The sequence below is a fragment of the Antarcticibacterium sp. 1MA-6-2 genome, from assembly GCF_021535135.1.
Taxonomy (GTDB): domain Bacteria; phylum Bacteroidota; class Bacteroidia; order Flavobacteriales; family Flavobacteriaceae; genus Gillisia.
The window spans coordinates 749,728-980,413 of record NZ_CP091036.1 but is presented as its reverse complement, the minus strand read 5'-3'; the positions used below and the strand labels follow the sequence as shown (position 1 = coordinate 980,413).

General features: G+C 37.9%; 230 protein-coding genes, 1 tRNA gene, 34 pseudogenes and 1 riboswitch (2 of these 266 running past the window's edge). Of the genes and pseudogenes, 135 read left to right on the top strand and 130 right to left on the bottom strand.

The genetic code is table 11. The annotated features are described in order from the left end of the window. The 8 genes and pseudogenes from LZ575_RS05035 to LZ575_RS05005 all read right to left on the bottom strand — a co-directional run. Nucleotides 1–433, bottom strand: the 5' portion of a protein-coding gene (locus LZ575_RS05035) for a hypothetical protein (RefSeq protein WP_235329513.1). It extends 20 nt beyond the left edge of the window; 433 of the gene's 453 nt are visible here — the first part of the coding sequence; its start codon is at nucleotides 431–433; its stop codon lies beyond the left edge, outside the window. A 4-nt stretch (nucleotides 434–437) separates the two neighbouring features. Next, complete coding sequence (locus LZ575_RS05030) at nucleotides 438–968, bottom strand: hypothetical protein (RefSeq protein ID WP_235329511.1); 531 nt, start codon at nucleotides 966–968, stop codon at nucleotides 438–440. Nucleotides 969–1,000: 32 nt separating this feature from the next. After that, a pseudogene (locus tag LZ575_RS05025) lies at nucleotides 1,001–1,545 on the bottom strand (RNA polymerase sigma factor). A gap of 412 nt (nucleotides 1,546–1,957) precedes the next feature. Continuing rightward, on the bottom strand, nucleotides 1,958–2,446 hold the full coding sequence (locus tag LZ575_RS23295; protein ID WP_311196090.1) for an anti-sigma factor: 489 nt from the start codon (nucleotides 2,444–2,446) through the stop codon (nucleotides 1,958–1,960). Continuing rightward, nucleotides 2,424–2,750: a hypothetical protein gene (locus tag LZ575_RS23290; protein ID WP_311195979.1), complete on the bottom strand. Its 327-nt coding sequence runs from the start codon at nucleotides 2,748–2,750 to the stop codon at nucleotides 2,424–2,426. The genes LZ575_RS23295 and LZ575_RS23290 overlap by 23 nt, the downstream gene beginning before the upstream one ends. After that, entirely contained in the window at nucleotides 2,750–3,280 is a 531-nt protein-coding gene (locus tag LZ575_RS05015) for an RNA polymerase sigma factor (RefSeq protein ID WP_235329509.1), read from the bottom strand. Before LZ575_RS05015 ends, LZ575_RS23290 begins: the two co-directional genes overlap by 1 nt. A gap of 184 nt (nucleotides 3,281–3,464) precedes the next feature. After that, entirely contained in the window at nucleotides 3,465–4,307 is an 843-nt protein-coding gene (locus tag LZ575_RS05010) for a ferritin-like domain-containing protein (protein WP_235329507.1), read from the bottom strand. A 27-nt stretch (nucleotides 4,308–4,334) separates the two neighbouring features. Further along, nucleotides 4,335–5,084: a ferritin-like domain-containing protein gene (locus tag LZ575_RS05005; RefSeq protein ID WP_235329505.1), complete on the bottom strand. Its 750-nt coding sequence runs from the start codon at nucleotides 5,082–5,084 to the stop codon at nucleotides 4,335–4,337. A gap of 211 nt (nucleotides 5,085–5,295) precedes the next feature. Between LZ575_RS05005 and tatA the strand changes: the two genes are divergently transcribed. Then, entirely contained in the window at nucleotides 5,296–5,484 is a 189-nt protein-coding gene (gene tatA / locus LZ575_RS05000) for a twin-arginine translocase TatA/TatE family subunit (protein ID WP_235329503.1), read from the top strand. A gap of 72 nt (nucleotides 5,485–5,556) precedes the next feature. Here tatA and LZ575_RS04995 read toward each other — a convergent pair whose 3' ends face one another. From LZ575_RS04995 to LZ575_RS04975, 5 genes and pseudogenes are all read right to left on the bottom strand, one after another. Further along, nucleotides 5,557–7,380 (bottom strand): ABC transporter ATP-binding protein, encoded by a 1,824-nt coding sequence (locus LZ575_RS04995; protein WP_235329501.1) that lies wholly within the window; start codon nucleotides 7,378–7,380, stop codon nucleotides 5,557–5,559. 9 nt (nucleotides 7,381–7,389) lie between these two features. Continuing rightward, nucleotides 7,390–9,121, bottom strand: a pseudogene (locus LZ575_RS04990) (phospho-sugar mutase). Between the two features lie 48 nt (nucleotides 9,122–9,169). Next, nucleotides 9,170–10,129: a glycosyltransferase family 2 protein gene (locus LZ575_RS04985; RefSeq protein WP_235329499.1), complete on the bottom strand. Its 960-nt coding sequence runs from the start codon at nucleotides 10,127–10,129 to the stop codon at nucleotides 9,170–9,172. Nucleotides 10,130–10,140: 11 nt separating this feature from the next. Further along, nucleotides 10,141–10,281, bottom strand: coding sequence for a hypothetical protein (locus LZ575_RS04980; protein WP_235329497.1), 141 nt, complete (start codon nucleotides 10,279–10,281; stop codon nucleotides 10,141–10,143). A gap of 10 nt (nucleotides 10,282–10,291) precedes the next feature. Next, nucleotides 10,292–10,672: a DUF4199 domain-containing protein gene (locus tag LZ575_RS04975; RefSeq protein WP_235329495.1), complete on the bottom strand. Its 381-nt coding sequence runs from the start codon at nucleotides 10,670–10,672 to the stop codon at nucleotides 10,292–10,294. Between the two features lie 178 nt (nucleotides 10,673–10,850). On the opposite strand from LZ575_RS04975, the gene LZ575_RS04970 reads away from it, so the two are divergent. Continuing rightward, the gene (locus LZ575_RS04970; RefSeq protein WP_235329492.1) at nucleotides 10,851–11,102 is read left to right on the top strand and encodes a type B 50S ribosomal protein L31; all 252 of its coding nucleotides are present in this window, start codon (nucleotides 10,851–10,853) and stop codon (nucleotides 11,100–11,102) included. A 136-nt stretch (nucleotides 11,103–11,238) separates the two neighbouring features. After that, nucleotides 11,239–12,411: a GlmU family protein gene (locus LZ575_RS04965; protein WP_235329490.1), complete on the top strand. Its 1,173-nt coding sequence runs from the start codon at nucleotides 11,239–11,241 to the stop codon at nucleotides 12,409–12,411. An 11-nt stretch (nucleotides 12,412–12,422) separates the two neighbouring features. Here the strand turns inward: LZ575_RS04965 and LZ575_RS04960 are convergent, their stop codons facing one another. Further along, nucleotides 12,423–12,683, bottom strand: coding sequence for a hypothetical protein (locus tag LZ575_RS04960; RefSeq protein WP_235329488.1), 261 nt, complete (start codon nucleotides 12,681–12,683; stop codon nucleotides 12,423–12,425). Between the two features lie 208 nt (nucleotides 12,684–12,891). Between LZ575_RS04960 and mtaB the strand changes: the two are divergent. After that, nucleotides 12,892–14,227, top strand: a pseudogene (mtaB, locus tag LZ575_RS04955) (tRNA (N(6)-L-threonylcarbamoyladenosine(37)-C(2))-methylthiotransferase MtaB). Here mtaB and LZ575_RS04950 read toward each other — a convergent pair. Beyond that, nucleotides 14,224–14,526, bottom strand: a complete 303-nt coding sequence (locus tag LZ575_RS04950; protein ID WP_235329486.1) for an N-acetyltransferase — start codon at nucleotides 14,524–14,526, stop codon at nucleotides 14,224–14,226. The pseudogene mtaB and the gene LZ575_RS04950 overlap by 4 nt on opposite strands. A 309-nt stretch (nucleotides 14,527–14,835) precedes the next feature. On the opposite strand from LZ575_RS04950, the gene LZ575_RS04945 reads away from it, so the two are divergent. Then, nucleotides 14,836–15,546, top strand: a complete 711-nt coding sequence (locus LZ575_RS04945) for an alpha/beta hydrolase (RefSeq protein ID WP_235329484.1) — start codon at nucleotides 14,836–14,838, stop codon at nucleotides 15,544–15,546. Continuing rightward, a complete protein-coding gene (locus LZ575_RS04940; RefSeq protein ID WP_235329482.1) occupies nucleotides 15,543–16,499 on the top strand; it encodes a lytic transglycosylase domain-containing protein in 957 nt (318 codons plus the stop codon). The genes LZ575_RS04945 and LZ575_RS04940 overlap by 4 nt, the downstream gene beginning before the upstream one ends. Here the strand turns inward: LZ575_RS04940 and LZ575_RS04935 are convergent, their stop codons facing one another. Then, a complete protein-coding gene (locus LZ575_RS04935) occupies nucleotides 16,500–17,207 on the bottom strand; it encodes a TlpA disulfide reductase family protein (protein ID WP_235329470.1) in 708 nt (235 codons plus the stop codon). It abuts the gene before it with no gap. A 137-nt stretch (nucleotides 17,208–17,344) separates the two neighbouring features. Further along, a pseudogene (locus tag LZ575_RS04930) lies at nucleotides 17,345–17,861 on the bottom strand (DUF2892 domain-containing protein). Between the two features lie 165 nt (nucleotides 17,862–18,026). On the opposite strand from LZ575_RS04930, the gene rpmH reads away from it, so the two are divergent. Both rpmH and carB read left to right on the top strand, forming a co-directional pair. Then, nucleotides 18,027–18,185 (top strand): 50S ribosomal protein L34, encoded by a 159-nt coding sequence (gene rpmH, locus LZ575_RS04925; protein ID WP_013071475.1) that lies wholly within the window; start codon nucleotides 18,027–18,029, stop codon nucleotides 18,183–18,185. Nucleotides 18,186–18,287: 102 nt separating this feature from the next. Continuing rightward, nucleotides 18,288–21,139: pseudogene (carB, locus tag LZ575_RS04920) on the top strand (carbamoyl-phosphate synthase large subunit). A 68-nt stretch (nucleotides 21,140–21,207) separates the two neighbouring features. Here the strand turns inward: carB and LZ575_RS04915 are convergent. Continuing rightward, entirely contained in the window at nucleotides 21,208–21,606 is a 399-nt protein-coding gene (locus LZ575_RS04915) for a hypothetical protein (protein WP_235329468.1), read from the bottom strand. A gap of 94 nt (nucleotides 21,607–21,700) precedes the next feature. Here LZ575_RS04915 and LZ575_RS04910 point away from each other — a divergent pair, with 94 nt between their 5' ends. Continuing rightward, entirely contained in the window at nucleotides 21,701–22,099 is a 399-nt protein-coding gene (locus LZ575_RS04910; RefSeq protein WP_235329466.1) for a DUF423 domain-containing protein, read from the top strand. Here the strand turns inward: LZ575_RS04910 and LZ575_RS04905 are convergent. From LZ575_RS04905 to LZ575_RS04875, 9 genes are all read right to left on the bottom strand, one after another. Beyond that, on the bottom strand, nucleotides 22,083–23,060 hold the full coding sequence (locus tag LZ575_RS04905) for a bile acid:sodium symporter (protein ID WP_235329464.1): 978 nt from the start codon (nucleotides 23,058–23,060) through the stop codon (nucleotides 22,083–22,085). The genes LZ575_RS04910 and LZ575_RS04905 overlap by 17 nt on opposite strands. After that, nucleotides 23,057–23,605, bottom strand: a complete 549-nt coding sequence (locus LZ575_RS04900; protein ID WP_235329462.1) for an acyl-CoA thioesterase — start codon at nucleotides 23,603–23,605, stop codon at nucleotides 23,057–23,059. The genes LZ575_RS04905 and LZ575_RS04900 overlap by 4 nt, the downstream gene beginning before the upstream one ends. Continuing rightward, nucleotides 23,605–23,973, bottom strand: coding sequence for a 6-phosphogluconate dehydrogenase (locus LZ575_RS04895; RefSeq protein WP_235329460.1), 369 nt, complete (start codon nucleotides 23,971–23,973; stop codon nucleotides 23,605–23,607). The genes LZ575_RS04900 and LZ575_RS04895 overlap by 1 nt, the downstream gene beginning before the upstream one ends. Before the next feature lie 127 nt (nucleotides 23,974–24,100). Continuing rightward, the gene (rmuC, locus tag LZ575_RS23285) at nucleotides 24,101–24,370 is read right to left on the bottom strand and encodes a DNA recombination protein RmuC (RefSeq protein ID WP_311195978.1); all 270 of its coding nucleotides are present in this window, start codon (nucleotides 24,368–24,370) and stop codon (nucleotides 24,101–24,103) included. After that, complete coding sequence (locus LZ575_RS04890) at nucleotides 24,330–25,511, bottom strand: DNA recombination protein RmuC (protein WP_311195977.1); 1,182 nt, start codon at nucleotides 25,509–25,511, stop codon at nucleotides 24,330–24,332. The genes rmuC and LZ575_RS04890 overlap by 41 nt, the downstream gene beginning before the upstream one ends. Before the next feature lie 87 nt (nucleotides 25,512–25,598). Next, nucleotides 25,599–26,066 (bottom strand): ABC transporter ATP-binding protein, encoded by a 468-nt coding sequence (locus tag LZ575_RS23280; protein WP_311195976.1) that lies wholly within the window; start codon nucleotides 26,064–26,066, stop codon nucleotides 25,599–25,601. Between the two features lie 44 nt (nucleotides 26,067–26,110). After that, nucleotides 26,111–26,263, bottom strand: coding sequence for an ATP-binding cassette domain-containing protein (locus LZ575_RS23275; protein WP_311195975.1), 153 nt, complete (start codon nucleotides 26,261–26,263; stop codon nucleotides 26,111–26,113). 135 nt (nucleotides 26,264–26,398) lie between these two features. Continuing rightward, nucleotides 26,399–27,430 (bottom strand): iron ABC transporter permease, encoded by a 1,032-nt coding sequence (locus LZ575_RS04880; RefSeq protein ID WP_235329458.1) that lies wholly within the window; start codon nucleotides 27,428–27,430, stop codon nucleotides 26,399–26,401. Further along, nucleotides 27,430–28,566 carry an ABC transporter substrate-binding protein gene (locus LZ575_RS04875; protein WP_235329456.1) on the bottom strand — a complete coding sequence of 379 codons (1,137 nt, stop codon included), beginning with the start codon at nucleotides 28,564–28,566 and terminating at the stop codon, nucleotides 27,430–27,432. The genes LZ575_RS04880 and LZ575_RS04875 overlap by 1 nt, the downstream gene beginning before the upstream one ends. 69 nt (nucleotides 28,567–28,635) lie before the next feature. Then, nucleotides 28,636–28,903, top strand: a riboswitch (cobalamin riboswitch). Nucleotides 28,904–28,934: 31 nt separating this feature from the next. Here LZ575_RS04875 and LZ575_RS04870 point away from each other — a divergent pair. The 6 genes and pseudogenes from LZ575_RS04870 to LZ575_RS04845 all read left to right on the top strand — a co-directional run. Next, on the top strand, nucleotides 28,935–29,201 hold the full coding sequence (locus tag LZ575_RS04870; RefSeq protein ID WP_235329454.1) for a hypothetical protein: 267 nt from the start codon (nucleotides 28,935–28,937) through the stop codon (nucleotides 29,199–29,201). A 28-nt stretch (nucleotides 29,202–29,229) separates the two neighbouring features. Next, on the top strand, nucleotides 29,230–29,610 hold the full coding sequence (locus tag LZ575_RS04865; protein ID WP_235329452.1) for a TonB-dependent receptor: 381 nt from the start codon (nucleotides 29,230–29,232) through the stop codon (nucleotides 29,608–29,610). Then, nucleotides 29,600–30,010: a hypothetical protein gene (locus tag LZ575_RS04860; protein ID WP_235329450.1), complete on the top strand. Its 411-nt coding sequence runs from the start codon at nucleotides 29,600–29,602 to the stop codon at nucleotides 30,008–30,010. Before LZ575_RS04865 ends, LZ575_RS04860 begins: the two co-directional genes overlap by 11 nt. A gap of 25 nt (nucleotides 30,011–30,035) precedes the next feature. Next, nucleotides 30,036–30,776, top strand: coding sequence for a TonB-dependent receptor domain-containing protein (locus LZ575_RS04855; protein ID WP_235329442.1), 741 nt, complete (start codon nucleotides 30,036–30,038; stop codon nucleotides 30,774–30,776). 3 nt (nucleotides 30,777–30,779) lie between these two features. Further along, on the top strand, nucleotides 30,780–30,932 hold the full coding sequence (locus LZ575_RS04850; protein WP_235329440.1) for a hypothetical protein: 153 nt from the start codon (nucleotides 30,780–30,782) through the stop codon (nucleotides 30,930–30,932). Between the two features lie 44 nt (nucleotides 30,933–30,976). Next, nucleotides 30,977–31,648: pseudogene (locus tag LZ575_RS04845) on the top strand (YncE family protein); the annotation flags it as partial. A 257-nt stretch (nucleotides 31,649–31,905) separates the two neighbouring features. Here LZ575_RS04845 and LZ575_RS04840 read toward each other — a convergent pair. The 3 genes from LZ575_RS04840 to LZ575_RS04830 all read right to left on the bottom strand — a co-directional run bounded on the left by LZ575_RS04840 (nucleotide 31,906) and on the right by LZ575_RS04830 (nucleotide 35,021). Further along, nucleotides 31,906–33,384: a S41 family peptidase gene (locus tag LZ575_RS04840; protein ID WP_235329436.1), complete on the bottom strand. Its 1,479-nt coding sequence runs from the start codon at nucleotides 33,382–33,384 to the stop codon at nucleotides 31,906–31,908. Nucleotides 33,385–33,568: 184 nt separating this feature from the next. Further along, nucleotides 33,569–33,946, bottom strand: a complete 378-nt coding sequence (locus tag LZ575_RS04835) for a hypothetical protein (protein ID WP_235329434.1) — start codon at nucleotides 33,944–33,946, stop codon at nucleotides 33,569–33,571. Continuing rightward, nucleotides 33,882–35,021, bottom strand: coding sequence for a S41 family peptidase (locus tag LZ575_RS04830; protein WP_235329432.1), 1,140 nt, complete (start codon nucleotides 35,019–35,021; stop codon nucleotides 33,882–33,884). Before LZ575_RS04830 ends, LZ575_RS04835 begins: the two co-directional genes overlap by 65 nt. 122 nt (nucleotides 35,022–35,143) lie before the next feature. On the opposite strand from LZ575_RS04830, the gene LZ575_RS04825 reads away from it, so the two are divergent. From LZ575_RS04825 to LZ575_RS04810, 4 genes are all read left to right on the top strand, one after another. Then, on the top strand, nucleotides 35,144–35,653 hold the full coding sequence (locus LZ575_RS04825) for an RNA polymerase sigma factor (RefSeq protein WP_235329430.1): 510 nt from the start codon (nucleotides 35,144–35,146) through the stop codon (nucleotides 35,651–35,653). A gap of 117 nt (nucleotides 35,654–35,770) precedes the next feature. Then, nucleotides 35,771–36,088 carry a hypothetical protein gene (locus LZ575_RS04820; RefSeq protein WP_235329428.1) on the top strand — a complete coding sequence of 106 codons (318 nt, stop codon included), beginning with the start codon at nucleotides 35,771–35,773 and terminating at the stop codon, nucleotides 36,086–36,088. A 15-nt stretch (nucleotides 36,089–36,103) separates the two neighbouring features. Further along, nucleotides 36,104–36,637: a DUF4252 domain-containing protein gene (locus LZ575_RS04815; protein ID WP_235329426.1), complete on the top strand. Its 534-nt coding sequence runs from the start codon at nucleotides 36,104–36,106 to the stop codon at nucleotides 36,635–36,637. An 8-nt stretch (nucleotides 36,638–36,645) separates the two neighbouring features. Continuing rightward, complete coding sequence (locus LZ575_RS04810) at nucleotides 36,646–37,236, top strand: DUF4252 domain-containing protein (RefSeq protein ID WP_235329424.1); 591 nt, start codon at nucleotides 36,646–36,648, stop codon at nucleotides 37,234–37,236. A gap of 79 nt (nucleotides 37,237–37,315) precedes the next feature. On the opposite strand, the gene purB is transcribed toward LZ575_RS04810, so the two are convergent. From purB to LZ575_RS04745, 13 genes and pseudogenes are all read right to left on the bottom strand, one after another. Then, entirely contained in the window at nucleotides 37,316–38,653 is a 1,338-nt protein-coding gene (purB, locus tag LZ575_RS04805) for an adenylosuccinate lyase (RefSeq protein ID WP_235329422.1), read from the bottom strand. A gap of 90 nt (nucleotides 38,654–38,743) precedes the next feature. Continuing rightward, on the bottom strand, nucleotides 38,744–39,424 hold the full coding sequence (locus tag LZ575_RS04800) for an NAD-dependent deacylase (RefSeq protein WP_235330674.1): 681 nt from the start codon (nucleotides 39,422–39,424) through the stop codon (nucleotides 38,744–38,746). A 422-nt stretch (nucleotides 39,425–39,846) separates the two neighbouring features. Beyond that, nucleotides 39,847–40,722 carry a phosphatase PAP2 family protein gene (locus LZ575_RS04795; protein ID WP_235329413.1) on the bottom strand — a complete coding sequence of 292 codons (876 nt, stop codon included), beginning with the start codon at nucleotides 40,720–40,722 and terminating at the stop codon, nucleotides 39,847–39,849. Nucleotides 40,723–40,815: 93 nt separating this feature from the next. Then, nucleotides 40,816–41,160 (bottom strand): hypothetical protein, encoded by a 345-nt coding sequence (locus tag LZ575_RS04790; protein ID WP_235329411.1) that lies wholly within the window; start codon nucleotides 41,158–41,160, stop codon nucleotides 40,816–40,818. Next, nucleotides 41,160–41,480, bottom strand: coding sequence for a hypothetical protein (locus LZ575_RS04785; RefSeq protein ID WP_235329409.1), 321 nt, complete (start codon nucleotides 41,478–41,480; stop codon nucleotides 41,160–41,162). The genes LZ575_RS04790 and LZ575_RS04785 overlap by 1 nt, the downstream gene beginning before the upstream one ends. 42 nt (nucleotides 41,481–41,522) lie before the next feature. After that, entirely contained in the window at nucleotides 41,523–42,056 is a 534-nt protein-coding gene (locus LZ575_RS04780; protein ID WP_235330673.1) for a TolC family protein, read from the bottom strand. A gap of 222 nt (nucleotides 42,057–42,278) precedes the next feature. Further along, on the bottom strand, nucleotides 42,279–42,935 hold the full coding sequence (locus tag LZ575_RS04775; RefSeq protein WP_235329401.1) for a TolC family protein: 657 nt from the start codon (nucleotides 42,933–42,935) through the stop codon (nucleotides 42,279–42,281). Nucleotides 42,936–42,939: 4 nt separating this feature from the next. Further along, nucleotides 42,940–46,124: pseudogene (locus LZ575_RS04770) on the bottom strand (efflux RND transporter permease subunit). Between the two features lie 23 nt (nucleotides 46,125–46,147). Further along, entirely contained in the window at nucleotides 46,148–47,014 is an 867-nt protein-coding gene (locus tag LZ575_RS04765; protein ID WP_235330672.1) for an efflux RND transporter periplasmic adaptor subunit, read from the bottom strand. 32 nt (nucleotides 47,015–47,046) lie between these two features. Beyond that, a complete protein-coding gene (locus LZ575_RS04760) occupies nucleotides 47,047–47,268 on the bottom strand; it encodes a hypothetical protein (RefSeq protein ID WP_235329399.1) in 222 nt (73 codons plus the stop codon). A 109-nt stretch (nucleotides 47,269–47,377) separates the two neighbouring features. After that, on the bottom strand, nucleotides 47,378–47,824 hold the full coding sequence (locus LZ575_RS04755; protein WP_235329397.1) for a hypothetical protein: 447 nt from the start codon (nucleotides 47,822–47,824) through the stop codon (nucleotides 47,378–47,380). Nucleotides 47,825–47,861: 37 nt separating this feature from the next. Next, nucleotides 47,862–48,512, bottom strand: coding sequence for a DUF2652 domain-containing protein (locus tag LZ575_RS04750; RefSeq protein WP_235329395.1), 651 nt, complete (start codon nucleotides 48,510–48,512; stop codon nucleotides 47,862–47,864). Between the two features lie 71 nt (nucleotides 48,513–48,583). Then, a complete protein-coding gene (locus tag LZ575_RS04745; RefSeq protein ID WP_235329393.1) occupies nucleotides 48,584–49,177 on the bottom strand; it encodes a TetR/AcrR family transcriptional regulator in 594 nt (197 codons plus the stop codon). A 295-nt stretch (nucleotides 49,178–49,472) separates the two neighbouring features. Here LZ575_RS04745 and LZ575_RS04740 point away from each other — a divergent pair, with 295 nt between their 5' ends. The 4 genes and pseudogenes from LZ575_RS04740 (at nucleotide 49,473) to LZ575_RS04725 (ending at nucleotide 53,302) form a co-directional block, all read left to right on the top strand. Then, nucleotides 49,473–49,763, top strand: a complete 291-nt coding sequence (locus tag LZ575_RS04740; RefSeq protein WP_235329392.1) for a pirin family protein — start codon at nucleotides 49,473–49,475, stop codon at nucleotides 49,761–49,763. A 169-nt stretch (nucleotides 49,764–49,932) separates the two neighbouring features. Next, complete coding sequence (locus LZ575_RS04735; protein WP_235329390.1) at nucleotides 49,933–50,391, top strand: pirin family protein; 459 nt, start codon at nucleotides 49,933–49,935, stop codon at nucleotides 50,389–50,391. Between the two features lie 329 nt (nucleotides 50,392–50,720). Next, nucleotides 50,721–52,052 (top strand): tyrosine-type recombinase/integrase, encoded by a 1,332-nt coding sequence (locus LZ575_RS04730; RefSeq protein WP_235329387.1) that lies wholly within the window; start codon nucleotides 50,721–50,723, stop codon nucleotides 52,050–52,052. 412 nt (nucleotides 52,053–52,464) lie between these two features. Beyond that, nucleotides 52,465–53,302, top strand: a pseudogene (locus LZ575_RS04725) (DUF932 domain-containing protein). Nucleotides 53,303–54,337: 1,035 nt separating this feature from the next. Here LZ575_RS04725 and LZ575_RS04720 read toward each other — a convergent pair. Beyond that, on the bottom strand, nucleotides 54,338–55,345 hold the full coding sequence (locus LZ575_RS04720) for an IS110 family transposase (RefSeq protein ID WP_235324700.1): 1,008 nt from the start codon (nucleotides 55,343–55,345) through the stop codon (nucleotides 54,338–54,340). A gap of 434 nt (nucleotides 55,346–55,779) precedes the next feature. On the opposite strand from LZ575_RS04720, the gene LZ575_RS04715 reads away from it, so the two are divergent. The 18 genes and pseudogenes from LZ575_RS04715 to LZ575_RS04625 all read left to right on the top strand — a co-directional run bounded on the left by LZ575_RS04715 (nucleotide 55,780) and on the right by LZ575_RS04625 (nucleotide 75,400). Continuing rightward, nucleotides 55,780–56,136 (top strand): single-stranded DNA-binding protein, encoded by a 357-nt coding sequence (locus LZ575_RS04715; RefSeq protein ID WP_235329385.1) that lies wholly within the window; start codon nucleotides 55,780–55,782, stop codon nucleotides 56,134–56,136. A 73-nt stretch (nucleotides 56,137–56,209) separates the two neighbouring features. Further along, nucleotides 56,210–56,657 (top strand): annotated as a pseudogene (locus LZ575_RS04710) (RadC family protein). A gap of 11 nt (nucleotides 56,658–56,668) precedes the next feature. Beyond that, a complete protein-coding gene (locus tag LZ575_RS04705; protein WP_189602825.1) occupies nucleotides 56,669–56,866 on the top strand; it encodes a hypothetical protein in 198 nt (65 codons plus the stop codon). 430 nt (nucleotides 56,867–57,296) lie between these two features. Then, on the top strand, nucleotides 57,297–57,677 hold the full coding sequence (locus LZ575_RS04700; protein WP_189602826.1) for a BfmA/BtgA family mobilization protein: 381 nt from the start codon (nucleotides 57,297–57,299) through the stop codon (nucleotides 57,675–57,677). A gap of 11 nt (nucleotides 57,678–57,688) precedes the next feature. Further along, a pseudogene (gene mobB / locus LZ575_RS04695) lies at nucleotides 57,689–58,743 on the top strand (MobB family relaxase). Between the two features lie 13 nt (nucleotides 58,744–58,756). After that, a pseudogene (locus LZ575_RS04690) lies at nucleotides 58,757–60,338 on the top strand (type IV secretory system conjugative DNA transfer family protein). A gap of 146 nt (nucleotides 60,339–60,484) precedes the next feature. Next, nucleotides 60,485–61,336 carry a DUF488 family protein gene (locus LZ575_RS04685; RefSeq protein WP_235329383.1) on the top strand — a complete coding sequence of 284 codons (852 nt, stop codon included), beginning with the start codon at nucleotides 60,485–60,487 and terminating at the stop codon, nucleotides 61,334–61,336. 4 nt (nucleotides 61,337–61,340) lie between these two features. Beyond that, on the top strand, nucleotides 61,341–62,162 hold the full coding sequence (locus tag LZ575_RS04680; protein ID WP_235329381.1) for a hypothetical protein: 822 nt from the start codon (nucleotides 61,341–61,343) through the stop codon (nucleotides 62,160–62,162). 334 nt (nucleotides 62,163–62,496) lie between these two features. Then, on the top strand, nucleotides 62,497–62,700 hold the full coding sequence (locus tag LZ575_RS04675; protein WP_235329379.1) for a helix-turn-helix domain-containing protein: 204 nt from the start codon (nucleotides 62,497–62,499) through the stop codon (nucleotides 62,698–62,700). Beyond that, nucleotides 62,701–64,266: a class I SAM-dependent DNA methyltransferase gene (locus LZ575_RS04670; RefSeq protein WP_235329377.1), complete on the top strand. Its 1,566-nt coding sequence runs from the start codon at nucleotides 62,701–62,703 to the stop codon at nucleotides 64,264–64,266. It begins immediately after the preceding gene. Continuing rightward, nucleotides 64,238–65,500, top strand: coding sequence for a restriction endonuclease subunit S (locus tag LZ575_RS04665; RefSeq protein WP_235329375.1), 1,263 nt, complete (start codon nucleotides 64,238–64,240; stop codon nucleotides 65,498–65,500). Before LZ575_RS04670 ends, LZ575_RS04665 begins: the two co-directional genes overlap by 29 nt. Before the next feature lie 3 nt (nucleotides 65,501–65,503). Then, nucleotides 65,504–66,040, top strand: coding sequence for a hypothetical protein (locus tag LZ575_RS04660; protein WP_235329366.1), 537 nt, complete (start codon nucleotides 65,504–65,506; stop codon nucleotides 66,038–66,040). 484 nt (nucleotides 66,041–66,524) lie between these two features. Further along, the gene (locus LZ575_RS04655; protein WP_235329357.1) at nucleotides 66,525–67,568 is read left to right on the top strand and encodes a hypothetical protein; all 1,044 of its coding nucleotides are present in this window, start codon (nucleotides 66,525–66,527) and stop codon (nucleotides 67,566–67,568) included. Continuing rightward, on the top strand, nucleotides 67,565–68,515 hold the full coding sequence (locus LZ575_RS04650; protein ID WP_235329355.1) for an AAA family ATPase: 951 nt from the start codon (nucleotides 67,565–67,567) through the stop codon (nucleotides 68,513–68,515). The genes LZ575_RS04655 and LZ575_RS04650 overlap by 4 nt, the downstream gene beginning before the upstream one ends. Before the next feature lie 34 nt (nucleotides 68,516–68,549). Further along, a pseudogene (locus tag LZ575_RS04645) lies at nucleotides 68,550–69,919 on the top strand (Fic family protein). Further along, nucleotides 69,916–73,057: pseudogene (locus LZ575_RS24205) on the top strand (type I restriction endonuclease subunit R). Before LZ575_RS04645 ends, LZ575_RS24205 begins: the two co-directional pseudogenes overlap by 4 nt. A gap of 56 nt (nucleotides 73,058–73,113) precedes the next feature. After that, a complete protein-coding gene (locus LZ575_RS04630; protein WP_235329349.1) occupies nucleotides 73,114–74,136 on the top strand; it encodes a nucleoid-associated protein in 1,023 nt (340 codons plus the stop codon). Next, entirely contained in the window at nucleotides 74,123–75,400 is a 1,278-nt protein-coding gene (locus LZ575_RS04625; RefSeq protein ID WP_235329347.1) for a hypothetical protein, read from the top strand. Before LZ575_RS04630 ends, LZ575_RS04625 begins: the two co-directional genes overlap by 14 nt. 230 nt (nucleotides 75,401–75,630) lie before the next feature. Here LZ575_RS04625 and LZ575_RS04620 read toward each other — a convergent pair whose 3' ends face one another. The 7 genes and pseudogenes from LZ575_RS04620 to LZ575_RS04590 all read right to left on the bottom strand — a co-directional run bounded on the left by LZ575_RS04620 (nucleotide 75,631) and on the right by LZ575_RS04590 (nucleotide 82,199). Then, nucleotides 75,631–75,993 (bottom strand): hypothetical protein, encoded by a 363-nt coding sequence (locus LZ575_RS04620; RefSeq protein WP_235329345.1) that lies wholly within the window; start codon nucleotides 75,991–75,993, stop codon nucleotides 75,631–75,633. A gap of 7 nt (nucleotides 75,994–76,000) precedes the next feature. Next, nucleotides 76,001–76,840, bottom strand: coding sequence for a DUF4138 domain-containing protein (locus LZ575_RS04615; RefSeq protein WP_235329343.1), 840 nt, complete (start codon nucleotides 76,838–76,840; stop codon nucleotides 76,001–76,003). Further along, nucleotides 76,837–77,766, bottom strand: a complete 930-nt coding sequence (traM, locus tag LZ575_RS04610) for a conjugative transposon protein TraM (RefSeq protein ID WP_235329341.1) — start codon at nucleotides 77,764–77,766, stop codon at nucleotides 76,837–76,839. Before traM ends, LZ575_RS04615 begins: the two co-directional genes overlap by 4 nt. Then, nucleotides 77,756–78,372: pseudogene (locus LZ575_RS04605) on the bottom strand (conjugal transfer protein TraK). The gene traM and the pseudogene LZ575_RS04605 overlap by 11 nt, the downstream one beginning before the upstream one ends. Further along, complete coding sequence (locus LZ575_RS04600; RefSeq protein WP_235329339.1) at nucleotides 78,369–79,211, bottom strand: hypothetical protein; 843 nt, start codon at nucleotides 79,209–79,211, stop codon at nucleotides 78,369–78,371. The pseudogene LZ575_RS04605 and the gene LZ575_RS04600 overlap by 4 nt, the downstream one beginning before the upstream one ends. A 2-nt stretch (nucleotides 79,212–79,213) precedes the next feature. Next, complete coding sequence (locus LZ575_RS04595) at nucleotides 79,214–79,717, bottom strand: conjugal transfer protein (RefSeq protein WP_235329337.1); 504 nt, start codon at nucleotides 79,715–79,717, stop codon at nucleotides 79,214–79,216. Between the two features lie 69 nt (nucleotides 79,718–79,786). Next, nucleotides 79,787–82,199, bottom strand: a pseudogene (locus tag LZ575_RS04590) (TraG family conjugative transposon ATPase). 110 nt (nucleotides 82,200–82,309) lie between these two features. Here LZ575_RS04590 and LZ575_RS23270 point away from each other — a divergent pair. After that, nucleotides 82,310–82,453, top strand: coding sequence for a hypothetical protein (locus LZ575_RS23270; protein WP_189602842.1), 144 nt, complete (start codon nucleotides 82,310–82,312; stop codon nucleotides 82,451–82,453). Between the two features lie 16 nt (nucleotides 82,454–82,469). Here LZ575_RS23270 and LZ575_RS04580 read toward each other — a convergent pair whose 3' ends face one another. Next, nucleotides 82,470–82,757: a hypothetical protein gene (locus LZ575_RS04580; RefSeq protein ID WP_168137820.1), complete on the bottom strand. Its 288-nt coding sequence runs from the start codon at nucleotides 82,755–82,757 to the stop codon at nucleotides 82,470–82,472. A gap of 236 nt (nucleotides 82,758–82,993) precedes the next feature. Here LZ575_RS04580 and LZ575_RS04575 point away from each other — a divergent pair, with 236 nt between their 5' ends. Then, nucleotides 82,994–83,602, top strand: a complete 609-nt coding sequence (locus tag LZ575_RS04575; protein WP_235329333.1) for an N-acetylmuramoyl-L-alanine amidase — start codon at nucleotides 82,994–82,996, stop codon at nucleotides 83,600–83,602. Nucleotides 83,603–83,760: 158 nt separating this feature from the next. On the opposite strand, the gene LZ575_RS04570 is transcribed toward LZ575_RS04575, so the two are convergent. The 4 genes and pseudogenes from LZ575_RS04570 to LZ575_RS04555 form a co-directional block, all read right to left on the bottom strand. Next, nucleotides 83,761–84,423 carry an ATPase gene (locus LZ575_RS04570; protein ID WP_235329331.1) on the bottom strand — a complete coding sequence of 221 codons (663 nt, stop codon included), beginning with the start codon at nucleotides 84,421–84,423 and terminating at the stop codon, nucleotides 83,761–83,763. Then, nucleotides 84,407–85,191 (bottom strand): annotated as a pseudogene (locus tag LZ575_RS04565) (hypothetical protein). Before LZ575_RS04565 ends, LZ575_RS04570 begins: the two are co-directional and overlap by 17 nt. 5 nt (nucleotides 85,192–85,196) lie before the next feature. Further along, on the bottom strand, nucleotides 85,197–85,478 hold the full coding sequence (locus LZ575_RS04560) for a helix-turn-helix domain-containing protein (RefSeq protein ID WP_235329329.1): 282 nt from the start codon (nucleotides 85,476–85,478) through the stop codon (nucleotides 85,197–85,199). A 608-nt stretch (nucleotides 85,479–86,086) separates the two neighbouring features. After that, a complete protein-coding gene (locus tag LZ575_RS04555) occupies nucleotides 86,087–86,476 on the bottom strand; it encodes a helix-turn-helix domain-containing protein (protein ID WP_235329327.1) in 390 nt (129 codons plus the stop codon). 391 nt (nucleotides 86,477–86,867) lie between these two features. Between LZ575_RS04555 and LZ575_RS04550 the strand changes: the two genes are divergently transcribed. Next, complete coding sequence (locus LZ575_RS04550) at nucleotides 86,868–87,653, top strand: RNA polymerase sigma factor (protein ID WP_235329325.1); 786 nt, start codon at nucleotides 86,868–86,870, stop codon at nucleotides 87,651–87,653. Nucleotide 87,654: 1 nt separating this feature from the next. After that, complete coding sequence (locus tag LZ575_RS04545) at nucleotides 87,655–88,749, top strand: hypothetical protein (protein ID WP_235329323.1); 1,095 nt, start codon at nucleotides 87,655–87,657, stop codon at nucleotides 88,747–88,749. 445 nt (nucleotides 88,750–89,194) lie between these two features. Here the strand turns inward: LZ575_RS04545 and LZ575_RS04540 are convergent, their stop codons facing one another. From LZ575_RS04540 to LZ575_RS04435, 22 genes and pseudogenes are all read right to left on the bottom strand, one after another. Next, nucleotides 89,195–89,386 carry a sodium:calcium exchanger gene (locus LZ575_RS04540; RefSeq protein ID WP_235329321.1) on the bottom strand — a complete coding sequence of 64 codons (192 nt, stop codon included), beginning with the start codon at nucleotides 89,384–89,386 and terminating at the stop codon, nucleotides 89,195–89,197. Nucleotides 89,387–89,612: 226 nt separating this feature from the next. Beyond that, the gene (locus tag LZ575_RS04535) at nucleotides 89,613–89,783 is read right to left on the bottom strand and encodes a hypothetical protein (RefSeq protein WP_235329319.1); all 171 of its coding nucleotides are present in this window, start codon (nucleotides 89,781–89,783) and stop codon (nucleotides 89,613–89,615) included. A 239-nt stretch (nucleotides 89,784–90,022) separates the two neighbouring features. Continuing rightward, nucleotides 90,023–90,814 (bottom strand): cation transporter, encoded by a 792-nt coding sequence (locus tag LZ575_RS04530; protein WP_235329317.1) that lies wholly within the window; start codon nucleotides 90,812–90,814, stop codon nucleotides 90,023–90,025. Between the two features lie 189 nt (nucleotides 90,815–91,003). Next, nucleotides 91,004–92,409, bottom strand: a pseudogene (lpdA, locus tag LZ575_RS04525) (dihydrolipoyl dehydrogenase). A 145-nt stretch (nucleotides 92,410–92,554) separates the two neighbouring features. Then, nucleotides 92,555–92,731 (bottom strand): hypothetical protein, encoded by a 177-nt coding sequence (locus LZ575_RS04520; RefSeq protein WP_235329315.1) that lies wholly within the window; start codon nucleotides 92,729–92,731, stop codon nucleotides 92,555–92,557. Between the two features lie 78 nt (nucleotides 92,732–92,809). Beyond that, nucleotides 92,810–93,175, bottom strand: a complete 366-nt coding sequence (locus LZ575_RS04515) for an STAS/SEC14 domain-containing protein (RefSeq protein ID WP_235329313.1) — start codon at nucleotides 93,173–93,175, stop codon at nucleotides 92,810–92,812. A gap of 241 nt (nucleotides 93,176–93,416) precedes the next feature. Next, nucleotides 93,417–94,781, bottom strand: coding sequence for a Na+/H+ antiporter NhaA (gene nhaA / locus LZ575_RS04510; protein ID WP_235329311.1), 1,365 nt, complete (start codon nucleotides 94,779–94,781; stop codon nucleotides 93,417–93,419). Further along, nucleotides 94,766–95,122 (bottom strand): STAS/SEC14 domain-containing protein, encoded by a 357-nt coding sequence (locus tag LZ575_RS04505; RefSeq protein WP_235329309.1) that lies wholly within the window; start codon nucleotides 95,120–95,122, stop codon nucleotides 94,766–94,768. Before LZ575_RS04505 ends, nhaA begins: the two co-directional genes overlap by 16 nt. Nucleotides 95,123–95,283: 161 nt before the next feature. Continuing rightward, nucleotides 95,284–95,940 (bottom strand): ribulose-phosphate 3-epimerase, encoded by a 657-nt coding sequence (gene rpe, locus LZ575_RS04500; RefSeq protein ID WP_235329307.1) that lies wholly within the window; start codon nucleotides 95,938–95,940, stop codon nucleotides 95,284–95,286. 71 nt (nucleotides 95,941–96,011) lie between these two features. Beyond that, the gene (locus LZ575_RS04495) at nucleotides 96,012–96,467 is read right to left on the bottom strand and encodes an OsmC family protein (RefSeq protein ID WP_235329299.1); all 456 of its coding nucleotides are present in this window, start codon (nucleotides 96,465–96,467) and stop codon (nucleotides 96,012–96,014) included. A gap of 268 nt (nucleotides 96,468–96,735) precedes the next feature. Further along, nucleotides 96,736–97,074, bottom strand: a complete 339-nt coding sequence (locus LZ575_RS04490) for a four-helix bundle copper-binding protein (RefSeq protein WP_235329297.1) — start codon at nucleotides 97,072–97,074, stop codon at nucleotides 96,736–96,738. Nucleotides 97,075–97,244: 170 nt separating this feature from the next. Next, nucleotides 97,245–99,725, bottom strand: a pseudogene (locus LZ575_RS04485) (heavy metal translocating P-type ATPase). A 70-nt stretch (nucleotides 99,726–99,795) separates the two neighbouring features. Next, nucleotides 99,796–100,344 (bottom strand): helix-turn-helix domain-containing protein, encoded by a 549-nt coding sequence (locus LZ575_RS04480; RefSeq protein ID WP_235329295.1) that lies wholly within the window; start codon nucleotides 100,342–100,344, stop codon nucleotides 99,796–99,798. Next, nucleotides 100,341–100,520, bottom strand: a complete 180-nt coding sequence (locus LZ575_RS04475) for a hypothetical protein (protein WP_235329293.1) — start codon at nucleotides 100,518–100,520, stop codon at nucleotides 100,341–100,343. Before LZ575_RS04475 ends, LZ575_RS04480 begins: the two co-directional genes overlap by 4 nt. 177 nt (nucleotides 100,521–100,697) lie before the next feature. Continuing rightward, on the bottom strand, nucleotides 100,698–102,728 hold the full coding sequence (locus LZ575_RS04470; RefSeq protein WP_235329291.1) for a heavy metal translocating P-type ATPase: 2,031 nt from the start codon (nucleotides 102,726–102,728) through the stop codon (nucleotides 100,698–100,700). Nucleotides 102,729–102,805: 77 nt separating this feature from the next. Continuing rightward, a complete protein-coding gene (locus LZ575_RS04465) occupies nucleotides 102,806–103,336 on the bottom strand; it encodes a transcriptional repressor (protein WP_311195972.1) in 531 nt (176 codons plus the stop codon). Further along, nucleotides 103,333–103,667, bottom strand: a pseudogene (locus LZ575_RS23265) (P-II family nitrogen regulator). Before LZ575_RS23265 ends, LZ575_RS04465 begins: the two are co-directional and overlap by 4 nt. A 101-nt stretch (nucleotides 103,668–103,768) precedes the next feature. After that, a complete protein-coding gene (locus tag LZ575_RS04455) occupies nucleotides 103,769–103,915 on the bottom strand; it encodes a hypothetical protein (RefSeq protein WP_235329289.1) in 147 nt (48 codons plus the stop codon). Nucleotides 103,916–103,958: 43 nt separating this feature from the next. Beyond that, on the bottom strand, nucleotides 103,959–104,843 hold the full coding sequence (locus tag LZ575_RS04450; RefSeq protein WP_235329287.1) for an efflux RND transporter periplasmic adaptor subunit: 885 nt from the start codon (nucleotides 104,841–104,843) through the stop codon (nucleotides 103,959–103,961). After that, nucleotides 104,795–105,016: a hypothetical protein gene (locus LZ575_RS04445; protein WP_235329285.1), complete on the bottom strand. Its 222-nt coding sequence runs from the start codon at nucleotides 105,014–105,016 to the stop codon at nucleotides 104,795–104,797. Before LZ575_RS04445 ends, LZ575_RS04450 begins: the two co-directional genes overlap by 49 nt. Before the next feature lie 30 nt (nucleotides 105,017–105,046). Then, on the bottom strand, nucleotides 105,047–109,516 hold the full coding sequence (locus tag LZ575_RS04440) for a CusA/CzcA family heavy metal efflux RND transporter (protein WP_235329283.1): 4,470 nt from the start codon (nucleotides 109,514–109,516) through the stop codon (nucleotides 105,047–105,049). 91 nt (nucleotides 109,517–109,607) lie between these two features. Continuing rightward, the gene (locus LZ575_RS04435) at nucleotides 109,608–110,000 is read right to left on the bottom strand and encodes a hypothetical protein (RefSeq protein WP_235329281.1); all 393 of its coding nucleotides are present in this window, start codon (nucleotides 109,998–110,000) and stop codon (nucleotides 109,608–109,610) included. A gap of 260 nt (nucleotides 110,001–110,260) precedes the next feature. Between LZ575_RS04435 and LZ575_RS04430 the strand changes: the two are divergent. The 63 genes and pseudogenes from LZ575_RS04430 to LZ575_RS04140 all read left to right on the top strand — a co-directional run bounded on the left by LZ575_RS04430 (nucleotide 110,261) and on the right by LZ575_RS04140 (nucleotide 162,973). Further along, a pseudogene (locus LZ575_RS04430) lies at nucleotides 110,261–110,632 on the top strand (ArsR/SmtB family transcription factor). A 1-nt stretch (nucleotide 110,633) separates the two neighbouring features. Continuing rightward, nucleotides 110,634–111,242 carry a mercuric transport protein MerTP gene (gene merTP, locus LZ575_RS04425; RefSeq protein WP_235329279.1) on the top strand — a complete coding sequence of 203 codons (609 nt, stop codon included), beginning with the start codon at nucleotides 110,634–110,636 and terminating at the stop codon, nucleotides 111,240–111,242. 113 nt (nucleotides 111,243–111,355) lie between these two features. Beyond that, a complete protein-coding gene (locus LZ575_RS04420) occupies nucleotides 111,356–112,351 on the top strand; it encodes an NAD(P)/FAD-dependent oxidoreductase (RefSeq protein WP_311195971.1) in 996 nt (331 codons plus the stop codon). Then, nucleotides 112,305–112,703 (top strand): hypothetical protein, encoded by a 399-nt coding sequence (locus LZ575_RS23260; RefSeq protein ID WP_311195970.1) that lies wholly within the window; start codon nucleotides 112,305–112,307, stop codon nucleotides 112,701–112,703. Before LZ575_RS04420 ends, LZ575_RS23260 begins: the two co-directional genes overlap by 47 nt. A 21-nt stretch (nucleotides 112,704–112,724) precedes the next feature. Beyond that, nucleotides 112,725–112,934: a GDCCVxC domain-containing (seleno)protein gene (locus LZ575_RS04415; protein ID WP_235329277.1), complete on the top strand. Its 210-nt coding sequence runs from the start codon at nucleotides 112,725–112,727 to the stop codon at nucleotides 112,932–112,934. Nucleotides 112,935–112,997: 63 nt separating this feature from the next. Continuing rightward, nucleotides 112,998–113,366, top strand: coding sequence for a metal-sensitive transcriptional regulator (locus LZ575_RS04410; RefSeq protein WP_235329268.1), 369 nt, complete (start codon nucleotides 112,998–113,000; stop codon nucleotides 113,364–113,366). 282 nt (nucleotides 113,367–113,648) lie between these two features. After that, complete coding sequence (locus LZ575_RS04405) at nucleotides 113,649–113,918, top strand: glutaredoxin (protein WP_235329266.1); 270 nt, start codon at nucleotides 113,649–113,651, stop codon at nucleotides 113,916–113,918. Between the two features lie 710 nt (nucleotides 113,919–114,628). Then, entirely contained in the window at nucleotides 114,629–115,045 is a 417-nt protein-coding gene (locus LZ575_RS04400; protein ID WP_235329264.1) for an HYC_CC_PP family protein, read from the top strand. 100 nt (nucleotides 115,046–115,145) lie between these two features. Continuing rightward, nucleotides 115,146–118,961 (top strand): annotated as a pseudogene (locus LZ575_RS04395) (efflux RND transporter permease subunit). Nucleotides 118,962–118,993: 32 nt separating this feature from the next. Beyond that, nucleotides 118,994–120,235 carry a TolC family protein gene (locus LZ575_RS04390; RefSeq protein WP_235329262.1) on the top strand — a complete coding sequence of 414 codons (1,242 nt, stop codon included), beginning with the start codon at nucleotides 118,994–118,996 and terminating at the stop codon, nucleotides 120,233–120,235. Nucleotide 120,236: 1 nt separating this feature from the next. Further along, nucleotides 120,237–121,361, top strand: a complete 1,125-nt coding sequence (locus LZ575_RS04385) for an efflux RND transporter periplasmic adaptor subunit (RefSeq protein WP_235329260.1) — start codon at nucleotides 120,237–120,239, stop codon at nucleotides 121,359–121,361. Between the two features lie 33 nt (nucleotides 121,362–121,394). Continuing rightward, complete coding sequence (locus tag LZ575_RS04380) at nucleotides 121,395–121,976, top strand: DUF3347 domain-containing protein (protein ID WP_235329258.1); 582 nt, start codon at nucleotides 121,395–121,397, stop codon at nucleotides 121,974–121,976. Nucleotides 121,977–122,440: 464 nt separating this feature from the next. Beyond that, a pseudogene (locus LZ575_RS04375) lies at nucleotides 122,441–124,829 on the top strand (multicopper oxidase domain-containing protein). Nucleotides 124,830–124,895: 66 nt separating this feature from the next. Beyond that, nucleotides 124,896–125,030 carry a hypothetical protein gene (locus LZ575_RS22310; protein ID WP_255702803.1) on the top strand — a complete coding sequence of 45 codons (135 nt, stop codon included), beginning with the start codon at nucleotides 124,896–124,898 and terminating at the stop codon, nucleotides 125,028–125,030. Nucleotides 125,031–125,070: 40 nt separating this feature from the next. Further along, nucleotides 125,071–125,178 carry a DUF3347 domain-containing protein gene (locus LZ575_RS04370; RefSeq protein ID WP_235329256.1) on the top strand — a complete coding sequence of 36 codons (108 nt, stop codon included), beginning with the start codon at nucleotides 125,071–125,073 and terminating at the stop codon, nucleotides 125,176–125,178. Further along, entirely contained in the window at nucleotides 125,171–125,515 is a 345-nt protein-coding gene (locus tag LZ575_RS04365) for a DUF3347 domain-containing protein (RefSeq protein ID WP_235329254.1), read from the top strand. The genes LZ575_RS04370 and LZ575_RS04365 overlap by 8 nt, the downstream gene beginning before the upstream one ends. A 3-nt stretch (nucleotides 125,516–125,518) precedes the next feature. Continuing rightward, nucleotides 125,519–125,974: a heme-binding domain-containing protein gene (locus LZ575_RS04360; protein WP_235329252.1), complete on the top strand. Its 456-nt coding sequence runs from the start codon at nucleotides 125,519–125,521 to the stop codon at nucleotides 125,972–125,974. A 105-nt stretch (nucleotides 125,975–126,079) separates the two neighbouring features. Then, complete coding sequence (locus tag LZ575_RS04355) at nucleotides 126,080–126,778, top strand: PepSY domain-containing protein (RefSeq protein WP_235329250.1); 699 nt, start codon at nucleotides 126,080–126,082, stop codon at nucleotides 126,776–126,778. A 1-nt stretch (nucleotide 126,779) separates the two neighbouring features. Beyond that, a complete protein-coding gene (locus LZ575_RS04350; protein WP_235329242.1) occupies nucleotides 126,780–127,046 on the top strand; it encodes a DUF6503 family protein in 267 nt (88 codons plus the stop codon). A gap of 76 nt (nucleotides 127,047–127,122) precedes the next feature. Continuing rightward, a complete protein-coding gene (locus LZ575_RS04345) occupies nucleotides 127,123–127,569 on the top strand; it encodes a DUF6503 family protein (RefSeq protein WP_235329240.1) in 447 nt (148 codons plus the stop codon). A 16-nt stretch (nucleotides 127,570–127,585) separates the two neighbouring features. Then, complete coding sequence (locus tag LZ575_RS04340) at nucleotides 127,586–128,155, top strand: DUF2911 domain-containing protein (protein ID WP_235329237.1); 570 nt, start codon at nucleotides 127,586–127,588, stop codon at nucleotides 128,153–128,155. Nucleotides 128,156–128,265: 110 nt separating this feature from the next. Beyond that, the gene (locus LZ575_RS04335; protein ID WP_235329235.1) at nucleotides 128,266–128,772 is read left to right on the top strand and encodes an AraC family transcriptional regulator; all 507 of its coding nucleotides are present in this window, start codon (nucleotides 128,266–128,268) and stop codon (nucleotides 128,770–128,772) included. A gap of 393 nt (nucleotides 128,773–129,165) precedes the next feature. Beyond that, entirely contained in the window at nucleotides 129,166–129,543 is a 378-nt protein-coding gene (locus LZ575_RS04330) for an HYC_CC_PP family protein (RefSeq protein WP_235329233.1), read from the top strand. Nucleotides 129,544–129,645: 102 nt separating this feature from the next. Then, nucleotides 129,646–130,377, top strand: a complete 732-nt coding sequence (locus LZ575_RS23255) for a hypothetical protein (RefSeq protein WP_311195969.1) — start codon at nucleotides 129,646–129,648, stop codon at nucleotides 130,375–130,377. Nucleotides 130,378–130,415: 38 nt separating this feature from the next. Then, nucleotides 130,416–130,898, top strand: coding sequence for a hypothetical protein (locus LZ575_RS23250; RefSeq protein ID WP_311195968.1), 483 nt, complete (start codon nucleotides 130,416–130,418; stop codon nucleotides 130,896–130,898). Nucleotides 130,899–131,238: 340 nt separating this feature from the next. After that, nucleotides 131,239–131,635: pseudogene (locus tag LZ575_RS04320) on the top strand (HYC_CC_PP family protein). A 94-nt stretch (nucleotides 131,636–131,729) separates the two neighbouring features. Further along, a pseudogene (locus tag LZ575_RS04315) lies at nucleotides 131,730–132,282 on the top strand (efflux RND transporter permease subunit); the annotation flags it as partial. A 126-nt stretch (nucleotides 132,283–132,408) separates the two neighbouring features. Beyond that, nucleotides 132,409–132,645: a hypothetical protein gene (locus LZ575_RS04310; protein ID WP_127844249.1), complete on the top strand. Its 237-nt coding sequence runs from the start codon at nucleotides 132,409–132,411 to the stop codon at nucleotides 132,643–132,645. Between the two features lie 10 nt (nucleotides 132,646–132,655). Continuing rightward, entirely contained in the window at nucleotides 132,656–132,874 is a 219-nt protein-coding gene (locus tag LZ575_RS04305; RefSeq protein ID WP_235329231.1) for a heavy-metal-associated domain-containing protein, read from the top strand. Between the two features lie 17 nt (nucleotides 132,875–132,891). Beyond that, on the top strand, nucleotides 132,892–133,110 hold the full coding sequence (locus tag LZ575_RS04300; protein WP_235329222.1) for an SHOCT domain-containing protein: 219 nt from the start codon (nucleotides 132,892–132,894) through the stop codon (nucleotides 133,108–133,110). An 18-nt stretch (nucleotides 133,111–133,128) separates the two neighbouring features. Further along, nucleotides 133,129–133,404 (top strand): DUF5676 family membrane protein, encoded by a 276-nt coding sequence (locus tag LZ575_RS04295; RefSeq protein WP_235329220.1) that lies wholly within the window; start codon nucleotides 133,129–133,131, stop codon nucleotides 133,402–133,404. 12 nt (nucleotides 133,405–133,416) lie between these two features. Next, nucleotides 133,417–133,962 carry a helix-turn-helix domain-containing protein gene (locus tag LZ575_RS04290; RefSeq protein ID WP_235329218.1) on the top strand — a complete coding sequence of 182 codons (546 nt, stop codon included), beginning with the start codon at nucleotides 133,417–133,419 and terminating at the stop codon, nucleotides 133,960–133,962. Nucleotides 133,963–134,289: 327 nt separating this feature from the next. After that, nucleotides 134,290–135,645, top strand: coding sequence for an NAD(P)/FAD-dependent oxidoreductase (locus tag LZ575_RS04285; RefSeq protein ID WP_235329216.1), 1,356 nt, complete (start codon nucleotides 134,290–134,292; stop codon nucleotides 135,643–135,645). A 20-nt stretch (nucleotides 135,646–135,665) separates the two neighbouring features. Next, nucleotides 135,666–136,679, top strand: coding sequence for a type II glyceraldehyde-3-phosphate dehydrogenase (locus LZ575_RS04280; RefSeq protein ID WP_235329214.1), 1,014 nt, complete (start codon nucleotides 135,666–135,668; stop codon nucleotides 136,677–136,679). A 12-nt stretch (nucleotides 136,680–136,691) separates the two neighbouring features. Next, a complete protein-coding gene (locus tag LZ575_RS04275; RefSeq protein ID WP_235329212.1) occupies nucleotides 136,692–137,753 on the top strand; it encodes a class I fructose-bisphosphate aldolase in 1,062 nt (353 codons plus the stop codon). Between the two features lie 27 nt (nucleotides 137,754–137,780). Beyond that, a complete protein-coding gene (locus LZ575_RS04270; protein WP_235329210.1) occupies nucleotides 137,781–138,752 on the top strand; it encodes an ATP-dependent 6-phosphofructokinase in 972 nt (323 codons plus the stop codon). Between the two features lie 11 nt (nucleotides 138,753–138,763). Then, entirely contained in the window at nucleotides 138,764–139,114 is a 351-nt protein-coding gene (locus LZ575_RS04265) for a phosphomannose isomerase type II C-terminal cupin domain (protein ID WP_121344443.1), read from the top strand. Nucleotides 139,115–139,124: 10 nt separating this feature from the next. Further along, nucleotides 139,125–140,195 carry a pesticidal protein Cry7Aa gene (locus LZ575_RS04260; protein WP_235329207.1) on the top strand — a complete coding sequence of 357 codons (1,071 nt, stop codon included), beginning with the start codon at nucleotides 139,125–139,127 and terminating at the stop codon, nucleotides 140,193–140,195. Beyond that, a complete protein-coding gene (locus LZ575_RS04255; protein ID WP_235329190.1) occupies nucleotides 140,192–141,547 on the top strand; it encodes a glycosyltransferase in 1,356 nt (451 codons plus the stop codon). The genes LZ575_RS04260 and LZ575_RS04255 overlap by 4 nt, the downstream gene beginning before the upstream one ends. A gap of 11 nt (nucleotides 141,548–141,558) precedes the next feature. Continuing rightward, the gene (locus tag LZ575_RS04250) at nucleotides 141,559–142,536 is read left to right on the top strand and encodes a hypothetical protein (protein WP_235329187.1); all 978 of its coding nucleotides are present in this window, start codon (nucleotides 141,559–141,561) and stop codon (nucleotides 142,534–142,536) included. 34 nt (nucleotides 142,537–142,570) lie between these two features. Further along, entirely contained in the window at nucleotides 142,571–143,788 is a 1,218-nt protein-coding gene (locus LZ575_RS04245) for an MgtC/SapB family protein (protein WP_235329185.1), read from the top strand. A 61-nt stretch (nucleotides 143,789–143,849) separates the two neighbouring features. Further along, nucleotides 143,850–144,839: a 2-hydroxyacid dehydrogenase gene (locus LZ575_RS04240; RefSeq protein WP_235329183.1), complete on the top strand. Its 990-nt coding sequence runs from the start codon at nucleotides 143,850–143,852 to the stop codon at nucleotides 144,837–144,839. A 33-nt stretch (nucleotides 144,840–144,872) separates the two neighbouring features. Further along, nucleotides 144,873–145,019: a universal stress protein gene (locus tag LZ575_RS22305; protein WP_255702797.1), complete on the top strand. Its 147-nt coding sequence runs from the start codon at nucleotides 144,873–144,875 to the stop codon at nucleotides 145,017–145,019. Between the two features lie 58 nt (nucleotides 145,020–145,077). After that, nucleotides 145,078–145,710: a universal stress protein gene (locus LZ575_RS22300; protein WP_255702795.1), complete on the top strand. Its 633-nt coding sequence runs from the start codon at nucleotides 145,078–145,080 to the stop codon at nucleotides 145,708–145,710. Further along, the gene (locus LZ575_RS04225) at nucleotides 145,707–146,549 is read left to right on the top strand and encodes an ATP cone domain-containing protein (RefSeq protein WP_235329181.1); all 843 of its coding nucleotides are present in this window, start codon (nucleotides 145,707–145,709) and stop codon (nucleotides 146,547–146,549) included. The genes LZ575_RS22300 and LZ575_RS04225 overlap by 4 nt, the downstream gene beginning before the upstream one ends. 41 nt (nucleotides 146,550–146,590) lie before the next feature. Next, nucleotides 146,591–146,866 (top strand): hypothetical protein, encoded by a 276-nt coding sequence (locus tag LZ575_RS04220; protein WP_235329179.1) that lies wholly within the window; start codon nucleotides 146,591–146,593, stop codon nucleotides 146,864–146,866. A 32-nt stretch (nucleotides 146,867–146,898) separates the two neighbouring features. Further along, nucleotides 146,899–148,307 (top strand): annotated as a pseudogene (locus LZ575_RS04215) (MBL fold metallo-hydrolase RNA specificity domain-containing protein). Between the two features lie 151 nt (nucleotides 148,308–148,458). Continuing rightward, complete coding sequence (locus tag LZ575_RS04210; RefSeq protein ID WP_235329172.1) at nucleotides 148,459–149,055, top strand: hypothetical protein; 597 nt, start codon at nucleotides 148,459–148,461, stop codon at nucleotides 149,053–149,055. A gap of 1 nt (nucleotide 149,056) precedes the next feature. Further along, nucleotides 149,057–149,350 (top strand): phosphoribosylpyrophosphate synthetase, encoded by a 294-nt coding sequence (locus LZ575_RS04205; RefSeq protein WP_235329170.1) that lies wholly within the window; start codon nucleotides 149,057–149,059, stop codon nucleotides 149,348–149,350. Nucleotides 149,351–149,506: 156 nt separating this feature from the next. Beyond that, a pseudogene (locus tag LZ575_RS04200) lies at nucleotides 149,507–151,529 on the top strand (copper-translocating P-type ATPase). Continuing rightward, nucleotides 151,530–152,660: an MFS transporter gene (locus tag LZ575_RS04195; protein WP_235329166.1), complete on the top strand. Its 1,131-nt coding sequence runs from the start codon at nucleotides 151,530–151,532 to the stop codon at nucleotides 152,658–152,660. It abuts the pseudogene before it with no gap. Between the two features lie 149 nt (nucleotides 152,661–152,809). After that, nucleotides 152,810–153,139 (top strand): hypothetical protein, encoded by a 330-nt coding sequence (locus LZ575_RS04190; protein ID WP_235329157.1) that lies wholly within the window; start codon nucleotides 152,810–152,812, stop codon nucleotides 153,137–153,139. Nucleotides 153,140–153,301: 162 nt separating this feature from the next. Further along, nucleotides 153,302–153,859, top strand: a complete 558-nt coding sequence (locus LZ575_RS04185) for a PRC-barrel domain-containing protein (RefSeq protein ID WP_235329149.1) — start codon at nucleotides 153,302–153,304, stop codon at nucleotides 153,857–153,859. 809 nt (nucleotides 153,860–154,668) lie between these two features. Then, the gene (locus tag LZ575_RS04180; protein ID WP_235329146.1) at nucleotides 154,669–154,989 is read left to right on the top strand and encodes a four-helix bundle copper-binding protein; all 321 of its coding nucleotides are present in this window, start codon (nucleotides 154,669–154,671) and stop codon (nucleotides 154,987–154,989) included. A 221-nt stretch (nucleotides 154,990–155,210) separates the two neighbouring features. Continuing rightward, on the top strand, nucleotides 155,211–155,534 hold the full coding sequence (locus LZ575_RS04175) for a four-helix bundle copper-binding protein (RefSeq protein ID WP_235329144.1): 324 nt from the start codon (nucleotides 155,211–155,213) through the stop codon (nucleotides 155,532–155,534). A 90-nt stretch (nucleotides 155,535–155,624) separates the two neighbouring features. Then, complete coding sequence (locus LZ575_RS04170) at nucleotides 155,625–156,959, top strand: APC family permease (RefSeq protein WP_235329135.1); 1,335 nt, start codon at nucleotides 155,625–155,627, stop codon at nucleotides 156,957–156,959. 47 nt (nucleotides 156,960–157,006) lie between these two features. Then, nucleotides 157,007–157,174, top strand: a pseudogene (locus LZ575_RS24200) (heavy-metal-associated domain-containing protein); the annotation flags it as partial. Nucleotides 157,175–157,267: 93 nt separating this feature from the next. Further along, a pseudogene (locus tag LZ575_RS24195) lies at nucleotides 157,268–160,240 on the top strand (heavy metal translocating P-type ATPase). 379 nt (nucleotides 160,241–160,619) lie between these two features. Continuing rightward, nucleotides 160,620–161,597, top strand: a complete 978-nt coding sequence (locus tag LZ575_RS04155; protein WP_235329131.1) for an ion channel — start codon at nucleotides 160,620–160,622, stop codon at nucleotides 161,595–161,597. Between the two features lie 65 nt (nucleotides 161,598–161,662). Continuing rightward, nucleotides 161,663–162,004, top strand: a complete 342-nt coding sequence (locus LZ575_RS22295) for a PQQ-dependent sugar dehydrogenase (protein ID WP_255702788.1) — start codon at nucleotides 161,663–161,665, stop codon at nucleotides 162,002–162,004. Between the two features lie 74 nt (nucleotides 162,005–162,078). Beyond that, nucleotides 162,079–162,492 carry a sorbosone dehydrogenase family protein gene (locus tag LZ575_RS22290; RefSeq protein WP_255702786.1) on the top strand — a complete coding sequence of 138 codons (414 nt, stop codon included), beginning with the start codon at nucleotides 162,079–162,081 and terminating at the stop codon, nucleotides 162,490–162,492. Nucleotides 162,493–162,521: 29 nt separating this feature from the next. Further along, entirely contained in the window at nucleotides 162,522–162,791 is a 270-nt protein-coding gene (locus LZ575_RS04145) for a hypothetical protein (RefSeq protein WP_235329129.1), read from the top strand. Continuing rightward, nucleotides 162,788–162,973, top strand: a complete 186-nt coding sequence (locus LZ575_RS04140; protein ID WP_235329118.1) for a hypothetical protein — start codon at nucleotides 162,788–162,790, stop codon at nucleotides 162,971–162,973. The genes LZ575_RS04145 and LZ575_RS04140 overlap by 4 nt, the downstream gene beginning before the upstream one ends. A 96-nt stretch (nucleotides 162,974–163,069) precedes the next feature. On the opposite strand, the gene LZ575_RS22285 is transcribed toward LZ575_RS04140, so the two are convergent. The 6 genes from LZ575_RS22285 to LZ575_RS04115 all read right to left on the bottom strand — a co-directional run bounded on the left by LZ575_RS22285 (nucleotide 163,070) and on the right by LZ575_RS04115 (nucleotide 167,138). Next, a complete protein-coding gene (locus LZ575_RS22285) occupies nucleotides 163,070–163,789 on the bottom strand; it encodes a TonB-dependent receptor (RefSeq protein ID WP_255702951.1) in 720 nt (239 codons plus the stop codon). After that, the gene (locus LZ575_RS22280; protein WP_311195964.1) at nucleotides 163,704–164,456 is read right to left on the bottom strand and encodes a TonB-dependent receptor domain-containing protein; all 753 of its coding nucleotides are present in this window, start codon (nucleotides 164,454–164,456) and stop codon (nucleotides 163,704–163,706) included. Before LZ575_RS22280 ends, LZ575_RS22285 begins: the two co-directional genes overlap by 86 nt. A gap of 165 nt (nucleotides 164,457–164,621) precedes the next feature. Continuing rightward, complete coding sequence (locus LZ575_RS23235; RefSeq protein ID WP_311195963.1) at nucleotides 164,622–164,780, bottom strand: hypothetical protein; 159 nt, start codon at nucleotides 164,778–164,780, stop codon at nucleotides 164,622–164,624. A gap of 58 nt (nucleotides 164,781–164,838) precedes the next feature. Beyond that, nucleotides 164,839–165,441 carry a carboxypeptidase regulatory-like domain-containing protein gene (locus LZ575_RS04125; protein ID WP_235329109.1) on the bottom strand — a complete coding sequence of 201 codons (603 nt, stop codon included), beginning with the start codon at nucleotides 165,439–165,441 and terminating at the stop codon, nucleotides 164,839–164,841. Nucleotides 165,442–165,639: 198 nt separating this feature from the next. Beyond that, a complete protein-coding gene (locus LZ575_RS04120; protein WP_235329088.1) occupies nucleotides 165,640–166,131 on the bottom strand; it encodes a DUF305 domain-containing protein in 492 nt (163 codons plus the stop codon). A 470-nt stretch (nucleotides 166,132–166,601) separates the two neighbouring features. Next, nucleotides 166,602–167,138, bottom strand: a complete 537-nt coding sequence (locus LZ575_RS04115) for a DUF3347 domain-containing protein (protein ID WP_235329086.1) — start codon at nucleotides 167,136–167,138, stop codon at nucleotides 166,602–166,604. Between the two features lie 730 nt (nucleotides 167,139–167,868). On the opposite strand from LZ575_RS04115, the pseudogene dinB reads away from it, so the two are divergent. Further along, a pseudogene (gene dinB / locus LZ575_RS04110) lies at nucleotides 167,869–169,073 on the top strand (DNA polymerase IV). 23 nt (nucleotides 169,074–169,096) lie between these two features. Beyond that, nucleotides 169,097–172,084: a DNA polymerase III subunit alpha gene (locus LZ575_RS04105; RefSeq protein WP_235329077.1), complete on the top strand. Its 2,988-nt coding sequence runs from the start codon at nucleotides 169,097–169,099 to the stop codon at nucleotides 172,082–172,084. 208 nt (nucleotides 172,085–172,292) lie between these two features. Here LZ575_RS04105 and LZ575_RS04100 read toward each other — a convergent pair. Then, nucleotides 172,293–172,366 (bottom strand) — tRNA-Met (locus LZ575_RS04100). A gap of 175 nt (nucleotides 172,367–172,541) precedes the next feature. Between LZ575_RS04100 and LZ575_RS04095 the strand changes: the two genes are divergently transcribed. Together LZ575_RS04095 and LZ575_RS04090 are read left to right on the top strand one after the other, a co-directional pair. Then, nucleotides 172,542–172,928, top strand: a complete 387-nt coding sequence (locus tag LZ575_RS04095) for an START-like domain-containing protein (RefSeq protein ID WP_235329066.1) — start codon at nucleotides 172,542–172,544, stop codon at nucleotides 172,926–172,928. A gap of 52 nt (nucleotides 172,929–172,980) precedes the next feature. Beyond that, complete coding sequence (locus tag LZ575_RS04090) at nucleotides 172,981–173,826, top strand: aminotransferase class IV (RefSeq protein WP_235329063.1); 846 nt, start codon at nucleotides 172,981–172,983, stop codon at nucleotides 173,824–173,826. Here LZ575_RS04090 and LZ575_RS04085 read toward each other — a convergent pair. The 5 genes from LZ575_RS04085 to LZ575_RS04065 all read right to left on the bottom strand — a co-directional run bounded on the left by LZ575_RS04085 (nucleotide 173,823) and on the right by LZ575_RS04065 (nucleotide 178,351). Continuing rightward, nucleotides 173,823–174,383, bottom strand: a complete 561-nt coding sequence (locus tag LZ575_RS04085; RefSeq protein WP_235329050.1) for a YqgE/AlgH family protein — start codon at nucleotides 174,381–174,383, stop codon at nucleotides 173,823–173,825. The two genes, LZ575_RS04090 and LZ575_RS04085, sit on opposite strands and share 4 nt — an antisense overlap. Nucleotides 174,384–174,504: 121 nt before the next feature. Then, the gene (locus tag LZ575_RS04080; protein ID WP_006990442.1) at nucleotides 174,505–174,777 is read right to left on the bottom strand and encodes an HU family DNA-binding protein; all 273 of its coding nucleotides are present in this window, start codon (nucleotides 174,775–174,777) and stop codon (nucleotides 174,505–174,507) included. Between the two features lie 183 nt (nucleotides 174,778–174,960). Then, complete coding sequence (gene fmt / locus LZ575_RS04075; RefSeq protein ID WP_235329047.1) at nucleotides 174,961–175,908, bottom strand: methionyl-tRNA formyltransferase; 948 nt, start codon at nucleotides 175,906–175,908, stop codon at nucleotides 174,961–174,963. Next, on the bottom strand, nucleotides 175,905–177,809 hold the full coding sequence (locus tag LZ575_RS04070) for an ATP-dependent DNA helicase RecQ (RefSeq protein ID WP_235329045.1): 1,905 nt from the start codon (nucleotides 177,807–177,809) through the stop codon (nucleotides 175,905–175,907). The genes fmt and LZ575_RS04070 overlap by 4 nt, the downstream gene beginning before the upstream one ends. Nucleotides 177,810–177,811: 2 nt before the next feature. Beyond that, nucleotides 177,812–178,351, bottom strand: coding sequence for an AAA family ATPase (locus LZ575_RS04065; protein WP_235329042.1), 540 nt, complete (start codon nucleotides 178,349–178,351; stop codon nucleotides 177,812–177,814). A gap of 81 nt (nucleotides 178,352–178,432) precedes the next feature. Here LZ575_RS04065 and LZ575_RS04060 point away from each other — a divergent pair, with 81 nt between their 5' ends. The 3 genes and pseudogenes from LZ575_RS04060 to murA all read left to right on the top strand — a co-directional run bounded on the left by LZ575_RS04060 (nucleotide 178,433) and on the right by murA (nucleotide 180,815). Next, the gene (locus tag LZ575_RS04060; RefSeq protein ID WP_235329040.1) at nucleotides 178,433–178,726 is read left to right on the top strand and encodes a DUF493 family protein; all 294 of its coding nucleotides are present in this window, start codon (nucleotides 178,433–178,435) and stop codon (nucleotides 178,724–178,726) included. A gap of 118 nt (nucleotides 178,727–178,844) precedes the next feature. Further along, a complete protein-coding gene (locus tag LZ575_RS04055) occupies nucleotides 178,845–179,486 on the top strand; it encodes a DUF4290 domain-containing protein (RefSeq protein ID WP_235329030.1) in 642 nt (213 codons plus the stop codon). Between the two features lie 14 nt (nucleotides 179,487–179,500). Next, nucleotides 179,501–180,815 (top strand): annotated as a pseudogene (gene murA, locus LZ575_RS04050) (UDP-N-acetylglucosamine 1-carboxyvinyltransferase). Between the two features lie 71 nt (nucleotides 180,816–180,886). On the opposite strand, the gene LZ575_RS04045 reads toward murA, so the two are convergent. Continuing rightward, nucleotides 180,887–182,338 (bottom strand): TonB-dependent receptor, encoded by a 1,452-nt coding sequence (locus tag LZ575_RS04045; protein ID WP_235329028.1) that lies wholly within the window; start codon nucleotides 182,336–182,338, stop codon nucleotides 180,887–180,889. 97 nt (nucleotides 182,339–182,435) lie between these two features. Between LZ575_RS04045 and LZ575_RS04040 the strand changes: the two are divergent. Both LZ575_RS04040 and LZ575_RS04035 read left to right on the top strand, forming a co-directional pair. Further along, nucleotides 182,436–183,198, top strand: a pseudogene (locus tag LZ575_RS04040) (MBL fold metallo-hydrolase). 41 nt (nucleotides 183,199–183,239) lie between these two features. Then, nucleotides 183,240–183,698: a hypothetical protein gene (locus LZ575_RS04035; RefSeq protein WP_235329026.1), complete on the top strand. Its 459-nt coding sequence runs from the start codon at nucleotides 183,240–183,242 to the stop codon at nucleotides 183,696–183,698. Here LZ575_RS04035 and LZ575_RS04030 read toward each other — a convergent pair. The 11 genes from LZ575_RS04030 to LZ575_RS03985 all read right to left on the bottom strand — a co-directional run bounded on the left by LZ575_RS04030 (nucleotide 183,695) and on the right by LZ575_RS03985 (nucleotide 192,081). Further along, nucleotides 183,695–184,354, bottom strand: a complete 660-nt coding sequence (locus tag LZ575_RS04030; protein WP_235329024.1) for an alpha/beta hydrolase — start codon at nucleotides 184,352–184,354, stop codon at nucleotides 183,695–183,697. The genes LZ575_RS04035 and LZ575_RS04030 overlap by 4 nt on opposite strands. Further along, entirely contained in the window at nucleotides 184,354–184,680 is a 327-nt protein-coding gene (locus LZ575_RS04025) for a DUF4870 domain-containing protein (RefSeq protein WP_235329022.1), read from the bottom strand. Before LZ575_RS04025 ends, LZ575_RS04030 begins: the two co-directional genes overlap by 1 nt. Before the next feature lie 42 nt (nucleotides 184,681–184,722). After that, nucleotides 184,723–185,982, bottom strand: a complete 1,260-nt coding sequence (locus tag LZ575_RS04020; protein ID WP_235329020.1) for a dihydroorotase family protein — start codon at nucleotides 185,980–185,982, stop codon at nucleotides 184,723–184,725. Then, complete coding sequence (locus LZ575_RS04015; protein ID WP_235329017.1) at nucleotides 185,979–187,118, bottom strand: hypothetical protein; 1,140 nt, start codon at nucleotides 187,116–187,118, stop codon at nucleotides 185,979–185,981. Before LZ575_RS04015 ends, LZ575_RS04020 begins: the two co-directional genes overlap by 4 nt. A gap of 14 nt (nucleotides 187,119–187,132) precedes the next feature. Continuing rightward, nucleotides 187,133–187,894, bottom strand: coding sequence for a VWA domain-containing protein (locus tag LZ575_RS04010; protein WP_235329009.1), 762 nt, complete (start codon nucleotides 187,892–187,894; stop codon nucleotides 187,133–187,135). Between the two features lie 57 nt (nucleotides 187,895–187,951). Beyond that, entirely contained in the window at nucleotides 187,952–188,779 is an 828-nt protein-coding gene (locus LZ575_RS04005) for an ATP-binding protein (protein ID WP_235328994.1), read from the bottom strand. A 110-nt stretch (nucleotides 188,780–188,889) separates the two neighbouring features. Continuing rightward, a complete protein-coding gene (locus tag LZ575_RS04000; RefSeq protein ID WP_235328991.1) occupies nucleotides 188,890–189,150 on the bottom strand; it encodes a hypothetical protein in 261 nt (86 codons plus the stop codon). 81 nt (nucleotides 189,151–189,231) lie between these two features. Further along, nucleotides 189,232–189,864, bottom strand: coding sequence for a HAMP domain-containing sensor histidine kinase (locus LZ575_RS23230; RefSeq protein ID WP_311195962.1), 633 nt, complete (start codon nucleotides 189,862–189,864; stop codon nucleotides 189,232–189,234). Nucleotides 189,865–189,887: 23 nt separating this feature from the next. Beyond that, a complete protein-coding gene (locus LZ575_RS23225; protein ID WP_311195961.1) occupies nucleotides 189,888–190,448 on the bottom strand; it encodes a GAF domain-containing protein in 561 nt (186 codons plus the stop codon). Nucleotides 190,449–190,629: 181 nt separating this feature from the next. Next, nucleotides 190,630–191,403, bottom strand: a complete 774-nt coding sequence (locus tag LZ575_RS03990) for a TIGR02757 family protein (protein ID WP_235328983.1) — start codon at nucleotides 191,401–191,403, stop codon at nucleotides 190,630–190,632. Nucleotides 191,404–191,421: 18 nt separating this feature from the next. After that, nucleotides 191,422–192,081 carry an ABC transporter ATP-binding protein gene (locus LZ575_RS03985; protein ID WP_235328980.1) on the bottom strand — a complete coding sequence of 220 codons (660 nt, stop codon included), beginning with the start codon at nucleotides 192,079–192,081 and terminating at the stop codon, nucleotides 191,422–191,424. 173 nt (nucleotides 192,082–192,254) lie between these two features. Between LZ575_RS03985 and msrA the strand changes: the two genes are divergently transcribed. Then, nucleotides 192,255–192,812 (top strand): peptide-methionine (S)-S-oxide reductase MsrA, encoded by a 558-nt coding sequence (msrA, locus tag LZ575_RS03980; protein ID WP_235328950.1) that lies wholly within the window; start codon nucleotides 192,255–192,257, stop codon nucleotides 192,810–192,812. A 73-nt stretch (nucleotides 192,813–192,885) separates the two neighbouring features. Beyond that, nucleotides 192,886–193,188: a hypothetical protein gene (locus LZ575_RS03975; RefSeq protein WP_235328948.1), complete on the top strand. Its 303-nt coding sequence runs from the start codon at nucleotides 192,886–192,888 to the stop codon at nucleotides 193,186–193,188. Between the two features lie 148 nt (nucleotides 193,189–193,336). On the opposite strand, the gene LZ575_RS23220 is transcribed toward LZ575_RS03975, so the two are convergent. From LZ575_RS23220 to LZ575_RS03935, 11 genes and pseudogenes are all read right to left on the bottom strand, one after another. Further along, entirely contained in the window at nucleotides 193,337–193,699 is a 363-nt protein-coding gene (locus LZ575_RS23220) for a hypothetical protein (protein WP_311195960.1), read from the bottom strand. 10 nt (nucleotides 193,700–193,709) lie between these two features. Continuing rightward, nucleotides 193,710–194,216, bottom strand: a complete 507-nt coding sequence (locus LZ575_RS23215; RefSeq protein ID WP_311195959.1) for a TonB-dependent receptor — start codon at nucleotides 194,214–194,216, stop codon at nucleotides 193,710–193,712. Then, nucleotides 194,188–194,913: a hypothetical protein gene (locus LZ575_RS23210; protein WP_311195958.1), complete on the bottom strand. Its 726-nt coding sequence runs from the start codon at nucleotides 194,911–194,913 to the stop codon at nucleotides 194,188–194,190. Before LZ575_RS23210 ends, LZ575_RS23215 begins: the two co-directional genes overlap by 29 nt. A 65-nt stretch (nucleotides 194,914–194,978) precedes the next feature. Continuing rightward, nucleotides 194,979–195,623 carry a carboxypeptidase-like regulatory domain-containing protein gene (locus tag LZ575_RS23205; RefSeq protein WP_311195957.1) on the bottom strand — a complete coding sequence of 215 codons (645 nt, stop codon included), beginning with the start codon at nucleotides 195,621–195,623 and terminating at the stop codon, nucleotides 194,979–194,981. Nucleotides 195,624–195,684: 61 nt separating this feature from the next. Beyond that, nucleotides 195,685–195,999: a hypothetical protein gene (locus LZ575_RS03965; protein WP_235328939.1), complete on the bottom strand. Its 315-nt coding sequence runs from the start codon at nucleotides 195,997–195,999 to the stop codon at nucleotides 195,685–195,687. Nucleotide 196,000: 1 nt separating this feature from the next. Then, nucleotides 196,001–196,303, bottom strand: a complete 303-nt coding sequence (locus tag LZ575_RS03960; protein ID WP_235328936.1) for a DUF6787 family protein — start codon at nucleotides 196,301–196,303, stop codon at nucleotides 196,001–196,003. 43 nt (nucleotides 196,304–196,346) lie between these two features. Continuing rightward, nucleotides 196,347–196,775: a DUF6146 family protein gene (locus LZ575_RS03955; RefSeq protein WP_235328934.1), complete on the bottom strand. Its 429-nt coding sequence runs from the start codon at nucleotides 196,773–196,775 to the stop codon at nucleotides 196,347–196,349. A 37-nt stretch (nucleotides 196,776–196,812) separates the two neighbouring features. Continuing rightward, nucleotides 196,813–197,436 carry a DUF937 domain-containing protein gene (locus LZ575_RS03950; RefSeq protein WP_235328932.1) on the bottom strand — a complete coding sequence of 208 codons (624 nt, stop codon included), beginning with the start codon at nucleotides 197,434–197,436 and terminating at the stop codon, nucleotides 196,813–196,815. 111 nt (nucleotides 197,437–197,547) lie between these two features. Further along, a pseudogene (locus LZ575_RS03945) lies at nucleotides 197,548–198,513 on the bottom strand (D-2-hydroxyacid dehydrogenase). Nucleotides 198,514–198,548: 35 nt separating this feature from the next. Further along, a complete protein-coding gene (gene serC / locus LZ575_RS03940; protein ID WP_235328910.1) occupies nucleotides 198,549–199,613 on the bottom strand; it encodes a 3-phosphoserine/phosphohydroxythreonine transaminase in 1,065 nt (354 codons plus the stop codon). 130 nt (nucleotides 199,614–199,743) lie between these two features. Beyond that, nucleotides 199,744–200,796 (bottom strand): acyl-CoA reductase, encoded by a 1,053-nt coding sequence (locus tag LZ575_RS03935; protein WP_235328907.1) that lies wholly within the window; start codon nucleotides 200,794–200,796, stop codon nucleotides 199,744–199,746. Nucleotides 200,797–200,950: 154 nt separating this feature from the next. Here LZ575_RS03935 and LZ575_RS03930 point away from each other — a divergent pair. After that, a pseudogene (locus tag LZ575_RS03930) lies at nucleotides 200,951–201,302 on the top strand (4Fe-4S dicluster domain-containing protein). 56 nt (nucleotides 201,303–201,358) lie between these two features. Here the strand turns inward: LZ575_RS03930 and LZ575_RS03925 are convergent. After that, nucleotides 201,359–202,102, bottom strand: a complete 744-nt coding sequence (locus LZ575_RS03925) for an AraC family transcriptional regulator (RefSeq protein ID WP_311195956.1) — start codon at nucleotides 202,100–202,102, stop codon at nucleotides 201,359–201,361. Continuing rightward, nucleotides 202,093–202,233, bottom strand: coding sequence for a hypothetical protein (locus LZ575_RS23200; RefSeq protein ID WP_311195955.1), 141 nt, complete (start codon nucleotides 202,231–202,233; stop codon nucleotides 202,093–202,095). The genes LZ575_RS03925 and LZ575_RS23200 overlap by 10 nt, the downstream gene beginning before the upstream one ends. 214 nt (nucleotides 202,234–202,447) lie before the next feature. Between LZ575_RS23200 and LZ575_RS03920 the strand changes: the two genes are divergently transcribed. Together LZ575_RS03920 and LZ575_RS03915 are read left to right on the top strand one after the other, a co-directional pair. After that, complete coding sequence (locus LZ575_RS03920; protein WP_235328898.1) at nucleotides 202,448–202,642, top strand: hypothetical protein; 195 nt, start codon at nucleotides 202,448–202,450, stop codon at nucleotides 202,640–202,642. A 62-nt stretch (nucleotides 202,643–202,704) separates the two neighbouring features. Continuing rightward, nucleotides 202,705–203,028 carry a hypothetical protein gene (locus LZ575_RS03915; RefSeq protein ID WP_235328895.1) on the top strand — a complete coding sequence of 108 codons (324 nt, stop codon included), beginning with the start codon at nucleotides 202,705–202,707 and terminating at the stop codon, nucleotides 203,026–203,028. A gap of 76 nt (nucleotides 203,029–203,104) precedes the next feature. On the opposite strand, the pseudogene glgB reads toward LZ575_RS03915, so the two are convergent. From glgB to LZ575_RS22265, 9 genes and pseudogenes are all read right to left on the bottom strand, one after another. Next, a pseudogene (gene glgB, locus LZ575_RS03910) lies at nucleotides 203,105–205,002 on the bottom strand (1,4-alpha-glucan branching protein GlgB). 1,052 nt (nucleotides 205,003–206,054) lie between these two features. Next, a complete protein-coding gene (locus LZ575_RS22275; protein WP_255702761.1) occupies nucleotides 206,055–206,180 on the bottom strand; it encodes a hypothetical protein in 126 nt (41 codons plus the stop codon). Then, nucleotides 206,173–207,669 carry a putative maltokinase gene (locus tag LZ575_RS03905; RefSeq protein ID WP_235330669.1) on the bottom strand — a complete coding sequence of 499 codons (1,497 nt, stop codon included), beginning with the start codon at nucleotides 207,667–207,669 and terminating at the stop codon, nucleotides 206,173–206,175. The genes LZ575_RS22275 and LZ575_RS03905 overlap by 8 nt, the downstream gene beginning before the upstream one ends. Before the next feature lie 40 nt (nucleotides 207,670–207,709). Then, nucleotides 207,710–208,168, bottom strand: coding sequence for an alpha-glucosidase C-terminal domain-containing protein (locus LZ575_RS03900; protein WP_235328881.1), 459 nt, complete (start codon nucleotides 208,166–208,168; stop codon nucleotides 207,710–207,712). A 50-nt stretch (nucleotides 208,169–208,218) separates the two neighbouring features. Further along, nucleotides 208,219–209,496, bottom strand: a complete 1,278-nt coding sequence (gene treS / locus LZ575_RS03895) for a maltose alpha-D-glucosyltransferase (RefSeq protein ID WP_235328879.1) — start codon at nucleotides 209,494–209,496, stop codon at nucleotides 208,219–208,221. A 22-nt stretch (nucleotides 209,497–209,518) separates the two neighbouring features. Beyond that, the gene (locus tag LZ575_RS03890; protein ID WP_235328851.1) at nucleotides 209,519–210,430 is read right to left on the bottom strand and encodes a hypothetical protein; all 912 of its coding nucleotides are present in this window, start codon (nucleotides 210,428–210,430) and stop codon (nucleotides 209,519–209,521) included. Then, nucleotides 210,427–210,909, bottom strand: a complete 483-nt coding sequence (locus tag LZ575_RS03885; protein ID WP_235328841.1) for an alpha-amylase family glycosyl hydrolase — start codon at nucleotides 210,907–210,909, stop codon at nucleotides 210,427–210,429. Before LZ575_RS03885 ends, LZ575_RS03890 begins: the two co-directional genes overlap by 4 nt. Nucleotides 210,910–210,934: 25 nt before the next feature. Further along, nucleotides 210,935–211,207 carry a maltotransferase domain-containing protein gene (locus LZ575_RS22270; protein ID WP_255702949.1) on the bottom strand — a complete coding sequence of 91 codons (273 nt, stop codon included), beginning with the start codon at nucleotides 211,205–211,207 and terminating at the stop codon, nucleotides 210,935–210,937. Further along, nucleotides 211,149–211,388: a maltotransferase domain-containing protein gene (locus LZ575_RS22265; protein ID WP_255702948.1), complete on the bottom strand. Its 240-nt coding sequence runs from the start codon at nucleotides 211,386–211,388 to the stop codon at nucleotides 211,149–211,151. The genes LZ575_RS22270 and LZ575_RS22265 overlap by 59 nt, the downstream gene beginning before the upstream one ends. Before the next feature lie 281 nt (nucleotides 211,389–211,669). Between LZ575_RS22265 and LZ575_RS03875 the strand changes: the two genes are divergently transcribed. The 10 genes from LZ575_RS03875 (at nucleotide 211,670) to LZ575_RS22255 (ending at nucleotide 220,184) form a co-directional block, all read left to right on the top strand. Continuing rightward, entirely contained in the window at nucleotides 211,670–212,587 is a 918-nt protein-coding gene (locus LZ575_RS03875; RefSeq protein ID WP_235328839.1) for an alpha-amylase family glycosyl hydrolase, read from the top strand. Beyond that, nucleotides 212,548–213,186 carry a hypothetical protein gene (locus LZ575_RS03870; RefSeq protein WP_235328837.1) on the top strand — a complete coding sequence of 213 codons (639 nt, stop codon included), beginning with the start codon at nucleotides 212,548–212,550 and terminating at the stop codon, nucleotides 213,184–213,186. Before LZ575_RS03875 ends, LZ575_RS03870 begins: the two co-directional genes overlap by 40 nt. Further along, nucleotides 213,152–213,484 (top strand): DUF3459 domain-containing protein, encoded by a 333-nt coding sequence (locus LZ575_RS03865; protein WP_235328827.1) that lies wholly within the window; start codon nucleotides 213,152–213,154, stop codon nucleotides 213,482–213,484. Before LZ575_RS03870 ends, LZ575_RS03865 begins: the two co-directional genes overlap by 35 nt. A gap of 86 nt (nucleotides 213,485–213,570) precedes the next feature. Then, entirely contained in the window at nucleotides 213,571–214,266 is a 696-nt protein-coding gene (locus LZ575_RS03860; protein WP_235328817.1) for a hypothetical protein, read from the top strand. Continuing rightward, a complete protein-coding gene (locus tag LZ575_RS03855; protein WP_235328814.1) occupies nucleotides 214,235–215,995 on the top strand; it encodes a DUF3536 domain-containing protein in 1,761 nt (586 codons plus the stop codon). Before LZ575_RS03860 ends, LZ575_RS03855 begins: the two co-directional genes overlap by 32 nt. Beyond that, complete coding sequence (gene treY, locus LZ575_RS03850; protein WP_235328804.1) at nucleotides 215,995–218,400, top strand: malto-oligosyltrehalose synthase; 2,406 nt, start codon at nucleotides 215,995–215,997, stop codon at nucleotides 218,398–218,400. The genes LZ575_RS03855 and treY overlap by 1 nt, the downstream gene beginning before the upstream one ends. A gap of 247 nt (nucleotides 218,401–218,647) precedes the next feature. Further along, nucleotides 218,648–219,307: a 4-alpha-glucanotransferase gene (locus tag LZ575_RS03845; protein ID WP_235328790.1), complete on the top strand. Its 660-nt coding sequence runs from the start codon at nucleotides 218,648–218,650 to the stop codon at nucleotides 219,305–219,307. Next, nucleotides 219,235–219,468 (top strand): 4-alpha-glucanotransferase, encoded by a 234-nt coding sequence (locus tag LZ575_RS03840; RefSeq protein ID WP_235328781.1) that lies wholly within the window; start codon nucleotides 219,235–219,237, stop codon nucleotides 219,466–219,468. Before LZ575_RS03845 ends, LZ575_RS03840 begins: the two co-directional genes overlap by 73 nt. Continuing rightward, entirely contained in the window at nucleotides 219,407–219,706 is a 300-nt protein-coding gene (locus tag LZ575_RS22260; RefSeq protein WP_255702756.1) for a 4-alpha-glucanotransferase, read from the top strand. Before LZ575_RS03840 ends, LZ575_RS22260 begins: the two co-directional genes overlap by 62 nt. Continuing rightward, on the top strand, nucleotides 219,690–220,184 hold the full coding sequence (locus LZ575_RS22255) for a 4-alpha-glucanotransferase (RefSeq protein WP_255702754.1): 495 nt from the start codon (nucleotides 219,690–219,692) through the stop codon (nucleotides 220,182–220,184). Before LZ575_RS22260 ends, LZ575_RS22255 begins: the two co-directional genes overlap by 17 nt. A gap of 57 nt (nucleotides 220,185–220,241) precedes the next feature. On the opposite strand, the gene LZ575_RS03830 is transcribed toward LZ575_RS22255, so the two are convergent. Both LZ575_RS03830 and LZ575_RS03825 read right to left on the bottom strand, forming a co-directional pair. After that, entirely contained in the window at nucleotides 220,242–220,478 is a 237-nt protein-coding gene (locus LZ575_RS03830; protein ID WP_235328774.1) for a hypothetical protein, read from the bottom strand. A gap of 97 nt (nucleotides 220,479–220,575) precedes the next feature. Continuing rightward, nucleotides 220,576–221,526, bottom strand: a complete 951-nt coding sequence (locus LZ575_RS03825) for a carboxypeptidase-like regulatory domain-containing protein (RefSeq protein WP_235328771.1) — start codon at nucleotides 221,524–221,526, stop codon at nucleotides 220,576–220,578. 123 nt (nucleotides 221,527–221,649) lie between these two features. Between LZ575_RS03825 and LZ575_RS03820 the strand changes: the two genes are divergently transcribed. The 3 genes from LZ575_RS03820 to LZ575_RS03810 all read left to right on the top strand — a co-directional run bounded on the left by LZ575_RS03820 (nucleotide 221,650) and on the right by LZ575_RS03810 (nucleotide 223,957). After that, nucleotides 221,650–222,081, top strand: coding sequence for a hypothetical protein (locus tag LZ575_RS03820; RefSeq protein ID WP_235328763.1), 432 nt, complete (start codon nucleotides 221,650–221,652; stop codon nucleotides 222,079–222,081). 19 nt (nucleotides 222,082–222,100) lie between these two features. Further along, a complete protein-coding gene (locus tag LZ575_RS03815; protein WP_235328755.1) occupies nucleotides 222,101–222,829 on the top strand; it encodes a class I SAM-dependent methyltransferase in 729 nt (242 codons plus the stop codon). Nucleotides 222,830–223,108: 279 nt separating this feature from the next. Further along, a complete protein-coding gene (locus LZ575_RS03810) occupies nucleotides 223,109–223,957 on the top strand; it encodes a hypothetical protein (RefSeq protein ID WP_235328753.1) in 849 nt (282 codons plus the stop codon). Nucleotides 223,958–224,088: 131 nt separating this feature from the next. Here LZ575_RS03810 and LZ575_RS03805 read toward each other — a convergent pair whose 3' ends face one another. The 4 genes from LZ575_RS03805 to LZ575_RS03790 form a co-directional block, all read right to left on the bottom strand. Beyond that, nucleotides 224,089–226,638, bottom strand: coding sequence for an adenosylcobalamin-dependent ribonucleoside-diphosphate reductase (locus LZ575_RS03805; RefSeq protein ID WP_235328732.1), 2,550 nt, complete (start codon nucleotides 226,636–226,638; stop codon nucleotides 224,089–224,091). 251 nt (nucleotides 226,639–226,889) lie between these two features. Further along, nucleotides 226,890–228,080, bottom strand: coding sequence for an acetate/propionate family kinase (locus LZ575_RS03800; RefSeq protein ID WP_235328730.1), 1,191 nt, complete (start codon nucleotides 228,078–228,080; stop codon nucleotides 226,890–226,892). A gap of 149 nt (nucleotides 228,081–228,229) precedes the next feature. Next, complete coding sequence (gene pta, locus LZ575_RS03795) at nucleotides 228,230–230,323, bottom strand: phosphate acetyltransferase (RefSeq protein WP_235328717.1); 2,094 nt, start codon at nucleotides 230,321–230,323, stop codon at nucleotides 228,230–228,232. A 191-nt stretch (nucleotides 230,324–230,514) separates the two neighbouring features. Then, a protein-coding gene (locus LZ575_RS03790; protein ID WP_235328685.1) for a hypothetical protein crosses the window boundary here: on the bottom strand, nucleotides 230,515–230,686 show its 3' portion. The gene runs 365 nt beyond the window's last position; 172 of the gene's 537 nt are visible here — the last part of the coding sequence; the start codon falls outside the window, past its right edge; the stop codon is at nucleotides 230,515–230,517.

Here is a 230,686-nt window from a genome sequence, read left to right as displayed (position 1 = left end):
TCTTTCGGGTGCGGTATTCTTTAAGCAACTTCTTGTTAAAATCTGCCTCCAGCTTGTGAAGTTTAATTATATCTTTTGCCGTCAGGAACTTTTTAAGATCAGAGAAAAGTTCCCTTTTTATAATATATTCTTCTTTTTCAACAGCAAGATATTCCTTCAGCATTTCTTCCGCTTTACTCTCAGAGATAGATGCGGCATCATTCAGGTCAATATGTTCCCTCCTATATAAGGCCCATTTTTGCTGTTCGTAGCGATTATAAATCGGCCAAAATTTTTGCGCCAATTCTGTACTCATATTAAGACCTTCAGTAATAAAAGCCACTTTAAGCGCTTTTATTTTTTCCCTGTGATCTTCCCTATCTTCTTTATCCTGAGCGTATAAACCCGGAATCGCGGTAAGGAACAGGAAAATAATAAGTATATTTTTTTTCATAGTTTTATTCAATTAGCAACCCGGGATCCTCAACATCCTGGCTTAAATAAATGAAAACCTCTTCATCACTAAGTGCAGAAACATTAAAATTTTCGGTAGGGTTTCCCTCTTCGGTTATGTAGGATGAGATTTCATCAAAGGTAAAATCCATATAACCATTATCTATATAGTCCTCAAGAGCAGACAGTTCTACAGAATCAATGGTATATTGAGGGGCATTATTGTTAAACAAATTGGTGGAAAGTAGCAATACAATTATAGCTGCGGCTGCTGCTGCATAATAAAAAATTTGTTGATTAAATAGGGAGTATATTTTTCCTCTTTCCTGTTCTTTAGTCACTCTTTTAAGTACCCGCTCCTCTAATTTTTCAAAATAATCCTGAGGAACAATAAAGCCAGGTGCGACTTTTAAGTTATCAACATCAATATCTTCCTGCGAGATTTTACGCATCAAATTTTCTTCAAGATCCTCAAAATAATTTTGAGGGATCCTGAATCCCGTTTTTTGCTGATATGATAACTTATTCTTTTTCATTTGTTTATTTGACTAATTTTCTTAACAATGGTTTAATGGGTTTTTAAAAATTCTTCTATTTTTTTTGCTGCTATATGATAGGAAGCTTTAAGGGCTCCTTCGCTAGTGCTTAAAATTTCTGCCATTTCCCTGTATTTTAATTCCTCAAAATACTTCATATTGAAAACCTGTTGTTGTTTCTGCGGAAGAGAGGCGATAGCTTTTTGAAGCTTCATTTGAATTTCATCTCCTTCGAAATACACATCAGATTCCAGATTATTTATCAGGTTATTCTGAAGTTCTTCTGAAGATAATTGCAACCCCCGGGATTTTTTTTGAGGAAAGTGATCGCTTCATTAGTTGCAATACGGTACATCCAGGAGTATAGTTTACTTTCCCCCTTGAAGGTATCAATGTTATTATAAATTTTAATAAATGTGTTTTGAAGAACATCATCAGCATCCTGGTGATCTTTGACAATATTCCTAAGGTGCCAGTACAAACTTTCTTTATATGTTGAAAGCAATTCCCGAAAGGCTTCATGTCTGGTTTTATGGTCCTGAAGCCTTTCTATAAGTATATCTTCCACTTTTTGCAAGGGAGTAAGTTTTAGCGGTTAAAGTTATTGAATCTTTTTAAACCTCTGCTATGGGAGAATCATTCTAATTTTGTAGGAATTTATGTAGGAATAAAACACAATTTGTCGACTAAAAACAAAAAATTAAGATTAAAAGCAATAATTTTTTGGAGAATTAGATTTTTAGCTTATCTTTGAATTATCAAAACGATTTAATCTTTTTTTGCCCCAACGAAAAAATTTAATTGAATCAAGTTTTATTTTCATTTGCCCCAAGGTGAAAATAGTTTTAAAAATGGATGAACCTACTTCATCCATTTTTTTTTGCTGAAGATCCAGAAAAATGTAAATCATTTAATTTTAGCGGAGAGGCAAAAAAAATCTCCTCACTTAATTAATAAAGGAGGAGATTTTCAAAAAAATAGTTTTTTATCTAAGACGAAATTGTTCCCAGAGCATAGAGTTTTTCTAAAGTAGGGGATTCACTTCCTCCGGCAGGCTCTAAGGTAATCCCAAAACCTTCAGAAGGTTGGGAATTTTGTAGCCTGAAGATCTTGTTTTCATCTTCTTTAAAATTTTCCAGAAGCCCCAGACTGGTAGGAGTAAGGGGACTTAATTTTAATGACCAAACCTGGTAAACCATTCCTCTGGGCGGTTCGGGAAGGTTCTTTGCATCGATAAATGTGATATTTTGCTCTTTATCCCAATAAGCAGTGGCATAAGCATCAGGAGCTATATCCTGGCCGCCAAGATCAACTTCTATAATGTTTTTATCTCTAAGCACATTCAATAATTCCTGCTTCTTTGTGACATCTCTTCGGGCATCTGCAATTTCATTTTCTATTTCGTTATTCCTTTGTTCAAGAGCCTGTAAAGATTCTTTTAAATGTTGGTTTTGATTATATAGAGCAAAAAGACCTATTAAAAAAAGGAAGCTTGCTGCCCATCCTAAATATGCTTAGCCAATTCGTTTTGCTTTGTGCCATCTTTACCACTTCTTTGCCTCCTGCACCATCCACAGGGGAAGGAGCTAATAGAGGTTTGGGATCTGATGGTGCTGCGGCTGCTGATAAACTTTGAAGTGCAGCTTCTATTTTTTCTACTTCAGCTTTAACTTCGGGGTAATCCCTGACCATACGTGTCACTTCCCGGCTTTCTGGTTCTGAAAGAGAACCATAGACGTACAATTCTAAAATTCCGGAGGATATATATTCCTGTATGTCCATTATTCTACTATATAAGCTCTTAATTTATCAATACAAATCCTGTTCCTGGTTTTAACTGTACCCAAAGGTATCTGCAGTTCTTCAGCACTCTCTTTTTGAGTAAATCCTTTAAAAAATAATAGGTCGATAAGTTTTTTACATACAGGCTCCAGAATATCCACATATTTTTGAAGACCAATGGCGTCCAGTTTTCCGGCTGTATTAGATTTAGATTCCAGGATATCGGTAAAATTTTCAGTTTTGATATTGGATCTTTTATTTTTAAAGTCTTTGGATCTTAAGCGATCAATGGAGGCATTCCTCGCTATATTAAGGATCCAGGTGAAAAATCTTCCTTTATTAAAATCGTAAGAAGATGCATTGTCCCAAATTTTCATAAAAACGTCCTGAAGGATTTCTTCTGAAACAGTTTCATCCCGGGTGATATTAAATATGATTCCATACAGGCTCCTGGAATACATTTGATAAACTTTTTCAAAAGCCTTTTCGTCACCTGCCTGAAGCTGGTAAATTAGTTGGTCTTCTTGCATTGAGGGATAATTATTTTCTAAATGTAAAGAATAATGAGCAATATCTACTGTGGTTTTTCTCAGGTAGAATTTTAAAAGGTAAACACTATTGTGCAGGAGTTTTCTTTTTGCCAAAAAGAATAATAAGAAAAGACCACCTGATTTTCACCAGGCGATCTTTCCAGCAGGTACAGAATTATGAACATTAAGAAACTATGAACAAACCTGCGATGGTAGAGGCTGTTTGCCCGTCCATAGGCTCATCATAAGCCTGTGAAACGGCAACTGCATCAAATTCTGTGGCATCTGTAAGATTTACACCGCCCTGTATAACATTTTCTTCTCCGTCGTATACGGCCTGGGTGGCTTCAGGCATTCCCGGCCCTCTGTTATCAAGGGTAATCCATCCCAGTGCATTTTGGTTGAGATCTTCACCTAATACTTTTGCTCTTAACCTCCTGATTTCGGAAGCATGTCTTGCTTCTACAGAGTGAATTTGGAGAGCAGGGGTGAGGAATGGGGTGCCCATTAGATTTCCGGCCTGCCCTTTGTAAGCACGAACACCAGTGTCTTCAAAAGCCTGGGCCAATGCAAGAAGTTGCGCGTAGGCTACTTCCTGACCTGCTCCATTTTCATTAAAGGGGTCAAACATTCCTCCTACTGTAAAATCAAATTCAGGTGAATCAATAGAATTGTCTCCCAATCCACTTTTAAGGAAGGTAACGTGTGCATTTTCATGTTTTGAAATCTGCATATAAATGGCTTCAGCTTTACTCCCTGAAGGTAATACTCCTGAGTCAAGAGCTTTCATATAAAACTCAGCTTCCAGATATTCTAAAGTTAAGGCCAGCTGTAGTGCAGACACTGCAGCATTTCCATCCTGGGCTGCAAATGCTTTTGAAGAACCTGATGCCAGGCCGAATGGTACAGCGACCATAGCTGCTTTTTTGCTCAAATTACCAAAAGTACCAAGCATTTCACGTCTTGAAGAAGTCTTACGGGTAAGATTGTCTGAAGTAAATTCGTCTAAAAATTTTATGATATTCATAATGATGTCTTTTAAGGTGATTAAAAATTATCCTGTTGGCAATTGATTTGCAGTGAATTCGGTTTTAACAAAACCCGTTTGGCCTACTGCAGTTAAAATTTCTGATGGTGATTTAGCTAGATCAAGGCCATTGGCATCTATTACATCATCCCCTGCAAAAGCTTTGGGATCTTCAAGGAATAAAGATCGAATTGCAGCGGCATGTCTGGCTTCTACTGAAACAATTTTCCCTGCCAGTACAAGGTAGCCGGGAGTTTCCAGTAAACTGCCAGCACCGTTATAAGCTGCTACACCTGTATCTTCCAAAATATTGGCCGTTCTTAAAACTGAGTTTCTACTACTAAAATCTACTGATGAAAAGTCGAATTCCAGTTCCGGTAATACTTTTGACGTATCACTACCAACTGCGCCTGTTATAGCTGCTTTAAAAAACTCTCTGTGAATCACTTCGTGCTTATAAAGATCTTCCAGTATCAATTTTTCTTCTGGAGTAGCATTCATCCAGTAAGAGCCATTAAGTACATTGGTATAAAAAGCAGCTTCCAGTTGTTCTAAAGCATAGGCATAATTTAAAATTCCCAGGTCGCCACTTCCCAGGTCAAACACGTCACCTGGGGGCATTGGATTCATCATTAAATCATCGTCGCTACTGCAGGAAAGCAAGAATCCTGAGCCTACGACTACTAAACTTCCCATTTTCAGGAATTTTCTTCGGGAATTGTTGTTTTCTTTGGGTGCAACTAATTTTGTTTGCACCTGGATTTCTGTTTTTTTCATAATTCTTATTTTGTTGTTACACCTATACCTACGCAGGAGAATGGGCAGCGGTTTTCCTGTTCTAGTTAATAATCTGTTAAAACAGAAATGAGGAGTTTTCCGAAGAAAAAATTTCAATTTAAAGTTTAATAATCAGGTGCTTTTGAAATTTAATTGTTAAACGTTCTTCTATTCCGTTCAAATAAACTTAACTTCCCAAAAAATGTCAATTATGGAAACTCTTATTTTACCCTTATTTATAGGAATGCCACAGGTGATCCTGATAGCAGTTATTTTACTTCTGATTTTTGGAGGTAAAAAGATCCCTGAACTTATGAGAGGATTGGGTAGCGGAATTAAAGAATTTAAGGATGCTACAAAAGAAGAAGAAATTAAAATTCCAGTAGAGGATAAAAAATAACTTTAAATTGAGCTGAAATAAAAAAACCTTCAAAGAGATCTTTGAAGGTTTTTCAGTTTTAGTTATAAGGTTTTATTCAAAGGACTGCATTTCTACAAGTTTTCGATAGGTACCATTATGAAGAAGTAATTCTTCGTGTTTTCCCTGTTCAACGATTTCTCCTTTATTCATAACCACAATTTTATCTGCATTTTGAATGGTGGATAACCTGTGAGCAATTACAATAGAAGTTCGATTCTTCATCATATTTTCCAATGCTTTCTGAACAAGTTTTTCGCTTTCCGTATCAAGGGCAGAGGTGGCCTCATCCAGGATCATTATCGGCGGATTTTTAAGAACAGCACGGGCAATGGAAAGCCTTTGTTTTTGACCCCCACTTAATTTATTGCCGCTGTCCCCAATATTTGTTTCCAAACCTAAGGGCAAATCTTTTACAAATTCCCAGGCGTTTGCGACTTTAAGAGCTTCTGTTATTTCTTCTTCTGTCGCGCCGGGTTTTCCCAGGGATATATTATTTTTAATAGTATCATTAAACAAAATAGAATCCTGAGTAACTAGTCCCATTTGATCCCGAAGAGATTTTTTAGTAATATTCCGTATATCAATCCCATCAATTTTAATATTCCCCTTGTTTACATCGTAAAATCTGGTAATTAGATTTGCAATAGTAGATTTTCCACTACCCGATTGACCTACAAGAGCAACAGTACTTCCTTTTGGCACATGTAAACTGAAATTTTTGAGGACTGGCTCATCCTCATACATAAAGGATACATTTTCTATATCTACAGCATTTCCAAAAGTATTGATCTCCTTAGCATCGGGAGAATTAGTAATTGAAGGCTCTGTTTCCAGCACATCCAAAATTCTTTCAGCAGCGGCATTTCCTTTTTTCACACTGTAGGAAGCTTTGGAAATTTGTTTTGCAGGGGTAAGAATATTATAAGAGAGCGCCAGGAAAGCAATAAAAGCAGCAGCATCCAGAGTGCCTTCTACGAGTACCATATTTCCTCCAAACCAAAGTATTACCACGATAACAAAAATCCCAAGGAATTCACTGGCAGGTGAAGCCAGATTTTGTCTGTTCACCAGGCTGTTTAAAATGGTATTCAACCTGTTGGTAGAATCCTCAAATTTCTTTTGAAAACTTTCTTCAGCATTAAATCCTTTAACAATTTTTAGGCTGGAGAGGGTTTCTTCTACTATTGACAGAAAATGCCCATTTTCTTCCTGGGCTTTATGAGATTGGCTTTTAAGTTTTTTACCTATAATTGAAATAAGAAAACCCGATACGGGTAAAAACACGAATACAAAGATGGTAAGTTTCGCACTTATAGTCAACATTGCGATGATGGTGAAAATTATGAGTAGCGGTTCTCTAACAATTAATTCCAGGATGGAAAGGAAAGAAAACTGGACTTCGTTCACATCGGCCGTTATTCTGGAAATTGTATCACCTTTTTTCTTTTCAGAAAAATAGGAAATGGGTAAAGAAAGAATCTTCTTGTATATAGCATTTCTTAGATCCCGTAGAACACCATTGCGTAAAAAAGTAAGAAAAAATGCAGCTAAATATCCAAAAAGATTTTTCAGAAAAAAAAGTAGTACGACTATTCCACAAACAAACACGAGTGCAGAGACTTCATCCTGTGCAACCCTCTGGCTTATATCATAATTAAATATACCTTCATAATATTCAGGAGCATCTCTCCAGCCACTCCATACCTGCTTTTGTACAACTCTTTCCTCGGGGTCTACCAGGATCCTAATTACTGGAATAAGTGCTATAAAGGATAGCGTGCTAAAAAGAGCATATAAAATGTTACAAATAATATTGAGGACTGCGAACCTCTTATATGGTTTCGCAAATTCAAGAATTTTTCTGAAATACGTCATTAAGTATTGTTAATCTACCTTTAGATCTTTTTTAATTCTTAAGATCTTTTCAGCCAGTTGCCCGTTAATTTCCTCATACTGTTCTACAGCTTTAAGCTCATCGCTTATACTTATATAAAACTTGATCTTTGGCTCTGTACCACTGGGCCTTGCCGCAACTTTTGTTCCGGCTTCGGTGTAATAAATAAGCACATTAGATTTGGGAATGTCTATGGAAGCTTCTGTATTGTCCTGGAGATTTTTTGAAACTGAAGATTGATAGTCTTCGATAAGTACAACTTTTTCTCCATCAATCTCTTTAAGTGGCTGCTCCCTTAGATCGATCATCATCTGCTTTATTTCTGCTTCCCCTTCAATTCCTTTTTTGACAAGGGAAATTAGTTCCTCCCTGTAAAGATCATATTCAACATATAGTTCCAGGAGTTTTTGATAGACAGAGCTTCCCTGGGCTTTCATTTGAGCGGCAATTTCACAGGCAAGAAGGGTAGACGTAGCTGCATCCTTATCCCTTACAAAATCACCTACCATATATCCAAAACTTTCTTCACCACCACCAATGAAATTTAATTGTGGGTTGTCTTTTATAAGCTTGGCTATCCATTTAAATCCAGTTAGAACCTCAAGGTATTGAGCGCCATAATCTTCAGTAATACTTTTTAGCATTGGAGTAGAAACTATGGTGGAAGCAACAAAGGTATCTTTGTTTAATTTGTTTTGCTTTTTCCATTGCTCCAGGAGGAACCAACTCATTATGATCATGGTTTGGTTTCCATTGAGAAGAATGAGTTTTCCTTCCAGATCTCTTACTGCAATTCCCAATCGGTCTGCATCTGGATCTGTACCAATCACTATATCGGCATTTTTTTCTTCGGCAAGTTTCATAGCCATTTCCATGGCTTCAGGCTCTTCGGGATTTGGAGATTTTACGGTGGGAAAATTTCCATCAGGTTTTTCCTGTTCTTTTACCAGGAAAACATTTTTATATCCGGCTTTCTCAAGAATATCGGGATTAGTGGTAATCGAGGTACCGTGAAGGGAGGTAAAAACAATATTTAAATTGTCTTTAGCTTCAGAAGAAGTATTAAAACTTCCATTTTTTACAGAAGCTTCAATAAAAGCCTTATCTACTTCCTCTCCAATATATTCTATAAGATCATCGTTGGTGTTGTAATTTATTTCAGAAAAATCTATACTTTCTATTTCATTAATTATTCTGCTGTCCATAGGAGGAACTAACTGTCCTCCATCCTGCCAATATACTTTATATCCATTATATTCCGGCGGATTATGGCTTGCAGTAAGAACTATTCCGCAGTGACAATTGAGATGTCGAACAGCAAACGAAAGCTCGGGAGTAGGTCTAAGTTCTGAAAACAGATATACTTTTATTCCATTGGCAGAAAAAACATTTGCCACTACCTGGGCCAGCTCTTTACTGTTGTTCCTGCAGTCGTAAGCTATAACGACCTTTTGTTGCTCATCAGGAAACTCTTTTTTCAGGATATTTGAAATACCCTGAGAATTACGACCGAGAGTATATTTATTTATTCTATTTGGTCCAACCCCCATAATGCCACGCATTCCACTAAGTACCAAAAGCCGCATTTTTATAAAAACTTTCTTCCAGTTCTTTTGGATGATTCTCAATGAGGTTATTTACTTCCTGTTGAGTCTCAGTATCAAAATGATCAGAGAGCCATGCTTTAGCTTTTGTAAGTATTTCCGATTTTATCTGTGTCATAGCTTAGAAAATTAGAGAAACAAAAATAATCATTTAAGCTGAAAGCGCTTAATTTATCCCGGTTGTTTTGCTAATGAGGTAACGGTCTTTTTCTCTCTTACTTCTCAAAATTAACTCTCCAAGAAAACCTGCGAGAAATAATTGAGTACCTATTACCATTAAAGTGAGGGAAATATAAAACCACGGGTTCTGAGTAACAAGAATGTTAGGCAGGCCGTGATAAAGTTTGTATAGTTTGGAAAGACCTATCCAGGCAGCAGCAATAAAACCGAAGAAAAACATTAAAACTCCCAGGGCACCGAAAAGGTGCATAGGTCTTTTTCCAAATTTTGATAAAAACCAAATGCTTATAAGATCGAGAAAGCCGTTAATAAAACGTTCAATTCCAAACTTGGTTTTACCATATTTTCTTGCCTGGTGTTTAACCTCTTTTTCAGTTATTTTTGAAAATCCTGCATTTTTTGCAAGTACAGGAATATACCTGTGCATCTCTCCATATACATCGATATTTTTAATCACCTCGCGGCGGTAAGCTTTTAGGCCGCAGTTAAAGTCATGGAGTTTTACACCCGATGTTTTTCTTGCGGCTGCATTGAAGAGTTTGGAAGGTAAATTTTTGGTGAGAACAGAATCATAACGTTTCTTTTTCCACCCTGAGACCAAATCGAATTTTTGTTTGTTTATTAGGTCATAAAGCTCAGGAATTTCATCGGGATTATCCTGGAGGTCTGCATCCATTGTAATAACAACATCTCCCTGGGCGGCAAGAAAACTAGCGTGGAGAGCCTGGGATTTACCATAATTTCGATTAAACTTTATTCCTTTAACCGAAGGATCTTCTGCCGAAATATGATTTATTATCTTCCAGGAACCATCTGTACTGCCGTCATCTATAAATATGATCTCGTAAGAATAAGAATTGGATTGCATCACCGATACAATCCAATTATATAACTCTTGTAAAGATTCCTCCTCGTTTAGCAGGGGAATAACTATAGATAATTGCATTAAATTTTAATTTACGCGCTATAAGGATTTTCTTTTTTCATTGCAAGACCAGCAAGGAGGGAATAAATCAAGCCAAAAAATGCACTCATGGCAATAAAAATAGCTCCTCCCAAAAATGGATTGGACATCCATCTTATCCACCCCAGGCTCATTTCTATCTGTTCATCTGTTAGAGTGCTTAGTTTCTGCCATTTGGTTTCTGGCAATTTCTATCATTTGTTCGGCAAACTCCGGTTCAATTAAATAGTTAAAGATAAGATTATAGATAAGAAATAATATACCACTTATTACTCCTATAGAAACTCCAACTTTTAATGCTTCACTTAAACTTAAAAAGGAATTATTCTCTTTTTTATATGCCCTTATTCCTAAGATTATTAAAACGGGGAATAGAACATAATATACATACATGGGCCACTGTGCTCCTTCATAGGCTAAGCCTGTGACATACATTATCACGGAAATAAGAATGAGAATGAAGCCTAATATAATGCCATAATTTGCGCCAATCTTTCCTGGCGATACTGTAGTAGTTTTTTCCATTTGTTAAAGTAATTTGGTTATATGGCGTTAGTAGGCAAATATAGGAAAACGTTACATACAGCAGCTTTAATTGTACAAAAGCGGTTCGCTTAAAATTTTTGGGTATAAATAGTTGTTTTTTATTAAAAATGCTTAAATTTGCCACTCGAAAAAACGAACAAGATTAAAGATTAAAGAGATGAAGCAGGGAATCCATCCGGAAAATTATAGATTGGTAGCATTTAAAGACATGTCTAACGAAGAGGTGTTTATTACAAAATCTACCGCGAACACTAAAGAAACTATTGAAGTTGAAGGACAAGAATATCCATTGGTAAAAATGGAAATTTCAAGAACCTCTCATCCTTTCTATACTGGTAAATCTAAATTATTGGATACTGCAGGTAGAATTGACAAGTTCAAGAACAAATATTCTAAGTTCAAGAAATAAGAATTTAGTGACATAGATTATTACGCCTTCATTTATTGGAGGCTTTTTTTATTTTATTTTTTGAAAAGGTGCTGAATAAGGTGATGCTGTAATTTTTTCTTTTTTCCTTGTACCTTAACCCTCTAAAAAGTAATACATGAATTTTATTTTATTTGACGGTTCGGTAAGAAAACAGTTATTACCCTTTACCTTTACCCGTCCCGTAGCTGATATTCGCGTAGGTATACTTACAATTCGCGAAAAGTGGGAGCGCTGGCTGGGTTCTACGACATCTACTGTTACCGAGGATTATCTTTCTCATAAATGGCCCCTGGTGGAAATGAGTGAGAACATCATGATAAATGCTTCCTTTCTTCCCACTCCTGAATTAGTAGCACAAATAGAATCTCTCGAAGAGGGGCAGGCTATCTTTTTCGACGAGGAAGTTGTTGCATTTTACACACTCGAAGATCAGGAAGTTAATTTTGAGGAATATCTACAACTTGAACTTTCGGGGGATCCTTTAAGAATAGAGCACACCTGGGATATTTTTTCTAAAAATGGAGAAGCACTTACGGCAGATTTTGAATTAATTACCGCTAACCGGAATAGTTGTACAATTCCTTCCTCAAATAATGTTTTGGCAGCAGAAAATATTTTTATAGAAGAAGGCGCCAAGGTAGAATTTTGTATCCTAAATGCTTCAACAGGTCCAATTTATATAGGAGCAAAAACCGAAATAATGGAAGGTTCTCTAATTAGGGGACCTTTTGCTCTGGGTGAAAGTTCTGTAGTTAAAATGGGTGCGAAAATTTATGGGCCCACCACGGTTGGACCTTTTTCAAAAGTAGGAGGGGAGATTACTAATTCGGTTATTTTTGGTAATTCTAATAAAAGTCATGAAGGATACCTGGGAAATTCAGTTCTTGGGGAGTGGTGTAATTTGGGAGCCGATACTAATACTTCTAATTTGAAGAATAACTATGCAGTGGTGAAACTTTGGGATTACGAGACAGAAAAATTTGCGTCTACAGGTCTTCAATTCTGCGGATTAATGATGGGAGATCACAGTAAATGTTCTATTAATACCATGTTCAATACGGGTACAGTAGTGGGCGTGAGTGCAAACATTTTTGGAAGTGGGTTTCCACGTAATTTTATTCCTAGTTTTAGCTGGGGAGGTAGTGGAGGTATAACTACTTATAAGACGTCTAAAGCTTTTGAAGTTGCCGAAATTGTTTTAAACCGAAGAAATCTTCTGTTCTCTAATGAAGATAAAGAAATTCTGGAACAGGTTTTTGAGGATACCAAAAAATGGAGACGGGAGTAAGAACTGAAATTTCAGAATAAAATATTCAATAGCCCAAAGCAGAAAATTACAAAAAAGACAAAGAAGAAAGCAACAATCTTTACCTGTCTTTGCTTATGTTCTTTTTGAAGCCGGGTTCTAAGTTGTTCAAGCTCCTCCTTTGTGGGCGTTACATGACTTTTCACTCCCTCATCTAAAAGAGATTCTCCGGGAAGAACTCCTATTTTACGCTTTCTGCTTCTTTTATTGTTCTTCAGGCTTACAATTGCGCCAATAACACTTCCAAAACTCATCTCTTCAATGTTTGACGGAAGATAAGAGTTTTAAATCTAAAAGGAGAATTCAGGCTATCCTGGAAAAAGAAGTTTTGAGCTAATGCTTCTAATACTTTCGGTTTTAAAAGAGAATTTTAGTTGGTACCTTTGCATCTTCAAAAACAATGAAGTAGGAGCAGAAAGAACTATTCACAGGTGTTACTGTAACTATTTCTGAAGAAGAATTATGGAGAGTTTAAAAAAAGTTGCCTTTTATACCCTTGGCTGTAAACTGAATTTTTCAGAAACGTCTACTATTGCCCGTTCTTTTAAAGATGAAGGTTTTACCAGAGTAGATTTTTCAGAAAAAGCTGATATATATGTTATCAATACCTGCTCAGTCACAGAAAATGCTGATAAGAGATTTAAAAGTATTGTAAAGCAGGCGCAGAAGGTAAATGAAGATGCCTTTGTTATAGCAATAGGCTGCTATGCCCAGTTAAAACCTGAGGAATTAGCCGATGTTGAAGGAGTTGATTTGGTTTTAGGTGCTACCGAGAAATTTAAGATTACCCACTACCTGAATGATCTTGTGAAGCACGAGTCTGTACAAATTCATTCCTGTGAAATTGAAGATGCCGACTTTTATGTGGGTTCTTACTCTTTTGGCGACCGTACCAGAGCTTTTTTAAAAGTTCAGGATGGTTGTGATTATAAATGTACCTACTGTACAATTCCTTTGGCTCGAGGAATTTCGAGAAGCGATAAACTGGAAAACGTTCTTCAAAACGCTTCAACGATTTCAGAAAAAGGAATTAAGGAAATTGTATTGACCGGAGTTAATATAGGAGATTACGGGAAAGGGGAATTTGGAAATAAAAAGCATGAACATACTTTTCTCGACCTGGTAAGGGCATTGGATGAAGTAGAAGGAATTGAGAGACTAAGGATTTCGTCTATAGAACCAAATTTGCTTAAAAACGAGACTATTGAATTCGTGGCTAAGCAGTAACAGTTTTGTGCCTCACTTTCATATTCCCTTACAGAGTGGAAGCAATGATATCCTAAAGTTGATGAAACGCCGATACATGAGAGAATTATATGTAGACCGGGTAGCCAGGATCAAGTCTACTATGCCTCATGCCTGTATAGGAGTAGACATAATAGTAGGCTTCCCGGGAGAAACTGATGAAAAGTTTTTAGAGACCTACAATTTCCTGAACGACCTGGATATTTCCTATTTACATGTTTTCACGTATTCTGAAAGGGATAATACACCTGCTGCTATTATGGACGAGGTTGTGCCCCTAAAAGTCAGAAAAAAGCGCAGTAAAATGTTAAGAGGTTTATCAGCTAAAAAACGTCGTGCTTTTTATGAAAGCCAATTAGGAACAGCTCAAACCGTTTTATTTGAAGGTGAAAACAAAGAAGGTTATATTCATGGTTTCACCGGGAATTACGTGAAAGTAAAAACTCCCTGGAATCCTTCTCTTGTTAATACCTTGCATCAAATAGAGCTATCTAATATAGATGAAGACGGTATTGTACGCTTTAAATATTTAGAACCAGCAGTGGCAGTTTAAATGTTTATGCCAACAGGAAGAAGGTCTTTATACTTTCTTCTGTTCTTGCGCATAAATTTTGCAATCTCAGGACTGGTTGGTACTACCCTGTCCGTCCCTTCCTGGATTTTGCTTAGTAAAGTAGAAAGGAAATTTTCAAGATAACCTTCCTCCCTTAAATCTTCAGACATAGAAAGTTTGGTGAGGAATATTTTTCGTTCCTGTTGAGAATATTCCACAGTGACAAGTTCGTCTTTTATGACAGTTTCAAACTGTCTCAAGAATTCATTGTTGGTAATTACCATATCATCATCTATCATCGTTCTGATTTTTTAATTTAACAATTTCACTATTGGCTAAGTCTGAATCCAAAATGTGCAGGTGCAGAAATGATATCCAATAAAAAAGGAAATCCAAAAAAGATGCTCCGGGATCAAGACCTACTCCAAAAATTTTTTAGTGAGATACACAAAGTTAATGCTTTAATTCGCAATAAGCAATCTAACTTCCTGTTCATCATTGAAATGTAAGGATTCTCTTTTTTCTCTCTGTATTTTAGTCTCTCTGTAAAAATTGAATTATTTTTGGAAAGAGGCTTCTTCGGCGTAAATAACCTGCAATTATTTTATATGTTAGTAAATCAGGAAAAGATCCATGTTTATTTTATGCCCGGACTGGCAACAGATCGATCGATATTTGAAAACATTAAATTACCCCGGGATCAATTTGAAGTACACTACCTGGAGTGGATAATTCCTTTTAAGGATGAGAGTCTTAAGGAGTATGTAGAGAGATTAAAACCTTATGTAAAACATGATAATTGTGTTTTAATTGGAGTTTCCTTTGGAGGAGTTATAGTACAGGAACTAAGCAATTACATAAAACTCCAAAGACTCATTATCATTTCCAGCGTGAAGTGCAGAGAGGAGCTTCCAAGAAGGATGAAATTTGCAGCTAAAACTGGCTCCTTCAAATTATTACCCACAAGCCTCTTAGATTATCTGGATTATATTGAAAAACTTCCGCTAAATCAATTTCTGAAGAAGAGGGCACGTTTATATAATAAATATCTTGCTATTAGAAACAGGATCTATTTAAGTTGGGCAATTGAAAAAATGGTTCTTTGGGATTGTGAGAAAGCAAGGGAAAATGTAATCCATATTCATGGAGACAAGGATATGGTTTTTCCTTACAAATACATTAAAGGTTGTATTACGGTTAAGGGAGGAACTCATATTATGATAATAAACAGGTTTAAGTGGTTCAACCGCTACTTGCCCGAAATAATTTTACACGGAAAAATTTTAGACAAAAAGACAACAAAAAAGGTAGAGCAATGAAGTTATTAAAGATTATGTTGATGAGTATTGGACTTATTACCATTTGTGCCCTTAGCATCCAGGCCGTACAGCAAACTCCTGCAGCAAAAAGTACAACAGAGAAAATTCAAGAAAGGGATGAGGAAGGAAAAGTTACGAAAGATTATAATATTTATGCTTTACCCATGCCTGATGATCTGAATTTTGCAGGTGAGCCTGTTCCTTTAGATAATCCGGATATTTATGAAAGAATGGACAAGGAACTGCTTGTCAATACCTACTGGCAATCAAATGCATTATTGTTGATGAAACGGGCTAATAAATATTTTCCTGTTATAGAGCCTATTTTAAAAGAGAAGGGAGTACCAGATGATCTTAAATACATTGCTGTTATAGAAAGCAGTCTTACCCAGGCAGTCTCCCCGGCAAGAGCCACCGGGTTCTGGCAAATAATGGAGGGAACGGGCAAGGATTATAAGCTGGAAATTAACAGTAATGTGGATGAAAGGTACCATATTGAAAAAGCTACAAGAGTTGCTGCGGATTATCTTAAAAAATCAAAAGAAAAATTTGGAAGCTGGACATTGGCGGCTGCGGCCTATAATGCGGGGAATGCCGGAATTTCAAGGCAATTGGAGAGGCAGGATGTGAATGATTATTACGATTTATTGCTGGGGGAAGAGACAGGGAGGTATGTTTTCAGGATACTTGCATTGAAAGAAATTATGAAAGATCCGTACAAGTATGGATTCCATTACGAGGAAAAGGACCTTTATAAGCATATCCCTACTTATACAGTAGAAATTTCCTCTCCAGTTACGGATTTTGCAGGATTTGCAAAAGAGCATGGAATCAACTACAAAATCCTTAAACTTCACAATCCCTGGCTAAGAGAAGCACATTTGGATAATAACTCAGGTAAGAAGTATAAAATTGAAATCCCACAAAAGGGATATTATAATGTAGGAATGTAATTAGTTGGAGGCTACAGGACTGGCGGGTAAGTCATATCCTTTTATACCGAGCAAATGATTGGCAATACCGTCGTAAATAGAGTTGTAATTCGCATCTAAAGATTCTTCAAAACTTTTACCGTAGTAATGGGTTACGCCTCTCCTTATATTCAGAATTTTTTTGTTTCCATCTAAAAGAAAAGTTGTAGGAAGCCCCAGGGAATGTTTTAGGATACTAATAACGAAGGGATTCTTATTCTGTAGCTCATCCACATAAACAACAGTTATAGCTTTATTGTATGCCCTTGCAGCTTCTTTAGCAGCTTTTTGATCATCCCAGAATAAAACAACGAAATTTATTTGGGCACTGTATTTTTTGGCCAGTTCATTCAGAGCCGGGATCTCACCTTTGGAAGTTACGCACCAGGTTGCATATGTAATTAAATATAACGGTTTTTTAAACTCGTATAGGGAAGTGATTTTACCTTTAAGAGTAAAGAATTTGAAATTGTCCATATAGCTGCCGCTAAGCTGAAAGTTAACCAGAGAATCAAATAGTTCTCTTCCTCTTTCAAAATCTCTGTAAAAATAGGCGTCTTTCGCCTTCTTCTCATATTTGGGAAGATGCACAGCAAGAGCTTCAGTGAAAAAGATCCTCTCTTCTTCCTGTTGGGCTGAGGCTTTAAAAACCAATAATAATGTAAAAATTAGAAGTAAAATTCTTACCATTCAATGCATTTAACATTATAAATACAAATTTACTAAATGATAAAAGGTGTAAGAAAATTATTCGTTAAAATGCAGATATCCAGGGTAAAAAGCAGGTAATTTTATAAATTTTTAACTTTTTGTAAAGAAAATATTATCTAAATTTTCTTCATCTGCTGTTTCATCATCTGGATTTGTTCTTTCAGCATCCCGTGCTTATCCAGTTTTTTTGCTTCCACAAGAAGATTTTGGGCTTCTCGTTTCCGTCTCTTTGTCATTGCTATACCCGCCAGATTTAATTTAGCCATAGCCAAATCCTGATCCATTGAAAGTCCCAGTTTAATAGCTTTTTTAAAATATTTTTCGGCTTTTGTAATATTTGTTTGGGAAAGCATAAGTCCGTGCAGGTACCAGTAATAGCCTTGTTGTTTTTGAGTAAGTGCAGCTTCAGGATCCTTAATTTTGTCCAGCCATTTTTTAGCGCCGGGGAAATCCTGTTTTCTTAGCCTTAAAAAAGCCATCAGGATCATTTCGTTCTTGTAATACAGAAAGATGAAAATGAGTGAAAGCAGAATAAACATGATCCCGTTACCTATGTTTCCGAGGTAAAACTGCCAGATAGCAATGGCTACTATTACACTAAGCTAAAACTAATTTGATATTCTTATTGAACATGATGCCTTTATTTACAGGCGGCAAAGGTAATAAAAACAATTAAAATTATTTTTATTTAGTTTTTGCAAGAGATAAAAGTCTTTGTATATTTGCCCGCAGTTTTAAAAGAAGGTTTAGAACTAATTTAACTAAGGTTTCCACAGGAGATATAAAGAGATAATTAAAATGAAAAGAACGTTTCAGCCATCTAAAAGAAAAAGAAAAAATAAGCACGGTTTCAGAGAACGAATGGCCAGTGTGAACGGAAGAAAGGTATTAGCAAGAAGAAGAGCTAAAGGTAGAAAGAAATTATCTGTATCTTCAGAAAACAGACATAAGCACTAGTGAAAATTAGTCTCAAAATAATAAGGTGTTACTTTTTGAAGTAACGCCTTTTTTTATACCTAAACGCTTCCTATTTTTAACGGAATATAATTTTATTTAAAAATGCCTAAAAACAATCAGCTTAAATGTGTTCTAATAATTGGTTCAGGTCCCATTGTAATTGGTCAGGCTTGTGAATTTGATTATGCAGGAGCACAATCACTAAAATCTCTTAACGAAGAAGGAATTGAGACAATTCTTATTAATTCCAATCCGGCAACAATAATGACTGACCCTTCCATGGCAGATCATATTTATTTGAAACCGCTTACCACCAAATCTATAATAGAGATATTAAAAAAACACCCAAATATTGATGCTGTATTGCCAACTATGGGAGGTCAAACTGCATTGAATCTCTGTATAGAAGCCGATGAAAAAGGGATATGGAAAGATTTTGGAGTTAAGCTTATAGGGGTTGACATTGACGCAATAAATATTACAGAAGACAGGGAGAAGTTTAAACAATTAATGGGGAAAATTGGTGTTCCTGTAGCACCTGCAAAAACTGTTACTTCTTATCTACAGGGAAAAGAAGTTGCCCAGGAATTTGGATTTCCATTAGTAATAAGGGCTTCTTTTACATTGGGTGGTACAGGAGCAGCATTTGTACACAGGGCAGAAGATTTCGATGAACTGCTCACCCTGGGCCTCGAAGCTTCTCCAATTCATGAAGTACTTATTGATAAGGCTTTAATAGGCTGGAAAGAGTATGAGCTGGAACTTCTTCGTGACAGGAATGATAATGTGGTTATTATTTGTTCTATAGAAAATATGGATCCTATGGGTATTCATACCGGGGATTCTATTACAGTTGCTCCTGCAATGACTCTTAGCGACACGACCTACCAAAGAATGCGGGACCTGGCAATTCTTATGATGAGAAGCATTGGAGATTTTGCCGGGGGTTGTAATGTACAGTTCGCAGTGAGCCCAGATGAGAAAGAAGATATTATAGCCGTGGAAATTAATCCGCGAGTTTCCCGTTCATCAGCACTGGCATCCAAAGCTACTGGCTATCCTATCGCTAAAATAGCAACGAAATTAGCAATTGGATACAACCTCAATGAATTGCAAAACCAAATTACCAAGTCAACTTCAGCTTTATTTGAACCCACCCTGGATTACGTAATTGTGAAGATCCCGCGTTGGAACTTTGATAAATTTGAAGGCAGTGATCGTACTCTTGGACTTCAAATGAAATCTGTAGGAGAGGTAATGGGAATAGGAAGATCATTTCAGGAAGCTCTTCATAAAGCCACGCAGTCTCTGGAAATTAAGAGAAACGGATTGGGTGCAGATGGAAAAGGCTATAAGAAATACGATCAAATTATTGATAAACTAACTCATCCCAGCTGGGACAGAGTTTTTGTAATATATGATGCCATTCAGGCTGGGATCCCACTTAGCAGGATCCATGAAATTACTAAAATAGATATGTGGTTCCTTAAACAATATGAGGAACTATATGCTCTCGAGGTAGAAATTTCAAAATACAGTCTTGATACACTGTCGAAAGACCTGTTACTGGAAGCAAAGCAAAAAGGATTTGCTGACAGGCAGATCGCTTATATGTTGGATTGCCTGGAAAGTGAGGTTTATAACAGAAGAGAGGAACTGGGGGTAAAGAGGATCTTTAAATTAGTAGATACCTGTGCTGCCGAATTCCGTGCATATACTCCGTATTACTACTCCACTTTTGAAGCTGATATTGAGAAAGCTGATGGAACTCGTTTTATTGATAACGAAAGTAAGGTCACAGATAAGAAAAAGATCGTTGTATTAGGATCTGGTCCTAACAGAATAGGGCAGGGGATCGAATTTGATTACTGCTGTGTTCATGGTGTCCTGGCAGCTGCGGAATGTGGATATGAAACAATAATGATCAACTGTAATCCTGAAACGGTTTCAACAGATTTTGATGTAGCAGATAAGCTTTATTTTGAGGGATTTTCTGGGAGCATATTTATGATATAATTCGCCACGAAAAACCTGAAGGAGTGATCGTGCAGCTTGGAGGTCAAACAGCATTAAAATTGGCTGAAAAACTTGATCGCTACGGAATAAAAATAATGGGCACCAGCTATAAGTCTTTGGATTTAGCTGAAGACAGGGGTAGTTTCTCCAGATTGCTACAGGAAAATGATATTCCTTACCCGGAATTTGGTGTTGCCGAAACAGCCGATGAAGCACTGGAAGTGGCTAAAGAACTAAATTTCCCTATCCTTGTGAGGCCTTCTTATGTTTTAGGTGGTCAGGGTATGAAGATCGTGATAAATAAAGACGAGCTGGAGGAGCATGTTATTGATCTCCTAAGATCTATACCTAATAATAAACTCTTACTGGACCATTATTTAGACGGAGCTATTGAAGCGGAAGCAGATGCTATTTGCGACGGTGAAAACGTGTATATTATTGGAATTATGGAACATATTGAACCTTGTGGAATTCATTCCGGAGATTCAAATTCGCTACTTCCTCCTTTTAACCTGGGAGACCTGGTAATGCAGCAAATAAAAGATCACACTCATAAAATAGCTCTGGCACTTAACACAGTGGGACTAATTAATATACAATTTGCGATCAAGGACGATAAGGTTTACATCATTGAAGCCAATCCAAGAGCTTCCAGGACTGTTCCTTTTATTGCAAAAGCTTATGGTGAGCCTTATGTAAACTATGCTACTAAAATTATGTTGGGTGAGAAGAAGATCACAGATTTTGAATTCAATCCACAGCTTAAAGGCTATGCTATTAAGCAACCTGTATTTTCATTCAATAAATTTCCAAATGTAAATAAACAATTAGGACCGGAAATGAAGAGTACTGGTGAAAGTATACTTTTTATAGATAGCTTAAGAGATGATGCTTTTTATGATTTGTATTCTAGAAGAAAGATGTATTTAAGTAAGTAAACAATTTTAAACCTATAAAAAAAAGGCTGCCGATTGGCAGCCTTTTTTATTTCTTAAAAAGCAGAAAATTAATTTTTACTTAATTCTAAAGTTTGGACAGTGTTCTTACCATCTGTAGAACGCCATACTTGCTTATCCTTCTTTTTAGAAACAATGATCCAGGTTTTATCAAGATCAGAATTGGTGGAATTTGAACTTGTAAGGGTAATTAAATCCTCGCTGGGCATATTCCATCTAAAACTTTGTGTATCACTAAACTCTGTTTGAAACATAGCATAGTTTATATCTTTTTCTCCGGTACCATTTTTATTTATCTTTATCTGGTAAGCATTTGTTGTGTTCATTGTTCTTCCTTGCTGATTGTCTACTACGTATCGATCAACATTCCAGGTTCCCACTATTTTAGGACCACCACAACTGGTAAGAAAGAAAGCTAATATTGCAGCAATAAATAATGATTTTTTCATAATAATTCTATTTTTGTTTAAAGATACGACAAATTGAATCTACAAAAAATTAGGAACTGTTGTAGGGTCCTTATTTTCACGTAATTTTAGCACTATGAAAGAAAATCTGTTAATTTTAGGAGGCATTTATGGAGGTTTAGCTGTTTTATTTGGAGCCTTTGGAGCTCATGCCCTTAAAAAGATCCTCAATGAAACCTCACAATCCAGCTTTGAAACAGGAGTGAGATATCAAATGTATCACGCACTTGTTCTAATAATTTGTGCAATAATATTTCCCTTTACCACTTCCTCGCAAATTGTTATGGGGTGGTGCTTCGTACTTGGAACATTCCTGTTTTCCTTTAGAATTTATGCTCTAAGCTTGAGTGCTGCCCGAGGTAAAAAGATCAAATTTCTGGGTCCTGTCACCCCTTTGGGAGGATTACTCCTTTTGATTGGCTGGGCGATCTTTACCTACAATGCTATGGAGTATGGAATTAATCTTCTACAATAGCAGGATTAGACTGCTTTAGCCACTTTTGCCGATAGTTTTCAGCAAAAACCGAAACGAGCAGTAACTGAAGAATGTGATATAACATGATTGGCAGAAGAAAAAGACCCACACTGGCGCTGCTTCCGAAGATAATCTTCACCATTACCGAACCATGAACAAGAGATTTTTTAGTTCCACAAAATTTTACAGTTATAGTATCTTTTAAGCTGAAACCTAAAATTCTGCAGATATAGCTCATCATTCCATATACAAGGAAAAACAGGACAATTACAATAGCGAAAAGTTTCACAAGATCCAGTACCCCCACGGTTGCAAAAAGATTGGAATTGAAGGAGTTACTAAAACTCGAGTAAACGATCAATACTATAACTGCTTTATCAAATAAACCAAGACTTTTACTGTATTTAAGCGCAATATTTCCAAAGAACCTTTGTAATAAAAGACCTGCACATAATGGAAGAACAATTTGAAAAACCAGCTTTAGGACAACGTCCAGAAATTCAAATTTTCCGGAATCAGAAAGAAAGATGCTTAACAAAAGTGGAGTGGCCAGAATTCCGATTAATCCGGAGATACTGGCATTAAAAATTGCGGTAGGCAGGTTTCCTTTCGCAATGGCAACCATAACTACAGATGAGGAAACTGTAGAGGGAAGAACTCCTAGGAAAAAGATTGCCAACCATAGATCAGATTCAGTTCCTCCTTCAAAAAATGGAAAAAAGGCAAGGGTAATGAAGGGGAATAAGATAAAAGTTGTACCCTGTATTAAGAAATGGGAAGGATAATTAAAAAATCCCTGTTTAAGCTCTGCGGGAGCCATTTTAAGTCCGTAAAAGAAAAAGATAAGACCAATCCCAATATTTATAATTAAAGGAAGAGGCAGGCGACTTAAAGCAGTGGGAAAGAAATAGGCCAACAGGATTGCCGACAGTAAGGATAGTATAAAACCATTTATTTTCATTTCATTTCCAACTTCACGTTGTGATCTTTAAGTAAATGAAGGTATTCACTGGAGGTAAAATCGGTTTCATGAAATTCCTGCTTGCGCTTCTTTTTCATATTGCTTCGTTGAATGCTTTTGACGAACCTGCGTATATCATCATCAGTTTCTATTATGAGACCTGGAACTTTGACCGATTTTCCTTCTTTATCCTTTGCTACCATTGTAAAATGAGAGGAATTACAATGTTTTACTACTCCTGTTTGAATGTTTTCAGCCTCCACTCTAATACCTATGACCATGGAACTGGAACCCACGTAATTAACTGAAGCTTTCATTGTGACGAGTTCTCCAATTTCAATAGGATTTAAAAAATCTACTGTGTCCACGCTTGCTGTAACACAATAGACACCGGAGTGTTTGGAGGCACAGGCAAAGGCGATCTGGTCTAGGAGTGACAAAATATATCCTCCATGGATTTTCCCATTAAAATTGGAATGGGAGGGAAGCATTAATTCGGAAATTACTACCTGTGACTGGGTTATTTTTTTAAATTTTTCGTGCATTATCTGTCTCTAAAATGTGGCGATCTTGCCTCTTCAACTTCTGTAATAAAATAGCGGGTATCTCCCCAAAATATAAAGGTAGAATACCTTTCAACGTATGTGAGTTTTACATAATTACCTTCGTTTTCCCTTAGCTCCTTTATAACTTCTTTATTCCCGTCTAGAACGGAAAACTGGAAAATCTGGGCACCACTTATTCCCTGGCTAATTTCACCTTCCCAGGTTTTAGTAATAACACCTTTCCTGCTGAATTTTATTAATTCCCCGGTACGAGTCCCTTCGCTATAGGGTACAAAGTAAATGAAAGCAAAATAGAGAAGGTAAAGTAGTAGTAAACTTCCCAATATATAGTAAAGCGTCTTTTTCATGGTACGATGTGGTGAACCAAATTTACATTTTCATTTTATAATATATACGAACGGGAAAAATTACCTCAAAAAAGTCTTTGTGTACATGACAAAGTTATAAAGTAATATATCCTTAAAAACATTTATTTTATTCAGCATCATCAATTTCGTAACTATCACTGCTATTTTGGGCGCGGGTGAGAAGCTTTTGATCCAGCTGCTTGCTTGCTTTTGCACCCAATTTTTTCAATTTTTCAACCCGGTTCACTAAATTTCCTTTATTAGTTAACTTTTTAATGGCAGTATCATAACTTCCCTGCACAGTACCTAATTGACGACCAATCTTCTGAAGATCGTCTGTGAGATTTACAAAAGAATCATAAAGCGCACTTAGCCTGAGTTGCAATGTCAATGGCATTTTGTTTTTGTTTCTCATTTTGCCACATCGTATCCACAGTTTTCAAAACAGCTAAAAGAGTGGTGGGAGTAACTATAATAATGTTTTTATCAAATGCTTCAGAATACAAATTTGGATATTCACCCGATGCCATTGCAAATGCAGATTCTATTGGGATAAATAACAATACGAAATCAGGGCTCTCCATTTCGTAAAGTATGTGATAGTTTTTAGCACTCAATTCCTCCACCCGTTTTTTTACCGAAGTGAGATGATCTTTTATATGATTCCTGCGAAGAGATTCTTCAGGTTCATTCATACAGCGCTCATACGCCACAAGAGAGACTTTAGAATCTACGATCATTTTCTTATTTCCGGGTAAAAAGATCACTACATCAGGACGAATGTTCTTCCCTTCTTCTGTTTGAAAATTCTGCTGCACAAAATATTCGCTGTCTTTCTGCAAACCGCTTCGTTCCAGGACTCTTTCCAGAATCATTTCCCCCCAGTTCCCCTGCATTTGGGAATCTCCTTTTAATGCTTTTGTGAGATTGGTAGCTTCCTCACTAATCCTGATGTTTTGTTTATTAAGGAATTGAAGTTGCTCACCCAACTGTGCATGCCGCTCTATAAAGTCGGAATTATTCTTTTGAACCTTTTCTTCAAAACTTTTGATCTTCTCGTTTAGCGGGTGCAAAATATTTTGAATATTTTCCTTATTAAGGTTGGTAAATTTTTCTGATTTTTCTTCAAAGATCTTGTTCGCCAGATTTTCAAATTGCGCTTCAAATTTTTTCTGAAGTTGTTCTACTTCCTCTTTTTGTTCCAGATTTCTTTGCTGAAGGTTCTCAAATTCTGCATTTCTTCGGGTAAGATCATTGCTGAAAAAATCTCTTTCTTTCCTCAATAGATCTCTCTCTTTTTCTACTTTAAATAACAGGTTTTCGTGGTGAAGTAGTGCTTCAGACCTTTCTTTTTTAAATTCTTCAACACTGTTGATATGCTGATTATTAAGGTCTTCAATCTTAAGTTTTAATTGATTGTTTTTTTCAGCTAAATCACCCGATCTTGCTTTAGCTTTTAAACCAGCGATATAGTTGCCCAGCAAGTAACCCAGGGCGAGAGCAAGAAGTAAATAAAACGGGTTCAGAATAAAATCCATGATATCTGGCAGAGAAGAATTTACTCAAAGATAATTAAATGATCTTCTTGTAAAAGTTCTGTGCCCACTTCTCCTGAAGATTTTCAGTTAAGGTTTAATTTTAAATGATTGAGATGATTTATCAAAAACGATGAGATCTTCAGGAAAAATTCTGGAGAAGGCCTCATTTTCCATGAGTTGAAAAGGAGAACCTATCATTACGTCATCTTTTTTCATCAAAATGATCTTATCGCATAACTGCAGGGCCAGATTAATCTCGTGCGTAGAAAATACTATACTTTTCCTCGTTTGAATTGTAAGTCTTTTCAGGAGTTTTAATACGTACGCCTGGTGGTAAATATCAAGATGTGTGGTGGGTTCATCCAGCAGCACTACCGGAGTATCCTGTGCAAGTGCCCGGCCTATTAGTACCTTTTGAAGTTGACCGTCACTCAACTCATAACATTTCTTATGTTGTATATCTTCAATATCAATTAATTTCAGAGAATTCCTGATGTGCTCACTGTCCTTTTGTGATAATGTTCCTATCCAATTGGTATAAGGTTGTCTTCCCAAAGCAATTAGCTCAAGAACAGTTAGATTCTTAGAATAAGGTTGACTTAAGTAAGCACGACACTCACCAATTCTGCCAGTTCTAATGATGAAGTTTCCTGTAAAGGCTTCGATCTAATAAAAATTTCTCCCAGGAGAGCTTCCTGCACTCCACTTAATGTACGTAAGAGAGTAGATTTTCCAACCCCGTTAACACCCACTACGGCTACTAACTCCCCTTCATAAATATCTAGGTTAATTTGAGAAGCTATAACAGTATTCTTCTTTTTACTTTTATAACCTATTTCAAGGTTTTTAGTACTAAGGGTAATATGTGAATCAATCTTTTTTATAAATTAAAATATAAATTTTCGCTTCCTCACCAATAGCCATATGACTACAGGAGCTCCAACGAGAGAGGTGATGGCATTAATAGGTAAAGTATATTGACTGCCGGGTAATTGTGCAACTATATCACACACAAGCATTAAAATGGCTCCACCTAAAATCACAGCGGGAAGCAATATCCTGTGATCATTTAAAGAGATCACATTTCTTATCAAATGAGGGACCGCTAATCCTACAAATGCAATGGGACCTGCAAAGGCGGTGATACTTCCTGCCAACAAACTTGTGGCCAGTATTATCAAGAGTCTGTTTCTGCCAATGCTTACTCCCAGGCTCCTGGCATATTGCTCCCCCAGCAGAAGCGAATTTAAATTTTTAATGCAGAAGACAGAGATAATTATTCCCAGGATCCAGAAAATAAATAAAATTCCTACTTCTTCCCAGGAAAGATTTCCCAGGCTGCCAAAAGACCAAAAGACATATTGTTGCAATTGTGCTGCAGGACTAAAATAAGATAAAACGCTTACCACTGCAGCAGTGAGACTGGCGAACATAAGACCTATAATTAAAATAGCCATAGTATCCCGCAGTTTGGCTGAAGCGAGAAGTACCGCTAGTAAAACAAGTAAACTCCCCAAACTTGCGGCTATTACCAGGCTCCATTTGGAAAGTAAAAAGCTAGTGGCTACTCCTCCAAAAACGTACGAACCCATAATTATAAGAGCAACTCCCAGGCTGGCTCCACTGCTAAGTCCCAGGACGTAGGGACCTGCCAGAGGGTTGCGAAATAAGGTCTGCATTAAAAGCCCGCTAACCGCAAGACCAGATCCCGTGAGAATGGCCGTCATTACCTTTGGAAGACGAAATTCAATAAGAATATATTTCCAGCTTTCCCTGCTAACTTCCTCCCCAAGAAATGTGTTAAAAACTTCCCTCACCGGGATATTAACCGATCCCAGGCTTAAATTTAAAATTGAAAAGGCAATGACCGCTAAAAACAGAATGAGTAAAAGTATCTTATAATGGGTACTTCCTTGCATTAATCTAAGGGTTTAAAGAATGTCCTCTCATAATCCGGAAGTAAAGAGGGGTGGAATATCGAGATAAGGTCCTTCAAAACCAGATCTGGTCTATTGGGTGCCTGCTCATAAAAAATAACTCCGCCTGTTTCACCTTTAGTGTTAGCATAAGTGAATACATTTTTTGATGTTACTGCTTTAAATTGCTCGTAATGATGAGAAGCTTCCTGTAATTGTTCAAAAGATATAAATTGACCGGGAGCAACCCAATAATCAGCATTTTGAGCATCACTTAAGACGGTTTCAAAGGCCAGGGCAATACTACCACTTCCTTCAGTATCCTTGTAAATATATGAAGCATTAGAATCTTCAATGAATTGCGCAAGCCAGGAATTACCATAGGGAACGTACCACTGCTCCTTGTACATTGAGCCACTTAAGACAACAGGTTTTTCTTCAGCTGCCTTTGCAAGTGTTTTTGCTGCCTGATAATTTATCTCCACCCGGATGAAATATTCTTCAGCTTCTTTAGATTTATTAAAGAGTGCGCCAAAAAATTTTATCCATTCGGCTTTTCCTAAAGGTGAATTTTCTGTCCAGTCTCCATTGAAAATGACTAGTATTCCAGCTCTTTTTAATGTGTTGTAAGTTTTATTGTTACCGTTTACCGCGAAACCAATCACCAGGTCAGGATTTGAAGCAATTAGGATTTCAGTATTGATCGCTTCATTTTTTCCTAATTCGGTTATTTCTCCACTTTCAATCCTATTTCTTGTTTTTTGAGAAGAAACATAATCAAGTCCCGGGAATCCTATTAATTTTTCTTCACTTTCTAAAACTTCAAGTGAGGGGATATGGGTGGTGGATGTAACGACAATATTTTCTACAGGAATTTTAATTTTGTGCTCAAACTTTAAATCAGCAGGTACTTTTGCTTCATCCTCTACAAGTAAATAGCGGTAAATTTGATTGGCATCTGGCCAGGGATCTTTAACGATAAGGACTTTATAACCCTCATAAGATTCAATAGAAAATCCTTCAGCATATTTAATTTCAACCAGCTCAGCTTCAGTTGGTTTGGGAGAAGAGCCTTTTTCGCTTTCTCCTTTACAGGATAAGAATAGAACAGCGAAAATGAGTAAGAGATTATTTTTCAAGGCATGGGATTTACAGCTCAAAAGTAATATTATTTAATTTTTTTCAGCGTAAAGAAACTTAAATGTTTAAATTTGCACCAGAATTTTGGTTCGATACGGGTGCTATATTTATAGCGCCATTTCGATTAAAAGGGAATCAGGTGAATTGAAGATAGAATATTTTTAATTCGTATTTAATACTTCAATTAATCCTGAGCTGTTCCCGCAACTGTAAGCTTTGTCCCTTAAACAGGGATGCTTTTTGTTATTACTTCTTTACCACTGTTCCTTAAAATGGAATGGGAAGGTGAACAAAAAGACGCGAGCCAGGAGACCTGCCAAATCAAACTTAAAAGATTCGCGACTTTCGGGATAAAAGTCTGAGGCAGATGAAAAACGTATACTACTTTTTTACCTTAACGGCACTTGTATTTGCATTCCCTGCAATTGCACAACCGGATTCTATTACAGTACTTGAGGAAGTCTTTCTTGTAGACACCCGTCTTAAAGACTTTTCTACGGGCCAAACAGTAATTAAAATTTCTGATTCGGCTACCAAACATACCCGTCCTTTACTAACTTCTTTGTTAAATTTTAATACTCCTATTTTCTTCAAGGAAAACGGTAACGGGATGGTTTCTTCACTAAGCTTTTAGGGGTACTACTGCATCACAAACGGCTGTTTTGTGGAATGGGATCAATATTAATTCACAATTTAACGGGCAAATAGATTTTAATACTATTAATGCTGCAGGCTTTGATGAGATAGCAGTTAGGGGCGGCGGAGGAAGTGTTGCCTATGGCACTGGGGCAATTGGAGGAACCGTACATTTAAATACAAATTTGTCCTTTCGGGATAGACTGGAAAATGATCTTTTTCTTGAATACGGAAGCTTTAATACTCTTGATGCTCGTTACAGGCTAAAGGCAGGTTGGGAAAAATGGAGTATATCTGTGGCAGGAGCGCATAATAGTTCAGATAACGATTATGAATGGCCAAACGCCAGGAAAAATCTTAACGGACAGTTCTACAGTAATTCCATAAACTTTGGGATTGCATACTAGGTTTAACAATCGCAATATTTTTAAATATTACGGGGAACTTTTCGACAGTGAAAGACATTTTTCCTTAATAAGGCCTTCAGAAACGAGGACAAAGTATCAAAACTTCAATAATCGTAATTTGCTGGAGTGGGAGAGCAGGTTACAGAAATTTAAATCTATTACCAGGATTGCTTTTTTGGATGAAAATTACCGTTACTACGAGAACATAGATTCAAACCGTTATTCTTTTGGAGAGGCAAAAACTATTATTGGCAAATATGACCTCGAATATTCAGGTTTGGAAAAGTTCCAGTTCAATGCAATCTTAACGAACACCTACACCATGGGTGAGGGAAGTAGCATTGGAGAGAACAACAGGAATATATTTTCCGCTGCGCTTTTAATGAAACACCTAGCCTAATGACCACTTAACTTATGAGGCAGGTTTGCGGAAGGAAAGCACCAATAATTATAAAAGTCCCTTCCTTTTTTCAGCAGGAGGGCGCTATAAATTTTCAGAATTTTATATTCTTAAGCTGAACGTCTCCCGAAATTTTCGAATCCCAACCTATAATGATCTCTACTGGACAACATCTGGAAATACAGTTTTAAATCCGGAAGTTTCTCTGCAAGGGGAAATTGGAAACAGCTTTACCTGGAAAGGAATAGGTTTAGATCTTACTGCTTACTATATAGATATTAAAAATATGATCCAGTGGATTCCCGGAAGTAACGGTGAGTGGAGACCCAGAAATGTGGCAGAAGTTAGAACCTATGGGCTTGAAGGACTAATGAGGTGGAACAGGAAAATTGGAGATCAACAGTATGTAAACCTTAATGCTACCTATGCTTATACAGTTTCAGAAAACCGAGACACTTACCAACAGTTAATTTATGTGCCTTTTCATAAAACTACTGCTTCCCTGGAATATAAAAACAAGCGATGGGAGGTGAATTACCAACTTATGTTCAACGGTGAAGTTTTTACCCGGTCAAACAATGATACTCGCTATAATCTGTCTTCTTACTCAGTTTCAAATATAGCCTCTTCCTATGGTTTTGGAAATATGGCAAATTACAGACTGGGTGCGCGTGTAAATAATCTTTTTGATGAAGCCTATCAAAGTATGGAAAATCGCTGGATGCCCGGCATAAACTTTAATATATACCTAAACCTTAATTTTTAAACTATGAAGATTACCAGATCATTTTTATTCGGAATGCTTGGAGCGTTTTTATTAAACTCCTGTAGCAGTGACGATGATATTGTAGAATTACCTGAAGAAGGCAGCGAATATTCCAATGGATTTTTTGTGCTAAATGAGGGTTCACAGGCTGCTTAAGTACAGTTACATTTGTAAGTGATGATTTACAAACTGTAGAACAGGAAATTTTTGCGGCAGTGAGCGAAGGTGATGATCTTGGGAAGTACCTTCAATCTATGTTCTTTGATGAGAACAACGCATATATAATTTCTAACGGATCAAATATGATTACAGTTGTAGACAGGCACACCTTTGAACTGGTTGGAAGAGTAGAAAGTGATTTGCAGGTACCTTATTATGGTACTATAATTAACGGAAAAGCTTATGTAACCAACCTTGCAAGTTTTGATTCTAATACAGATGATTTTGTGGCCGTCATTAATTTGGAAACCCTGGAAGTTGAAGAAACAATTGAAATCAACAATACAGCATCCTATATAACTCAAGCTAAGGAGCTGCTTTATGTGCAAAATTCTTCCTTTGGTTCAGGTAATTCGATAAGCGTCCTTAATCCTGCTACAAACACGGTGGTAAATACTATAGAGGTTGCGGCTGGCCTTAACTCTATAAAAGTTGTGGGAGATCGTTTATACACTTTAAGCAGTGGAACCCTACAGGTGATCAATCTTAACAGTGGAGAGGTAGAATCCCAAATTATTTCTGCGGAAGGATTGGCAGGCGCTAGTAAAATTGATGTTGAAGGACAATCTATATATTACACAATTGGAAAAGGAGTATATTCTATTTCCACAGATGCCACAGAACTTAGCAGCAGAGCCTCTTTTTCAATATGAAAGCAATTCAGAATGGGGCATAATGTATGGTTTTGAGGTAGAAGATGGGAGAGTCTATGTTGCAGATGCTTAAGTGATTTTGCTTCAAATAGTTTTGTAGAAGTGTATTCTACAGCAGGAGAACTTCTTCAAAAAATCGAAGTTGGAGTAGCACCAAACGGATTTTACTTTAATAACTAAGTTATTGTTGTTCATATAAAAACGGCCACCGAAAATAAAGATTTCCGGTGGCCGTTTTAATTGATTTCTGTTTCATTTTACTCTATTACTTCAGGCAATTTGTCTATATACATTCTTTGATATTCCGGCTCAAACATTCCGCTTTCTCCTATATTTTTATATTCTTTAACTTCAGGAATGGAAACTCTGTTGCCTTTAATTACATCCAGCGCCACCTTTAGTAAAGGTTCTGAAGGGTCTCCCAGTATTCCCAGATTCCTAACATTCTCTTTTAAAGTAATATCAGGAGTAAGTCCATTTACGTAATCTGATACATCATGGGCATTATGAGATTTTAAAACGAGGGGTTGCATGGCATACTTATGCGTGGTTTTTAAAGATGCGTGATCTTTGGAAAAATCTTCAGAATCATATAGAGTGACCGAAGCCTGAAATTTTCCTGTAGTTACATCTCCAATTTGTACGACATCAATATAAGGATCTAGTCCATTAATAATTAATTCACTTGCTGAAGCAGAAGATGCAGTTGTTAAAACAAACACACGGGAAAGATTAAGACTATTAATGGGAGTTCCTGTTCTCAAGGTCTTATTAAAATTATTCAACAAATACTCCGGTTTATTTTGCTCGTAATATTTCTGATATTTTTGATTCCATTTCTCTTTCATAAAGAGCTGGCCAGGAATTGGCTTAGTAATCATTGCAGCAAGATCAGTCGCAGTTCTTACAGAACCTCCACCGTTGTACCTTAGATCTAAGACCAGCTCAGTAACTCCGGCTCCTTTTAATTCCTTAAAAGCATTGTTTAGATCTTCATCGTAATCTTCATCAAAACTATTATAGTATAAATAACCAACTTTTTCACCATCGATATCCATAACTTTATTGTAGGCAATTGGATTTTCTTTTTGCTCACGTTCAGAAATGGTGATAGTTTGATCTAACTCACTTATTGTATTATCTTCGATTTTAGCAAGACCAATGCTAAAGCTGTTAGAATCCAACAGTTCATTGTAATTGGAAGTAGTTATTTGTTGCCCGTCGATCCTGTTAAAGATCATTCCTCTTTTTACTCCTTTATCGTCTGCATTAGATCCCGGCAGTACTAATTTCACATAACCAAATACTTCAGAACAATTAGTACAGTAGCTTACCAATCCATAGCTCATTCCTGTAATGGCATCTAAGCCTCCTGAAGTTTTATTATAATCATTATAATCATCCATAATATAACTAAAGCGATCATGGGATGCCATAAGTCTTTCGAATAAGTCTTCGGGTTTGGTGTAGTTGTCCAAAAAATCTTCTTTATCCTCCTGGGTCGCAAAATAATCAGAGGCAAGTAAATCCACGTCACTGTTGTATAAATAAATATCACTCATCCCACGATATATAAATTTTTGTACCTCAAGATCCTTCTTAATTATTGTACTGGCAGGATTATCAATATTATTTTCAGTTTCCTCCTCAATAAATTCCTCATTATCGGCTGAACAACTGAACAGCAAACCTAGCAGGAAGATCAATAAAAAGTTATTATTTTTTGTCAATTTCATATTGTTTATTTAAATATATGAATAGTCAATAAGAGGAGGGGGAAGTAAATTTACAGATTATTTTCTACACATTAAGTCGCTTAGGCTACCCCAAGCTTACAATGGAAGTACAACATATGATAAGGTTTAAAGCTAAAAAGCTGACATAATTAAAAATCGGCCTTTTTACTAAAAGTATAACGATCTAGTCAACAGGAATTTGTGGAATATCGTGTATATACATTCTCTGGTAAGTTGGTTGAAACATTCCATCTTCACCAGCAAACTTGTAGGTTTGAAATTGAGGAACAGAAACTCTATTTTCCTGAATAAGATTTAGAGCAGCTCTTAATAAAGGTTCGTCAAGATCACCCAGTATTCCATAGTTTCTAATATTTTCTTTAAGTTCAAGATCAGGACTTAAACCATTAATATAATCTGAAACTCCATTCTTGTTTACAGATTTTAATATTAACGGCTGAATAGCATAAGTATGTTTCGTATTTGCATTTTGTCTCCTAAAATTGGGTGAATCGTATAAGGTAGTGGATGCCGTAAATTTGCTTAGTTGTTTTATCTCCAACCTGAACTACATCAATATAAGGATCCAAACCATTAATTATTAACTCACTTGCAGAAGCAGATCGAGAGGAAGTTAATACATAAACTCTCTCCAGCATCAAACTATTTATTTGTGTTCCACTTCTTAAAGTGGTATTAAATTTATTGACCAATCCATTAGGATCATTTTCTTCCCAATATTCCTGAAGTTCAGCATTCCATTCTTCTTTCATAAATACCTGTCCCGGAAACTGGTAAGTAATCATGGCTGCAAGATCTGTGGCAGTTCTAACGTCTCCACCGCTGTTGTAACGAAGATCAAGAATTAATTCTTCAACATTATCTGCTTTAAATTGTCCAAAGGCAGTATTTAATTGTTCATCAAACTCATTTGTAAAACTATTATACATTAGGTACCCAATCTTTTTACCGTCAATGGTTAAAGTTTTAGCTATGTAAACGGGATTTGATTGATAAACTGCAGTTGTAAGATTTACTGTTTCTCCTGAATCTATAATAGTGTTTTCCTCAATACTGGCGATATTAAGGGTATAGCTATCACCGCCTAACAACGCCCCGTAATTAGTATCAGTTAATTGTTCCCCATTTACCTTTGTGAAGATATCTCCTCTCTTAACACCTGCAACCTGAGCAGAAGTTCCGGGTTCAACAAATCGCACCACTCCAAAAATATTATTTGAATCTTCAGAGTAATAACTAAGGACATAAGACATTCCCGAAGTTTTAGTTATTCCCGCGAAAGAATTTTCAAGCTCTATATAATCATCTACAATCCAGCTAAACCTATCTTGTGATGCTACAACTCCATCGTAGAAAAAATCTTCGGGAGTAGGGTAGTTATCAATAAAATCATTCAGTTGGGACTGCGTGTCAAAATAATCATTTGCTAATTGCGGAATATCAGCCTTATAGAGATAATATAAATTCATTCCTTTATAAATAAAGTTCTCAACTGTAAAATCTCTCTTATCACCCGGTTTTACTGCCTGAGGACCTATGTCATCTTCATCTTTAGAACAAGAAATAGTAGAGCTACTTACAAGTAGGGCCAGTAAAAAAAGCTTTAATAATTTCATATATGTAATTTTGATTTAAGTAACCTTTAAAAATAGTTACAATTTTTTGACATTTCAATTCCCCTTGTAACAAATTCACAAGTGGTTCGTCGTAAAGATGTAGAGGTACTAACAACCAACCAATGAACCAAAACACCTTTGTTAAACTAATTGATCCCGTTAAGGATAAAATTTATCGTTTGGCACTGCGATTGCTAACGTCAAGGGAAGCAGCCGAGGATGCGACCCAAGATGTAATATTAAAATTGTGGAGCCGGAATGATAAACTCAATCACTATGCCAATCTTGAGGCCTTTGCGATGACAGTAACGAAAAACCACTGCCTTGATCAGTTGAAATTGAAGCAGAACAATAATTTAAAAATAGTTCACAGCAATTACGATAGTAAAGAAAATAACCAACATCAACAGCTGGAGATAAGTGATGAACTGGACCAGGTAAATAAGATTCTGAATGCCTTGCCGGAACAGCAAAAACTAATTTTTCAACTAAGGGATGTAGAGCAATATGATTATGAAGAAATATCAGAAATAACCCAAATGAATGAAACCGCAATTCGTGTGGCACTTTCAAGGGCGAGAAAAAAAATAAGAGAAGAATTAATAAAAAAACACAACTATGGAATTAACTAAAATAGAAGCTCTTCTGCAAAAATATGAGGATGGGAACACCAGCCTTGCTGAAGAAAAGCTTTTGCGGGAATATTTTACCTCTGGAAAAGTGCTTAAGCACATTTAGAAGAATATATATTGCTATTTTCTTATGTAGCAAGAGAAAATTCTGCTTCTTATCCGGGAGAGATTAAAGTGAGATCGCATAGAAAGAAATATGCCTTCACCGGGATTGCAGCAAGTATTATCCTGGCAGTAGGATTATTTGTGGGACTTAATAATGGGCAGGAAGATCTAAATCAGCAGGATTTAGGGACTATAGAAGACCCCCAGGAAGCATATGAAAAAGCAAAAGAAAGCCTGCAGTTAATTTCTGCCGCATTAAACTCCGGCAGGGAAGACCTGGCTTACATAGAAGAATTTGATAAAGCCAAAAACAAGTACATAAAAGAATAATTAAAACCAAAAACAATGAAAAAGATAGCAATTTTAGTCGCCGTAGCCCTAATATCTTTAACGGGATACTCGCAAAGTTTTGAGAAGTACGATTCAATGAAGGAAGTAGATGCCGTGGTCATGACAAGCAAAATGTTTAAACTATTGTCAAAAGTAGATTTAAGTGCAGATGATCCCGAGGCCCAGCAATACCTTAATTTAATCGATAATTTAAAGGAAATTAGAGTGTATAGTTCCCACCAGCAAGGGGTGCGGTCACAAATGGCCACAGATGTTGCCTCTTATCTTAAAAAAGGTACGCTGGATGAATTAATGAGAGTGAGTGAAGGTGGAAATAATATCAAGTTCTATTCTAAACCCGGCCGTAATGACAATTTTGTAAGTGAACTGTTTATGTTTATGGAAGGGCAGAAAGATGGAAAACCTGTTTCTGTAATAATGAGTATTACAGGAGACTTGGATCTTACAAAGATTTCTAAACTAACTTCTGATCTTAAAGTACCAGGGTCTGAAGAATTGAAAAATGTAAAAGCAAATAAGTCTAAATAATAAATATTATGAGACTGCTTAAATCAATAGGTGTCGCTTTCCTGGTTACGTGGATGATCTCCTGTGACAACCAGCAAACGCTGCAGGAATATTATGTAGACAACCAGGAAAGCAAAGATTTCGTAGCTTTTGACATTCCTGCAAGTATGTTTGCAAATGCAGAAAGCCTGGATCTTGAACAGCGGGAAATTCTTGAAACAGTTAAGAAAATTAATATTCTTGCTATTCCAAAAAAAGACGCCAATACTGAGACTATTGAAGTAGAAAAAAATAATCTTTTCAATATACTTAAGGAGGAAAAGTACCAGCTGCTAATGAGGTATGGAGGTGGAACTTCCAGGATGGAAATTTACTTTACTAGCGAAGAAGAGGCAGTAGATGAAGTCATTATTTATGGATTTGATGACTCAAAAGGTATGGGTATTGCCCGCTTACTGGGTAAGGATATGAATCCCGGGGACATTATGCAACTTGTACGTTCTCTGCAGGAAGGGGATCTAAATCTGGAGGCATTCTCTGGGGTAAAAGAGATCTTTGCTTCAACTGGTGGAGCAGAAGAAGAAACACAGGAAATTGAAGAAACCGATGGAAAAGAATAAACGTTAGGAGAAATTCTTTATGCATTAAAAAGCCCGGTAATAAAATATCGGGCTTTTTGTATTTCAGAATGAATATATTTTAAAGACCTGTATAATTTTGAGGAGTGATAGATTTTAATTCCACTTTAATTTCCTCAGTTACTCTCAAAGTCTCAATAAAGTTTGCAATACTTTCCTGGTTAATTGCTTCGTTTGTTCTCGTGAGTCCTTTCAATGCTTCATAAGGGTTTGGATAGCCTTCCCTTCTTAAAATAGTTTGAATTGCTTCTGCCACAACTGCCCAATTGTTTTCCAGGTCTTGTTGAATTTTACTTTCGTTTAGTAGTAGCTTATTCAATCCCTTAAGGGTAGACTGAAACGCAATTAAAGTATGTCCAATAGGAACACCAATATTTCTTAAAACAGTGCTGTCCGTTAGATCCCTTTGAAGTCGGCTCACAGGTAATTTTGCCGATAAATGTTCAAATATTGCATTAGCGAGACCCAAATTTCCTTCGCTGTTCTCAAAATCTATAGGATTAACTTTATGAGGCATGGCAGAAGATCCCACTTCTCCTTCTTTTATCTTCTGTTTAAAGTAATCCATGGAGATATATGTCCAGAAATCGCGATTAAGATCGATAAGGATAGTATTCAGCCTTTTAAGATTATCAAATAAGGCTGCCATATTATCGTAATGTTCAATTTGAGTGGTAGGGAAAGAATGATTAAGCCCAAGATCCTTTTCCACAAAGTCGGTTCCAAATTTTCTCCAATCTATAGTTGGATAAGCAACTTTATGAGCATTATAATTTCCTGTTGCTCCTCCAAACTTTGAGGAGTGAGGTACAGTCTCTAATTGCGTTTTTTGAATTTGCAAACGAGTTATAAAAACTTCCATTTCTTTGCCTAAGCGGGTGGGAGAGGCGGGCTGTCCATGAGTACGGGCCAGTAATGGAATTTTTTCCCATTCCTTTGACAAATCTGTTAACTTCTGAATTATTTGATCAAGGCCTGGAAGATACACATCTGTAACAGCCTCTTTTAAACTTAAAGGTACTGCAGTATTATTAATATCCTGGGAGGTAAGGCCAAAATGAATAAATTCTTTGTATTCCCCAAGCTCAAGGTCGTCAAATTTTTGTTTTATAAAATATTCAACCGCCTTTACATCGTGATTGGTTGTTTTTTCAATTTCTTTTACAGCAGCTGCATCAATAGAGGTGAAATTTTTAAAGATGTTCCGTAGATCATCAAATCTCTCTTCTGCCACATTTTTAAGCTGGGGTAAAGGCAATTTACATAAGGCAATAAAATATTCGATTTCCACCCGTACCCGATATTGGATAAGGGCTTCTTCGCTAAAATATTTTATAAGTTCCCGGGTTTTTTGATGATATCTTCCGTCAATAGGTGAAATTGCTTTAAGCGGTGTCATTTATGGGTGTTTAAATTAAAAAGGCTAAGATAAGTCATTAACAATTTTTATTTAATCACACGGCATTTTTATTTTGTGGATCCGTTAAGCTTACTCACGAAGCAATTCTTTTACTAGTTGAGGGACTCCCACAGATGCTTTTTTGTCTATTACAGTAATATCCTGGCGGTGCCTGAGGGAAGGATTAGGATCAATGAAATATATTTCAGCATCTGCTTTAGCATAATCCAGAAGGGCAGCTGCAGGATAAACCTGCATAGAAGTTCCTACGATAATTAAAATATCAGCTTTCTCTGTTATTTCGAAAGCTACAGGAAACATAGGAACTTCTTCTCCAAACCAAACAATATGAGGGCGAAGTTGATGATTGTGTTCACAAAAGTCACCGGGATTGAGGTCCTTTCTCCAGTCAAGCACTAAATCGGGATCAAAGGTGCTTCTTACTTTTAAGAGTTCCCCATGTAAATGTAGTATCCTGGAGCTGCCAGCTCTTTCGTGAAGATCATCTACATTTTGAGTTATAATATTTACTTTGAACTTTTTTTCCAGGTCAGCTAAAGCAAAATGAGCAGGATTTGGCTCTACCTCCTGGAGTTGCCTTCGTCGTTGATTGTAGAATTCAAGAACGGTTTCAGGGTTTTTATTCCAGCCGAGAGGGGATGCGACTTCCATTACATCGTGGCCTTCCCACAACCCATTTGCATCACGAAAAGTATTTATTCCACTTTCGGCACTAATACCTGCTCCAGTCAAGACCACTACCTGTTTCATAATATTCTTGTATTTATAATTGTTTTCAATGTTTTTCACTCCATTTCTTCCGCAGGAACGGCAGTAGGGAGCTTCTTTTATTTATCACGTCTACAGCCACTCAATTTGAATTGGAATTAAATTGAATAAGTACCGAAAACTTAATTTCTGCATCAACCACTCTCGATTTTATTCTTGTAAATGATCAAGGTCCGGATTTAATTTTCTTTCCTTTTGTAAATTTATAAAATATATCTTTTTAAATATCTGACAATAATTTATCGGAAATTTTAAAAATAGGGAGATGGGTGAACGAAAGTTCTGGTGCCATTTCAGAAATTTTAAAAAGAAGGCGAGTTACTATTCTGTAGAAAATTACAGGAAGTAGTAAGGATCTAAGAAAGGCACAATGAGAGTATATATGAAACTTACCTGGACTGTTATTACTTTATAACCTGCATTAGAAAGTACTCAGTAACCTTCATTTGTCCCATTCCTAATTGGAAACTCCAGCTAATTTTATTTTTATCATGGATTTGAGATCCATAATCTCTTTGCTTGTTTAAGTAATTATCAATAGCATCTACAACCACTACACTAATTATAATACTCACTCCCACGTCAGAAAACCAATGTGCACCTGCCCAAAGCCTTGATATTGGAGCTACCAGTCCAAATCCATATATTCCCGCTTTTATAAAAGGATTATTAAATTGTTTTCCAATAGCGTAGGCAGTAGTAAACGACAATATGGTATGACCTGATGGGAAACTGTGATACTCCCCTTTATTACTAAAAGGTTTAAAACTGGCAGATCCTTCCCCCGTTGTGGGACGTCCCCTTCCTGCAACAGTTTTAGAAAAAGTTTGGAGGAGGCCTGCAGTTGAGGCTGCGGAAATTAACAGAACACCTGTTTTCCTGATTTTCTGATTTTTCGTGAATAAACCGTATAAATATACAGCTCCATTTAAGGCATAATTGTTTTGTGGACTACCATAATACCATCCTGCCTCTTTAATAAGATTTGGAATGTCTTCTTCCTGAGCCATGAACCATTCAGTAGAATTTTCGTCAATTAAAAACATAGCTCCTGTGCCTAAAACTATTGCACCTGCAGTAAGATAATCTTCCTTTTCCCATTCCAGAGGTTTCGCGTAAGTTGTTGTTAAACCTTGAAAGGCACTTATCCCATCATATTTTAGAAGTTGCCAGGTATTAGGGACAGAATCTTTAGTCTCACCCTGTGCAAAGCTTGTGATGGAAGTAAGAAAAAGGAAAACGAAAAACGGAAAAAATTTTAAAACTTGAAAAGGATTCATCAGGTAATTGAATAAAAATACAGTTTGAAGATTGTATTAAACTTGTAAAATTCAGGAGTGGCCTAGTGCCTCATATTTAAGGCTGTACATTTTTTATTTTTCGCGATAAAAATGGAAATTTTTGGTGTCAAACCCATATTTGCAGGTAATAAACAGGATATCTTCCTTTACCAAAAATTCGGCCTGTACCCATCTTTTACTCTTGTGGTTATAGAACTCTCCCACCCATTTCCCCTCCAGAAATTCCATATTTCTCAAAATCTCCTTTTCTCCTTTTCGATGAGGATTATCTGAGGATATTAATTCACCAGTCAATTTTCCCTGGTAGGTCTTAATCTCCACCCGGGTGTTATCTTCCTTAAATTCCCAAATACCCACAGGGGAGGAGATGTCTTGCAGCCAGATTAGAGAGAAAAGGATAAAAATTAATTCTTTCATTATTGCTGGATTTTTGCATTTATCCTGGTTTCAGCCCAGTTTATAAAATCGATTATCTTCACAAAATCTGTGCGGTTCACCGGACTTTCCAAAAGGTTTATAGAAAATTTCAATTCTCCTATGAGCATCATTTCAATAAAATCCAGTTCACACAAGCATACGGTATCAAAGTCATCTATAAGATCCAGAGTATCTCCAAACCATTGGGAAAGAAGTTCAAGATAACGGCGAGTAAATTCCGGTTTCCCTTCTATAGATTTCTTTTCCTCCGAGGTTTTATGAACTCCAGGTAGCCATAATCTTCTGTTATGGATTCTCATTTTTTCAAGTATCATATCTAAAGTTATTATTGTTTGTTTTAGCTATTTCCATCCTCCTCCTAAAGCACGATATAACTCAATTCTTGCTTCCATTTCACTTTTTTCGATAGCCACGAGTTCCAGCTGACTTTGTAACAAATTGGTTTGGGCTGTAATTACTTCTAAGTAGGTCGCAACTCCATTTTTAAAGAGCATATCTGCATCACTAACAGATTCATTCAGAACCTGCTCACGTTCCATAATAACCTGTTGCTGGTTTTGAAGCTTTTCTATACTTACCAAAGCATTTGACACCTCCTGTACCGCTTCCAACACTTTTTGCCGGAATTGGAGTTCTGTTTTTTCCTTCTCAATAATTGCAATTTTGTAATCTGTTTTAAGTTGTTTCCCATTAAGCAATGGTTGTCCAACACTACCTGCTACCATCCCAAATAGGGAGCCGGGAACATTCCACCAGTTACTTCTTATAAATGCATTAACCCCTCCAGCTGCTGTAATGCGTAAAGAAGGATAGAGGGAAGCCTTGGTAATTCCTACACTTGCCTGTGCAGCTCTTACCTTAAATTCAGCAGCCAGAATATCGGGCCTTAATTGTAAGAGTTCTGCTTAGTACTCCCGTTTGTACTTCTTCCATTGGAGAAAGCAGGCTATTTAGTTCTCCTCTTTTCATTTCTGAAGGAAAATTTCCAGTTAAAATACTTAATGCATTTTCCTGAATAATTATTTGTTGTTCAAGTTGAGGAATGAGCTGAGCAGCCTGTAGACGTAGGGCTTCTGTTTGTTTTTTGGCAAGGGAGGTTACCGCGCCCGATTCATATTGTAAGGCAATAATTGCATTTGTTCGCTCTCTAAGCTCCAGGTTTTTTTGGCTACTTCTAACTGTGCATCCAGCATAAGTAAATTGAAGTAGCTTTCGGCTACTCGTGCCACTATAGAGGTTTGAATTGCCTTTTTCACTTCGTCCGTCTGTATATATTCAGCCAGGGCTTTCCGTTTTTGATTTTTCAGTTTTCCCCAAATATCAGCCTCCCAGGATAAAACTCCCTGAGCGGTATAATCTTCCAAATGGTTCTGTTCTAAAAAAGTGGCAGTACTTAATCCATTGAGACTATTATCTGAAAAATAAGTATAGGTACCTGTAACTTCAGCATTTAGAGTAGGGACATTCACCCATTTCGATTTTTTTAGCAGGAGTTGAGAAGCTTCTACATTCTTCATCGCTTCCAGGAGATCATTATTTCTTACAACAGCACTGTCAATCAAATTCTTTAATTGAGGGTCTTTATAAAATTGCCTCCATTGAAGATTTCCAATACTCAAAGAATCAGGATTTTTTTCTCCCATAAATTTAGAGGGAAGATCCGCAGGGACGGTTTTTTCAACTATAGATGTCTTACAGGAAATGCTTAACTGTAAAAGCAGGATTGCTATAATGAGATATGATTTTTTATTCATTTTATTAATGATTGATAATTATTGGAGTTTGCTTAGAAGAGGTTCCGGGCTTTACAACCTCTGATTTACTGAATTTTTCCTGCAGGGACTGGAAGACTACAAAAAGCACCGGAATTATAAATATTCCCAGGATCACACCTGCAAGCATACCGTAAGCAGCACCTATACTTATAGAGTGATTTCCCATTGCCGAAGGTCCTTTAGCAAACATCATTGGAGTCAATCCTGCAACAAAGGCAAATGAGGTCATCAGGATTGGACGCAGCCTGAGTTTTGCTGCTTCTATGGACGCTTCTACTATGGACTTTCCACTGCGCCTTTTTTGTGAAGCAAATTCTACAATAAGAATTGCATTTTTAGCCAGTAACCCTATGAGCATTACTAAAGCCACCTGTACATAAATGTTATTTTCGATTCCCGTAATTCCAATTGCAAGAAAAACTCCCAGGATACCCGTAGGTATAGATAGTATTACTGCCAGTGGAAGTATGTAACTTTCATACTGGGCTGCGAGAAGGAAATAGATAAACAATAAGGATAAAATAAAAATCAACACAGATTGCCCCCCTGAACCAATTTCCTCGCGGGTCATTCCTGAAAATTCGTAGGAATATCCACCCGGTAATTGTTGCATCGCAACTTCTCTTACAGCTTGTATTGCATCTCCCGAACTAAACCCGGGGCTTGCAATAGCATTCACTCCTATTGATGTAAAAAGATTGTATCTTGAAATATTCTCTGCCCCGTATACCCGCTCCAGGCTTACCAATGTTGTTATAGGTACTTTTTCACCGTTCCTGTTTTTTACGAAAATGCCATTCATAGAGCTTATATCTGTACGTGCGTCCTTATCTGCCTGTACTATAACCCTGTAATATTTTCCAAAACGATTAAAATCTGATGCCTGGGTACTTCCGAAGTAAGCCTGCATTGTTTGCAGAATATCCTGTACGTTTACCTTCAATTGCGCGGCCTTTACTTCATCAATGATAAGATCATACTGTGGATAATCTGATTTAAAGGAAGTAAATGCTACCGCTATCTCCTCCCTTTTCATAAGCTCTCCTATAAAATTATTTCCTATAGCACTAAATTTTTGTAAATCTCCTCCTGTTTTGTCCTGCAGGACAATATCAAGACCGTCAATGTTACTAAACCCGGGAACAGTTGGAAATGTAAAAACAAAGAAACTGGCGCCATTTATGCTCGAAAGTTTTTGATTTACGACGGCCATTATTTCATAATTATATCTGATATCTCGCCTCTTTCTTCGGTTGGTTTCAGCAATACAAATGCCACTCCCGATGAAGGACTTGATGACTGGGTAAGGATATTAAAGCCTGATAATCCCATCAACGTTTTCTTGGATTCCAAATCTCCCAGCAGGATTTCTACTTCCTCCATAACCTCCTGTGTACGTTGCAGGGAAGCACCAGTAAGCATGGATAAGGAAATAGCCATAAATCCCTGATCTTCTGAAGGTATAAATCCAGTAGGGGTTCTATTTACCATAAAAATAGTTGCAGCGATTACCAGTGCAAGTGCTCCAAGGCTCAACCATTTTTTTCGTACCAAAAAGCCCAGGCTTTTCACATAATTATTCGTGAGTCTATCAAAACCTGTATTGAAACCTATAAAGAACTTTTCTTTATAGGTTAGTTTCTTTTTAGGTTCTTCTCCGTTGCTGTGTTTATCTTTTAAGAACAAAGCAGCCAAAGCAGGACTTAACGTAAGGGCATTTATTGCCGAAATAATAATTGCAATGGCAAGGGTAAACGCGAATTGTTGATAAAAGACTCCTGTTGAACCTTCTATAAAGCCTACTGGAAGAAATACTGCCGCCATCACCAGGGTAATAGAGATTATGGCTCCCGTAATCTCGCTCATAGCAGTAGTGGTAGCTTCCTTTGGAGGTAGATGCTCATTCTCCATTTTTGCGTGCACTGCCTCTACGACAACAATGGCATCATCTACCACAATGCCTATTGCCAGAATTAATGCAAAGAGGGTTAGTAGATTAATAGAGAAACCAAAGAGCATCATAAAAAAGAAGGTCCCCAAAATTGCTACAGGTACGGCAATTGCCGGGATTAAAGTAGACCTGAAATCCTGGAGAAATAGAAATACTACAATAAACACTAAAATAAATGCTTCAATTAAAGTAGTTTTTACCTGACTTATTGATTGGTCCAGGGAATCTTTGGTGTTATATAATGTGAGGTATTTCACCCCTTTAGGAAAATCTTTTGAGGCTTTCTCCATAAGTTCGCTTATTGCCACCTGTATTTCACTGGCGTTGGAACTAGCCAGCTGGAAAGAGGCAATGTTAACTCCTGCCTTACCATTGACGCGGGTAAAATTTCCGTAGCTATAGGCACCCAGTTCTACTTTGGCGACGTCTTTAAGCCGCAACATAGAACCGTCGTCGTTTGACCTTATAATAATTTCCTCATACTGCTTCGCTTCATTTAGTTTTCCCTGGTATTTAATTATATATTCAAACGATTCCTCACTGCTTTCTCCAAATTTCCCGGGAGCTGCTTCTAAACTTTTGTCCTGGATAGCAGCTACAATTTCTTTGGGGGTAATATTATACGAAGCCATTTGACCAGGATTCATCCAAATCCTGATAGAGTAGTCTTTACTTCCTCCAAAGATCAGGGATTGACCTACCCCAGGGATTCTTTTAATTTCAGGAATAATATTTATTTGGGCATAATTAGCCAGGAAAGTTTGGTCATAAACATCAGGGTCTTCGGAATATAAGTCGACCACCATTAACAAACTGTTTTGTTGTTTGGAGGTTGTTATTCCTGCCTGGACTACTTCTGCTGTAACTGGCTGGTAGCCTGGGCCACCCTGTTTTGAACATTTACCGCAGCCTGATCGGGATCTGTCCCCAGTTTAAAGTAAACTGTTACTATGAGGGTGCCATCGTTGCTTGCAGTAGAACTCATATAGCTCATATTTTCTACACCATTAATAGATTCTTCTATTGAAGGTGCTACCGAACGAATTAAGGTTTCTGCATTGGCTCCGGGATACAGAGCAAGTACCTGGACTGCTTAGTGGTGCAATGTCAGGAAATTGTTGGAGCGGCAAACTATAAAGTCCCAGAACCCCCACGATCACCAGTAAAATGGATATTACTGTTGCCAGAACGGGCCTGCTTATAAATCTTTTAAACATATTTTTACTTTTAAGTATTGAATTTATTTTTTTGCAATTGTTTTCTTCATTTTTTCCGGTTGGATAACAGTACCGTCCACCAGGTAATCAAAGCCTTTGTACACAATGCGATTACCATGTAAAAGTCCTTTTTTAACTAAGTAGTTATCCCCAGACTTTCCTGTTACCTCAATGGGTTGTCTTGCCACTACATTGTCCTTATCCACTACGAATACAAAGATCTTATCCTGTACTTCTACCGTAGCCTGCTGAGGGACCAGGATTACATTTTCATGAGGAATATCAAGCTGAATTTTCCCGGTATTTCCTGATCGTAGTATTCCCTGGGAATTTGAGAAGGTGGCTCTAAGGGTAATCGTTCCGGTATTGGAATTAAATTGTCCTGCTATCATATCTATCTTTCCTTTTTCAGGATAAATTTTTCCGTCTGCAAGAAGCAGTGAAACGGCGGGTAAAGCCTCTGCATTAGCTGCTGACGACTTTTCCTTAAACCTAAAGAAGCCTTTCTCCCCAAGTGCAAAATATACATGCACCTCATGAACATCAGAAAGACTGGTTAAAGGTTCAACATCTGCAGGAGAAATAATACTTCCCTGTTTTTTAGGAAACCTCCCAATATAGCCGTTGACCGGGGCTTTAATAGTGGTATACCCCATGTTAATCTTTGCAGAACTTACCATAGCTTTTGCCTGATTCAATTTTGCCTCAGCCACTTTTTTGGTGGCTTCGGCCGTTTTTAACTGGTAAGGAGAAACTACCTCATTTTTAACAAGGGGTTCCAGTTTTTCAATTTCGAGGTTGCGCTGTAATAACTCTGCCTCTGCAGCATGTAAATTAGCGTATGCATTGTTTAAGGCTTCCGAAAAGGGTTGTTGGTTAATCTTTAAAATTGATTGACCTTTTTGAACATAGGCTCCTTCATCTACATAAATTTCCTCGACCGTCTTACGGCTACCTGCGGTCGTAATTCAACATCTATAATTCCCTCTATTGTGGCTGGATATTGGACTATTGTTTGAGCAGAAGTTTCAAACACTTCCACTACAGGCAATGTTTGCAATGGAGCAGGAGAGAGGTTCTCCTCATTTTCTTTACATCCATACGCAAAAGCAATTATTATAAAAGAATAGACTATTTTTTTCATTTTTTAAAGAGTGTTTAACATTAGTAGTTTTTCTAACAGTGTTAATTGTTAGATTAAAAATTTTTAATTATTATTTTTCTGCCGACTAGCAGAAGGTTTGTATATCAAATTAATTACTGGCGAATTCTAAACCAGGTGGTACGCGTAGTTTATCTTTTGAATGATTATTTATGTAGAGATAAATGGTATCCTTTCCTTTAGAATGAAGTGTATATAATTCAATAAATCGTCCGTTTTTTTTATTAATAATTTCATTGGTGAAAATATTGTATAATTTTATCCGGGGCTCAGTATAACCCGGGTTGGGAACTAATTCTTTTGAAATTATCTCCAAATTCTCTCCGTTTTCAGTTCTTAAATTTTTTATATATTCTAAAGTTTTAGATTCTCTTTCCTTCTTTTTAGGTGCCCAAATTGCTATTGGATTTTGAGGGGAGTAACCAATTTGAGAAGTTGAGTATAAAGATTGGTCATTTGAACTTTTGGTTATGCTACATCCCTGGAGAAGGAATAGGAACAGCATAGCTTTAAAATAGGTTTTAATTGTAAGATTCATAATAAAGATATTTTTAATTGAAGTTTGTAATGTTATTTCATGCACTAAGTTTTTGCAGTTCAAGAGCCTGATAATCAAAAAAGGTGAAGCAAAGGTTTTTTAAGCCACTGTATTTATCACAAATTTGTTTATTGAAAGAATTTTTCCCGTTTTCGGTCATGGCAGGAACATTGTCTTCCAAAAGCTCATCTGTAATTAAAACATAGGTATGACTTTCTATTTTGTTCTTTAATAGGTGATGAGCCTCTATGACTGTTTCGCCATATAATTTTTGAAATTTTCCAATTTTGTAATCGGCCAGCTTTCCGTAGTGGGCTATTAATTTTAGAGTCAGGTCAATCTCTTCTCCCAATTCCTCACTTATTAGAGCAAGTTCATGATTAAAGCTCTCAAGCATTATTTCATATTGATCCAGGATTTCTTTAACCGTAAATTTCTTTTCGTAGCTATAAAAAAGAATGGCGTCACCTTCAATTTCTGACACCTGTAGTCCAAGGTTATTGCTACGGATAATAGAGGAAAGCAATCTTAAAATTATAGTTTTACCAAGGATCATATCGGTCGTATGAACAAATTTTGTGAAGCCACTTATGTCTGGTATGAGTAGAGTACCCTTATAAACTTTTGGTTCGTAAAATTTCGAATTAATCCTGTTTCTTCTTCTTATGGGTTTTCTAAGTAAATTCATAATTCCATATTTTGATATTTCTATGCGTGTTTATATATCTAACAGTGTTAAGTAAATGGGCAAAAAAAAGTTTAATCGCTTATTGATTTAATTATTCCGTTAATAGCATCTTTTAATATTTGATCATTTAAAGAAGACGGAAGTCCAGCTCCAACGAGATTAACTGAAATTAAACCATGAATCACTGAAAAAAAGGTAAAATACTTTTCCCGGACTAAATCTTCAGATGGATTTTTATCTTCCATTACTTTCATTATGGCATTAATAAATCTGTTTCGTGGGGATTCTGCTTCTGAAAGCCCGTGACGACAACAAGATATTTCTACACCAAACATAACCTGGTACAATTCTTTATTTTCAAAAGCAAATCTCCAGAATTCCATCCAAAGGGTTTCTAGTTGTTCAGTAGGATCTTCAATTTTTTCCTGAACCATTGCTAATTGTCCGTCCAGGCAAATAAATCCTTTTACAGTCAAAGCTTTCAGGATAGCCTCTTTGTTAGAATAGTATTCATAGATAATTGGAGCAGTATATTCAATCCTGTCCGCTATTTTTCGCATGCTAAGGCCATTCCATCCTTCTTCTTTTACAATAAGGTAAGCAGCTTCCAGTATCTTCTCCTTCGTCTCTTTCTTCAATCGTAAAATACGTTCCTTACTTCCCATTTTAAATCTATTAATCTATTTAACAGCGTTAGGCAAAGATCTAAATTCTTTTTCAATTAAAAAGATAATTCACACTTTTTTAAGTTTTTTTTATTCCTACTCTAATTTTCAAAAAAATATTTTAAAGCTGAAGTAGGTGGGAGCTACCCTTGTATGGATATCCCGGTCTATTTTATTCGTTTATCGTTTAAATTTATAAAGGACATCCAATTTCTCATAAGCTCTTTATATATTTATTCCACAGGATTAAATGATATTGAATATAAACTGCATTACCACAAATAATCAAAATTAAATGGTGAAACTCGTAATTGAATCAAGAAAAGCTTCTCTTGGTGAGGGGATGAAAGTAAAAAGAATTTTACCGTTTCGTCAAAAAAGGATGGTTGGTCCCTTTATATTTATGGATCACGGCGGACCTGTGGCTCTTAATCCTAAAACAAAGAGTTCGCTGGATGTTTTGCCTCATCCTCATATTGGACTTTCAACCGTAAGCTATCTCTTTAGTGGAGAGCTTGTTCACAGAGACAGTTTAGGTGTTAATCAGGTAATACGTCCGGGAGAAGTTAACTGGATGACTGCTTAAGCAGTGGAATATCACATTCTGAACGTTTTGAAGATCCAGGAATATTAGCAACAAATTCTCTGGAATTAATCCAAACCTGGGTAGCACTGCCGGAAAAGAATGAAGAAGATGCTCCCAGTTTCCATAATTACAAACCGGAAAAACTTCCTGTTTTTACAGATAAAGCTGTATGGATGCGATTAATTGCTTAAGCGAGGCTTTTGGTCTTCAAAATGATGTTAAAACACATTCCTCTCTCTTTTATCTACATGTAAAACTGGAAAAGGGCGCGCATTTTGGCTTACCGGAAAAACACCCAGAAAGAGCTATTTATATTGCAAAAGGAACATTAGCAATAAACAGCATTAACTATACCGAAGGGCAAATGCTGGTATTTGAAGAAGGTAGCGATCCCATTATAGTTGCTAACGAGTACTGTGATCTAATGGTTCTTGGAGGGGAGCCGTTAGGAGAAAGATTTATTTGGTGGAATTTTGTTTCTTCAAGAAAAGAGAGAATAGAACAGGCTAAGGAAGATTGGAAACAGGGAAAGATCCTTCTGCCTCCTACAGATGATAAAGAATTCATTCCACTTCCCGAAGATCCCTTTAAAAAGAAGAATGCTCCCCCGCCTGAACCACTTTCCTGAGATCATAGATTTACAAAGGAAATGAGGATAAAGATTATAGATGATTCTGCACCTATTCTGTACTTGTAGAAAATAAAAAAGGCTTCCAATTTCTCAGAAGCCCTTTATTACTGTAGCGAGAACGAGATTTGAACTCGTGACCTCCGGGTTATGAACTTGATGTTTTACCTATACAATTTCAACTAAAACCCCATAAAACCAATGATTTACAGGTATTTATATAATACTTGATTTTAATTGTAACGCGTTAAAATCAAATTATTCTGTACTTATTCTGTACTAACTATTAAACATTTCATTATCTTTACTTAATTGTAAATTACATGGTTATGGCTAATGTAAAGATTGTTTTACGAAAGAATATGATAAGAAAGGATGGTACAATTCCCCTTGCATTGAGGATTAGTGAAAATTATAAAACAAATTATCATTGGCTTGGACAATATGTGTTCGAAAAGGATTGGGATAATACTGCTGGAAAAGTTAAGCGGACTCATCCCAATTCTAAAAAGTTGAACAATTTTTTGATGAAAAAGTTGACCGAGGTCAACGATATTTATTTTGATTCCAAAGTTCGTATTACTCCCAAACAAGCCAAAGAAAAATTAAAAGGTCCTGATGGATTAAAATCTTTTTTTGCATTAGCAGCTGAACGCATAAAGGAAAAATATGAAAGGGGGACATTCTCTGTAGCCAAATCCGAATTGTCAATCCTCTATAATTTACAAGAATTTTTAAACCTAAAAAGAACTAAGAACAAAGCTACAGTTATTAAGGAGATCAAAGAAAGGCGTACAGAGCGTATAAGTAGGGCTAAAAAATCCGAATATCTGTGGATGGATGGAGTGAACTATTTCCAAAAAAGTACAGCTTTACGATTTCAGGATATTGATGAGGCATTTCTAAATAAATATAAAACTTTTTGTCTTTCTTATCTAAATCAAAAAACAAGAACTGTTACAAATCAGCTTATTTTTATTAGAACACTTTTTAACTTAGCAATAAAAGAAGGTATTATTGATCAAAAATATTATCCTTTTGCAGGGGAAAAAGAGAAAATTCGAATTGGTTCTGGTAACAAAATTGGTCTGACTATAGAAGAGGTTGAAAAAATTGAAGCTCTAAAATTGAAAGAAGGTGCTTCAATTTGGCATACACATAATGTCTGGCTGTTCGCCTTCTATTTTGCAGGCATACGTATTTCCGATGTGGTTAAACTGAAATGGTCTGATTTTAAAGATAATCGTCTTTATTATGTAATGAATAAGAACGAAAAACCATTGAGCCTGAAAATCCCCCATAAAGCTGAGAAAATATTAAGCTATTATAGAAAGGACAAGACACATTATAATGGACATGTATTTCCATTTCTGAAAAATGTCCATCCTAAAGATGCTGAAAAAATTTATATTAAAACAAAAAATGCTACCAAGCTTCTCAATAAATATCTAAAACGAATTGCAGAGGAATGTGGTATAGAAAAAAATTTATCCAATCACATTGCAAGACACAGCTTTGGGAATATTGCAGGTGATAAAATACACCCCTTAATGCTGCAAAAGCTCTATCGACATAGTAATTTGAAAACTACTTTAATTTATCAGGCTAACTTCATTCATCGAGATGCTGATGATGCCTTGGATAGTGTCATTAATTTTTAGTTTTGAGGAAGTCCGAAATTTACATTTGCGAACTTCCTTTTTTCTTTTTGAATAGCAGAAATTCCAAGAATGAAGACAATTTCATTTCATAATTCCACTTAGCCCATTCCCACTCCATTCCACTGGCCCGGTTTAAAAAATATTTTAAGTTCTAATCCAGTTGGCATTCCTATTCCATTTCGTGAAAACCTACTCCGCAAGAGTAGGTTTTCTTTTTCAAATTGAAAAAGAGAAGTATATAGTATTCAATCAATATCGGCGCAAAGTTAAACTCGTAAAATATTCCCATCAAAAGACTACGGCATAAAGCCGCTCCCGCACTCGCTATTTATTCCGTTTCCTTTTGAGCCGAAATTTTATCTTCCGTTTGGTTCTAGCTTAAATATTAATTGTTTAACTAAAATCAAATGTTATGTATTTATCAAATTTACAGCAGGATCAAATCTTTGTTCCATCAGAAATGAAGTCTTTAAGAAGCCTGACACAAATGGAATCCCGAAGGGGACTTGAAAATGTCATTATCTCAAATGGCAAAATTGTCAACGTGGTGTCCAACAGCTACGGCCACGTACCCAATGAACTTTTCTTCAAGAAAGCCGAAGAAATGTTGACTTGGTGCTGGACTGAACTATCAGAAACGAACAATCAACAGGAACGATAGGTCGTTCATTACCGACTTTATAATCGATGACAACAGCCAATTTTCGGTCAAGAACGAAAAAGACCTGATACTGCCGATGCTGCGGTTCAAGAATTCCTATGATGGGAGCGAAAAAACTTCAGGACATTTTGGCTTTTACCGGGAAGTATGCTCCAATGGCCTGCACGTTTCACAATCGGAAATTGAGTTTGCTATCAAGCACAGTAAGAACAATACCGACCTGATAATGCCGAGGTTGATCAATTTATTCGATAAGTTCTTGGACAATGAATTTTACACCATTACCCAGAAGTTCGATAGAATGAAGGAATTTAAAATCATCGACACCAAAGAATTCGTGAAGGTAATTTTGGACAAAACAAAATTGTTCCGGTATGAATGTAGTGACAAAAACAATGATCCTTCAAAGAAATCCCGTGAAGTCCTTGAAATTCTGGATAATGAAGCTCTGCTGCTTAATGAAACCCCCAATTTATGGATAGGCTATAATGCTTTTAATCAAATGCTTCACAATACATTGAAGAAAAGCTTTTCACAACAGGAACACCTGGACAAAAAACTGTTCAATGCTGTCTATGAAATGGCTTAATGTCATTAAAGGTTTATCCAGTACCTTAAACTGGATTTTTTCCTATTCTCAACGAAAGGATTTATATGGGAAATGGGAGTTGCAATCCCACTCAGCCCATTCCCCTCCATTCCGCAGAAAAAGCTTCATTCCGGGAAATACGCTTCATTCAAAAATCTTGGACACAACTTCAAAGCTTCCGATTTCCATTTCGCTACCCCTGCCAAAAAAGGCAGGAATGCTACATTCCCAATCTCCATCTTTAAAATTAAGTCCGCTTTAAATCCTGCTAAGAATGGAATTTCGGTTCCATAACCCACTCAGCCCATTCCCCTTCATTCCGCAGAAAAAAGCTCCATTGCGGGGAAAGCGTTTCATTCAAAAATCTTGGACACAACTCCAAAGATTCCGCTGACCATTCCACTTGCCCGCTCATTCCCGGGAAAAGCCGGGAAGCGGCCAAACTCCATTCCCATCTACATCTTTGAAATCAAGTCCGCTTTAAATCCTACTTCAAGAGGATAATCCATTTTCATAAGTAGTAAGCACATTCCCACTTCATTCCGCAGAAAAAGCTCCATTGCGGGGAAAGAGCTTCACTATAAAAGTCTTGGACACCATCCCCAATTTCTCCTTTCCATTTCGTTAGCGCTTCCCGCTATGCTGGGAAGCGCACTTCATTCCAATTCCAAATCGGGAATGGAGTCCGCTTAATCGGATTTCCATCCTTGCTTTTGGCCCCGCTTCCAATGTTTTTGTACTTCACATAAAGACTTTAGACCCACTTCCGTGCCGTCACTGTCCCTTCCCTTTTTTTGTAAGCAAAATACCAACATTTGGAAGTTGAACAGACTGCATAACCGCTCGTGCCTCCCTTTTATAAGTCTTTATCAATTCCAAATATTGAAAATGTATAAGCAACAAAAAAAGGTACTGCGATAAAAAACAATCTTTTTTTTGTTTTTTTACATGGAGTACGTGGCATTGTTGAAATGGAACAACTCTTAAAAAGGAGTTGTTTCCAATCCAACAAGCACAACACCAAAATCATTATTTCTAATCTGAAAATAAATAATCTGGATTATACTCTGATCCATTTTTCCAAATCGTATAGATAAGCACTAGTAGTTTTCTTGCCACTGCAGTCACTGCAATCTTTTTTATGGATTTCTTCTCTGACAAGCGATTATAGAATATTTTCAGGTTTGGATTATGTTGTAGGGAAGATAATGCGGGCATATAGAGTGCAGATCTTATAAAACTGTTCCCCTTTTTACTTATGGTCGTCTTTCCAGCGTAAAGACCTGACTGCCGATGCTGTATGTCAAATCCACAATAGCTTACCAATTGTTTGGAATTGCGTACGAGCGCAAAAGCATTCGTCTCGCCCAAAATACAAGCGATGGTCATGAACCCTACTCCTGGTATGGTCTCCATCTTTCTGATCCGTTCGTCCAGAATGCTATCTTTTCTAACAACTAGCTTGATCTCAGATTCCACCTGTGAAATCTGCTTTTCCAGTAATTGGATTTGTTGTTTAAGTCTCTTACCAACTGTGGGGGGACATTTATGAGAATTGTCCTTTGCATGCAGTTGATTTTTGGTCATAGTAAGTTTGGCCTTAAGGCTACGGTAATCCCTTGTTAGGATCTTTAAAGTTCTCATTTGAAGGGAGGGAATTTCCCAATGATCCAATTTCCTTTCCAAGCCCATCCTGCACAAAAGCTTAGCATCCACACTATCGGTCTTTGTCTTTATGTTATGGCTCTTGGCAAAGTAGTTTACTTTGTTGGGAAGTACTACCGATAAGTAAAAATCCCTCTCTTGAAGCCAATAAGCCAAATTTTCATAATAGACACCAGTGGCTTCCATCACAAAAAAAATTTCTGCAGGATCTTTTTTCTTCTTCAACCATTCCAGTAGTTTTTTAAAACCTTTAAGGTCATTTGTAAACTTCTGCACCTTAGAAAATTGTAATTCACCGAATTCGGAATACAAACCATAGGAGCATTCAAGGGAATCTTTTGATACATCAATTCCCACACAAAATTGTACTGTATTCATAATACTAGGATTTAATGAGGCAGGAAGCTTCTTATGATCTATTCTCGTCTTTACGCGGGATGCATAAAAGCTCCCTAAGTACTGCCCAGATTCTGAGAAACGAATGGGAACAGGGTATGTGTCTTTTTTACGGTATATCTCACGGACTACCTGGTAACAGCTATATCTCCTATTCCCACTGCCTTTTTCTCCAAAGAAACTAAAAGAACCTTAATGAATTACAAACGTACGAGGTAACAGCGACGGCACTACGGGAAGTAAATCAAAAATGAACATTATGAAATCGTACAAAAACATCAGAAAGGAAGTGGGGCCAAAAAAACAAAAAAGGGAAAACGCTCAGGATACAATAAGTAAATCGCTTCAAAAAAATATAAACGAAAACTGCCTGAAAGGTTCAGGTAGTCTATTAATTAATCTTTAATTCTTTTATTATGAGTACTATCAAAAATCACGTACAGCTAATTGGAAACGTTGGTCAGGAACCAACCATTACCAACCTTGAAAACGGTAAAAAAGTAGCCCGTTTTTCACTTGCCACCAACGAGTATTACAAAAACGAGAAGGGCGAAAAAGTGCAAAATACGGAATGGCATACCGTAGTCGCCTGGGGAAAAACTGCAGAAATCATCGAGAAGTATGCAGGAAAGGGTAAGGAAATTGGAGTTAGCGGAAAATTGAAATCCCGTAGTTACGAGGATAACGATGGCATTAAACGCTATGTTACCGAAGTGGAAGCCAATGAAATCCTTTTGTTAGGCGTAAAGAACGGCAATACTTCAGCCGAGTAAATTAAAACAAAGAGGGCGTCTCTGTGGAAAGTACCGCCCTCTTTTCATTATCAATTCCTTAAAAGAAATCAAAATGAAAGCACAAGTTAATGAAATCGCAATAAGTTATAGTGGAAACCTTAAAACAAATCAGCTTCCCAAAATAACTTCCTCACAAAATGCAGCCGAACTCCTTTACGGACAATGGAACAAAAACAATATCGAACTGCACGAAACCTTTAAAGTGATGCTACTGAACAATGCCAATAAAGTAAAAGGTATTTATGAAGTATCCACAGGCGGCATTATAGCACCTGGTAGACTTAAGGATACTCTTTGCCGTAGTACTCAAAAGCCTTACCACGGCAGTAATCCTTGCTCATAACCATCCGAGCGGAACCTTGATACCGAGTGAACCCGATAAACGGCTGACCCAAAAAATTAAAAAGGCAGGGGAATTATTTGATATTAAGGTATTGGACCATTTGATCCTGATACCTGATGGAAATTATTTCAGTTTTGCAGATGAAGGAATCCTTTAAATGGAAAGCTTATGATTTATCTTAATTTTTCAGACCTGACCGAAGAAGCCCAAAACCGACTTTTGGAGAATTCCAAAAAGGATGTGGAACGAAAATTTGGGAATGATATCCGCACGTACGTAAGAGAAAATTATACCTGCTTTGAGACGATGGTAGAGGAAGAAGCATTGCGAAATTTATATTCCTATACTTTCATATTCAACATCTGATTATCTAAACTTTATAGTCCAGCACCTCCAAATTTTTGGAGGTGTTTTTCTGTTCAATTGTCTTCAGTTCAATAAAAATCATTATCTTTATTATGCTGAATTCCAGCATTTAATTTTACGTAGGGTTATCCATTTTTTGACTTTCGCTGATAACCGTACCCATCAAAAAAATACATAACAGGAAATTATTTCCCTGAAACTGGCAATTGGCTTTTGACTAAATTGTACGGAATTTTTGTTCGCCTGTGGCGAACGAAAAGGAGTAGCAAGAGGGTAACACGCGATGCGATGTTAAGCACTCCTTTTCATTTTCAAAATGCTGATATTCAGCAACTTGAAAAAATAAAAAATTCCCGACCTTTCACAATTTGCGACAAATGCCCTGTGAACGCCCATTTTTAGGGGAGGATTTGCGACAAATCGGCCAATTATGGACTCATTTATCGGCATCAGGTTCAAAAAGGAAACGGCAAAACGTTTTCAGGAATTTTCAAGGACACACTTCAAATCCCACACCGAGGCAATGGCAACAATGCTCGATTTTTTCTTCTACAACGAAATTTCCCCAAAGGAAAAATTGGGGCCTACGGGAAGGACAATCGAAGCTTCTTTAAAGAAACGTATAAATGCGGTGATTGCCATTATGAGGGATATGGAAAAGAGCCAGACCAAACCCACCGTCGCAATGTTGGAATCCCTTTTTCAAACCGAAGAACCTAAAAAGAAACCGTTGATTTTGGAAAAGAAAATTATTGAAGAGAAGAAGGAGGTACGTTTTCAGGAAAAGCAAAATAATAAGAATGAACTGTAAATTTTTGAGCTATGTACATTACCATCACACCTCAAAAATTAGGGAACAATTACTCGCAAAGTTCAGCGGATTTTGTGGGCTACCTGGAGAAGGAAAACCAGGATCTGGAACAGGGAGCCCTGCCTGCTTAAGCAAGGCAGGTATGGAACATTTTTTCAATCAATATGATGTTGAAATATCAGCGGATGAAGTTGTAAAGGAAATTGATGGAAATGGTGCCAAACTCAAAAAGACAGAACCGAAATTCTATTCGATTACGGTCAGCCCTTCCAAATACGAACTGAACTTATTACAGAACAACAGCGAGGATCTAAAAAGATACACCCGAGAACTGATGAAGGACTACGTGGCTTCCTTCAATCGGGAAATCAACGGAAGACCGATTAGCATCGATGATATTAAATATTACGCCAAAATAGAACACCAACGAACTTTTAAGGGAACGGACTGGCAGATTAGGGAAAACCAACCCTTTGCTACCAAAATATTGCAGCTCAAAACAGAAATCAGAAACATTAAAGAGGGGCGAGCTGAAGGCAATATCAAACTATTGCAGAATAAAATTGACCGATTGGAAAAGGAAGCTCCGCACCAACAGGACGGGAAGCGAATTGTCCAGGGGATGCCAAAGGCAGGAAATCAAAGCCATATCCATATCATCGTAAGCAGAAAGGATGCATCCAATACTTTCAGTCTTTCTCCTGGGAGCAAGCATAAGGCCTCGGAAGTCCAGATGCATGGTAAGAATGTAAAACGGGGCTTTGACCGTGATCAATTTTTTGACCGGGCAGAAAAGACCTTTGACAGGACTTTTGTCTATCAAAGAAACTTTGCCGAGACCTATAAGGCCCGAAAGGATTTCATCAAAAATCCTAAAATATATTTTGCATCGCTGATGAAATTGCCCACCAATGAAAGGGCGATTGCTTTTAAAATTATGAAGGAAAGTGGTGTTCCAATGCTACCAAGTATTCCGGTTACACAGGCACAACTGGCAATGAAAATATTCAACCGCCTGCGCCGTGGTGTGGAAGTGGCTATTAAATCAAGTTCAATAGGTATCTAAAGGAAAAACAATGATGCAACTAACCAATCCCCTACATATACTCTTAATTATCGTTTTGACAGCTTCAGTATTTTATGGACTATATCGGATTTCCAAATATGCCTTTTTCATAAATACTGTGCTGCTTTTGGGACTGATAGCCTATTTGTATTATCCGCATAATACGATAAAAGCACTACTTTATTTAGGTTGTCCTTTATTGTTGGTCAATACGGTATTTTACGTTTTTCTGCATAAACCGGATTTAAAGCAAAATACCTCTGAAAAATATCGGGTAACTTTTAAAACAGACAAGAAAAGTTTTAAAATTGAAAACATCAAACGTGGTGCATCCATTATTGGGTCTGCCGGAAGTGGAAAAACCGAAAGCGTCGTTTACGGATTTTTAAAACATTTCCAGGAACATGATTTCTGTGGGGTTATTCACGATTATAAGGATTTTGAACTTACCGAAATGGCGTACCCGTTATTTAAAAATTCGGATATTCCTTTTCGTATAATCTCCTTTGACAAAATTATTCATAGGGTAAACCCCATTGCACCCCGGTATCTCGAAAACGAAGAAAGTGTAAATGAAATTTCCCGGGTACTTATTGAAAATCTTCTGGAACAGCGGGAATCGGGAACCACGGGAACCTCGAAATTTTTTAACGATGCAGCTGAAGGTTTGATAGGCGGATTGATTTGGAAACTGAAAACATCCTATCCTAAATTCTGCACCTTACCCCATCTAATCGCCATCTATCAATATTTGGACACGGATAGTCTCATAAAGTTTTTAGAGACCAATACCACCTCCAGAGCCATGGCAGATGCTTTCATTAGCGGCAAAGATTCCGAAAGACAGACCGCAGGAGTGAAAAGTACCCTGGCCAATGTTCTGAAACGCATAAGCACACAAAATATTTTTATGGCCCTTTCTGCAGATGAAGTGCCATTAAACATTAATAGTCCAGAAAATCCTGCTGTGATTTCAGTAGTGAACAATCCTAAATTTGAGACCTCTTATTCGCTTAATGATTGCCACCATAATCCATACGATTACAAAGCAAATGAGTGTGCGTAATTCAAATTCTTCCTTTCTTTTAATGGAAGAAGCACCAACCATTCGGTTATTGAATATGCACCGCATTCCGGCTACTTTAAGAAGTTATGATATAGCAACTGTTTACGTCATGCAGGACAAGATCCAGAACGATATGATGTATGGTGATAAGGCCAGTAAAGCTATTTTAAGTAACCTTTCATATCAGTTCTTTGGGAAGGTCAATGACCCGGACACCGCTAAATATTATGAACGCTTTTTTGAGATCGTCAAAAAGGAAACAACCAGTATCAACCGTGGTTACAGTCTTGATTTTGATACTCGCATTACTACCGGGGAACGTGAAATCCCGAAAATAAGGGCAGATGCCTTTTTCCGATTAAGGCAGGGTGAATTTATTACCTATGCGGATGGGGAGGATAAAAAGGTACAGTTTAAGTTGTCAGAAATTGAAAGGGAGCTTCCACAAGAGACAAAGATGTTTATTAAAGCTGATTTAGAAGCTAACTTTGACAGGATCTATGGTGAAGCAAGATCTATTTTTGATTAAAAAAATAACCCAAAATTATCCAGCTTAATAAGAAGACAGTAGATTTGATGATTGTATTGTGGATAAGTGCGAAAAAATTATTACAAGGTTTTTATATTCGGTAATTTTACAAGATGTTTTATAGAAGAAAAATAGTTTTTGCGTTGTTGGAGAAGTTCAAAGAAGGATTGGAAAGTACACGCCTTCAGAAACTTATGTTTTTGTTGACTCAGATGAAAAAAGAACCCGACTACGAATTTGTGCCTTATAGATTTGGATGTTATTCTTATTCTTTAAAAGCAGATCTTGTTGCAATGGTTAAGCATAACTGGTTGGTTACAGCCGAAAAAAGTTATACTCTTAATATCAAAAAGAATTACTATAAGGAGTTGAAAGCAAGCGACCAAGAACTTGTCAATGAAACTTTTGAACTTTACGGTAAAATGAATACAGAGGTGATTACAAAACATACTTACCTCAATTTTCCTTACTATGCCACTAAGAGTGTAATAGCCGAAAAAATTCTTCCTGAGAAATTTTTTGAAAAAGTTTTGTCAGCGCGTGCTACTGAGGAAAGTACAGTTTTATTTACAATCGGTTATCAGGGTATATCGCTTGAAGAATACTTGAACAGATTAATAAGGAATAATGTTCATCTATTAGTTGATGTTAGACGTAATCCCTTAAGCCAAAAATATGGTTTTAGTAAAAAATTATTAAGCGGTTTCTGTCATAGATTAGGTATAGGTTATATTCATATTCCTGAAGTTGGAATTGATTCAAGTAAAAGGCGAGAATTAAAAATTCAATCTGATTATGATATGTTATTCGAAGAGTATAAAGCGACGGTTCTAACTGAAACGGTTGAGAATCAGGAACAGATTTTGTCACTTCTGGAAAAACATGGACGTATTGCCCTTACCTGTTTTGAAGCAGATCATTGTCAATGTCACAGAACTCATCTTGCAGAAAAAATAAAGCTTTCTCCAAACTTTAAGTACGAACTATTGCATATATAGATTAATGGCCCTTACCAAAATACTTATCACTGTAAAGACTTATCCTTCCCTTTCTGCTACATATGGAGAACTCGTTTGTACTGCCGGATTTCTGGAAGATGGAACTTGGATAAGATTATATCCAATACCCTTCAGGAAACTTAAAAATGAAGAAAAATATAAAAAGTATCAATGGATAGAATTGGAGATTGTAAAGAATGATAAGGATTTTAGACCAGAAAGTTTTCGTCCTGCCACTATTGATACGCCTATTACGCTCTTGAATACAATTGACACAAAAGGTAATTGGTTTAAAAGAAAGCAAATTGTATTCAATAATATCCATACAGATATTAAGAAACTAATAGCGGAAGCTCATGATAAAAATGTTTGTACTTCATTGGCTGTTTTCAAGCCAACAAAAGTAACCGATTTTAAAATTGAAAAAGTTGCTTCAAATTGGGATAAGAAAAAAGTTGCCCAGTTAAAAGCCCTGAATGATCAGGGTAATCTCTTTGACATGGAAGAATTGCCCTTTGAAATTGTAGAGAAACTTCCTTATAAATTTTCTTATGTAATTGAAGATGTAAATGGTGTTTCCAGTACTATGATGATAGAAGATTGGGAGATAGGCCAGCTTTACAGAAATACATTGGCAGCCGCAGAAGGAAATGAAGCAATAGCAGTTGAAAAAGTAAAAGAAAAATATTTTGATTATTTCGCTCTCAAGAAAGATCTACATCTCTACTTGGGCACTACCAAGGCGTTTCATTATCGGTCAAAAAATCCGTTTATGATTATAGGGACCTTCACCCCCGATATTGAAATTCAGACATCTCTTTTTTAAGTGTGCGCTGTATCTTCTGTAAAAAAAAATATCAAATTCCTCAAGCGTACATCTTATAATACCTGAATCTCTGGGGAATCAAGAATTACTTTTGCAAAAGGTGCTGTGTGTGATAACTGTACCCAATAATTTGCTTTCAAATTCGACAAACCTCTTTTGGAAATGAGATCCGGGACTCGGTGTGTTCCGGTTTATTAAATTTTCCAAAAATAATCTGCTCCATTTTCTTACCATTCAAAAGTCGTGGAGGTTATTTGACGATATTCGATATACTCATTCAATGAGATATTTAAGAAAATTTTATAAATTAGGACTTTCGTAAACTTCTGATAAGATGAACCGGATTAAAGCCGTTTTGCAGGAAAAAAATCACAATCAAAAATGGTTGGCGGAAAAATTGGGGAAGAGCTATAATATGGTGAATTCCTATGCCCAGAACAGACGTCAACCCAGTGTGGAAGATTTATACCGAATTTCGAAAATACTGGGAGTGGAAGCTAAAGAACTTTTATTGGAACATAAAGATTTAAAAACATAAATGGCTAAAGACAAAATCAAAAAGGAAAAATCTATTGAAGAAAGCCTGTGGGATGCTGCCAATAAATTGCGTGGCTCCATCGAACCTTCAGAATATAAACACGTGGTTCTAGGGCTTATTTTCTTAAAATTTGCCAGTGATAAATTTGAAGTACGTCGTGAGGAGCTTATAACCGAAGGGAAAGAAAAATACCTCGAAATGAAAGACTTCTACAATATGAAGAACGTCTTTTTTTTAGCAGAAACTTCCCGCTGGAACTACCTGATCAAAAATGCAAAACAAGACGATATTGCCTTAAAGATTGATACTGCCTTGAACCAGATCGAAAAAAACAATCCCTCTCTAAAAGGTGCATTGCCGGATAATTATTTTTCACGGTTAGGTCTGGACAAAAGTAAATTATCTTCGCTTTTAGATACCATCAATAAAATAGACACCCAAAAGGACAAATCACAGGATATTGTGGGGCGCGTGTATGAGTACTTTTTATCTAAATTCGCTTTGGCGGAAGGGAAAGGAAAGGGGGAATTTTATACTCCAAAAAGTATTGTAAACCTTATTGCTGAAATGATCGAACCCTATAAAGGGATTATTTATGACCCGGCTTGTGGTTCGGGTGGAATGTTTGTGCAATCCATCAAGTTTATCGAAAGCCACCACGGGAGCAAACAGGAGATTTCAATTTACGGTCAGGAATATACCAATACTACTTATAAACTGGCAAAAATGAATCTTGCAATTCGGGGAATATCTGCGAACCTGGGTGAAAAAGCAGCCGATACCTTTAGCAACGACCAGCATAAGGATTTAAAAGCAGATTATATTATGGCTAACCCGCCCTTTAATCAAAAAGATTGGCGGGGGCCGCAGGAATTAATTGATGATCCGCGATGGCAGGGTTATGAAGTACCTCCCAAAAGCAATGCAAATTATGGTTGGATCCTGAATATGGTTTCCAAACTATCAAACGAAGGTGTTGCCGGATTTATCTTAGCAAATGGTGCCCTTTCCGGGGGTGGCGAAGAATATAAAATCCGGAGAAAATTGGTGGAGAACAATCTTGTGGAAGCTATAGTGATTTTACCACAAAATATGTTTTATACCACTAACATAAGTGTAACCGTTTGGATCCTAAATAGGAATAAAACAGCACATTCACGTTCTATTGGTGATGAGGAACGCCATTACCGGGATAGGGAGGAGGAGGTTTTGTTTCTGGATTTACGGCAGATTGGTGAACCATTTGAGAAAAAATTCATTCAGTTTAGCCCAAAACATATTCAGGATATTGCTAAAACCTACCACGATTGGCAACAGGAAAATACAGATTATAAAGATATTCCGGAATATTGTTACAGTGCCACCAAAGTTGATATTGAAAAGAAAGACTTCTCCCTGGTGCCCAGTAAATATATTGAATTTGTAAACCGGGATGAGAATGTTGATTTTGACTCCAAAATGGCGGGTTTACAAAGCGAACTGTCCGATTTACTACAACAGGAAGAGCAATCTAAAAAGGAATTGTTAGACGTTTTTAATGAGCTGGGCTATGCGATCAAACTATAGGCCTATTGGAAATTACATACAGCTGGTTGATGAACGTAACAAGGAGTTAGAAATTTCTACGCTTCTAGGGTTAAGCATATCGAAAGATTTTATTCCTTCGGTTGCAAATACGGTTGGAACAAATATGCGCAACTATAAGATCATTCGTAAGAATCAATTTGCTTGTAGTATTATGCAGGTGAGGAGAGATGGTAAAATGCCAGTGGCATTACTTGAAGATATTGAAGAAGCTATTATTTCCCAAGCTTATCCAGTATTTGAAATTATAGATACTGAAGTTTTATTACCTCAATATTTGATGATGTGGTTTACACGCTCAGAATTTGACAGGCAAGCGACTTTTCACGCTGTTGGGGGTGTAAGAGGAAGCCTGGAATGGGAGGATTTTTTAGCTTTTGAACTTCCCGTACCATCCATCGAACAACAGCGGGAAATTGTAAGGGAATATAATGTAATAAAAAATCGCATCGCCCTAAATCAGCAACTCAACAAAAAACTGGAAGAAACTGCGCAGGCGCTTTATAGGCATTGGTTTGTAGATTTTGAGTTTCCTAATGAAGAAGGTGAACCTTATAAATCTTCCGGTGGGAAAATGGGTTATAATGTGGAACTGGATAATGAAATTCCGGAGGGGTGGGAAGTTAAAACAATTGGTGACTTTGCATTAAAAATGAAGAGTGGAAGTACTCCTAATCGTGGTAGGGAAGAATACTGGTCATCAAATGATCATCCTTGGATTAAAACGGGGGAACTTAATAACAGTGTGTTAATTGAAGTAGAGGAATATATTTCAGATTTAGCTTTAGGGGACTGTTCCGTAACTCTTTTACCAATAAATACTGTATTGGTGGCAATGTATGGACAAGGTAATACTAAAGGTCAAGTTGGATATTTAAAAATACCTGCTACAACCAATCAAGCTTGTTGTGCCATTATCTGTGACAATGAATATAAATCCACATTTATTTATTATTATCTCAGAGTAAATAGAGATGAGATTGTAAGTGTAGCGATTGGTGGAGCGCAACCAAATTTAAGTAAAGATATTATCGAAAACCTGAAAATGGTTGTCCCAAGTGAAGAAACTATTTTAAAGCATCCGTTTATTAAAATAATGAATCGCAAAGAAAAAATAATGCGTAAATCTCAACTCCTCGCGAAACTACAATTAATATTGTTGAGTAAAATGAGTACGGTAGAAGAGATTATCAAACCTGAATCAGTAGAAATTTAAAATATGACAAATAAAGGTTCAATATGGCGTAAATGGGACTTACAAGTAGGTACTAAAGATTACACAAGGTATACGGGAGTGCAATTTTCTGGGGAAAAGTTGTCAAATCTTTGTGACTTAACAAGTTTAAACGAACAACAAATAAATGGAAATCATAAAGATTTAAGTAATGATGATTATGCAAAATTATTTGTTGAACATTTTATACACTATAATGATACAGATGTAATCTCTTTAGCCAATCATAATACAGGTGAGGGAATAGAAGAAATTTTATCTCATCTAAAATTGAGAAAAGCAGAGAACCAAGACTCAATTTATACAGATAAATTTATTTTCCCAGGAATTGAAATAGGAGGAAATGATAGATGCCATATTATTATTGTTTTCAATCCTGAAACCAATAATAATAGGAAGTTTGAGTTTCAGGAAGATGGAAGAACTATTAAACGTGAGTTGTCTTGGAAAGAATATATTGATAGGTTTCTTGATGCTATTAATATTCCGTCAACAAGATTTAATAATGGACAACTAGAGTAAATTCAAGTTCTTTAGGCGCTAAGGATATAATTTCTAAGTCGAAAGATTGGGATTTTATACCTGTTTTTCCCCATATTGAAAATTCAGATGGACTCTGGAAGGAACTACAGGATAGTAACAAAAAAGAAATTTACTCTAATGATAACTTTGGGATTGTAGATATTTCATTAATCTCAAAAAATCAGGACTTAAAAAGAATATGCAGTGGCAATCACTCTAGTTGGGGAGATAAATGTATTGCAGTTATTAATACATCTGACTCAGAGTCTCTTGAAAAAATCGGCAGCAAGTTTAGTTACATAAAAGGCGACCCCTCAATTAAAGGTTTAAAGCACCTTTATATTGAACCAATTGATAGAGTAAGAACTGGTAAAGAACCAGAAATATTAGATAGAGTAAAATTAAACAGAACCAAATATTTAAAAAAGGTAAAGATTAATCAAATATCCAGCTATACTGGACAATATGGTAATTGTTTCAAGATTTGGAAATACCCCTTAATCCAGAATTGGTCGCTATCATAGGTAATAAAGGCAGTGGAAAAAGTGCATTGGCAGATATTATTGCTCTTTGTGGGAATTATAAAAATCAAGATGATTTTTCATTCTTACATAAGAATAAATTTAGAGATGGAAAACACGCTAAAAATTTTGAAGCAACCATAACCTGGGAAAGTGAAAGTTCAAATCATAAAAATCTAGGAGATTCATCGGTTAATGGAGAATTAGAACTCGTTAAATATTTACCACAAGGTTATTTTGAGAGGTTAACCAATGAAATAAGCTCAATTGAAGAATTTCGAAAAGAAATCGAAAATGTTGTATTTACTCATCTAAGTGAAGATGACAAAGTTGGTTATACTTCTTTTGAAGAATTAATTAATAGCAAAAAGGAATTAATAAACCACGAGATAAACAATCTGAAAGATAGATTGCAACCAATTAATTCTACAATTTTCGAAAAGGAGAAAAAGCTTAACACTTCGTATAAAAATAACATAATTGCCCAAATAGCAAAGAAAAAGGAGGAATTGACTGCTTTGGTAGAACCTATTGCTGTTCCCAATCCCAATGAAGACCTAGAAATTGCTAAGAAAAATGAGGAGGTAAATAACAAAATAGCTGAAATTAAAAATAGTATTGAGAAGTTAGAACAAGATATATCTAACGAAACTCAAAAAAAGCAATTATTGTTAACTGAAATTAATGATTTAAAAAGAATTAAGCAATTAATAAAAGGAAAAGAAGAAGACTTAGACTTTTTTAAAGAAACTAATAAAGAACCTTTATCAAAGTATAATATAGAGATAGATGAAGTTGTTAAATATCGATTTAATTACTCCACTCTTGACCTAGTTATTTCTAACAAAGAATCAACTTTAAAAGAGGTAAAGATAAAATTGGGTGAAGAAGCACCGACAACACCTAATTTTATTTCATTTAATAATCTATTGAAACAAAAAAAGAGGCCCTTAATACAATCCAAAAAGGTCTTGGTGAAGAGGAAAAGAAGTACCAGCAGTATTTGATTGATACAAAGAACTGGCAAGGGAAAAAAGATAATATAATAGGAAATGAAAATACACCAAATACTTTAAAATATTTCGAAAAGGAACTAAAGTATGTTGATGAAACTCTAAAAAGTGATATAGACGTTCTAAGAACTCAAAGATTAGAAATCTCAAAGTTGATTTTTGATAAAATGAAAGTTGTCTTGGATGTATATATCGAGGTGAAAACGAAAATTGACGATATTATTTCAGAGAATGGTGATTTATTAGATCAGTACAGGATTAATATTGAAGCCTCTTTTGGCGTAAAAGCCAACTTTGTTAGTAAGTTCTTGAATTACATTTCACTTAATAAAGTTGGAACTTTTTATGGTAAAGAGAATGCGGACATTCAAATACAAAAAATTTTAGAAAATAGAGATTTTAATGAATTTAATTCATTAAAAGAATTCCTAAAGGATATTGTTAAGGCTCTATTTGAAGATTTAAGGCAAGAGCCTACACAACAAGCTTTTATAGAGAATCAGGTTACAGAAGTAACCGAATTCTATGATTATCTATTTTCTTTAGATTTTTTAGATTACAACTATGAGTTAAGACAGGGAGAAAAAAGGTTAGAACTATTGTCTCCTGGAGAAAAAGGAGCATTACTTTTAATTTTCTACTTACTATTAGACAATAATGATATACCTCTAATTATTGACCAACCAGAGGACAATTTAGATAATAATAGTGTGGCTAATATTTTAGTTCCATTCATTAAAAAAGCAAAATGCAGGCGACAAATAATTTTAGTTACCCATAATCCAAACCTAGCAGTAGTAGCTGATGCGGAACAGGTTATTTATGTTGAATTAGACAAAGAAAATAATAACACCTTTAGTTTTAAATCAGGAGCTATAGAAAATCCTGCTATCAATGAAAGCATTGTAAAAGTCTTAGAGGGTACAATGCTTAGCATTTAATAAAAGAAAACTAAAATATTACGAGAATTAGATAATGCCCGAAACCAATCGCATAGAATATAAACGGGAACTTTCCGAAGGCCTGGAGAAGGAAGTTGTAGCTTTTTTGAATTACAGAGAAGGCGGCATAATCTATATAGGCATAGATAAAGAAGGCAAAATAGTTGGTGTTCAGGATGCCGATGGCGACCAGTTAAAAATAAAAGACCTAGTTAAAAAACAATATTCGCCCTTCTGCCCTCGGTCTTTTTGATATTGTAAGCGAAGAAAGAAATGGAAAGGAAATTCTAAAGATTATTGTGGCCAGCGGTTCTGAGAAACCGTACCATCTCAAAAAGTATGGGATGAGTGAAAAAGGCTGTTTTATACGTCTGGGTTCTGCAGCAGAACCAATGTCGCAAAAACTCATTGAAGAACTTTTTGCCTCGCGTACTCGAAATTCCATTGGAAAAATAAAGTCACACCGTCAGGACTTACGGTTCGAGCAGCTTCACATTTACTATCAGGAAAAACAAAAACCCCTTAACAAACAGTTCAGGAAAAATTTAGAGCTTACTACCACGGCAGGTGATTTGAATTACGCAGCTTATTTGTTGGCCGATGATAATAATGTTTCTGTAAAGGTTGCTAAATATAAAGGCGAAACACGTGTTGACTTAATGGAAAGTAACGAATATGGCTATTGTTCGCTTGTAAAAGCTACAAAAAGTGTATTGGATAAAATGAACCTGGAAAACCGGACGATCACACAAATTACTCACAAAGAACGAAAAGAACATCGTCTTTGGAATGCCATTGCGCTTCGGGAAGCAATTATTAATGCCTTTGTACATAATGACTATACGCGCGAAATAGCCCCAAAATTTGAGATTTTCAATGATCGAATAGAGATTACATCCGCAGGTTCCCTGCCGGACGGTTTAAGTAAAAGCGAATTTTTTGAAGGTTTTTCCATCCCCAGGAACAAGGAGCTTATGCGTATTTATAAAGATTTGGACCTGGTGGAGCAATTAGGTTCAGGCATTCCAAGAATATTGGAATATTATGAAACAAATAGCTTTAATTTTTCTGAGAATTTTTTAAGGATGGTTCTGCCTTCGGCAGAAGCTGTCCAATCTGATACCCCGCAAGTCACCCCGCAAGTCACCCCGCAAGTCACCCCGCAAGTCACCCCGCAAGTCACCCCGCAAGTACAGGACCTTTTAAATATTTTTAGGGGGGAACACAGTAGAACCGTGTTGCAAAACCACTTAGGACTTTCGGATAGGGAAAATTTTAGAATCAATTATTTAGTACCTAGCTATAGAAAATGGTTTTGTAGAGCTAACAATAGCTGATAAGCCAAAAAGCAGTAAACAGAAGTATAGACTAACTGAGAAAGGAAGAAAAGCAAAACAGGAATGAAATTTACCGAAGCACAATTGGAAGCCGTTTTTGCCACACAGTTGGAACAAGAAGGTTATAAGCATCAATTAGGAGGTAGCATATCACGAAAGGAAGATGAAGTGCTCATTGAAAGTGACCTTCGGGAATTTCTGTTGGCAAGGTATCGGAAGAACTGTATCACCAAAAATGAAGTGGAATCCATTATTCTTAAACTCAAAACTCTTCCGGCTTCAGATCTTTATGAAAGCAATAAAGAGTTTATGCGAATGCTCTCCGATGGTTTTTCTTTAAAGCGGGAAGACCGTTCCCAAAAAGATATCTGGATTTATTTAATTGATTATTCAAAAGAAAACCAGAACACCTATAAATTTGTTAATCAGCTTGAAATCACCGGAACCCAAAACCGTATTCCTGATGGGATTTTATATATTAATGGCATTCCTGTGGTTGTTTTTGAATTTAAAACTGCGATTCAGGAAAACACCACAATTCATGACGCCTATATTCAGTTGACCGTGCGTTACCAAAGGGACATACCGGAACTTTTTAAGTATAATGCATTTTGTGTGATCAGCGATGGCGTAAATACCAAATCAGGTTCTTTTTTTGCGCCTTACGAATTCTTCTATGCCTGGCGCAGAATCGCAGGATTGGCAAAAGACGTTGATGGTTTTGATAGTATGTTTACGCTTATTCAGGGAATGCTTCAGCAAGATCACATTCGCGATGTCATTAAAAACTTTATTTATTTACCGGACAGTTCCAAAAAAGATGAAAAGATTGTGTGCCGCTATCCTCAATATTATGCGGCGCGGGCTTTATTTGAAAATATCCAGAAAGCTCAAAAACCAAGCGGAAATGGAAAAGGAGGAACCTATTTTGGAGCAACTGGCTCAGGTAAAAGTTTCACAATGCTTTTCTTGACCCGGCTTTTAATGAAAAGTGATCATTTTGAAAGCCCCACCATTATCCTGATTACTGATCGAACCGATTTGGATGACCAGCTTACAGGGCAATTTACCAATGCCAAAGCCTTTATTGGAGATGATGCTATTGCCAGCGTAGAGAGCCGGGCAGATTTAAGGGAACGAATAAGAGGCAGGGAAAGTGGTGGCGTGTTCTTAACCACTATACATAAATTTACAGAAGATACCGAATTGCTTACCAATAGGAGCAATGTTATTTGCATATCTGATGAAGCACACCGGAGCCAGACGAACCTTGACCAAAAAATTAAAATCACTGAAAAGGGGGTGCAGAAAACTTTTGGCTTTGCCAAATACCTTCACGATTCTTTGCCTAATGCTACGTTTGTAGGTTTCATAAGTACGCCCATCGATGCTACTTTAGATGTATTTGGACAAGTGGTAGATGAATACACAATGACAGAATCAGTAAAAGATGAAATCACAGTACGAATTGTATATGAAGGAAGAGCAGCCAAAGTGGCCCTTGAAAACAGGGAATTAAAGAAAATTGAAGAATATTACCAGGTCGCTGAGGAAGAAGGTGCAAATGAGTACCAGGTAGAAGAGAGTAAAAAGCAATCGGCCAATATGAACGCCATTTTAGGTGATCCAGATCGTTTACAAGCTATTGCAGAAGATTTTGTCCAACATTATGAGAAAAGGCTGAAGGAAGGTGCTACCGTAAAAGGAAAAGCAATTTTTGTCTGTAGCAATCGCGAAATAGCTTATACGCTTTATAAGAACATCATAGAATTAAGACCTGGATGGGCGGAGGTTAGAATGGCAGAGAAAGGTGCCGAATTAACGGAAAAAGATAAAAAGCAACTCAAGCCTATTGAGCGTATAAAGATGATAATGACAAGGGGGAAAGACGATCCTAAAGTAATGTATAACTTATTAGGGACAAAAGAGTACCGTAAAGAATTGGATCGTCAATTTAAAAACGAGAAGTCAAATTTTAAAATTGCCATTGTAGTCGATATGTGGCTCATATAGGTTTCGATGTTCCATTTTTAGACAGTATTTATATTGATAAGCCTATTCAGCAGCATAACCTTATACAGACTATTTCCCGGGTAAACCGGAAATTTCAGGGTAAAAACAAGGGATTGGTGGTAGATTATATTGGCATTAAGAAACAAATGAACTTAGCACTTGCCAAGTATAATAAGGGAGAGCGGCAAAACTTTGAGGATATCAAAGAGTCCCTGAAAATAGTTAGAGATCACCTGGATTTACTGGCTAAGATATTTCACAAATTTGATAGCGAAGATTATTTCCGGGGAAATCCTTTGAGCCAATTAAATAACCTTAATCAAGCTGTTGAATACGTACAACAAACCAAGGAGCTGGAGACCCGTTTTATGGATTTGGTGAAACGTTTGAAGGCTGCCTATGATATTTGTGCGGGAAGTGAAAATTTAACACAGGAAGAACGGGATTACACTCATTTTTATTTAGCTGTTAAGTCTATAGTTTTTAAGCTTACCAAGGGAAATGCACCCGATACCGCACAGATGAATGCCAAAGTAAGGGAAATGATTAAAAATGCTCTGGCAAGCGAAGGTGTAGAAGAAATTTTTAAAATGGGTGATGAAACCAACAGCCAGCAAGATATTTTTGATGAAGATTATTTGGCCAAAATTGATAAGATTAAATTGCCCAATACGAAAATCAAACTTTTACAGCAATTACTGGCCAAGGCTATTGGGGAGATTAAAAAAGTAAATAAGGTAAAAGGGGTTGATTTTTCAAGAAAGATGGAAGGACTAGTCTCCCGATACAATGAACGAAAAGGAGATGTGCTACGGGGGGAGGTGTATGAAGAAATGGCTGAACAGCTCACAGATCTTATTTGGCAGGTGCAGAAAGAATTTTCGGCCGGGGAAAAATTAGGGATTGATTTTGAGGAAAAAGCTTTCTATGATATTTTAAAAGAACTTTGTATAAAATATGACTTTCAATATCCTGAAAACAAGCTCATCGATCTTTCAAAATCAATTAAAGATTTAGTAGATGAACAAGCAAAATTCCCGGACTGGAGCAAAAGAAATGACATTAAATCTGCCCTAAAAGTTGGGCTTATATTATTGCTCGACGAACATGGTTATCCCCCGTAGAACGGGATGAGGTTTATGAAGAAATCTTTGAACAAGCGGAGAATTTTAAGAGGAATAGAGCAGGATAAAAAATCAAACAAAATTCACAATACTCCACAGAAACAGATATTAACACGAGTCATATATGGAATTATCAAAAATAATTATTCACGAACTTCTTAAGGAGGCCAAAAGCAAAGAGGCAAAAACCATTTATTCTGATGAGTTAACAAAGAATAATGATCGCTCATTCAAGCTTATATCTGCTTTAAATAAAAATTATACAAAAGCAGGAATAGCACACGCAATTTTTGATAAAAGTGAGGGTAAAACCTTCCCAGAAAAATATTTAGAATACAGTAGATCCGAAAGAAAATCTAATCAGTTTATAAATTTTACCAAGCAGGTTACGGGTAATCTTGAGCAGTTGATTAAGAACAAAACTATGGCTACAGGAGGTTACTTGGTTTTTTCCGAATATATTGATAGACAAATAAATTATTTAGGTGTTTTTCTAATACGTGATGTAGAAGGGGAAATTCTTACTAAAACCAAAAAATCTTTTGAAATAAAACTAGTAGAATACGTAGATACTCGAAATCTTGCAATGGCCTGTCGTATAAATGAAAACAGGCTAAATGAGGAAGATAAAAACTATCTTTCATTTACCCGTTTTAAACAGAATAATGTTTCTGATTATTTTAAGAACTGGATTTCTATTGATAAGTTGGAAAGTAGTTCGGAATATACTCAAACGTTATACGACATTATTACTCAATTAGAGCGGCCTATTGATGATAATACTGGTAGAGAATATGATCTTCAGGTATTTAGGGATAAGATATACAGCGACATAAAGGCAAGCCCAAATAAAACCATTAACATTAGTAATCTTAGTGAAAAATATTATGGTGATCCCGAAATTATTAGCGAATATGCTCAAAACAACAATTTGATTATTGATACAGAGTTCAAATACAATCAAAAGAAACTTCGTCAGTTTACAACTTTGGAAATTGAGAGGGATGGTGTTAGTTTAAAATTTCCACGAGGGGAATATAGAGAAAAGGTTAGAGTAGATAAGAAAGATAAAAACTTGGTGATTATAGATTCCCATAAGTTTGCAGAAGCCTTAAGACAAGAAATGGAAAGAAATGACTCTAATTAGTCAAAAGATCATATATAGTCTATGGAAAGACTTCGGTCTAGAATTTTCCGATAGCACGATGATTTTTGAAGTCAATGGAAAAATAACTCAATCTATAGAAAAAATTGGAGGAAAATCAGAAACCGTTCGTGATAAGGAGATACGACTTGATATAATTAGCTTGCCATTTAACGTATTTTTAAATTCCAATGACTATCTTAAACGGAGTGTAGTTGACTTAAAAAAAGATACTCTTATCATTAATTCACCAAATCTTCCTTTATCATTAATACAGAATCAGACTTATATAAATTTTCAACAAGAAAATGATAATTATTTCTTTTCTAATGCTATAACGTTCTCAAAATTTATTGATTTTCTGGAAGACCAAGATCAAGATCAGGAAGCTGCTTTTCATTTTGTTGATTCTGTTAATACAGCAAGTAGAAGAATGGTCTTTACCAGTCCTACTGAAAAAGGTAGGGTAGTTATAGAATATAACAACAAGATACCCCCGCTAAATACGACCATAGATTATAACAAAACTCTACAAAAATTCGAGTATTGTTTTTTAGATCAATTAGGACATCTTCCCAAATTTTTAAAAAGTGCTTTAATTGAACAAGCATCACGCACCTCTAAGGATGAAAGAATTGTCAAATTATTTCTGAATTTAGATAATGTTATTGAAACAGCGTATTTAAATTTTGAGATCTATCTCAATAATCTATCTATCGATCACATCCGAAGGGACTACGATGAATTCAAATCAAAATATTTTAAAGAGGTATCTGAAATTTTGAAAAATGTAACTCAAAAAATAATTGGACTTCCATTGGTTGTGGCATCTACATTATTTGCTATGGATAGGATTAAAGCTAATGATGCTTTTTTGATAGTGTTACTTATCATCATCGTTATTACATCTGCATATTTAACGGTTCTTCTTCGAATAAATTTTAAAGACCTCAAGTATGTAAGTATCTTGTCTGATAAGGATTATGACGAATTAAAAAGGAATAAATTTTTCATAAAATATCCAGAAGAATTAAATACATTTCAAAGTATTAAACAGCGGATCTCTTCGAGAATTGAAAATTTAAAAATAATTTGCGAATCCTATTTCTGGATACTGAACATTATTAACACATTACTGGTTTCTTTTATTTTGTTCTATATAGGTATTCCAAAAAAAATCACATTAATTATCGGATTAATAATATTGTTTATAATTGCATTTGCTAGAAACTGGATATTAAATTCTGCGGAAGAAGAAAAATTGTGAGATTAAAATGATGATCGGGTCTGTAAATCAAACTCTTTTCAATTTACAGACCTATAAAGGTTCTGTCAATAACCGACGGTCTTTTGATTTATTTTCTGCTTAATAGGCATGTACATTGTTGTTATTGATTGAGGGGATATTCACAGTCAAAATCTGGGATCAAATTTCCCTTATTTTTATATAGGGGCTACATCAATCGTAAAAATTCCTTTTTTAGATTTTAGATAAATTTAAAAAGCAACCTTTTCCCGCGGTTTCTGCTCTGTTACCTTCCACTGCCCATCTTCTTTAACCAACTTGAATACGCTCGGTTTTTCTTCAAACGAAGTGGAATAGCGAACCCAGGCAACATCACCATCAATGGTATCCTCAATGACTTCAAAATTGATTTCGGAATTTTTATCTTCAGCAAATAAATCCTGAAGGCTTGATAAAATAGCATAACTTTCGGTGGTTGTGTGTTTTTCCAGGGTAGCAGTGTCGTTGTTGTAAAAACTTTCCGCAACAATTTTAGCCGTTTCGGTGTGGGTCATTTGTTTTTCATTACAAGCTACCAGGGCTATAATAACAGAATACAGGAGGATTCTTTTCATGACGTTTCTAGTTAGGGTTATTGATATATTTATGCGGTACTTTTAATTTAATATTTCTCCCACCGTTTTTTTCATTCAGTTCCAGTATGACTCTGCGGTCATCTCCCAAAGAAAATTTTGGGAGCACATAAACCAATTTTTCTGCTTCACCTTCTTTAATTTCAGAGGGCATACTATATTGGAAAGCAGGTTTTTGATAAATGGTCTGGGAGGATTTCCTTTTTCCTTTTTGCCTGGTCTCAATTCCAAAATTCAGGAAATTCAAGTCATAATCCAGAGATGATTTGTTTTCTATCTGGATAACGAAATAGAGTTCTTCTTTATCAAACACAATATTTTCAACACTTAAGACAATATCCTGATCCCGTTTTTTTAACCGCCCTATTTTTTGTTTGCGTTCAACCAGAAAGGAACAAAATTTGCCGTAATAGTAGGTCTTGTCCCTTTCTTTTATTCCTGTCTTATTTATCTCCGGTTCATCACTGATCACAGGCTTTTCGTTGCCTATGGTGTCAGATTTTGGAACAAAATAGTTCAGCTGATCAAGCTGTTCCTTATACTTTACAATATACGAAAAAACCGAACCATTTGAACTGATTACCAGTAGATTGCTTTCTTTTCCAGGTGTGGCCTGTAAGAGTCCGAAATATTGTTCCGCTTCTCGGTTATAAGTAAAAACAAAATTGTCAGAACCTGTTATTCCCTGCCGTATAGGTTTCGGAAAGAATAGGGCCACATTTTTTTGGTCATTTGCAAAAATGGTGTCGAGGATTTTTCTTTCTTGAGCCAAACAAGGACGAAATGCAAAAGAGGTGAAAAACAGGAGGAATAAGATATTAGTTTTCATAGTTCAGATTTTAAAATTAGTTTGTAATCATTAAGTACGGTTACTTTGACGTTCCGGTTATTGCGCCTAAGAACCTTGGTTATTCCACTAATTTGTGGCACACTTGGAATGTTTATATCCTGTATGATATCATCCAGAACCTCACTGGTTGCCTCAGCCCGGAAACTGTTTACTACATAAATACCTTCGCTACCATCCTGGAGGTCGAAAGCCTTCAGGTTTACCGGATGATGGTCTATATTTTTAACTTCGACCAATGTCCTGTTAGGCTTAAAGTTGATAAAGCCATAGATAATAGTATTTTTAGGAATCCATTGATCATTGATCTTAGCTGTCGATGTCAGGCGCATTCGGAGGCGAGAATTGGTCTTTACGACCTGGTTCCCATCGACCACAGCATATACAACCGAATGGGTATCCGCTGCAACAAGCCTATTGTCTGAAGTAGGGGAGGAGGCAAAGAACAGTTGGTGCTCCAGTCCCATTTCCTTAGCTTCAATTTTATGTTCCTGCTGTATCTCCTCAATTTCTAATTGAGGAGTGGGAGTGGTAATCTTTTGTTCTGGCGTGAATTCCTGGTCTATTCCTTCTGAATATTTTATACGTCCGGATTCATAGATACTGTCAACAATCCTTTCCTTTTCCTTTTCGGTTAATTCTGTGTCATAGAAACCCAGGGAATCTATCAGCTTCTCATCGTAAATACTGGGAGCATTGGTTTCCCGTACTTCCCTCAAATCATTTATAGCATCAAGTTTGGAATCGTATTCCTTCGATTCCTGTTCCAGTTCAGGGACCAAAGTTTGTTTCAAATTTTGGATCTCACTTTCGTCATCGCCCATAATCATTAGCGAATAGGAAATTAGAAATAGGAGTATTACTGCGATTACAGCCCCAAACACTATTTTATTCTTTTCAATTTTCATTATTTAGTTTCTTTAAAGTGTTTTCAAAGTAATTAGTGATAAGCAATCCGTGAGGGTTGTTGGGAAAATTTCGATCTACAGTGATCAAGTTTCCTGTGGAAACCAGCTCATAAGTATCGATTACAGATCCGCGGTTGATTTTAAAAATGGTAGTGGTTTTAAAGCTGTACGTTCCTTCTTGTTCGGCTACCTCAGAATTCATACTAAGTACCTTTTGCACCAGGGAATATTGAATCAACCTGTTGTAAACACCATCAGCTTTCTTCTGCTTAGGTATAGGTTGTCGACAGAGCTGTTTCCCAGCCAAAGCGCTTTTTCCAGGTTTTTTTCATAATTGCTGGCATCGATGTTATAGAAATAATTGTGAAATAACTCCAAATGTGCCAATGCTTCCACTTTGAAGTTTTCTTTTTGGGAAACCAGTTTTAACGGGATTACCTCTCCGTTTGTATTAACTGCAAAGGCACTGTTCAGTGCTCTTTTATGAATTGAAAATGCTATCCATCCCGAAAAGATGCTCGAAGAGAATGCGCAAATAACTACAGCAATAACTACAAGCCTATTTAGCTTTAATACGGAATATATATTTTGATAAGATGTTTTCATGATGTAAAAAGTCTTAGAGTGAAAGAAGTTGCCCGCCTGTAGAGTTTAAACTTGAGAAAAACGATAAACCCGATAGATCCCAGTTCCACTACCGGGGCAAAAAATCCACTACCCACGTCAGTACCGAACAAGTTTGTCCAGAAGTTGGTATTAATTTCTGTGTATATTGCATTGATAAAAACGTTTACCAGGAAAAATGCAGGTACAAGCATATAGACTGCGGCATATAACTTGAAGAAGTTATATGCCAGGGAGCGAAACTTCTCAAACACGGCCAGACTTATGACCAGTGGAAAAAAAGCCTGCATTAATCCTAGTAGAAAGTAACGTTCAGCCAAAAATAAGGGGTAAATGAACAGGTCCAATAACCAGAGAAACAAGCTAATTATAAATGCAAAGAATTTAAATCCATAAAGTGGAGTTACTAATGCTTCGTAAAGTAATGCCATAGCTTTTCTTGCCGCATCCACGATGCTTACATCTTCTTCAATGGGGATGTCCTGCATCTGCAAGGGAAGCAAAGCAGGAGCCGTATCCCGATAACGATCTTCAATGGCCACTAGAATTCCATCAAAAAATCCCAAAATTTGTGTGGAGAAAATTACCAGTAGCACTACTGCAAAATTCTTTGCAAGTTCCCCGGGACTCAATCCCCATGTATAACCGTCCTTATCGGCAATACCTTCATTGTATTTCTTAAGGATGTTCACAAGGAAAAAGAGCACAGCGAGCGTTTTCATTCCCACTATGGTGTACTGTGAAAATTCACTGTTCTGGATGGTCTGGAAAACCGTATCGACATATTCCAGTCCAATTCCTAAAATGATGTTAGCACTCATCTCTAAAAATTTGTTTCACGATTGTTGATCTTATCCTGCATCTTTCTGAAAGAAATGATATTCCGATAGCGTTTGGTTTTCATATTGATCTCCATAACCATTTCCCTGGACTGCATTTCCTTTTCCTGAAGCATTTCTGTACGCTCCCCGTCACTCATTTTTAGATAATCGCTGGACAAGATTTCATCTATGAAATCCATTGTTTCCAAAGAATTATCTACAATGGCATTAAAAGATTCCGATACCCGCGTAACTTCTTCCGGTTTGATATAGGGCGAGTTTAGGATTTCTCTTAGATCGTTTTGCATTATCCCGATAAGACGTTGATTGTTTCGGCCTATTTCGCGGACTGCCTTCAGTTGCTTCACGACCGTATTCACCTTCTCAAGATTTTCTTTCTGCTGTTTCAGGAATTCAGCAGTTTTTAAAAGTTGTGAGGTTTGCTTGGCAGATTCGACCAGCGACTTTACAAGACTTATAAAGTTCGTGTTATCGTACACGGGCATTCCCTGACAGCGGAACTGGCATTCACAAATAGTATCAGACTTAAGGTTAAAAGTAAATTCTTCATGATTTTAAATTTTTATAGTTAGCCGACTTTCTGTTGTATATAGCATAATGGCCTTTTCCATATCCTGATGTTCCCGGTAGAGCCTCATTATTTCTTCATTTTCGAATCCATCGGTTAAATAAGCTGCATAAACTTCTTTGGGCACTTCAAGACGGAAGACATTACTTTCCTTTCCAATCTTGATAAACATTTCAGTGTACTTCCGTTCCCCGGAAAGATTGTTCCTGATGGATTTTAACTGGTTAAGATCATGACTGGAAAGGTTTAACCGTTTTGCCAGCTCGTTATACCCTTTTTCGTTATGGAGGCTGTAAATGACCTGTGTGTTCTCCAGGATACTGGCCGAGGTGGCATTTTTTGGCAATTGGTTAATGGATTGCAGGATGATACCAATCGCCCCGTTCTGTTTCCGAATGGCCTGATAGTAGAATTCCACACTTTCCAGTACGTTGTCAAATTTCAGTTGCTTGGCAAATTCATCGAAGAGGATGATGCCTTTCTCGGTACGGTTTTTCCAAATGGTTCGTTGGATAGCAGATTTAATCAGCTTAAGCATTACCGAAAGGACTTCCTTATTGTCCTTTACTTCATCAAGCTCAAAAACAATCAATCGTTTATCCTCAATTTTATAGGTCTGGTCCTCGCTAATTTCAAAAAGGAAGCTGTACAGGCCATGCCCAACATATTCGGACATCACGTGTAGGAAGTTGACTATGTTGAAATAATCGGGATGGATCTTGAGTTTTGGAAGTAGATCTTTTTGATTGGTTTCTATAAACCGATAAAAACTATCCAGGGAATGTTTTTTAGGAACGTTGGAATAGTAGTGGAGCAATATTTTTTTGATCGAAACAGACTGGGCCTTGGTCACTTTTAAATCGGAACCGAACAATTCAAACAGGAACATTGACAAATCTTCCAGGCGTTATATCCTCTGAATTACTGATGTAAAACGGATTGATACCCAAATTTTTTCCGCTTTCATATCTCAGAACTGTATATTTCTCAGGATATAATTTTGCGAATTTTGTATAGGATCCACCAAGATCAATGATTACAAGGCGCACTCCGCTCTCAAAGTACTGCCGCAGAATATTATTGGCCAGAAAGGATTTTCCTTCCCCTGTAGGGGCAAAAATGGCAAAGTTTCGGGCTTTAATCCGTTTCTTTCCCTCGTCCCATACATCCTTTAGCACCGGAATGTTGTGCTCCCGATCATTGAAGATGATTCCTGTAGGATCAGATTTGTAATTCGTATTATTGATCAGCAGGCACAGCGCATGTTTTAAATCTGTAACATATACATCTGAATTGGAAAAATTAGAAGAAAAACAACAGTAGCTATTCAGCACATAATTTTTACGTTCTTCGCCGCGGGGGTAGTAGGGCGTAATATCCAGTTCCTTAAATTCAGTTTTTATTTTTGAAGCTATCTGTGTTAGTTCTCCGGCTTCCTTAGCCCAATAGATGACATTCAAGTGGCCTCGAATAATTCTTGAAGTGTCATCGGCGTTTATCTGGTCAAGGATGTGCTGAATTTTACCCAGCACAACCTTATTCTGGGATCCAAAATTTGAACTTTTATGGAGTTCTTCAATTTTGTTATCAAGGAGCTTCCGCCATTTTTGTTTGTCATCCAGGTAGAGAATCTGATTCACCATATGATTTTCATTAAGGGTCAAGCCGAGGCCGTCAATAAAACCCTGGTGGAATGTGAAATCATCAGAAGTAAACTTTTCATTGATCTTGCTGCTCTGAACAGTATCGCCAAAACAAAGCTCGCTGTTGATAGCCAGGGCATCAAAATATTGGTCGCCAACCTGAACATTAGATTTATTCAGCAGCATATCGGTATCAAAACCTTCATGAAAACCATTAAAGAAGCTATTGGTCAAAGCCTGAATTTCCACTTCACCAAGGGGTAGAAAAGACATCTTTCGGCTATTATTGATAAAGGAAACGGAATCGCTGACAGAGCTGATAAAACTTTTGAGATTATCATCCAGTTCCTGGCACATCCCTTTAGAAACCTTTCGAAATGGATTGACATACTTCGGGTTATTTAATGCTTTGTTTTTGGTGAGGATAAAAAACAGGTAGCAGCGATGTTCCATAAATTCCCTGCCTTTGAAATGATCGTGAGTGGCCTTTTCCAAAAAGGTGGTATTCGGCAACAAATCGGCAGCATATGATTTCTTTAAATAAATGTCCTGTTTGTGTACCACACTTCCAGTGGGCAAAGATTTTAGGGCCTGGAACCAAACCCCATGGATATCTTCTAAATCCTTTTCAGATAATGAGTAGATTTCAGGTAACTTCCCCTCATAACAAAGAACTACGTTCCCGTTATTGGCAAAAATGATATTGTCCTGAATATCCATTATGGGCGTAAAATCTGATAGATTAATCTTGTTCATAATTTAAATTTGAATTTCTTCTGTTGCTGATGATTTCTGGAAATTTTACCGACACCTGAAAGAGCTGTGATGTTCTGGTTATTCTGATTAGTACTAAATAAAGGATACAATTGAAGATCAAAGCACCAATGATGATCCAGAAGCTGAAAGAGAAAATGATGACCAATAATGAAGCTATTACGCAAATCATCATTAAAGCAAAGGAGGAGATGGGAAGCCCAAAAATGACAGCCCCTTTCCTAATGTTTCTATAGACTTCAAACTGTTTCATCAGACCACTATTGAAATCAAATAGGTGAAGATTCCCACTACCGCTCCTGCAATTAGAACAAAGACGAGCACCCGGGTAATTCCTTTTTTTAGATCTGCATTTTCACCAAAGAAGTGGCCTGCGTTAAACAGGAAACCGACAAGGAAAATCACTCCAAGGAGGATGGGGAAGATAGTCCGGATAGTATCGGCAATATCATTAACCGAATTTTCAATTCCCCCGATTTGTGCAAAAAGCGGGAAAGAAATCAGGGACAAAAAAAGTGTTGGATAGATTGATTTTTTCATAACGCACAGTTTTAAATTTTGTGTTGTTTTTGTTATAGAAAAAATACATATATTTCAATATAAAACATTGGGAATCAATGTAATAAATAAAAAATAATATTTGATTTTCAATAGGTTAGTTTGATATTATTTGATGTCAAATTGAATTAAAATCACCAGGAGAACTGGTAATAACCTGAAAAATTTTAATGCTCATGAGGCTGAAAAACGTCATTTTTCTGATTTTGCTCCTGAAAGTGTGGGTCATTTTTGGGCAGGAAAAAGAACATCAAAAAAGAATTATTGTAGATGTTGGTCATGGAGGAAAAGACCCTGGTGCGATCGGAATTAATGGAATCCGGGAAAAAGATGTTGTTCTGGCCATAGGAACAGAAATGATCAGGCTCAATAAATCAATATTTGGAGATGAGTATGATATTTATCTTACAAGATATGATGACGGTTTTTTCACCCTTTCAGAAAGAATCAACTTAGCAAAATCATTAAGGGGAGATGTATTTATTTCCTTGCATTGCAATTCATTTTATAGCGATGCCAGGGGAATGGAAATTTTTACATTTAATTCTGAATCCAGAAAAAATGGCTATAACACCAGGACTTCAATCGCTCTTGGTGATGAAATTCTGAGAGAGTCTACTCTTAATATAAACATTGAAAACAGGGGGATGAAGTTTGCCAATTTTCAGGTGCTGAGGGGAATGATTAAGTTTTGTCCCGCTATTCTAATTGAAGTAGGTTTTCTAAATAATCCGGTTGAGGCAGTGCATTATTCGAGACCATCAGGGATAAGAGCAATAGCATTGGCTATTTTGTCAGGAATAAATAATCATTTAAAATTGAAATAATGAAAGAAGCATTTTTAGAAATTATTAAAAGTATTGGGGATGTTGTAAAAGCTTTCGTTTCAGAAACTTTAAAGCAACTTTCAGACTTAAAAAAATAAACAATGGCTTGATGATAAGTTGTTATTATCTCTTCAAATTTATATCATAGATGCCCATTTCTATTTCCGCTTATCCCCTGCGGTTTCATCAAAAGCAACAAGATTGAATAATTCCCGCATTCGGCTGCGCACCCGGTTTCCGTAACGATCCTCCAGTTCCTCAGCGTTCAGGTTTGTTGTGGCGTGGGTTTTAATCTTTTGATTTGTCTGAAGAAAAAGTTCATGACGCGATAAAAGAACTTCCCCCATAACATTACAATCTTTTCCGTAGAACCTCCCGGGAGGTTCTACCCCTAAATCATCAAAGCAAAATAATTTATTGTTTCCGTAATCTTCAATCGTTTTATAGCCTAAATGGTTGAAGCTGAAGGTCACATTCCGGCAGGGAATCATTTCGTAGGGCCGCTGCAAAGAAGCCAGATGGTGTAATAACTTCATCAAACTTGTTTTGCCGCATCCGACCGGGCCGGACAGCAAAATACCTTTTTCAAGATCTATCCCAAATTTCTGGCAGTTCTCTTTTTCCTTTATGAAATATGAGCACAGCTTCAGTAAAATATCACGGTCGTCCTCATAGATCCGGAATTTTTGTCCGAATAGAAGTTTTCCTTTGGCATTTAGGTAGATGAGCATTTTTGGAAAATCGTAAACAACGGTTTTCCCATCAAACTTTCCCAGGGAATATTCTATACCACCTTCGATAATTTTAGAGGGGTTGTCCATAATCTTTTGCTTTAGTGGTTCTGAGGTTGTCCCGATTTTGGGACGCTCCCTTTTTGTTTTGTTTGTTTTTCTTGTCGAATAATTCGGTTCGATTCATCCAGTTTATAGCTAAGGCCCGCCAATCCCTCACCTCATTTTCATCCCTAGTTTTCCAATCTCTTTCCTGGTAGTGCTCAAAAAATTTTTTCCCTTCATCGGCAGGAAATCTTTTTTCTTTAAAAAAAATAAAACAGCCTGCCTGTCCTTTGGCTGTTTATTAATGTTTACTTGTTTAGTATTGTTTATATTAGATACCAATGCTTGTCCACTCACGGGACGGTGTTGGTACACAACTTGTCCATTGGTGGGATGGTGTGGGTACACAGCTTGTTCATCATTGGGACAGTGCTGGTACACAGCTTGTTCATTAATGGGATGGTACTGTTCCGAAAGCTGTTCCAATAGAGGATCGTCATCTCCCGTGAAAGATTGATCAGATGTCTTGATAATGAACATCTTGATTTTACTGCCTTTGTACGGATTGTTGGACGGAAAATATGAGAGATAATCCCACTTATCCAAGTCGACAATACACCGATGGTACGTCGATTTTGAACCAATTTTGGCCACACGCATCAGTTCGCGACGGTTTACAAAAAATTCATCTGCAAAGCGGCTGCTGTTCCATTCCTGGAATAAAGCCATATAAAGGCTGATGTGGGTTGGGTTCAAGCGGTCATCAAAAAAGAACTTTTCAAAAGCCGCGTTCAGTTGCTTAATGTAGTTCATAGTAGTTATTCAAATTTGTGATTTACCCGATTGGCGGTCATCAAGTTTTGGATTTCCTCGGCATCATAGTAAATAATTCCTCCAACTTTGGTGTAAGGTAGGGTGCCGTTAATTCTTAAGTTTTGAAGAGTTCCCGGACTTACCTGGAGCAGATCCATAACATCAGAAGATTTTAAATATTTCTTTAAAGTTCCTAATGATTGTTTGGTGATTAAACTTTTAATTTCCTCAAGTAGTTCTAATTTGAACTCCCGAAGATCGTCGGTGGTAATAATACTTGTTGGCATAATAGAACGGTTTTTAAAGAAAGGGGCTACCAATCGATTAAATCTTTTTAATTGATAGCCCCTATCAAGGTTTGACTTTCGTTCTACTAATTTGATATACTTTACCAAATATTTTTCCCTATATTCTTCGTACTACGAAAGAATTTAACAAGTGATAGAATTAGGATTATTTTGCTGCTATTTGAAGATGTGGCAAGGAATTATAAACTGTTATTTGGCATTGAGGCAGGTAGTAACCCAGATTTCGTAGAAACTCGTAACTACGAAAAGAAGAATTTTCCGCTGTTTCTCTTTAAATCTGAAAAAGAAGGATCCATGAAAGAAGCATAATAGAGGTAAACCCAGGGTTGGTGGCTGAAATTTAAGGCGGTTTTCTAGCTAATTTTCAACCACTAATTCTTTATTTCCAGACGATTATTTTTTTAATAAGAAATAATCAAGCTAAAACTACTGCTGCTTAATATAAAAAAATGAAAGAAAAGGAGATTACTGGAAATCGCATAGACAGAGATTAGTAATTAAAATATGGTATTAGGCATTTTTCTAGTTTCTACTGAGAAAATTAAAATCAAATTATTTTGGAGAGTGGCCATCAAGCCTTTAACTATTTATTTGCCTTCAAGCTCTGTAATTCGTTTCCTAAGTAACATTTTTGTTTCCTTTAATGAGTCATTGGCATCTTCTAAAGCGTTATTGGCTTTTTCTAACGCATCTAGTTGCCTTTGAAGATGAAGTAATTTTTCGCGCAGAACTTCTGGATCAGTTTCATTAATTATTGAGTCTGTTGAATCTTTTTGGAGCATTGGACCTTTACCCGTTAGTAACCATGCGGGACTTAGTTCTGGGCATTTTGAATATAGTAATTCAGCATCAAAAGAATTTCTTGATTTCCAATTCGATAAAGTCTGTCTGGTAATTTCTAAAAAATCCGCTAATTCTGCATCCCTTTTAAATCCATAATGAATCTTTATCTCATCAAGCATTTTAGATTTATTCATATTATGTAAACGAAATGTTTATAAAAAGTAAAAAAACAGTTGTTTTGTAAACAAAATGTTTATATATTTGATTTTGTTCCGATTAAAGGAACAAATCAATGAACAGGCAAACTTACGTAATTTATGCAGAAAACTTATAACACTGAGGTGGTAAAAGCCTTGGCATGTAAATATAAGGTGACTCCTCGTTACATACGATATTGTCTGAATGGTGATAGAACACCAATATACGCAGATGAATTAATTGCAGAGTATTACAAAAAACTGGATCAGGTAGAAAGGGCATTAAATTCAGATATATGAATGTATTATTTCCGAAAATTAAAATTGGAGTACTTGTAGACCTGAAAGGGAATTTTTTCCTTTAAATCAAGAGTAATAGTAGGGTATTATGTCACAGCATAATTTCAATTTATTAAAAAATGGCGATCCGACGGCTTTGGAGCATATACATGCCAGATACCACCGGAGTATATTCTGGGTAGGCAGGGGAATTCTTGATGATGATTTTGTTGTATCATCCCTGGTTCAGGATAGCTTTCTAAAATTATGGGTTCACCGGGATCGTATAGAAACCCCTAAACATATTTACTTTTTCCTGCGAATGGTCATGCAAAGGGAATGTTATTCCTATTACACATTGCCCAGAACCAAATTTTTCAGCAAAGTCAATTCCCTGGACAGTTATGAAAACTTCCAGGAGTACTTAGGGGGCTATGATCCAATAAGTGATTTAGAAAATTTTAGAGACCAGGAACGGGAACAAAAAGCCTTTGAAAAAATTATAAATGTCTTACCCTTACTAACGGCCGAGAGAAGGCACCTTATTGATCTCTGTCTTAAATATGGCTTCCGTTACAAAGAAATTTCCAAAGTTATGGGCACGAGCATTCCGGAAACTTTTAACGAGGTGCAACTGGCTATTTCAGATCTTAAAAATATCATTAATCCGGATTCCGTAGCTCAAACTAAACAAAAACCAGCCATGGTAATTAAGGTGCAGGCTAACATGACCCCGGAGCAGGAAGAAGTATTCCGCCTCCGCAATGAAAAGAAATTTTCTTTTGCAAGTATAGCTGCTGAGCTTAAGCTTTCCCAAAAGGAAGTTCATAAAGAATTTATGATCGCTTATAAGATCATGCAGGAGAAACACGAGCAGCAACAGCAAATAGCTTAAGATGGAAAAGTCTACGCTAAAACTAACCCGAAAGATCCAGCTATTGGTTGATCTGCCTACCCCGGAGGAAAGAAAGGAGGCTATTGGGAAGCTTTACCAGTGGCAGAACAGGTGCTTTAGGGCAGCTAATATGATCGTCTCCCATCTCTATGTACAGGAAATGATCAAGGACTTCTTCTATTTTTCTGAAGGGATAAAGTATAAACTGGCCGATGAAAAGAAGGATGAAAGCGGTATGCTGCAACGCTCCCGAATGAATACGACCTACCGAGTTGTATCAAATCATTTCAAAGGAGAGATCCCTACCAATATCCTGGGTAACCTGAATCAAACATTAATTAGAACCTTCCTCAAAAACAGGAAGGAATACGGGAGTGGTGAACGCTCGCTCATGAATTTCAGGAGAGACATCCCTATTCCGTTTGATATGGATGGTGTTAAGGGATTATGCTATATTGAAGAGAAGAAAGCCTTTTGTTTTCGATTATTTTCAATTCCTCTTAAGACGTACTTAGGTAAAGATACTGATAAACACAGGCTGTTGGAGCGTGTAGTAACTGGAGAAACCAAGCTTTGTTCCTCACATATTCAGTTGAAAGACGGCAAAACCTTTTTGCTTGCAGTTTTTGAAATTGAAAAAGACAAGCACGTCCTGAAACCGGAAGTGATTGCAGAGGCTTCGCTGTCACTTGAATACCCCGTTATAGTCAAAGTTGGTAAAACCAGGCTCACCATTGGCACCCGGGAAGAGTTTTTGTACAGAAGGCTTGCAATACAGGCAGCCAGGAAACGGGCGCTGGCAGGGGTAACCTATGCCAGATCGGGCAAAGGCCGAAAACGAAAAACCAAAGCGCTTGATAAGTTTGAAAATAAGGAAGGTAATTTTGTGGACAGCAGGTTACATCTCTACAGCCGGAAGTTGATCGACTTTTGCATTAAACACCAGGCGGGAACGCTGATTTTATTGAATCAACAGGATAAGATAGGGATAGCCAAAGAAGAGGAATTTGTACTAAGAAACTGGAGTTATTACAAGTTAATGACCAAGATAAAGTACAAGGCAGAGAAAGCAGGGATCGAAATTATTATAGATTGAATTAGTCTCGAGGGTGCTTGTACACCCGTAAGGTGAGGTGATTATCACACTCACTAAATGCAAACAGCATATACAACGGCGTGGGCTTTTTTATTTAAACATGATAAGTGGTTAGGATCATTTACTTGAATTTTTCTTTTATAGGATAATTTAGGTAAATGTATGTTGCCAATGATAATTTTTACAAAAGCAGTTGTATTCTTCCGGATATTTTTAAAACCTTGAACTTTACATGAATATAAGTTTAAGATTCTTTCTTTCCTTTAATAAGAAAAAATAATCTCCTTACACAAAAAAACGTTTCGTAGATAAAATTGTCGTTGTCCGGGCTTTTTCTATGCTAAATGTAAATGATAAATTTGCCTATTCCAGAAAATCTCTAATCAAAGTTGTAAGATTTGGGATTTTACGTACTAAAGATAAGATACTTACACTGTAGTAAATACTAATTGCCTGTAGCAAACAACGACAAAATTTCAGGGCTTGCCGCAGCTATCCCTACGAGGGCTCCTCCGGCAGCCACAGAAAAACCCCACTGCTTCCTTAGTTTTTTTAAAGGTGTTGCTAAATGTTCCGCGCCCCAATGTGCCAGCCATACGGCAGCAAGCAACACCAATGCCCAGATCCATGTACTCATATCTGCTTCTAAAGATTTTTTTAAGTTCTCAAAATAAATTTCGTTTTTCTAGCTGATGAACATCCTTTCTTGCGAAATAGTTTCTCAGACTTAACTTAGTCTTAATTAAAACCGAATAGAGAATTATCTCAATTTAAAAAAAGATAAAGGAACTTTCTCCTAAACTTCTGTTAGAACCTTTTTTATTTTTCTTCTTCCAAACCTTAAAAACAAATTCCAAGAAAAATTAGCCATGTAAGTTTTTCAAAACAAACCAAAAAAATAAAAATGCTAATACAAATACGCCTATAAGCATTAAAATTCCATTTATTCTGTCCTTTCTGGTAATTTTACTTTTCGGGGATTTTTTATACTTTATTTTTTTTGTTTTCCTTCTGGCTTTTGGATCTACAGTCATTTGGCTTTCTTTTTCTTAAAACTGGCTCTTTTGAAATATTCTTCGGAAAATAGAGAATTGCTTTAGTTCCAATTCATGGTTTCTTTACAATGTGCGTTCTTTGGAAATTCTTTTCTATAGTACCTATTCTAGCATAGATTTTTATCTTTATTTTTATTGTATATTGTTTGGCAGATAGCCTAACATGTTCAAATGGTATGTTAATTCTCCTCTTGTATTCTCAAATACAACTTGCCCCGTCACTTGGATAATTTTAATATTCTAAGGGCACCGCGCATTACGAAAGTGAACACAATCCCACCAATTACTAAATCCGGCCATTTGCTGTTTAGAAAATAGACCAGTACCCCTGCCACTATAACACCACCATTCACTATAATATCGTTGGAAGTGAAAATGGCACTGGCCTGCATATGCGCCTCATCGCTTTTAGCCTTATTGATTAGCCAAAGCGAAATCAAATTTCCCGCCAGGGCGAAAACCGAAACGATGATCATCCATTGAAATAATGGCGTTTCACTACTTAAGAAAAAGCGTCTTATAACTTCTACAAATCCCAGTAAAGCAAGCCCCATCTGAAGGTAACCGCTAATTCCCGCAACCTTCTTTTTTCTTGAAATGGATGTCCCAACGGCAAACAAGCTAAGGGCATAAACAATAGCATCGGCAAGCATATCCAGGGAATCAGCAATAAGACCCATGGAGGCTGATATCCATCCGGTGGTCATTTCTATGAGAAAGAAACCAAAGTTTATTCCAAGTACCCACCAAAGGATTTTTCGTTGGTGGGAATCATCTGAAGGTAAAGGCAACGCAGCTTCTGTGGTCTCTTCCAATTTATCATTTAAATCCAGCTGACGGATTTCCTGATGTACTTCCGTGCTGTCTCCGGTATGATAAACTTCCAATTTTCGATTAGAAATATCAAAAGCCAAATGTTGAACCTGTGCAACAGACTGCAACTTCATTCGGATCATCTGCTCTTCCGAAGGGCAATCCATTTTTTGAATGGTAAATGTGCTTTTATTCATTGTTAATATTTGTTATACGACCCGAACAAGAGAGGCCACTTTAAAGGAAGATCCTTTATTGAAAGTACTACACATCTTTGACTGTTACTTTAGCTCCTCTGTGGGCATCTCTTGTTTCTTTGGGGTTTTCAACCTCCTGTAGCACGACGCCAACAGTTATAAGGCTGATGATCAATCGGGAATTTTGGATTAAATATGCAAAGCCCTGTCATCTGTAGCTGCCAGACAGGCTTCTTTAAAGGTCTCGGAGAAGGTGGGGTGCCCGTGGGACATCCTTGCAATATCTTCGGCAGATGCCCTGAATTCCATTGCCACTACCGCTTCTGTATAACTGTCCGCGATGCGTGGGCCTATCATATGTACCCCCAATATCTCATCGGTTTCCTTATCTGCAATTACTTTTATAAAACCGTCTGTGTCCATACTTATTTTTGCCCTTGCATTAGCTTTAAAGGGAAAAGAGCCTGTTTTGATACTTCTTCCTGCTTTTTTTAGTTCTTCTTCAGTTGATCCTACGCTTAAGCAACCTCTGGTTGAGTGTACACGATATTTGGAATGAGCGAATAATTGATATGTGGTTTTTGGCCAACAATCCGTTCGGCTACAAAAACGCCCTCTTCACTGGCCTTATGGGCAAGCATTGCCCCACGGATTACGTCCCCTATAGCATAAACGCCTTTGACATTGGTTTCGAGGTTCTCATCTACTGTTATCTGTCCTTTTTCGTTGGTTTCCACTCCAATATTTTCAAGGCCTAAATTAGCGGTGTATGGTTTTCTGCCAATGGCCATAAGGCAATAATCGCCTTCTAAACTCATTTCTTTTTTATCGGATAGGTTTTCCGCTTTCAACGCCACTTTGCCTTCAGTTGCTGTTGCATTTGTCACCTTATGTTCCAAATAAAATTCAATTCCCTGTTTTCTTAGGGAACGGTGCAATTGATGTCCCAGTGCGCCATCCATAGTGGCAATGAGGCTATCAAAATATTCTACAATCGATACCTTTGAACCCAGGCGGGCGAAAATAGAACCTATCTCTACCCCGACAACACCGCCGCCAACGACCATTAAATGCTTTGGTATTTCCTGTAGGGCAAGGGCTTCGGTGGAAGAGATGATCCTTTTTTTATCGATTTCAATATTGGGCAGTGAAGCGGGTTTGGACCCTGTGGCAATGATGATTTTATTGGTTTCTATGGTTTCCGTTTTGTCCTCGCCCTTAATCTCAATCGTATTTTTGTCCTTAATAGTGCCGTGGCCTTCAAAAACGGTTACCTTGTTCTTTTTCATCAGGTAACCAACGCCATTGATGATTTCCTTTACCACATCCTGAACCCTTTGGTTCATTTTTAGAATATCGACATTGGCCTCTTTTACATCAATCCCAAAGTTTTCAAATTGATGTTTCAGTTTGTAATAATGCTCCGAGGCTTCCAGCCAGGCTTTTGAAGGGATACAGCCCACGTTAAGACAGGTGCCGCCAAGCGTGCTGTACCTTTCAACAATGGCTGTTTTTAGCCCTAATTGGGCGCAACGTATAGCGCTTACATACCCACCCGGTCCAGATCCTATAATAGTTACATCAAATTTTTCCATATCTTGAAATTAAAGTTTTAAATTAATATTGTTCACAACAACCCAAATATTAGGTCTACTTTTTAAGAAAGAGCGATTACATTCCACTTTGACCAATACTTTCTGATAAGTTTTACAGGAAAGTTATTGGTTTATGCCTTAGGTCTCATCCTTCCAGATCATAAAACCATTCTTCCGCCTGTTTAATGGCTTTGGTTATCGCTTCTTTTGTTGTATACTTTTCCTCTTTCATAAGATCGTTGGCTATTTCAAGAGCTTTCTCCCTCACTGCCGGGTTTAGGGAATCCAAGTCTGTCTTAAAATCTTCAAATGTCCAGTCCATAGTTACTTCTTTTTGTTAAACAATTTTTTCCTGTTTATTGACAGTTTCCCATCTTAAGAGGGCATTTTTTGCTGTAAGCTACTCCTTTATTAAACCAATCCGGGCTTTGGCCGTATCCTTTTCATTTATGTCAAAGTATTTTATTTGAGAGCCTGAAAAGAAATTTAAAACCTTTGTAGTTTTTTCCTGCCATTTTTTATCCCCAACAATAGCCATATTTCCGTAGTCGGAAATATGTGCAGCATCTATTTTTAGATCTACCCACAATCCTTCCAAATCGTATCCGTAGAAATCGTGCAGTTCAAAATAAAAATCCACTTTATTATTTTTAGCAATAATTTCATCGATAAGCGGATGCAAATTTTCCACCTCCTCTTTTGAAAGCTTACCGCTCACTTCCACGGCAATGAGGTTGTCCCTATTTGAATTTAAAAGGTTTATCATATACTTTATATGCTTGTCAGGTAAAAAACCTAATAAGCAAAATTGAATTATAATTGTCACGTCGAGCGCAGTCGAGACGTTTTTGTTTATTTTGATTTATACCTCGGCCCTCTCCAGCTATAGCAATTCCCATATCACTCAATGTTGCCGTTGTTGCATTTATTAATTCATTTTGAAGTTCCTAAGTATCCAACTCCTTCCTGTTTTTGGTTTGACTATCCTCCGGCTTTCACAGAATACCTTAAACAACTTCTCCCGGCTCCTGTTGCTTAACACTCCGAATCTTCCCCAGGCTAAGCACAAGCACACCCGCTATGGCTGCTATAAGTGAAGCGAGCAGTACACTTATTTTTGCTATCTGAACCAGGTTTTCATCTGCAAACGCCAGGTTCGTGATAAAAAGGGACATGGTAAATCCAATACCGGCTATTAGCCCTACTCCTACAATATGTTTCCAGCGGAGGCCATCCGGTAGCCGGGCAAAGCCCATTTTGACGCCCAGGTAGGAGAAGGCAGTAATGCCGCAGACTTTCCCCAGCACCAGGCCTGCTAAAATTCCGAGACCCAGCGGATTTGCCAGGACTTCCGAAATTCCAAGATCGAGCTTTACACCTGCATTGGCTAACGCAAAGACAGGAATGATAAAAAAGGCATTGAAACCAGTAAGCGCATTTTCCAGCCGCAGTAGGGGAGGGTGGGTATGCTTGGTGTCCCTTCGTATTGTTTCCAGAATACTTTGCTGCTTCTTATTGGTAAGCAGATAAGAATTTACAAGATCTGTTTTTTCCAGCTCATGCACATGGGTTTGGGTCCGTTGCTGAAAATCCTCACTTTCTAATCTCGGTTTAACGGGAATGGTAAGGGAAAACAGCACTCCGGCCAGGGTGGGATGAATTCCGGAGTCAAGGAAAGCCAGCCATAAAACAAGGCCCAGCAAAATATACAAAGACAGGTGTTTTATTCCTGCCCTGTTAAGTATTGCTAAAACAAGTAGAGTCCCTCCAGCAATCAGCAGGTTCATCCAGGCTATTTGGCTGCTGTAAAAAAAGGCAATGACCAGAATTGCGCCAATATCATCGGCAATGGCTAAAGCTACCAGAAATATTTTTAACTGTACAGGCACCCGTTTTCCTAAAAGTCCAAGGATTCCAAGAGAATAGGCAATATCTGTAGCCATGGGAATACCCCAGCCGCTGGAGGTGGGCGAATTGAGGTTTATCAGGAAAAAAAGCAAAGCAAGTACCAGCATGCCACCCAGGGCAGCGAATATAGGCATGGAAGCTTTTCTGAAATTAGACAGTTCTCCTACCATTACTTCTCTTTTCAATTCGAGCCCGGCCACCAGAAAGAAGATCACCATCAGGCCATCGTTAATCCATTCTTCCACAGAAAGGGAAATTTCCAGGTGCTCCGGTGCTCCTATTGATATTTCGTCAGTCAGGTAATGGTGATATATGTCGGCCGCCCCAGTATTGGCCAGCACCAGAGCCACCAAAGTAGCAACAATAAGCAGAAGACCGCCTGCGGTTTCCCGGTCAAGAAACTTCCGGGCAGTTTCCTTCATGTAGTCTACAGGGGTAGATTTCTTTGTTACTTTTCTATCCATATTTGTGCTTCGGTACCATGATTTATTTCAAAAAATTTTATTTCGGCAGAAGTAAAGGGCTTCATTATATCCGTCATCCATTCTTCCCATTTTTTATCCCCCACCATGGCCACTTTTTCAAAGTCGTTTACATGCTGGACATCGAATTTCAGATCTTCCCAAAAGGCTTTTAGTTTCCATCCTTCAAATCCCTCCATTTCAAAATACCAACGGATCTTCTGATTTTTCCCAACAATGTTGTTTAGCAGAGGCAAAAGCATATCATAATCGGCTTTGGTTAAATTTCCTGTTGCTTTGGTGGCAACTATGTTGCCTCCCGTTTGTTCTAATATTTGTAGCATAACTCCTTTTTTAGTCCCTTATTGAGGGTTTGATTCCCCGTCCCGATAGCTATCGGGATGCCTCGAATTTTTAAAAGTATTTGCAATTCAAACCTCATAAGCTTTCCCCCAAGGTTCTTGATTTTTTATTTGATTTATTCCTTTTTATAAAATTTGTTGCATTATGGGTGTTTTTTAAGCTCCTGAATTGCCTTTACGGGATCTTCGGAATTGAAAATACTACTTCCTGCTATAACAGCATCAGCACCTGAATTCCAAATTTCCTTAACGTTATTCCTGGTCACTCCTCCATCTACTTCAATAAAGGCCTTTGCATCCTTTCTTTTTATCAATTGCTTTAATTCCTTTATTTTCTCCAGCGTTTGAGGAATAAAACCTTGTCCGCCAAAACCCGGATTTACAGCCATCACGCAAACTGTATCCAAATCCCTGATCACGTATTCCAGGCTTTCCAGAGAAGTATGCGGATTTAAAGCTACCCCTGCTTTACAACCCAGGCTTTTTATTTGTTGCACCACGCTGTGCAAATGGAGACAAGCCTCGGCGTGCACTGTAATTTGCTCCACTCCATACTTAGAAAAAACTTCCAGATATCTTTCAGGCTGAGCAATCATTAAATGCAGTTCCACCGGTTTCTTATTGTGCTCCGCAATAGCTTTTAAAATTGGTGTGCCAAAGGAAATATTGGGAACAAACATCCCGTCCATAATATCCACATGCAGCCAATCTGCTCCGCTCCTGTTAATAATCTCGAGGGTTTTGCCCAGGTACGCAAAATCTGTCGAGAGAATGGAAGGGGCAACCATGAGATTTTTCATATAAGTTAGGTTTTAACGCTGGTTCAAAATTTAAACTAAAACCTTTGAACCCTGAATCTTCCTGAAGGAAATTATAAAAAAGGTTCCACTATAACCTCTGTTAGTACAGAGTTGGAGATAAAACATTCAGCATGTGCTTTATGGTGCATTTTTTTCATTTCTTCTTCATCAGGTATATGTTCACCGGAGAATTCTACTTGGGGCCGTAAAAAAACCCTGGTCACCGCCTGTTTACCGTCCTTGTTTTTCTCAACCACTGCAACGGTTTCATCTTTATAATTTTTTATAATATACTTTTTAAAGGAGGCAATAGCCAGAAAAGTCAATAAGTGGCAGCTGGAGAGGGAAGCAGCGAAAGCTTCTTCAGGATTTACAAATTCAGCTTTTCCCAGATATTCGGGAGCTGCAGATGCAGTAATTTGCGAGCCTCCTCCAAAAATCCATTGATGGGTACGGGTATACTTCTTATAGGAAAAATCTTCGGAATCGGATTTCCATTCTAGTTTAACTTTAAATTCTGACATCATTTTCTTGTTTTAAATTAAAATCTACTTTAGATAGTCTTTTGTTCTATTAGTTATATTTATTGATTTTAAATAATTGTGCCTGGAAAGGAAACCCGGGTTAACTAATACAAAAAATTCTTAATTTTCTTTAGAGAACTTCCTCATATTATATTTCTAGTTTTAAATTTGGTTCGCCCTCTATTTCTCTTGTAACACTTCTTTTTTTGTTTTTTTACTTTAAGGAAAATATGCGATGCTATAAACACCGCATACCTTTCATTACATTAGCTTAACTGCACATCACCGTGATGATTATGGCATGTTCCGCACATTCATTACAGGCTTGAGCACATTTCTTACAATGCTCATGATCGTGTTTTGCACATTCTTCAGCACACATCCTGCAAGCTTTTTCACAGATCAAAAGATATTCATGCGCAAGGGCAGAATTTCTCTGTAGCAACCTAGCTGCTTGTATACAAATGTCAGCACAGTCAATGTCCAACGGAATGCATCTTTGCATCATTCTGGTTTCTCCTTCTGCTAAGCTTTGAGCAGCACAGTTTTCACAAGCTAAAGCACAGTTTAGCAATGTTTGAACGAGTTGTTCATGATTTTCATTTTTCATAATTAAATAGATTTAAATTATATGTAGAACTATTTCTACCAAGGTTTATAATATTTATCCTTTTTCAGTATTATTTTTCATTTTTGAGACCAAATCAAATGCTCCCAATTCCCACTTGCTACGCCGATAAGGGCGGATAATACTCAAGAATTTCTTTATTAAGCCATCTTTTATTTCTTATACGCCAATAATCTCAAAGCATTGCCCACCACCAATAATGTAGAACCTTCGTGAACAAGTACTGCTATACCAATGTTGGCAAACCCGAAAATAGTGGCCGGAATTAGTAAAGCCACAATACCCAAGCTTACCCAAAGGTTTTGTTTGATGATGCTTTTGGCTTTCCTGCTCAAACCTATTGCAAAGGGCAGGGTCTCCAGCTTATCGGCCATCAGTGCGATATCGGCGGTTTCAAGTGCCACGTCAGATCCTGCTGCTCCCATTGCAATACCCACTGTACTGTGTGCCATAGCCGGGGCATCGTTCACTCCATCGCCTACCATGGCTACTTTGTCCTCCTGTTTCTTTAATTTTTTAATAGCATCTACCTTTTCCTCGGGAAGCAGGCTTCCCCAGGCATCGGTCAGGCCAATTTCACTGGCCACTGCATCAGCTACTTTTTGGTTGTCCCCGGTGAGCATGATCATACGTTTAATACCAATCTTTTTCAGTTCCACCAGGGTGGCTTTGGCTTCTTTCCGTGGTGTGTCCATAAGGGAAATAATACCTATATATTCCGCATTACTGCGTATCAACATTGTAGTGTTTCCTTCAGCTTCCTGTTCCCTTACTTTTTCTACGATTTCTTCTGAAGGTTTTTGATCATCGAGTGCATCAAAAAGATCAAGATTGCCTATGTACACCTTGTCTTCGCCAAGGCTTGCTTTTATACCTTTTCCCAAAACAGCTTCCAGGTCTTTTGCTTCCGGAATGTGTGTATCTCCCAGGCGTTCTTTTCCGTCCCGTACCACTGCTTTTGCCAGGGGGTGGTCACTCAGGGCCTCGACCGCTACCGCCGATTTTAGCAGTTCCTCTTCACTTAAGTCTGTTAAGGTAATAACTTTGGTGAGCTTTGGTTTACCTTCGGTAAGGGTACCGGTTTTGTCAAAAGCGATAGCGGTGAGCACACCCAGGTCTTCCAGTGGCCGCCCGCCCTTTACCAGAACACCACCCCTGGCTGCGCGGGCCACTCCGCTAAGTACGGCACTGGGTGTTGAAATGGCAAGTGCACAGGGACTGGCAGCAACTAAAACAGCCATTGCCCTGTAGAAACTTTCACTAAAAGGTTCATCGAGGACAAGGAAGGCGAAATTCAGCAAAACCACCAGGGCCAAAACCGATGGTACAAAATATTTCTCAAATTTATCGGTCAATAATTGGGTAGGCGATTTCTGCGTCTGGGCTTCATTCACCAGTTTCACCAACCTTGACAGCGTAGAATCCTGAGAGGTTTTAATTACCTTTACTTCCAGGGTACTATTGCCGTTAATGGTTCCCGCAAATACACGGTGTTCTTCTTTTATTTCACTTTCTTTTGAATAATCCCTGTCAGGGTCTGGTACAGGAGACTTATCCACAGGGACGCTCTCGCTTAAGTGATGGGTGCCTGGTTTACACTACTATTACCATTGACTACAACCCCATCGGCAGAAATTTTGGTGTTGGATCTCACTACAACAATATCACCTACCTGAAGTTCTTCTATTTTTACTTCCCGGGTCTTTCCATTTCGTTTTATCAGAGCAATTTTAGGTGCAAGGTCTGCTAAAGCTGCAATAGATTTTCGGGCCTTGTTCATGGCGTAATTTTCCAGTGCATGGCCCAGGCTAAAGAGGAAGAGGAGCAAAGCCCCTTCTGCCCATTCTCCCAAAATGGCCGCCCCGATGGCCGCAACCAGCATAAGGAAATCAATTTCGAAACCTCCTTTGGCAACCGTTTCAATGGCTTCTTTTGCCGTGTAATAGCCTCCAAAGAAATAGGCGCCAATATATAAGGCCAAACTTGCCCATTCAGGCACAGTTTCCAGGTAGGAAAGACCAAAACTTGCCCAACAAAACCCCGCAAAAAATGGAAAAGTACATCTCGGTATTTTTTCCTAAAATACCCCCGTGGTCATGGGCGTGGCCTTCATCTTTAAGCTCTACCTCCTCGTGAGAATGTTCAGGGGTTTCAGCCGTTTCAGGAGGCGCTTTTTCATTCTTTCTGGCAGTCTTGATTTTCAGGCCTTCGTTTTTCAGGATGTGACGAAAATCTTCTTCGTTGGTTTTAGCCTTTATGAATTCCAGCCTTACGATTCCCGATGCAGATACCGAAACTTCCATAACCTCCTCCAAACCTATTAACCCTTTTTCAATTTTTCTTGCATGTCTTGCATGTCTTATTCCCTCTACCTCCAGCAGGCTATGCCCAAACTCATTGGTCAATGATGCCCCTGCCTGTTTGGCCATTTTTTGAATGCGGTCAATGGAAATAATATCCGGGTCATAATGAAAGCAAAGCAGAGGGGTATCAACATCTTTTTCAGAAGAAATATGCACCTTTTCAATACCTTCCCTGTTTTCCAGTTGTTGAATAAGCCTGTTGACACAGGCATCTTTTTCATCGTGCACCTGTGGGAGCACCACCGGGATTTTGATTTGCAATTTTTTCATGGTCAAAATTTTAAATTCTCGCTCTCTCTAATTGTACAATGCCTTTCCTTTTCCTATATAGGCCAATGCCTCAGGAATATCCAGTTCGCGTTTGCCGTTTCCGGTACGGATAAAAAAATGGGACTAAGTCCCCGACATTGAGGAATACCTGTGTTTTTGAGGATTTTATATTTAAATGACAAATGTCCCTTCTTTCAAATTTGTAAAAAGTTACTTTTACCAAAGAACAAAACCTGGTGCCCAAAGTAACGGAGACCAGTTGCATGATATATTGTTCAAAACCATCCCTGCCGGGCTTCTTCACGGTTTGGTAATCTTCTTTAAGCCCTAAAACCAGGCCTTCATCATCAATACCAATCAACAGGTTGCCACCTTTGCAGTTCATAAAGCTTACTATGGTTTTGGCAACTACGTTTTCTAAAGCCTTATTTGGTTTTAGTTGTCGTAAGTCCCAACGCAAGGTTGATTTAAATTCTACTCCCTGATTTTCACCTTCGGTTATAAGCGCTTCTACAATATCCATTTCATTCTTCAATTTGCCAAGTTGGAAGATTTTTTTCCTGGTATAAAACATCAATGCCAGGCTGATGCCCAAACAACCAAAAAGGAGGTTCTTCAAAATCTGGTCAAAATCCCCAAAGCTACAGCAATTTGTTCAAAAACAATTTCCAGGATATACCACCAACTGCCCTGGTCGCCCTGATTGTCATACAAAAAAAGCCCAAGGGGATGAATGATAAATACCCCCATCACGATACCTACAATAACAGTAAAGAAAAACCCCTTGTTGTTCATCAGACAATTATTTTATTACATCATATTCAATGGTATTGGACCTATACTATTTTTTTGTGCCTCATCTTCAGTAATTTTTGCTCCCTTTAATCAACTGTTACATGATTGTGTTTTATCAAATTATGATTCAGTATTTGTTGATTACAACCTTGTCTCCTTACACTTTTGGCTTCCAATTTAGGCAAACTCCTTTTCCGTGTTTGTTTTCCTTTTAGGGGAATGCGCTACAGTTTTATCTAGAACTTTTGTTTCAGAAATTTTCTTTGCAGGGAAATCCATTTTCTGGATCCGCACGGCATTTAATATGGCCAGCAGGGTAACGCCCACATCGGCAAATACCGCTTCCCACATGTTTGCCATTCCAAAAGCCCCCAGGGACAACACCAAAAATTTTACCCCAAAGGCCAGGCCTATGTTTTGCCAAACAATCCGGTTTGTTGCTTTGCTTATTCTAATAGCGGTAGCGGTTTTGGAGGGCTGGTCATTTTGTATCACCACATCCGCAGTTTCGATAGCGGCATCGGAGCCCAAACCGCCCATGGCCACGCCAATGTCGGCAAGTGTGATAACGGGTGCGTCATTGATCCCGTCACCGATAAAAGCCAACATAGCCGATCTTTTTTTTAACTTTTCGGCTTCCTTGATCTTTCCTTCGGGCAGCAAACCACCAATAGCCAGGTCCAGCCCCAGCTCCCGGGCGAGTGCCTGCACTACCTTCTCTTTATCGCCGGAGAGCATGACCAGGTTTTTTACCCCAAGCTGGCGCAATTCATCCACGGCCAATTTCGCATCTTCTTTTATTTCATCTGCAATGGTAATAAAGCCACAATACTTTTCGTTGATGGCTATCACTACCGTTGTTTCCGCAAAATCGTCTATTTCCGTATCATAGGGGATACCATATTTTTTTAATAGCTTAGTGTTTCCAGCCAATATGTTAAATCCTTCTACCTGTCCTTTCATCCCCATCCCGGAAATCTCTTCTGCCTGCTCCACCCGAACTGCTTTGTAGCCCAAACCAGCACAATAAGCGGTCACCGCCCTGGCTACGGGATGATTGGAGCTGCTTTCGAGGCTTGTCACCAGGTTCAATATGAACTCCCGGTCAAATTCCACGGTCTTGATGTGCTGCACTTCAAAAACCCCTTTGGTAAGGGTGCCGGTTTTGTCCATCACCACGGTGTCCACCTTCCGCATCTGGTCCAGGTAATTGGAACCTTTAAAAAGAATGCCGTTGCGGGAAGCCGCGCCAATACCGCCAAAATATCCCAAAGGAATGGAGATCATCAGGGCACAGGGGCATGATACCACCAAAAATACCAGGGCCCGGTAAAGCCATTCCCCAAAAACATAGGTTTCCATAAAAAAGTACGGTAGCAAAGTGATCGCAGTGGCCAGCAAAAACACAATGGGGGTATAAATTTTAGCAAAACGGGTAATAAAACGTTGGGTTTTTGCCTTTCGGGAAGCCGCTTCCCGTACCATTTCCAAAATTTTTGAGAGTTTGCTGTCCTCAAAACGGCTGGTGACTTTTATGGCGCTCAAGTTTTCCAAATTGACCATTCCGGCCAAAACCTTTTCGCCCTCGTATTTACGATCTGGTGCGGGTTCGCCAGTAAGTGCCGCGGTGTTGAAAGTGGCCTTTTCAGAAATCAAGATTCCGTCAATGGCTACCTTCTCTCCCGGTTTTACCTGGATAATACTACCAATCGCCACCGTGGACGGGTGCACGATTTTTATAGTTCCGTCTGCTTCCACGACAGCCACCTCCTCGGCCTGGATTTTCAACAAACTTTCAATGGATTTTTTTGCCTTGTTTACCGCGGCCCCCTGGAACAATTCGCCCACGGAATAAAACAGCATTACCGCAACGCCCTCGGCATACTCGCCCAACAAAAAAGCACCTATGGTGGCAATTCCCATCAGGAAAAATTCGTTAAAGATATTTCCTTTCCCTATTTGCGTGATGGCTTTCCACAATACAGGCCCGCCCACAGGCAGATAGGCCAGGCCAAAAAACAATAGTTGAAGAGGTGCCGTAAACCAGTTAGGGGCCACAACTTCTTTTAAGACAATACCTACGGCCAAAAGAAGAAAAGCGGTAATTGCCAAACCGTATTCCCCATACTTTTGGAAAAAACCACTTTTAGTTTTATTGGGGGCTACCCCCCCTGTTGAACATGCACCGCTACCGCAACAATCGCCCATAATATTTTTCTTTTAAATCCTCAAAAACAGCTTATTCCAAAGGTACATTTAAAAACCTGCAATGAAATTGCATTTTTTTAGCCTGAACATTTGCCGCAAACCCCTTTTACCAACAACTCTGCCTCCTTTGATACAAAATGCTCCGGCAAGGGCACTTCGGGGACTTTTGATTTGGGCAGGCAAAAGGTTTCCCGGCAGTTTTGACAATAAAAATGTACGTGCATATTTTCGGGGGCGCATTCACAACCTTCTTCGCATAATGCATATTTGGTTGTTCCGGTCCCGTCCACTATACTGTGTATCAAACCTTTTCTCTCAAAAGTTTTTAGCGTACGGTACAGGGTTATTCTGTCGGCCTTTTCAAAAACCGATTCTAAATCCTGTAAACTCACCGTGAATTTTTGTTTTTGCAGTGTTTTAAGGACCAACAACCGCATGGCCGTTGCCCTTACTTTTTTTTCAGTCAGTAATTTTTCAAGCTCCTTCATTTTGGATTTATATTTCACATCAATACCGTAAATTGTGCCTGAAAAGGAAATCCGATTAGTAAGACAAACAGTTAGAACTTCCTTTACAGGACTTATTTTATTGTTGTTGCTCTCCGTCAATCAAATCTCTTTATGGATTTTCCGGTTTTTATCTGGAAGGCATCTTCGATATCAGAAACGTAGATGATCCCGTCGCCCGGGTCCGTTGTCTTTCCATTTTCGACTATGATGTCTATAGCTTTCTGAGCTTCTTCATTCTGGCATACCAGCTCCAATTTTATCACAGGACTATCTGTAATGCGAAAATCCAGTGAAGGACTGGCTCCTTTCGTCTTAAATGCACGGTTCCTTCCCCCTGTGAAAGGGTCATGCTTTTAAATCCATTATCACTAAGGGCTTCAACTACTTTTTGAACTCTTTTTGGTTTTATAAATGCTTTTATTTCTTTCATTTTGTAATAATTTTATTATTTTAACTCTTTTTTTAAACCCGGCCTGCCCTGTATTAAGACAAACAGTTGCGGACAAGCCAGGTTCCAAAAAATAACTTATTTTAATGCCCATGAGAAGTCTGGCTCTTCTTCATCTCTGCTATTAGGTAATATGCATTGTTCCAGGCCACTTTAGCCCCTTCCGGTAGTGGCTCCAGGAGTTTAATTTCAACCCAGCCTTCATTTTCTTCTCCTGTCACTACTTCCACCTACTTAAACGACCACTCGGTTTCCCCATCTTCCTCGTGCTTTTCAGCAATGAAGATGTAGGATTTCCCTTCTTCCTCCACTACCGCCCCTTCGGGCAAAGCCGTCACCTCCGTACTGAGCGCCTGTAATAATCCTTCCGTTGATATACATACCTGGAACAAGGTTTCCTGTTTCCTCCTGTATCTCTGCATGAACGTGAACAGCTTTGGGATTTTGCTCGAACTTTTTACCGACGGAATAGATCTCAGCAGTATAAGATCTTCCTGGTATGGATTCCATTTGAAGTAAAACCTTTTGCCCTTCTTTAATCTTGTATACATCTTTGGCAAATACCATTAAATCGGCATGTACATGTTCGGTATTAATCACTTCGAATAGCTCGGTTTGAGGATCAACATATTGTCCTATCTGCACACTAACATCTTCAATGTTCCCCTGGATTGGACTTACCACAGGTATATTCTCATTAATATTTCCTTCTCGTATGGACGCAACATTTAGGTTTAACCGTCTTAGCTGTGACTCCAGGCCTTTTACTTCTGCCTGTACCACCCGATAATCAGCCTGTGCCTGTTGAAACATTTTACCCGAACCAACTTCCTGTTCGTACAGCCTTTGCTGGCGATTAAATTCTTGTTCCAGGTTCTGCATACGACTATAAGCTGTCATATAATCAGTCTGTAACCTGGTGAGGTTAGGGTGGGAAAGATACGCCAGGGTTTGGCCTTTTCTAACTTCATCCCCCTCAATAACTTCAATAGAAGTCACGTTGGCGCCTAAAGTAGCGGTTACGGTAGCCTCGTACTGTGGCGGTACTTCCAGTTGCCCTGTAGCTTCCACTACCTCGGAAAGTGGCCGGGTGGGCAAAGTGTCCACTTTTATGTCCAGGCTGTTGAACTTGAGCTCGGAGAGATGCACTTCCCCCATCCCGCCTTCTTCTCCTTCTTCGTGCCCCGCTTCTTCTCCGGCATATGACCGGCTTCTTCGGTAGTATTACCTTCGCCTGATCCGGCAGCTTCTTCGCCTTCTCCGCCGTTGCAGGCAGAAAGGAAGGTTACCGTAATGAGCAGTGTGAACAGTTTTAAAATGTGCTTTTTCATTTTTATATCTTTGTCTATTAATTAATTGTTTTATTCCGAAGTATTTATATAATATTCGAGTTGAGAGCGGCTGTCGAGATAATTGCCCAATGCGTCCCAGGCATTTACTTCTATCCGTACAGCATCCCGGATGTTTTGCAGGAAAGTCACATAGTCAATAGCTCCCTCCCGATAAGCGATAATGGCTCCTGTCCGTTGCTCTATGGCTAATGGGAGCGCTTCTTCCTGATAATATGTCCAGGAATTAAGCCACTTCAGGTATTCTTCGCGTGCCTCAGCATAAGCTGTCTTTAGCTCAAACTGCGTTTGCTGTAAATTTGCCTCAGCTATTTCCCTGTCTATCCTGGCAGATTGTGTCCTCCCCAGCTCGGGTCCAAAGAACAAAGGAATGCTGATGCCAACCTGATACTGGTAGAAGCCTGTCTGCCCGTCGATTTTTTGTCTACCGTACTGCGCCTGAAATTTCGGAAGAAACTGCGATCGCCTTTCCCTTATAGTTGCATCAGCCACCTCTACCCGTTGCTCATACACATTGAGCAGGGGATGATTCCCAAGGGGTTGCAGTAATTCACTTATGGGCTCATCAAACTGATCGGCAGGAACATTAGGTACCGTATAAAGTGTGTCACTGGCAAACCACAGGTTGAATCGCTGCAGGGCACTTAAATAATCCCGATATGCCTGCTCTTTTTGTATTTCAACCTCATTGCCCTGGTTTACTGTAGCCAGGTATTCTAGCCTGGAAATAGTCTCGGTTTCCAGCCTGATCTGTGCAGCCCTTTCAATATCGGTAAAGGCTGAATCCAGACTCCTCAATGTTTCATATTCATTTTTAGCAGCATACACCGAAGCCCAGGCCTGACTTACCTCCAGCTCTACTTCAAGAATGGAAAGATCAAGGGCTTCTTTAGCAAGGGCCACTCTTTCTTTCTGCAACCTCAGGCGAGGGGCAATCCCGAAGATGTCGATATTCTGCTGCTGAACCCCGATTTGTGTATAAACCCCAAGGTCAGCATTACCCGAACCGTTGTTAATTTCTTCCGCCCCGGTAAATATTTGCGTATTTCCCAGGTCCCAGGCTGTTTTCTTTAAAGCCTGCTGGCTTTCTATCTCCAGGGCAGCGGCTCTTATTCTCGGAAAAGCTTCTATAGCAAGTTTTTTGGCCTCTTCTAACGAGAGGCTTGACAAAGAATCCTGTTGGACAATTGTCTCAGTCTGAGCCGGAAAATTTTCCTGTAAAGAATTGTTTTCCTGTGCCTGTGCAGGGGTGCTAAAACCAATTAAGCCTCCAATGGAAAGCAAGACCACTAAAATAGCTGGAACCGGAGCAAACCCATTATCATTATTTCTTTTATTTTTCATATTTTCTATTAAAGTATAAAGGACTGGCAACACCACAAGGGTGAGAAGGGTAGCTGTAAGCATTCCTCCAATTACTACTGTAGCTAATGGCTGCTGTACCTCTGCTCCTGCTGATGTGGAAAATGCCATAGGCATGAACCCTAAAATATCTGTTACCGCTGTAAGCATAATCGGCCTAATTCGTTCCTTGGTACCCATAAAAATCCGGTCTTTGATACTGGTTACGCCTTCTTCTTTCAAGGAATTGAAACGGTTCACCAGCACCAGCCCATTAAGAACTGCCACTCCAAAGAGCACGATAAAGCCTACACCTGCCGAAATACTGAACGGCATGTCCCGGAGCCAGAGGGCGAAAATACCCCCAATGGCCGCTAATGGAATGGCCATATAGATCATGATAGATTGCGAAAAAGATCCAAGTGCAAAATAAAGTAGTACAAAAATCAGGAATAAGGCGATTGGCACCACTATAACCAGGCGGTCTTTGGCACTTTGAAGGTTCTCAAATTCCCCCCCGTATTCAATGTAGTATCCCGGGGGTAAATCCAGTTCGGCATCCAGTTTTGCCTGGATGTCATTGACCACCGACTCTACGTCACGGCCCCTCACATTTACCCCAACGTATGTTCTTCGATAGGTGTCGTCCCTGGAAATTTGCATCGGTCCTGGTATATAACTTATATCGGCTACTTCATTAATTGGAACCTGGGTACCATTAGGCAGATCAATGTATAAGGTCCGTATATCTTCAATACTCTGTCGGTGCTCTTCATCAAAGCGCACTACCAAATCGAAACGCCTTTCTCCTTCAAAAACAACCCCGGCTACTCCACCTGCAAAAGCGGTATTTATATATTCATTTATTTTTTCGATTTCCAGTCCATACTGTGCTAACTTGTCCCGATTATAGCGTACCGTCATTTGTGGGAGACCAGAAGTTCTCTCTGCATTTACATCTCCTGTTCCGGGTACGGTTTGAATAATCTCTGCCATTTCCTGGACTTTAGTAGAAAGAACTTCTAAATCCTCCCCATAGAGTTTTACCGCAATATCTTCTCTTACCCCTTCCAAAAGCTCATTAAATCTAAGCTCTATAGGCTGGGTAAAAACCAGATTGACACCTGTGAGATGCTTGTCCAGCAGGTCCCTGATTTGTTCAATAAGTTCTTCTTTGCTATCAGCAGATACCCATTTGTCCCTGTCTTTTTCGAGAATTATGTACATATCTGCTATATCCATCGGCATGGGATCGGTAGGAATATCGGCCACCCCAATTCGGGCTGTTGCTGTTTCTATTTCCGGGAAGTTGTCCAACAGTAAGGTCTCAATTTTTTTAGAGACTTCAATAGATTCATTTAATGAACTACCTGGACGAATTAAAGCTTGCATGGCAATGTCCCCTTCATCAAGCTGCGGAATAAATTCTCCCCCCATCGTGGAAAAAATGTAACCTGCAGCCCCCAATAAAACGATAGATCCTATGATAACCGCAGCTTTGAGGCGAAGGGACGCTTTTAAGAGCGGAAGGTAGGCCCGATGGATACCACCAATAATTTTATCACTAACTTTTTCCAGCCAGCGTTCTAACTTGCCATACCAGTTTTTCTTGTTTTGAATTGGCTTCATAAACAATGCAGTCATCATAGGTACGTAGGTGAGGCACAAGATGATGGCACCTATCATTGCAAACCCGAAGGTGTAGGCCATGGGCTTGAACATTTTTCCTTCCACTCCTGTTAGGAACAGGATGGGCGCAAACACAATAAGAATGATAACCTGGCCGAAAAAGGCCGAGCCCATCATAGTGCTTCCAGAGTCGTAAGCTACCTCGTCCATGACAGCCTGATTAAATTTAACTTTTCCGGCTTTAACCCTTTTATGGATTTCATAAACGGCACCTTCTATGATAATAACCGCACCGTCAATGATTATCCCGAAGTCAATGGCACCCAAACTCATTAAGTTTGCCCAAACCCCAAACTGTTTCATTAGGATAAATGCAAACAGTAAAGAAAGAGGAATGGTGGTTGCAGTAATTAAACCTCCACGCAAACTCCCCAACAGGAATACCAATGCAAAGATTACGATCAAAGCACCTTCCAGCAGGTTTTTAGTTACAGTATCAGTAGTTCTGCCAATAAGGGCACTTTGGTCAATGATAGGTCTTATTTCAAGACCTTCCGGCAAGGAGCTTTCTACCTCCGCCATCCTTTCCTGGACCCTCTGTATCACTGCATTAGGATTGGAACCTTTCAACATCATAATAATACCTCCTACGGCTTCTTCTCCATCCTGGGTAAAAGCACCATAACGCACCTGACTTCCAAAACCCACTTCTTCGGCTATATCCCCAATGGTAACAGGAGTGCCATTTTCATTGGTGACAACTATTTTCCTGATGTCATCTAAAGACTGGATAAGGCCTTCTCCACGAATGAAGTTGGACATTTTGTTTTTTTCTATATAGGCTCCGTAAGTATTTACATTATTCCGGGCCAGGGCCTCATATACCTGGGAGATGCTTACATCCAGCGCATTTAATTTCTCAGGGCTAATAGCTACTTCGTACTGCTTGATGTATCCACCAAATGAATTCACTTCCACGACACCTTCCAGCAAGGTTAACTGTCTCTTGATTATCCAATCCTGAATGCTTCGAAGCTCCGTAGGAGTATACTCCTCTTCATAATCTGGTAGCGGCTGAACGGTATATTCATATATCTGTCCCAAACTAGTAGAAATTGGTCCCATAGTGGGGCTGCCAAAATTTTCCGGAATGGTTTCCTGCAGCTCGGTCAATTTTTCCTGAACCAGTTGCCGGGGCAAATAGGTGCCCATGTCATCTTCAAAAACAATGGTTACAACGGAGAGTCCGAAGCGGGAAACGGACCTTAATTCTATTACCCCGGGAAGGTTTCCCATAGCCAACTCGACGGGATAGGTGACAAATTGTTCAATATCTTCAGTACCTAAGCTGGGAGATTGGGTAATAACCTGTACCTGGTTATTTGTAATATCAGGAACCGAACCTAGGTTCACGGTCATCATAGACCAGATTCCGGCTCCAATTAGAGCCAATGTAAGTAGACCCACTATAAACTTGTTGTTTATAGAAAATCCAATGATCTTATTAATCATGTAAAAAAGTTTAATTCAGTTATAAAAAAGAGGGTAAGCCATTGAAGTGATCAATGACATTAGGATATAAGTATCCTATAAATAAAGGAAATTAAACTTGGGGAGGTTGAAAAATTCCGCCTAGGGCGGCAGAAGAAAACGGGGGCTGGTAAAAAACACTTATACTTTGATCCTCTAAAGGTTCAATTACAGCTAGCTCAAAAGTATCTGAGTTAACAAACGAAAATCCATGAGAACATACATGATGGCCCTGTAAGGGGAGTTCGCCGTCATGTCCATCGTCCTGGTGTCTATTCAAATTTTTCTGATCTCCGTAGTGGTAGTCTAGAAATTCAATAAAGCCAATACCGCTACCTGCTGTTTGTTCATTATAGTGCTCAACAAGATTTGGTATTTTTAGTAACTCACAACACCAATCCATTACTGGTCCCGAAGATTGGAACAAGAAAATGAAGGACAAAAAAGTGGTTGCTAATATTTTCATATGGGCACAAAAGTAATAAAAAAAAACTTGCAATTGGATTGCAAAAAATGAACTTCAAAAAAAGAGAGAGACTTTGCGGTTTTCTTTTGATGAATTTCTAAGAATTTAAATAGGCAGGACTTATGAGTAGTTTTCCCGAAACAGTGTCCCGGAAAAAATTTATTGGACAAAGGTAAATGTATTAAGTATTCTTTTCATCCATATTTAATAATTTGCTTAAATAAGAAATAAATTTTATATTAACAGCCTTAAAACAACTTATGAAACTTGAAATTACCTGTACACGTGCTGAAGCTAACCATGCACAGCTTTTAAATTGTCAAGCCACAATTGGAAATTTGGACAACGGTTTCCGGCAAATGACTAAACTCTTGTCTATTGTGGTAATGATGTGCGTTTGAAGATTCTCTTCCTTTTAAATATGGAGAATGAATTATGCCCCTGTGATATAGCAGACATTTTGAAAATGAGTATGCTTAGCGATTTCACAACATATCCGGAAAATGAAGGATGCGGGCTTTATTGCTTCCAGAAGGGAGGGACAAACTTTGTATTATTCGCTGGTAAAATCTGAAACTCAGATTTTGAATAACATCTTCACTTCAATTAAATCATTAAAAAAATCCGCTTAAAATGGATACATCCCAAAATAAATACAATAAAGCTGCTTTTGGCGGAGTAGTAGCAGCTATAGCGGCTTCTTTATGCTGTATTGCACCAGTTCTTGCCCTCGTAGCAGGTACAAGTGGCATGGCAACTACCTTCTCGTGGATGGAACCTTTCCGGCCTTATTTAATTGCTCTCACGGTTTTAATCCTGGGCCTGGCCTGGTATCGAAAGTTGAGGTCCCGAAAAGAAGCTGAAAGCGACTGCGGATGTGCAGAAGATGAAAAACAATCTTTTTTGCAGACAAAGAAGTTTTTATTAGGTGTAACATTATTTGCAGGCCTCATGCTGGCTTTTCCAAATTACTCCGAGGTATTTTACAGCCAACCCAAAAAAGAAATAGTCTATGTCTCACAATCAAATATTGTTAAGGAGGTATTTGTTGTAGAAGGAATGACCTGCGCAGGATGTGAAGCACCTGTGGAAGGTAAGGTAAGTAAACTCAATGGCATTATTTCGGTCAATGCCAGTTATGAAAATGCCAATACGGTAGTTGAATATGACAAAACAAAAGTAAATAGGGCTGCAATTATTACTGCCATAAGCAGTACTTATTATAAGGTAGTAGATAAGTGACCTAAAAAAGTGAGATGAAACCAGCATGATGCTGGGCGCAAAAAAGTCAACATTCAGAGGAATGATTAAAAACCTGTGCTGAATTCCCTAGGTTTGTGCCAAAATATAAACACATGAAAAAGTATGATGTATTTGTAATAGGTTCCGGAATGGCAGGAATGACTATTGCCAATAAATGTGCTTCTAGAGGTCTGAGGGTAGGAATAACAGATGAATTACCCTATGGTGGTACCTGTGCCCTTCGTGGATGTGACCCAAAAAAGATCATACTCGGCCCTACTGAAGCAAAACACTTGGCTGATAATTTATACGAGAAGCAAATTTCTGAAGTACCAGCTATTTTCTGGCAGGAAGCAATGAAATTCAAACAGGATTTTGTGGATGCTATGCCGTCTAAAATTGAAAAAGCTTACGAAAAAAACGAAATTGATACCTTTCATGAATCAGCAAAATTTATTTCTGAAACTCAATTGCAGGTAGGAAAAGAAACTATAGAAGCCGGGAAGATCATAATAGCTACGGGTGCAAAACCGAGAAAGCTGGATCTCCCGGGTGAGGAGTATACTATTAGTAGTACAGATTTTCTTAATTTCAAAACCCTGCCATCCTCTTTGCTGTTTATTGGCGGTGGGTACATCGCTTTTGAGTTTGCACATATGGCTGCCCGTTTTGGCAGTAAAGTGACAATAATTCACAGGGGGAAAAGGCCACTGGAGAATTTTGATCCTTTTATAGTAGATCAATTAACTGAAGCTACCAAAAAGTTAGACATACAATTAATTCTGAACACCAATGTTACGGCGATTGAAGAGGCGAATGGGGCTTTTCGCGTAACCGGAAAAGGTGAAAGTGGGGAAAAAATATGGGAGGCTGCGCAGGTGATCAATTCTGCCGGAAGGCCTCCTGCCATTTTTGATTTGGACCTCAAGAAAGCAAATATCGCCTTTGGTAAAAAAGGAGTTGAAGTGAATGAATATTTGCAAAGCACCACCAATCCAAATGTCTATGCTGCCGGGGATGCAGCAGATACAGATGGTATTCCCCTTACACTTAGTTGCCGTTATGGAAGCACATATTGTAGCATCCAATATTTTAAAAGGCAACACTAAGAAACCAGATTACACCGCAATTCCCACCGTTGTTTTTACGCTGCCCACAATGGCTTCGGTAGGACTTTCTGAAAAAGAAGCCACTAAAAAAGGTCTGGACTTTAAGGTGAACAAGGATCGTGTTCCCGACTGGTTTACCGCAAAAAGGATCAACGAGAAAACCTATGCCTATAAAACACTCGTTGAGAAAGAAACCGGAAAAATTTTGGGAGCACATCTTATTGGCCCACATGCCGAGGAAGTAATAAATCTATTTGCCCTGGCTATAAAAGCGGGATTTACTTCCAAAGATCTAAAAACTATGATCCTAACCTATCCTTCATCAAGTTCAGATGTTGTATATATGGTATGATTAACTAAAAATAATAAAAAAATGAATTCATTTATCACTCAGTCAAAAATCACTTGCCCTAATTGCGGCCACTCCAAGCAGGAAGAAATGCCAACAGATGCCTGCCAATTTTTTTATGAATGCGGGCAATGTAAAGAAGTTTTAAAACCCAAAGAGGGTGATTGTTGTATATTCTGTTCTTATGGCTCTGTTGCTTGTCCTCCTATTCAGGAGAATAAAAGCTGCTGTTAAATTATCTTTTAAAATTTGGTGACCACCCCAGGGCACGTTTTAAATTTGAAAAAATTAAACAAAATGATACCACGAGATTTAAGTAAAGACATCAAAACCAGGCTACAGAGCATCAATGGACAAATAAAAGGTCTCATAAAAATGCTTGATGAAGATATCAACCCCGAGAAGATCCTCATTCAGTTTAAGGCGGCACAAAAGGGACTGGATAAGGCCCACTTTTTATTGTTGGATGAAACCTACCGGAAAGCCCTGGCCATAAAAATTTCTGAAACCGTTGATGCCTGCCCTGGAGATTGTGGAAATGAAGATCGCATTGAATTTATAAGAAAACAATTCCCCGATTTAGAATTGGATACCCTTACTTCCAAAATGAGTGAAATAGCCGATTTACGGAGGAGAATAGACGGGAATAGCCAAAAGAATGAGTAAGGAAAATTAATTTTCTTCTTTCTGTCCTGGCAGAAAAAACTGCTTTAATTCTGGAGCTATGGGAATATAAAGAAACAATGCCCATAATACCCTATCTACAAATAAGATTATCTCCTTTTTTAGGCATTAGCTTGTTGCCCCTAATCTCATTTTACCTTACTAAAAAAATTCCTCAATTTTTTTAGAATTTCAGTTGGAGACCACCCCGGGGTCTCCCTTACCTTTAGATTCTTCTATTATTAATAGAATATAAAAATTGTTTAATAATTAAAACTTAAAAAGATGAAACGTCAAATAGAAATATTTACGGCAAATTGTCCGGTATGTGATCCGGTTGTGAAAATGGTGAAAGATCTCGCTTGTGATAATTGCGAGCTCACCACTTATGATTTGGTGAAACAGTGTGATGATAAGTCCTGTGTTTCCAAGATAAATGAATATGGGATCAAGAAATTACAAGCAATTGCAGTAGATGGAAAATTACTGGATTGCTGCAAAGGCAATGCCATCACAAAAGAAAAACTGTTTGAAGCCGGAATAGGAAAAGCTTAATTTATAGGAAAGGCACGGCTTATTTAAAACCAATGTTCCCCGCTCCCCTGTAAGCGGGGAAATCCATTAAAACCGACCTAATTATTGAACCATTAAATTCAAAATTAGAAATGTAATGATGTTTGAAACGATAGTATTACCGCTTCACTAATTATTTGGACCAGCACCTATGGGAACCGGATAGGAAAAAGTGCCATCAGTTTTGCTTAAAATGTATTGCTCTATGTACGGTCTGTGTGCAATTACTAGCCAGCCAGTCCGATTAATCAAGCCGTGTTTGCGCCATTTGCGCCGATCTTTGTAAAGCCTGTGCCGATCAATGTGCCAAATTTGATAGCGAAGTATGCCAACAATGTGCAGAGAAGTGCAGACAATGTGCGGAAAACTGTGGAAAAATGGCAGCTTAAGATTCATTTGAAGCTAAAAACATTCTTTGAGATTCGAGCAGTATCTTTTATGTTATTGTCCTTCTTTTTATTTTACCTCTACCCAATTATTTTAGGATCCATCGAGAATTATCGAGAAATGTTATATAAGAGTCAAAATTGGGTTAGTTGCGTCTGATTTTCCTGCGTTGTTCACTTTTATTTTAACCAAAACTACTACACATCACTTTCAGTCTTTGCAATTCAAAAGTTTTAATGTTTTTTCCATGAAAGTGAAAGAAATGAAGCACTTATAATAAATAAAAATTTTTAACTTTGTGCTTCATGAAAAAGGCGTTTCACAATATTGTTTCCTTTAGTATGGCCATTCTGGTGTTTGCTTCAACTACTTCGTTTACAGTTGACAAGCACTTTTGTGGAAAAATGCTGATGGATCTTGCAATCTTCTCGGAAGCGGAAAGCTGTGGCATGGAAATGCACTCCCATTCTGACGGAGATAGCTGCTCCCTTGAAGTGGATCCGTGTTGCAGCGATCAGACCACTGCGGTGGAAGGGCAGGACGAATTAAAAGTCTCCTTTGATTCCCTTAGTTTTGATCAACAGCTGTTCCTCAACAGTTTTACCTACTCTTATCTTAATCTTTTTGAAGGGCTGCCACAGCAGGTGGTGCCGTTTAAACATTACACTCCCCCTATTCTGGTCACGGATATTCAGATCCTTGACCAGGTCTTCCTTATTTGATCTTTTGCAATTCTCATAGATAACGGCTTCTGTACAGTCTCAGGACTTTATAGCGGGCCGGAAAATTCATTTATGATCCTAATTGTAAATAATCAAAATAATGTTCAATAGAATAATTAAATATTTTTTGCACAATAGGCTGGTAACCATCCTATTGTTAATAGCGATGACAGCCTGGGGGCTTGTTACCGCACCCTTTGACTGGAACACAGGGTTTCTTCCCAGTGATCCGGTACCTGTTGATGCCATCCCTGATATTGGGGAAAATCAGCAAATAGTTTTTACCGACTGGCCCGGCCGATCTCCACAGGATATAGAAGACCAGATTACGTATCCTTTGACGTCTTCTCTTTTGGGAATTTCTGGGGTCAAATCCATCCGCAGTACCTCTATGTTCGGGTTTTCCAGTATCGCCATCATTTTTGAAGAAGATGTGGATTTTTACTGGTCGCGCACACGGGTACTGGAGAAACTCAACTCCCTTCCGCCAGAATTACTTCCCGACGGGGTTACCCCGACTTTGGGTCCCGATGCCACAGGTTTAGGACAGGTTTATTGGTACACTCTTGAAGGACGCGACTCAGCTGTAACGTTACTGGAGGATGGGACCTGCACGAGATAAGAAAGGTTCAGGACTATTATGTAAAATTAGGTCTGAGCGGGGTACAGGGCGTTTCTGAAGTGGCCTCGGCAGGGGGATTTGTGCAGGAATATCAGATCGACGTCAATCCTGATGCTTTGAAAGCCTACAATATTGGAATTGATATGGTAATGATGGCCGTCAAAAATTCCAACCGCGATATTGGGGCCAAAACCCTGGAGATAAATAAGGTGGAATATCTTGTACGCGGCCTTGGATTTATAGAGTCTATAGAAGATATAGAGAATACCGTAGTTGCCGAAGTTGATAACGTGCCTGTCCTGATCAAGGATTTGGCGGTTGTAACTCTTGGGCCTGCCCAAAGGCGTGGAATGCTGGACAAAGGTGGTGCCGAGGTAGTCGGGGGCGTAGTATTGGCCAGGTACGGTTCCAACCCCAAAGAAGTCATTGAAAACGTCAAAGACAAAATTGAGGAGATCGCCCCCGGAATGCCGAAAAAAACACTGGCAGATGGTACCATTAGCCAATTGACCGTAGTCCCTTTTTATGATCGTACTGGGCTTATAAATGAAACTCTCCAAACTTTGGAGACGGCACTTTCCCACGAGATATTAATTAGTATCATTGTGATTGTGGTGCTGGTACTTAATTTAAGAGCATCAATTTTAATTTCGAGTTTACTTCCCATTGCGGTGCTGATGACCTTTATTGTAATGCGGTATTTTGGAGTAGATGCCAACGTAGTGGCACTTTCAGGAATAGCGATTTCCATTGGGGTGATGATCGATGTTGGAATCGTCTTTGTCGAAAATACCATTCGGCATCTGGAAATGGATGAAAACAAAGGTGCCAAAGGGAAAAAACTTCTGCTGGTAATTCAGAATGCTACTACAGAAGTGGGCCCCGCTGTTTTTACTGCTCTGGCCACAACCATAGTAAGTTTCCTTCCTATATTTTTTATGGAAAACGCTGAAGGAAAACTTTTCAGGCCTCTTGCCTTTACGAAGACCTTCGCTTTGACGGCATCATTTGTTCTCGGATTCGTGGTGCTGCCAACTCTTACCTATTTTATGTTCTCCTTAAGAACAGAGAGAGGCAAAATAGCGAAGATATGGAATGGTACCCTGATCGTTGCTGGATTGTTCCTGTCTATCTACTTTAATTTCTGGCTCGCTCTTGCCCTTACTGTAATTGGTATTCTGAAACTGGTTGAGGATAAAAACCCACAATTTTTAGGGAGGTACTCAAATGAGATAATGTTATTCATTATTCTGGCTGTTACTTTATTCCTTCTTGCTGAGGAATGGTTGCCCTTGGGATATAAAAATTCTCTGTTCTCAAGTTACATTTTTGTTATTGTACTTTTAGGTATTGTGTTGGCCTCCTTAATGTCCATGGTGAAATTCTATGAACCGATACTTAAATGGTGTCTTGCCAATAAGGGAAAATTTTTCATACTTCCAATTGTGACAGTTTTATTAGGAATCGTGATCTGGTTCGGGTTTGGCAGTATTTTTGGCTTTGTCGCCAATGGTTTTGACAAAGTTGGCGCGAATATCAGGACCACTTCTGTCTGGTCTGGCCTGACTCACAGTTTTCCAGGAGTTGGCAAGGAGTTTATGCCTTCGCTCAATGAAGGTAGCTTTCTGCTGATGCCCACTTCAATGCCACATGCGGGATTTGAGGAGAGCAAGGAAACCCTGCAGCAATTGGATATGGCCGTGGCAGCTATTCCCGAAATTGAAATGGTGGTAGGAAAACTTGGAAGGGCAGAAACAGCCATTGATCCGGCCCCTATTTCTATGTATGAGAATATCATTAATTACAGGCCCGAATATGCTCTTTCTCAGGAGGGAGAGCGGCTGAGTTTTAAGGTAGACGAGGAGAACAGGTTTATTTTAAAATCAGGAGATACTCTGACCAATGAAGAGGTTCTAGAGCAGGGATATACTGCAGAAGATCTGGTTTTGGATGAAGACGGAACTTACTTCAGGAACTGGAGGGAGCATATAGAGAGTCCAGATGACATTTGGACTGAAATAGTAAATGCCACTCAACTGCCCGGAGTCACATCTGCACCCAAATTACAGCCTATTGAGACGCGACTGGTGATGTTGCAAACTGGAATGCGGGCTCCTATGGGAATAAAGGTTTATGGACCCGATTTGCAAACCATTCAGGAATTTGGAATGGAACTGGAAACGATCCTTAAAACTGTTCCTTCAGTTAAGGCTGAAGCTGTGTTTGCCGACAGGATCGTGGGAAAACCTTATTTGGAAATTGATATAGATCGTGATGCCATTGCACGTTATGGTTTAAGCATTGAAGATGTGCAACAGACAATAGAAACCGCTGTAGGCGGAATGCAGATCACTTCTACCGTCGAAGGCAGGCAACGGTTTCCGGTGAGGGTGCGCTACCCCAGGGAGCTCCGCGATGATCCCGCCAGCATTAAAAACATTCTGATTCCTACCAGTAGTGGAGCACAAATTCCTTTAGGCAATCTGGCGGACCTGAATTACGTGAGGGGTCCTCAAATGATCAAGAGTGAAGATACTTTCCTGACTGGTTATGTTCTTTTCGATAAAAGAGACGATTATGCCGAAGTTGATGTGGTAAATGATGCACAGGAGATGATCGAGAAGAAAATAGACAGTGGAGAGCTGGTAGTACCTTCAGGGGTGAGCTACAAGTTCTCAGGGAACTATGAGAATCAGGTACGGGCTATGAAACGCCTTTCCATTGTAATCCCAATAGCACTGATCATCATTTTTATGTTGCTGTACTTCCAATTTAAAACTGTCATAGCTTCTTCTATTCATTTCTCGGGAGTTTTTGTAGCCCTTTCAGGAGGTTTTATCATGATCTGGCTGTACGGGCAGCCCTGGTTTATGGATTTTGCCGTAGCAGGGGTAAATATGCGAGACCTCTTCCAAATGGGGACGGTAAATCTCAGTGTGGCCGTCTGGGTAGGTTTTATAGCTTTATTTGGAATTGCCACCGATGACGGGGTACTTATGGGAACTTACATTCACCAGATCTTTGAGGAAAAGGATCCTAAGACGGTTCCTGAAGTTCGTGCGGCAGTTTTGGAGGCTTAGTCTAAAGAGGGTCCGCCCGGCAATGATGACCACAGCCGTTACGGTTATTGCTTTTTTTCCGGTCTTGACCTCTACAGGTAAAGGTTCTGATATTATGGTTCCAATGGCCATTCCCATAGTCGGTGGTATGGTCATACAGGTCATGACAATATTTGTGGTACTTATGTTACAGGCTTATTGGCGTGAAACTGTGGTGAAAAAGAATCCGGTTTAATGGGCCTTACTAATTAAGAACAAAAAAAGTAAATGATGAATATATATATCAAATATAAACTGCTCTTTCTGTTGGCTGGCTTCTTAAGTCTTCCTATAACAGCTCAGGAAGATTTGGAGGATTATCTCCAGCTGGCAGCATCAAACAATCCTGGGGTACAGGCAGCTTATGCCCAATTTGAGGCTGCCCTTCAAAAGTCGCCTCAGGTTTCCAGTCTGCCCGACCCAACGCTTACCGTCAGTGCCTTTGGGCGGATGATGGAAAGTAGTATGGGAGCAGAGGAAGCCGTATTCAGTTTGATGCAGATGTTTCCCTGGTTTGGCACCCTGGAAGCCAGGGGGAACGTTGCCAACCTAATGGCCGAGGCTCAGTTTCAGAATTATCTGGATGTGCGCAACAAGTTGTTTTTTGAGGTTAAATCAGCCTACGCTCAGCTGTACGAAGTGGAGAAAACCATAGAGTTACAGGAGGAAAATCTGGAGATCCTGGATTCATACAAGGATCTTTCATTGAGCAGGTTCAGCAGCGGAGGCGGACAGATGGTAGACGTGGTGAGAATAGATATTCAGAAGGAGGGGGCTCTCACCGCCATTGAAGTTTTAAGGGATCAGTTGGAACCTTTAGAAGCCGATTTTAATCTTATGCTCAACCGGAGCCCGGAGCTGCCTGTTCAGATTGCTGATACCCTTGTTTTTAACTGGAATGAGAGCCAGCTGGATCCAGTACTGAAGGATCACCCGGCTGTACAGCAGTTTGAGAGTCAGAAAAGAGCTTATGAAGCACAACAGGAGCTGGCAAGAAAAGAAGGGATGCCGATGCTTGGCTTAGGCCTGGATTATACCATTATGTCAAAGACACCTATGGGAATGCCTGAAATGAACGGGGATGATGCTTTTATGCCGATGTTGTCTGTGAGTCTGCCCATCTTCCGGAAAAAGTACAAAGCCATAAGGAAAGAGGCTGAATTTATGACCACGGCCATGGAACAGGAAGGTCAGCGGCAACAGAATGAACTGCGGTCACAGTATGAGCTTTCTCTTTTCGAACTAAAAAAAGCTGAGACCTTAATAGATCTATACAACAGGCAAATTGAGAGTTCAGAACAGGCAAGAAGCCTTTTGATTTCCGCTTACAGTACCGCGACCGGGAATTTTGATGAAGTACTTAGAATGAATCAAGATATAATAATGCTCAAGACCCAGCGCCTAAATGCAATAAGAAGCGGGGTGACGGCACAAGCACGAATGGATTATTTATCCTCTAAAACAGAATAAAATGAACACAAAGTATAAGAATATAGTGAAAATTGGAGGAGTCCTCATTCTCGGATTTCTCATAGGCTGGCTGATCTTCGGGGGCAATAACGCAGCCAGGTTAGTTGAAAGTGAGCATGCGCATACAGAAGCTGAGGAAAATCAGATCTGGACTTGCTCAATGCACCCACAAATAAGACAAAATGGTCCAGGAGACTGTCCCATTTGTGGTATGGAGCTGATTCCTGCTGTGAATGCAGGGGCGGAAACGGATAATCCCGCTACTTTCCAGATGAGTGAGAATGCGATGAAGCTGGCCAATGTAAGTACTATGCAGGTGGGCAAAAGTGCAGCTGCAAGAACGCTTCGTTTGAATGGGAAAGTAGAACTGAATGAGACTAATACGGTTACGCAGTCCAGCCACATTCCAGGACGGATTGAAAGCCTGAAGGTAAATTTTACGGGGGAGCAGGTTCGACGAGGTCAAACCCTTGCCACCGTCTATTCGCCAGAACTTGTAACGGCGCAGGAGGAACTCCTCCAGGCGGCAAGGATTCGGGAAAGCCAACCAGAGTTATTTGAGGCTGCCAAGGAAAAACTTCGTAACTGGAGGATCGGAGAAAATCAGATCAACCAGATACTGAACAGTGGAAGACCTCTTGAGCGTTTCCCCGTAACGGCAGATGTAAGTGGAGTTGTAACAGAAAAGTTGGTCAATCTGGGGGATTATGTGCAACGCGGAATGCCTATATACCAAATCGCAGACCTTTCGGAAGTCTGGGTGCTATTTGACCTTTACGAGGGACAGGTAGGCTGGGTAGAAGAAGGCAGCAAGGTGGAATTCACTGTAAGAGCTCTTCCCGGTGAAACTTTTGAAGGGGAGATCACTTTTGTGGATCCCTTATTGAATTCCCAGTCTCGGGTTGCCAGGGCCAGAGTGGAAGTAGATAATAGCGAAGGTAAATTGAAACCTGAAATGTTTGTGTCGGGAACGGTACAGACAGCTCTTGGGGAAGCCAATTCTAATGAGTTAGTGGTTCCTAAATCTGCAGTTCTATGGACCGGGACCCGCTCGGTAGTGTATGTCAAGGAAAACCTCGGCAACAATGTGGGCTTTACCCTTAGGGAAATAGTCCTGGGGGCTTAAGCACTGGCTGATGCTTATATTATTGAAGAAGGTTTGGAAGCGGGAGAGGAAATTGTGGTCAATGGTACTTTTACCGTAGATGCGGCCGCACAATTGGCAGGCAAACCCAGTATGATGAATCCTGAAATGGAGAAAATTGACGATGCAGACATCATTCAGATTGAAATTCCAGAAAAAGCCAAATCTGAATTCAAACCGATTGTAGCAGGATATTTAGACTTGAAAGAGACTTTGGTCGCAGACAATTTTTCAGCAGCAAAAGAAAATGCCTCGGAACTGGAAGAAATTATGGAAGCTGTAAATACTTCAGTATTAAGCCAGGATGCCCTGGTTGTTTGGGAAAGTTACAGGGAGGCATTGGAAAACACCATTGAAGATTTGTCAACGGCAGGAAATATTAGTGAGATACGTAACGGATTTGTCGGCTTTTCAGAAACGATGATAGGATTGGTGAAAACCTTTCAACTCGTCAATGAAGGGTTGTATGTACTCCACTGCCCTATGGCAAACAGTGACCAAGGCGCAGATTGGTTAAGTGCTTCTCCTGAAGTACAAAATCCCTATTACGGTGCGGCAATGTTGAGATGTGGAGAAGTTACTGAAACAATTAATTAATTTTGAACATTTTAACTGAAAGTGATACCCGGTTGCTATTGCTTATCAACCTAAAGAATACTCATTTAATACTTTGGTAAAGAAATATTAGGATGTGGTAATGTGATGAAGAAGATTAATAAAAAGTCCTGCAGGAATGGGTTGGATCTCCCTACAAGTTCTCCAACCCATTGGCAGGCACAAAACAACGATAGATTAGCTAAAAAACTGAAAAATCTATGAAAGGTGATAGGAAGTTCAGGAGAGAACAAAAGAAAAAAGAAAATTTGAGGGGCCCAAAGTAACTAAAAAAGATAAGTTATATGCTTTTCTTATTATTTCAGGTCTTTTTCTGGCAGCAATATTTATCGCTTTATGGCTGGCATAATGAACAACCTGGAAGAAAATCTTAAAGTTGGTTTTGGGTACTAAAAAGAGATTTAAGATTATAGAAGTAATGAAAAAATAAAGATAAAAACGAAACCATGAAAAAACTCGGTACTTTAATAGGACTTATATTAATTACGTGGGGAATGTATCCCCAGCAGCAACAGCAGCAATCTGTTGAAGGAAACGTGGATAACCTACCAGTAAGGGAATATAACATCACCATAGATCAGGAGGAAGTAAATATTGGCGGAAAAAAGAAAATGGGAATGACCATTAACGGAAGTATTCCCGGCCCTACCTTAAGGTTTACAGAAGGAGAATATGCTGTAATCCACGTAAAAAATGAAATGGATGTAGAAACCTCGGTGCATTGGCACGGCCTATTACTTCCCAATTTTTTTGATGGCGTGCCCTATCTCACAACTCCTCCTATAAAACCGGGAGAAACTTTTACTTATGAATTTGCTTTAAAGCAAGCAGGAACCTACTGGTACCATTCCCATACAGGATTACAGGAACAAAGTGGAGTATACGGTTCTATTGTTATTGAAGATCCTGAAGAGGATCTTAATTATGACTCAGAGCTCGTCCTTGTCCTGGCAGACTGGACATTTGAAAAACCAAAAAATGTTTTAAGAAATCTAAAAAGAGGCAATGAGTGGTATGGGATCAAGAAAAATACAGTTACACCTCTTAATAGGGTGATAGCACGGGGTGCTTTGGGAGCCCAGCTGAACTTTTGGAAACAGCGAATGGAAGGGATGGATATTTCAGATGTGTATTATCCTGCTTTCATTATAAACGGAGCGACGAGCCAGGAGTATCCTGAGTTTGAACCGGGAGAAAGGGTAAGGTTAAGATTTATAAATGCAGCGGCCTCAACCCAGTTTTGGCTGACATTTGGAGGTGAAACCCCGTTATTGGTAGCTGCAGATGGACTGGACGTAGTACCTGTAGAGCGTAACAAGACTTTTATTGCCGTAGCTGAAACCTATGACTTTATTGTTACCATTCCCGAGAGCGGAAAATTGGAAGTTCGGGCTACTGCGCAAGACGGTACTGGCCAATCCTCGGCATTCCTTGGCCAGGGGCTAGTTATAAGGGCACCAGAGGTGTCCAAACCTGATTTAATTGGCATGATGAAACAAATGGCAGACATGGACATGAAAATGGGAGCCCCTGCAATGAAATTTAACCCTGGTAAAGAAACACCTTACGAAACGGCAGAGAAATACGGGATGCAGATGGACGGAATGGAAAGTATGGACCACGGTGAAATGGAGATGGATCACGAAGGAATGAATCACGGGATGAATAAGATGGATGAAATGAAAAAGTCCAACGACACGGTGATAATGGACCACGATAATATGGACGAGGAGGAAATGGAAAACATGAAGAGGGATAAAGATGCTAAAGAAAAAATGGGTCACGATATGGGTGAAAAGGAGGAAATGGACATGCAAGGCGGCATGTTTTCGGAGTTTAATTATAATTATTTAAAAGCCCCTGAAATAACAGATTTTTCTGAAGATAAACCCGTTAAAGAGATCCTCCTGAATTTAACCTAGTAATATGCAACGTTATATATGGAGCTTAAACGGTGTCCCTTTGTCTGAAGGTGATAAAATAAAAATAAAACAGGGGGAGGTTACTCGTATAACCCTTAACAACCTTACCATGATGCACCATCCCATGCATTTACATGGGCATTTTTTTAGGGTCATAAACGAGCACGGGGAATACTCGCCTTTGAAACACACCGTGAATGTGGCACCTATGCAAAAAGTGGTAATAGAATTTGATGCTAATGAATATGGCGACTGGTTCTTTCATTGTCATATTCTGTACCATTTGGATTCCGGCATGGCACGTATTTTTAGTTACGATACCCCAAGGGATGAACGCCTGAAAGATCATCCCCTCAAGATCCTTACCAATGCAAGCAATCATTTTTTTACCTGGGGGATAGTAGATGTCGCTTCGCATATGACAGAATTCAATGTTGTTTCATCGAACATTCGTAACCAATTTACTGCCCGTGCAGAATATGGCTGGAACCAAAACATGGAGGCAGAACTTACTTATGAACGTTATTTAAACGACTGGTTTCGGGTATTTGGAGGGATAAATATGGAAAACGAAAGTACCGGAAGTATGGATGAAATTGCAACAACTGCCGTTGCAGGAATACGATATTTTACTCCGTACATGTTTAATTTAGATGTGCGCCTTGACAATAAACTAAGGCCACAAGTAAGCCTGAGCAGGGAAATTCTGGTCTTTCGCAGGATCGTAGTCTTTGGAGAATATGAATTCCAGGCCGATTTTGGATGGGTCAATGATCTTTCTGAAGGAGTGAACTTTGAAAAAGAAGAAGTCCTCACTGTGGGGGCTGAATATTTCCTGGCAAAAAACTTTTCCATCATGGGAAGCTATGACAACCGTTTTGGTGCGGGGGGTGGACTTAGCATAAGGTTCTAGCCAAATACAAATAAGTATATAAATAAATAATCAGTAATAATTAAAAACAGTTTAAAACAACTAAAAATGAAGAATTTAAAAGTAAACTTAGGAATTGCAATGTTAGTAATTGCAAGCCTGGCAGCAGTATCCTGTAAGAACAACACTGAAGAAGGAAAGATGGACCATTCAACAATGGATCATGAAAATATGAACGCTTAGCTCAGATATGATGGAAGGTGGATCACAAGCTTCCCAAGATATGACTAGTGAAAACAAGAATTCGCAAACCGGGCGGATCGTTAATGACTATTTAAAATTAAAAGATGCGCTTGTAGCCGATAATACACAAGATGCAGCAAATGCTTAGTGAAAGCCTTGTAGCAGCTTTTGAAGAGTTTGACATGAGTGAATATGAGGGAGGGCAGCAAAAAGAGTTGACGGAAATAATAGAGGATGCCAAAGAACATGCTGAACATATTACCATGAGCGATATAGCTCATCAACGGGAACACTTTGATATCCTTAGCGTTGATCTTGTAGATATGTTGGAAATCACCGGAAGCCCCAAAACCCTTTACCAACAGTTTTGTCCTATGTACAACTCCAACAAAGGTGCAATATGGTTGAGTGCCAGTGAAGAAATAAAAAACCCTTATTTTGGACAAAAAATGCTTACCTGTGGAGAGGTCCAGAAAGAAATTTAGTACATGAAGTTCCTAAAGATCATTGGCTTGATTTTATTGGTTGTGTTTGTGGGAATACAATTTATTCCCACAAACCGCAATACGAGTGATTATATACCCCAATCCGATTTCACTGAGGTTTTTGAAGTGCCGGAAAACATTAATACAATCCTGCAAACCTCCTGCTATGACTGCCATAGCAATAACACCAATTATCCCTGGTATAATAAGATCCAGCCATTGACCTGGTATTTGAACGATCATATTGAAAAAGGCAAGGAAGAATTGAATTTTAGTGAGTTCGGGGAATATTCTTCCCGGCGGCAAAGCAGCAAACTGCGCTCTATAAGCAGCCAGGTGGAAGATGGGGAAATGCCACTTTCTTCCTATACCCTGGTGCATTGGGATGCGAAACTTTCGGCTAAAGAAAAGGAAGTATTCATTGCCTGGATGGATTCTTTGGCCATGGAATTAAGGTGAAAATTAAATTGATGCCCTGCGCCTGGAAATTGTTTGTTTAATTGGTTAGTTAGTATTCCAGGTGCAGGGTTTTTATATAAGTTTCACGAATTAATCAAGATAATATTGGTCAAAAGAAAAACAGCATTAAAATTAAGGAAAGCCCATCGTTATTTGGGGCTTTTCATTGGGATCCAATTTATTATGTGGACGGTAAGCGGCATGTATTTTAGCTGGACAGATATTGACGAGATCCACGGCGACCACTTCAGGAAACATCATGTGGAACAGGTATCCTTCAGTAGTTTAATAGCTCCTTCAGAATTGCCGGGTGGTGTAAAATCCCTTCAGCTTAAGGAAATAGCTGGTAAACCTTTTTATCTGGTAAACGATGAAAAACTGATAGATGCTCAAACCGGGGAGGAAAAACTCGGAATAACTGAAGGAGAGGCTCTCGAAATTGCAGAAAAATATATGCGGGAAGATCTTGGAATAGCTGGAATCGAAATGATTGAAGAAACGGGAGGTCATCATGAATACCGTGGCGGGTCGTTACCTGCTTATGTGATTTCTTACGAAACCGCGGGAAATATTAAAGCTTATGTTTCAGTCTCCGATGGTTCATTTCAAACTGTAAGACACCGGGATTGGCGCTGGTTTGATTTCTTGTGGATGACCCACACTATGGATTACGAAGGTAGAGATGATTTTAATAATCTTGTGCTGCGTATCTTTTCCCTGTTGGGACTTATAACGGTGCTGAGTGGCTTTGTACTATGGTACATCTCCTCTCCTTCGGTTAGAAAAATGCTCAAAAAATTTTAATATGGGAGTACCTAACATGAAAAACTTTTGTCACAAAAACATAGTCCTAACTGCTATACTGGTTTCAGTGTTATCGCTGTCTTGTGGAACTTCCGAAAAGAAATCAGAAGCTGAGAAAATTATAGAAAAAAGTATAGAGGTCTCGGGAGGAAAAAATTATGAAAATGCGGAGATTGGATTTACTTTTAGGAACAGGAGATATAAGAGCAAACGCAATGGGGACATGTTCCGGTTGGAACGCGTTGTAAAGGATTCCACCACTAAGTAAAACCACACATGATGTTCTCAGCAATGAGGGTCTGAAGCGTTTTGTAAACAATAAAGCTGTCACTGTTCCAGATTCGATGGTTACCAGGATAAGTGATGGGATAAATTCTGTTCACTACTTTGTGCAGGTACCTTATGTACTCAATTCCCCGGCCGCGATTAAAAAACTGTCAGGAGAGGATGAAGTTGAAGGCGAACCCTACTATGAAATTGAAGTGAGTTTTCGAAAAGAAGGCGGCGGGACAGATCACCATGATAAATTTGTGTATTGGATCCACAAAGAAAATTTCACTGTTGATTATCTGGCGTATCAGTTTTTCACCAACAATGGCGGGATAAGATTTAGGAAAGCGGTGAATCCAAGGGTCATAGAAGGTATCCGGTTTGTAGACTACCAAAACTATGAAACCGATGAGCTTTCCACCCCGTTAAATGAGCTGGACTCCCTTTATGAGGAAGGAGCCCTAAAATTTTTCTCAAAGATCAATACTGAAAATATTGATGTATCAATAAATAACAATTAATCTTAAAACCTGAATTATGAAAATCACAAAATCCATTTTTTACATACTGTTTGCATTGTTTACCATAAAGGGAATGCAAGCCCAACATGAAAACCATCAACAGGAAAAAAGTATCACCAACAAGAAAGTTTTAAGTCCGCACACCAGTGCTATGGCCATCATTAATGGTGCACATATCCATATCGATTATTCTTCACCGAGGGTACGGGACAGGATAATCTTTGGGGGACTGGTTGGCTATAATACGGTTTGGCAGGCGGGGGCTCACAAAGCCACCTGGATAGAAACCAGTAAAGATTTGGTTATTGGTGATGAAACATTGCCCGCCGGAAAGTACGGTTTTTTTGTAATCCCCGGAAAAGAAAATTGGACAGTAATGTTCAATTCCCGATGGGACCAGCACGGAAAAGACGAATATGATGAAAATGAGAACGTACTTAGCGTCGATGTAATACCTGAAGAATTGGCGGAAACACAGGAAGCACTAGAGTATGAGATAAGAAAAGAAAATGAGGATCAAGGAACTATATCTTTATCCTGGGAAAATACGAAAATTTCTATTCCATTCCAGGTTTTAACTGATTAAGAGCTTAAATCTGGATTAAGCTTTTGTTTTTACAAGGTCATCATTTAACGCTAACAACATTCCGGTATTATGGGGTGCAATTAAGTTTAATAGTCATTGAAATTACCAATATGGAAGAAAAAGTACTTTATATAAAAAACGTGGTTTGTCAGCGGTGCAAAAGCAGCGTCAGGGAAATATTGGAAGGATTAAAAATTCCCTATCAGGAAGTTTCATTGGGGCAAGCGGTACTGGTAAAGCCCTTGACTGCTGCAGAAATGTCTGCCATTCAGAAAGAATTCTTGAGGGTAGGTTTTGAGATACTTTTCGATAAAAATGAGCGGCTTGTGAACAAGATAAAATCAATTATTATAGCACGTATTTATAAAGAGGAAAACTATGGCAGCGGAAAATTATCAAAGGTTTTAAGTGAATATCTCTATTACGACTACAGTCATCTCACCAGGCTCTTTACAACAATAGAAGGTAAGACAATACAGGAATTTCAGAACCAGGTCAAAATTGAACGTATAAAGGAGTTACTTGAATATAATGAGTTGAACATCTCAGAGATTGCCAGGGAAACAGGATACAGCAGTGCGACTTACCTCTCCACCCAGTTTAGAAAAGTAACCTAGGTTTAAGTCCTTCTGATTATAGGCTTCAAAAGCTTAAAAGAGAAGAAGACCTGAACTTGTTATGAGTTCTACCGGAGTAATTTAAAATCTAAGAAAAGTAGTAAAAATACCATATTAATTTTTTAAAGCCCGCAAAGGCGAGAACACGCTTCTGGAACTTTTAAATTTAATAATATTTCCTAATCATTTATTTAGGTATTAAGGGAAGTGATAGTTGATTTTTTAATATTTGAGAGACTATTATTATAAGAACATCCATTTTATTTAACGGGCAACTACTTTTTATGATGCACAACAAAAAACGCCAAAACTGATAAAGATCATATTTTTCACCTTGTATTTTTGATAGTTTTGTTTCCAAGGAGCAGTTGCCTCGAATTTTATTATTTAGCAATGAAACTACTTTCTATTCTTCTTTCGCTGATTGTACTGTTTGCAACATCCTCAATTACTGTGGATATGCATTATTGCAGCGATAAGCTGGTAGATTTTGCATTTAACCAAAAATCTAAGAGTTGCAATGGGGAGATTAAAATCGAAAAATTTGCTGAAGATACCTGTTGTTTTGGTGTAAGTATCCGGAAGGCGGCTCAGAAAGATTTAAAAATCTCCTCACTTTCATTTGAAATTACAGCTGGTTTTGGAATTATTCCTTTCTCTCCTCTTTTTGGAACGCCAATTCTTCCGGGAAAATACGTGCCTTCCATTAGGCATATCCCACCTTTAGTAAAAAAAGACTACCAGGTATTGTTTGAAGTATTTTTGATTTAGGATTTATTGAACTTGGAAATCGAACCGAATTGATTCTAACTAGAGTGAATTACAGTTCTGCTTTTATTCAATTTCTTATTCTAAATTTTTAAAAATACAAAAATGAAAACTTCAATTTTATATTTGAGCACAATTGCCTTTGTGCTCTTAGCATCCCAGTTGCAGGCACAGCAACGGGATTTGGACAACTTTAGAGCACCAGATAAAAGAGGCATAAATACCTTTGAAGCACCCAAAGATACAATCAGTACTTTTGATGGGGTCGAAGTAAGGATTGGTGGTGCATCAACAATTCAATTTCAGGCCCTGGAACATGAAAATTCAGGTACTGTTCCTCTGTCAACAATAGGAAGCAATTTCAACTTGCCAACAGCCAATCTGGACCTTGATGTTCAGTTATACGACGGGGTGCGTATGCATCTTAGAACCTATTTGTCTTCACGTCACCATAATGAACCTTACGTAAAAAGTGGATACATTTTGATCGATAAATTGGATTTTATAAGCACCGGGTTCATGGAAGGTTTAATGAATAATGTAACCGTCAAAATTGGACATATGGAAAACAACTATGGTGATGCTCACTTCCGGCGAACAGATAATGCCCAGGCTATATATAATCCTTTTGTGGGGAATTACATTATGGATTCATTTACAACAGAAGTTGGTGCAGAAGTTTACTATAGGAACAACGGATTTATTGGAATGGTAGGTGCAACTAATGGCAAATTAAATCAAAGCGTTACAAATCCAGATGCAACAGGTCCTTCCTTTCTGGCGAAAGCAGGTTACGATGGATTACTGAGTAATAACATTAGATTCAGATTAACCTAAGCTCGGTTTACCATACCAATAAAAATGCTAATGTATCCTTGTATGGGGGTGATCGTGCAGGGTCGAGATATTATGAAGTAATGGAGTTACCAGATGTTCATGGATTCACTTCCGGTAGGTACAATCCACGATTTGGGAACGAGATGACTGCCTTTATGATCAACCCTTTTATTAAAATGGGAGGACTGGAATTTTTCGGAACTTTTGAAAGGGCTTCAGGTAAACGTACAACCGAAGCACAGGAAAGGACCATTACACAACTTGCCGGAGATCTTATTTATAGATTTGGGGCTGATGAAAACTATTACGTGGCCGGAAGATACAATACTGTGGACGGTGAGGAGGCCGGGAATGATATTGATATCGCAAGATACCAGTTGTCAGGAGGTTGGTTCATGACCAAAAATATACTTGCTAAAGTGGAGTATGTGAATCAGGAATATAACGGATTTTTACCGGGTACAAGGTTTGATGGAGGAAAATTCAATGGACTGGTGCTTGAAGCTGTAATAAGTTTTTAAGGTCGGAAAATTCTTAAATTTATTGAAAGTGGAGGCCGTTAGTAAGCTCTCCACTTTACTTTTCTTTTCAGTAAGACTGTGAAATTTTTGAAAATAACATACCCGGAAGTTTAAAGTTTGTCTATGTTATTATTTTTTTAATCGTCAGGTCAGAATTTTACCCTGAACCACTGAAGTCTCACGCTACTGAAATAATCTAAGAAAAAGAGGGAAATATGATTTTAATCACATTATTAAAGTGATAAACCTACTATTTTTGGGATATAAGATATACTTAAAACTTTTTTTACAAATAATCCAGCAGAAAATCTAACATCTCAAGAGTAAAAGAAAAAATACTGTGAAATCTATCCTGTATAAAATATCATCTTCTCTTTTGGCATCCTTGGTGCTTCTATCCACATTGTCCTTTACTGTGAATAAGCATTTCTGTGGAGATTTTCTTGTGGATCAGGCCATTTTTTCTGCAGCCGAAACCTGCGGAATGGAACATAGTCCTGGAATGTCTGACGAGAAAGGTTGCTGGGAGGATACAGTAGCTATTGATGGGCAGAAAGATCTGAAGATATCATTCTATGATCTTAATTTTGACCAGCAAGTGTTTCTTGCAGGTTTCACCTATTCCTTAACCAGTCTTTTCGAGGAACAGCTAAGCGCATAACGTTCCTTTTGCTGATTATATTCCACCTTTACTGGTCCATGATATACAGGTGCTCGACCAGACCTTCCTTATTTGATTACAGTCTGATTTCCGCATGACCACATTTGTCTTGTACAGTTGTGGTTGATTGTATTGCCTCTTTTGGCGAATATTAACTGTAATCAAAAATTATGCTTAACAGAACAATTAAATTCTTTTTAGAGAATAAGTTAGTGACCGCTTTACTTACGGTTGCGTTTATAGCCTGGGGGGTGGCTACAGCACCATTTAATTGGGAAATTGACTGGATGCCAAGAGATCCCGTTCCCGTAGATGCTATACCCGATATTGGTGAAAACCAACAAATAGTTTATACCGAGTGGATGGGGAAATCCCCGCAGGATATCGAGGACCAGATAACCTATCCCCTCACTACTTCCCTTCTGGGAGTGCCGGGAGTAAAGACTATTCGAAGCAGTTCGCTTTTCGGCCTTTCCAGTATATATGTAATTTTTGAGGAGGATGTGGAATTCTACTGGAGCTAGTCCCGGATTTTGGAGAAGCTTAATTCTCTTCCCGCGTAGTACCTTACCTGCAGATGTACAACCTGCTTTGGGTCCTGATGCGACAGCTTTGGGACAGGTGTATTGGTACACTCTTGAGGGTCGAAACCCAAAAACAGGAGAACCAACGGGGGGCTGGGATCCCCAGGAATTGAGATCCATCCAGGACTTCTATGTTAAAGATACCCCAGCTATTACTTCCAAATTTATTTCTGACAATCTAATAGCAATCAGGAACAATAATAAGGGATAGAGGATTAAAAAAATCAATTAAAACAGATATTATCAATTTTAAAAACAAAAAACAATGAAAAATCACTGGTTATGGATGGTCCTCGGTTGCGGGCTTCCCTTGTTATTCATTTTTTTAGCACCATCCATTGGAATTGGAGGCGGGACCTGGCTTTTTACATTTATCATAATAATGTTCGCCATACACTTACTGATGCCAATGCAACACGGGAGCCATACGCACGGATTATCTGATGAGAACTTAAATAAGAAGAACAAAAAAGAGGATGAAAAAAGAGATCATCATCACTAAAGTTTAAGATATGAAACGAAAATTTCAAATTAATGGCATCAGTTGCGGTGGATGCGTTAACAGGGTTAAGAAAGTTTTAGAGGCGCTCCCAGCTGTGGAAAAAACAGAAGTTTTTCTGAACCCAAAAGGAGCCACAATTATCACAATGAAGGAAACCCTAACAGTTGATGAACTACAAAAGCAACTAGACAACATAGAGGGCTATACTATTGAAGAAATTAAAAAATAACTTTAAAACTCAGCACTATGCACTATTACGACGGAACTTTTGGAGGTATGCACCTTATTTGGTGGTTTATCTGGTTAGCATTTATTATATGGATTTTCTTTATCCCAACAGATATTCCCTACCAAAGAACAAAAGAAGAAAAGCCATTGGACATCCTAAAAAATAGGTTTGCCAAGGGCGAAATTTCAAAGGAAGAATACGAAAAATCGAAGAAATTATTAAACTCAGGTAACTAATCTTAAAACACATTAATTATGTATCGATTAAATGTAAAAAAATTCGGTTTTGCCCTCGGTCTAACTGGAGCCTTGATATATCTGGGCTGTATGATCGTAATGGCTACAGCCGGACAAGGAGGATCCATAACATTTTTTAATAGCCTTGTGCACGGATTGGATGTTACCAGTATTATTAGAATGGATGTTCCTTTATGGGAAGCCAGTTTGGGAATTGTACAGATATTCATTTTAGGATGGCTTATAGGTGCCTGTATAGCGGCTTTTTATAATGCGCAAATTAAAAACAAATAAAAATTGTGAAAGTTGAGAAAGGATTTGACGAAAATTAAGATCATTTTTATTCATTTACTATTGGGTGCAGGCATTTTTTATTTCCTGGTACACCCCTTTACAATGGTGCTTTATTGGTTTGAATTTAGCGACACAGCCTTTTCAATTTCCTTGTTCCAGGATGTTTTAAAACAACGTTTTTTAGAGTCCTTCACTTTCGATATGCGGGGAATGGGTGGCCTTTTAACTTTATTGGGAATAGTTTCTGGTTTGTTATGGATAAACCTTAAAAGGAAAAATGAACTCATTGGAACACAACAACGGCTGCTTGTTCGTGATATTGAAGAATTAATTGAGTCGGACGAAAATGAACGGGTAGAATTTAAGTCTTTCATAAATTATGACTATTACCGCAAAACAACCAATAAGGAACTGGAACTGGTCATTGCCAAAACCATCACAGGTTTTATGAATGCTAAGGGTGGTAAATTAATTATTGGTGTTGATGATGAGGGAAATATACTGGGGCTCGAAAAGGATTATAAATCCCTTAAACATAAGAATAAAGATGGCCACTAGCGTGAGGTTATCAGGATAACAAATATTCTACCTTCGAACGAACTAGGTTTATGTTAGCGATGAAGAAAATACAACTTTTTATGTACTAACGGGAAATGCTACTTATCCTCGAACCGTAAAGGAAACCGTGGATTATTTAAAAACTCAAAAAGCATAAGCCTATGCAATATGTCTGGTTTATATGGTCACTTATCATTTTTGCTTTATGGCCTGTAATCTATCTGGCAGTAAATGATTTTACAAAAGAAATACTCAAAATAAACTGGATCATAAGTTCCTGCCTAAGATAATTAAATAAAATCCAGATCTGTTAGAACACTTGAAAAAATGAAGAATAATAAAGCATCGGACAATACGACAGAAGCTGCCTGCAAGGTAACAGATGATATCTGCCTGCCAGATTCCAACTTACCACGGGTAGTTATCATTGGTGGAGGATTTGCAGGTCTGGCATTGGTTGAAAAACTGAAACACAAAGAGGTGCAGGTTGTATTGTTTGATAAAAACAACTTCCATCAGTTTCAGCCTTTGTTCTATCAAGTGGCCACGAGTGCTTTGGAGCCAGACAGTATTGTTTTTCCATTCAGAAAACAATTTCGTGGTTATAAGAATGTAATATTTCGTTTGGCCGAAGTCGAGGAAATTCAATCCTCATCAAATATATTAATAACTTCCAGAGGAAAAATCCACTACGACTATCTTGTACTTGCAACTGGTACGACCACTAATTTTTTTGGTATGGATTCCGTAGCCCAAAACAGTTTGGGGATGAAGGATATTCGCGATTCCCTCAATATCCGTCATATGATGTTGCAAAATCTGGAACAAGCAGCGATTACCTGTGATGATGATGAACGGGATGCCCTAACAAATTTCGTTATCGTTGGAGGTGGTCCTGCTGGCGTGGAAATGGCAGGGGCTTTAGCTGAATTTCGTAAATATATTCTACCCAAAGATTACCCAGAATACCCTGCTTCCATTATGAACATTTACTTAATAGAAGCTATTGACGAGTTGTTAAGTACAATGTCAGACAAAGCATCATCAAAAACTTTAAAGTATTTAAAAGGCTTGAATGTAAAAGTACTATTCAATGAGTCGGTAAGTGATTATGACGGTTCAGAGGTTACTACAAAAAGCGGAAAGAAAATTTTAGCAAAAAACCTCATCTGGACAGCTGGCGTAAAAGGTCAATTCCCAAAAGGTGTCGATGAAAAACACGTGGTAAAAGGCAACCGGATTAAAACCGATGCTTATTTGAGAGTAGAAGGTTTTGAAAACATTTTTGCCATAGGTGACATAGCGGCTATGATTACCACAGACACACCAAAAGGACATCCGCAAGTAGCGCAAACAGCAATTCAACAAGGCAAATATCTTGGGGAATCCTTATTGGAATTTACGAAAAACAAGCACAAAAAACCTTTTCAATATAAAGACAAAGGTTCCTTGGCCACCGTAGGAAAGCGTAAGGCAGTAGCAGATTTGGGCAAGTTTAAATTTACAGGTTATTCCGCTTGGTTACTTTGGTCAGTTGTACACTTATTATCCATAAGTGGATTTAGAAACAAATTGATGGTTGGCTTTAATTGGGCGGTAAGCTATTTCACCTACGAAAAGAGCAACCGCCTGATTATTAGAAATTTTAATTCAAAATCATTAGTCGATAATACAGAAGAATAACTAATTAAAACAAAATTGATATGAAAAGTATAGCAGTTATAGGTTACGGAGTCATTGGAAAAAGGGTGGCAGATGCCATCAACCTACAAGAAGATATGAAGCTTTCGGGAGTATGCGATATCATTACCGACTGGCGAATTCAAAATGCCGTAAGAAAGGAATACGATATTTATGCAGCTACCCAGGAAGCTGAAGGTAAAATGAAATCCGAAGGAATTTCAGTAAAAGGAAATTTACAGGAGCTTTTAAAGAAATCAGACCTGGTTGTTGATTGTACACCCAAAAAGATTGCCGCTCAAAATGTGGCTATCTACAAGGAGCAAAACATCAAATTTATTGTACAAGGAGGTGAAAAACACGAAACTACAGGTCATTCCTTTAGTGCTGAAAATAATTACAAATCGGCTTTAAACTTGAATGCGACAAGAGTGGTTTCCTGTAATACTACGTCTATTTTAAGAACCTTGACCGCTTTAAAAAGAGCCGATTTATTGGATTATGCCAGAGGAACCCTCTTAAGAAGAGCTACAGATCCCTGGGAAAGTCATTTAGGTGGTATTATGAATACAATGGTTCCCGAAAAAGATATCCCAAGCCATCAAGGTCCAGATGCTAAAAGTGTAGATCCAGAATTGGATGTCATCACCGCAGCGGTAAAGGTACCCGAAACCTTAAGCCATATGCATTATTGGAATGTGAAATTAAAGAAAAAAGCGAATAAAGAAGAAGTGCTAAAAGCCTTCAAGACGTCGAGCCGTATTAAATTAATTCAATATGACCAGGGTCTGGTTTCTAACAATACCATTAAGGAAATGTTCTTGGATATGGGAAGGCCGTGGGGCGATATGTACGAAGTGGCTCTTTGGGAAGATATGCTGAAAGTACAGGGAGACGAACTTTTTTACGCTTATGTAGTCGATAACCAAGCCATTGTTATACCAGAGACCATAGATGCCATTAGGGCACTTACCGGAATTGAAATGGATGGGGCAAAATCCATTACCAGAACAAATAAAACCTTGGGAATTAATTAAAAAATAAGCGTTATGGACACATATAAAAACATAGTAGATCATTTAGGGGATAAAGCTTCCTTTTACCTTGAGTACGTTAGTAAAAAAATTACGAAAGATGAATTACAGCTACCTGGCAAAAACTTTATCGATAATGTATTTTTGAAAAGTAATCGTAATCCACAGGTTCTTCGTAGCCTTTCCCAATTATACAATCACGGCAACCTGGTAGGAAGTGGTTATTTAAGTATCCTTCCTGTGGACCAGGGTATTGAGCATAGCGCAGCATTTTCATTCTATAAAAACCCGGATTATTTTGACCCGGAAAATATTATAAAACTTGCTATTGAAGCTGGTTGTAATGGTGTGGCATCCACGTTTGGGGTTTTGGGTTTGAACGCCCGAAAATATGCCCATAAAATCCCTTTTATCGTAAAAATTAATCACAATGAGTTGCTCACCTATCCAAATAAATATGACCAAACACTTTTTGGTAAGGTAAAATCGGCCTGGGATATGGGAGCGGTTGCTATTGGCGCTACCATTTATTTTGGTTCAGCGGAGAGTAACAGACAGTTTAAAGAAATTGCTGAAGCTTTTGAAGAAGCCCACAATTTGGGAATGGCCACCATCTTATGGTGCTATACACGGAACGAGGCATTTAAAACCAACAAGGAAGATTATCACGCAGCTGCCGATTTAACCGGGCAGGCAAACCATTTGGGTGTTACTATTCAAGCAGACATCATCAAACAAAAATTACCCACCAATAATTTTGGTTTCAAAGAGATAGGATTTGGAAAATATGATGATAAAATGTATAAAACCCTCACAACCGACCACCCTATTGACTTATGTCGATTGCAAGTAGCAAACTGCTATATGGGCAAAATAGGACTGATTAATTCAGGAGGTGGGTCCAAAGGTGAATCTGATTTAGTTGAGGCGATAACAACTGCCGTCATCAATAAAAGAGCTGGTGGTTCTGGTTTGATAATGGGAAGAAAGGCATTTCAAAAACCTTTCAATAAGGGGATTGAGTTATTGCAAACCGTGCAACAAGTTTATTTGGAAAAAAGCATATCGGTAGCTTAAACTCTTTTTAAAAATGATATAAAAACCATGAATAAGAAAATTAAAAATATCGGGTTGTTTACTTCTGGGGGTGATTCGCCGGGAATGAACGCGGCCTTATATGGAATTGCTAAAGTGGCAGAGATAAATGGGATTAAAATTACCGGGATTCTAAAAGGTTACGAGGGAATGATTAATGGTGATTTTTCACCTCTTAAGAGCAGTGACTTAAAAAAAATGGTGCATAGGGGCGGAACATTACTTAAGACTGCCAGAAGTAAGAGATTTCTAACTATAGAAGGCAGGAAATTGGCCTTGAAACACCTACAGGAAAATAACATAGATGCCCTGATTGCCATTGGTGGCGATGGCACATTTAAAGGACTACTTACTTTTTCAGAAATATGCGACATTCCGTTTATCGGCATTCCTGGTACTATAGATAATGATATTTCAGGAACAGATTATACCCTTGGTTTTGATTCCGCAGTAAATACAGCCATTGAGAATATTGATAAAATAAAGGACACTGCGGAATCTCACAATCGGGTATTCATTGTGGAAGTAATGGGCAGGGATTCTGGCTACATCGCCATTCATTCAGGACTTACCACAGGAGCAGATGCCATTTTAATTCCCGAGAGTGGAAAGGACTTTATTTATCTATTGGATAAGGTTAAAAATTACGATAGCGAAGATGCTTTTCTTGTCGTGGTTTCAGAAGGCGATGAAATAGGTGCCGAACTTGTTTCTTCAAAAATAAAGGAAGTCAACCCCAATGTCGATTTACGAATTACAAAACTTGGGCACGTACAGCGTGGTGGAAATCCTTCTGCTTTAGATAGGATGTTGGGTATTAGGCTTGGGGTGGAAGCCGTAAAATCACTTTTACAAAGTAAAAAGAATGTAATGGTCGGGATTTTAAACAATCAATTGCACTTAACCCCTTTTAATGAAGTGGTCAAACAACATCAGGTCAATAAAGAATTGCACGAACTCTTAGAACTATTTGGAAAATAAAAACGAGAAAAATGAAAACATACATAGAGGAAAGACCTTGGGGAAACTTTGAACGCTTTACCCATAACGAGATTAGCACCGTAAAAATACTTACGGTTAATCCAAACGAAGAGCTAAGTCTACAGTTTCACCATAACAGGGAAGAATTCTGGAGAGTAATAGATGGAACGGGAACTTTCGTAATTGGCGACAATACCAAAGTTGGCCATAAAGGGGACGAATTTTTTATCCCGAAGGAAACCGTACATCAAATAAAAACATCTGATTCTTCTGTAAGTGTACTTGAAATTGCTTTTGGAAATTTTGATGAAAACGATATTGTCAGGCTAAAGGACAAATACAACAGGGAAGACCCCAAATAAATATTACAATATGGAACATACACATCAAATTAATACCAGAATACCCATAGAGAAAAAAGGGATACTGCTCAGTCCCACTAAATTGAAATTTGAGAGCAATGGGGTTTTAAACCCTGGAATATTTCAAGAAGGTGAAGAGGTGCATATCTTTTACCGTGCGGTGGAAGATGGCAATTACTCTACCATTGGATATGCCAAAACCAATGAGCATTTAGATCTCATAGAAAGGAAATCAAGCCCGTTAATAACTCGTGATTTTGATTATGAAAAACATGGTGTGGAAGATGCTCGTATTGTTAAAATTGAAGATATCTATTATTTAACTTATACAGCTTATGACGGGTTCAATGCCATGGGTGCTTTGGCAACTTCAAAAGACCTGAAACATTTTGAGAAAAAGGGGATAATCACACCATTCATTACCTACAAAGAATATAAATACCATTTGGAGCATTGTAATCAGGAAAGATTGAATCCAAAGTATTATTATTACTACAACTTGTTTGCACAAATTGGATTGGCAGATGAAAAACATAGGTATCTGAGGGATAAGGACATTGTCCTGTTCCCCAAAAAAATCAACGGTAAATTTGTAATGCTCCACCGTATATGGCCAGGAATACAAATAGTACAGTTTGAAAAGTGGGAAAACCTTACCAAAGAATTTTGGGAAAATCATATAAAGAACCTTCACGATCATATTCTTATAGATCCGTTCTACGATTTTGAAGTGAATTATCTCGGTGCCGGATGCCCTCCCATAGAAACAAAGGATGGTTGGCTGATGATTTACCACGGAGTTTGTGAAACCCACATTGGAAAGACTTATCACGCCGCCGCTGCGTTACTGGATATTGAAGACCCTATAAAAGTAATTGGGCGATTGCCCTATCCCTTATTTTCCCCTACCGAAGAATGGGAACTGCTTGGTGTTGTAGATCATGTAGTATTTCCTACCGGGACCGCATTGTTCGGGGACGACCTTCATATCTATTATGGAGCGGCCGACAAACATACGGCGGTAGCTAAAGTAAGCCTACAACTATTATTGAATGAATTAAAAAAAACAGCTATATCATGAAAAATCATAGAATTTTAATGGTTTGCTCATATCCTCCCCGCGAGTGCGGTATTGCTACTTATTCACAAGATTTGATACGGGCCTTGAAAAGATGCTTTGGCTCAACCATAGAGATCGAGGTTTGTGCTCTGGAAAATGAGTACTGCGACGCTAATGATTATCCAGAGGAAGTTAAATATAAAATAGATGCCCAAGAGTTAAGTTCCTTTTTCAAAGTAGCTAATAAGTTAAATGAAAGGGACGATATTGGGATGGTCTGTGTACAACACGAGTTTGGGCTGTTTGGAGGTGACTACGGTGGCCATTTAGTGGCTTTTCTGCTAAAGTTAGACATCCCTATTTCTTGTGTGTTTCATACCGTTCTTCCCTATCCAGATGAAAAAAGAACTAAAATAGTGCAAGTGTTGGGTGATCTTTCCGAGAAACTGATCGTTCTTACCAATAAATCCGCAGAAATATTAGAAAGTGATTATCATATTGATAATAACAAATTAGCTGTCATACCCCATGGCACCCATGTTGTACTATGGAAAGAAAAACAACGGCTTAAAAATAGATATGGCTTTCAAAATAAAAATGTACTCTCCACATTTGGATTATTAAGTGAGAATAAAAATATAGAAACAGCACTTCGTGCATTGCCAAAAATACTCCAAAAATTCCCTAACACAGTTTATCTGGTTATAGGCAAAACACATCCTGATATAATAAAGAGAGAAGGCGAATCATATAGAAATGCACTTTTAACAATAGTCGATGATTTAGATATTAAAGACCATGTCATTTTTATAAACGATTATTTGGAACTTTCCAGATTGTTGGAATACCTATCCTTGTCCGATGTTTACTTATTCTCATCTAAAGATCCCAACCAGGCCGTTAGCGGTACTTTTGCTTATGCCATGAGTTGCGGAACCCCTGTTATATCAACACCTATTCCCCATTCTAAAGAATACCTTGATTCCAGTACTGGTATTTTATTGAATGATTTTGAAGATCCCATAGCAATTAGTAACGCTGTTATCGATTTGTTGGAACAACCGCTAACAGCAACATCAATGGGAAAAAATGCTTTTCTTAAAATGCGTGCTTTTAGTTGGGAAAATGTAGCCATTTCCTATTCCGGTATTTTTCAGGATTATTTGCAACATAATAATTCTTTGGATTTTAGTTTACCACCCATAAAAACAGACCATATTGAAGATATGACTACTGACTTTGGGATGCTTCAATTTTCAAATTTTAGTGTCCCGGATACGTCTTTTGGTTATACACTTGATGATAATGCAAGGGCTCTTATAGCAATGCTTATGTATTATAAGAAAAAAGAAATGACAAAGTCCTGCGACTAATTGAAATTTATATGGACTTTATTGTGTTTTGTCAACAGGACGATGGACTGTTCTATAATTATGTGGATTATGAAAAGCAATTTACCAATCAGAATACCGAAGTGAACCTGGAAGATTCCAATGGCAGGGCCATTTGGGCACTTGGCTATGTATTGTCTGCTACAGAAAACCTGCCAAAAAGTTTAGTAGCCAAAGCAGAAAACTGTTTTAAAAACGTCATACGAAATGTAGCGGATTTCAAATCCCCAAGAGCCATTGGTTTTATATTAAAAGGACTCTATTATTATCAAGAAAATGAGCCTAAAACCCAATATAATCAATTAGCAGATACATTGGCTGAGGAGCTCTTGCGCGTTTTTAATATTTCCAGTGATAAAAAATGGGAATGGTTTGAAGATTACCTGACCTATGCCAATAGTATATTGCCAGAAGCGCTTTTTTATGCTTGGCTAATCACAAAAAATAAAAAATACAAGGACGTTGCCGAAACTACTTTTGACTTTTTATTATCACAATATTTTATGAAAGGGCAAATTAAAGTCATTTCTAATGACGGATGGTTTCACAAAAGAAACAAACGAACCTTTCACGGCGAACAACCCATTGAGGTGGCTTATACCATTCTTTCATTGGACCTATTCTGTAGCGTTACCCATAAAAAGAAATACTCCAAACAGCTTCATACCGCATTTAGTTGGTTTTTAGGCAATAACCATCTCAAGCAAATTATGTACAACCCTGTTAATGGTGCCTGTTATGATGGTCTTGAAAAAGAAAATATTAATATAAATCAAGGTGCGGAATCCAGCTTGTGCTACTTAATGGCGCGTTTAGTTGTTGAGGGTTACCCTTTGGAGGTTGGTCTTAAAGAAAATAAATCAGATTTAAGTTTAAAGATGGACTCGGCTTCAAAACGTGGCAGAAAGATCATGCAAGAAAAGTGCATCGGTAAAAGTTTAAAAATAGAACGCAATGTATTAAACAGTTAGCGATTTTATCAAACCAAGCAATAAAAAAGTAGTTATGACCGAGGCCTTTAAAAATATCAACCCATTTATCCTTGGATTATTTATTAGTATGGGTATAGGTTTAACCCTTGGATTGGAAGGTGAGTACGACAAGTTGAAGGAAGAACACGGTTTTGCAGGGATAATAACCTTCCCAATTGTCGCAATCATCGGTTTTATATTAGGCAACCTTACCGCAGCTTACACACCTTGGTTGGTCATTATTATTTCGGCAGCATTTCTCTTGTTTTTGACGTTTAGTCATCTTTCTGTTGTGCAAAAACACGTAATGACTGGGATAACCACTAATATGGCATTGTTCGCTACGCTGATTTTAGGTGTTATGGTTGCCAATCATTTGCATAAGGAAGCAGTTGCCACCGCAGTTATAGTGGTTACTCTGATATCATTAAAAGCCACCTTCAATACATTCATAAAAAATATTACTTCAGAAGAGCTTTTTGCCTTTATTAAGTTTTCAATTATTGCGCTTCTTATTTTGCCTTTCTTACCAGATCAAGACTATGGGCCGGAAGGATTGCTTAACCCTTTTGAGATAGGAGCAATTATAGTGATTGTCTTTTTTCTGAATTTCATCGGCTACTTTCTTGTAAAATATGTAGGTTCTAAACGTGGTATTCTGCTCACAGCAATTTTAGGCGGATTGATTTCAAGTACCGCAGTGGCGTGGATTTATGCATCCCGAAGTAAGGAATCGCCAGAGCTCTCAAAAAAATATGCAGCTGGCATCATCATAGCTTCTGCCATACTGTTTCCAAGACTGGCAATTCTGGCCTATATTTTCAATAGTGCCATACTTTCTTATTTAGCTATTCCATTTACCATATTTACACTCATTTGTTTGATTAGTGCACTCATATTTATCAAAAAGGATACAGATGTCACAAAAACAATTATCAATCTGGGTAGTCCGCTCAATATTTGGAACGCTCTTGGGTTTGGTGGTATTTATGTGGTCATCCTGTTTGCAGTTTTTTATGGAAATCAATTTTTTGGCGAAAGCGGTTTATACTATTCAGCCCTAATCGCAGGATTGGCAGATACGGATGCGATAACTATTAGTATGGCAAAATTTGGGTCATTGGAAGAAAAATTCACGCTGGCCACCAATGTCATTTTAACAGCAACCACAAGCAATATGATTGTAAAACTAGGGATTACCTATTTCAAAGGTTCTAAAAAAAACGGAAAATTCGTGATGCTAATTTTTTGAACTGTTGTCATCGTAGTGTTAGTATATAATTTAATACAGTTAGGAAATTAAAAAAAGTGAAATGAAAACAACAGTATTCAGTACACATAAGTTTGAAGAACCTTATCTGGTAAAGGCCAATAATGGCACACACCAATTAAAGCTATTGGAGAGTCGTTTGACCGAAGAAACAGCTATTCTCGCTACAGGCTCTAAAGCCGTTAGCCTTTTTACAGGTGATGATGCCACGGCGCATATCCTTGAAAAATTAAATGCTTTTGGCGTAAAATGTATCGCATTACGTTCGGCAGGGTTCAATCACGTCGATTTAATAAAAGCATCAGAACTAGGAATTAAAGTGGCTCGTGTCCCAGCCTATTCACCTTATGCCATTGCAGAACATACAATGGCTTTGATACTTGCGTTAAACCGAAAACTGATTAAAGCACACAATAGGGTACGTGAACAAAATTTTTCTTTGAACGGACTTACAGGTTTCGACTTAAACGGAAAAACAGTTGGTGTTATAGGTACAGGGAAAATCGGTTCTGTATTGGTCAAAATTCTACACGGTTTTGGCTGTAACATCCTTGTACAGGATATAGTTGAAGATGAAAACCTTATCAAATCATACGGTCTGCGCTATACAGATTGTGGGACAATTTGCAAACAGGCCGATATTATAAGTCTACACGTACCACTGGCACCATCAACAAAACATTTAATTGATAAAAAACACATTGAGCTTATGAAACCTGGTGTAATGTTAATAAATACAAGTCGTGGAGGACTTGTCGACACCAAAGCGGTTATTGAAGGCCTAAAGACGAAAAAAATAGGGTATTTCGGCATCGATGTGTATGAGGAAGAAGAAGGATTGTTCTTTGAAGACCATTCCGAAGATATTTTACAAGACGATGTCATTGCGCGGTTAATGACTTTCAATAATGTGCTAATAACAAGTCATCAAGCTTTTTTAACCAAAACCGCATTGACCAATATTGCAGAAACGACTATCTATAACCTGGATTGTTTTGAAAAGCAAATACCTTCTGTGAATGAAGTTTATTAAATAAAAGGAATAATCAAATAAAATTTTTAATCGATGAAAAATATACTCGTACCAACAGACTTTTCTGAAAACTGTAACAAGGCAGCAGAACTTGGAATTAAAATGGCAAAACTGTACAATTCAGAAATACATTTTTTCCATTTAATGAACACAACCAGTAGATTGGATAAACCTGGATAAGGAGAAAGAAAAAAGATATCCGCAAACGGTTCAACAAATAGGTAGCGCAAGAGCCGATTTGAGGGAACTGGGGTTAAAAGCGGAACGCGAAGGACTTAAATGCAGGACTTTTCTGGAATTTGATGGAGGCCAGGCCAATATTTTAAAACATTCCGGGCATTTTCATCACGATTTTATAGTTACGGGAAGTAGCGGTACGCAAGGCGGTGTAAGGGAATTATTGGGAAGCAACGTTGAGAAAATTGTGAGAAAAGCAGATGTGCCCGTAATTGTGGTGAAGAACAAAGAAGTATCCTTTCCTTTTAAAGATATCGTTTTTGTTTCAGATTTTCTGGAAGATGTGAGTGAAGCCTTTAAGCAGGTTATTTCTATTGCTAAAAAATGCGGTGCACATATCCACTTAGTAAGGGTCAATACACAGACTGATTTTAATAGTATTGAACAGGGTTTGAACCCCCTTAAGAAGTTCCTGGAAAGGTTTCCGGATTTGGAGAAGTACTCAATGAATGTATATAACGAACCTGCTGTAGAAACGGGTATAAACAATTACTTAAAGTATAATGATGCCGATTTGATAGCTATGTGTACCCACGGCCGTACAGGATTTTTGAGCCTATTTTCAAAAAGTATTGCCGAAGGTGTAACTAATCATTCAGAACTTCCTGTGATGACCATACATATTAAAAAATGAAACATCCAATCAACATAGTAAAATATTCAGGAGATGTGGTAGCTTTTGATGTGGAGAAACTTATCAATTCATTAAGACGTTCGCAAGCAAGTGAAGAATTGATTCAGCAAATAATAGGACAAGTTGAAGACCAATTATATGAAGGCATTACCACCAAAAAAATATATCAAATGGCATTTAAAATGCTAAAAGGTAAGTCGAGAGTAAGTGCTTCAAAATACAAACTCAAAAAAGCCCTGATGGAATTAGGCCCTTCTGGCTTCCCATTTGAAAAGTTAGTAGGCAAACTATTGGCACACGAAGGATTTTCAACACAGGTTGGTGTCATAGTTCAAGGCAATTGCGTTCAGCACGAAGTGGATGTGATAGCGCAAAAAGGAAATAAACATTATATGATTGAATGTAAATACCATAGTGACCAAGGCAGGTTTTGCAATGTAAAAATCCCATTATATATCCATTCACGGTTTTTGGACGTGGAAAAGCAATGGAAACACCAAAAAGGTCACGAGGCTAAACTTCATAAAGGCGGGGTTTACACCAATACGCGTTTCACAACCGATGCCATTCAGTACGGGAAATGTGTTGGAATGCTTATGACCAGTTGGGATTATCCAAGAGGAAATGGTCTCAAGGACAGAATAGATAAATCGGGGCTACATCCCTTAACCGCTTTAACAACACTTACCAAAGCTGAAAAAACAAAATTATTGGATCAAGGCATCATACTCTGCAAGGAGCTACACGAAAATCCAGACTTTTTGGAACAAATGGGTATCAGTAAGCTAAGGCAAAATAAGATACTCGAAGATTCAAGAGAATTATGTAGATCCCATTAATTCAAATAATGAATAATTACTAATTTTTAAAAATAATACAAATGAAAACTGAAGAATTGCAAAAACAGGGCAACATAGATTTAGAACCATTTTACCAGGCATTGGAAGATGACTCAAAACTACTTGAAGAAGCACTGGAAATATTATTAGATATGGTAAACCCAGAGCCTAAATCCGTAAAAAAATTAGCGCTTCTTATAAAAGAAGATTCGCGCAATCTATATAATGAAATAGTACTACTATATAAATCGGACCAGGATAAAGGAAACTCACCTTCCTGCTGCGGTGGTCACAAATTTGGGGAGCAGCTCTTGTAGTAAATTATGTACAACAACCTAAATAGATACCAATGAAAAAAAATAAAATAAACATCCATTTTTTAGGAGCGGCAGGCACAGTAACTCAAGCTCAAAATATTTAGTGGATACAGGAGATAAAAAGATACTCATAGACTGCGGACTTTTTCAAGGGCTAAAGGAATTACGCCTTAAAAACTGGGAGTACCCACCTGTTAATGTTGCTGATATTGATGCTGTTTTGCTCACCCACGGCCATATGGACCACACAGGTTATCTGCCGAGATTGGTAAAGCAAGGCTTTAATGGACCCATCTATGGTACCAACCCCACTTTGGATATAGCAAGAATCATATTGAACGATAGTGCCAAAATACAGGAACAGGAAGCCGAACGTGCCAATAAAGAAGGCTATTCCAAACATAATCCTGCTGAACCACTTTACGATGTAAAAGATGTAGAAAAAACAATCCCTTACTTCAAAGGAGTACCGACCTCGCAATGGCTACCCATTCTCAAAGATGTGAAAGCGAGGTTTCAATACAACGGACACATCCTTGGTGCCACATACATTGAGTTAGATATACGTGGAAAACGTTTCGTTTTTTCAGGTGATATCGGTAGAACAAACGATTTATTACTGTTTCCACCCTTAAAGCCAAAAAAAGCGGATGTACTTTTCATTGAATCCACTTATGGTGGAAGGTTTCATCCAGATGAAGCAGAAGCACTTCCGCAGATTGAAAAATTGGTCAACGAAACCATTGATAGAGGTGGCAGCTTATTTATCCCCAGTTTTTCGGTAGAGCGTGCCCAACTGATGATGCTCATCTTTTGGAAATTACTCAAGGAGAACAAAATTCCAAAAGTACAAATGATTATGGACAGTCCGATGGGTGCCAACGTATTGGAACTGTTTCATAGAACTCGTGATTGGCACAGATTGGAAGATAACGAATGTGACGAAATGTGCTCACACTTTACGGTCGTTAGCAGTTATCGGGAAACAATGGAGTTAAGAACAGACAACAAACCAAAAATCGTGATTGCAGGAAGCGGAATGCTCACTGGTGGCAGAATGCTAAACTATCTTGAAACACAGGCACAAAATCCAAATAACACCTTGCTTTTTGTAGGCTATCAAGCTGAAGGCACACGAGGTAGAAAATTATTGGAAGGTGAGAAAGAACTAAAAGTCTATGGAAAATGGGTGCCATTTAAAATGCAAGTTGCGGAAATTGAAGGTCTTTCAGCACACGCAGACCACGCTGAACTTATGGATTGGTTGAGCAAAATAAAAATCCAACCCGAACGTATTTTCATTGTACACGGTGAAAAAGAGAGTGCAGAAGCATTACAAAAAGGCATTAAGGAAACCTATGGGTGGGATGCAGAAATCCCGCAATTATATAATATAGAAGAAATAGAACAAATCGAAAAATTACAACAATCAATAAAATAGGCACAGAAAAAATTGCTACTCGCAATACTATTCCACACCCTTCAAATGTTATTGATTTGAGCGATGTAATGGCAAAAGAAGTAAAGAGATTTATGCACCATATATGAAAAAACAAAGCTTCATTCTGTTTTTTATCCTATCCATAGCAACAATGACTGGACAAACTGAAATGCTCATTGGGCAGATTTCAGGCAGAGTTGTTATTCGGGAAAACTTTGATGAAAATGGTTCTTTTTTAAATAAACAAACTTTCAAAGCCAGTGAAACAATAAAGAAAAATGGATACTATGAAATTGAGGTAGTTACGGAATTGTTTGATAAAGACAAAAAATTGACCGATAAATACACCACAACCTATCGTTGCAAGCCTGATGAAGCAAGTGTAGTGGTAATGGCTTTCCCGTTTTCCAATCCAAAATCAAAGGAGACCGAAATTAATACCACCTCTGAAAAATTTAAAGAGCTCTACGATTTGGACAACCTTGAAAATATAGAATTGGAAATGACTTTTGATTCGGGACTGTTGGATTTTTTTGGTTCAAAAAGCATCATAAAGATTTACGACCGAATATTTGAGGGCAACAAAAACAAGATTAATTCAAAAATCAATATAAAGGCCTATGCGTGGGGAATTCGCATCAAGCAACTCAACTATACCGTCAACGAAAAATTAAATGAAAAAGGTTTACTGACCTTTCAGAAATTTACAGAGGAAGATAATAGTTATTTTACAATGACATATAAATAAAATGAACAATTACAACACACTTTCAGAAGCCATAAACGATTTACAGGCAAACGATTATCCCTACGATTTCAATTTGAAGCCTGAATGCTTGGAATGTGCTTCGCTAAAAATTGAAATCCGGCCTGAAGATTTTAAAGTAGATAAAACCTTTCGCTTTGAAGGAATGAGCAGTACCGACGATAATAGCATTTTATATGCTATATCCTCCAATGATGGAATTAAAGGACTTCTGGTAGATGCCTATGGCGTCTATGCCGAAAACATTTCAGAAGAAATGCGAAAAAAATTAAGATAAAAATCAACAAAAACAGAAATTATGGAAAATCACAAACATCATCCCCACGAACATAATGGCAAAGGGAATAATTCAGCAAAGAATGAAGCATTAAAAAAAGAAGCTGATATAAAAGATAACCTAGTCGAAAAAACCAAACACGGCCATAACGAAGCAATGGATGAAAGTGACCATTCGGGACATAGTGGCCATTCCGATCATGATCCCGGTCACGGCGAGATGGGCCACGACCATCATAAAATGATGATTGCCGATTTTAGAAAACGGTTTTGGGTAACCCTTGTACTTACTATTCCCATACTGTTCTTCTCGCCGATGATTCAGGACTTTTTTGGATATGAGTTTTTGCTTCCCGGAAATCCATATATCCTTTTTGCACTTTCCACAATCGTATATTTCTATGGTGGTTGGCCATTTTTAAAAGGATTCTGGTCTGAAATCAAAAAAGGTGCGCCAGGAATGATGACCTTGATTTCTATGGCAATTTCTGTAGCTTATTTTTATAGCACCGCGACCGTATTTGGCTTAAGAGGCGAAGACTTTTTCTGGGAGCTATCAACACTTATAGCCATAATGTTGCTTGGTCATTGGATAGAAATGAAAAGTGTGTTAGGTGCGTCAAAAGCTTTACAGTTACTGGTAAGTATGATGCCTGCGGAAGCGCACAGGGTAAAAGGCGACATCATAGAAGACATCCCTCTTGAAGATTTACTAAAGGATGATGTGATTTTGGTTAAACCAGGTGAAAAAGTTCCTGCTGATGGGATTATAGTAGACGGTTCAAGTTACCTGAACGAATCTATGCTTACAGGCGAATCCAAACCTGTAAAAAAAGATGAAAACGATAAGGTTATTGGTGGTTCGGTAAATGGTAACAGTACCTTAAAAGTAAAGGTTGAGCATACTGGAAAAGATAGCTATCTCAACAAGGTCATCAAAATGGTCGAAGAAGCGCAAAAAACCAAATCCAAGATGCAAAATCTTTCAGACAGGGCTGCAAAATGGTTAACCTATATCGCTTTGGCTATTGGTTTTGGAACATTAGCGGTATGGCTGATTTTAGGCTTTCCATTTGTCTATGCTTTAGAAAGAATGGTTACCGTTATGGTCATTGCTTGTCCACACGCATTGGGTCTTGCCATTCCCCTTGTGGTTGCGATTTCTACGGCAGTATCTGCTCAAAATGGATTGCTTATCCGAAATAGAACTGCTTTTGAAGAGTCAAGAAAAATTTCAGCTTTGCTTTTTGATAAAACAGGAACACTAACCAAAGGTGATTTTGGTGTCACTCGAATCGAATCTGTTAAAGAAGCTTATTCAACAGAGGAAATTTTAAGACTTTCAAGTGCATTGGAACAAAGCTCAGAACACCCCATTGCAGTTGGTATTATTAAAAGAGTTAAAGAAGATAACATTACTATTCCAAAACCTGAAAACTTTAATGCAATTACAGGAAAAGGTGTAGAGGCAAATGTAGAAGGTATGCAAGTAAAAGTTGTAAGCCCGGGCTATTTAAGGGATGAAAAAATAGACATTCCCGAAGATGCTTATAGTGACGCTGCTGAAACTGTTGTATTTGTATTAATAGATGGCCAGCTAGCAGGATACATTGCTCTTGCTGATGAAATAAGACCTGAATCTGCGGAAGCTATAAAAATATTCAAAAAAAACAATATTAAAGTCTTGATGGCAACTGGCGATAATGAAAAAACCGCTAAGGCTGTGAGTGAAAAACTTGGATTGGATGGTTACTACGCCGAAGTATTGCCACATCAAAAAGTTGAAATTGTAGAAGAGTTACAGAACAAAGGCGATTTTGTAGCGATGACGGGTGATGGTGTTAATGACGCTCCTGCCCTTGCAAAAGCAGATGTGGGTATTGCTGTTGGTTCTGGTACAGATGTGGCTGCTGAAACAGCCGATATTATATTGGTAAATAGCAATCCACAAGATATTGCCAACCTAATTTTATTTGGAAAGGCAACATACAATAAAATGATTCAAAACCTAATATGGGCAACAGGATATAATGTGGTAGCCATTCCTTTAGCTGCTTAGCGTTCTATATTCTTCAGGCTTTGTTTTAGGACCAGCAGTAGGAGCTGTATTTATGAGTTTGAGTACGGTCATCGTTGCCATAAATGCCCAATTACTAAAGAGAAAGATCGGTAAAAAATAAATGGAAAGTAAAAAAAAACTCAACAGGATATTTTTAATTCTGTTGAGTTTATTTGTAGTGATGTTGGGCTATGGTATATTATTGCCAACCCTTCCCTACTATACCGAAAGATTAGCTTTAGAAGATAATCTTGACACCGATTTAATCAACTTCCATATTGGATTGCTCACAAGTATTTATCCATTTTTTCAGTTACTATTCGTAGTGGTTTGGGGAAAGCTATCAGACAAATATGGTCGTAAACCTATTATCATTTGTGGATTGATCGGTTTCGTAATTATGCAATTACTTACTGGTTTAGCCACATCCTTGACAATGCTCTATATCGCTCGGATTTTTGGAGGCATTTTTACATCTTCAGTTATTCCAGTTAGTAACGCCTATTTAAGCGACATTACTTCTGAAAAAAGGAGAACAAAAATAATGGCCTGGTCTGGTGTTGCCATTAGCTCTGGGGTTATTTTTGGTCCTGCTATTGGTGGCTTTCTATACCAAACAGACATTCATATAAAACATACTATTGGTCTGCTACATTTAGACCGATTTTCAGTGCCCTTTTTATTTGTTGCCCTACTAGGACTGATTGTCCTGTTCTTTGTGATGAAATGGTTAAAACACAGCACTCCCGTACACAAATTCACCATACAAAAAGTGAGCTTACGGTTTACATTTACCAAATATTTTATCGTATTACTAGCTCTTTCGTTTGTCATCCAATTTGTAGTGACGCTGTTTGAAACTGTCTTTTCAATCTACGGGAAAGATGAATTAGGATTTAATAGTAAACAAGTTGCTATTGGTTTTATGCTTTGTGGGTCTATAATGGCTGTTCTTCAGCCTGTTTTTGCATCTTACGGAGGGAATATTTTATCCTCTAAAAAACAAATTGCTCTGGGGTTGTTATTATCCGGGTTATCCTTAATTGCCTTTCCATTTTTCAGCAATGAATTCTTGGTATATGGATTAATCGTTGTTTTTGCTGCTGGAGGCGCTATGGTAACACCAAATTTGCTTTCTGCGGTTTCATTAATATCAAATAAAAATACTGGCAGGAATATTTCTATTCAAAGTTCAACCAATAGCATTGGTCAAATTTTAGGTCCCATTTTAGGGATTTGGCTAATTACTTAGTGGTTTTTACTATCCTTTCATAATTGCAGGTAGTATTATTCTGGTTGCTACCAGTTTTCTCATTTTTCTTAAAAAGTCCCCTATATGAGAAAACTATGAGTTACTAAAAAAATTAATAAGTAATCCATGTAAAAAGCCCATTATTTATTGTGCATAAACTTATTCTTACAAATTTCTACAAAGAAGAAATAAAATTGGTTGAAGAAACAAATCTGAAAGACTCGATAACATCGAAAAATGAATTTTCATGTTCAGGCGATATTTCCGAGCTGAGGCTATCCCTGGATTTATTGCATTTATACAAAGATTCATATAATGTCATGGCCGTTCCTTTAGCTGCCGGAGTTTTCTACTCCACAGGGTTTATTTTAGGCCCTTTAGGGGTCTTTCTTGATGGATTTGAGCATTTTTATTGTTGCGATTCATGTTCGAGGAAAAGACTCCAAAATAACAGGAAAACCATACCGGAACATCATTGATAAATTAAATACTTTTTTAAGAGTTCTTAATCAGCAAAAATTTCCTTTGGTAAAAGTGATTCAGTTTTAAAAAAAACTTATAATTCATTTATTAATTTTAAAGATCATTATTATTAATTTAGAGTAAAGAGTCTTTAGTTATTAACATCAAAAACAATACACATGACTAGACACAGAATTATGATACAGAAGTGGAAGTATGATGAGGTTGGTCAAGATATTCAAAGAGATACCTCAAGAGACCCTAATGAAATTTCTGCACCACTTGAACACCTGCAGGAACTGAAGAACAGTGACTACAAAATTGATGATCTTTTTTCCCGAATTTATGGATGGCCAGTAGTTGATGCTGTTGGCGCAAGAATGGGGATTCTAAAGGATTTTTTGTATGACAAAACTGATAAAAGAATTAGATACCTCGTTGTGAGTCTGGAGAAAGGGGCAAGATTAAAAGAAGAAAAGGACATTTTAATTCCCATAGGAAGAGCAGAATTAAATCAAAAGGAACAAAAAGTCTTTGTTCAGGAACAAGTAAGTTTTGAAAACCTTAAATCCTTGCCTACCTATAGAAGCGTAAAAAGCCTTGCTATTGAAGATGAAAAAAAGACTCTTCTGATTTTTTCATCTAAACAAAAGGAAGAATTAGATTACACCCAAGAAAATTTCTACAACCAGGAGGATTTCAATGAAAGGACTTTTTTCGGTTCTGATGAGGAATAGGTGATTTAGTGGCCAAAGACTTCACAACGGTCTTTGTGCTATATAGAAGCAGCCCTTTTTTTGTAGTAATCCTTAAGTGCAGACTTTGAGCAGAATGTTTATGAGCTAAGAGCTTTTTCAAGTTAACAAAAGAACAACAGTTGTTTTTGAACATTAATAGCTTACCAATATAGAAATAGAGAATTTAGAGATGAACAAGGTCTTTTTGAAAGCTCTTTGCAATGAATAGCTGGAGCTGGTCGATCCTTTTTCTAGTTGTAGCCTGGGTGCTTTGGTGGGAGTCGAATATCTTGAGAGGAAGGGACTTAAGCTATGGCAAATTGCAGTACTTGGAGTCGGGCTTCTTCTGTTGGTTTATCTTCTTCTCTTTTAGAACCTGAGTAGCAGAATTTCTTCAGTAGCTGAATTTAAGCATAGCCTCTTTCATTTCTTCTATTAATGTTGCTAACGAGGTGAAAAAAAACTGCTCTAAAATACAAACTGTTAAGTGCAGGTCCCAAAATCTTCACAGGAATAGGAATTGAATGAGAGGTAAAATCATTACATTCCAGAGAGGCCAATTATTTTTTCACAACCTATAGAAAAGATTTCCTTAAAATATATCTGAACTCCGAAATTTCTAGAATAAAAAAGTCCATATTAACTGGTAATTACCCACTGCAATACTATCCAAACCCTATAAGCAAAACAACATTTAGATCTTAAAAAAATCATAAACCCTTAATACCTAATGTTTTTACCATATTTTTTATATAATTCACTCTTTTGATGTTGTAACTTCGGAATACGTTTAACTAAAACCAAATAAAATGAGAAATCAAGAATTAATTAGTGCTTTGTATAATTGTGCCGCACATTGTTACCATTGTGCAGATGCCTGTTTAGATGAAGAGGATATCAAAATGATGGTAAGATGTATTCGTTTAGACAAAATTTGTGCTACGACTTGTACTGCAACAGCCGAAGCCTTAGCAGTGGATTCGCAAGACATATCAGGTTTAGTAAGGTATTGTCAGGAAATATGTCAAAAATGTGCTGATGAATGTGAAAAGCATAAATCAGATCATTGTAAGCAATGTGCCGAAGCTTGTAGAAAGTGTGCCGAGGCTTGTTCGCAGTATGCTGCTTAATTGAAGCACTGCTGTTAAAAAAGAAAAAGCCCGGAATTCCGGGCTTTGTTGTTTCAGAAGGGAAGCGAGGCACACTTAAAAGATACTGGAAGAAAGGCAGAAAAAAGGTTTGTTCAAAAAATAATATAATACCATTAAAACGTAAAATCATACAACAATTTTAGAAGAAAGTTCGTCTTCTAATCGGTAATTTTAAAGTCAAAAGCAAAAAATCATCCTTTATGAGAAATGCAGAATTGATTAAAATCTTGTATGAGTGCGCAGCAGAATGTAATAAGTGCGCTGGTGCCTGCTTAGATGAACAGGATGTAAAAGTAATGGTGAAAAGTATACGTTTGGATTTTATTTGTGCCACTACGTGTACTGCGACCGCGCAGGCGTTGTCTGTAAATTCAGAGGATGTAAAAGGACTAATATATTTTTGCTGGGAAATTTGTAAAAAATGTGCCAACGAATGTGCGAAACATGAGGTACAACATTGTAATGACTGTGCCGAAGCTTGCAAAAAATGTGCAGAGGCTTGTGGTAAATATGAACCTTGGTAGAAATCATAGACTTTAAAGGTGGTTTACACCACGAAATGTAATAACACTTCTAATTGTACTCACCAAAGCGGGTTTTTGGTAAATTTTGATATGAATAACTATAAAAAAAACAGCCTTTCCCTTACCGGAGCGGTAGCTATGGGAACAGGCGTTATGATTGGTGCCGGGATTTTTGCGCTCCTTGGGCAGGTGGCTGAACTCTCCGGGGAGTATTTCGCGTATGCTTTTATCCTGGGAGGAATTATTTCCGGTTTTAGTGCATACTCTTATATTAAAATGTCCAATGCTTATCCTTCAGCAGGAGGGATAGCTATGTATTTACAAAAAGCTTATGGCAAAGGAACCATCACAGCTGCCGCATCTTTGCTCATGGCCTTTTCTATGGTTATCAATGAAAGTCTTGTTGCAAGAACCTTTGGAAGTTATACCCTACAGCTATTCGACGCTGGGGAAAATAGTTTCTGGGTTCCTGTTTTAGGAGTAGCATTGCTTCTATGCGCTTTTATTGTAAACATCCTTGGAAATAAGGCTATAGGAAAAATTTCCCTCTATATGGCAGCGTTAAAAATAGGAGGTTTAATAATTTTTGCGGCAGGAGCTCTGTGGGCTTCCGGTGTGGATTTAGGTGCGGCTGTTCCTTCTGAAGATGCAGGTGGTAACCAGTTGGTGGATTACATTGCCGCACTGGCACTTTCTATTCTTGCATATAAAGGTTTTACCACCATTACCAATAGCGGGAGTGAAATTGAAAAGCCTCACAAAAACGTGAGTAGGGCCATAGTAATTTCTTTGGCAATCTGTGTGGTGATATATTTTTTAGTAGCTCTGGCTGTAGGATCGAATCTTTCTATTCCTCAAATAATAGAAGCCAAGGATTACTCGCTTGCGGAAGCTGCCAGGCCATTGTTTGGGGATTTCGGGTTGTGGTTTACTGTTGGGATCGCTGTTGTAGCAACAATTTCCGGGGTGATCGCAAGTATTTTTGCAGTCTCCCGAATGACAGGAATGCTGACAGATATGCATTTAATCCCACACAGCCATCTTGGAATGTCTGGAACTATTCAAAGGCATATGCTCGTATATATAGTAGTAATTGCAATTATCTTAACCATATTCTTTGACTTGAGCCGAATTGCTTCTTTGGGTGCTATTTTTTATTTAGTAATGGATATAATCGTGCATGTGGGGGTTTTTCGATATTTAAGAAAGGAAATAGATGCAAAGCCATCTATTTTAGTAACAGCGATCATTCTGGATGCGGTTGTACTTGCAGCCTTCTTAATCGTAAAGGCACGAACGGATGTCTTTATTATTTATATAGCGGTTCCTGCAATTATACTCATCTTTATTGCTGAATTTTTCTTTCTGAAAAAAAGATTAAATGATGAAGATAGTGTGGACCATTCCCATAATGATAATACGTAGCAAAGCTAATTTATAACAACCACATTTTACAGGATTTAAATATAATAATGTTTAATTTTTTTAAGGAAAACGAAATGGCAATGATACACACATATAAAATAACCGGGATGACCTGTAATGGCTGCCGAAGTCATGTAGAAAAAAACTTAAATGAAGTAGAAGGGGTCACAAAGGCCTCTGTAGATCTTGAAAAAGCTGAAGCTACCGTAGAAATGGAGCGCCATATTGAAATTGATAAATTTCAGGAGGCTTTAAAAGGGTCAAATTATAGTATTGCCCCGGGGCCAGAGGAGCCTGGGCGGGAAAAAATGATGAAACATTCTTATATAATATCGGGAATGACCTGCAATGGTTGCCGAAGTACGGTGGAGAAAGCTTTGCAGGGAGTTGAAGGAGTCTCTAAGGTTGAAGTAAACCTTCAGGATGAACAGGCAGTTATTGAGATGAAGCAGCATGTGCCCCTGGTAAGGCTACAACAGGCACTGGAAGAAACGAAAGGAAGCTATTCTATTGCTCTACCTCATGAGGAAGAAGGTGGTTCACACGCAAATATGACGCACACCTATGCTGTTCACGGCATGACCTGCAACGGCTGCCGAAGTCATGTCGAAAAAACCCTGAATGAAGTAGAGGGAGTCACAAAGGCCTCGGTAAATCTCGAAAAAGCTGAAGCTACTGTAGAAATGGAACGCCCTATTGAAATTGATAAATTTCAGGAGGCTTTAAAAGGTTCTAATTACAGTATTTATCAACCTTCAGAAGAGCATAGCGGAGGAAAAAAATGAAGCACGCTTATGCCGTTCATGGAATGACTTGTAGCGGTTGCAGAAATCATGTGGAAAAAGCTTTGAGTGAAGTAGAAGGGGTCATTAATGCATCGGTAAACCTGGAAAAGGAAGAGGCGGTGATAGAGATGGAAAAACATATTCCACTGAAAACTTTTCAGAATAAACTGGAGGCCGATGGAGGAACTTATTCCATCACTATGCCGGGAGAGAAACCTAAAAAACCGTCTAAAAAAAGTACAGAAAAAGCTACGGGAGGATCTGGAACCTTTTATTGTCCCATGCACTGTGAGGGAGAAAAAACCTATAACAAACCCGGTGATTGCCCGGTGTGTGGGATGGATCTCGTTGAAGCACCGTCCTCTCAAAAGATGCCTCAGCGATTTACCTGCCCCATGCATCCTGAAATAGTAGAGGATGAAATGGGTTCCTGCCCTATCTGCGGGATGGATCTTGTTCCTATGGAGGGAGGTGTGGATGAAGAGGACAAGACTTATAAGAAACTGCTGCAGAAGTTCTGGATTGCTACTGCCTTCACTATTCCTATTCTGATAATAGCGATGTCTGAAGAAATATTTTCAGATAATCCACTGTTGGAGGTAATGGATTGGGAGTACTGGAACTGGATTCAATTAGGTCTATCTATTCCTGTTGTTTTTTATGCAACGTGGATGTTTTTTGAACGTGCCTATAGATCTATAAAGACGTGGAACCTAAACATGTTTACGCTAATAGGGATAGGTGCAGGGGTTGCCTGGCTTTTCAGCGTGGCAGCTATGCTGTTTCCGGATGTTCTCCCTGCTCAATTTAAAACAGATCAGGGTACCGTTTTTGTCTATTATGAAGTTGCTACAATCATCCTAACCCTCGTGCTGCTGGGGCAGTTGCTGGAAGCACGAGCTCACGGAAAAACAAATTCAGCCATTAAGGAACTTTTAAAGCTGGCGCCAAACAAAGCTACTCGGATTGTGGATGGGAAGGAGCAAGTGGTTATGATAGACGATATCAACAAAGGAGATCTGCTTCGGGTTAAACCGGGGGAGAAAATCCCTGTAGACGGAAGTATAAAAGAAGGGGAAAGCAATATTGATGAGTCCATGATAACAGGGGAACCTATTCCGGTGGACAAGGAGGTAGGCGATAAAATAAGCTCGGGGACTATAAATGGAAACAAAACCTTCATTATGGTGGCTGAAAAGGTCGGATCAGAAACCCTCCTCTCTCAAATTATTGAAATGGTAAATGCTGCGAGTAGATCCCGGGCACCAATACAAAAACTCGCTGATAGAATTTCAGGTTATTTTGTTCCCGTTGTAGTTGCAGTGTCTGTCCTCACCTTTGTCATCTGGGCAATTTTTGGTCCCGAACTAGGCCTACGTGTATGCGTTGGTAAATGCCATCGCAGTATTAATCATTGCTTGTCCCTGTGCCCTGGGATTGGCTACTCCTATGTCTATTATGGTAGGAGTAGGAAAAGGTGCCCAATCGGGGGTTCTAATAAAAAATGCCGAATCACTGGAAAGGTTTAACAAGGTTGATGTGGTAATAATTGATAAGACAGGAACTGTCACTGAAGGAAAACCTTCAGTAGAAAAAGTAATTTCTGCATCATTAAAATATTCTGAAGAAGAGGTCCTTCAGAAGATAGCTTCGGTTAATAGCAGTAGTGAACATCCTTTGGCAGAGGCTACTATACGTTACGCTGAAGAAAAGGAAATAGAAGTGAAGTCAGTCTCTAATTTTAATTCGGTCACAGGAAAAGGTGTGACCGCTGAACTGGACGGGAAGAAAATATCTTTAGGAAATGATAGACTAATGGAGCAGGAAAACGCTCAAATTTCTGAAGAACTTCGTGAACAGGTAAAAGCAGAACAGCGATTAGGAAAAACCGTTTCTTATGTAGCTGAAGGAAACGGGATTATTGGATTTGTTGTTATATCAGATAGAATTAAAGCTTCAAGTAAGGAGGCTATCAAAGAGCTTCATGATCTGGGGATGGAAGTTTTTATGCTAACCGGGGACAATGAAGATACTGCCAAAGCTGTTAGTGAAACTTTAAACCTGGACGGTTTTAAAGCACAAATGCTTCCGGAGGACAAATTGAAGGAAGTGGAGCGCTTACAGATGGAAGGTAAAAAAGTCGCTATGGCAGGCGACGGAATAAATGATGCTCCTGCTTTAGCTCAGGCTGATATTGGAATAGCGATGGGTACCGGGACAGATGTTGCTATTGAAAGTGCAGGAATTACTCTAGTGAAAGGGGATTTAAAAGGCATTGCCAAGGCTAAAATTTTGAGCCAAAAGGTGATGAAGAATATTAAACAAAATCTTTTTTTCGCGCTGATATACAATACCCTGGGTATTCCAATTGCAGCAGGATTATTGTACCCATTTTTCGGATTATTGTTATCGCCAATGATTGCCGCTTTGGCTATGAGCCTGAGTTCTGTATCAGTGATAGCAAACGCCCTTCGTTTGAGAGCTGTAAAGCTTTAGGTAATTGCACGAGTTTAAGTAATGATAAAGAATAACTGCTATTAAAATTAAAAAAAATGAATAGCAAGAAAATTTCTTCTTTAAATAACCCATTGAAGAATCTCAGTAAGAACTATGAAATCAAAAAGAGAGAGAACAACAAATAGACGAATATGGTTTTTAATTCTCATTTCTTTGGTTATTGTGGAATTGGGGTGGTGGATTGCAGAAGAAGTCTTCTGCGATCCTAAAGTTCACATTAATTCCAGAGGAGCGAAGGAAGTCACACCAAATAATTCTTTTTTTTGTAGGCTCTCAAGATAAATTTTGTCTTTCATCAATTTACTAAATCCAAAGGCAAAACCTTAAGTTTAAAATTAAACTATTATAAACAAATAAAATGGCAGAAACCTTACTTATCCTTGGATTCATTATACTATTATTAGCTATACATGATTTCTTTTACACCACCCTTTCCGCTAGCGGAGGTGGTTTTATTTCTGAAAATGTGGCAATCTTATCCGATAGAATAATTCAGTTTGGTGCCTCGACTTTCGGGAGGAAGGCTTATGATTATCATGGCCTATTTGTTAATCTTATGATACTCTTTGTGTGGCTTCTCCTTATTTGGCTAGGCCTTTTCATGGTTTATTCTTCAAACCCCGAGGCTATAACCAACAGTAGCGGCAGGGCAGCATATAACTGGGAACGGCTCTATTTTACGGGATATACACTTTCCACTCTGGGGATGGGAAATTTTAAGCCTACTTCGCCTTTCTTTGAGCTGGTCACAAGTTGTTTTTCTTTCTTCGGCTTTATTTTTTTCACCAGCTCCATGACTTATTTTCTTTCTGTGTCATCTGCTGTAGTAAAAAAAAGAACCTTGGCAAAAAGCATCTATAATTTAGGTAAGAATCCAAAGGCCATAGCAAAGAAGATACTTGCACTGGATTCTTCTTATAGTTACCAACAAATTCATGACCTGCAGGAGAAGGTGGATCAACATTCAGTAAACCATCAAGCTTATCCGGTTGTTCATTTTTATAGTCGGTCTGAAGGAAAGGACTGTTTTAGTATCAACATCACAAGATTAGATGAGGCCTTGTCAATTTTATTCTATTCCGATAAAGGACAAAATTTACAGGAAGAGCTTGAACTTCTTCGTTCTTCTATATCAAATTTTCTTCAGAATCTTGATAAAAACTTTTCCCGCAGCCTGCCTAAAGTAGAAGGTGCCCACAGCAGTGAAGATTTACCACTAGGATTAACTGCAAGAAATTCACAGGAATTGGTTGAGCGTAGGCGGACTCTGGAGAGCTTACTTAAAAGTGAAGGATTTAGCTGGCGCCAGGTAGTGGAACAAAATCAAATAAACTGAAATATAAATATTCAATAATTGGCTAGTAAATTTACAACAAGCAATATTAATTAAAAAAGGACATTATGAAAATCAGATCATTTTTCTTCTTAACCTGTTTATTTATTTCGCTTTCGACTTTTTCGCAGGAACAAGTGGGCTCAAAATTAATAGCTGAAAACCTGGTTTCACCAGTCGCCTTGGTGGAATCACCGGATGAATCTAAAAGATATTTTATTGTAGATCAGGTGGGGGTGATAAGGATACATACCCCGGAAAGCGGTCTACTTCAAGAGCCATTTCTGGATTTAAGGGATAAAATAGTTCCTCTTAAAGATGCACATGAGGAAAGAGGACTTTTGGGACTTGCTTTTCATCCCAATTACGCCCAAAACGGCAGGTTCTTTGTCTACTACAGCGCCCCCTAGCGGATGAAGCCCCAGATAATTGGGATCACACCAGCCATATTTCGGAATTTCAGGCTTCGGCGAACAATAAGAATTTGGCTAACAAAACTTCTGAGAAGATTATCCTGAAAATCAACCAGCCGCAATACAACCACAACGGGGGTACTTTAGCATTTGGCCCAGATAATTATCTTTACATATCTGTGGGTGATGGCGGCGGTGCCAATGACATAGATCTTGGTCATGTTCCCGACTGGTACGAAGAAAATGGTGGAGGAAACGGTCAGGATGTAGAACAAAACCTTCTTGGTAGTATCCTTCGTATCGATGTTGACAGTGAATCTCGCTATGGTATTCCTGAAGATAACCCTTTTGTTAATCAAGAAGGAATGGACGAAATTTACGCCTATGGATTGCGAAATCCCTCAGGTTTTCCTTCGATCCCGAAGGGGACCATAAACTCATTGCCGGGGATGCTTACCAGGTACTGTGGGAAGAAATCGATGTAATAATTAAAGGTGGTAATTATGGTTGGAATGTGAAGGAAGGCACCCATTGCTTTAATGCTTACAACAATGACAAGACCAGAGAAAATTGTCCACAGCATGATAAGATGGGACAACCATTGATAGATCCAGTTCTTGAATTCAAACAAGGTGGAGTTGACAATGGTGGAAAAGGCCTTGTCGTCATTGGCGGTAACGTCTACAGAGGAAATGAGCTTAAGGAATTAGCTGGTGACTACATCTTTGGTACCTGGACCCAGCACCATGGAAAGCTACTGGAGCAGTTTTTGTTGCAGAAATGAAAGAGACAGGAATGTGGGACTTTCAACAACTGGATGTGAGAAAGAACAATTCGACTGGACTAGGACATTATCTGCTGGGATTCGGCCAAAACAATACGGGTGAAATTTTTGTTTTGACCACTGATGAAGAAGGACCTGTCGGAAATACAGGAAAGGTTTACAAACTGATACCTACCAATTAAAATTAAAAGTTTGGCAATCACCTAAGACAACTAAACCAGGAATAGAAAGGTTCAACTTTGGAAAAGTTGAACCTTTTATTTTTAACAATGCCTAAGCTAGATGTCCAAAGATAAAGTTACTCCCATAGTAGCAGGGTTGCCCAAGTGCACCGCGCCGAAGTTGTAGCCATAACTTATATACTGTTTGTCAAATATGTTCCGCCCCCATATCATTAGTTGTATGTCATTATAGGAAAGACCAAGATTTCCATTGTAAAGGCTGTAAGGTCCCTGTCTAAAGGAATTGGCCAGATCAAAATACTGCTCTCCCAAATACTTCCATTCTGCACGAGCGAAGAACTCCCAGTCCTTACCCAGTCCTAGATGTGATCTGTACTGGAGGGACAGCATGGAAGTCATTTCCGGGGTGTAAATCTGCTTATTACCCTGTAGATTAACTTCACCCCCGTCTTGTGCAACCAGCAAAGATCCATAACTGGCATTGGTCACGCCAAGATCATATTTGGCTTCTAAACCTGGAACCAGTAAGGCTTGCAATTCAACCTCCAAACCTTTTGAAGTAAGTCTTCCGGTATTACGGGTAATAATAACTCCGTCTGGCATCACCAGCGTCGGGACCTGCACGTCCGTCACCTCGGTATAGAAGAGGGTGGCATTCAGAAGCAGTTTATTTTCAAAAAATGCGTTCTTTGCACCTATTTCAAAGTTGTTACTGAATTCAGGTTTAAACTCAATTAAAGGTGGCTGGGAAGGATCTGCACTCAAGGGGGTAAGGCCTCCTGCCCGAAATCCACGGCTGTAAGTAAAAAAGAGCAGATTCTTTTCTGAAAAATTGTAAGTAAGACTTAGCTTTGGGAGAAAATGCTTTAAAGCTGGCCGTGGCACTAGAGTCTGACTGGTATTCAAATAGAGGTTGAGCATCGGTATCTGGTTGATACTCTCCTAACACAGACTGCTTTTTATACTCATGGTCGTACCTGAGTCCGGCTATTACGCCAATTTTTTCGAGCACCTGATAATTTAGCTGCCCAAAAAAGGCAATTCCTTTGTTTGTTCCTTCACTGGTATTAATGAGGGAGTAATTTATTTCTTCGGACCCCAGTAAAGGTGCATCCTCCCCGAAATGAGTCGCCTGTTTTACCGGACTTTCCTGGTAAAACATATAAGTTCCTGCAGTCCATTCCAGATCTCTGCCGGGACCGGAAGGAGAGGAGAACCTGAATTCCTGTGTAGCTACTTTCACATTATTCCAGTCTTTGCCGTAGTTATTGATAATCGAAATGCCGTCTAAAGGGGAAAAATCGGCATCAATAGGGTCTTCGTAATACTGGTAGTTCTTCTGATAGGAAGTTTGAGAACTGAAGTTGATATTCTGTCCTTTATGCTCGATAACAAGAGAGGTGTTGAAAGTATTATCTTTCATAGTAGAGATTTCATTCTGGTTAAGTGTATAAGGATTTTCAAATGCTGCATCTACTCCCATATTCAGAGGAAAGGCACCTTCATTTTCGGCTGAAAAGTGTTTAAAGTTGAGAGTGGCATCCCAGGTGGAATCAAAAAGGTACTGCAGGTAATAATTGCTGGAAATATTTTTTTGATCATCATAGCTTGAATTGGTAAATAAGTTAGTGTAGAATCCTTCTCTTTCCTAATACATGCCAGCAGCCCCAAAGAAAAGCCTATCCCCAACAGGAGTTCGTATTCCCCCCATAAATTGCTTCCGGCCGTAGTTTCCAAAAGTGGCTTCGGCAAATGCCGTAGTCTCTCTCTCCGGTTTTCGGGTAATTATATTTATCACTCCACCCATCGCATTTCTCCCGTAAAGGGTTCCCTGTGGCCCTCGCAGTACTTCTATTCTTTCAACGTCAAAAAGCTGCGTAATAGGTGTCCAGGTTGAATTGATTTACTCCATCAATGTAGACTGCAATTGCGGGGTCATAAGAAGTCGATACAATCCCCCTGATGGATGTTACAGTGCGTCTGTCTCCGGGATCACTTGCATAGAGATTTGGGGAAATTGCTGTGAGATCATTTATGTTCTGGATCCGGCTTTCCTTAACGGCATCATGTGACAGGCTGGTGATACTAAGAGGGATTTCCTGAGCAATCTCTTCTCTTTTTTGTGCCGTTACAGTTACAGCCTCCAGGCGATTCGTTTCCGGCTCTATAATTAGCCGTACTTCGCTTGTGTCGCTATTCAATTGGAAGTGCTTAGAGATTGTTGCAAAGCCAGGTTTTTTGGCTACAATAATATAGTGGCCATTAGGAACTTGTTGAAAGCCGAACTTACCGGAGTTATTTGTTCTGGTGGAAAAGGAAGTATTTAATAGTTCCACCTGCGCATTCTCTAAAGGGACCCCCTCATTATCAACCACGACTCCCTGAATGGCTAATCTTTGATCTGTCTGCCCGTATGAGAATGCCATAAAATACAATAAGGAGAGGGTAAGGGTAAAGAACTGCTTCATCTGGTTTAAATTTTTAAAATTTTACCATAATTTTATTGATGTATATGTTATGAACAAATAGGGGGAAGTAAAAGGACTCAAAATTAAAATGGTGTTTTGAGGAACACTTTTTATTTAACTAAAAGCGGGAAATCCATAGAGGAAATCCCGCTCTAAAAAGTTATTATTTGATAACACTCCTTAAACAGAAAGATTTATCTATTCTTCCTGATTCTCAAGTCTATAAATTATTTTTTTCATTTCTGCAATTTCCCGTTGTTGTGCCTCGATAATTTCCTTTGCAAGTTTTTGAGCTTCGGGGTCCGTAATATGAGCTCTCTTACTGGCTAAAATCGCAACTGAGTGATGCGGTATCATTGCTTTCATCCATAACACGTCATCAACTGGAATTTGTGCCCTTACTAAACCTAAAGCACTAAAAAAAATCAAAATGCTACCTGTGTATATAGCAATATTTTTTTTGCGGTTTTTGTACATTCCCAGCATCATGGATAGCATAATTACGGCCATTGCACAAATCCCTAAAACAGCCATATACAATCTTGTAAGGCTAAACCAAACATGGTCCCAATCATAGGTATGCATATACATAGTTATATACATTGCAATAAATGAAAGAACAAGCATGATTATAAATTTTCTATACATCCCTTTTTTCATTCCGCTGTGTTTTTCTTTTTCTTGATTCATTGTTATTAAATTTACAGTTGGTTACTTTTAAATTCCTTTTTTGCTTTTATGTACTATAGATTTAAGCGATAATAAAAGTTTTTATAATATTTTTGTTAAAAATTCATCATTAGGCCTGAGTTAATTGCACAAGAAATACCCCTATGAAAATAATGGCTACAATGAGGTAAATGATGTAAATCATCCAATTCCTAAATCCACTTTTATTTTTTTCATTTCCACCCTCTGTCTTACAACAGTCTTTCATCTGATGCTTTTTTTACAGTTTATTGTGCCTGTTAAGGGAAGGGGATTTACACTAATTAGATCAAGAACCCCCCTTTCCTTTAAGGACTTTAAGAATGAACTATAAAAGAAATTTCAACTAATTATTATGAGAAAATTAGTTTCTTTTTAAGGCTATTCTTTACTCTGTAAATTTCTTTACAGAATCAGACTTCAGCATTTTATTTCGTAAATTAGGGTTTGTTTTATTTTGAAATTGTTTTTTCAACAGATCCGCAATTAGGCATTTTATCTCCAAAATATGGATTTGAAATTTCTTTCACATCAGCATACCAATAAGCTCCTTTATTATTGAAAGCCATTGGACATAGCTTTTTATAGATGGTACCACTTGAGAGAGCATCTTCAAACAACGTTCCGATTTCTTCGGTGAGTTGGGCAAATAATTCCCTTTGCGCTTCAATATCGTCTGTCTCTGATAATTGTAGGGAAAGGGACTTCAATATAGCCAATTCTTCACTGAAAGTTTCTGCCATACTGTTTGCCGTTTGTTGCACCTGATTTTCATCAGATTCAGTTAATGCCATTTTTATTTCCAGATAATTGTGCCATATTTTACCAATCGATCCATCACTAAATTCCACATCGGCAATATCAGGAGTTTTACTTGCTTCTTTTTTAACTTCTGTCGGCGTGTTTATTTCTACGCTTTGCCTTTCTTTACATCCAATTAACGCTGTAACTGCGAACACTGTAATGACTGTTTTGAAGAGTAATTTCATATTTTTATTTAATTTACAAACATTTATATTGAGGTTTTAGATCTAGACCGAAATTATAGATTTTCACTAGATTGTTGTTTCGAAATTATGGAAAAAACATTCATAATTTGGTGGACTAATTAATTGTGTAGTATTCCTGGATTTAAAAATTAACGATTTTTAGATGTTATAAAGCTGTAGTTAATTTTAACAGGCATATATACCACTTTTTACGCTATTACATCTGGATATTTTCTCCCACCAGTATCACCTGGTACCAAAAAATAACTTGAAGAAAGACAAGAAGAGATTAAAGTATATATTTGATTCTTTATTCAAGGATTATGACACCAGCAAACCAGTTAGAACAAATTAGACAGACAATCAAATTCCTGGAGAGTTTAGAGGAGAGTTCTACTGAGTCATTCAGAATAGTAATAATTACTCTTAAACAAAAGGAAACCGCATTCGAAAAAGGAATGGTGCAACCAAAGCAGTAATTCTACTGAGATTTCCTTAGAGTACCTCAGGTGGAGCTTTTTTATTTCTGGCAAAAACCTGCAACTTCGCATTGAGCTTTGTACGGTAACACATATTCATGTTTTGTGTGAATTTAAGAGAAATCCCATTCGGGGAGAAAGTTCAATATTTAAAAAATTTTCTCTTTTTGATTTTAACGCTCCTTTTGATTTCTCTCTTCAATTAATTTTTACCTTTGGAAATATTCCAAAAATAGGAATATTTCCTAATAATGAAAAAGCGTGCAATTTTACATTTAGATCTGGATACTTTTTTTGTTTCTGTGGAACGTTTGCTCCATCCAGAATTGCAAAATAAGCCTCTTTTAGTAGGCGGATTGGGAGATCGAGGGGTGGTAGCTGCTTGCAGTTATGAAACCCGAAAATTCGGAGTGCATTCGGGAATGGCTATGAGGGTTGCTCGCCACCTTTGTCCACAAGCTACTGTAATAAAAGGTGATTCCGGAATTTATACAAAACATTCTCATATAGTTACAGAGCTAATTAAAAACCGTGTTCCCTCCTTTGAATAGGCAAGTATAGATGAATTTTACGCAGACCTTAGTGGAATGGACAAATTCTTCAGAACCTATAAATTTGCTACTGAGCTTAGGCAAGAAATAATTAAAGAAAGCGGACTTCCAATTTCCTTTGGACTCTCACAGAATAAAGTAGTTTCTAAAATAGCCACAGGGGAAGCGAAGCCTAATAATCAAATAATGATTCGGAGAGGGAATGAAAAATCTTTTCTGGCACCTTTGTCTGTACGGAAGATCCCAATGATTGGCAGTAAAACTTTTCAGAAGGTGTAAGGGATATCAGAATGGTTCAGGAGATGCCTGTGGAGGTGCTCGAAAGTCTTTTTGGCAAAAACGGCAGAAACATCTGGAAGAGAGCGAATGGCATAGATGATTCCCCTATTGTTCCTTTCCACGAGCGGAAATCTATTTCTGCAGAGCGTACTTTTCATAAGGATACAATCAATATGGTACAGCTGCATGCAACTTTCGTAGCGATGGCAGAGAATCTTGCATTCCAGTTAAGGCGTGGTAACAAACTAACCTCTAATGTAAGCGTGAAGATCAGGTATTCAGATTTTCAGACGTACACGAAACAGGCAAAAATCCCTTATACAAGTGCAGATCATATTATAATTCCAAAAATTGTAGAACTATTTAATCAGCTTTATAATCGACGGCTGCTCATTCGATTAATAGGAGTAAAATTCACCGGACTTGTAGGGGGCCACTACCAGATCAATCTTTTTGATGATTCTGAAGATATGCTAAACCTTTATAATGCATTGGATAAAATCCGGGAACGGTTTGGAGACCACAGTATATTCAAGGCAGCTACTCTTGGCGGCACCAGCGTTGGAAGAATGGAAAATCCTTTTAATGGAGAACCCCCAATGCTTCATGCGCATAGGCAACAATAACATACAACTATTTAAAAAAACTTATGTTTTTAAATTGCCACACCTGGTATTCTTTACGCTACGGAACTTTCTCTGTTGATGACCTTTGTAATCTTGCAGAAAAATTTGGGGTGCACAATATTGCGGTAACTGATATCAACAATACTTCAGCCTGTATGAATTTTGTGCAAACTGCATCAGAATACGGAATAAAGCCAATCATCGGCATCGATTTCAGGAATGGGGTACAGCAGCAGTATGTCGGGATCGCAAGGAACAATGAAGGTTTTCGGCAACTGAATGAACATCTTTCGGTTCATCTTCATAAAGGAATACCTTTTTTAAATAAGGCTCCAGAATTACCGGATTGTTATAAAATTTATCCTTTTGAAGAAGTTGTAAAGAATAAATTGAATGCTTTCAGAGCAAATGAATTCATCGGTGTTTCTGTAGAAACTTTACGTAAGCTCAAATTTTCGGAATATCTTAAGCTTCAGGATAAGCTGGTATTGTTGCAAACTGTTTCCTTCAGGAGCAAAAAAGATTACAACGCACACCGCCTATTACGTGCAATAGATAATAATACCCTTTTAAGTAAACTTTCAAAAACTGAAGAAGGTCAATATTCACAGCAAATGTTTTCCCCGGAAATAATTAAAGCTGAATTTGAAGATTACCCCTTTATCCTGGAGAATACGAGACATCTTATTGAAAACTGTAAAATAGAGTTCGGCGTTGGTCAGGATCGTCTCAACCGAAACCTTCAGGTTTATGGAGAAAGCAAAAAGGAGGATGAAGAATTGTTAAAGCAATTGTGCAGAGATAATCTTCTTAAACGCTATCCCAATGCTTCAGAAGTAGTTTTCGAGCGGGTAGAGAAAGAACTGAAAGCGATCATTGGCCTTGGCTTTGTCTCCTACTTCCTAATTAACTATGATATAATACAATATGCCAGGTCAAAAGAATATCCCTATATCGGACGTGGAAGTGGTGCAAATTCTATCGTCGCTTATATCCTTGGTATAACCAATGTAGATCCCATAGAACTCGATCTTTACTTTGAGCGTTTCCTCAACGAGAGCAGAAAATCTCCGCCCGATTTTGATATTGATTTTTCCTGGAAAGATCGACAAGATATTACTGCATATATCTTCAGACGGTATGAAAATACCGCCTTAATGGGAACGTACGTCACTTTCAAATATAGAGCAGTAGTGAGAGAGCTGGGAAAAGTATTCGGCCTCCCAAAGGAAAGCATTGATAAATTATCATCCGGCTATTTCAGTTATAATCAATTAGACCATTTGGAAAAGCTTGTGCTAAAGTATAGTGGATTGATTAAGGGATTTCCAAATTACGTGAGCGTACATTCAGGTGGGATCTTAATCTTGAATGATTCTGTTTACAATTACTCGGGTACATTTATGCCACCCAAAGGTTTCCCGACAGTCCAGATTGATATGAACATTAGTGAAGAAGTAAGGATCCATAAATTTGATATTCTTGCTCAACGAGGGCTTTCAAAAATCACCGATGCTATTGAAATCATAAAGCAGAACCAACCAGATGCGAAAATTGAAGATATTGAGAATGTATCTGTTTTTAAAAATGATCCTGAGATCAACCACCTGCTCAAAACAGGAGATTGTATGGGTGTATTTTATATTGAATCTCCTGCTATGCGAGGGTTATTTCAGAAGCTGCAAACCCAGACCTATCTTGGACTTGTGGCGGCAAGTTCCATCATACGACCGGGGGTTTCAAACGGCGGAATGAAAGAAGAATATATCAAACGCCACAGGGATCCCCAAAGAAGAAAACAGGCGCATCCTATTCTGTACGAAATCTTATCCGAAACCTATGGAGTTATGGTGTACCAGGAGGATGTGCTAAAAGTCGCTCATCATTTTGCAGGATTATCTTTTGAAGAGGCCGATGTTTTGAGGCGGGGAATGAGCGGAAAGAAAACTTCAAAAGGACAAATTGAAAAGATAGAACAAAAATTCAGGCAGAATTGCAGGGACAAAGGTTATGAGGAGAAACTTATAAATGAAGTTTGGGATCAAATAGCCTCCTTCGCAGGATATGCTTTTCCAAAAGGACATTCAGCCTCTTATGCAGTTGAGAGCTATCAAAGTCTATATTTAAAAAAATACTTCCCGCTGGAATTTATGGTAGCAGCACTGAACAATGGAGGCGGGTTTTATGATGTAGAAACTTATATTCAAGAAATAAGAAGGTGCGGTGGAACTGTTCATGCACCGTGTATCAATAACAGTGATCATCCAAATGTGATCTACGGAAAGGATATCTATTTAGGGCTTGGTTATGTCAAAGAACTTGAAACAAAGGTGGTACAGCGAATCATTGAGAATAGACAATTTTTTGGAGATTTTAGGTCATTAGATAATTTTATAGATCGGGTGGATATTTCAATTGAACAACTAAGCATACTCTTAAAAATAAACGCCTTCAGATTTACAGGTTTAGATAAGCATCACCTGTCATGGAAAGCACATTTCAAGTTGAAAAACAGTAAAACAAAATCAGATCAGCCTGTACTGTTCAGAACTGCTCACAAAGATTTTGATCTTCCCGAATTCCATTTTGATAGATTAGTTGAAGCTTATGACCAAATGGAACTATTGGGTTTTCCTCTTTGCAGTCATTTCGACCTCCTTAAAAACACCTTGAAACCTACCCTAAAAGTCAAAGATTTCAAAAACTACATTGGGCAGGATGTATACATTTATGGGAACTTGATCACAGCCAAGCGCGTTCCCACAGCTAATAATAAGTACATGTACTTTGGAACATTCTTCGATGAAGAAAATGAAATCTTTGATACTGTTTCTTTTCCCACAGTTGCGGAAAAATACCCGTTCCGAAGCAAAGGTATTTTTTTGTGTTATGGTACAATCGTTAATGAGCTGGATTATATTTCATTAAATCTGAAATGGATTTCCAGACAGGAAACGGTGGGAGACCCGAGGATGGTGAATGACTATAAATTAGTGAAAAATAATCCATAAATCATTAAAGTGCCAAAGCCGACAATTCAAAACAGGGAATATTATTTTCTAATTTTTATGGTCTTTTTTGGAAATAAAATCTGCCTACAAAAAGAATTAAAAAAAGGCAATTTAAATTCTAACCCTGAAAATATATAATTCTGTACTTATTCTGTACTAAATAGAAAAGACAAAGGCTTACAGTTTCCTGAAAGCCTTTGTCTGCTTGTAGCGAGAACGAGATTTGAACTCGTGACCTCCGGGTTATGAATCCGACGCTCTAACCAACTGAGCTACCTCGCCATTCTTTTTAAGACTATCAAAAAAAGCTGAAATATTAAGTAAGCTTCCCTGTTAGCGGGTGCAAATATAAAAACTATTTGAATTGAGGCAAACAATATTTTCTGAATTATTTATTTTGATTTCTTTTTATGTTAATAATTAATATTTATATTGCCCAAAATCTAACGAATAAAGCATGGAAGATAAAGTTAAGTACGAAATGGAATTCCCAATACAGGCCTCTCCATCGTTATTATATCAATATATTTCAACCCCCTCAGGCTTAAGCGAATGGTATGCAGATAATGTTAATTCCCGTGGGGAATTATTCACCTTTATTTGGGATGGTTCAGAAGAAAAAGCAAAATTGCTAAGTAAAAAGAACGGGGAAAGGATCAAATTTCGTTGGTTGGCAGATGAAGAGACTACCTACTTCTTTGAAATACGTATCCAGGTGGATGAAATTACAAAAGATGTTTCGGTCATGGTTACCGATTTTGCTGAAGAAGACGAAGTAAATGAGGGTAAAATGCTGTGGGAAAACATGATCTCCGACCTTAAACAGGTTCTTGGTTCGGTATAAAAATCCTTTATTATATAGTACCTTTGCCCCGTCAACAAAACGGGGCTTTTTTATGATCAATTTTAATGGTGCAGCCGTAGCAGAGGAAGATGTAAAATTACCTGTTGCCAACAGGGGTCTATTTTACGGTGATTCAGTTTTTGAAACGATAAGGGTGATTAACGGAAAAATTATTTTTTGGGAAGATCATTATTTCAGGTTAATGGCATCAATGAGAATAATGAGGATGGAAATTCCTTCAACTTTTTCTCCTGAATTTCTCGAATTAGAAATTTTAAATATCCTGAAGGAAAATAATTTAATTACAAAACCTGCCCGGGTACGTTTTACTGTACTACGCAAGGAAGGTGGCTTATATACTCCGGCATCCCGTGACATTGATTATTTAATTCATACTTCAGAACTGGAGGATCCTTTCTATCTCCTTAATGAGGAGCCGTATGAAGTTGAGCTTTTTAAAGATCACTATATCACCAGCGGCTTATTATCTACCATTAAAACGAATAATCGGGCGGTAAATGTATTAGGTAGTATCTTTGCAAAAGAAAATGCTTACAGCAATTGTTTTCTCTTAAATGAGCGCAAATCTATAGTAGAAGCTCTTAACGGAAACGTCTTCCTGGTATGCGACAGTAAGATCAAAACTCCATCCCTGGCCGAAGGAGTGTTAAATGGAATTGTAAGAAAACAACTTCTTTCCATAATTAAAACCATGCCCGATTTGGAAATAGAAGAAACCTCTATTTCCCCTTTTGAACTTCAAAAGGCAGATGAAATTTTTGTTACCAACATAATTGTAGGAATTCAACCTGTTACTAAATACAGGAAGAAGGAATTTGCAAATACGGTTTCTAAAGACTTACTTTCTAAACTAAATGTAAAGGCGAGATTAGGTTAGTTGTAACTTGGATTTTCGGGAGCGTTTGACCAGAGCATATAATTTCCTCCCAACTCCATCATTTTATCTTTCCAGAAGGATCTATATGGCCTTTCAATTATATCCTTAGCATCGTGATGCGTTGTTATGATCCAGGAATTGGAATCGAGTTCTTCTTTTAGTTGAGTAGCATCCCAGCCTGAATACCCTAGAAAGAATCGGATTTGCTTTTCAGAAATTAGCCCTTTAAGTATTAATTCTTTTACGGCATCAAAATTACCACCCCAGTAAATACCGTTGGCTATTTCTATACTCTCAGGAATTAAATCTGGCACTTTATGTATGAAGTAAAGATTATCCTGCTCTACAGGACCTCCGTTGTAAATTTTGAAACTTTTATTTAGTTCAGGGATTAATTCTTTGAGGGTAAAGTCAAGAACCTTATTCAAAATAAATCCTATGGAACCACTTTGAGAATGTTCTGCCAGTAAAACTACTGAACGGTTAAAAGAAGCATCTCCAAAAATAGAAGGCTCGGCTACTAAGAGGAGACCTTTGGCTGGTTGTAATGCTATCATAATGATGTCTTTTATTAAATCTAAAGATTTATTTAGCAAATTCAAATAAATTATAAAAAATTTATAATAAAAAAACCCTCCAATGGGAGGGTTAATAAGTTTTATCCTAATAATGAGGTTATTAGTTTACAGCTTTCTGTAAATCTGCTCCGGCTTTAAATTTTACTACATTTTTAGCAGCAATTTTTATTGTCTTTCCGGTTTGTGGATTTCTTCCTTCACGAGCTGCTCTCTTCGATACAGACCATGAACCAAATCCTACTAAAGATACACGATCTCCTTTTTTAAGGGATTTTTCTACGTTTTCAAGAAAAGATTCCAGTGCTTTTTTTGCCGCTGCTTTTGAAATCCCAGCGTTCTCAGCCATTGCATCGATTAAATCCGTTTTGTTCATAATTTAAATTTTAAAGATTGTTGGTTAAACATTGTGTTAATTTGCTTTACAAATTTATGTGGATTTCTCAGCCGTGCAAGTAATATCAAGGGAAATGACAGTTTTTGTTAATAACTCAAGTAAATTGTTAATAACTCTACTTGATTATTTCCAAAATCTTATAGAATCAACAGGGATAAGGGTTTAGAGAAATTTAGCTGATTTTTGAAAAGAGTAACCGTTAAGAAGATCTTTTGCCTTCATTCTCTTCTTTCCCGGTAATTGTAAATCTGTAATTTCAAAAAAACCGCCAGATGTTGCTACTTTTATTTTTCCTGATATTTGAATGATGGTCCCTGCCTCTATTTCATGAAATTCCTCTATTGGTAAACCATCAAAAATTTTTACCTGTAGCCTGTTTTCTTCTTCCAATAAAAAGGACCAGGCCCCGGGAAATGGATTCAAACCTCTAATAAAATTATATACTTCTAAAGGGGACATTTTCCAGTTTACTTCAGTATTCTCTTTGGTTAATTTTGGAGCTTCTTTTATTAGATCGAATTCCCGCTGTTTTTGAGTTTTTACGGTTTTACCTCTTATTTGTTCCAGGGTTTTAATTACAACCTTACTCCCCGTATGCATAAGTTTATCGTGGAGAGAACCAGCACTTTCCCGGGGTTCTATGGGAACGCTGAGCTGTAGGATCACATCTCCTGTATCAATTTTTTCATCCAAAAAAAACGTGGTTACTCCAGTAGTTTCTTCTCCACTTATAATTGCCCAATTTATTGGGGCGGCACCACGATACTGAGGCAGGAGGGAAGCGTGAAGGTTAAACGTCCCGTACTCAGGAAATTGCCAAACTACTTTCGGCAGCATTCTAAAAGCCACAACTACCTGCACATTAGGATTTAAATCTTGAAGTTCCTTTAAAAATTCTTCAGACTTAAGATTGGTAGGCTGCAAAATTTTGAGCCCGGCAGATGAGGCATACTTTTTAACTGCACTTTCGTGGACCTTTCTTCCCCTGTAAGCAGGTTTATCAGGTGCGGTTATCACTCCTATCACGTTAAATCCTTCTTTTAGTATCCCGTCCAGAATAGTTACAGCAAATTCCGGAGTACCCATAAAGACGATTCTTAGATCTCTCATAAATGTTTTAGTTTATAATTGTTGTTGCTGGTTAGTACAATTATTTCTTTTTCAAGAAGCAATTGTAAAACTTTTAAAATTCCCGCTTCGGGATATGGAATAGCAGCGACCAATTCCCGGGAATTTTTTTCCTTCTCCTCCAGCTGTTCAATAATTTCTTTATAAATCTGCTTTACTTTTTCTTTTCCTGTTATGTTCTCCGGTGGTTTGCAGACTGAGCAGATGCCACACTTAGACGGCGAGGTTTCTCCAAAATATTTTAATAATTGTTGGCTTCGGCAGTCTTTATCATTTGCTACATAAGCCAGTATAGCTTCTATTTTATCAATTTTACTCTTTGCCTGATTTCTAATATAAGTTGAAAAAGGATAAATAGCGGCTTCATCTTCCCGCGGAACAAGAAACGTTATAGATGCATCGTTTTGCTGATAATCAAAATCAACGATTTTATCATTATGTAATTTTTGAAGTGCAGCAATAAGAGTATTTTCCTGTTCCCCTGTTTTTTTAGAAATTGAACTAAGATTTAAAGTAAGCTTATTTTCAAAAATACCCCCGTATATTCTCAAGATAGACTTTACTATATTGTCATATTTAGGGTTTTCATCCAGGTACCGGAATAGCTCCGGGTTGGAAATCACAAATTGTAAATTAGTCGCTTTCCTAAATTGTTGAGATAACTGGATTATACTCAATCGGTCTAATAACTGTAGTGTGTTATAGGCTCTTTCTGTATGTAATTGGTAGTGGCTGCAAAAGTCAGCAAAATTAAAGTCAAAATTTTCCTCCTGTCCTTCTCCGTATGCAATTCGAAAATATGAGTTAAGTCTTTTATAGACAAGAATAGTAAATTCAAGATCTGGAAGAGTTTTTACAAATTGATTTTTTAACAAGGGCAAATCACTTCTATTAGTAATAATAGTTGCACTTGTAAGTTCGCTATCTCTTCCTGCTCTTCCTGCTTCCTGAAAATAACTTTCAATACTTTCGGGTAAATTCAAATGAACCACATGTCTAACGTTAGACTTATCTATGCCCATTCCAAAAGCATTTGTAGCCACCATTATTTTAACATCATCCTTAAGCCACGCCGCCAGTTTAGACGATTTCTCCCTGGCGCTAAGACCTCCATGAAAAGCGGCAACAGTGTAACCGTACTGCTGTAATTCCAGGGAAAGTTCCATAGTAGCTTTTCTGGTTCTAACATATATTATAGCTGTTTCCAGAGGGTCATTGAGAATTTGTCTTAGCCTGTAAATTTTATCTTCTGCGTGAACTACCTTGTAAGCAATATTTTTACGTTCCAAAGAACTTTTAAAAATCAAAGAATTTCGTAGAACTAACTGTTCCTGTATGTCTTCCACAACTGCTTTTGTTGCTGAAGCAGTCAAAGCCATAAAAGGTACATCGGGCTTTAACTCCCGTAAAACCGAAATATTAAGATAGGCTGGTCTAAAATCATGACCCCATTGAGAAATACAATGAGCTTCATCAATTGCAATTAAACTAATATTCATCTGTTTAATTCGGTGCTGTACAATATCCTGATTTAAACGCTCCGGAGAGAGGTAAAGAAATTTGTAGTTTCCATAAATGCAGTTATCCAGAAGTATATCAAGCTCGTGATACGAGATTCCTCCCGGTATGGCTAATGCTTTTATTTCTTTTTGCTGAAGAGCTTTTACCTGGTCTTCCATAAGGGCTACTAGTGGAGAAATTACAAGGCAAATGCCCTCTATGACCAGTGCCGGAATTTGAAAACAAATAGATTTGCCTCCGCCTGTAGGTAGTAAGGCAATTAAATCCCGTTTATTAACTGCAGCTGAAATTATCTCCTCCTGTAAAGGACGAAAATTATTATGCCCCCAGTATTTTTTTAATATAGTTCCCGCTTCCTTCACGTTTAAGCATGAAGTTTATTTAATATAAAATTGCTACGATTTTCTATAGCGCCAAAAGGGACTTCAATAGGAGAGTAGCCATAGGTAATATATGCCTTTTTTAAGAAGTTATGAATAAGCTTGGCTTGTTCAAAAGTTTCATACCTCTCATTATCGGTTTGGTAAATTTCTTTCCAGGGTGGTAGCAGGAATATATCATCATATCTGGATTCCTTACAGGCGACAGTAAATTTTTCCGGATAATCAGTATTAAAATAATCCATGTAAGCCACAATATCCGGGAGCCCTCTATCAAAAAAAATAACAGGCTCTTGAGCCAGGAGCGCTTGCTGATATTGGTTTTTTCTCGCCTCGAGCAATTTCTCACTAAATAAAATTGGTTTCTCGAGGAACAATTGTGATATACCTTCTTTCTGAGCTGTAGCTGTAATTTCTCGTGAAACTTCGTGAAGGCAGGGATAGCCATGCTGCTCCAAATGTTTAACGATAGAAGATTTTCCTGTACCGGGTCCATCAGTAATAACTATTTTCCTATTCTGCACACGCGAATTTCGGAATTTGTAATTGATTAAAAAAATGGTCTATAACTTGTATATTTGCAATTAAATGAAAGCTGAAAAAATATGGAGCCCGCGAGAAATCCTGAAGAATTTTATAAAAAATTAAAATCGCAATTACAGGATACGGCCATGTGGCCAACCGAATATCTTTATAAATTTATTGTACCTACTGAAAGAGAGAAGATCCTGCAGATTCAAAATATATTTGACAACATGGGAGCAGTTATTCACACACGAAAATCCAAGAAAGGTACCTACACAAGTGTATCGGTTAACGTGAGAATGAAGAATCCTGATGCTGTTATAGCTAAATACAAGAAGGTAGGGGAGGAAGTTGAAGGTGTTATTTCCCTGTAACCCAAGCTCCATTCACAATTGTTGCAGTAAATATAATTTTCATTAAGTTGAATTTTATTTAGTATTTTGCAGGCAGTATAAATTTTTCTTCAAACAAGAACACCCTTAAACTTCAATTTTGACATACGAATTAGAATATAACTCTGAAAGGAGTAAGTTAATAATACCCGAATATGGAAGACATTTGCAAAAAATGGTTGAACATGCAGTTGCCATTGAAGATGAGCAGGAGCGAAACAAAGTTGCAAAATCCATTATTGCTGTCATGGGAAATATGAATCCTCACCTTCGGGATGTTCCCGATTTTCAGCATAAATTATGGGATCAATTATTTATAATTAGTGACTTTAAGCTCGATGTTGACTCCCCCTTTCCCAAACCTTCAAAGGATTTACTGGAAGAAAGACCCGATCCTATGGGGTACCCTCAAAACTTTCCTAAATATCGTTTTTACGGGAACAATATTAAGAGGATGATAGATGAGGCCGTTAAAATGGAGGAGGGACCGCTAAAGGAAGCTCTTGTTTATTCCATTGCCAACCACATGAAAAAGTCATATCTCAACTGGAACAGGGAAACTGTAGAAGATGAAATAATTTTCGAACATTTAAGGGAACTGAGTGGTGGTACTATTAACTTAAAAAATAAAGAGGAAGATTTAAGCGAAGCTGCGAACCTTCTTAGAGGTAATAAAAAATTCAAAAGCAGCAATTCTTCCAAAAAAACTAACCGAAATACACGTAGTCGAAAACGTCATTAAAATATTAAAATTAAATGGGAACTTTTCGAATTGAAGGAGGGCATGCTCTAAGTGGAGAAATTCAACCACAGGGAGCAAAAAAATGAAGCCCTTCAAATACTTTGTGCTGTATTATTAACTCCAGAAAAGGTTGTTATTAATAACATACCTGATATTGTGGATGTGAATAAGCTTATTTCTCTACTTGGAAATCTTGGAGTGAAAATTGAGAAATTGAGTAAAGGGAGTTATAGTTTTCAAAGTGGTGAGCTAGATCTGGATTACCTGGAGAGCGAAGCATTTAAAAAAGACGGTAGTGGATTACGGGGCTCTATAATGATCGTAGGACCTTTATTGGGTCGCTTTGGGAAAGGATATATTCCCAGACCAGGAGGAGATAAAATTGGCCGCAGAAGACTGGATACTCATTTTGATGGTTTTATAAAACTTGGTGCCAAATTCCGTTACAATAAAGAAGAACGCTTTTATGGTGTGGAAGCACCAAATGGTCTTACAGGAGATTACATGCTTCTGGAAGAAGCCTCGGTCACAGGAACTGCAAATATCGTTATGGCAGCTGTTTGGGCAAAAGGAACTACAACTATCTATAATGCAGCCTGTGAACCATATCTCCAACAGCTCTGTAAAATGCTCAATTCCATGGGAGCAAACATACAGGGAATAGGTTCAAATCTTCTTACGATTCAGGGAGTAGATAGCTTCACCGGGTGTGAACACACTATTCTTCCGGATATGATTGAAATTGGATCCTGGATTGGTTTGGCTGCAATGACCAAAAGTGAAATAACTATAAAAAATGTAGGATGGGAACATCTTGGGGTAATTCCTAATACCTTCAGAAAATTAGGTATTACTGTAGAGAAAAGAGGGGATGATATTTTTATTCCGGCACATAAAGATGGTTATGAAGTTCAAAATTTTATAGATGGTTCTATAATGAACATCAGCGATGCTCCCTGGCCAGGATTTACTCCTGATCTATTAAGTATTATGCTGGTGGTCGCTACACAGGCACGGGGAAGTGTCCTTATTCATCAAAAAATGTTTGAAAGCAGGCTCTTCTTTGTAGATAAGCTTATAGATATGGGCGCAAAGATAATTCTTTGTGATCCCCACCGGGCTACTGTAATTGGGCATGATTTTAAATCTCGATTAAGAGCGACCACTATGACCTCTCCCGATATTCGTGCAGGAGTTTCACTATTAATTGCTGCAATGTCGGCTCAGGGAACTTCAATTATTCATAATATTGAGCAAATTGACAGAGGATATGAAAATATTGACGAAAGGCTTCGGGCAATTGGAGCAAAAATAGAAAGACTTAATTAAGAGTATAAAAATTCAACATAAAAAAAGGGCGGTAATTGATTTTACCGCCCTTTCCTATTTACTCATAAAGTTTAAGCACCCTGCTCCACTTTTTCCTTATATCCAAATAAGTTGTGTTCCTTAATCATTGAGGTAGTACGCTCTGGTAACATATTCTCCCAACCAGATTTGCCTTCACTAATCATTTGAAGCACTTCTCTGGAGAAAATATCCAGTATTTCCGGATTATAATCTTCAATATCAACCACTTTTCCATTATACTTAAAGAACTTATAAAGTTCCTTCATCCTTGGATGTACTTTAAGGTTGTCACTAGTGATAAGTTCTCCTGTTTCAGGATCTCTAAATGGATATAAATAAACCTTAAGATCTTTAAAGAATAGTTTACCAAAAGCTTCAAGAATACCACCGCTTAAGTGACGGTAATATTTCTCATCAAAGATATCCACAAGATTATTTACTCCCATTGCAAGTCCCATGCGTTCTTTTGAATAGCGAGAGAAGTATTCAACCACCCTGTAATATTCCTGAAAATTAGAAATCATAACTGTTTGGCCCAGGGAACATAACAATTCTGCTCTGTCCATAAAGTCTCTTTCATCAATTTCACCTTCAGCTCTTAAATTAGAAAGGGTTATCTCAAAAATTACTTCAGTGTTTTCTTCGGAAACTTTTTTCTCTTTTATAAATAATTCCAGAGAACGCTTATACATATCCATATTCACCTTGGTAACAGGGCGAAAACTTCCTCTTAGTGCAAGAATATTTTTCTTGTAAAGGATTTTGGCAGGTAAGACGTTATTCCCGTCAGGCGCAAACATAACGGCATCTGTCATTCCATTTTTCACCAATTGTAAACTCATCAATCTATTATCCACTTGCTCAAAACGAGGACCTGAAAAGTTTATCGTATCAATTTCAATTTGATCTTTGTCGATGTGATCATATAAATACCTTAGTAACTTTTTAGGATTGTCATATTTATAATAAGCTCCGTAAATAAGATTTACTCCCAGTATCCCTAAGGTATTCTGTTGCAGCCTCGCATCATTTTCATGAAATCTAATATGAAGACTAATTTCGTTGTAAGCTTCGTGAGGATCTACCTGGTATTTTATTCCCACCCATCCATGACCTTTGTACTGCTTTGCGAAATCTATAGTGGCTACTGTATTGGCGTAGGCAAAGAATAGCTTGTTAGGGTGTTTATCCCGGGTTATTCTTTCTTCTATTAGCGTTATCTCGTGAGAGAGCATTTTTTTAAGCCTTGCCTCAGTCACATATCTTTTATCATCTTCGACCCCGTAAATAGCATCACTAAAATCCTTATCATAAGCACTCATAGCCTTCGCTATAGTACCGGAAGCCCCGCCAGATCTAAAGAAGTTCCTTACGGTTTCCTGTCCTGCGCCAATTTCAGCAAAGGTTCCGTAGATGTTCTCATTTAGATTGATCCGCAATGCTTTACTCTTGATCGAGGGGACATTCTCAAATTCTCTGTCCCCCATTATGGTGATGGGCATAGTTGTATCTTTTAAGTCCAAGTTAAGTACGACAAAGGTACTAAAATGGAGGTCCATAGAAAAAATTATGCCTATTTTTGTAATAAATATAACAGGCTTGGAGGTAACATTTTTAGGCACTAAGTACTTCGCAGGGAATCCCTGTTATTGGTAGTGATCATCCGGTGTGTTTAAGCAAAGATTCAAAAGATAAACGCCTAAGGGTTTCTATATTAGTAGAGTGGGACGGCCAAAATATCCTGGTGGATTGCGGACCTGATTTTCGGCTTCAGATGTTGAACAACAATATTTCCCGAATCGATGCTATTTTGTACACCCACGAGCATAATGACCATACAGTAAGCCTGGATGATATAAGACCATTTTTTTTCAGGCAGGGAGATATTCCGGTTTTTGCACACAATAGAGTTCTGAATTCCCTTAAAACAAGATTTGAATATATATTTCAAACTGAAAATAAATATCCCGGTGCACCCAGTGTAGCCATAAGGGAAATTTCAAACAAACCTTTCTCCTTTGCCGGAAATCACATCGTCCCCATTGATGCAATGCATAACAGGGTACAGGTCTTCGGTTTCCGCTTTAAAGATTTCGCTTATTTAACCGATGTTAAGACGATTGAACAGGAAGAAATCGACAAGTTGCAGGGAGTAAAAGTTCTGGTTGTAAATGCTCTTCGCAAGGAGCCTCATCATTCTCATTTTAACCTGGAGGATGCCCTAAAATTTATTATCAAAATTAAACCTGAAAGAGCTTATCTCACTCATATAAGTCATGTAATGGGTTTTCACAGCGAAGTGCAGGAAAGCCTTCCTGAAAATGTTTTTCTAGCCTACGATAATCTAAAAATAAAAATTTAATGCGAAGCAAGATTTTTCTTTACCTGTTTATATTCACATTAATGTTTACCATTTTTATATACGTAAATGATAAAAAGATCTTAGATGCCCAAAGCCGGAAATTAGAAAACCTGGAGGAGAGACTAATTGAAGCTGAAGAATCAAATAAAACTTTAAAAGGTGAAAATCTTAATCTTCAATACTTCTCCCTGTCCAACAATGAAGAAGCTATCTCTTATTTTGAGGAGAGGGGAATAGACGCTATAGAACTCGCTCAACTGGTAGAAAATGAAATTATCAGCAGGAATCAGGCAGATAGAGATAATGAGCTGGTTCCTTTTGCAGGGATGGAAGGGAAAATGAGAATTAATAAAATCAAGATTCTAAACCACAAATGGATCATAGCAGATTTTACAGATGGTACTTATTGGGGGGAGCTGTTTATTACTTATGATATAGATGAAAACAGCAACCTGGTTCTAAACACCGAAAAATCTTTCCTTTATCCTTCTTCTAATTAGATCTTATTTTTAATCCACTGCTTAACCTCCATTAGATTTTGTGGGGCTACACCATGTCCCACAGGAAATTCAGAATAAGTATGGTCAATTCCCAGCTTCTTTAAGATTTGTGGACTGTTTCTAGCCCACGAAACCGGGATTACCTGGTCCTGAGTCCCGTGTGAAGCATAAACACTTAAGTTCGAAAAATCATTTGTCTCGTATCCTTCTTCCAGTATATTTTCATGGATATAACCGCTAAGAGCTATCACATTTTTAACTTTATTAGGATTGCTTAGAGCAACTGCATAACTTAAAATAGTACCCTGGCTAAATCCTAGTAGAGTTACATTTTCACTGTCTACAGGATAATTCTCGATTACTTCATCTATGAATTTTATGATCTTTTTCCTGGATTCTACAGCCTGAATGTCATCACTAAATTTTCCACCCTCATTTGTAAAATTTAAAGCATACCAAGCATTTCCATAAGGAGGAAGAGGGTAGGGGGCTTGAGCCGAAATTATAAAGAGTTCGTCTGGTAGTTCGTCTTTAAATCCAAATAAATCATTAGCGTCACTACCGTAGCCGTGCAACATTATTAGAACCGGAGACTTTGCGGTTTTAAGTTTTGGTTCTCTAATAAGATGATAAAGTGATAGTTCTTTTACAGTCATTAATTTATGGTACTAAACCAGTTTTGAAATTTATTTCCCAATATCGGGACTTCCCTTTGTTCTCCCTGGATGGCAGTTACTATACCATATCCCCATAGCACGAAGATAAAGATCCAAAAGGCATAGGTGATCATCCAGCTGTCAAAAATGCTTATAAGAGCACCCAGGAGAAAATAAGTAATGTGAATTCCTAAGGCCTGCCTAATATGAAAGCTTGCAAAAGTATTTTTTGTATCGTTGTTTAGAAAAAATGCAATAATAGTACCTACAATAGTAATATAAGCCACTATAGCAGCACTTTTTCCTGTTTCAGCTGAAGTATTCATGATGAAAAATTTTAATCTTTAAAAGATCTGAAAAATTAGCTATTATTCCTGGATTTCCCACTTATCCCCGGCTATAATTCCGTAGGTCTTTCCGGAAATTTCAGAATTAATAAAAATGCTGTTCTTGGAGGTTGAGAAGATTTCTTCTCTTGTAAATTCTCTTGTTCCCTTTGGGCTGAAAAGGCTCAAATCTGCTTCACTCCCCTCAGCTATTTGTGCTTCTTTAATTCCAAATCTACTTTTTCCTTTTGTGAGGAGACTTATGGTAAAATCTAAATCACCTGTAAGCTTTAATAAGGCACCAAAGGCTGTTTCTATTCCAATGGTTCCAAAGAGGGCATGTTCAAACTCAACTTTTTTATGTTCGATATCTACAGGAAAATGATCTGATGTTACCATGTCTATAACTCCTTCTTTTAAACCCTTAAACAACGCCGCTGTGTCTTTTTTTGTTCGCAAAGGAGGTAAGACTTTTGCACGGGTGTCAAAATTTGTTAGAAGATCATCGGTAAATATTAAATTGTGAATTGCAACACTGCAGGTGACATCTAAATCTTTCTTTTTTGCCTCTTTAATGAGTTTTACTGCTTTTGCGGTAGAAATTGTTGGAATATGTAATTTACCACCTGTATATTCCAATATTGCAAGATCTCTGGTGATATGTAATTCTTCAGCAAGTCCTGGTATTCCTTTAAGGCCTAGTTTGGTGCTGTTCTCATCTTCATTCACAAGGCCATTCCCAGCAATTTTGCTATCCTGTGGATAAGATTGTACTAATCCTCCAAAATTCTGTGCATATTGCAGTGCCAGTTTCAATAGATTGGAGTTCATAACAGGTTTCTTATAATCCCCAAAAGCAACTGCTCCTGCCTGTCTCATATCATATAACTCTGCCAGTTCCTTTCCTTTTGCCTGCCGGGTCAATGCTCCAATAGGATAAGCTATTGTTACTTCTCTGGCTGCCTTTGAAAGAAGAGAAGTTACAGCTCCATTATCATCTACAATAAGCTGCGTTTCAGGGTTTATTGCTACTCCTGTAAAACCGCTTTTTGCTGCGGTCTTTAATCCGTTCGATATTGTTTCTCTTTCTTCATATCCAGGCTCTCCAAAGTTAACACTGCTATCAAACCAACCCCGGGAAACATGAAGATCCTCAAGTTTTACTTCTTTGTCTACCTTTGATGGCTTTAAGGAAGAACCAATTTCTTCAATCCTGCCATTTACAATTAAAATATCCATTTTCTTTTTATGGAAAGAGGATTCCGAATCAATAATTTTAGCCGATTTAATTAGCAATCTCATTTAAGATATTTTAGTAGTAGTGTTTCAATTATTAGAAATATCAATGCAAAAGTAATAAACCATTTCCAAAGGAAGTCCCTCTCTTTATTAAACCCGGGGGATGAAAAAAATTCCTCCAGCTCATTGATTTCCTGTACATTTTTATTTTTATTCTCAGGAAAATATTCCATAGAAGATTCTTTTCGTGGTACATTAAAACTTATTCCTATAATTTCCTCCTCTTCATTTAAAACTTTATAGTTTCCCGGCTGCTGCGGAAGTTCCTCTGTTACCATTTCAATTTTCCCTGCAAACCTTTGTTGCTGCGGAATAAAATTAGTTGTAGCCGAGCTAATGTGAAGTATTCTATCTGATGGTAAATCGACAGGAACTTCTATGCTGTTTCTCTTTCCCATCAGGTAATATAATTCTCCCGGTTTTAAAGCAGAGAGGCCCATAGTATAAAACGTGGGAACGATTAAAGGTGATTGTGAAAAATTGGTGTTTTCCTTATTTAAAGCTGCGGTAAATAGAAAGTTGCCATTAACTTCAGCCAGAAATGGTGCGGTATCTTCAAAGCTAAGGATAGGAGAAAGATTTCTATTGAGCGTGTAAGCACTTTGAACCCGGGGATATTCAAAATTTTTTATTTCTTCTTCAAAAACATCAGAAAAAATTGGATGCTGAAAAGAAATTTGAGTGACCAGTTTTTCTTCTCTCCTTGAATCTCCTAATCCCGGGAAGCCCAGGGTGCTTAAAAATGAACGTAAATTTGTCCCGATATTTGCACTGTTGGGAATAATAATAAATATGGTATTATTCTGAAGTTTTTCCTGAAGATTTCCTGCAAGAGAAGGAGGAAGGTCTTCAATTTCATTAAGTATAATTACGCGGGCATCTACAATAGAATTATAGTCTATACCCGAAAGGGGCATTCCTTTAAATTCAAACTCGGGGGCCTGAAAAATCTTTCTTAGAAATGCATCATCAGTGCCATTGATACTGCTAATTTTAATGGGGTTGTTTTTATTTAAGGTGAAGAAAAGAATATTATCAAATTGAAGCCCGTTATCCTCAATTTGTACTTTGCCTTCAGCAATGTCATTTCTTTCTACAGGAAAATTAATTATTTGTTGATTGCCTTCAGCAAAATTCACACTTGCCTTTCCTATTAATTTTTCTTCTGAAAAAAGGAGACAGGGACATTTCCAGGGCTATTTCCCATAAAACTCAAATGCACAGAAATATTACCTGAAGTAGCCTGCGCAGATGAAAAATATACAGAATCCAGGCTCACATTGCTGAAGTTCTCAGGTTTAAGCGGTAAAGAATAAATAGAAACATCTAAATCTAAAATGTCTTCAGGATCAGGTAATTCTTGCTGAAAATCTGATATCAAAAGTAATTTTTTATTGGAGGTTGACTTCCTGGTAAAGTAATTTTCAGCTCTTAATAATACTGTTCTAAAATCTACATTATTTGCGGAATAGGAGATATTTTGAAGATCTGCCTTGGTAATTTCAGGATAGATTTCATCATTGGTCATCAAGAAGAAGGACCTGTCATTGGGAAGACTTTCCAGTAATTCCTGGACACTTCGTTCCAGCAATTTTCCACGCTGGCCTTCGGCCTGCATACTATAGGAGTTATCTAAATAAATTAAAGTATCAACTTCTCCCGTTACTTCCATCTCACCGGGAAAAAAAGGACGTGAAAATGCAAAAATTATACAGGATAGAAGTAATAATCGCGTAGCAAGAACTAACCACTTTTTAAGCCGGGAACTTTTTCGGGTTTGCCGGGAAAGCTTTTTTAAGAATTTGACATTGGTAAAATTCTCTCTTTGAAATTTTCTAAGTTGGAAGAGATGAACAATAACAGGAATAACCAGAAGAAATAAGGCATACAACACTTCGGGATTATGAAACTGCATAAATTGTTCTTATAGATCTTCAAAGATAGAGAAAGCCTTCTAAAAGGCAGAGGTAATTTAAAGTCTCTGTACGGTAAAACTAAAAGTACTTCCTTCTCCCGGTGTCGATCTCACCTTTACTTTGCCTCCCATGCTATCTACCAGTTTTTTAACTGTTGCCAGTCCTATCCCACTACCGGGATTACCTTCCCTGTCTGTAGTTTCCAAAGTTGTAAAAAGATCAAAAATACGGGAAGCCTCTTCCTCTGGAAATCCTTCCCCGTTATCTAGCACCTCAAAACAATAAAAATGTTCTTCCTCCCTGTATTTAATTTCAATTTTTCTTCTAGGTTTTTGGTTGTATTTAAGTCCATTACTTATAAGGTTAAGAAAAACCTGTGTTAAGGCAGCTTTATTAACGTGATGTAGAATTGTAGTGCCCGGATAGGTAATAATTACGTCCTCTTTTACATCATAGAGTTTTGCAATCCCCTTGAGAAGTTGATTTAAATCTACATTTTCATGATCTTTCTCGAGGATGTGTTCACTTCGGTAAAAACTCAGGATTCCGTCAACATAATTCCTTAGAGAATAAGAAGACTCCACGAGATAATTTAGGTATTGTGTCGTTTCTTCATCTAGTTTTCCCTGGTTTTCCTCCTTAAGAAGCTCAGTAAGTGAAATAATATTGGCAAGAGGAGATTTAATATCGTGAGAAACAAGGCTGGTAAATTTTTCAAGTTCTACATACTTTCTCTTAAGCATATTTTGAACTTTAATGAATTCCTGCTTTTGCTTGCCGTATTCTATTAATTTCCAGCTTTGGTTAGCCAGAGCATGAAGGGCTTTAACCTGGATTTCATCCAGCTGCCGCTCTTCAATGTCCAGAATAACTAATGAACCCAAAGGAAAACCTTTTGGGTCCTTTAATAGGACAGATGCAAAAAATTTAAAGTCCTGATGGTGGGTTACCGAAGCTTCCCTAAAAATTTCTGGTTGTTCAGAATAGTTAACAGTTAAAAAACTTTTCCCCGAATCAAGAGTGGCCTGGGTAAAACTTTTTTCCGTTTAAGCTTTTCAAGCTCAATCCCATACCGGGCTTTCAGGCAAATTGTATCTGGTTCAATAATGCTTAGATAAGCTACTGGTGCTTTACAAATTGCTGCAGTAAGGAAAACGAGTTGATCGTAATCCGGGTCGGGGTAACTTGTTGCTATATTATAATTTTCGAGAACAAATGAACGAATTCTTTCATTTGGTTCAAATGAGTTTTCCATAAGGTTATAGCCTTCAAACTACTAAATTAGCAAAATGAATATTAACTATGGGAATAATTATTAAATAGCAGGATTTGGCTGTTAACACAAGGCCGTTCTTTTCACTGAAAATCTAATTAAAGTGCCTTCATTCACCTTTGATTCCACACTAATTTCACCGCCTAAAGAATCAACCAGCTTTTTAACAGTAGAAAGCCCAATGCCATTACCTCTGTTCCCCTTCCTGTCTTTTTCGGCGACTACCGTAAAAAGATTAAAAATCTCCTCCTGCTTATCTCTTGGAATTCCAATCCCGTTATCTTTTACAGAGAAATAATAGAATTTTTCGTCTTCTTCGCAATTTACCGTAATTACAATTTTCTCGTGTTCATTATATTTTAAGCTATTCCCTATTAAATTCAGGAATATTTGCTCCAGGGCTGCACGATTACAATGCAACACCTTATTTATTTCAGGTAGGTTTATTTCACAATCATAATTAATATTTAACAAATCAATTATTTGTTCCAGAAGATCGTGAACATCAAATTCTTCGTGATTTATATCACTTACCACATCGCTCTCATAATGCTCAAGGATTCCCTGCACGTAATTGCTTAATTTAAAGGAAGATTGCTTTAAATAATTGAGATACTCCATACCCTGTTCATCAAAATGGGTTTTGTATTTAGCTTTTAAAAGATCTGCAGTTAATATAATATTTGCGAGGGGCATTTTCATATCGTGGGCCACTACACCTAAGCAAAATCTTTTAGTTGATGGTTCCTTTGCTTTAGTTCATTTTTTGTTTTATTAAGATCAAGATTTTGGCGCCTTAATTCAAACAGGTTTTCTACCTGGCGTGCAAGAGCCTTGAGAGCAATTTTCTCATCATTTTGAAGCTGTCGTGGTTGAGTATCGAGGACGCACAATGTACCTATTGCACTTCCGTTTGAAGCTTTAAGCGGCATACCAGCGTAGAACAGGATTGGTGGATTTCCAACGGTGTAAGGATTATTTGAAAACCGACTGTCTTCCCTGGTATCAGGAATCTCTAATAATTCTTCCGGATTAAGGATAGCGTGGGTACAATGAGAAATATCGCGATCTGCCTCTGTTAGTTCTGTTCCTACTTTAGACTTAAAATATTGTTTGTCTTTACCTATGAGAGTAATTAGAGATACAGGGGTTTTACAAATAAAAGAGGCCAGCTGGGTTATATTATCAAAGTTGTCTTCCTGAATTACCGGAAATAACTGAAGTTCCTCAAGGGCTGATAGACGTTGTTTCTCATTGACAGGATGCTGGTGTGTTTTCATAACTAACTTCGAAATTATTTCTGTAAAACCTTCAACAAAAGGTTTACCTACAAAGTTACTGAAATTATCCTTAGAAGTTAAAAAAACGTTAACGGGTAGTATCTAACTGAACCACCTTAAAAAATAAAACTGATGGTTATAATTGAAGAGAAACGCTTTAATGATTGGAACTGCTACTCCATTAGATTTTGTTAAATTTTTCAAAAACTCCTAAACCAAAAAGAGCAAAGTCATATTTCACCGGATCTTCAGCGTCCAGCTTTCTTAAAGCTTCATCAAGTTCTGTTAGTGCTTTCGCATCATTCTGCTTCCGCTTTAAGAGTCCTAATTTTCGTGCTGTATTTCCTGAATGCACATCTAAAGGACAGGAGAGTTGTGAAGGATGTATTTTCTCCCAAATTCCAAAATCCACATTGCGATTATCTTTTCTCACCATCCATCTAAGGAACATATTAATGCGTTTTGCAGCTGAATTTTTAAGAGGATCACTAACATGCTTTTCAGTTCTGGGTAAATGCTGAAGTTCAAAAAATATTTTCTTGAATTGATGAATACTTATTTGCAAATTATCCGGTTCAGCATATCTTTCAAATATCGATTCAAGCCCGTGGTGATTTGTATAAATGTTTTTAAGTGATAGAATAAAGTATTGCAAATCGGCCCCGTTAAAGGTGCGATGTACAAAATTATTAAGCTGTAGAAGGTCCCTGGTCGTATGGTTTAAAACAAAATCGTGTGGAGAATTCCATAACAAGTCCATTAAATGAGAAGCATTCTTTAAAATACTTTTTCTGTTTCCCCAGGCTATAGTAGAGGAGAGAAAGCCAGCGATTTCTATGTCCTCTTTTTTTGTAAACCTGTGGGGAATAGAAATAGGGTCAGTTTCAATAAAAGTGGGATTATTGTACTCGTTTACTTTTTGATCCAAAAAGTTTTTTAATTCGGCTTTTCTCAAATCTTGAATTTCCCTTTTTTATATAATTTCTCCGTCAACCATGGTTAACTTCCTGTCGGCCATATTAGCCAATTCTTCATTATGGGTTACAATAACAAATGTTTGCTGAAATTCTTCGCGAAGACGAAAGAACAATTTGTGAAGGTTTTCTGCAGATTCACTATCAAGATTTCCTGAAGGTTCGTCGGCATAAATTACTGCGGGATTATTTATAAGAGATCGTGCGACCGCAATTCTCTGTTGCTCTCCTCCGCTCATTTCTGAAGGTTTGTGGTGAGCTCTAGCGGTAAGCCCTAAAAATTCCAGCAATTCCATAGCTCGTTTCTCTGCTACTGTCTTTGAAGTGTTTTTTATAAAAGCCGGAATACAAATATTTTCAAGGGCTGTAAATTCAGGTAATAACTGATGAAACTGAAAGATAAATCCTATTTGTTCATTTCTGAACTTTGAAAGTTTCCTAGGGCTTTGAGAGTAAATATCAATGTCATTAATCTTTAAGATGCTGTTCTTTTCCTGTTCCGGCTGGTCCAGGGTACCTAATATTTGTAGCAGAGTAGTTTTCCCAGCCCCGGAAGCTCCCACAATTGAAACTATTTCACTTTTTTCGATAAGAAGATTAACACCCTTTAAAACGTGGAGGTCCCCGTAGTACTTATGGATATTTTCTGCGTAGATCATTAAAATCTTTATTGGAACGTGAAATTAGTTATATCTTTTTAAACATTAGTTTTAGATCGGAAAAAAATACATTTTTATACTTTTAATCTCCCGGGATGGTTCATCGCTTCTCAATTATTCGTTAAAAAATTTTATCTAAACAGTAATTGGTTTATTTTATAAAAAAAACTATTATGGAAGAAAGAGATTTAGAAAAGGCAACTCTGGCCGGAGGATGTTTCTGGTGTACAGAAGCGGTTTTTCAAAGATTGAAAGGTGTGTATAAAGTAATTCCGGGATTTACCGGAGGAACGATAAAAAATCCTGCATATCGGGAAGTTGTTACCACGGCAGGACTAAGCCATGCTGAGTCTATAGAAATTCAATTTGATCCTTCAGAAATTACCTATGCTGAGTTACTTTATATATTTTTCAGCACCCACGATCCTACAACATTAAACAGGCAGCAATATGACGTTGGGACTCACTATAGAAGTGCAATTTTCTACCATTCTGAAGAGCAAAAAACTATAGCACTTGAGGTAAAAAGAGAATTGGAAAATGAAAAGATATTTAAGAATGCCATAGTTACAGAAGTATCAGAGGCCGGAGGATTTTATCCTGCAGAACCTGAACATTTAGAATATTATAATAAACATAGGGAGCAGCAGTATTGCCAGGCAATTATTGATCCTAAAATCAAAAAATTAAAGGAACTATATTCTGAAAAACTTAAACAGGCAGAGGCATAGAGGAATTAGGTAGGAAAGGTGATGGCGGGAGTTTTGGCATTTTTTTTGCTCTTTAATATAAAAAACCAACAAAATGATAAACCTGAAAAAGAAGTTACTCGTTAAAGGATTAATTTATGATGCGATAGGTATGGCAACGTATGCGGTTCCTTTGGTTGGTCCATTTCTGGATCTTTTATGGGCACCTTATGCAGCTAAAAAAATGAGACAAATGTACTCTGGAAATAAAGGTAAAGTTGCATCGGTTTTAGTGTTTCTGGAAGAAATTCTCCCGGGTACAGATGTCATTCCCACCTTTACACTTATGTGGTTATACACCTTCGTATGGAAGAAAGAAACAGCCAACGAAATTGTTTTGGAAGCTGAAGTGATCTAAGAAAAGAGATTATATAAGTAAAAGGAGGAAACCGTGGTTTCCTCCTTTTTTATTCCGGGAATGTCTATACTTCATTCCTCGTTAGTAGATGTTTGAGTTAAAATATCTTCCTCCGAAGTGCTCTTGGGTTTTCCCGCTGAAATAGTACCTAGAGAGAAGCTTTTAAACTCACTGTCACATTTCTACCCATATTGGGAATCCCATCAGGTTTTAATCTGGATAAATGAGAAATATATGTTTTATCCAATAGATTTGAACCTGCTATACGCAATCCTAAATCTAATCCTCCAAGATTAAAATTTCCACCCAACCCTGCACTTAGAAGCGAATATCCTGGAGTAATAGTTTCAAAAACTCCGGTTTTATCCTGGTCCAGCGTAGTCTTTAGGGTGACGAATGTGTAAGTCTCCTTTAGAAAACTGGCCTTTTCAAGTTCTATTCTCAGAGTATTTGTAAAGGAAGTTGCGGGGATTAGGGGCAGATTTTCTCCATCACCTTGTTCCCCTTCCACTGTTTCTATGCTACTCTCTATATGCAGCCAGTGAATAGGGTGGGGGTGAATATGAATACCTAGCTTCTCCACCATATAACCTTGCATCATTCTGGAAATATTCAAAAACAGGATCTTCTTCAATAAATTCTCCGGTTGGGTTCAGGTAGATATAATTATTTATTTTGTTGTGGAAAGCATTTGCAAATAATTCAAAATGCTCGTTTCTATATTCCAATGCGAGGTCCAGCTGGAAATTTTGTTCATTGTCCAGAGAAGAATTTCCTATTTCATACCTGTTAGTACCTTCGTGGCTTCCATTGGCGGTAAGTTCGGCCAGGTTTGGGGCACGGAATCCTGACGCGCCGTTAATTCGAGCAGTCAGGGCAGGTAAAACCTGAAATTTTACACCCAGAGCGCCATTATAACTTGTAAAATTTCTTTCAATAGGTGCAAAAAATTCTTCTTCTCCTTCCTCTCCATGTTCTTTGGTCTCCAGTCTTCGGTTATCAAACCTTAGACTTAGCCTGAAAATCAAATTTATCCAGATGGTAATGGGTGGTGGCAAGAAAACCTATATCTCTAACCTGTGCGTCTGGAATTAAAATTTCTTCTCCAAAATTGGAGTTTGTCTGGAACATTCCCTGTACTCCAATAATGGTTTCAAAATTCCCCCATTGTGGAGTATTATACTTGATATCATAATTTAAAGTCTCCAGGTGCATCTCAAGAGCCGGATGCTCCTCTCCTTCAGGTATAACTTCTTCGTGCTCCTCTTCCTCGTGCTCCTCCTCGTGTTCCTCTTCCTCGTGATGATGGTGGTCTTCAAATTCTCTTCGATTATTAAAGAGGTAACCCACTTTAATATCAAGGCTTGAATTTCTAAAAAAGAGCCTGTTGTCAAAGCTTAAAATGTGATTTTCAACTTCCTGATAGGGCTCTAATAATTCCCTGGACGTAGATTGTTCTCCTATTTCCTCTGGTATTCCAACTCCTGAATTATTGTAATTATACCTAAGATCTCCACGGTATTTTGAATCCTGGTAACCAATTCCTCCCTTTAGATCAAATTCATTAAACCGGGAATTAGTAACCCTAAGGTCATTTCCGGTTTCGTAGTCACTGTGGGCGGCATAATTACCCCTAATGAGATACTTAAACCTATCTCCTGATGATTTTACTCCTGCATTATATTCTGTTCCCAGGGTATTGCTGTGATAGGCAACATTAAGCATCAACTGCTGTACTGTTAACTGCGCTGTATTTTTCAGGATTTAGGTAGAGAACTCCGCCAAGGGCATCACTCCCGTATAACAATGAAGCTAAGTCCTTTAATTACTTCTACACTTTCTACTCCACTGGAACTTAAACCCAGACCATGCTCATCTCCATATTGCTGATTTTCCAGCCTTACTCCCTGTGCATAGACTAAAACTCTGTTAGAACTTAATCCCCTTATTACTGGTTTTCCTATTCCCGCCCCCGTAGTTACTGTCTCTACGCCGGGAAGCTGCGAGATTCCATTTGCTAAAGTTACAGCGCCAGATCTATTTAAATCATCTACAGTAGCGCGAGTGACCATAACCACATTTTCACTCTGTAATCTATGAAAAGGAGTAGATACTATAACTTCCTCCATTTCTATTGCTGAAGGTTCCAGAGTAATACTAATGGGATTTTGTAAAGGAACAGTGACAGTAAGAGTTCTAGTTGCATACCCTAATGAGGATATTACCAGTTGGTGATTTCCGTTCGCAAGGTTTATTATTCTAAAATTACCGTCCGGAGAAGAAAGGCTTCCTTTTTCTTGTTTGGGTACTGAAACTGAAGCACCAAAAACAGGTTGTCCCGTTTCTGCATCAGTAATTTTTCCCTCAATTAAATTTTGTGACAGTGCCGAGCTTGCGATGAGCATGGCAAATACCATACATAAATATTTGTACATTTTATATTCTTCAAAAAATTATTAGTTAAATAAATTTCCCGGGGAATCGGGGCTGATATTACTAAACAACGGGAGGTGCACGCAACCCAAAGGAAAGCCTCTGGTATTCACTTAAAAACTGATAATGAAGAAAAAATTTTTTATTGAAAATTTCGGGCTGGAATAGCTCAAAATTAAAAGGAGCAAATGTAAAGAAGGAACTGTGTTGAAGATGACATAGTTCACAGTCAATGTTCTTTTTATGTAAGTGTACCTGCGATTCGTGATTGCATTCTACCTGGATCTCGTGGGCGTAAATGTGGGTAAGGCTAACTGCCGATGGGAACAGTAGGGCCAGAGCAAAGAATAGTATTATATGTTTTTTTAAACTACTCACTTTAATTTAAAAATCGTGCAAGTCCTATTCGGCTCAGCATTTTCTTTTCAAACTGCCAGAAAAATTTAAACTGGCCAAATAGCCATCCAAAAAACACGAGCAGTACCTGGTAAATTGGAAAAATAAGCATAATCCTGATAAGCCAGTAAAAATACCAGGGAGAAGAATCCTGATGAAGACCTAAAAAATCACACAATGGACCTGCAAGTTTTGTTGAAGTAGAACCCGTCAATGCGAAAACAATTAGAATGAGAATGATCTGAAAGTTAGATTCTATACCCCAACGCTGCTTCAATTTATTCATGCTGCAAATATATTACATCTACGCCCAATTAAAAAAATATCCTTTACAATCGTGTGGGTACAGAAAACCGCTGGTTATATTCCCTGGAAAAGAAGACAAAATAATTGTAGAGCAGGTAATTTACTTCATATCCATAATCAATGCTTGGCTCATAATTGATTTCCTGAACATAAAGATTGGGATTATACTGGAGAGGATTTCTCACCCGGGCATTATAGTCCTGGGTTAGAAATTGGTTTTTATTTTCAAGGTAAGACTGGCTGTGGTAACCTCTGGGCCTTGCGATGCTGTTAATAAAAGCATGAAAACCAGGTTCTATAATAATAATTTCATATTCCAGGCTGTCATTAGCGATTCTCACTGTGTCATTGGCAGTTACAGGGATTTCCTTATTATTAAAGTCCCTTTCCCTGCTTGAACCACAGCTATAGATCATTAAGCCAAGGAATATTAGATATAGAAAGTTTTTCATTTATTTTTTATTTACTAAGTAACAAAAATTATTCCTGTTATTTGCCACCCAGCATTCCACCAAGGATACCACCATCTTTTTTACCAGATTTTCCACCTCCAAGTGCCATTCCCTTCACATCATTTAAAATGTTGCCGTCTCCCTTACCATTTAAAATTGTTTCGATAAGAGAGTTATCAAATTTCCCCGATGCTCCCATTACCGAATTCAGAAGATCTTTTAGTCCTGATGAAGCTGTATTAGTTTTTTTCTTTTGACTGGACAGTATACTCATTAGAAGAGGTGCTGCCATTTTAATAATTTTAGAAACAGAAGATTTTTCAATTCCTAATGTATTGCTTATAACAGAAACAATATTACCCTGATTATCCCCCAGGATATGATCCAGAATTTTGTTTCCTTCTGCAGTCATTTCTGAAGAATTTCCATTACTGAGATTTGTAAGAAAATCATCTCCATGTTTTTCGCTATTGAGAGCGTTGTCGAGGCTTTTTTCACCTTCCGAAGAATTAATGTTATTTTTCATAGACCCTAAAAGAATGGGAAGTGCCATGCCTAAAACTCCTGTAACATTTTCCTTACTTTCAGATGTTGCCTCACTGGCCTTTGCTATAAATTCTTCTCCTTTTTGAGTACCTAACAAATCAAGTATTGATGCCATAACTAGTAATTTTAATGAAAAGAATGTACAATATTTTTGCGGGCTGAATTCCCAAAGTAGTTATAAAAAAAATGCCCCGAGGACGGAGCATTTCTATTGATCAACCAGTCTTTAAACATTTTTTCCATTTAAAATAGATATGATTTGTTCTGCCAGTTCTATACCAATTCTATCCTGGGCTTCAAGAGTTGCAGCTCCAATATGTGGGGAGAGCGAGATTTTCTGGTCCATTAGAACTTTTACCGCAGGTGTAGGTTCATTCTCAAAAACATCCAGGCCTGCAAATGAAATTTTGCCTGAAGCCAAACCTTCCAGAAGCGCCGCTTCATCTACTACTCCTCCCCGGGAGGTATTGATAATAGCTACGCCTTTCTTCATTTCCTGGATTTCTTCTTTACCAATAATAGGTTCCTGCTGTGCTTAAGCACATGGAGTGTAATAAAATCAGAGTGTTTAATAAGTTCCTGAACAGGTTCAGTTTTAATAGGGATTGTCACCACCTGGTCATTATAAAAATGTAACGTAATATCAGTGTGTCCAACTTCATCATCACTGGCTATAACTTTCATGCCAATACCAAGAGCAAGACGGGCAACTTCCTTCCCGATGCGTCCCATGCCAATAATTCCCAAAGTTTTGCCCCGTAATTCCCTTCCTCCTGCATAATTCTTCTTTAAGTTCTTAAATTCTAAATCTCCACTTAAAGGCATATTCCTGTTAGCGTCATATAAATATCTTACTCCTCCATAGAGATGCGCAAATACCAATTCTGCAACAGAGGATGAACTGGCTGCGGGAGTATTAATTACCTTTATTCCTTTGCTAAGAGCATAATCAACATCAATATTATCCAGGCCTACGCCACCGCGTCCTATTATTTTAAGATTCTTACAGGAGTCTATTAGATCTTTCCGCACCTGGGTGCCACTTCTTACGAGAATAACATCTATTTTTTCTTCATTCAGATAATTTTTAAGTTGCTCCTGTGCAACCTTGGTAATAATAACTTCAAACACTGGCTTTTTCAAGAGCAATTTTTCCGCTCTGCGAAATACCGTCATTTGCTAATACTCTCATTTTCTTTGATTTTCGGGAAACATTTTTCCTATTATTTATGCTCCACGTTCAAGATCGCTCATTACATCAACTAATACCTGTACGCTTTCCAGGGGTAAGGCATTATACATCGAAGCCCTGTAACCACCTACACTTCGGTGGCCATTTAACCCATTGATTCCTGCATCTTTCCACATTCTATCAAATTTATCTTTTAAAGAATCTTTGGATAGGTTAAAGGTTGCATTCATGATAGATCTGTCTTCTGTTGCAGTAAAACCTTTGAAAAGAGGATTAATATCTATTTCAGAATATAGCAAGGCCGCCTTTTTTTCATTCTGTTCTTCAATTGCTGCTATACCACCATTTGCTTTTAGCCAGCGCATTGTAAGCAACGAAACATAGACAGCATAAACGGCAGGAGTGTTATACATACTGTCTTTGCTAATATGCACTTTATAATCCAGCATCGAAGGTATTTTTCTTTCAACCTCACCTAAGATATCCTCTTTAACAACAACAAGAGTGGTTCCTGCAGGTCCCATATTCTTTTGAGCTCCTGCATAAATAAGATCAAACTTTGAAAAATCCAGCTGTCTTGAGAAGATATCACTACTCATATCGCAGACGACCGGAACTTTTGTAGAAGGAAATTTCTTTATTTGAGTCCCAAAAATTGTGTTGTTACTTGTACAGTGAAAATAATCTACATCATCAGGAATTTTAAATCCTTTAGGGATATAGCTGAAATTTTTATCTTCAGAAGAAGCCACTACATTAACTTCACCAAAAAGTTTTGCTTCTTTTATTGCTTTAGAAGACCAGGTGCTTGTATTAAGGTAAGCTGCTTTCTTTCCCAGTAAATTGTATGCCACCATAAGAAACTGCATGTTGGCACCACCTTGTAGAAAAAGAGCTTTATATCCTTTTCCTTCAAGACCCAGAAGCTCAAGAGAAAGGTTGCGGGCTTCTTCCATTACTTCCACGAAATCTTTGCTGCGATGTGAAATTTCAAGAATGGATAATCCGGAATTATTGAAGTTTAAAATTGCCTGGGAAGCTTCCTCAAATACTTCTTGTGGGAGAATACATGGGCCCGCACTATAGTTGTGTTTTTTCATAAAATCATAATTAAAAATATGCCGTCTTCGGCAATTATTTGTATCGATAGTTAGTCATCTGCCAAGTTACGAAAGTGGGGATTCAAATAAAAATAGAATGAAGTACAGAATACAGCCTACCTACTGAACTTTATAGATTCTGAAGAAATGCCAGCGTGTCTACATTATCTGCAAAATCAGATAAACCCGGTTGCTGACTTTTTCCGAAATCTATGGATACCGAATCGCCGGAAACCACGCACTGCAGGTTTTCAGAATTTTGCTGAAGCAGGTCCTTTAATGACGCATCATTAGAGTACTCCTCATAAAAAACAGTGGCAATTGGAGAACCAAAATTTTTATCCTCCTTAAGGATTAGAAAACCATTATCGAGGAAAGGAAATTCACTCATCAGGTATACCGCTTTATTGTAGTCGTAGTTGTTGGCATATTTCGCATGATCCAAAAGTCTTTCCCAGGGAGCAATTGCTTTATAGAAGGCGTCAAAATCATAACCTATAGGAACATAAAGTTTTGAAACGTTTCTGCAGCCAAGGCCAAAATATTTAAAAATGTCCTCTCCAAGTGCCTCTAGCTGTTCACGACTTTCTTCTCCGGTGAGAACAGCAACAGAATTGCGGTTCTTCCTGATAATAGAAGGTTTACTGGCAAAATAGTATTCAAAATATCGGGCGGTATTATTACTGCCCGTTGCAATAACAGCATCAAAATTTTGAAGTCGTCCTTCTGTAAAAGATATCCTGTTTCTGTATTCCGGTTCCAGGGAGTAGAGGTATTCAGCGATAAGAGGAAGTAATTTTTGATCATTGGAGGACTGTTTTGCTATGAGCCTGTTTCCTGAAATGAGAACTGAAAGAAAATCATGGAAGCCTACCAGGGGAATATTTCCTGCCATTATTATAGCAACAGTCTTTAATTGTTCTTCTTTGAAATTATAAGGAGCTATCCAGTTGTTAATGTTCTCTTCAGTTAAAGCCTGGCTCCATTGGTCAAGTGAAAACAAAATATTCTCCTTTGTAAACCATCCATTGTAATGAATTGCCCTTTCAATTTGCTCCTGCAGTGCTTTGAAAACCTTTTCATTCTTAGGGAACCCGGCGGGAACTGCTCCCCCCGCATTACTAAACTGATTAAGAAAAACGCCAAGTTCAATAAAATGTTCCTTCCGCTGCTGTATTGTCATCTGTCTTATTTGGTTATGAATTGATTTGGCTTTAAATTTGTGCACGAAAATAAAAGTTATTGATCACAATTCTCTTACAATTCCTATAAAAATAGAGGATAAATTCCTGCCAGTATTTTTAGGAAGTAAGAGATAATTAAATAAATAAAAAGCTATGGCAATTGTAATAACAGATGAATGCATAAACTGCGGAGCCTGTGAGCCGGAGTGCCCAAATACAGCGATTTACGAAGGTGCTGATGATTGGAGATATGCTGATGGAACAGATTTAGAAGGAAACGTAGTACTTTGGGATGGCCGTAAAGCTAATGCTAATGAACCACAGGAGCTTAGTGAGTGATGAGATCTATTATATAGTTCCTGATAAATGTACAGAATGTAAAGGTTTTCATGAGGAACCACAATGTGCTGCTGTATGTCCAGTAGATTGTTGCGTACCTGATGAGGATCATGTAGAAACAGAGGAAAAGCTTCTAACAAAACAGAGGTTCATGCACCATGACTAAAGTTTTCTCACAAAACAAAAATCCCGCTACTGGCGGGATTTTTTTGTTTTAGGTTCTTATGAAACCAGGAATTTTAATTCATTCCTATAAATTGAAGGTGTTTTACCCGTGAACTTCTTGAATTGTTTATTAAAATGGCTAAAATTATTAAATCCACTTTCAAAACAAACATCTAGAATACTCACTTGCTTTTCGTGAAGCAATTTAGCTGAATGTACCAACCTGTACTCATTAACAAACTGAACAAAGGTTTTTCCTGTTATTTTTTTAAAATAGCGACAAAATGATGGTACTGTCATACTCACCATATCGGCAACCTCTTCCAGGGTAATTAAACGATGAAATTCTTCCTTTACAAAATTAAAAATAATATTGATCCTGTTATTGTCCTGTAATTCGGCTTCCAGGACAAAGCCCTGGGCGTTGAGTATTGTATAATTTTCAGCTTCTTCAAGAAGTTTAAAAACCTGCAATAAACCCAGTAAGCGTTCATAATGATTTTTATCTTTTAGTTCTTCAATAGCATTACCTATCATACGTTTTTCATTGCCGTGATATACAATTCCCATTTTTGCACTGTTAAGGAGTGACTTTATGTTTCTCATTTCAGGAATATCAAAAAACGCAGATCCTAAAAAGTCCGGCTTGAGTTGTATTACAGTTTCGCATTCATTCTTGGTAAGCCCATCGGTAAACCCGCAATGAGGTAAATTAGAACCTATAAGTATAAGATCCCCTTTTCTATAATAAGAAATATGGCTTCCTATTTGTCTTTTGCCTGAACCTCCGTTTACGTACACCAATTCAATTTCGGGATGGTAATGCCAAAAGGTATGACTCTTATTTTGGTGAGTAGAATCATATCTACGGTATGAAAATGAACTGCCAAAAGCTCTACCTTTTCAAAAGTGGGTTTTATTAAAGTTTTCATTTCCTGCAATTTTAGAAGATAAAATTTACTATCATTCCTTTTTAGGCACGTAGCCGTTTTTAACGCAAAAATATGCTATTTTATCATTAATCGTTTGCGTAAAGAGATCTAAGGGTAAAATTGCAAATTAATTGGAATATTCTGGACTCAAATTAGATCTAAAGCTGCAGTAGGTTTGTAAGGAAGATAAGTATTAACCTTTAAACCTAAAATTATGAGAAATGTTTTTAAACTTTTAGTGATGCTGATTATGCTGGTAAATTTTGAAGTAAAAGCGGCCGATGGATTTGACGTAAAGGTGTCAAGTGATCAAATCCTTACTGTTGAACTTGCCGAAGAAGAAAAAGGAGCAATTCTTTTTTTCAGGATGAAAAAGGAGAAATCCTATTTAAGGATAATCTTCTATTAAAGAATAATTATAAAAAAACCTTTAATCTTGAAGTAATTCCAAATGGTGTCTATTTCCTTATTTTGGAAAAAGAGCACAGTTTCCAAACAACAGAAGTAACAAAAACTGTTTCAGGAATAGAGTTGACGGGGAAATCATCCAGGACTATTTTTAAACCACAATTTAAAGCGGAGAAAAATCTTGTAAAAGTTTTTCTAACCAACCCGGGTATGAAGGAAACTTCTTTTGTGGTCTATGACAAAAAGGGCGGTTTGGTCAATACTATATATTGTAATGATTTAATAGTAAAGAAAACATTAGATTTTTCTAAAGTGCCTGCGGGTAAATACACCATTACTGTTCATGTAAATGGCAGAAGTTTTACCAAAGAAGTTCAGGTAGGATAACAAACTCTTAAACAAATAAATAATCCTGCTCTAACGGCAGGATTATTTATTTTAAAACTTTTTAAAATTATAGTTCTTAATTATTTGTATCTCTTTTAAGATAGATAATACCCATAGGAGGAAGGGTAAGTGAAACTGAATGATCTTTTCCGTGAGTTGGCACAGCTTCAGAATTAACAGTATCAGAATTCCTGATGTTACTTCCTCCAAAGCCCTGGTCGTCACTGTTAAAAATTTCCCTCCAGTTCCCCTGGTAGGGCACTCCAATCCTGTAGTTTTCCCTTGGAACCGGAGTGAGATTACAAACCACAAGTATGTATTCTCTGGGATCGTCACCTTTTCGAAGGAAACTTATTACGCTGCTCTCAGCATCATTAAAGTCTACCCACTCAAAACCTTCAGCATCAAAACCTTTTTCGTACAGTGCTTAGTTCATTTTTATACAGTCGGTTTAAAGCGGAGATAGTTTGTTGGATTTGCCTATGAGGTTCTTCATTAGTAAGATGCCATTCCAGACTACCGTCATGGTTCCATTCGCTTGGCTGTGCAAATTCAGCACCCATAAACAACAATTTTGTTCCGGGATGGGCATACATATAGGAATAAAGGGACCTTAAATTGGCGAATTTATTCCAGTGATCGCCCGGCATTTTGTTAATAATGGATTGTTTACCATAAACCACTTCATCGTGGGATAGCGGCAACATAAAATTTTCAGTAAACGCGTAAGTTGTACTAAAAGTAATGGTATTCTGGTGATGCTTCCTGTGAATAGGATCTTTCTGAAAATACTCCAGGGTGTCATGCATCCAACCCATCATCCATTTCATACCAAAGCCTAAGCCGCCCATATAAGTTGGTTTTGAAACCATTGGCCAGGCGGTGGATTCTTCAGCTATAGTCATGGTATCGGGAAATTCCGAATAAACTACTTCATTGAATTCTTTGAGGAAGCTTATAGCTTCCAGGTTTTCATTACCTCCGTGTTCGTTTGCTTCCCATTCTCCATGTTTTCTGGAGTAATCGAGGTAAAGCATCGAAGCCACGGCATCTACCCGTAATCCGTCGGCATGGAATACGTCCAGCCAGTAGAGGGCATTACTGATAAGGAAGGATCGCACCTCGTTTCGACCATAGTTAAAGATATAGCTTTGCCAGTCCGGATGGAAACCTTTTCTTGGATCCTGATGTTCATATAGAAATGTACCATCAAAATAATGCAGACCGTGCATATCAGACGGGAAGTGGGAGGGAACCCAATCAAGAATTACCCCAATACCAGCCTGATGCAGGGAATCAATTAAGTGCATAAAATCCTGAGGTGTTCCAAACCTACTGGAAGGCGCAAAATATCCAGTAACCTGGTAACCCCAGGATCCAAAAATGGATGCTCCATCACGGGCATAAATTCTACGTGCGTAAATCCGGTTTCATTTAGGTACTGTGGCAGTTGATCAGCAAGTTCCCTGTAAGATAGAGATCTCATATCTTCTTCAGGCACTCTTTTCCAGGAGCCTACGTGTAATTCGTAAACTGAAACAGGTTTTGCATTTCCTGCATTCGCTTTCCTGTCAGCAAGCCATTTTTTATCATTCCAGCTTGCTTTTAGGTCCCAAACGACTGAGGCAGTATTTGGCGGAACTTCCCAGTAGAACGCGAAGGGATCTCCTTTTTCCACTTCATAGCCATTGTTGGATTTGATAAAATATTTATAAAGGCTACCATTTTTAGCTTCCGGTATAAAAGCTTCCCAAATTCCCGAACCATCTGGCCGGGCAGTCATTGGGTGAGCTTGCTGTACCAATCATTAAAATCTCCAATTACAGAAACCTGGCTGGCGTTAGGAGCCCAAAGGGCAAAGTATACACCGCTGGTACCGTTAAAGTCCATTACATGAGATCCTAATTTTTTATAGAGATGAAAATGTTTTCCTTCTTTAAAAAGATGGATATCTAAATCTGAAAGTAAAGAAATCTCATCAAACTTTTTTTCTGCTGCTTTCTCTTCATTTCTGGTTCTAATATCCTTTGCCGCCTTTTGAATTTTTCCTGCCTTTTCTTTTATCTCATCCTTCGGAATAATCTTGTCAACGGCTTTATTGACAAGGTCAATTTCAGGTGAAAGATCATTTTTAAGCTTTTTCGCTTTTTTCTGAACTTCTTCAGGGTCAGGTAGAATGTCTTTCGCAGTTTTTAAAATCGTATTCCGGGTCTCTTCATCCGGAAGAATTTTGTCGGCAATGTTCTTAGCAGTTGAAGTTGCAAGATTTTTAAGGTCTTCTGCAGTAGAAGTACCGGAGTCTTCATCTTTAGATTTTTTATTTGTGGTCCTTTTTCCACTTCCTTTTACCTCAGGACCAGGGGCAGATTTCTCTTCTGATTTTGCTGAGGATTTGGAGGTTTTACTTCCAGCAGTGGATTTAGTTGCTCTTTTTGCAGATTCTTTGCCAGCTCCAGCGCCTTTCCCTGTTTTCTTACCTTTTTGAGTACTACCTATTCCAGTGTTGTCGGCTTCATTTGAAGAAGTAGACTCCGGCAACTTCTTTTTTGGAACAGGTAACTTTTTAGGCTTGTCTCCCGAAGAATCCTTTTCGGCTCCAGGAAGGTTTGTTCCAATATCTGCAGTTTTGTCCTTACCGGAAAGACTTCCTTTTGCAGGTTGACTCACTTTAGCTTGCTTTTTAGCCCTGGCTGTTTTGCCGGAGGTGTTTACCGCAGGATCATTTCCGCTTACCAGCCCCGCATTGTTTGCATTACCATCTTCTAAACCCGTAGCTGTTCCTTTTTCTTTGTCAGAAAATCTACCTTCAGCTCCGTGAGTTATTTTTGATGGCTTTTTCACCTGTGCTTTTGTGCTTAGTTTTTCTTTTCTCTTCCCCTCTAGGTGAGCCGGAATCGTCTGTAGAACCCGTAGCTCCTGAAGGTGAAAAAGATCCTTCATTTTGCCCGGAAAACCCCGGCTCTTCCCTTTGCGGTAATTTACTTGTATCTTTTGGTTGTGGGGACTTATTATTAGCGTCCCCTGCATTATCGCTTAGTGGCAGAAGGCATTTTTAAGTCACTATCGGTAACCTTTTTGCTTTTTGCACCAGTTGTTGGTTTTTGATTCTCTATGTTGTTGTCGGTTGTATTTATTTCTTTTCGTTTAGCCATTTCTATACCTCCCTATTATTGTTTTAATGCCCCTTAGCGGTATTAATACCCAGTTAGGACGATTATTTAGTTCGTAATTCAGTTCATAAACTGCTTTTTCAAGCAGGAATGTTTCCATCAGTATCTTAAAATCTTCCTGATCCTGAGGGATAAAGTCGCTTTCTCCCACACTTTCGTTATAACCCTGCAGGTATAAACGTGTAATGTGGTAATACCAGGCTTCTGCCCAGGCTTCCAGATCGCCATCTTTTCTTTGTTGCTCAAATTCCGGCTCCATTATGCTACTGTAGGCGGCATAATGAAAGGAACGTACCATTCCGGCAACGTCTCGTAAAGGTGACCTTTTTAATCTTCGTTCGCTAAAAGCTCGTGCTGGTTCTCCTTCAAAATCAATGATTATGAAATCTTTTCCTGTCCACAATACCTGCCCGAGGTGATAATCACCGTGGGTACGTATTTTCATCACAGGAATCTTATGGTCATAGATCCTTTTGAATACCCGTAGCACCTCGTCCTTCATATCAAGCACTTCCTTTGCTTCCTTTTGGATCTCTTCAGGTAAATTTTTCAGACTTTTCTGAAGCATCTGAAAAGAATTCCTTGTAAGCGATTGTAAAGAAGAGTAAACCGATCTCTGATAATGTAACGAGAATTCTTCATGTTTAAAATCTTTTTGATCTGGTCGTGCGGCGAGGGCAGTGTGCATTTCAGCAGTACGTTGTCCCAGAAGATGAGCTCTTTCAGGATAAATTACTCCCAGGAATTCCTTCATGGATTCAGGAATGTCATCATATTTTATTGGTTGTGTAAGTTCTCCCTGTGCCTGCTCCAGTTTTACCTCTTTTGAACGAGTCATAACACCTTCAAAATATCTCTCCAGAGAATCTTTTGTGTAATCCCAGGCATCTCCCTGATTAGGAATAAGATCCTGCATCATACCCAAAACTATTATCTTATTAGGTCCCGGGTTAAATTCTATAGCTCCTACAAACTGAGGAGAATTTTTATAATCGGTTTTTTCTGAAAGATATCTTGTGATCTCCAGATCCGGGTTAATTGTACTGTCAAGTTTCCTGTATAGTTTAAGGAAGTACTTATTGTCGTAGATCAGGGATGTATTACTTTGTTCTGCATTTAAAACTCTGGAATGGATTTCACCTTTACCCAGGTCGTTTCCGTCATCGCTTTGATAGAAAACAAGATCACCCACGCCATTTTGAATCTTTTTCCCTTTTCTTATGTTGCTAAAGATTTGATTTCGGAAATTTTCATTGTAAACTGCATCAAACAGGATCCCTTCCTCGTTTCCAAGGTATGTAGTACAAATGATCCCTTTTTTAGGAATCTCTTTTACCTGTTCATCCTTGTGACAGGGCATATAAGCCAAAGGAAGTTGATAAGTTTCGGGCAAGCCATCATTATAATTGATTTCAAGCGTAATCCAGGAAGTAGGAATATCTTTTACAGGCATTTCTAAATGACTAACTATAGATATATTTTGAATAACCCTGGATTTACCTCCAAACCATCTACAGGAATTGAGATATGCTTAGTAAGATTTTATTTTCAAATTTTGCTCTTACTTTATTATCAAAAAGATCCTGCCATTCTCCCAACTTTAATGTTTGCTTCTTTTTTTCCGGTCCTTCAACCTGCCCCTTTTCCTTTTCTAAAAGGAACCAATAGTAGCCGTGAGGCGCCATTGTGAACAGGTAAGGGTTCTCTGTCACTTGTGGGAATTTATTATGACTAAAAACTTCAACAGGAGTATAACCTTCATAACCTTCCAGTTCGAGTTCCGCTGCCTGAGGGAATCTGGAAAGATTTGCAAGAACAAGAATTTCTTCTTCTTCAAATGAGCGGGTATAAGCAATGATTTTAGCATTGGCAGGAGACAGGAATTTTATATCCCCCCAGCCAAAAGCTTTAAATCTCTTTCTCATAGCGATAATTCGTTTCATCCACCATAATAAGGATGAAGAATTCATTAACTGCGATTCTACGTTAACAGACTCATATTTGTATTCAGGATCAATTATTACTTAAGCAGATACAGCTTGTGAGGATTAGCATGTGAAAATCCGGCATTTCTGTCTGCCGACCATTGCATTGGTGTACGAACACCGTCACGGTCTCCTAAATAAAAATTGTCTCCCATTCCTATTTCATCTCCGTAGTAAATTATAGGTGTACCGGGTAGAGAAAATAGCAGCACATTCATTAACTCGATCTTGCTGCGGTTGTTCTCTAAAAGAGGGGCAAGTCTGTGCCTGATACCTACATTGATCTTAGCCTGCGGGTCCTTTGTATATACTTTATACATGTAATCCCTTTCTTCATCAGTCACCATCTCGAGCGTTAGTTCATCATGGTTTCTAAGGAAGATACCCCACTGGCAGGATTCAGGTATTTCAGGAGTTTGATCAATAATATCAATTATAGGATACCTGTCTTCCATTTTTACAGCCATGAACATTCGCGGCATAATTGGGAAGTGGTAATTCATATGACACTCATCTCCATCACCAAAATAGGCTGCAGAATCCTCCGGCCACATATTTGCTTCAGCTAAAAGAAGTTTATCATCAAAATGTTCGTCTACATAAGATCTTAATTTCTTTAAAAACTCATGCGTAGGTTCTAAATTTTCACAGTTGGTATTTTCTCTTTCGAACAGATATGGTACCGCATCCAGGCGGAATCCATCCACTCCCATTTTGCACCAGAAATCGAGAATTTTAAAGATCTCCTTCTGAACATTTTCATTATCGAAATTAAGGTCTGGTTGATGAGAGAAGAACCTGTGCCAGAAGTAGGCTTTGGCTTCAGGATCCCAGGTCCAGTTGGAAGGCTCAGTATCAGTAAAAATGATCCTCGCATCTTTATATTTGTTAGGATCCTCACTCCAAACGTAATAATCTCTATGGTCAGACCCCTCAGGAGCTCTTCTTGCTCTCTGGAACCATGGATGCTGGTCTGAGGTGTGGTTAATTACAAGTTCCGTAATAATTTTTAATCCGCGTTTGTGAGCCTCTTTAATAAGTTTTTTGAAGATTTTGATATCTCCATATGAAGGATTTATAGAATAATAATCAGCTATATCATAGCCATCATCCCTAAGAGGAGAAGGGTAGAAGGGTAGTAGCCAAATTGCCGTAACTCCAAGATCTTCAAGGTAATCAAGTTTTTGCATGAGACCTGCAAAATCACCTATTCCATCTCCATTACTGTCAAAGAACGCTTTGATATGCAATTCATAGATTATGGCATCTTTGTACCAATATATTTGATCATCTTTATTAGTTTGGTCTGTCATAGTTTTCTTTTTTCTTCGCTTTTTATGCTTTTTCTACTTTAAAAATATGGGCTGGTATAGCCTGAGGGTGGAGTGCAACATAGTTCCATTCATTTTCCCAGAAGTACTTATTACCAGATAAAAGATCGGTTACAGAATAGGGTTCGTTTTCTTTTAATCCGAAATCCTTTAAAGGAACTTTAACCCAACCTGCCTGGCTGTGCTCAGGATCAAAGCTTACTGCAATTAATAATTTATTTTCTTTATCCTCGCTTATTTTGGAATAGCAAAGGAGTTGATTGTTATCGGTGTCACAAAATTCTACATTCCAGGTGCTTTGTAGTGCTTTATTTTCTTTTCTTATTTGGTTAAGACTGGTTATAACTTCTTTTATTTTATTTTGCCTGTTCCAGTCCCAATGTTTCACCTCATATTTTTCAGACCTGGTATATTCTTCTTTCCCGGGATAGGCTTCATTAAGACCAAATTCGAATAAAGGCCCATACATACCATAATTAGAGGATAAGGTCCCTGCCAGAAGAAGACGTATTAAAAAGGATGGTTCTCCTTTATTTTCCAAAGAAATGGGAAGAATATCGGGTGTGTTCGGCCAGAAATTAGGACGGAAGTAATCTCTCATATCGGTCTTTGTAAGTTCTGTCATATATTCTATAAATTCCTCTTTTGAATTTCTCCATGTAAAATAGGTGTACGATTGAGTAAAACCAATTTTCCCCAGTTTTTCCATTATTCTTGGACGGGTGAAAGCTTCAGCCAGAAATAATATTCCGTCATACTTCAGATTTATTTCCCTTATTAGCCATTCCCAAAATATAAAGGATTTTGTATGTGGATTATCAACCCTAAATATTTTGACTCCTTTGTCAATCCAGTATTCTACTACACTTTTTAACTCCTGCCATAGATTCTCCCAGTCGGCAGTTTCAAAATTCACTTAAGCAGAACGTCCTGGTATTTTTTCGGCGGATTTTCAGCATATTGTACAGTTCCATCGGGTCGCCATTTAAACCATTGCGGATGATCTTTAACGTAAGGATGATCGGGAGAACACTGGATAGCAAAGTCTAAGGCGATTTCCATTCCCAAATCATTGGCCTTACTAACAAAGTTTGTAAAATCATCTATGGTTCCCAATTCGGGATGAACGGCTTTGTGTCCTCCTTCTTTTGCACCAATTGCCCAGGGAGATCCGGGATCACCAGGCTGAGCTTCGGTGGCGTTATTCACACCTTTTCTATGACTTCGGCCAATTGGATGAATAGGTGGTAAGTAGATTACATCAAACCCCATACGGGCGATTTCAGGAAGAATTCTTTCACTGGTGGCAAAGTTCCCGTGAGTACCTTCCTCGGGAGACGTTGAACGTGGAAAAAATTCGTACCAGGAACTAAATAATGCTCTTTCTCTCTCCACCAGTACCTCAAGAACTTTATCATACTTAGTGAGCTTTTGTTCTGTCCCTGTTTTGATACATTACCTCGGTCACTTCCTCGTTAAGTGCGAGTTCAACAGATCTTTTGTCATTCTCATCCTTACGAAGTTCTTCTATCCACGATTGAAGTTTCTTCTTTTGAGGGGCAGAAGCACGTGCGATCGCCTCCTCCATCATTTGTGCTCCAATAAGAAGCTCAGTTTTTATTGGTTGCCTGTCGTCATATTTCTTTTTTAAACCATACTGCCAGGTTGCAAAATGGTCGACCCATGCCTCTATAGTGTATTCGTAAAATCCGGTTGCTTAGTAATTGAAAAGAACCACGCCAGCGATCATTGATTACAAATTCCAGTCGTTTTTCATTCCACTTTTTTTCCTTGTTCTTTCCTTTTACTTTTTCCCGATATAAAATAACTGCATCTACCTTTTCGTGGCCATCAGTAAAAATATCAGCCTTAATTTCTATACTTTCCTTAATTACTCTTTTAATGGGATATTTCCCACAATCTATTACTTAGTGAAACATTATCTATACTTACTCTTCTATGGCCTTCTATCTTCATTATGATCTTTTTGTTTTTACTCCTATTATGCTTAGTTTCGTTGAAAAATCTACCGTTTTTATTTTAAAGTACTTAAATTTAGATAAGTGTAGCTGACTTCACCGTTAAAAAATTACTAAACCTTAAAACATACCCCTATATCCTTCTTAGATTTGGAAAATTCAGAGAAATTGATAATATGTATAGAAAGATAGGAGCAGAATTTTTAAATGAAGACAATACAAAATTTACTGTTTGGGCACCCTCACAAGAAAATGTTGAGGTAATAATAAAAGGTAAAGAAAAAAGCGAAAAACTTCAAAAGGATAAACACGGCTATTGGGAAGGAACGATCTCAAATACTCCACCCGGCACTTTATATAAGTTTAAACTCAACAACAAAAATGAATTTCCAGATCCTGCTTCACGTTCTCAACCAGAGGGTGTGCACTCCTGGTCTCAGGTAGTGGATCAAAATGCTTTTAAGTGGGAAGAAAAATCCTGGAAAGGCATTTCTATTAAGGATATGGTGATCTATGAGCTTCACGTAGGAACTTTTACTTCAGAAGGAACCTTTAAAGCGGTCACAGAAAAATTAGACCATTTACTTGAATTAGGCATTAATACAATAGAAATACTACCTATTTCCCAATTTCCCGAGAACAGGAACTGGGGTTACGACGGGGTGTATCCATATGCTGCACAACATAGTTATGGTGGTGTGGAAGGATTAAAAAAAATGATCAATACCTGCCATCAAAAGGGTATTGCTGTTATACTGGACGCTGTATATAACCATATGGGGCCGGAAGGGAATTATCTTTCTCAATATGGTCCCTATTTTACTGAAAAGTATAAAACCCCCTGGGGAGCAGCTTTAAATTATGATGATAAACACAGTGACGAAGTAAGGAATTTTTTTATTCAGAATGTCCTTATGTGGCTTGAAGAATTTAGATTTGACGGGTTACGCCTGGATGCCATCCATGAAATTATAGACAGAGGTGCGCGGCATTTGCTTAAGGAAATGAGCCAGAAGGTGGATGGACTTCAGGAAAAGACGGTTAGAGGCAATATGTGCTCATTGCAGAAAGTGATCTTAATGACACTAAAATAATTAACGACTATGAAAAGGGCGGTTACGGTCTTGAAGGTCAATGGGTAGATGACTTCCATCACGCTCTACATACTGTTCTTACAGGCGAAACTGATGGATATTATAAAGACTTCGGAAAAATTTCACATCTGGAAAAAGCATTTAAACAGGCTTTTATATATGATGGAATTTATTCCAATTTTAGAAAGAGAACTGTGGGAAATAATCCTTTGGGATTACCACCATCAAAATTCGTGGTATGTATTCAAAATCACGACCAGATAGGTAACAGGATGCTGGGAGAACGGCTGCAGGAGTTAATTTCTTTTGAAGGATTAAAACTCGCAGCGGGAGTTTTACTCACTTCACCCTTTGTTCCTATGTTATTTATGGGTGAGGAATTCGCAGAAGATAGACCCTTTCAATATTTTGTAAGTCATGGAGATAAAGACCTGGTAAAAGCAGTGAGGGAAGGAAGAAAACGGGAATTTGAATACTTTTTTGACAATAATACAGGAGATTTCCCTGATCCGCAGGGAGAAGAAACTTTTGAAGCATCCAAATTAAACTGGGAATTTCAGAAGGATGAAAAGAAGAAATTCATTTTTCAGCTTTTATAAAAAGCTATTGGAGCTGCGAAAAAGCGGTGCTTTTGAACCCTTCAGAAGTAATGAAATAATATCTGATTCAAATGAGGAGAAGCGGTTGTTAACTCTTACTGCTGAAGGAGAAAAAAGTCTTTTTGCCGCTTTTAATTTTTCTGACAGTGATCAGGAGGTAAATGTTGCTGAAGGATCCTGGCAACTTTTACTGGCATCGGGAAACAAAGAATGGGGTGGAACCCAGGAGATCAAATTTCAAAGTATTTCCAATAATTTTCAAATACCTGCACATTCTTTCGTGCTTTTAAATAAATAACTATATCAATTAAAAACAAGGGGGAATGGGAGAGCAGGAAAATCTGGCTTTAAAAACATTCTGCCGAAACAATAAAAAATAAGATAATGAATAAGAAATATGTTTGTATCCACGGCCATTTTTATCAGCCGCCTAGAGAAAATCCCTGGTTGAATAAAGTAGAAATACAAGATTCAGCTTATCCTTACCATGACTGGAATCACAGGATCAATGCAGAATGTTATATAAGAAATACATCTTCCCGTATCTGGGACCACGAGGGCAAGATTGAGTCTATTATGAACAACTATGCCTATATGAGTTTCAATATGGGGCCAACCTTATTGGCGTGGATGGAGAACGAAGCTCCGGAAACCTATCGGGGAATTCTTGAAGCAGACAAAGAAAGCCAGGAACGCTTTTCGGGCCATGGTTCTGCTTTGGCACAGGCGTATAATCACCTTATTATGCCTTTGGCTAATGAGAGAGATAAGGAAACCCAGGTCATTTGGGGAATTGCGGATTTTCGGTCAAGATTTAACCGCGAGCCGGAAGGTATGTGGTTAGGTGAAACGGCTGTAAATACTGATACTTTGGAAATGCTGGCAAAGCATAATATTAAATTTACCATTCTTTCTCCATATCAGGCGAAACAGGTGAGGAAATTAGGTGAGGAAAAATGGACAGATGCCACAGATGCAAAAGTGAACACCAGGAGAGCATACGTTTGTAATCTTCCATCAGGCAGAACAATTAACCTGTTCTTTTACGATGGACCTAGCTTCTCAAGGGGTTGCCTTTGAAGGTTTGTTAAATGATGGGGAACGCTTTGCGGATAGGTTACAGGGACAATTTTCAGAAAAAGATGATGTTGAGCTTGTGAATATAGGTACTGATGGGGAGAGCTACGGTCACCACCATCACCTGGGAGAAATGGCGTTGAGCTATTGTCTAAATCATATAAATGAGCACGATGATGCCGAGCTTACTATTTATGGAGAGTTTTTAGAAAAATTTCCTCCTGAATATGAAGCTCAAATTATTGAAAATACTTCCTGGAGCTGTTACCACGGTGTGGAACGCTGGAGAAGCGACTGTGGCTGTAATACTGGAGGAAATGAAGGCTGGAACCAGAAATGGAGAGAACCCTTAAGAAATACCTTCGACTGGGTAAGGGATAATCTCATTGAGCTCTATGAAACCGAAATGGAAAAATACACATCGGAGCCATGGGAAGTAAGAAACCGTTACATCAAGGTAGTTTTAGACCGGGACAGGGATAATGTCCTGGAGTTTTTCAAAGAAAATTTTAAAGCAGATCTTACAGAAGAAGAACAAATAGATCTTTTGAAACTTCTGGAGATGCAATACCATACTATGTTAATGTACACCAGCTGTGGCTGGTTCTTTGATGAAGTCACCGGGATTGAATCTATGCAGGATATTTTCTATGCCAAAAGAGCTATTCAGTTGGCAGAGGAAATTAGTGGCAAAAGTTATGAAGAGGAGTTTGAACAGTTGCTGGAAAAAATACCCAGTAATCTCCCGGAGTATGACACAGCCCTTACAGCCTATAACCAGTTTGTAAAGCCTATGGCACTGGATATGCTTAGAATTGGTGCTCATTACGCTGTTTCATCTTTATTTGAAGATTTTCCGGAAGAGGTAAGCCTGTATAATTTTAGCGCAAGTGTTAAAACGAAATATTATTACGAAGCGGGAAAACAAAAACTCTTAATAGGCCGTACGCAGTTTAGATCTGATGTTACCTGGGAAAATGTAGATATTTCCTATGCGGTATTACATATGGGAGATCATCATTTATTTGGGGGAGTCCGCAAGTATATGGGAGAAGAGGCACTTGAGGAGATGCACAACAGTGTTGCAGGATTTTTTAATAAAGGAAACGTTTATGAGATCTTCAATATGATGGATAATTATTTTGGGAATCATAACTACTCTTTCTGGCACTTGTTCCGTGACGAGCAACGTAGTATCATGGAGCTTGTAATGGAAAATACTTTAAAATCTGTTGAAACCAGTATGCAACAAATCTATGATAACAGTTATCCTCTATTACAGACTTTCAAGGAAATTAATATGAAGGTGCCCAACAGGCTTAAGCTGCCCGTGGATATGGCTGTTAATAATAAACTGGTGAACGAACTCGAAAAGGATGACTTTAGTTTATCGAGATTTAAAAACCTACTTCAGTCTGCCGCACAAATTAATGTCACTTTAGATGTGGTCACTCTCAATTTCCTAACCGATAATCGGCTTAATTATCTAATGAGACAATTAAGGAAAGAGCCGGACAATTATGAGCTAATGAAATCTATTAATGAATTCCTTACCGTTATTAAGAAAAGTGTCTTAGAACCTAACGAATGGGAAGCTCAGAATATAGTTTTCGAGATTAAGGATGAACACTACGACAGATTTATTGACCAAAGTAAGGAGGGTAATGCCCAGGCTAAGGCCTGGCTTTCAGGGTTTGTTGATCTTGAAAAGAAACTAAATCTGGTACCTTAATGAGAAAGCCTGATACAACATATCGTTTACAGCTTTCGCCAGACTTCAAATTTGAAGATCTTAAAAAGATAGTTGATTATCTGGATAGGTTGGGGGTCTCTACTCTGTATTCAGCTCCATTTTTTCGGGCCAGGGAGGGAAGTACCCATGGTTATGACGTGATGGATCCTTTTTCTCTCAATAGGGAAATTGGGAAACTGGAAGAGTTCAGGGAGATTAGTGAAAGGTTGAAAGAATTGCAAATGACATGGTTACAGGACATTGTTCCTAACCACATGGCTTATGATGGAGAGAACGTTTGGCTTAATGAGATCTTTGAGTTGGGGCCATTATCGTCAAGGTACAATTTTTTCGATATTAATTGGGATTACAAAGGTTTAAATAAGGTTATGGCTCCTTTCCTTGGAGGAGAATTAGAAGAAATTCTCAGTAACAAAGAATTAAATATCCAGCTTGGTGAAGAGGGATTCTCACTTGCTTACTATGACAATATTTATCCTTTGAGCAGAGAGTCTTATGCCTACATTCTATCCAATGTATTAAACGGCAAATGGAAGGATCATTTTCAGAATTTTTCCGGGAATGCAGAGGAATGGAAGGATCTAAAAACTTCTTTTCTAAGAAAGGTATATGAAAAAGATGATCAAATTCAACTTGTAAATGACAATGTTAAGGCAATTAATGAGTCTGAAAGCCGAATGAAAGAGGTACTTGATCTTCAATACTTCCTTCCTACTTACTGGAAAAGGACAGAGAAGGAGATCAACTACAGGAGGTTCTTCACAATAAATGATCTTATTTGCCTTAGAATGGAGGATCCGCAGGTATTTGATTCTTACCATACCTATATTAAAGATCTTTGTGACGCAGGCTTAATTCAGGGTTTACGAATAGATCATATAGACGGGTTATTTGATCCTCTCAATTATCTTAAATCTCTAAGGAAGTTGGTGGGCGAAGATTTTTACATTGTAGTAGAAAAGATCTTAGAAGCCGGAGAGGAATTGCCTGAAGACTGGCCTGTAGAGGGAACAAGCGGATATGAATTCCTTGCCCAGATAAACCATCTTTTTACGAAATCATCCAGTGAAAAATATTTTTCTGAATCCTATGCTGAAATAGCACCGGATATTGCAGATTATCACTCGCTGGTCTATGATAAGAAATTATTCATTCTGAAAGAAAGAATGGGTGGAGAATTAGAGAATTTGATGACTCTTTTAAAGGAAATTAATCTACTACCTGAAGATCAAAAGGAAGATAGCTGGAAAGAAGCATTAAGTGCTGTTTTGGCAGCATTTCCTGTTTACAGGATATATCCGCATAATTTTCCGCTTACACCTTTGCAAAAGGGTGTAATTGACGAGGCAATAGAAAAAGCTACAGAAAAAGCGCCCGAATTTGAACAGCAAATTCAGGAGGTAAAAAAATTGTTCCTGGGTGAAGCAGGAAAAAATAAAGAGAACATGTTGTTTTTCCTGCAGAGGTGCCAGCAGTTCAGCGGTCCTCTGGCTGCAAAAGGGGTAGAAGATACTTCCTTCTATATATATAACAGGCTTGCCTCCCATAATGAGGTTGGTGATTCTCCCGAAAATTTCGGAATTACGGTAGAAGAATTTCATCAAAAGATGCTGCAGCGTCTGGAAAATTATCCTTTAGCTATTAGTGCCACAGCAACTCATGACACTAAAAGAGGAGAAGATGCCAGGATGAGGTTAGATGTGCTCAGCGAAATTCCTGAGGAATGGTTTTCAAAGGTTCAGGAATGGAAGATATTAAATCTGGAGGTGAGGAAAAATAAAGAAGTTCCCTCAGCCAATGAAGAATATTTTATTTACCAGGTACTTCTGGGAGGAATGACCTTCGAGAAGGAGGAAGATTTTCTATCCCGCTCAAGCGACTACTTACAAAAAGTTTTACGAGAGGCTAAGGTTCATTCCAATTGGGCACAACCTAATGAACAATATGAACAGGATGTTTTTGATTTTATCAGGGATATTTTAGCTAATGAGAACTTCAGAAAATCTTTTGATGAATTTCAGAAGAAAATTGCCGGGCTGGGAGCAGTAAAATCCCTATCTCAAACTCTCATTAAAATTACCTCCCCCGGTATCCCCGATGTATATCAGGGAACAGAATTGTGGGACCTTAGTTATGTAGATCCCGACAACAGAAGGAAAGTTAATTACGATTTAAGGAAAAAATATTTATCTGAATTTGAGAAATTTAATCATAACCATCTAAAGGAACAGTTAAATACTATTAAAAAGGATTATGGTAGTGGTAAAGTTAAGATGTACACCTTAAACAGAACATTATCTGATAGGAAAAGAAATTTCGATCTGTATCAAAAAGGGGATTACATCCCTCTGAAAATTACTGTAATTCTGCAGAAAGTTTTATAGCCTATGCACGTAGATTAGATGGAGAATATGCAATAATTGTTGCACCTGTGGAAGTATCAAACATCTTTAACCCCGTTGATCTTAATTTGACAAATATTAAGGATCTTCAGGTTATATTACCCGAAGATTTTCCCACCAATTGGACAAATATTTTTACGGAAACAAAATCAGAATCGGGCGATTTTTTACAGGTGAAGGAGCACATAGAACAGTTTCCTGTAGCACTATTTAGAAATAAAAGTAAATAATGGAATTAGAAAGAAGCAGTGGCGTACTATTACATATAACTTCTTTGCCTTCACCGTACGGCATCGGCGATCTTGGTCCTGATGCTTATGAATTCGTGGATTTTTTGGAAGCCTCAGGCCATACTTACTGGCAATTGCTGCCATTAAATCCCACCGATAAAGCTTATAGTTATTCTCCCTACAGCAGTGATTCAGCTTTTGCAGGGAATAAATTACTTATAAGTCCGCAATTGCTCGAGGAGGAGGGGCTGGTAAATTTGAAGAAACTTAAATTTTCCAAGGATAAAACTCCGGAAAAAGTAAATTTTAAGGCTGCGGAAAAATTCAGAGAGAAAGTTCTGGAGGAAGCTTTTCAAAATTTCAGGAATACCAAATCTACCGATTATAATTCATTTTTAAAGAACCACAAGTTTTGGCTGGATGATTATAGTCTCTACAAAGCTTTACACGAGAAACATAAATGCGCCTGGACGAAGTGGCCGGAGGGATTAAGAGATAAAGAAGCTTGTGCCATTAAAGAAGCTAAGGAGGAATTGAGTGAGAATATTAAGAAAACTAAGTTTATCCAGTTTATGTTCTTCACGCAGTGGGAGAAATTAAAAAATTATGCTTCAGTAAGAAGAAAATTAAATTATTTGGAGATATACCTTTTTATATAAATCACGACAGTGCCGACTGCTGGTCATATTCTGAATTCTTCAAGCTTGATGAAGAGAAACAACCTGAAAAAGTATCAGGTGTGCCTCCGGATTATTTCAGTGAAACAGGACAGTTATGGGGAACACCTAGTATACGACTGGAAGCAGCTGAAAGAAGATAAATTTAAATGGTGGGTAGAGAGGGTCAGGCAGAATTTATTGCTTTTCGATCTGGTTCGTTTAGACCATTTCCGCGCATTTGCAGCTTATTGGGAAGTGCCTGCAGGTGAGGACACCGCAATAAACGGAAAATGGGTAAGAACACCCGGAACAGATTTTTTCAGAATAGTAAAAAAAGAATTTCCGGATATGCCTTTAATTGCTGAAGATCTTGGACAGCTGGATGAGCTTAGTTTATAAGCTATTGGAAAAATTTAATTTTCCCGGAATGAATGTTTTGCAATTCGCCTTCGGTGAAGAAAAACGAGAAAATCCCTATTTGCCTTTCAATCACAAACCGCACAGTATAGTTTATACAGGCACTCACGATAACAATACTACAAAAGGATGGTTTAAAGGTGCTGACAAAGCGGCTAAAAAACATTTAAGAAAGTATACCGGGCATGATATTACTAAAGCCAATGCACATGAGGTTATGCATAAATTAGCTTTACAATCGGTAGCCAAAATTGCTGTGGTACCTATGCAGGATATTTTGGGATTGGGAAAGAAGGGTTTAATGAATATCCCGGGTAGTACAAAAGGTAACTGGAGCTGGAGGTTAAAGCCGGGACAACTGCCAGTAGACCGTGTGAAAAAATTGAAGTCTCAAAATAAATTGTACGGCCGCTATTTTTCAGAAAAGAAAAAAGATCAGATAGAAAATAGTAAAGGTTAAGTGTATAAAAAGATGACGAATCTTCTTAAACACTTAACCCTACCTTAAATCTAAAGTTCAATTATTGTTCTTTATCTGTCTTTGAATCTTTTCAATAGCATTTTCAATGGACTTATCGGGTTCTATAATATTATTTTCTCCCCAAAACCCAACATCTGAAAATCCTGAGACATCATCAGCCATAACAACTGTTTGACTTAGGAAATTTGCATCTCTTCTGGCAATTTCATCTGCTCGTTTTTCCCAGTCGGTAATCGCCATTTCACTGCTAACGAAATATTTGGTGTTAAACAATTTTCGTTTCCAGTTTATAACAAATTCGAGATTTGCATTTGCATAGCCATAATACCATTTGCCACCGCTTTCCCGGTAATCAACTTCGTATTGGACACTAACTGGATATACCCTGGCACTTAGCTGGTTTTTTCCTCACAAACATGTCACTGGCGATCTTACGATTATCAACATTTATTTCATAAACTGCTTTTACAAGAGAAGTGGTTTCTGCATCTATAAAAAGTTTACCGAAAAACCAGGGATAACTTTTGTCTTTTTGCTCAAAATCCACAACGTAGAGATAGCGATTGTTGATCCTTGTAGGTTCAGAGAAACTAAAGGTATAATCATCCAGTTCCTGAGGTTTAAAAAGGTATTCAGGATATTTCATAACATCACTATAGAGGTTATTAAAAGGCCCCCCTCGCAGTTTAAGAGCAACGGTATCCAGTCGCTTATAATCAGCACTTTTTCTTGCTTTTACCAAAGAGATATCATCTCTTCCAATGGACGTATAAGGCTTCTTGTGAATTTTTAAAACTGCTTCTGAAAGAGAGACATTTCTCCATCTGTTACTTATTGTTTCCCTGTAAAAAGCAGTCATAAGAGTAGGATCGCTAAAATAATTATCTCCTGTTTTTAAAAGCATATCTCTAACTAACTCATGCGCATTTTCTGCTTTAAAAATATTTACTGTTGAGAGCTCCTCTATAGTTTCGTCGAGTTCAATAGAAGTATTGTTTTTTCTAAAATTATCTAACGGCAGGGTTTTACTTTGATATCCCATATTGGAAATAGTAACAGTTCCCGTTGTTAAGGAAACAGGAATTTTCAGCAAGAATTCTCCATCGGCATTGGTTACCGTGGAGATATTAGTTCCGTTTACAGCCAGAAATGCGGAAACTATAGGATCTCCATTTCTGCTGTCTCGCACTTCCCCTTTAAATTCATTAAATTGGTCCTGAATAATTTCCTGAGCCTGTAAAGCCGGAAAAGAACAGATCAAAACTCCCGGTAAAATCCAGAGAATTGAGGAAACAATTAATTTTATAATTTTAGTTTTCATTTCTTTGAGATAAAGAATTACTCTTCCTAAGGTACTGAATTTTAGTTACTTGTTATGATCTTATATAATAAATATTTTATCTGCAAAACCGGAACTTAAGTAAGAAGTCTTAATAATGAGAATATGAAGAAGAAGTATCTTTTAGCAGGAATATTTTTCTTTTTGTTATTATACCCATCTATTCAGGCATATTTAGTTATGCAGTCTCTGGAATTAGGACAGGTTGTAAACAGAGTAGAACGCTCCATTCTATTCTATCAAATAAGTATCTGGTTAAGCTGGATAGTTTTTATGATAATAGCTGTTTATTATAAATGGACAACAGAAAACAACTTCTTTTTTATTCTTACCTACGCTTTTCTTCTGCTGACTTTCAGCTTTTTCGGTTATTTTGTTCAGGCAATGGTGAATTTCTTTGAATTGCCGTCAACTTTTGAAGATAATTATACTTTAGGAGTATTTACGGCACTCGAAAACTTTGCTATAGCAGCACTGCTGACAGCTTTTCTTCATGCGGCGGTTTGGTGGTTCACCCGAAGATGGCATAGAAGGTAAAAGATTATAAAATAAAATAATGAAAGATAATTTTTCCTCTGAATCTGATAAATATGCGCGATATCGGCCACAATATCCTTTGAAGCTGATCTCCTATATTACAAATATGGTGTCAGAAAAAGAAAAAGCATGGGATTGTGCTACCGGAAATGGTCAATTGGCTACAAAACTTTCAAAACATTTTACTACAGTAGAAGCTACAGATATTAGTAAAGAACAAATTAAACATGCACATCCAGGCAATAACATAAATTACTCCATACAGGCTGCAGAAGAAACTAGTTTTCCCAATGAATTTTTTGATCTCATCACAGTAGGGCAGGCGGTGCACTGGTTTAATTTCGAAAAGTTCTATGCGGAAGTAAATAGAGTTTTAAAATCTCAGGGAATTTTAGCATTAATAGGATATGGGCTGGTAAGGAGTAATAAGGAGACCAACAAAGTAATAGATCATTTTTACAAGGAAATTATAGGTCCTTATTGGGATTGGGAAAGGAAATACCTGGATGAGAAATATGAAACAATTCCTTTTCCTTTCGAAGAAATTATAGTTCCTGATTTCGAAATTAAATTGCATTGGACCTATGAACATCTCGTTGGTTATTTACGAACCTGGTCTGCAGTAAAACATTTTCAGGAAAAGAATGGAAAGGATCCTGTGGAATTAATTACCAAAAAACTTAAAAATTCTTATGGTGAGGGGGGAGAAGTAGTATTTCCTCTTTTGGTACGGGTGGGAAGGAAATAAATTTTTTATTAATTTCCTTCCTGTTGTGTAACAAAATTGTTCTCTACTTCAAAGTTTCTCAAAAATCGGCATAAAATATGATGCGTCCTAATCCGTAATAAATCAGCCAAACCAAACCATCTACTATGAATAAATCAATTTTTGGAATTTTATTGTTGTTTTTTCTGATGCCCCTAACCACCATTGGGCAAATTTCTGAAGAAAATCGTTCTGTTACAGATCTAGTTTTAACCGAGCTCAATCGACAATTACAGTTCGGCCGTTTTAAATCTTGCTTCCATGGAGCGGGAAATTAAACCCCTTAACCTCTTTAACAGTTCCCGTGAATTTTATACCACATTAGACAGGGTGAGTAATCCAATGACGTATGAAGGATATGCTGCCTGGTTTAAAGAATTTGAAAAGTATATAGAAGAAAACAAGAAAGACGAAGCGAGGCTTGCTGCTTTGAGTCACATTCTTGATGTGACCGGAAATCTTGCTGAAGGAACACCCTTCACCGGAATGTTCGCCGGAAGTTTATTTGATGGGATAGGTGGCTTTATTAATTCTCTTGGTCGCAGAGATAAGGAACTAAAGGAAAAAAGTTTAAAGATGTTTAAGCTTACAACTGCAGTCTCACAATTTACCCACGATAAAGATCTCATTGAAACTGAGTGGAAAGCAATAACAAAAAGTCTAGATGAGCTGAAGGAGCTACAGGACCAGGCGATGGAAAAAAATATTGTGGAAATCCTGGGTATTAACCGTGCAGATTTTAAACGAAACTTTACAGATGAAACTGATGCGAAGAAAAGAACGGAATATATTCTGAAAATTTCAAAAATTGCTGAAAATAAGATAGCAGAAGAAAAGGCCAAAAACCCCGAAAACTGGAAGCAGGATTATTATAATGAAATGGTAGCTGTCCAAAATTTAAAAATCAGATTCGGTACGCTTACTTTCAGAATAATGGAAAATTTAGATAAGTATAAAACCCTTATCAATAAATATAAAAATGACGAAAACTTGAAGGATAGGGTAGCGCAGCTTGATTTAAAACTAGACCTTGTTCGCAATAGTTTTGAATCAACTTTTAATCCGCAGGATTACATTAAGGCCAGTAACGAGATGTATATTGTTGAATAGTAGTGAGTATTGAGTATTGAGAAGTGAGTATTGAGACGAGAAATTACAATTAAAAAAAGGAGTTCGGGTTATACCGGACTCCTTTTTTTAAAGAAAATGTCAGTTCTCAATATGAATATCTCACATCTAGCTTATCCGCATTTAGAGGATCCACAATCAGGGCAGGTAAGACAGCCTTCCTGGTAGATTAAGTTTGTGGAATTACAATTAGAACATTTTTGGCCTTTTGCTGCGGTGCCATCTGCAACATATCTCTTTAGGGCACGGGCAACTCCATTTTTCCAGGTGTTGATAGACTCATTATCCAATTGTAAGCTGTTAATAAGGTCTACAGCTTTTTCAATTGGCATACCATGTCTTAGAGTACTGGAAATAAGTTTAGCGTAGTTCCAGAATTCAGGATCAAATTTGTGGGAGAGCCCTTCAATGGTAGTTTTATACCCACGCTGATTCTCGTAACAGAAGTCATAGCGGCTATTTCCTTCATCATCTTTATTCTTAATGATCAATCCTTTGTTCACCCAACGCGGAATTAATATTCCGTCTTCGTCATCAGAAAGTCCCGTGAATATTTCATAGGGTTTGTCATCAATAATTCCTATAAAAGCAATCCATTTCTCTTTGTTGTTTTGGAACCTGACAACATCTGCTTCTAAAGTCTGCGGACGTTTGGTAGGAAAAATTGAAGAAGTCTTTGCTTCCTCTTTCTTTTCTTCGTTGGAAATAAGTACTCCGGAACGGGAACCGTCACGATAAACAGTTACTCCTTTACAGCCTACTTCCCAGGCCTTAAGATAGAGCTCGCCTACAAGTTCCTCGGTAGCTTCGTTTGGAAGGTTTACAGTTACACTTATTGAGTGGTCAACCCACTTTTGTACAGCTCCCTGCATAGTCACCTTGCTAACCCAGTCAATATCGTTGGAAGTCGCTTTGTAATATGGAGATTTTTTCACCAGCTTATCAAGCTCCTTTTGCGTATAGTTTTTTGTAGTATCGTAACCTTTTATTTGCATCCATTCTTTAAACCTGTGGTGAAACACAACATATTCCTCCCAGGAATCCCCTGTTTCGTCTACAAAGTCGACTCTTGCTTCTTTATCATTAGGATTTACTTTTCTTCTTCTCTTATAGACAGGCAGGAAAACAGGTTCAATTCCTGATGATGTCTGGGTCATAAGACTGGTAGTACTGGTAGGTGCAATGGTAAGCAAAGCAATATTCCTTCGGCCGTACTCCATCATTTCGAAATACAACTTTTCATCTGCCTCTTTTAAACGCTGAATGAATGGATTGTTTTTCTCTCTTTCTGAATCGTATACACTAAAAGCACCTCTTTCTTTAGCACAATATACTGAAGCTCTGTAAGCCTCAATAGCCAGTGTCTTGTGAACTTCAACAGAAAAATCTATTCCTTTTTCGCTTCCGTAGGAGATTCCAAGAGCGGCAAGCATATCACCTTCTGCAGTAATACCTATTCCTGTTCTTCTTCCTTCGTAAGCTTTTTTACGAATTTCCAGCCACAGGTTTTTTTCAACTCTCTTTATTTCTTCGTTTTCAGGATCTGCATCTATTTTACCAAGAATGTCATCAATTTTTTCTAATTCAAGATCAATAATGTCATCCATTATTCTTTGTGCAGCACCTACATGCTTTTTGAAAAGCTTAAAATCAAAGGAAGCTTCTTCTGTAAATGGTTTATCTACATAAGAAAGCAGGTTAATAGCAAGTAATCTACAGGAATCGTAGGGGCAAAGCGGAATTTCACCACATGGATTTGTAGAAACTGTTTTATATCCTAAATCTGCATAAGAATCCGGTACAGATTCTCTTGTAATGGTATCCCAAAAAAGGATTCCCGGTTCTGCCGATTTCCACGCGTTGTGGACGATTTTATTCCAAATCTTTTGGGCTTCTACTTCTTTGGTATATTTAGGAGAGTCACTGTGGATGGGGAACTTTTGAACGTAAGGCGTATTGTGCTTAACCGATTTCATAAAAGCATCATCTATCCTTACAGATACATTGGCACCTGTTACTTTTCCCTGTTGCATTTTTGCATCTATAAAATCTTCAGCATCAGGATGGTTTATAGAAACTGAAAGCATTAAAGCTCCGCGACGACCGTCTTGTGCAACTTCCCGGGTTGAGTTAGAAAATCTTTCCATAAAAGGAACAAGACCAGTAGAGGTGAGGGCAGAGTTTTTAACAGGAGAACCTTTTGGGCGAATGTGAGAAAGGTCGTGACCAACACCACCACGTCTCTTCATTAATTGGACCTGCTCCTGGTCAATTTTCATGATACTCCCGTAAGAATCGTTATCACCGTTGTTCCCAATTACAAAACAATTAGATAGAGAAGCGATCTGGTATTTATTACCAATCCCTGCCATTGGGCTCCCCTGAGGTACTATATATTTGAAATTCTCGAGTAATCCCAGAACTTCTTCCTCACTCATGGGGTTAGGATATTTTTGCTCAATACGCGAAATTTCCTTAGCAATGCGAATGTGCATTTCCTGAGGGTTACTTTCGTATAAATTTCCATCAGAATCTTTAAGAGCATATTTATTGATCCATACTCTTGCGGCTAATTCATCGCCTTGAAAATAGTTCCTGGAGGCTTCAAAAGCTTCCTCCTGGGAATAAGTTTTTACAGGGGCTTGTTTTGCTTCTATCTTCATATTTTTTAGTTGTGAATTGTGTTTTTAGAACTGTTTCTTCGAGATTATAAAGGTAGAAAAATATACAGTTGTAAAAACCTTAACATTTAAAAAGTTTACAACTTTTATTAGTCAAAACATTGTTTTTCAGGTAGTTAAAGTTTTATGAACAAAAAAATGTTGACAAAAAGTGTAAATAATGAACCCGCTCCCCAGGCTTAAAAGTCAGTAATAGAGCGGGTTGAAAAGAATAAAAATAAAAGAGGAAAAAGCTATCCAAAAATTAGTGAATAACTTTGTTTTGCGATCTCCAGTTCCTCGTTTGTAGGAATTACAAAGACCCGTACTTTGGAGGTGTTATTATTGATGTTTCTAATCTCTTTAGATCTTACTTTATTTTTCTCTTCATCAATGGAAATTCCAAGGAAATCCATGTTTGAACAGATCATAGAACGTAATTTGCTGCTATTTTCTCCAATTCCTGCCGTGAAAACTATAGCATCCAGGCCATTCATTGCGGCTGTATAAGATCCTATGTACTTTTTGATACGGTAAGCGTTCATTTCCAGCGCCAGTTGACAGCGGTGGTTCCCTTTTTCCGCTTCAGCTTCTATATCGCGAAGATCACTAAATCCTGTAAGGCCTAACATGCCGCTTTTATGATGTAAAAGATCGCTCACCTCTTTAGCAGTGTAACCCATTTTTTCAATTAAATAGAATATTACAGACTGGTCTATATCTCCACTCCGGGTACCCATAATGAGTCCGTTAACAGGGCCAAAACCCAGGGAATGATCTACGCTTTTGCCATCTTGTACAGCAGTGATACTGCAGCCATTCCCAAGATGCACTGTAATAATTTTTGAATCTTTCTTTTGAAGCTTCTCAATTGCTTTTTCTGAAACATACTTGTGGCTGGTCCCATGAAAACCGTATACCTGAATGTGGTTCTCTTCAAGGAAGGAGAGGGGGATGGCATAGTGGTTTGCTTTGGCGGGAATACTCCTATGAAAGGCAGTGTCAAATACAGCAATTTGTTTTGCCTGCGGAAAAATCTCCTCGGCCACCTCAATTCCCTTAAGATTTGGCGGATTGTGCAGTGGAGCCAGCGAAAAGAGGTTTTTAATTTTTGATTTTACCTTTTCGTCAATAATTAATGTTTCTGAAAAAGCAGCGCCACCATGGACCACACGGTGGCTTATTGCAGGAATTTCTGAAGCTTCTCTTATTACTCCCCGATCTGGGTGAAGTAAAAAATCTGTAATTCTTTTTAAGGCTTCGGAATGATCCGGGATAGATAATTCTTCAGAAGTTGAATAAGCCAAAGAAGAATAGTGGAGCTTCGAAATTTCCTGCCCAATTCTTTCAACAAGTCCCGAAGCAAGAACTTTTTCCGAAGGCATTTCAATAAGTTGAAATTTAAGAGAGGAACTTCCGGAATTAATAATTAAAATATTCTGCATTTTTGTTAGATATGAGATATGAGATGTGAGATGTGAGAATTGAGATATGTATTGTGAAAAAATATCTTTTTGATAGGTCTTATCTGTTTCCAGAAAAGCACTGATTTCAATTTAATATATATTATAGCACATACACTTTACAATAAAAATTAAATTCCCTGTGCCTGAATAGCGGTAAGGATTACAGTATTAAATACATCATCTACAGTACAACCGCGGCTTAGGTCATTAACGGGCTTATTAAGTCCCTGTAGCATCGGGCCTATTGCCAAAGCTCCTGTTTCCCGCTGAACAGCCTTATAAGTGTTGTTCCCGGTATTAAGATCAGGAAAGATTAGAACACTTGCCTGGTAAGCAACTTCAGAATCGGGCAATTTGCTTTTACCCACACTTAAATCAACCGCAGCATCATATTGAATTGGACCTTCTATTTTAAGATCTGGTCTCAACCTTTTAGCAATTTCAGTTGCCTGCCGCACCCGGTCCACATCTTCACCTTTTCCGGATGTTCCTGAAGAATACGACAGCATAGCAATTTTAGGTTCTATACCAAAAGCCTGGCTGCTTTCTGCTGAAGAAATCGTGATTTCCGCCAGCTCTTCGGCCGTGGGATTTGGATTGATGGCGCAATCTCCAAAAACCGATACCCTGTCTTCAAGACACATAAAGAATACTGAAGATACCACAGATACTCCCGGTTTGGTCTTAATAAATTGTAAAGCAGGAATAATAGTGTGTTGGGTAGTATGAGCTGCACCGGAAACCATTCCGTCTGCATGGCCCTTATAGATCATCATCGTTCCAAAATAGGAGACATCGCTCATCCTGTCCTTAGCCATGTCCAAATTGACATTCTTATGTTTTCTCAACTCATAATAGGTGAGGGCATAATCTTCAAAGTGTAGGGAAGTTGATGGATTGATGATTTTAACCTTTTTGAGGTCCAGATTTAAAGCCAGCTTCATGATTTTGTTCTTGATCACCTCTTCATCTCCCAAAAGAGTAATATCAACAAGATCCATAGCTATAAGGCGGGCTGCGGCTGTCAATATTCTGTCATCGGTACCTTCAGGGAGGACGATGTGTTTTTTTACCTGTTGTGCCCGTTTAATAAGGCTGTACTGGAACATCCTGGGAGTAATTCCTTTTGGTTCAAAACTTATTAATTTTTCAGCAAGAGTATCAAAAGAAACATACCTTTCAAATGTGCTGATAGAGGTTTCGATCTTCTGAAGACTATCTGCATATATATTTGATTTTATAGCGCCTACTTTGTTGGCAACGTTGAAAGTACCATCTTCCACCGAAATAATTGGTACAACCTGAGAAAGTCCTTCAATAAGCTTTAAAATAGAATCTTCAGGAGTTAATCCATAAGTTAAAATAATGCCCGAAATCCGCGGATAATTTGAGGAAATATTTGCCTGTAAAGCGCCTAAAATTATATCAGCCCGATCTCCGGGAGTAATAACTAAACTTTCATTTTTTAGGTGAAGAAGGTAATTGCGTAACTGCATCGCTCCCACATTAAAATTCCCGGTTTGGTTATCTAAAAACTCATGCCCGAATAAAACCTTTCCATTAAGTGCTTTAATTATTTCCTTTAAAGTGGGATTGGATAAAGTGTCTATAGAAGGAATTGCAAAGACGCCGACACTATCAGGCAAAAAATCACGCATAGCATCCAGGGTTTCTTCCAGTTGCACAGCTTCAATTCTGTTACTTACCACTGCCATCACTCTTACATCCTTATTAGTAAATGCATGGTAGGCCATTTGGAGATTTCCCATTAGAATTTCACGGCTTTTTTCACGGCCACTAGCTATAATAATGGTGGGGATCCCTAAATTCTTGGCAATTAAAACATTTACATCAAATTCAAAAACGCTGCCTTCTCCTGAAAAATCACTTCCTTCTACGAGAACAATATCAAATTCCTCTTCCAGCTTTTTATATTTCCTGATGATGGTATCAATTATTTCACCGGAATTTCCTCCGTTTCTCTTTTGAATAATTTGGCTTCTTGTGAAAGCGTATGCATCATGGTAAGATAGATCTACATCAAAATAACTTAAAACGGTATCTATGTGATTATCTTTTTTTCCTTCTTCAGGATCATCAATAATAGGACGGAAATAACCTACTTTGGTTGTCTTTCCAAGCAGGGTGCGCATTAATCCCAATGAGATGAGAGATTTGCCGCTGTGCGACTCAAGGGTGGCAATATAAACTCCTTTATTCATAATTTTTAGATTCTGATGCAAATTTACAGTTATAAAAAAATCTCAGCCCCGGCTTATCTGTAAAATAGTATTAAATGTGGCTAAAACTGATGAAGATCATCAATTTCAACTTCCAATAGCTGGCTGTTATAAATAGTTAAAAAAAACGCACACTTTTTAGTGTGCGCCCCGAGTTTAAAAACGGTATTTAGCTAATTGTTATTTGAACTGTTGTTACTGTTAGATTTTTGAGTGGGGTTGTTCTTGTTTCGCTGGTTCTTATCATTGTTACTTCTTTCCCGTGCTCTTTCACTTCTGTTGTCACCGCGAATGTCACGTGGATTTACATTATAATAATCTTCTTCAGTTACTCTGTCAGCCGCC

What these genes read in the sequence shown, in the direction of transcription:
- LZ575_RS05030 (WP_235329511.1), bottom strand. Translation starts at nt 968, where the DNA reads ATGAAAAAGAATAAGTTATCATATCAGCAAAAAACGGGATTCAGGATC.
- LZ575_RS23290 (WP_311195979.1), bottom strand. Translation starts at nt 2,750, where the DNA reads ATGGACATACAGGAATATATATCCTCCGGAATTTTAGAATTGTACGTC.
- LZ575_RS05015 (WP_235329509.1), bottom strand. Translation starts at nt 3,280, where the DNA reads ATGCAAGAAGACCAACTAATTTACCAGCTTCAGGCAGGTGACGAAAAG.
- LZ575_RS05010 (WP_235329507.1), bottom strand. Translation starts at nt 4,307, where the DNA reads ATGAATATCATAAAATTTTTAGACGAATTTACTTCAGACAATCTTACC.
- LZ575_RS05005 (WP_235329505.1), bottom strand. Translation starts at nt 5,084, where the DNA reads ATGAAAAAAACAGAAATCCAGGTGCAAACAAAATTAGTTGCACCCAAA.
- tatA (WP_235329503.1), top strand. Translation starts at nt 5,296, where the DNA reads ATGGAAACTCTTATTTTACCCTTATTTATAGGAATGCCACAGGTGATC.
- LZ575_RS04995 (WP_235329501.1), bottom strand. Translation starts at nt 7,380, where the DNA reads ATGACGTATTTCAGAAAAATTCTTGAATTTGCGAAACCATATAAGAGG.
- LZ575_RS04985 (WP_235329499.1), bottom strand. Translation starts at nt 10,129, where the DNA reads ATGCAATTATCTATAGTTATTCCCCTGCTAAACGAGGAGGAATCTTTA.
- LZ575_RS04980 (WP_235329497.1), bottom strand. Translation starts at nt 10,281, where the DNA reads ATGAGCCTGGGGTGGATAAGATGGATGTCCAATCCATTTTTGGGAGGA.
- LZ575_RS04975 (WP_235329495.1), bottom strand. Translation starts at nt 10,672, where the DNA reads ATGGAAAAAACTACTACAGTATCGCCAGGAAAGATTGGCGCAAATTAT.
- LZ575_RS04970 (WP_235329492.1), top strand. Translation starts at nt 10,851, where the DNA reads ATGAAGCAGGGAATCCATCCGGAAAATTATAGATTGGTAGCATTTAAA.
- LZ575_RS04965 (WP_235329490.1), top strand. Translation starts at nt 11,239, where the DNA reads ATGAATTTTATTTTATTTGACGGTTCGGTAAGAAAACAGTTATTACCC.
- LZ575_RS04960 (WP_235329488.1), bottom strand. Translation starts at nt 12,683, where the DNA reads ATGAGTTTTGGAAGTGTTATTGGCGCAATTGTAAGCCTGAAGAACAAT.
- LZ575_RS04950 (WP_235329486.1), bottom strand. Translation starts at nt 14,526, where the DNA reads ATGATAGATGATGATATGGTAATTACCAACAATGAATTCTTGAGACAG.
- LZ575_RS04945 (WP_235329484.1), top strand. Translation starts at nt 14,836, where the DNA reads ATGTTAGTAAATCAGGAAAAGATCCATGTTTATTTTATGCCCGGACTG.
- LZ575_RS04940 (WP_235329482.1), top strand. Translation starts at nt 15,543, where the DNA reads ATGAAGTTATTAAAGATTATGTTGATGAGTATTGGACTTATTACCATT.
- LZ575_RS04935 (WP_235329470.1), bottom strand. Translation starts at nt 17,207, where the DNA reads ATGGTAAGAATTTTACTTCTAATTTTTACATTATTATTGGTTTTTAAA.
- rpmH (WP_013071475.1), top strand. Translation starts at nt 18,027, where the DNA reads ATGAAAAGAACGTTTCAGCCATCTAAAAGAAAAAGAAAAAATAAGCAC.
- LZ575_RS04915 (WP_235329468.1), bottom strand. Translation starts at nt 21,606, where the DNA reads ATGAAAAAATCATTATTTATTGCTGCAATATTAGCTTTCTTTCTTACC.
- LZ575_RS04910 (WP_235329466.1), top strand. Translation starts at nt 21,701, where the DNA reads ATGAAAGAAAATCTGTTAATTTTAGGAGGCATTTATGGAGGTTTAGCT.
- LZ575_RS04905 (WP_235329464.1), bottom strand. Translation starts at nt 23,060, where the DNA reads ATGAAAATAAATGGTTTTATACTATCCTTACTGTCGGCAATCCTGTTG.
- LZ575_RS04900 (WP_235329462.1), bottom strand. Translation starts at nt 23,605, where the DNA reads ATGCACGAAAAATTTAAAAAAATAACCCAGTCACAGGTAGTAATTTCC.
- LZ575_RS04895 (WP_235329460.1), bottom strand. Translation starts at nt 23,973, where the DNA reads ATGAAAAAGACGCTTTACTATATATTGGGAAGTTTACTACTACTTTAC.
- rmuC (WP_311195978.1), bottom strand. Translation starts at nt 24,370, where the DNA reads ATGCCATTGACATTGCAACTCAGGCTAAGTGCGCTTTATGATTCTTTT.
- LZ575_RS04890 (WP_311195977.1), bottom strand. Translation starts at nt 25,511, where the DNA reads ATGGATTTTATTCTGAACCCGTTTTATTTACTTCTTGCTCTCGCCCTG.
- LZ575_RS04880 (WP_235329458.1), bottom strand. Translation starts at nt 27,430, where the DNA reads ATGCAAGGAAGTACCCATTATAAGATACTTTTACTCATTCTGTTTTTA.
- LZ575_RS04870 (WP_235329454.1), top strand. Translation starts at nt 28,935, where the DNA reads ATGAAAAACGTATACTACTTTTTTACCTTAACGGCACTTGTATTTGCA.
- LZ575_RS04850 (WP_235329440.1), top strand. Translation starts at nt 30,780, where the DNA reads ATGAAGATTACCAGATCATTTTTATTCGGAATGCTTGGAGCGTTTTTA.
- LZ575_RS04840 (WP_235329436.1), bottom strand. Translation starts at nt 33,384, where the DNA reads ATGAAATTGACAAAAAATAATAACTTTTTATTGATCTTCCTGCTAGGT.
- LZ575_RS04830 (WP_235329432.1), bottom strand. Translation starts at nt 35,021, where the DNA reads ATGAAATTATTAAAGCTTTTTTTACTGGCCCTACTTGTAAGTAGCTCT.
- LZ575_RS04825 (WP_235329430.1), top strand. Translation starts at nt 35,144, where the DNA reads ATGAACCAAAACACCTTTGTTAAACTAATTGATCCCGTTAAGGATAAA.
- LZ575_RS04815 (WP_235329426.1), top strand. Translation starts at nt 36,104, where the DNA reads ATGAAAAAGATAGCAATTTTAGTCGCCGTAGCCCTAATATCTTTAACG.
- LZ575_RS04810 (WP_235329424.1), top strand. Translation starts at nt 36,646, where the DNA reads ATGAGACTGCTTAAATCAATAGGTGTCGCTTTCCTGGTTACGTGGATG.
- purB (WP_235329422.1), bottom strand. Translation starts at nt 38,653, where the DNA reads ATGACACCGCTTAAAGCAATTTCACCTATTGACGGAAGATATCATCAA.
- LZ575_RS04800 (WP_235330674.1), bottom strand. Translation starts at nt 39,424, where the DNA reads ATGAAACAGGTAGTGGTCTTGACTGGAGCAGGTATTAGTGCCGAAAGT.
- LZ575_RS04795 (WP_235329413.1), bottom strand. Translation starts at nt 40,722, where the DNA reads ATGAATCCTTTTCAAGTTTTAAAATTTTTTCCGTTTTTCGTTTTCCTT.
- LZ575_RS04790 (WP_235329411.1), bottom strand. Translation starts at nt 41,160, where the DNA reads ATGAAAGAATTAATTTTTATCCTTTTCTCTCTAATCTGGCTGCAAGAC.
- LZ575_RS04785 (WP_235329409.1), bottom strand. Translation starts at nt 41,480, where the DNA reads ATGAGAATCCATAACAGAAGATTATGGCTACCTGGAGTTCATAAAACC.
- LZ575_RS04775 (WP_235329401.1), bottom strand. Translation starts at nt 42,935, where the DNA reads ATGAATAAAAAATCATATCTCATTATAGCAATCCTGCTTTTACAGTTA.
- LZ575_RS04760 (WP_235329399.1), bottom strand. Translation starts at nt 47,268, where the DNA reads ATGAAAAAAATAGTCTATTCTTTTATAATAATTGCTTTTGCGTATGGA.
- LZ575_RS04755 (WP_235329397.1), bottom strand. Translation starts at nt 47,824, where the DNA reads ATGAATCTTACAATTAAAACCTATTTTAAAGCTATGCTGTTCCTATTC.
- LZ575_RS04750 (WP_235329395.1), bottom strand. Translation starts at nt 48,512, where the DNA reads ATGAATTTACTTAGAAAACCCATAAGAAGAAGAAACAGGATTAATTCG.
- LZ575_RS04745 (WP_235329393.1), bottom strand. Translation starts at nt 49,177, where the DNA reads ATGGGAAGTAAGGAACGTATTTTACGATTGAAGAAAGAGACGAAGGAG.
- LZ575_RS04740 (WP_235329392.1), top strand. Translation starts at nt 49,473, where the DNA reads ATGGTGAAACTCGTAATTGAATCAAGAAAAGCTTCTCTTGGTGAGGGG.
- LZ575_RS04735 (WP_235329390.1), top strand. Translation starts at nt 49,933, where the DNA reads ATGGATGCGATTAATTGCTTAAGCGAGGCTTTTGGTCTTCAAAATGAT.
- LZ575_RS04730 (WP_235329387.1), top strand. Translation starts at nt 50,721, where the DNA reads ATGGCTAATGTAAAGATTGTTTTACGAAAGAATATGATAAGAAAGGAT.
- LZ575_RS04720 (WP_235324700.1), bottom strand. Translation starts at nt 55,345, where the DNA reads ATGAATACAGTACAATTTTGTGTGGGAATTGATGTATCAAAAGATTCC.
- LZ575_RS04715 (WP_235329385.1), top strand. Translation starts at nt 55,780, where the DNA reads ATGAGTACTATCAAAAATCACGTACAGCTAATTGGAAACGTTGGTCAG.
- LZ575_RS04705 (WP_189602825.1), top strand. Translation starts at nt 56,669, where the DNA reads ATGATTTATCTTAATTTTTCAGACCTGACCGAAGAAGCCCAAAACCGA.
- LZ575_RS04700 (WP_189602826.1), top strand. Translation starts at nt 57,297, where the DNA reads ATGGACTCATTTATCGGCATCAGGTTCAAAAAGGAAACGGCAAAACGT.
- LZ575_RS04680 (WP_235329381.1), top strand. Translation starts at nt 61,341, where the DNA reads ATGGCCCTTACCAAAATACTTATCACTGTAAAGACTTATCCTTCCCTT.
- LZ575_RS04675 (WP_235329379.1), top strand. Translation starts at nt 62,497, where the DNA reads ATGAACCGGATTAAAGCCGTTTTGCAGGAAAAAAATCACAATCAAAAA.
- LZ575_RS04670 (WP_235329377.1), top strand. Translation starts at nt 62,701, where the DNA reads ATGGCTAAAGACAAAATCAAAAAGGAAAAATCTATTGAAGAAAGCCTG.
- LZ575_RS04665 (WP_235329375.1), top strand. Translation starts at nt 64,238, where the DNA reads ATGAGCTGGGCTATGCGATCAAACTATAGGCCTATTGGAAATTACATA.
- LZ575_RS04660 (WP_235329366.1), top strand. Translation starts at nt 65,504, where the DNA reads ATGACAAATAAAGGTTCAATATGGCGTAAATGGGACTTACAAGTAGGT.
- LZ575_RS04630 (WP_235329349.1), top strand. Translation starts at nt 73,114, where the DNA reads ATGGAATTATCAAAAATAATTATTCACGAACTTCTTAAGGAGGCCAAA.
- LZ575_RS04625 (WP_235329347.1), top strand. Translation starts at nt 74,123, where the DNA reads ATGACTCTAATTAGTCAAAAGATCATATATAGTCTATGGAAAGACTTC.
- LZ575_RS04620 (WP_235329345.1), bottom strand. Translation starts at nt 75,993, where the DNA reads ATGAAAAGAATCCTCCTGTATTCTGTTATTATAGCCCTGGTAGCTTGT.
- LZ575_RS04615 (WP_235329343.1), bottom strand. Translation starts at nt 76,840, where the DNA reads ATGAAAACTAATATCTTATTCCTCCTGTTTTTCACCTCTTTTGCATTT.
- traM (WP_235329341.1), bottom strand. Translation starts at nt 77,766, where the DNA reads ATGAAAATTGAAAAGAATAAAATAGTGTTTGGGGCTGTAATCGCAGTA.
- LZ575_RS04600 (WP_235329339.1), bottom strand. Translation starts at nt 79,211, where the DNA reads ATGAGTGCTAACATCATTTTAGGAATTGGACTGGAATATGTCGATACG.
- LZ575_RS04595 (WP_235329337.1), bottom strand. Translation starts at nt 79,717, where the DNA reads ATGCCCGTGTACGATAACACGAACTTTATAAGTCTTGTAAAGTCGCTG.
- LZ575_RS04580 (WP_168137820.1), bottom strand. Translation starts at nt 82,757, where the DNA reads ATGAAAAAATCAATCTATCCAACACTTTTTTTGTCCCTGATTTCTTTC.
- LZ575_RS04570 (WP_235329331.1), bottom strand. Translation starts at nt 84,423, where the DNA reads ATGGACAACCCCTCTAAAATTATCGAAGGTGGTATAGAATATTCCCTG.
- LZ575_RS04560 (WP_235329329.1), bottom strand. Translation starts at nt 85,478, where the DNA reads ATGCCAACAAGTATTATTACCACCGACGATCTTCGGGAGTTCAAATTA.
- LZ575_RS04555 (WP_235329327.1), bottom strand. Translation starts at nt 86,476, where the DNA reads ATGAATAAATCTAAAATGCTTGATGAGATAAAGATTCATTATGGATTT.
- LZ575_RS04550 (WP_235329325.1), top strand. Translation starts at nt 86,868, where the DNA reads ATGTCACAGCATAATTTCAATTTATTAAAAAATGGCGATCCGACGGCT.
- LZ575_RS04545 (WP_235329323.1), top strand. Translation starts at nt 87,655, where the DNA reads ATGGAAAAGTCTACGCTAAAACTAACCCGAAAGATCCAGCTATTGGTT.
- LZ575_RS04540 (WP_235329321.1), bottom strand. Translation starts at nt 89,386, where the DNA reads ATGAGTACATGGATCTGGGCATTGGTGTTGCTTGCTGCCGTATGGCTG.
- LZ575_RS04535 (WP_235329319.1), bottom strand. Translation starts at nt 89,783, where the DNA reads ATGACTGTAGATCCAAAAGCCAGAAGGAAAACAAAAAAAATAAAGTAT.
- LZ575_RS04530 (WP_235329317.1), bottom strand. Translation starts at nt 90,814, where the DNA reads ATGAATAAAAGCACATTTACCATTCAAAAAATGGATTGCCCTTCGGAA.
- LZ575_RS04520 (WP_235329315.1), bottom strand. Translation starts at nt 92,731, where the DNA reads ATGGACTGGACATTTGAAGATTTTAAGACAGACTTGGATTCCCTAAAC.
- LZ575_RS04515 (WP_235329313.1), bottom strand. Translation starts at nt 93,175, where the DNA reads ATGATAAACCTTTTAAATTCAAATAGGGACAACCTCATTGCCGTGGAA.
- nhaA (WP_235329311.1), bottom strand. Translation starts at nt 94,781, where the DNA reads ATGGATAGAAAAGTAACAAAGAAATCTACCCCTGTAGACTACATGAAG.
- LZ575_RS04505 (WP_235329309.1), bottom strand. Translation starts at nt 95,122, where the DNA reads ATGCTACAAATATTAGAACAAACGGGAGGCAACATAGTTGCCACCAAA.
- rpe (WP_235329307.1), bottom strand. Translation starts at nt 95,940, where the DNA reads ATGAAAAATCTCATGGTTGCCCCTTCCATTCTCTCGACAGATTTTGCG.
- LZ575_RS04495 (WP_235329299.1), bottom strand. Translation starts at nt 96,467, where the DNA reads ATGATGTCAGAATTTAAAGTTAAACTAGAATGGAAATCCGATTCCGAA.
- LZ575_RS04490 (WP_235329297.1), bottom strand. Translation starts at nt 97,074, where the DNA reads ATGAAAAATGAAAATCATGAACAACTCGTTCAAACATTGCTAAACTGT.
- LZ575_RS04475 (WP_235329293.1), bottom strand. Translation starts at nt 100,520, where the DNA reads ATGAACAACAAGGGGTTTTTCTTTACTGTTATTGTAGGTATCGTGATG.
- LZ575_RS04470 (WP_235329291.1), bottom strand. Translation starts at nt 102,728, where the DNA reads ATGGGCGATTGTTGCGGTAGCGGTGCATGTTCAACAGGGGGGGTAGCC.
- LZ575_RS04450 (WP_235329287.1), bottom strand. Translation starts at nt 104,843, where the DNA reads ATGGGGGAAGTGCATCTCTCCGAGCTCAAGTTCAACAGCCTGGACATA.
- LZ575_RS04445 (WP_235329285.1), bottom strand. Translation starts at nt 105,016, where the DNA reads ATGAAAAAGCACATTTTAAAACTGTTCACACTGCTCATTACGGTAACC.
- LZ575_RS04440 (WP_235329283.1), bottom strand. Translation starts at nt 109,516, where the DNA reads ATGATTAATAAGATCATTGGATTTTCTATAAACAACAAGTTTATAGTG.
- LZ575_RS04435 (WP_235329281.1), bottom strand. Translation starts at nt 110,000, where the DNA reads ATGAAAATATTAGCAACCACTTTTTTGTCCTTCATTTTCTTGTTCCAA.
- merTP (WP_235329279.1), top strand. Translation starts at nt 110,634, where the DNA reads ATGGATACATCCCAAAATAAATACAATAAAGCTGCTTTTGGCGGAGTA.
- LZ575_RS04420 (WP_311195971.1), top strand. Translation starts at nt 111,356, where the DNA reads ATGAAAAAGTATGATGTATTTGTAATAGGTTCCGGAATGGCAGGAATG.
- LZ575_RS23260 (WP_311195970.1), top strand. Translation starts at nt 112,305, where the DNA reads ATGGAAGCACATATTGTAGCATCCAATATTTTAAAAGGCAACACTAAG.
- LZ575_RS04415 (WP_235329277.1), top strand. Translation starts at nt 112,725, where the DNA reads ATGAATTCATTTATCACTCAGTCAAAAATCACTTGCCCTAATTGCGGC.
- LZ575_RS04410 (WP_235329268.1), top strand. Translation starts at nt 112,998, where the DNA reads ATGATACCACGAGATTTAAGTAAAGACATCAAAACCAGGCTACAGAGC.
- LZ575_RS04405 (WP_235329266.1), top strand. Translation starts at nt 113,649, where the DNA reads ATGAAACGTCAAATAGAAATATTTACGGCAAATTGTCCGGTATGTGAT.
- LZ575_RS04400 (WP_235329264.1), top strand. Translation starts at nt 114,629, where the DNA reads ATGAAAAAGGCGTTTCACAATATTGTTTCCTTTAGTATGGCCATTCTG.
- LZ575_RS04390 (WP_235329262.1), top strand. Translation starts at nt 118,994, where the DNA reads ATGATGAATATATATATCAAATATAAACTGCTCTTTCTGTTGGCTGGC.
- LZ575_RS04385 (WP_235329260.1), top strand. Translation starts at nt 120,237, where the DNA reads ATGAACACAAAGTATAAGAATATAGTGAAAATTGGAGGAGTCCTCATT.
- LZ575_RS22310 (WP_255702803.1), top strand. Translation starts at nt 124,896, where the DNA reads ATGAAGAATTTAAAAGTAAACTTAGGAATTGCAATGTTAGTAATTGCA.
- LZ575_RS04370 (WP_235329256.1), top strand. Translation starts at nt 125,071, where the DNA reads ATGACTAGTGAAAACAAGAATTCGCAAACCGGGCGGATCGTTAATGAC.
- LZ575_RS04365 (WP_235329254.1), top strand. Translation starts at nt 125,171, where the DNA reads ATGCTTAGTGAAAGCCTTGTAGCAGCTTTTGAAGAGTTTGACATGAGT.
- LZ575_RS04360 (WP_235329252.1), top strand. Translation starts at nt 125,519, where the DNA reads ATGAAGTTCCTAAAGATCATTGGCTTGATTTTATTGGTTGTGTTTGTG.
- LZ575_RS04350 (WP_235329242.1), top strand. Translation starts at nt 126,780, where the DNA reads ATGGGAGTACCTAACATGAAAAACTTTTGTCACAAAAACATAGTCCTA.
- LZ575_RS04345 (WP_235329240.1), top strand. Translation starts at nt 127,123, where the DNA reads ATGGTTACCAGGATAAGTGATGGGATAAATTCTGTTCACTACTTTGTG.
- LZ575_RS04340 (WP_235329237.1), top strand. Translation starts at nt 127,586, where the DNA reads ATGAAAATCACAAAATCCATTTTTTACATACTGTTTGCATTGTTTACC.
- LZ575_RS04335 (WP_235329235.1), top strand. Translation starts at nt 128,266, where the DNA reads ATGGAAGAAAAAGTACTTTATATAAAAAACGTGGTTTGTCAGCGGTGC.
- LZ575_RS04330 (WP_235329233.1), top strand. Translation starts at nt 129,166, where the DNA reads ATGAAACTACTTTCTATTCTTCTTTCGCTGATTGTACTGTTTGCAACA.
- LZ575_RS23255 (WP_311195969.1), top strand. Translation starts at nt 129,646, where the DNA reads ATGAAAACTTCAATTTTATATTTGAGCACAATTGCCTTTGTGCTCTTA.
- LZ575_RS04310 (WP_127844249.1), top strand. Translation starts at nt 132,409, where the DNA reads ATGAAAAATCACTGGTTATGGATGGTCCTCGGTTGCGGGCTTCCCTTG.
- LZ575_RS04305 (WP_235329231.1), top strand. Translation starts at nt 132,656, where the DNA reads ATGAAACGAAAATTTCAAATTAATGGCATCAGTTGCGGTGGATGCGTT.
- LZ575_RS04300 (WP_235329222.1), top strand. Translation starts at nt 132,892, where the DNA reads ATGCACTATTACGACGGAACTTTTGGAGGTATGCACCTTATTTGGTGG.
- LZ575_RS04295 (WP_235329220.1), top strand. Translation starts at nt 133,129, where the DNA reads ATGTATCGATTAAATGTAAAAAAATTCGGTTTTGCCCTCGGTCTAACT.
- LZ575_RS04285 (WP_235329216.1), top strand. Translation starts at nt 134,290, where the DNA reads ATGAAGAATAATAAAGCATCGGACAATACGACAGAAGCTGCCTGCAAG.
- LZ575_RS04280 (WP_235329214.1), top strand. Translation starts at nt 135,666, where the DNA reads ATGAAAAGTATAGCAGTTATAGGTTACGGAGTCATTGGAAAAAGGGTG.
- LZ575_RS04275 (WP_235329212.1), top strand. Translation starts at nt 136,692, where the DNA reads ATGGACACATATAAAAACATAGTAGATCATTTAGGGGATAAAGCTTCC.
- LZ575_RS04270 (WP_235329210.1), top strand. Translation starts at nt 137,781, where the DNA reads ATGAATAAGAAAATTAAAAATATCGGGTTGTTTACTTCTGGGGGTGAT.
- LZ575_RS04265 (WP_121344443.1), top strand. Translation starts at nt 138,764, where the DNA reads ATGAAAACATACATAGAGGAAAGACCTTGGGGAAACTTTGAACGCTTT.
- LZ575_RS04260 (WP_235329207.1), top strand. Translation starts at nt 139,125, where the DNA reads ATGGAACATACACATCAAATTAATACCAGAATACCCATAGAGAAAAAA.
- LZ575_RS04255 (WP_235329190.1), top strand. Translation starts at nt 140,192, where the DNA reads ATGAAAAATCATAGAATTTTAATGGTTTGCTCATATCCTCCCCGCGAG.
- LZ575_RS04250 (WP_235329187.1), top strand. Translation starts at nt 141,559, where the DNA reads ATGGACTTTATTGTGTTTTGTCAACAGGACGATGGACTGTTCTATAAT.
- LZ575_RS04245 (WP_235329185.1), top strand. Translation starts at nt 142,571, where the DNA reads ATGACCGAGGCCTTTAAAAATATCAACCCATTTATCCTTGGATTATTT.
- LZ575_RS04240 (WP_235329183.1), top strand. Translation starts at nt 143,850, where the DNA reads ATGAAAACAACAGTATTCAGTACACATAAGTTTGAAGAACCTTATCTG.
- LZ575_RS22305 (WP_255702797.1), top strand. Translation starts at nt 144,873, where the DNA reads ATGAAAAATATACTCGTACCAACAGACTTTTCTGAAAACTGTAACAAG.
- LZ575_RS04225 (WP_235329181.1), top strand. Translation starts at nt 145,707, where the DNA reads ATGAAACATCCAATCAACATAGTAAAATATTCAGGAGATGTGGTAGCT.
- LZ575_RS04220 (WP_235329179.1), top strand. Translation starts at nt 146,591, where the DNA reads ATGAAAACTGAAGAATTGCAAAAACAGGGCAACATAGATTTAGAACCA.
- LZ575_RS04210 (WP_235329172.1), top strand. Translation starts at nt 148,459, where the DNA reads ATGACTGGACAAACTGAAATGCTCATTGGGCAGATTTCAGGCAGAGTT.
- LZ575_RS04205 (WP_235329170.1), top strand. Translation starts at nt 149,057, where the DNA reads ATGAACAATTACAACACACTTTCAGAAGCCATAAACGATTTACAGGCA.
- LZ575_RS04195 (WP_235329166.1), top strand. Translation starts at nt 151,530, where the DNA reads ATGGAAAGTAAAAAAAAACTCAACAGGATATTTTTAATTCTGTTGAGT.
- LZ575_RS04185 (WP_235329149.1), top strand. Translation starts at nt 153,302, where the DNA reads ATGACTAGACACAGAATTATGATACAGAAGTGGAAGTATGATGAGGTT.
- LZ575_RS04180 (WP_235329146.1), top strand. Translation starts at nt 154,669, where the DNA reads ATGAGAAATCAAGAATTAATTAGTGCTTTGTATAATTGTGCCGCACAT.
- LZ575_RS04175 (WP_235329144.1), top strand. Translation starts at nt 155,211, where the DNA reads ATGAGAAATGCAGAATTGATTAAAATCTTGTATGAGTGCGCAGCAGAA.
- LZ575_RS04170 (WP_235329135.1), top strand. Translation starts at nt 155,625, where the DNA reads ATGAATAACTATAAAAAAAACAGCCTTTCCCTTACCGGAGCGGTAGCT.
- LZ575_RS04155 (WP_235329131.1), top strand. Translation starts at nt 160,620, where the DNA reads ATGGCAGAAACCTTACTTATCCTTGGATTCATTATACTATTATTAGCT.
- LZ575_RS22295 (WP_255702788.1), top strand. Translation starts at nt 161,663, where the DNA reads ATGAAAATCAGATCATTTTTCTTCTTAACCTGTTTATTTATTTCGCTT.
- LZ575_RS04140 (WP_235329118.1), top strand. Translation starts at nt 162,788, where the DNA reads ATGAAAGAGACAGGAATGTGGGACTTTCAACAACTGGATGTGAGAAAG.
- LZ575_RS22280 (WP_311195964.1), bottom strand. Translation starts at nt 164,456, where the DNA reads ATGGGAGTAGATGCAGCATTTGAAAATCCTTATACACTTAACCAGAAT.
- LZ575_RS23235 (WP_311195963.1), bottom strand. Translation starts at nt 164,780, where the DNA reads ATGGGTGGAGTGATAAATATAATTACCCGAAAACCGGAGAGAGAGACT.
- LZ575_RS04125 (WP_235329109.1), bottom strand. Translation starts at nt 165,441, where the DNA reads ATGAAGCAGTTCTTTACCCTTACCCTCTCCTTATTGTATTTTATGGCA.
- LZ575_RS04120 (WP_235329088.1), bottom strand. Translation starts at nt 166,131, where the DNA reads ATGAATCAAGAAAAAGAAAAACACAGCGGAATGAAAAAAGGGATGTAT.
- LZ575_RS04115 (WP_235329086.1), bottom strand. Translation starts at nt 167,138, where the DNA reads ATGAAATTACTCTTCAAAACAGTCATTACAGTGTTCGCAGTTACAGCG.
- LZ575_RS04105 (WP_235329077.1), top strand. Translation starts at nt 169,097, where the DNA reads ATGTTTTTAAATTGCCACACCTGGTATTCTTTACGCTACGGAACTTTC.
- LZ575_RS04095 (WP_235329066.1), top strand. Translation starts at nt 172,542, where the DNA reads ATGGAAGATAAAGTTAAGTACGAAATGGAATTCCCAATACAGGCCTCT.
- LZ575_RS04090 (WP_235329063.1), top strand. Translation starts at nt 172,981, where the DNA reads ATGATCAATTTTAATGGTGCAGCCGTAGCAGAGGAAGATGTAAAATTA.
- LZ575_RS04085 (WP_235329050.1), bottom strand. Translation starts at nt 174,383, where the DNA reads ATGATAGCATTACAACCAGCCAAAGGTCTCCTCTTAGTAGCCGAGCCT.
- LZ575_RS04080 (WP_006990442.1), bottom strand. Translation starts at nt 174,777, where the DNA reads ATGAACAAAACGGATTTAATCGATGCAATGGCTGAGAACGCTGGGATT.
- fmt (WP_235329047.1), bottom strand. Translation starts at nt 175,908, where the DNA reads ATGAGAGATCTAAGAATCGTCTTTATGGGTACTCCGGAATTTGCTGTA.
- LZ575_RS04060 (WP_235329040.1), top strand. Translation starts at nt 178,433, where the DNA reads ATGGAGCCCGCGAGAAATCCTGAAGAATTTTATAAAAAATTAAAATCG.
- LZ575_RS04045 (WP_235329028.1), bottom strand. Translation starts at nt 182,338, where the DNA reads ATGCCCATCACCATAATGGGGGACAGAGAATTTGAGAATGTCCCCTCG.
- LZ575_RS04035 (WP_235329026.1), top strand. Translation starts at nt 183,240, where the DNA reads ATGTTTACCATTTTTATATACGTAAATGATAAAAAGATCTTAGATGCC.
- LZ575_RS04030 (WP_235329024.1), bottom strand. Translation starts at nt 184,354, where the DNA reads ATGACTGTAAAAGAACTATCACTTTATCATCTTATTAGAGAACCAAAA.
- LZ575_RS04025 (WP_235329022.1), bottom strand. Translation starts at nt 184,680, where the DNA reads ATGAATACTTCAGCTGAAACAGGAAAAAGTGCTGCTATAGTGGCTTAT.
- LZ575_RS04020 (WP_235329020.1), bottom strand. Translation starts at nt 185,982, where the DNA reads ATGAGATTGCTAATTAAATCGGCTAAAATTATTGATTCGGAATCCTCT.
- LZ575_RS04010 (WP_235329009.1), bottom strand. Translation starts at nt 187,894, where the DNA reads ATGCAGTTTCATAATCCCGAAGTGTTGTATGCCTTATTTCTTCTGGTT.
- LZ575_RS04000 (WP_235328991.1), bottom strand. Translation starts at nt 189,150, where the DNA reads ATGGAAAACTCATTTGAACCAAATGAAAGAATTCGTTCATTTGTTCTC.
- LZ575_RS23230 (WP_311195962.1), bottom strand. Translation starts at nt 189,864, where the DNA reads ATGCCCCTCGCAAATATTATATTAACTGCAGATCTTTTAAAAGCTAAA.
- LZ575_RS23225 (WP_311195961.1), bottom strand. Translation starts at nt 190,448, where the DNA reads ATGAAAACACACCAGCATCCTGTCAATGAGAAACAACGTCTATCAGCC.
- LZ575_RS03985 (WP_235328980.1), bottom strand. Translation starts at nt 192,081, where the DNA reads ATGATCTACGCAGAAAATATCCATAAGTACTACGGGGACCTCCACGTT.
- msrA (WP_235328950.1), top strand. Translation starts at nt 192,255, where the DNA reads ATGGAAGAAAGAGATTTAGAAAAGGCAACTCTGGCCGGAGGATGTTTC.
- LZ575_RS03975 (WP_235328948.1), top strand. Translation starts at nt 192,886, where the DNA reads ATGATAAACCTGAAAAAGAAGTTACTCGTTAAAGGATTAATTTATGAT.
- LZ575_RS23210 (WP_311195958.1), bottom strand. Translation starts at nt 194,913, where the DNA reads ATGCTTAATGTTGCCTATCACAGCAATACCCTGGGAACAGAATATAAT.
- LZ575_RS23205 (WP_311195957.1), bottom strand. Translation starts at nt 195,623, where the DNA reads ATGTACAAATATTTATGTATGGTATTTGCCATGCTCATCGCAAGCTCG.
- LZ575_RS03960 (WP_235328936.1), bottom strand. Translation starts at nt 196,303, where the DNA reads ATGAATAAATTGAAGCAGCGTTGGGGTATAGAATCTAACTTTCAGATC.
- LZ575_RS03955 (WP_235328934.1), bottom strand. Translation starts at nt 196,775, where the DNA reads ATGAAAAACTTTCTATATCTAATATTCCTTGGCTTAATGATCTATAGC.
- LZ575_RS03950 (WP_235328932.1), bottom strand. Translation starts at nt 197,436, where the DNA reads ATGGCATCAATACTTGATTTGTTAGGTACTCAAAAAGGAGAAGAATTT.
- serC (WP_235328910.1), bottom strand. Translation starts at nt 199,613, where the DNA reads ATGAAAAAACACAACTATAGTGCGGGCCCATGTATTCTCCCACAAGAA.
- LZ575_RS03935 (WP_235328907.1), bottom strand. Translation starts at nt 200,796, where the DNA reads ATGACAATACAGCAGCGGAAGGAACATTTTATTGAACTTGGCGTTTTT.
- LZ575_RS23200 (WP_311195955.1), bottom strand. Translation starts at nt 202,233, where the DNA reads ATGAAAACTTTAATAAAACCCACTTTTGAAAAGGTAGAGCTTTTGGCA.
- LZ575_RS03920 (WP_235328898.1), top strand. Translation starts at nt 202,448, where the DNA reads ATGAGAAATGTTTTTAAACTTTTAGTGATGCTGATTATGCTGGTAAAT.
- LZ575_RS22275 (WP_255702761.1), bottom strand. Translation starts at nt 206,180, where the DNA reads ATGGCTAAACGAAAAGAAATAAATACAACCGACAACAACATAGAGAAT.
- LZ575_RS03900 (WP_235328881.1), bottom strand. Translation starts at nt 208,168, where the DNA reads ATGAATTCTTCATCCTTATTATGGTGGATGAAACGAATTATCGCTATG.
- treS (WP_235328879.1), bottom strand. Translation starts at nt 209,496, where the DNA reads ATGACAGACCAAACTAATAAAGATGATCAAATATATTGGTACAAAGAT.
- LZ575_RS03875 (WP_235328839.1), top strand. Translation starts at nt 211,670, where the DNA reads ATGTATAGAAAGATAGGAGCAGAATTTTTAAATGAAGACAATACAAAA.
- LZ575_RS03865 (WP_235328827.1), top strand. Translation starts at nt 213,152, where the DNA reads ATGAAAAGAAGAAATTCATTTTTCAGCTTTTATAAAAAGCTATTGGAG.
- LZ575_RS03860 (WP_235328817.1), top strand. Translation starts at nt 213,571, where the DNA reads ATGAATAAGAAATATGTTTGTATCCACGGCCATTTTTATCAGCCGCCT.
- LZ575_RS03855 (WP_235328814.1), top strand. Translation starts at nt 214,235, where the DNA reads ATGGACCTAGCTTCTCAAGGGGTTGCCTTTGAAGGTTTGTTAAATGAT.
- treY (WP_235328804.1), top strand. Translation starts at nt 215,995, where the DNA reads ATGAGAAAGCCTGATACAACATATCGTTTACAGCTTTCGCCAGACTTC.
- LZ575_RS03845 (WP_235328790.1), top strand. Translation starts at nt 218,648, where the DNA reads ATGGAATTAGAAAGAAGCAGTGGCGTACTATTACATATAACTTCTTTG.
- LZ575_RS22255 (WP_255702754.1), top strand. Translation starts at nt 219,690, where the DNA reads ATGAGCTTAGTTTATAAGCTATTGGAAAAATTTAATTTTCCCGGAATG.
- LZ575_RS03825 (WP_235328771.1), bottom strand. Translation starts at nt 221,526, where the DNA reads ATGAAAACTAAAATTATAAAATTAATTGTTTCCTCAATTCTCTGGATT.
- LZ575_RS03820 (WP_235328763.1), top strand. Translation starts at nt 221,650, where the DNA reads ATGAAGAAGAAGTATCTTTTAGCAGGAATATTTTTCTTTTTGTTATTA.
- LZ575_RS03815 (WP_235328755.1), top strand. Translation starts at nt 222,101, where the DNA reads ATGAAAGATAATTTTTCCTCTGAATCTGATAAATATGCGCGATATCGG.
- LZ575_RS03810 (WP_235328753.1), top strand. Translation starts at nt 223,109, where the DNA reads ATGGAGCGGGAAATTAAACCCCTTAACCTCTTTAACAGTTCCCGTGAA.
- LZ575_RS03805 (WP_235328732.1), bottom strand. Translation starts at nt 226,638, where the DNA reads ATGAAGATAGAAGCAAAACAAGCCCCTGTAAAAACTTATTCCCAGGAG.
- LZ575_RS03800 (WP_235328730.1), bottom strand. Translation starts at nt 228,080, where the DNA reads ATGCAGAATATTTTAATTATTAATTCCGGAAGTTCCTCTCTTAAATTT.
- pta (WP_235328717.1), bottom strand. Translation starts at nt 230,323, where the DNA reads ATGAATAAAGGAGTTTATATTGCCACCCTTGAGTCGCACAGCGGCAAA.